The sequence below is a fragment of the Methanocella arvoryzae MRE50 genome, from assembly GCF_000063445.1.
Lineage (GTDB): Archaea > Halobacteriota > Methanocellia > Methanocellales > Methanocellaceae > Methanocella_A > Methanocella_A arvoryzae.
In genome coordinates this window covers 513844-737853 of the sequence record NC_009464.1, presented here as the reverse complement: position 1 = coordinate 737853, position 224010 = coordinate 513844, and the positions used below count along the sequence as shown (strand labels likewise).

254 protein-coding genes, 3 tRNA genes, 1 other RNA gene and 3 pseudogenes (1 of these 261 only partly in view) are annotated in these 224010 nt (G+C 53.4%); 133 read left to right on the top strand and 128 right to left on the bottom strand.

Going from position 1 to position 224010, the window contains the following annotated elements:
- Window positions 1–898: 898 nt before the first annotated feature.
- Both RCI_RS03815 and RCI_RS03810 read left to right on the top strand, forming a co-directional pair.
- Window positions 899–2239 (top strand): transglutaminase-like domain-containing protein, encoded by a 1341-nt coding sequence (locus RCI_RS03815; RefSeq protein WP_012035071.1) that lies wholly within the window; start codon window positions 899–901, stop codon window positions 2237–2239.
- A 92-nt stretch (window positions 2240–2331) separates the two neighbouring features.
- Entirely contained in the window at window positions 2332–3024 is a 693-nt protein-coding gene (locus tag RCI_RS03810; protein WP_012035070.1) for a hypothetical protein, read from the top strand.
- 199 nt (window positions 3025–3223) lie between these two features.
- Here RCI_RS03810 and RCI_RS16915 read toward each other — a convergent pair whose 3' ends face one another.
- Entirely contained in the window at window positions 3224–3520 is a 297-nt protein-coding gene (locus tag RCI_RS16915; RefSeq protein WP_158308863.1) for an archaellum operon transcriptional activator EarA family protein, read from the bottom strand.
- A gap of 216 nt (window positions 3521–3736) precedes the next feature.
- Between RCI_RS16915 and RCI_RS03800 the strand changes: the two genes are divergently transcribed.
- Genes RCI_RS03800 through RCI_RS03780 form a run of 5 tightly spaced genes read left to right on the top strand, consistent with a single transcriptional unit; the run spans window position 3737 to window position 10399 of the window.
- Complete coding sequence (locus RCI_RS03800; RefSeq protein WP_012035068.1) at window positions 3737–5095, top strand: asparagine synthetase B family protein; 1359 nt, start codon at window positions 3737–3739, stop codon at window positions 5093–5095.
- Complete coding sequence (gene gatC, locus RCI_RS03795; RefSeq protein WP_012035067.1) at window positions 5092–5373, top strand: Asp-tRNA(Asn)/Glu-tRNA(Gln) amidotransferase subunit GatC; 282 nt, start codon at window positions 5092–5094, stop codon at window positions 5371–5373. Before RCI_RS03800 ends, gatC begins: the two co-directional genes overlap by 4 nt.
- A complete protein-coding gene (gene gatA, locus RCI_RS03790; protein ID WP_012035066.1) occupies window positions 5370–6764 on the top strand; it encodes an Asp-tRNA(Asn)/Glu-tRNA(Gln) amidotransferase subunit GatA in 1395 nt (464 codons plus the stop codon). The genes gatC and gatA overlap by 4 nt, the downstream gene beginning before the upstream one ends.
- A complete protein-coding gene (gene gatB / locus RCI_RS03785) occupies window positions 6765–8222 on the top strand; it encodes an Asp-tRNA(Asn)/Glu-tRNA(Gln) amidotransferase subunit GatB (RefSeq protein WP_012035065.1) in 1458 nt (485 codons plus the stop codon).
- Window positions 8213–10399, top strand: a complete 2187-nt coding sequence (locus RCI_RS03780) for a DNA topoisomerase I (protein ID WP_012035064.1) — start codon at window positions 8213–8215, stop codon at window positions 10397–10399. The genes gatB and RCI_RS03780 overlap by 10 nt, the downstream gene beginning before the upstream one ends.
- Before the next feature lie 34 nt (window positions 10400–10433).
- On the opposite strand, the gene RCI_RS03775 is transcribed toward RCI_RS03780, so the two are convergent.
- Entirely contained in the window at window positions 10434–11549 is a 1116-nt protein-coding gene (locus RCI_RS03775; protein ID WP_048197990.1) for a hypothetical protein, read from the bottom strand.
- Between the two features lie 224 nt (window positions 11550–11773).
- On the opposite strand from RCI_RS03775, the gene RCI_RS03770 reads away from it, so the two are divergent.
- Together RCI_RS03770 and RCI_RS03765 are read left to right on the top strand one after the other, a co-directional pair.
- Window positions 11774–12955, top strand: a complete 1182-nt coding sequence (locus RCI_RS03770; protein WP_012035062.1) for a TolB family protein — start codon at window positions 11774–11776, stop codon at window positions 12953–12955.
- 9 nt (window positions 12956–12964) lie between these two features.
- On the top strand, window positions 12965–13936 hold the full coding sequence (locus tag RCI_RS03765; protein WP_012035061.1) for a prenyltransferase: 972 nt from the start codon (window positions 12965–12967) through the stop codon (window positions 13934–13936).
- 15 nt (window positions 13937–13951) lie between these two features.
- On the opposite strand, the gene RCI_RS03760 is transcribed toward RCI_RS03765, so the two are convergent.
- The 12 genes from RCI_RS03760 to RCI_RS03705 all read right to left on the bottom strand — a co-directional run bounded on the left by RCI_RS03760 (window position 13952) and on the right by RCI_RS03705 (window position 23892).
- Window positions 13952–14896 carry a polyprenyl synthetase family protein gene (locus RCI_RS03760; protein WP_012035060.1) on the bottom strand — a complete coding sequence of 315 codons (945 nt, stop codon included), beginning with the start codon at window positions 14894–14896 and terminating at the stop codon, window positions 13952–13954.
- Window positions 14897–15014: 118 nt separating this feature from the next.
- Window positions 15015–15770, bottom strand: a complete 756-nt coding sequence (locus RCI_RS03755; protein ID WP_012035059.1) for a class I SAM-dependent DNA methyltransferase — start codon at window positions 15768–15770, stop codon at window positions 15015–15017.
- A gap of 96 nt (window positions 15771–15866) precedes the next feature.
- Window positions 15867–16274 carry a hypothetical protein gene (locus RCI_RS03750; protein WP_012035058.1) on the bottom strand — a complete coding sequence of 136 codons (408 nt, stop codon included), beginning with the start codon at window positions 16272–16274 and terminating at the stop codon, window positions 15867–15869.
- A gap of 104 nt (window positions 16275–16378) precedes the next feature.
- A complete protein-coding gene (locus tag RCI_RS03745) occupies window positions 16379–16933 on the bottom strand; it encodes a hypothetical protein (protein ID WP_048197989.1) in 555 nt (184 codons plus the stop codon).
- A 792-nt stretch (window positions 16934–17725) separates the two neighbouring features.
- Window positions 17726–18280 (bottom strand): DUF531 domain-containing protein, encoded by a 555-nt coding sequence (locus tag RCI_RS03740; RefSeq protein WP_012035055.1) that lies wholly within the window; start codon window positions 18278–18280, stop codon window positions 17726–17728.
- A 70-nt stretch (window positions 18281–18350) separates the two neighbouring features.
- Entirely contained in the window at window positions 18351–18851 is a 501-nt protein-coding gene (locus RCI_RS03735; RefSeq protein ID WP_012035054.1) for a peroxiredoxin family protein, read from the bottom strand.
- Window positions 18852–18956: 105 nt separating this feature from the next.
- Window positions 18957–20105, bottom strand: a complete 1149-nt coding sequence (locus RCI_RS03730) for an SPFH domain-containing protein (protein ID WP_048197988.1) — start codon at window positions 20103–20105, stop codon at window positions 18957–18959.
- Window positions 20093–20542, bottom strand: a complete 450-nt coding sequence (locus RCI_RS03725) for an NfeD family protein (RefSeq protein ID WP_231844935.1) — start codon at window positions 20540–20542, stop codon at window positions 20093–20095. The genes RCI_RS03730 and RCI_RS03725 overlap by 13 nt, the downstream gene beginning before the upstream one ends.
- 114 nt (window positions 20543–20656) lie before the next feature.
- A complete protein-coding gene (locus RCI_RS03720) occupies window positions 20657–21340 on the bottom strand; it encodes a CRISPR-associated protein Cas4 (RefSeq protein WP_052309898.1) in 684 nt (227 codons plus the stop codon).
- 124 nt (window positions 21341–21464) lie between these two features.
- Entirely contained in the window at window positions 21465–22391 is a 927-nt protein-coding gene (locus RCI_RS03715; protein WP_012035050.1) for a DNA polymerase subunit beta, read from the bottom strand.
- Window positions 22392–22409: 18 nt separating this feature from the next.
- Entirely contained in the window at window positions 22410–23303 is an 894-nt protein-coding gene (map, locus tag RCI_RS03710) for a type II methionyl aminopeptidase (protein WP_048197987.1), read from the bottom strand.
- Window positions 23304–23313: 10 nt separating this feature from the next.
- Window positions 23314–23892: an L-threonylcarbamoyladenylate synthase gene (locus RCI_RS03705; RefSeq protein WP_012035048.1), complete on the bottom strand. Its 579-nt coding sequence runs from the start codon at window positions 23890–23892 to the stop codon at window positions 23314–23316.
- A gap of 146 nt (window positions 23893–24038) precedes the next feature.
- On the opposite strand from RCI_RS03705, the gene RCI_RS03700 reads away from it, so the two are divergent.
- Window positions 24039–24407: a DUF356 domain-containing protein gene (locus RCI_RS03700; protein WP_012035047.1), complete on the top strand. Its 369-nt coding sequence runs from the start codon at window positions 24039–24041 to the stop codon at window positions 24405–24407.
- A gap of 146 nt (window positions 24408–24553) precedes the next feature.
- Here the strand turns inward: RCI_RS03700 and RCI_RS03695 are convergent, their stop codons facing one another.
- A complete protein-coding gene (locus RCI_RS03695) occupies window positions 24554–25792 on the bottom strand; it encodes a proteasome-activating nucleotidase (RefSeq protein ID WP_048197986.1) in 1239 nt (412 codons plus the stop codon).
- A gap of 102 nt (window positions 25793–25894) precedes the next feature.
- Here RCI_RS03695 and RCI_RS03690 point away from each other — a divergent pair, with 102 nt between their 5' ends.
- A complete protein-coding gene (locus tag RCI_RS03690) occupies window positions 25895–26395 on the top strand; it encodes a multiprotein bridging factor aMBF1 (RefSeq protein ID WP_012035045.1) in 501 nt (166 codons plus the stop codon).
- A gap of 456 nt (window positions 26396–26851) precedes the next feature.
- Here RCI_RS03690 and RCI_RS03685 read toward each other — a convergent pair whose 3' ends face one another.
- The 3 genes from RCI_RS03685 to hisC are packed head-to-tail and all read right to left on the bottom strand — an operon-like array spanning window position 26852 to window position 29084.
- On the bottom strand, window positions 26852–27499 hold the full coding sequence (locus RCI_RS03685; protein ID WP_012035044.1) for a CDP-alcohol phosphatidyltransferase family protein: 648 nt from the start codon (window positions 27497–27499) through the stop codon (window positions 26852–26854).
- On the bottom strand, window positions 27496–28002 hold the full coding sequence (locus RCI_RS03680) for an adenylate kinase family protein (protein ID WP_012035043.1): 507 nt from the start codon (window positions 28000–28002) through the stop codon (window positions 27496–27498). The genes RCI_RS03685 and RCI_RS03680 overlap by 4 nt, the downstream gene beginning before the upstream one ends.
- A complete protein-coding gene (gene hisC, locus RCI_RS03675; protein ID WP_012035042.1) occupies window positions 27999–29084 on the bottom strand; it encodes a histidinol-phosphate transaminase in 1086 nt (361 codons plus the stop codon). Before hisC ends, RCI_RS03680 begins: the two co-directional genes overlap by 4 nt.
- Window positions 29085–29253: 169 nt before the next feature.
- Between hisC and albA the strand changes: the two genes are divergently transcribed.
- Window positions 29254–29544 (top strand): DNA-binding protein Alba, encoded by a 291-nt coding sequence (gene albA / locus RCI_RS03670; RefSeq protein WP_012035041.1) that lies wholly within the window; start codon window positions 29254–29256, stop codon window positions 29542–29544.
- Between the two features lie 7 nt (window positions 29545–29551).
- Here albA and RCI_RS03665 read toward each other — a convergent pair whose 3' ends face one another.
- Window positions 29552–29965, bottom strand: coding sequence for a hypothetical protein (locus tag RCI_RS03665; protein ID WP_048197985.1), 414 nt, complete (start codon window positions 29963–29965; stop codon window positions 29552–29554).
- A gap of 385 nt (window positions 29966–30350) precedes the next feature.
- Here RCI_RS03665 and RCI_RS17445 point away from each other — a divergent pair, with 385 nt between their 5' ends.
- Entirely contained in the window at window positions 30351–30482 is a 132-nt protein-coding gene (locus tag RCI_RS17445) for a hypothetical protein (RefSeq protein ID WP_269446489.1), read from the top strand.
- Between the two features lie 58 nt (window positions 30483–30540).
- Here RCI_RS17445 and RCI_RS16585 read toward each other — a convergent pair whose 3' ends face one another.
- Window positions 30541–30747, bottom strand: coding sequence for a hypothetical protein (locus RCI_RS16585; RefSeq protein ID WP_012035039.1), 207 nt, complete (start codon window positions 30745–30747; stop codon window positions 30541–30543).
- Between the two features lie 128 nt (window positions 30748–30875).
- Between RCI_RS16585 and RCI_RS17225 the strand changes: the two genes are divergently transcribed.
- Window positions 30876–31619, top strand: a complete 744-nt coding sequence (locus RCI_RS17225) for a hypothetical protein (RefSeq protein ID WP_148266512.1) — start codon at window positions 30876–30878, stop codon at window positions 31617–31619.
- 48 nt (window positions 31620–31667) lie between these two features.
- Here RCI_RS17225 and RCI_RS03650 read toward each other — a convergent pair whose 3' ends face one another.
- Together RCI_RS03650 and RCI_RS03645 are read right to left on the bottom strand one after the other, a co-directional pair.
- Window positions 31668–32516: a M48 family metallopeptidase gene (locus RCI_RS03650; RefSeq protein ID WP_012035037.1), complete on the bottom strand. Its 849-nt coding sequence runs from the start codon at window positions 32514–32516 to the stop codon at window positions 31668–31670.
- A gap of 194 nt (window positions 32517–32710) precedes the next feature.
- Window positions 32711–32989, bottom strand: a complete 279-nt coding sequence (locus RCI_RS03645) for a hypothetical protein (protein WP_048197981.1) — start codon at window positions 32987–32989, stop codon at window positions 32711–32713.
- 154 nt (window positions 32990–33143) lie between these two features.
- Between RCI_RS03645 and RCI_RS03640 the strand changes: the two genes are divergently transcribed.
- The 3 genes from RCI_RS03640 to RCI_RS03630 are packed head-to-tail and all read left to right on the top strand — an operon-like array spanning window position 33144 to window position 34478.
- Window positions 33144–33422, top strand: coding sequence for a glutaredoxin family protein (locus RCI_RS03640; RefSeq protein WP_012035035.1), 279 nt, complete (start codon window positions 33144–33146; stop codon window positions 33420–33422).
- Between the two features lie 53 nt (window positions 33423–33475).
- Complete coding sequence (locus RCI_RS03635; RefSeq protein WP_012035034.1) at window positions 33476–33937, top strand: ferredoxin-thioredoxin reductase catalytic domain-containing protein; 462 nt, start codon at window positions 33476–33478, stop codon at window positions 33935–33937.
- 16 nt (window positions 33938–33953) lie between these two features.
- A complete protein-coding gene (locus RCI_RS03630; RefSeq protein WP_012035033.1) occupies window positions 33954–34478 on the top strand; it encodes a hypothetical protein in 525 nt (174 codons plus the stop codon).
- Window positions 34479–34556: 78 nt separating this feature from the next.
- Here RCI_RS03630 and RCI_RS03625 read toward each other — a convergent pair whose 3' ends face one another.
- From RCI_RS03625 to RCI_RS03610, 4 genes are all read right to left on the bottom strand, one after another.
- Window positions 34557–35039: a hypothetical protein gene (locus RCI_RS03625; RefSeq protein WP_012035032.1), complete on the bottom strand. Its 483-nt coding sequence runs from the start codon at window positions 35037–35039 to the stop codon at window positions 34557–34559.
- A 119-nt stretch (window positions 35040–35158) separates the two neighbouring features.
- On the bottom strand, window positions 35159–36379 hold the full coding sequence (locus tag RCI_RS03620; protein ID WP_048197979.1) for an MFS transporter: 1221 nt from the start codon (window positions 36377–36379) through the stop codon (window positions 35159–35161).
- 158 nt (window positions 36380–36537) lie between these two features.
- Window positions 36538–37104: a tetratricopeptide repeat protein gene (locus tag RCI_RS03615; protein WP_012035030.1), complete on the bottom strand. Its 567-nt coding sequence runs from the start codon at window positions 37102–37104 to the stop codon at window positions 36538–36540.
- A gap of 474 nt (window positions 37105–37578) precedes the next feature.
- On the bottom strand, window positions 37579–39108 hold the full coding sequence (locus RCI_RS03610; protein WP_012035029.1) for an IS1634 family transposase: 1530 nt from the start codon (window positions 39106–39108) through the stop codon (window positions 37579–37581).
- A gap of 292 nt (window positions 39109–39400) precedes the next feature.
- Here RCI_RS03610 and RCI_RS03605 point away from each other — a divergent pair, with 292 nt between their 5' ends.
- On the top strand, window positions 39401–40162 hold the full coding sequence (locus RCI_RS03605) for a tetratricopeptide repeat protein (RefSeq protein WP_012035028.1): 762 nt from the start codon (window positions 39401–39403) through the stop codon (window positions 40160–40162).
- 619 nt (window positions 40163–40781) lie between these two features.
- Here the strand turns inward: RCI_RS03605 and RCI_RS03600 are convergent.
- Together RCI_RS03600 and RCI_RS03595 are read right to left on the bottom strand one after the other, a co-directional pair.
- Window positions 40782–41126: a PAS domain S-box protein gene (locus tag RCI_RS03600; RefSeq protein WP_081477272.1), complete on the bottom strand. Its 345-nt coding sequence runs from the start codon at window positions 41124–41126 to the stop codon at window positions 40782–40784.
- The gene (locus RCI_RS03595; protein ID WP_052309896.1) at window positions 41099–41857 is read right to left on the bottom strand and encodes a response regulator; all 759 of its coding nucleotides are present in this window, start codon (window positions 41855–41857) and stop codon (window positions 41099–41101) included. Before RCI_RS03595 ends, RCI_RS03600 begins: the two co-directional genes overlap by 28 nt.
- 169 nt (window positions 41858–42026) lie before the next feature.
- Here RCI_RS03595 and RCI_RS03590 point away from each other — a divergent pair, with 169 nt between their 5' ends.
- A complete protein-coding gene (locus tag RCI_RS03590; RefSeq protein WP_012035027.1) occupies window positions 42027–42329 on the top strand; it encodes an MTH865 family protein in 303 nt (100 codons plus the stop codon).
- On the opposite strand, the gene RCI_RS03585 is transcribed toward RCI_RS03590, so the two are convergent.
- The 4 genes from RCI_RS03585 to RCI_RS16910 all read right to left on the bottom strand — a co-directional run bounded on the left by RCI_RS03585 (window position 42326) and on the right by RCI_RS16910 (window position 45610).
- Window positions 42326–43222: a hypothetical protein gene (locus RCI_RS03585; RefSeq protein ID WP_048197973.1), complete on the bottom strand. Its 897-nt coding sequence runs from the start codon at window positions 43220–43222 to the stop codon at window positions 42326–42328. The two genes, RCI_RS03590 and RCI_RS03585, sit on opposite strands and share 4 nt — an antisense overlap.
- Before the next feature lie 331 nt (window positions 43223–43553).
- Complete coding sequence (locus RCI_RS03580; protein ID WP_394296430.1) at window positions 43554–44861, bottom strand: PrsW family glutamic-type intramembrane protease; 1308 nt, start codon at window positions 44859–44861, stop codon at window positions 43554–43556.
- A complete protein-coding gene (locus tag RCI_RS03575; RefSeq protein WP_148266509.1) occupies window positions 44858–45328 on the bottom strand; it encodes a hypothetical protein in 471 nt (156 codons plus the stop codon). Before RCI_RS03575 ends, RCI_RS03580 begins: the two co-directional genes overlap by 4 nt.
- Before the next feature lie 126 nt (window positions 45329–45454).
- A complete protein-coding gene (locus tag RCI_RS16910) occupies window positions 45455–45610 on the bottom strand; it encodes a hypothetical protein (protein WP_158308862.1) in 156 nt (51 codons plus the stop codon).
- A 624-nt stretch (window positions 45611–46234) separates the two neighbouring features.
- Between RCI_RS16910 and RCI_RS03570 the strand changes: the two genes are divergently transcribed.
- On the top strand, window positions 46235–47107 hold the full coding sequence (locus RCI_RS03570) for an endonuclease/exonuclease/phosphatase family protein (RefSeq protein ID WP_231844934.1): 873 nt from the start codon (window positions 46235–46237) through the stop codon (window positions 47105–47107).
- Between the two features lie 11 nt (window positions 47108–47118).
- Here the strand turns inward: RCI_RS03570 and RCI_RS03565 are convergent, their stop codons facing one another.
- From RCI_RS03565 to RCI_RS03545, 5 genes are all read right to left on the bottom strand, one after another.
- Complete coding sequence (locus tag RCI_RS03565; RefSeq protein WP_012035022.1) at window positions 47119–47553, bottom strand: nucleoside deaminase; 435 nt, start codon at window positions 47551–47553, stop codon at window positions 47119–47121.
- A 67-nt stretch (window positions 47554–47620) separates the two neighbouring features.
- Complete coding sequence (locus tag RCI_RS15670; RefSeq protein ID WP_012035021.1) at window positions 47621–48382, bottom strand: class I SAM-dependent methyltransferase; 762 nt, start codon at window positions 48380–48382, stop codon at window positions 47621–47623.
- A 22-nt stretch (window positions 48383–48404) separates the two neighbouring features.
- Window positions 48405–49193: an acetolactate decarboxylase gene (gene budA, locus RCI_RS03555; protein ID WP_012035020.1), complete on the bottom strand. Its 789-nt coding sequence runs from the start codon at window positions 49191–49193 to the stop codon at window positions 48405–48407.
- Window positions 49194–49273: 80 nt separating this feature from the next.
- Window positions 49274–49630: a hypothetical protein gene (locus RCI_RS03550; protein ID WP_012035019.1), complete on the bottom strand. Its 357-nt coding sequence runs from the start codon at window positions 49628–49630 to the stop codon at window positions 49274–49276.
- 134 nt (window positions 49631–49764) lie between these two features.
- A complete protein-coding gene (locus tag RCI_RS03545) occupies window positions 49765–50475 on the bottom strand; it encodes a class I SAM-dependent methyltransferase (protein ID WP_231844933.1) in 711 nt (236 codons plus the stop codon).
- A 211-nt stretch (window positions 50476–50686) separates the two neighbouring features.
- Here RCI_RS03545 and RCI_RS15665 point away from each other — a divergent pair, with 211 nt between their 5' ends.
- The 6 genes from RCI_RS15665 to RCI_RS03515 all read left to right on the top strand — a co-directional run bounded on the left by RCI_RS15665 (window position 50687) and on the right by RCI_RS03515 (window position 55796).
- Window positions 50687–51382 carry a class II glutamine amidotransferase gene (locus tag RCI_RS15665; protein ID WP_012035017.1) on the top strand — a complete coding sequence of 232 codons (696 nt, stop codon included), beginning with the start codon at window positions 50687–50689 and terminating at the stop codon, window positions 51380–51382.
- 110 nt (window positions 51383–51492) lie between these two features.
- Window positions 51493–51846, top strand: coding sequence for a carboxypeptidase-like regulatory domain-containing protein (locus RCI_RS15660; protein ID WP_158308861.1), 354 nt, complete (start codon window positions 51493–51495; stop codon window positions 51844–51846).
- Window positions 51843–52727, top strand: a complete 885-nt coding sequence (locus RCI_RS03530; protein WP_012035015.1) for an endonuclease/exonuclease/phosphatase family protein — start codon at window positions 51843–51845, stop codon at window positions 52725–52727. Before RCI_RS15660 ends, RCI_RS03530 begins: the two co-directional genes overlap by 4 nt.
- Before the next feature lie 72 nt (window positions 52728–52799).
- Window positions 52800–53504: a J domain-containing protein gene (locus RCI_RS03525; protein WP_012035014.1), complete on the top strand. Its 705-nt coding sequence runs from the start codon at window positions 52800–52802 to the stop codon at window positions 53502–53504.
- 155 nt (window positions 53505–53659) lie between these two features.
- Complete coding sequence (locus RCI_RS03520; protein WP_012035013.1) at window positions 53660–55153, top strand: hypothetical protein; 1494 nt, start codon at window positions 53660–53662, stop codon at window positions 55151–55153.
- A gap of 10 nt (window positions 55154–55163) precedes the next feature.
- A complete protein-coding gene (locus RCI_RS03515) occupies window positions 55164–55796 on the top strand; it encodes a hypothetical protein (protein WP_012035012.1) in 633 nt (210 codons plus the stop codon).
- Between the two features lie 5 nt (window positions 55797–55801).
- On the opposite strand, the gene RCI_RS03510 is transcribed toward RCI_RS03515, so the two are convergent.
- The 4 genes from RCI_RS03510 to RCI_RS16905 form a co-directional block, all read right to left on the bottom strand.
- Window positions 55802–56245 carry a hypothetical protein gene (locus RCI_RS03510; RefSeq protein ID WP_012035011.1) on the bottom strand — a complete coding sequence of 148 codons (444 nt, stop codon included), beginning with the start codon at window positions 56243–56245 and terminating at the stop codon, window positions 55802–55804.
- Between the two features lie 301 nt (window positions 56246–56546).
- Window positions 56547–56945, bottom strand: a complete 399-nt coding sequence (locus RCI_RS03505; protein WP_231844932.1) for a response regulator — start codon at window positions 56943–56945, stop codon at window positions 56547–56549.
- A 203-nt stretch (window positions 56946–57148) separates the two neighbouring features.
- Complete coding sequence (locus RCI_RS03500; RefSeq protein ID WP_012035009.1) at window positions 57149–57502, bottom strand: response regulator; 354 nt, start codon at window positions 57500–57502, stop codon at window positions 57149–57151.
- A gap of 272 nt (window positions 57503–57774) precedes the next feature.
- Entirely contained in the window at window positions 57775–57921 is a 147-nt protein-coding gene (locus RCI_RS16905) for a hypothetical protein (protein ID WP_158308860.1), read from the bottom strand.
- A 215-nt stretch (window positions 57922–58136) separates the two neighbouring features.
- On the opposite strand from RCI_RS16905, the gene RCI_RS15655 reads away from it, so the two are divergent.
- A complete protein-coding gene (locus RCI_RS15655) occupies window positions 58137–58664 on the top strand; it encodes a reverse transcriptase-like protein (protein ID WP_012035007.1) in 528 nt (175 codons plus the stop codon).
- Here RCI_RS15655 and RCI_RS03485 read toward each other — a convergent pair.
- From RCI_RS03485 to RCI_RS03475, 3 genes are all read right to left on the bottom strand, one after another.
- On the bottom strand, window positions 58659–59093 hold the full coding sequence (locus RCI_RS03485) for a HEPN domain-containing protein (protein ID WP_012035006.1): 435 nt from the start codon (window positions 59091–59093) through the stop codon (window positions 58659–58661). The two genes, RCI_RS15655 and RCI_RS03485, sit on opposite strands and share 6 nt — an antisense overlap.
- The gene (locus tag RCI_RS03480) at window positions 59094–59624 is read right to left on the bottom strand and encodes a nucleotidyltransferase domain-containing protein (protein ID WP_012035005.1); all 531 of its coding nucleotides are present in this window, start codon (window positions 59622–59624) and stop codon (window positions 59094–59096) included.
- A 228-nt stretch (window positions 59625–59852) separates the two neighbouring features.
- A complete protein-coding gene (locus RCI_RS03475; protein WP_012035004.1) occupies window positions 59853–60482 on the bottom strand; it encodes a peroxiredoxin in 630 nt (209 codons plus the stop codon).
- A 754-nt stretch (window positions 60483–61236) separates the two neighbouring features.
- Between RCI_RS03475 and RCI_RS03470 the strand changes: the two genes are divergently transcribed.
- The gene (locus RCI_RS03470) at window positions 61237–61485 is read left to right on the top strand and encodes a hypothetical protein (protein WP_048197964.1); all 249 of its coding nucleotides are present in this window, start codon (window positions 61237–61239) and stop codon (window positions 61483–61485) included.
- A gap of 20 nt (window positions 61486–61505) precedes the next feature.
- Here the strand turns inward: RCI_RS03470 and RCI_RS03465 are convergent, their stop codons facing one another.
- The 3 genes and pseudogenes from RCI_RS03465 to RCI_RS03455 form a co-directional block, all read right to left on the bottom strand.
- On the bottom strand, window positions 61506–61961 hold the full coding sequence (locus tag RCI_RS03465; protein WP_012035001.1) for a uracil-DNA glycosylase family protein: 456 nt from the start codon (window positions 61959–61961) through the stop codon (window positions 61506–61508).
- Between the two features lie 207 nt (window positions 61962–62168).
- A pseudogene (locus RCI_RS03460) lies at window positions 62169–62385 on the bottom strand (type II toxin-antitoxin system HicB family antitoxin).
- A gap of 116 nt (window positions 62386–62501) precedes the next feature.
- On the bottom strand, window positions 62502–63488 hold the full coding sequence (locus RCI_RS03455) for a transposase (RefSeq protein ID WP_012034999.1): 987 nt from the start codon (window positions 63486–63488) through the stop codon (window positions 62502–62504).
- A 255-nt stretch (window positions 63489–63743) separates the two neighbouring features.
- Between RCI_RS03455 and RCI_RS16900 the strand changes: the two genes are divergently transcribed.
- Complete coding sequence (locus tag RCI_RS16900; RefSeq protein ID WP_048197962.1) at window positions 63744–63998, top strand: tetratricopeptide repeat protein; 255 nt, start codon at window positions 63744–63746, stop codon at window positions 63996–63998.
- Entirely contained in the window at window positions 63995–64327 is a 333-nt protein-coding gene (locus RCI_RS03445) for a tetratricopeptide repeat protein (RefSeq protein WP_012034997.1), read from the top strand. The genes RCI_RS16900 and RCI_RS03445 overlap by 4 nt, the downstream gene beginning before the upstream one ends.
- A gap of 80 nt (window positions 64328–64407) precedes the next feature.
- On the opposite strand, the gene RCI_RS03440 is transcribed toward RCI_RS03445, so the two are convergent.
- Genes RCI_RS03440 through RCI_RS03430 form a run of 3 tightly spaced genes read right to left on the bottom strand, consistent with a single transcriptional unit; the run spans window position 64408 to window position 65797 of the window.
- Complete coding sequence (locus RCI_RS03440) at window positions 64408–64914, bottom strand: HEPN domain-containing protein (RefSeq protein WP_048197959.1); 507 nt, start codon at window positions 64912–64914, stop codon at window positions 64408–64410.
- Window positions 64901–65305 carry a nucleotidyltransferase domain-containing protein gene (locus RCI_RS03435; RefSeq protein WP_012034995.1) on the bottom strand — a complete coding sequence of 135 codons (405 nt, stop codon included), beginning with the start codon at window positions 65303–65305 and terminating at the stop codon, window positions 64901–64903. Before RCI_RS03435 ends, RCI_RS03440 begins: the two co-directional genes overlap by 14 nt.
- A 30-nt stretch (window positions 65306–65335) precedes the next feature.
- The gene (locus RCI_RS03430) at window positions 65336–65797 is read right to left on the bottom strand and encodes a redoxin domain-containing protein (protein WP_012034994.1); all 462 of its coding nucleotides are present in this window, start codon (window positions 65795–65797) and stop codon (window positions 65336–65338) included.
- A 144-nt stretch (window positions 65798–65941) separates the two neighbouring features.
- On the opposite strand from RCI_RS03430, the gene RCI_RS03425 reads away from it, so the two are divergent.
- Window positions 65942–69109 carry an AAA domain-containing protein gene (locus RCI_RS03425; RefSeq protein ID WP_012034993.1) on the top strand — a complete coding sequence of 1056 codons (3168 nt, stop codon included), beginning with the start codon at window positions 65942–65944 and terminating at the stop codon, window positions 69107–69109.
- A gap of 3 nt (window positions 69110–69112) precedes the next feature.
- Here the strand turns inward: RCI_RS03425 and RCI_RS03420 are convergent, their stop codons facing one another.
- Complete coding sequence (locus tag RCI_RS03420) at window positions 69113–69292, bottom strand: redoxin domain-containing protein (RefSeq protein WP_052309894.1); 180 nt, start codon at window positions 69290–69292, stop codon at window positions 69113–69115.
- Window positions 69293–69852: 560 nt separating this feature from the next.
- Here RCI_RS03420 and RCI_RS03415 point away from each other — a divergent pair.
- From RCI_RS03415 to RCI_RS03395, 5 genes are all read left to right on the top strand, one after another.
- Window positions 69853–71112, top strand: a complete 1260-nt coding sequence (locus tag RCI_RS03415) for a DNA cytosine methyltransferase (RefSeq protein ID WP_012034991.1) — start codon at window positions 69853–69855, stop codon at window positions 71110–71112.
- A gap of 94 nt (window positions 71113–71206) precedes the next feature.
- Window positions 71207–72766, top strand: a complete 1560-nt coding sequence (locus RCI_RS03410) for an ATP-binding protein (protein WP_012034990.1) — start codon at window positions 71207–71209, stop codon at window positions 72764–72766.
- Complete coding sequence (locus RCI_RS03405; RefSeq protein ID WP_012034989.1) at window positions 72759–75512, top strand: Z1 domain-containing protein; 2754 nt, start codon at window positions 72759–72761, stop codon at window positions 75510–75512. Before RCI_RS03410 ends, RCI_RS03405 begins: the two co-directional genes overlap by 8 nt.
- Window positions 75505–76512, top strand: a complete 1008-nt coding sequence (locus tag RCI_RS03400) for a PD-(D/E)XK motif protein (RefSeq protein ID WP_048197957.1) — start codon at window positions 75505–75507, stop codon at window positions 76510–76512. Before RCI_RS03405 ends, RCI_RS03400 begins: the two co-directional genes overlap by 8 nt.
- Window positions 76513–78336, top strand: a complete 1824-nt coding sequence (locus RCI_RS03395; RefSeq protein WP_012034987.1) for an AIPR family protein — start codon at window positions 76513–76515, stop codon at window positions 78334–78336.
- Window positions 78337–78344: 8 nt separating this feature from the next.
- Here the strand turns inward: RCI_RS03395 and RCI_RS03390 are convergent, their stop codons facing one another.
- On the bottom strand, window positions 78345–78983 hold the full coding sequence (locus RCI_RS03390) for a DNA glycosylase (RefSeq protein ID WP_012034986.1): 639 nt from the start codon (window positions 78981–78983) through the stop codon (window positions 78345–78347).
- Between the two features lie 45 nt (window positions 78984–79028).
- Entirely contained in the window at window positions 79029–79961 is a 933-nt protein-coding gene (locus RCI_RS03385; RefSeq protein WP_012034985.1) for a tetratricopeptide repeat protein, read from the bottom strand.
- 752 nt (window positions 79962–80713) lie between these two features.
- Here RCI_RS03385 and RCI_RS03380 point away from each other — a divergent pair.
- The 34 genes from RCI_RS03380 to RCI_RS03215 all read left to right on the top strand — a co-directional run bounded on the left by RCI_RS03380 (window position 80714) and on the right by RCI_RS03215 (window position 100909).
- Complete coding sequence (locus RCI_RS03380; RefSeq protein ID WP_012034983.1) at window positions 80714–80995, top strand: hypothetical protein; 282 nt, start codon at window positions 80714–80716, stop codon at window positions 80993–80995.
- A gap of 1317 nt (window positions 80996–82312) precedes the next feature.
- Window positions 82313–83326 (top strand): 50S ribosomal protein L3, encoded by a 1014-nt coding sequence (locus tag RCI_RS03375; protein ID WP_012034981.1) that lies wholly within the window; start codon window positions 82313–82315, stop codon window positions 83324–83326.
- Between the two features lie 16 nt (window positions 83327–83342).
- Complete coding sequence (rpl4p, locus tag RCI_RS03370; protein ID WP_012034980.1) at window positions 83343–84104, top strand: 50S ribosomal protein L4; 762 nt, start codon at window positions 83343–83345, stop codon at window positions 84102–84104.
- Window positions 84101–84349 (top strand): 50S ribosomal protein L23, encoded by a 249-nt coding sequence (locus RCI_RS03365; RefSeq protein WP_012034979.1) that lies wholly within the window; start codon window positions 84101–84103, stop codon window positions 84347–84349. Before rpl4p ends, RCI_RS03365 begins: the two co-directional genes overlap by 4 nt.
- Before the next feature lie 22 nt (window positions 84350–84371).
- Window positions 84372–85088 carry a 50S ribosomal protein L2 gene (locus RCI_RS03360; RefSeq protein ID WP_012034978.1) on the top strand — a complete coding sequence of 239 codons (717 nt, stop codon included), beginning with the start codon at window positions 84372–84374 and terminating at the stop codon, window positions 85086–85088.
- Window positions 85089–85119: 31 nt separating this feature from the next.
- Window positions 85120–85542, top strand: a complete 423-nt coding sequence (locus tag RCI_RS03355; RefSeq protein WP_012034977.1) for a 30S ribosomal protein S19 — start codon at window positions 85120–85122, stop codon at window positions 85540–85542.
- A gap of 12 nt (window positions 85543–85554) precedes the next feature.
- Complete coding sequence (locus RCI_RS03350) at window positions 85555–86016, top strand: 50S ribosomal protein L22 (protein WP_012034976.1); 462 nt, start codon at window positions 85555–85557, stop codon at window positions 86014–86016.
- A 1-nt stretch (window position 86017) separates the two neighbouring features.
- On the top strand, window positions 86018–86857 hold the full coding sequence (locus RCI_RS03345) for a 30S ribosomal protein S3 (RefSeq protein WP_012034975.1): 840 nt from the start codon (window positions 86018–86020) through the stop codon (window positions 86855–86857).
- Window positions 86838–87053 (top strand): 50S ribosomal protein L29, encoded by a 216-nt coding sequence (rpmC, locus tag RCI_RS03340; RefSeq protein ID WP_012034974.1) that lies wholly within the window; start codon window positions 86838–86840, stop codon window positions 87051–87053. Before RCI_RS03345 ends, rpmC begins: the two co-directional genes overlap by 20 nt.
- A gap of 1 nt (window position 87054) precedes the next feature.
- Window positions 87055–87360: a stress response translation initiation inhibitor YciH gene (gene yciH / locus RCI_RS03335; protein ID WP_012034973.1), complete on the top strand. Its 306-nt coding sequence runs from the start codon at window positions 87055–87057 to the stop codon at window positions 87358–87360.
- Between the two features lie 90 nt (window positions 87361–87450).
- The gene (locus RCI_RS03330) at window positions 87451–87723 is read left to right on the top strand and encodes a ribonuclease P protein component 1 (protein ID WP_012034972.1); all 273 of its coding nucleotides are present in this window, start codon (window positions 87451–87453) and stop codon (window positions 87721–87723) included.
- 40 nt (window positions 87724–87763) lie between these two features.
- Window positions 87764–88099, top strand: coding sequence for a 30S ribosomal protein S17 (locus tag RCI_RS03325; RefSeq protein ID WP_012034971.1), 336 nt, complete (start codon window positions 87764–87766; stop codon window positions 88097–88099).
- Window positions 88086–88484, top strand: a complete 399-nt coding sequence (locus tag RCI_RS03320) for a 50S ribosomal protein L14 (protein WP_012034970.1) — start codon at window positions 88086–88088, stop codon at window positions 88482–88484. Before RCI_RS03325 ends, RCI_RS03320 begins: the two co-directional genes overlap by 14 nt.
- Before the next feature lie 10 nt (window positions 88485–88494).
- Window positions 88495–88848: a 50S ribosomal protein L24 gene (rplX, locus tag RCI_RS03315; protein ID WP_048197954.1), complete on the top strand. Its 354-nt coding sequence runs from the start codon at window positions 88495–88497 to the stop codon at window positions 88846–88848.
- A 1-nt stretch (window position 88849) separates the two neighbouring features.
- Window positions 88850–89554, top strand: coding sequence for a 30S ribosomal protein S4e (locus RCI_RS03310; protein WP_012034968.1), 705 nt, complete (start codon window positions 88850–88852; stop codon window positions 89552–89554).
- A gap of 11 nt (window positions 89555–89565) precedes the next feature.
- Entirely contained in the window at window positions 89566–90063 is a 498-nt protein-coding gene (locus RCI_RS03305; RefSeq protein WP_048198944.1) for a 50S ribosomal protein L5, read from the top strand.
- Entirely contained in the window at window positions 90064–90216 is a 153-nt protein-coding gene (locus tag RCI_RS03300; RefSeq protein ID WP_012034966.1) for a 30S ribosomal protein S14, read from the top strand. It begins immediately after the preceding gene.
- Window positions 90217–90226: 10 nt separating this feature from the next.
- Window positions 90227–90619 carry a 30S ribosomal protein S8 gene (locus tag RCI_RS03295; RefSeq protein ID WP_012034965.1) on the top strand — a complete coding sequence of 131 codons (393 nt, stop codon included), beginning with the start codon at window positions 90227–90229 and terminating at the stop codon, window positions 90617–90619.
- Between the two features lie 17 nt (window positions 90620–90636).
- Window positions 90637–91170 (top strand): 50S ribosomal protein L6, encoded by a 534-nt coding sequence (locus RCI_RS03290; RefSeq protein ID WP_012034964.1) that lies wholly within the window; start codon window positions 90637–90639, stop codon window positions 91168–91170.
- Between the two features lie 6 nt (window positions 91171–91176).
- On the top strand, window positions 91177–91842 hold the full coding sequence (locus tag RCI_RS03285; protein WP_012034963.1) for a 50S ribosomal protein L32e: 666 nt from the start codon (window positions 91177–91179) through the stop codon (window positions 91840–91842).
- Window positions 91843–92301, top strand: coding sequence for a 50S ribosomal protein L19e (locus tag RCI_RS03280; RefSeq protein WP_012034962.1), 459 nt, complete (start codon window positions 91843–91845; stop codon window positions 92299–92301).
- Window positions 92302–92304: 3 nt separating this feature from the next.
- Window positions 92305–92871: a 50S ribosomal protein L18 gene (locus RCI_RS03275; protein WP_012034961.1), complete on the top strand. Its 567-nt coding sequence runs from the start codon at window positions 92305–92307 to the stop codon at window positions 92869–92871.
- Window position 92872: 1 nt separating this feature from the next.
- Entirely contained in the window at window positions 92873–93511 is a 639-nt protein-coding gene (locus RCI_RS03270) for a 30S ribosomal protein S5 (RefSeq protein WP_012034960.1), read from the top strand.
- A complete protein-coding gene (locus RCI_RS03265; RefSeq protein WP_012034959.1) occupies window positions 93511–93972 on the top strand; it encodes a 50S ribosomal protein L30 in 462 nt (153 codons plus the stop codon). The genes RCI_RS03270 and RCI_RS03265 overlap by 1 nt, the downstream gene beginning before the upstream one ends.
- Window positions 93973–93977: 5 nt before the next feature.
- A complete protein-coding gene (locus RCI_RS03260; protein WP_012034958.1) occupies window positions 93978–94418 on the top strand; it encodes an uL15m family ribosomal protein in 441 nt (146 codons plus the stop codon).
- An 18-nt stretch (window positions 94419–94436) separates the two neighbouring features.
- A complete protein-coding gene (gene secY / locus RCI_RS03255; RefSeq protein WP_012034957.1) occupies window positions 94437–95963 on the top strand; it encodes a preprotein translocase subunit SecY in 1527 nt (508 codons plus the stop codon).
- Between the two features lie 6 nt (window positions 95964–95969).
- Window positions 95970–96620 (top strand): adenylate kinase, encoded by a 651-nt coding sequence (locus RCI_RS03250; RefSeq protein WP_012034956.1) that lies wholly within the window; start codon window positions 95970–95972, stop codon window positions 96618–96620.
- A gap of 131 nt (window positions 96621–96751) precedes the next feature.
- Window positions 96752–97375: a DUF106 domain-containing protein gene (locus RCI_RS03245; protein ID WP_012034955.1), complete on the top strand. Its 624-nt coding sequence runs from the start codon at window positions 96752–96754 to the stop codon at window positions 97373–97375.
- A gap of 59 nt (window positions 97376–97434) precedes the next feature.
- Window positions 97435–98088 carry a DUF106 domain-containing protein gene (locus RCI_RS03240; protein ID WP_012034954.1) on the top strand — a complete coding sequence of 218 codons (654 nt, stop codon included), beginning with the start codon at window positions 97435–97437 and terminating at the stop codon, window positions 98086–98088.
- Entirely contained in the window at window positions 98085–98612 is a 528-nt protein-coding gene (gene cmk, locus RCI_RS03235; RefSeq protein WP_012034953.1) for a (d)CMP kinase, read from the top strand. Before RCI_RS03240 ends, cmk begins: the two co-directional genes overlap by 4 nt.
- The gene (locus RCI_RS03230) at window positions 98609–99595 is read left to right on the top strand and encodes an RNA-guided pseudouridylation complex pseudouridine synthase subunit Cbf5 (RefSeq protein WP_012034952.1); all 987 of its coding nucleotides are present in this window, start codon (window positions 98609–98611) and stop codon (window positions 99593–99595) included. Before cmk ends, RCI_RS03230 begins: the two co-directional genes overlap by 4 nt.
- Window positions 99596–99720: 125 nt before the next feature.
- Window positions 99721–99804, top strand: a tRNA-Ser gene (locus RCI_RS03225).
- 64 nt (window positions 99805–99868) lie between these two features.
- Entirely contained in the window at window positions 99869–100423 is a 555-nt protein-coding gene (locus RCI_RS03220) for a sugar O-acetyltransferase (protein WP_012034951.1), read from the top strand.
- Window positions 100424–100480: 57 nt separating this feature from the next.
- Window positions 100481–100909, top strand: a complete 429-nt coding sequence (locus RCI_RS03215) for a hypothetical protein (protein WP_012034950.1) — start codon at window positions 100481–100483, stop codon at window positions 100907–100909.
- 15 nt (window positions 100910–100924) lie between these two features.
- Here the strand turns inward: RCI_RS03215 and RCI_RS03210 are convergent, their stop codons facing one another.
- The gene (locus RCI_RS03210) at window positions 100925–101497 is read right to left on the bottom strand and encodes a hypothetical protein (RefSeq protein ID WP_012034949.1); all 573 of its coding nucleotides are present in this window, start codon (window positions 101495–101497) and stop codon (window positions 100925–100927) included.
- Between the two features lie 545 nt (window positions 101498–102042).
- On the opposite strand from RCI_RS03210, the pseudogene RCI_RS03205 reads away from it, so the two are divergent.
- The 5 genes and pseudogenes from RCI_RS03205 to RCI_RS03185 all read left to right on the top strand — a co-directional run.
- A pseudogene (locus tag RCI_RS03205) lies at window positions 102043–102522 on the top strand (30S ribosomal protein S13); the annotation flags it as partial.
- A gap of 13 nt (window positions 102523–102535) precedes the next feature.
- A complete protein-coding gene (locus RCI_RS03200) occupies window positions 102536–103153 on the top strand; it encodes a 30S ribosomal protein S4 (protein WP_012034947.1) in 618 nt (205 codons plus the stop codon).
- Between the two features lie 3 nt (window positions 103154–103156).
- A complete protein-coding gene (locus RCI_RS03195; RefSeq protein ID WP_012034946.1) occupies window positions 103157–103555 on the top strand; it encodes a 30S ribosomal protein S11 in 399 nt (132 codons plus the stop codon).
- A gap of 1 nt (window position 103556) precedes the next feature.
- Window positions 103557–104345 carry a DNA-directed RNA polymerase subunit D gene (locus tag RCI_RS03190; protein ID WP_012034945.1) on the top strand — a complete coding sequence of 263 codons (789 nt, stop codon included), beginning with the start codon at window positions 103557–103559 and terminating at the stop codon, window positions 104343–104345.
- Between the two features lie 227 nt (window positions 104346–104572).
- Window positions 104573–104657: transfer RNA gene (locus tag RCI_RS03185), tRNA-Leu, on the top strand.
- Window positions 104658–104671: 14 nt separating this feature from the next.
- Here RCI_RS03185 and RCI_RS03180 read toward each other — a convergent pair.
- Window positions 104672–105004 (bottom strand): hypothetical protein, encoded by a 333-nt coding sequence (locus RCI_RS03180; protein ID WP_012034944.1) that lies wholly within the window; start codon window positions 105002–105004, stop codon window positions 104672–104674.
- A 156-nt stretch (window positions 105005–105160) separates the two neighbouring features.
- Window positions 105161–105628 (bottom strand): hypothetical protein, encoded by a 468-nt coding sequence (locus RCI_RS03175; RefSeq protein WP_148266506.1) that lies wholly within the window; start codon window positions 105626–105628, stop codon window positions 105161–105163.
- A gap of 181 nt (window positions 105629–105809) precedes the next feature.
- Here RCI_RS03175 and RCI_RS03170 point away from each other — a divergent pair, with 181 nt between their 5' ends.
- Window positions 105810–106088, top strand: coding sequence for a hypothetical protein (locus RCI_RS03170; RefSeq protein ID WP_048197949.1), 279 nt, complete (start codon window positions 105810–105812; stop codon window positions 106086–106088).
- 394 nt (window positions 106089–106482) lie between these two features.
- Here the strand turns inward: RCI_RS03170 and RCI_RS16895 are convergent, their stop codons facing one another.
- Window positions 106483–106626: a hypothetical protein gene (locus RCI_RS16895; RefSeq protein WP_158308859.1), complete on the bottom strand. Its 144-nt coding sequence runs from the start codon at window positions 106624–106626 to the stop codon at window positions 106483–106485.
- 16 nt (window positions 106627–106642) lie between these two features.
- Entirely contained in the window at window positions 106643–107482 is an 840-nt protein-coding gene (locus RCI_RS03165; protein ID WP_012034941.1) for a hypothetical protein, read from the bottom strand.
- Window positions 107483–107674: 192 nt separating this feature from the next.
- On the opposite strand from RCI_RS03165, the gene RCI_RS16890 reads away from it, so the two are divergent.
- The 5 genes from RCI_RS16890 (at window position 107675) to RCI_RS03145 (ending at window position 110328) form a co-directional block, all read left to right on the top strand.
- Window positions 107675–107818: a hypothetical protein gene (locus RCI_RS16890; RefSeq protein ID WP_158308858.1), complete on the top strand. Its 144-nt coding sequence runs from the start codon at window positions 107675–107677 to the stop codon at window positions 107816–107818.
- A gap of 23 nt (window positions 107819–107841) precedes the next feature.
- A complete protein-coding gene (locus RCI_RS03160) occupies window positions 107842–108507 on the top strand; it encodes a hypothetical protein (protein ID WP_048197947.1) in 666 nt (221 codons plus the stop codon).
- A 156-nt stretch (window positions 108508–108663) separates the two neighbouring features.
- Entirely contained in the window at window positions 108664–109038 is a 375-nt protein-coding gene (locus RCI_RS03155; protein WP_012034939.1) for a carboxymuconolactone decarboxylase family protein, read from the top strand.
- A gap of 191 nt (window positions 109039–109229) precedes the next feature.
- Complete coding sequence (locus RCI_RS03150; protein WP_048197946.1) at window positions 109230–109676, top strand: hypothetical protein; 447 nt, start codon at window positions 109230–109232, stop codon at window positions 109674–109676.
- 364 nt (window positions 109677–110040) lie between these two features.
- Window positions 110041–110328: a hypothetical protein gene (locus RCI_RS03145; RefSeq protein ID WP_048197944.1), complete on the top strand. Its 288-nt coding sequence runs from the start codon at window positions 110041–110043 to the stop codon at window positions 110326–110328.
- Window positions 110329–110343: 15 nt separating this feature from the next.
- Here the strand turns inward: RCI_RS03145 and RCI_RS03140 are convergent, their stop codons facing one another.
- From RCI_RS03140 to RCI_RS03125, 4 genes are all read right to left on the bottom strand, one after another.
- Complete coding sequence (locus RCI_RS03140) at window positions 110344–111222, bottom strand: tetratricopeptide repeat protein (protein WP_012034936.1); 879 nt, start codon at window positions 111220–111222, stop codon at window positions 110344–110346.
- A gap of 136 nt (window positions 111223–111358) precedes the next feature.
- The gene (locus tag RCI_RS03135) at window positions 111359–112807 is read right to left on the bottom strand and encodes a hypothetical protein (protein WP_012034935.1); all 1449 of its coding nucleotides are present in this window, start codon (window positions 112805–112807) and stop codon (window positions 111359–111361) included.
- A complete protein-coding gene (locus RCI_RS03130) occupies window positions 112804–113523 on the bottom strand; it encodes an ABC transporter ATP-binding protein (RefSeq protein WP_012034934.1) in 720 nt (239 codons plus the stop codon). Before RCI_RS03130 ends, RCI_RS03135 begins: the two co-directional genes overlap by 4 nt.
- A 168-nt stretch (window positions 113524–113691) precedes the next feature.
- Window positions 113692–113904: a hypothetical protein gene (locus RCI_RS03125; protein ID WP_148266504.1), complete on the bottom strand. Its 213-nt coding sequence runs from the start codon at window positions 113902–113904 to the stop codon at window positions 113692–113694.
- 245 nt (window positions 113905–114149) lie between these two features.
- Here RCI_RS03125 and RCI_RS03120 point away from each other — a divergent pair, with 245 nt between their 5' ends.
- Window positions 114150–114416, top strand: coding sequence for a glutaredoxin domain-containing protein (locus tag RCI_RS03120; RefSeq protein WP_012034932.1), 267 nt, complete (start codon window positions 114150–114152; stop codon window positions 114414–114416).
- Window positions 114417–114420: 4 nt separating this feature from the next.
- On the opposite strand, the gene RCI_RS03115 is transcribed toward RCI_RS03120, so the two are convergent.
- The 3 genes from RCI_RS03115 to RCI_RS03105 form a co-directional block, all read right to left on the bottom strand.
- Window positions 114421–115089, bottom strand: a complete 669-nt coding sequence (locus RCI_RS03115) for a B3/B4 domain-containing protein (RefSeq protein WP_012034931.1) — start codon at window positions 115087–115089, stop codon at window positions 114421–114423.
- Window positions 115090–115114: 25 nt separating this feature from the next.
- Complete coding sequence (locus RCI_RS15650) at window positions 115115–116434, bottom strand: chemotaxis protein CheW (protein ID WP_012034930.1); 1320 nt, start codon at window positions 116432–116434, stop codon at window positions 115115–115117.
- A 241-nt stretch (window positions 116435–116675) separates the two neighbouring features.
- Window positions 116676–116930, bottom strand: a complete 255-nt coding sequence (locus RCI_RS03105; protein WP_012034929.1) for a hypothetical protein — start codon at window positions 116928–116930, stop codon at window positions 116676–116678.
- 74 nt (window positions 116931–117004) lie between these two features.
- Here RCI_RS03105 and ffs point away from each other — a divergent pair.
- Both ffs and RCI_RS03100 read left to right on the top strand, forming a co-directional pair.
- Window positions 117005–117320: signal recognition particle sRNA (ffs, locus tag RCI_RS16105), an RNA gene on the top strand.
- A 291-nt stretch (window positions 117321–117611) separates the two neighbouring features.
- A complete protein-coding gene (locus RCI_RS03100) occupies window positions 117612–118271 on the top strand; it encodes a hypothetical protein (protein WP_012034927.1) in 660 nt (219 codons plus the stop codon).
- 100 nt (window positions 118272–118371) lie between these two features.
- Here the strand turns inward: RCI_RS03100 and RCI_RS03095 are convergent, their stop codons facing one another.
- Window positions 118372–118932 carry a hypothetical protein gene (locus RCI_RS03095; RefSeq protein WP_148266503.1) on the bottom strand — a complete coding sequence of 187 codons (561 nt, stop codon included), beginning with the start codon at window positions 118930–118932 and terminating at the stop codon, window positions 118372–118374.
- Window positions 118933–119142: 210 nt separating this feature from the next.
- On the opposite strand from RCI_RS03095, the gene RCI_RS03090 reads away from it, so the two are divergent.
- A complete protein-coding gene (locus tag RCI_RS03090) occupies window positions 119143–119484 on the top strand; it encodes a cupin domain-containing protein (RefSeq protein ID WP_012034925.1) in 342 nt (113 codons plus the stop codon).
- A 296-nt stretch (window positions 119485–119780) separates the two neighbouring features.
- On the opposite strand, the gene RCI_RS03085 is transcribed toward RCI_RS03090, so the two are convergent.
- Window positions 119781–120449, bottom strand: coding sequence for an HAD family hydrolase (locus tag RCI_RS03085; protein WP_012034924.1), 669 nt, complete (start codon window positions 120447–120449; stop codon window positions 119781–119783).
- A gap of 112 nt (window positions 120450–120561) precedes the next feature.
- On the opposite strand from RCI_RS03085, the gene RCI_RS03080 reads away from it, so the two are divergent.
- Window positions 120562–121482 carry a CPBP family intramembrane glutamic endopeptidase gene (locus RCI_RS03080; RefSeq protein ID WP_148266502.1) on the top strand — a complete coding sequence of 307 codons (921 nt, stop codon included), beginning with the start codon at window positions 120562–120564 and terminating at the stop codon, window positions 121480–121482.
- 16 nt (window positions 121483–121498) lie between these two features.
- Here RCI_RS03080 and RCI_RS03075 read toward each other — a convergent pair whose 3' ends face one another.
- Complete coding sequence (locus tag RCI_RS03075) at window positions 121499–121726, bottom strand: hypothetical protein (RefSeq protein WP_048197941.1); 228 nt, start codon at window positions 121724–121726, stop codon at window positions 121499–121501.
- Between the two features lie 273 nt (window positions 121727–121999).
- Between RCI_RS03075 and RCI_RS03070 the strand changes: the two genes are divergently transcribed.
- Both RCI_RS03070 and RCI_RS03065 read left to right on the top strand, forming a co-directional pair.
- Window positions 122000–122497: a hypothetical protein gene (locus RCI_RS03070; protein ID WP_012034921.1), complete on the top strand. Its 498-nt coding sequence runs from the start codon at window positions 122000–122002 to the stop codon at window positions 122495–122497.
- A gap of 1 nt (window position 122498) precedes the next feature.
- Entirely contained in the window at window positions 122499–122810 is a 312-nt protein-coding gene (locus RCI_RS03065) for a hypothetical protein (protein WP_012034920.1), read from the top strand.
- Window positions 122811–122820: 10 nt separating this feature from the next.
- Here the strand turns inward: RCI_RS03065 and RCI_RS03060 are convergent, their stop codons facing one another.
- Window positions 122821–123744 (bottom strand): DNA-methyltransferase, encoded by a 924-nt coding sequence (locus RCI_RS03060; protein WP_012034919.1) that lies wholly within the window; start codon window positions 123742–123744, stop codon window positions 122821–122823.
- 134 nt (window positions 123745–123878) lie between these two features.
- Here RCI_RS03060 and RCI_RS03055 point away from each other — a divergent pair, with 134 nt between their 5' ends.
- On the top strand, window positions 123879–124511 hold the full coding sequence (locus tag RCI_RS03055; RefSeq protein ID WP_012034918.1) for a TetR/AcrR family transcriptional regulator: 633 nt from the start codon (window positions 123879–123881) through the stop codon (window positions 124509–124511).
- Window positions 124512–124590: 79 nt separating this feature from the next.
- Entirely contained in the window at window positions 124591–125460 is an 870-nt protein-coding gene (locus tag RCI_RS03050; protein ID WP_012034917.1) for a carboxypeptidase-like regulatory domain-containing protein, read from the top strand.
- A 13-nt stretch (window positions 125461–125473) separates the two neighbouring features.
- Here the strand turns inward: RCI_RS03050 and RCI_RS16575 are convergent, their stop codons facing one another.
- From RCI_RS16575 to RCI_RS03035, 3 genes are all read right to left on the bottom strand, one after another.
- The gene (locus RCI_RS16575) at window positions 125474–125782 is read right to left on the bottom strand and encodes a hypothetical protein (protein ID WP_048197937.1); all 309 of its coding nucleotides are present in this window, start codon (window positions 125780–125782) and stop codon (window positions 125474–125476) included.
- Between the two features lie 300 nt (window positions 125783–126082).
- Window positions 126083–126167 (bottom strand) — tRNA-Leu (locus RCI_RS03040).
- Window positions 126168–126262: 95 nt separating this feature from the next.
- Window positions 126263–127513, bottom strand: coding sequence for a carboxypeptidase-like regulatory domain-containing protein (locus tag RCI_RS03035; RefSeq protein ID WP_012034915.1), 1251 nt, complete (start codon window positions 127511–127513; stop codon window positions 126263–126265).
- Window positions 127514–127704: 191 nt separating this feature from the next.
- Here RCI_RS03035 and RCI_RS03030 point away from each other — a divergent pair, with 191 nt between their 5' ends.
- On the top strand, window positions 127705–128898 hold the full coding sequence (locus RCI_RS03030) for a redox-regulated ATPase YchF (protein WP_012034914.1): 1194 nt from the start codon (window positions 127705–127707) through the stop codon (window positions 128896–128898).
- A gap of 56 nt (window positions 128899–128954) precedes the next feature.
- Here RCI_RS03030 and RCI_RS03025 read toward each other — a convergent pair whose 3' ends face one another.
- On the bottom strand, window positions 128955–129338 hold the full coding sequence (locus RCI_RS03025; protein ID WP_231844929.1) for a class II SORL domain-containing protein: 384 nt from the start codon (window positions 129336–129338) through the stop codon (window positions 128955–128957).
- A gap of 724 nt (window positions 129339–130062) precedes the next feature.
- Between RCI_RS03025 and RCI_RS03020 the strand changes: the two genes are divergently transcribed.
- The gene (locus tag RCI_RS03020; protein WP_012034912.1) at window positions 130063–131031 is read left to right on the top strand and encodes a carboxypeptidase-like regulatory domain-containing protein; all 969 of its coding nucleotides are present in this window, start codon (window positions 130063–130065) and stop codon (window positions 131029–131031) included.
- Window positions 131032–131040: 9 nt separating this feature from the next.
- Here RCI_RS03020 and RCI_RS03015 read toward each other — a convergent pair whose 3' ends face one another.
- Window positions 131041–133077: a zinc ribbon domain-containing protein gene (locus tag RCI_RS03015; RefSeq protein WP_012034911.1), complete on the bottom strand. Its 2037-nt coding sequence runs from the start codon at window positions 133075–133077 to the stop codon at window positions 131041–131043.
- Between the two features lie 176 nt (window positions 133078–133253).
- On the opposite strand from RCI_RS03015, the gene ruvC reads away from it, so the two are divergent.
- The 3 genes and pseudogenes from ruvC to ruvB all read left to right on the top strand — a co-directional run bounded on the left by ruvC (window position 133254) and on the right by ruvB (window position 135424).
- Window positions 133254–133772, top strand: coding sequence for a crossover junction endodeoxyribonuclease RuvC (ruvC, locus tag RCI_RS03010; RefSeq protein ID WP_012034910.1), 519 nt, complete (start codon window positions 133254–133256; stop codon window positions 133770–133772).
- Window positions 133738–134343 carry a Holliday junction branch migration protein RuvA gene (ruvA, locus tag RCI_RS03005; RefSeq protein ID WP_012034909.1) on the top strand — a complete coding sequence of 202 codons (606 nt, stop codon included), beginning with the start codon at window positions 133738–133740 and terminating at the stop codon, window positions 134341–134343. Before ruvC ends, ruvA begins: the two co-directional genes overlap by 35 nt.
- 45 nt (window positions 134344–134388) lie before the next feature.
- A pseudogene (gene ruvB / locus RCI_RS03000) lies at window positions 134389–135424 on the top strand (Holliday junction branch migration DNA helicase RuvB).
- An 11-nt stretch (window positions 135425–135435) separates the two neighbouring features.
- Here ruvB and RCI_RS02995 read toward each other — a convergent pair.
- The 5 genes from RCI_RS02995 to RCI_RS02975 all read right to left on the bottom strand — a co-directional run bounded on the left by RCI_RS02995 (window position 135436) and on the right by RCI_RS02975 (window position 140005).
- Window positions 135436–136416, bottom strand: coding sequence for an NADP-dependent oxidoreductase (locus RCI_RS02995; RefSeq protein ID WP_231844928.1), 981 nt, complete (start codon window positions 136414–136416; stop codon window positions 135436–135438).
- 70 nt (window positions 136417–136486) lie between these two features.
- Window positions 136487–137461, bottom strand: coding sequence for an NADP-dependent oxidoreductase (locus tag RCI_RS02990; RefSeq protein WP_231844927.1), 975 nt, complete (start codon window positions 137459–137461; stop codon window positions 136487–136489).
- Between the two features lie 148 nt (window positions 137462–137609).
- Entirely contained in the window at window positions 137610–138923 is a 1314-nt protein-coding gene (locus RCI_RS02985; RefSeq protein ID WP_048197932.1) for a TrpB-like pyridoxal phosphate-dependent enzyme, read from the bottom strand.
- 200 nt (window positions 138924–139123) lie between these two features.
- Complete coding sequence (locus RCI_RS02980) at window positions 139124–139474, bottom strand: hypothetical protein (RefSeq protein ID WP_012034904.1); 351 nt, start codon at window positions 139472–139474, stop codon at window positions 139124–139126.
- A 222-nt stretch (window positions 139475–139696) separates the two neighbouring features.
- Window positions 139697–140005 carry a hypothetical protein gene (locus RCI_RS02975; protein WP_048197930.1) on the bottom strand — a complete coding sequence of 103 codons (309 nt, stop codon included), beginning with the start codon at window positions 140003–140005 and terminating at the stop codon, window positions 139697–139699.
- 79 nt (window positions 140006–140084) lie between these two features.
- On the opposite strand from RCI_RS02975, the gene RCI_RS02970 reads away from it, so the two are divergent.
- Window positions 140085–140381: a hypothetical protein gene (locus tag RCI_RS02970; RefSeq protein WP_012034902.1), complete on the top strand. Its 297-nt coding sequence runs from the start codon at window positions 140085–140087 to the stop codon at window positions 140379–140381.
- A 140-nt stretch (window positions 140382–140521) separates the two neighbouring features.
- Window positions 140522–141289: an SIMPL domain-containing protein gene (locus RCI_RS02965; RefSeq protein ID WP_231844926.1), complete on the top strand. Its 768-nt coding sequence runs from the start codon at window positions 140522–140524 to the stop codon at window positions 141287–141289.
- Between the two features lie 5 nt (window positions 141290–141294).
- Here the strand turns inward: RCI_RS02965 and RCI_RS02960 are convergent, their stop codons facing one another.
- The 5 genes from RCI_RS02960 to RCI_RS02940 form a co-directional block, all read right to left on the bottom strand.
- A complete protein-coding gene (locus RCI_RS02960; RefSeq protein ID WP_048197928.1) occupies window positions 141295–142248 on the bottom strand; it encodes a CPBP family intramembrane glutamic endopeptidase in 954 nt (317 codons plus the stop codon).
- A 77-nt stretch (window positions 142249–142325) separates the two neighbouring features.
- Window positions 142326–143189, bottom strand: a complete 864-nt coding sequence (locus RCI_RS02955; RefSeq protein ID WP_012034899.1) for a DUF7714 family protein — start codon at window positions 143187–143189, stop codon at window positions 142326–142328.
- On the bottom strand, window positions 143186–144160 hold the full coding sequence (locus RCI_RS02950; RefSeq protein ID WP_012034898.1) for an isocitrate/isopropylmalate dehydrogenase family protein: 975 nt from the start codon (window positions 144158–144160) through the stop codon (window positions 143186–143188). The genes RCI_RS02955 and RCI_RS02950 overlap by 4 nt, the downstream gene beginning before the upstream one ends.
- A complete protein-coding gene (locus RCI_RS02945; RefSeq protein WP_012034897.1) occupies window positions 144157–144630 on the bottom strand; it encodes a 3-isopropylmalate dehydratase small subunit in 474 nt (157 codons plus the stop codon). Before RCI_RS02945 ends, RCI_RS02950 begins: the two co-directional genes overlap by 4 nt.
- Entirely contained in the window at window positions 144627–145871 is a 1245-nt protein-coding gene (locus RCI_RS02940; RefSeq protein WP_012034896.1) for a 3-isopropylmalate dehydratase large subunit, read from the bottom strand. The genes RCI_RS02945 and RCI_RS02940 overlap by 4 nt, the downstream gene beginning before the upstream one ends.
- Window positions 145872–146033: 162 nt before the next feature.
- Between RCI_RS02940 and RCI_RS02935 the strand changes: the two genes are divergently transcribed.
- The gene (locus RCI_RS02935) at window positions 146034–147227 is read left to right on the top strand and encodes a homocitrate synthase family protein (protein WP_012034895.1); all 1194 of its coding nucleotides are present in this window, start codon (window positions 146034–146036) and stop codon (window positions 147225–147227) included.
- A 26-nt stretch (window positions 147228–147253) separates the two neighbouring features.
- Here RCI_RS02935 and RCI_RS02930 read toward each other — a convergent pair whose 3' ends face one another.
- From RCI_RS02930 to RCI_RS02890, 11 genes are all read right to left on the bottom strand, one after another.
- Entirely contained in the window at window positions 147254–147922 is a 669-nt protein-coding gene (locus RCI_RS02930; protein WP_048197926.1) for a hypothetical protein, read from the bottom strand.
- 510 nt (window positions 147923–148432) lie between these two features.
- A complete protein-coding gene (locus RCI_RS02925) occupies window positions 148433–149965 on the bottom strand; it encodes a thiamine pyrophosphate-dependent enzyme (protein ID WP_148266501.1) in 1533 nt (510 codons plus the stop codon).
- A gap of 688 nt (window positions 149966–150653) precedes the next feature.
- Window positions 150654–151562 (bottom strand): methanogenesis marker protein 11, encoded by a 909-nt coding sequence (gene mmp11, locus RCI_RS02920; RefSeq protein WP_012034889.1) that lies wholly within the window; start codon window positions 151560–151562, stop codon window positions 150654–150656.
- A gap of 57 nt (window positions 151563–151619) precedes the next feature.
- The gene (locus RCI_RS02915; RefSeq protein ID WP_012034888.1) at window positions 151620–152237 is read right to left on the bottom strand and encodes an NTP transferase domain-containing protein; all 618 of its coding nucleotides are present in this window, start codon (window positions 152235–152237) and stop codon (window positions 151620–151622) included.
- Window positions 152237–153043: an adenosylcobinamide-GDP ribazoletransferase gene (gene cobS, locus RCI_RS02910; RefSeq protein WP_012034887.1), complete on the bottom strand. Its 807-nt coding sequence runs from the start codon at window positions 153041–153043 to the stop codon at window positions 152237–152239. Before cobS ends, RCI_RS02915 begins: the two co-directional genes overlap by 1 nt.
- Window positions 153025–153987, bottom strand: coding sequence for a cobalamin biosynthesis protein (locus RCI_RS02905; protein WP_231844924.1), 963 nt, complete (start codon window positions 153985–153987; stop codon window positions 153025–153027). The genes cobS and RCI_RS02905 overlap by 19 nt, the downstream gene beginning before the upstream one ends.
- Complete coding sequence (cobD, locus tag RCI_RS02900) at window positions 153984–155081, bottom strand: threonine-phosphate decarboxylase CobD (protein ID WP_012034885.1); 1098 nt, start codon at window positions 155079–155081, stop codon at window positions 153984–153986. Before cobD ends, RCI_RS02905 begins: the two co-directional genes overlap by 4 nt.
- A 150-nt stretch (window positions 155082–155231) precedes the next feature.
- Complete coding sequence (locus tag RCI_RS02895) at window positions 155232–155411, bottom strand: CxxC-x17-CxxC domain-containing protein (protein WP_048197923.1); 180 nt, start codon at window positions 155409–155411, stop codon at window positions 155232–155234.
- A 12-nt stretch (window positions 155412–155423) separates the two neighbouring features.
- Window positions 155424–155612, bottom strand: a complete 189-nt coding sequence (locus RCI_RS16100; protein WP_081477268.1) for a CxxC-x17-CxxC domain-containing protein — start codon at window positions 155610–155612, stop codon at window positions 155424–155426.
- 12 nt (window positions 155613–155624) lie between these two features.
- Complete coding sequence (locus RCI_RS16095) at window positions 155625–155804, bottom strand: CxxC-x17-CxxC domain-containing protein (RefSeq protein ID WP_081477267.1); 180 nt, start codon at window positions 155802–155804, stop codon at window positions 155625–155627.
- Window positions 155805–155983: 179 nt separating this feature from the next.
- Window positions 155984–156367, bottom strand: coding sequence for a hypothetical protein (locus RCI_RS02890; RefSeq protein ID WP_012034882.1), 384 nt, complete (start codon window positions 156365–156367; stop codon window positions 155984–155986).
- A gap of 80 nt (window positions 156368–156447) precedes the next feature.
- Between RCI_RS02890 and RCI_RS02885 the strand changes: the two genes are divergently transcribed.
- A complete protein-coding gene (locus tag RCI_RS02885) occupies window positions 156448–157365 on the top strand; it encodes a prenyltransferase (RefSeq protein WP_081477266.1) in 918 nt (305 codons plus the stop codon).
- A gap of 13 nt (window positions 157366–157378) precedes the next feature.
- On the opposite strand, the gene RCI_RS02880 is transcribed toward RCI_RS02885, so the two are convergent.
- From RCI_RS02880 to RCI_RS02865, 4 genes are all read right to left on the bottom strand, one after another.
- Window positions 157379–158149 (bottom strand): ABC transporter ATP-binding protein, encoded by a 771-nt coding sequence (locus RCI_RS02880; protein WP_012034880.1) that lies wholly within the window; start codon window positions 158147–158149, stop codon window positions 157379–157381.
- An 11-nt stretch (window positions 158150–158160) separates the two neighbouring features.
- Window positions 158161–159297, bottom strand: coding sequence for a FecCD family ABC transporter permease (locus RCI_RS02875; RefSeq protein ID WP_012034879.1), 1137 nt, complete (start codon window positions 159295–159297; stop codon window positions 158161–158163).
- Window positions 159298–159485: 188 nt separating this feature from the next.
- On the bottom strand, window positions 159486–160505 hold the full coding sequence (locus tag RCI_RS02870; protein WP_012034878.1) for an ABC transporter substrate-binding protein: 1020 nt from the start codon (window positions 160503–160505) through the stop codon (window positions 159486–159488).
- A 159-nt stretch (window positions 160506–160664) separates the two neighbouring features.
- Entirely contained in the window at window positions 160665–161429 is a 765-nt protein-coding gene (locus tag RCI_RS02865; RefSeq protein ID WP_158308857.1) for a DUF169 domain-containing protein, read from the bottom strand.
- 122 nt (window positions 161430–161551) lie between these two features.
- Here RCI_RS02865 and RCI_RS02860 point away from each other — a divergent pair, with 122 nt between their 5' ends.
- The 4 genes from RCI_RS02860 to RCI_RS02845 all read left to right on the top strand — a co-directional run bounded on the left by RCI_RS02860 (window position 161552) and on the right by RCI_RS02845 (window position 166838).
- Window positions 161552–163015 carry a cobyric acid synthase gene (locus tag RCI_RS02860; protein ID WP_012034876.1) on the top strand — a complete coding sequence of 488 codons (1464 nt, stop codon included), beginning with the start codon at window positions 161552–161554 and terminating at the stop codon, window positions 163013–163015.
- Window positions 163016–163157: 142 nt separating this feature from the next.
- Window positions 163158–164555: an AAA family ATPase gene (locus RCI_RS02855; protein WP_148266500.1), complete on the top strand. Its 1398-nt coding sequence runs from the start codon at window positions 163158–163160 to the stop codon at window positions 164553–164555.
- Between the two features lie 55 nt (window positions 164556–164610).
- A complete protein-coding gene (locus RCI_RS02850) occupies window positions 164611–166044 on the top strand; it encodes a VWA domain-containing protein (RefSeq protein WP_012034874.1) in 1434 nt (477 codons plus the stop codon).
- A 53-nt stretch (window positions 166045–166097) separates the two neighbouring features.
- A complete protein-coding gene (locus RCI_RS02845; RefSeq protein ID WP_012034873.1) occupies window positions 166098–166838 on the top strand; it encodes an MBL fold metallo-hydrolase in 741 nt (246 codons plus the stop codon).
- Here the strand turns inward: RCI_RS02845 and RCI_RS02840 are convergent.
- A complete protein-coding gene (locus RCI_RS02840) occupies window positions 166835–167452 on the bottom strand; it encodes a hypothetical protein (RefSeq protein ID WP_012034872.1) in 618 nt (205 codons plus the stop codon). The genes RCI_RS02845 and RCI_RS02840 overlap by 4 nt on opposite strands.
- Before the next feature lie 214 nt (window positions 167453–167666).
- Here RCI_RS02840 and RCI_RS02835 point away from each other — a divergent pair, with 214 nt between their 5' ends.
- The 3 genes from RCI_RS02835 to RCI_RS02825 all read left to right on the top strand — a co-directional run bounded on the left by RCI_RS02835 (window position 167667) and on the right by RCI_RS02825 (window position 169706).
- Window positions 167667–168608 carry a carbohydrate kinase family protein gene (locus RCI_RS02835; RefSeq protein WP_012034871.1) on the top strand — a complete coding sequence of 314 codons (942 nt, stop codon included), beginning with the start codon at window positions 167667–167669 and terminating at the stop codon, window positions 168606–168608.
- Entirely contained in the window at window positions 168608–169228 is a 621-nt protein-coding gene (locus RCI_RS02830) for a cyclase family protein (protein WP_012034870.1), read from the top strand. The genes RCI_RS02835 and RCI_RS02830 overlap by 1 nt, the downstream gene beginning before the upstream one ends.
- A 196-nt stretch (window positions 169229–169424) precedes the next feature.
- Complete coding sequence (locus RCI_RS02825) at window positions 169425–169706, top strand: hypothetical protein (protein WP_048197915.1); 282 nt, start codon at window positions 169425–169427, stop codon at window positions 169704–169706.
- Window positions 169707–170299: 593 nt separating this feature from the next.
- Here RCI_RS02825 and RCI_RS02820 read toward each other — a convergent pair.
- Complete coding sequence (locus tag RCI_RS02820; RefSeq protein WP_012034868.1) at window positions 170300–170563, bottom strand: YhbY family RNA-binding protein; 264 nt, start codon at window positions 170561–170563, stop codon at window positions 170300–170302.
- Window positions 170564–170772: 209 nt separating this feature from the next.
- Here RCI_RS02820 and RCI_RS02815 point away from each other — a divergent pair, with 209 nt between their 5' ends.
- The 3 genes from RCI_RS02815 to RCI_RS02805 all read left to right on the top strand — a co-directional run bounded on the left by RCI_RS02815 (window position 170773) and on the right by RCI_RS02805 (window position 173278).
- Window positions 170773–171606, top strand: coding sequence for a CBS domain-containing ParB/RepB/Spo0J family partition protein (locus tag RCI_RS02815; RefSeq protein WP_012034867.1), 834 nt, complete (start codon window positions 170773–170775; stop codon window positions 171604–171606).
- Between the two features lie 3 nt (window positions 171607–171609).
- Window positions 171610–171897, top strand: a complete 288-nt coding sequence (gene hisE / locus RCI_RS02810) for a phosphoribosyl-ATP diphosphatase (protein WP_012034866.1) — start codon at window positions 171610–171612, stop codon at window positions 171895–171897.
- Window positions 171898–172450: 553 nt separating this feature from the next.
- On the top strand, window positions 172451–173278 hold the full coding sequence (locus RCI_RS02805; protein WP_012034865.1) for a 2-amino-3,7-dideoxy-D-threo-hept-6-ulosonate synthase: 828 nt from the start codon (window positions 172451–172453) through the stop codon (window positions 173276–173278).
- A 27-nt stretch (window positions 173279–173305) separates the two neighbouring features.
- On the opposite strand, the gene RCI_RS02800 is transcribed toward RCI_RS02805, so the two are convergent.
- Window positions 173306–174604 carry an alkaline phosphatase family protein gene (locus tag RCI_RS02800; protein ID WP_012034864.1) on the bottom strand — a complete coding sequence of 433 codons (1299 nt, stop codon included), beginning with the start codon at window positions 174602–174604 and terminating at the stop codon, window positions 173306–173308.
- Between the two features lie 85 nt (window positions 174605–174689).
- On the opposite strand from RCI_RS02800, the gene RCI_RS02795 reads away from it, so the two are divergent.
- The 4 genes from RCI_RS02795 (at window position 174690) to artA (ending at window position 178538) form a co-directional block, all read left to right on the top strand.
- Window positions 174690–176048 (top strand): glycerate kinase type-2 family protein, encoded by a 1359-nt coding sequence (locus RCI_RS02795; protein WP_048197913.1) that lies wholly within the window; start codon window positions 174690–174692, stop codon window positions 176046–176048.
- 105 nt (window positions 176049–176153) lie between these two features.
- Window positions 176154–176954, top strand: a complete 801-nt coding sequence (thiM, locus tag RCI_RS02790; protein ID WP_012034862.1) for a hydroxyethylthiazole kinase — start codon at window positions 176154–176156, stop codon at window positions 176952–176954.
- Window positions 176954–177592, top strand: a complete 639-nt coding sequence (gene thiE / locus RCI_RS02785) for a thiamine phosphate synthase (protein ID WP_012034861.1) — start codon at window positions 176954–176956, stop codon at window positions 177590–177592. Before thiM ends, thiE begins: the two co-directional genes overlap by 1 nt.
- 55 nt (window positions 177593–177647) lie before the next feature.
- Window positions 177648–178538: an archaeosortase A gene (gene artA / locus RCI_RS02780; protein ID WP_231844923.1), complete on the top strand. Its 891-nt coding sequence runs from the start codon at window positions 177648–177650 to the stop codon at window positions 178536–178538.
- Window positions 178539–179147: 609 nt separating this feature from the next.
- Here artA and RCI_RS02775 read toward each other — a convergent pair.
- Complete coding sequence (locus RCI_RS02775; protein WP_012034858.1) at window positions 179148–179525, bottom strand: 30S ribosomal protein S8e; 378 nt, start codon at window positions 179523–179525, stop codon at window positions 179148–179150.
- Between the two features lie 236 nt (window positions 179526–179761).
- Between RCI_RS02775 and mscL the strand changes: the two genes are divergently transcribed.
- Both mscL and RCI_RS02765 read left to right on the top strand, forming a co-directional pair.
- Window positions 179762–180100: a large conductance mechanosensitive channel protein MscL gene (gene mscL, locus RCI_RS02770; protein ID WP_231844922.1), complete on the top strand. Its 339-nt coding sequence runs from the start codon at window positions 179762–179764 to the stop codon at window positions 180098–180100.
- A 57-nt stretch (window positions 180101–180157) separates the two neighbouring features.
- Complete coding sequence (locus RCI_RS02765; RefSeq protein WP_012034856.1) at window positions 180158–181255, top strand: tetratricopeptide repeat protein; 1098 nt, start codon at window positions 180158–180160, stop codon at window positions 181253–181255.
- A 113-nt stretch (window positions 181256–181368) separates the two neighbouring features.
- On the opposite strand, the gene RCI_RS02760 is transcribed toward RCI_RS02765, so the two are convergent.
- From RCI_RS02760 to RCI_RS02745, 4 genes are all read right to left on the bottom strand, one after another.
- Window positions 181369–182406, bottom strand: coding sequence for a tetratricopeptide repeat protein (locus tag RCI_RS02760; protein WP_158308856.1), 1038 nt, complete (start codon window positions 182404–182406; stop codon window positions 181369–181371).
- Window positions 182407–182492: 86 nt separating this feature from the next.
- Window positions 182493–183956, bottom strand: coding sequence for a tRNA guanosine(15) transglycosylase TgtA (gene tgtA, locus RCI_RS02755; RefSeq protein WP_012034854.1), 1464 nt, complete (start codon window positions 183954–183956; stop codon window positions 182493–182495).
- 102 nt (window positions 183957–184058) lie between these two features.
- Window positions 184059–184379: a hypothetical protein gene (locus RCI_RS02750; RefSeq protein ID WP_012034853.1), complete on the bottom strand. Its 321-nt coding sequence runs from the start codon at window positions 184377–184379 to the stop codon at window positions 184059–184061.
- A 93-nt stretch (window positions 184380–184472) separates the two neighbouring features.
- Window positions 184473–184649 carry a hypothetical protein gene (locus RCI_RS02745; protein WP_012034852.1) on the bottom strand — a complete coding sequence of 59 codons (177 nt, stop codon included), beginning with the start codon at window positions 184647–184649 and terminating at the stop codon, window positions 184473–184475.
- A gap of 193 nt (window positions 184650–184842) precedes the next feature.
- Here RCI_RS02745 and RCI_RS02740 point away from each other — a divergent pair, with 193 nt between their 5' ends.
- The 3 genes from RCI_RS02740 (at window position 184843) to RCI_RS02735 (ending at window position 186369) form a co-directional block, all read left to right on the top strand.
- Window positions 184843–185088, top strand: a complete 246-nt coding sequence (locus tag RCI_RS02740; RefSeq protein WP_012034851.1) for a glutaredoxin domain-containing protein — start codon at window positions 184843–184845, stop codon at window positions 185086–185088.
- 356 nt (window positions 185089–185444) lie between these two features.
- Window positions 185445–185594, top strand: a complete 150-nt coding sequence (locus RCI_RS16885) for a hypothetical protein (protein ID WP_158308855.1) — start codon at window positions 185445–185447, stop codon at window positions 185592–185594.
- 106 nt (window positions 185595–185700) lie between these two features.
- Window positions 185701–186369 (top strand): NAD(P)/FAD-dependent oxidoreductase, encoded by a 669-nt coding sequence (locus RCI_RS02735; RefSeq protein ID WP_012034850.1) that lies wholly within the window; start codon window positions 185701–185703, stop codon window positions 186367–186369.
- 77 nt (window positions 186370–186446) lie between these two features.
- Here the strand turns inward: RCI_RS02735 and RCI_RS02730 are convergent, their stop codons facing one another.
- Together RCI_RS02730 and mgtA are read right to left on the bottom strand one after the other, a co-directional pair.
- Window positions 186447–186851 (bottom strand): hypothetical protein, encoded by a 405-nt coding sequence (locus tag RCI_RS02730; RefSeq protein WP_048197911.1) that lies wholly within the window; start codon window positions 186849–186851, stop codon window positions 186447–186449.
- Between the two features lie 109 nt (window positions 186852–186960).
- On the bottom strand, window positions 186961–189498 hold the full coding sequence (gene mgtA, locus RCI_RS02725) for a magnesium-translocating P-type ATPase (RefSeq protein ID WP_012034848.1): 2538 nt from the start codon (window positions 189496–189498) through the stop codon (window positions 186961–186963).
- A gap of 109 nt (window positions 189499–189607) precedes the next feature.
- Here mgtA and RCI_RS02720 point away from each other — a divergent pair, with 109 nt between their 5' ends.
- From RCI_RS02720 to RCI_RS02710, 3 genes are all read left to right on the top strand, one after another.
- The gene (locus RCI_RS02720) at window positions 189608–189871 is read left to right on the top strand and encodes a bacteriophage holin (RefSeq protein ID WP_012034847.1); all 264 of its coding nucleotides are present in this window, start codon (window positions 189608–189610) and stop codon (window positions 189869–189871) included.
- 197 nt (window positions 189872–190068) lie between these two features.
- Entirely contained in the window at window positions 190069–191301 is a 1233-nt protein-coding gene (locus RCI_RS02715; RefSeq protein ID WP_012034846.1) for an MFS transporter, read from the top strand.
- A gap of 592 nt (window positions 191302–191893) precedes the next feature.
- A complete protein-coding gene (locus RCI_RS02710; protein ID WP_012034845.1) occupies window positions 191894–193264 on the top strand; it encodes an NAD(P)/FAD-dependent oxidoreductase in 1371 nt (456 codons plus the stop codon).
- A gap of 34 nt (window positions 193265–193298) precedes the next feature.
- Here the strand turns inward: RCI_RS02710 and RCI_RS02705 are convergent, their stop codons facing one another.
- The 8 genes from RCI_RS02705 to RCI_RS02670 form a co-directional block, all read right to left on the bottom strand.
- Window positions 193299–194429 carry a hypothetical protein gene (locus RCI_RS02705; RefSeq protein ID WP_048197909.1) on the bottom strand — a complete coding sequence of 377 codons (1131 nt, stop codon included), beginning with the start codon at window positions 194427–194429 and terminating at the stop codon, window positions 193299–193301.
- Between the two features lie 202 nt (window positions 194430–194631).
- Window positions 194632–195990, bottom strand: a complete 1359-nt coding sequence (locus tag RCI_RS02700) for a TldD/PmbA family protein (RefSeq protein ID WP_012034843.1) — start codon at window positions 195988–195990, stop codon at window positions 194632–194634.
- A complete protein-coding gene (locus RCI_RS02695; protein ID WP_048197907.1) occupies window positions 195991–197367 on the bottom strand; it encodes a TldD/PmbA family protein in 1377 nt (458 codons plus the stop codon).
- A 57-nt stretch (window positions 197368–197424) separates the two neighbouring features.
- A complete protein-coding gene (locus RCI_RS02690; protein WP_012034841.1) occupies window positions 197425–198330 on the bottom strand; it encodes a vWA domain-containing protein in 906 nt (301 codons plus the stop codon).
- A 3-nt stretch (window positions 198331–198333) separates the two neighbouring features.
- Window positions 198334–199212: an AAA family ATPase gene (locus tag RCI_RS02685; RefSeq protein WP_012034840.1), complete on the bottom strand. Its 879-nt coding sequence runs from the start codon at window positions 199210–199212 to the stop codon at window positions 198334–198336.
- Window positions 199213–199253: 41 nt separating this feature from the next.
- Window positions 199254–200318 carry a hypothetical protein gene (locus RCI_RS02680; RefSeq protein ID WP_012034839.1) on the bottom strand — a complete coding sequence of 355 codons (1065 nt, stop codon included), beginning with the start codon at window positions 200316–200318 and terminating at the stop codon, window positions 199254–199256.
- Between the two features lie 193 nt (window positions 200319–200511).
- Complete coding sequence (locus tag RCI_RS02675) at window positions 200512–201609, bottom strand: tRNA (guanine(10)-N(2))-dimethyltransferase (RefSeq protein WP_012034838.1); 1098 nt, start codon at window positions 201607–201609, stop codon at window positions 200512–200514.
- Between the two features lie 139 nt (window positions 201610–201748).
- Entirely contained in the window at window positions 201749–202933 is a 1185-nt protein-coding gene (locus tag RCI_RS02670) for a geranylgeranyl reductase family protein (RefSeq protein WP_012034837.1), read from the bottom strand.
- Between the two features lie 322 nt (window positions 202934–203255).
- Here RCI_RS02670 and pth2 point away from each other — a divergent pair, with 322 nt between their 5' ends.
- From pth2 to RCI_RS02650, 4 genes are all read left to right on the top strand, one after another.
- On the top strand, window positions 203256–203603 hold the full coding sequence (pth2, locus tag RCI_RS02665; RefSeq protein WP_012034835.1) for a peptidyl-tRNA hydrolase Pth2: 348 nt from the start codon (window positions 203256–203258) through the stop codon (window positions 203601–203603).
- An 8-nt stretch (window positions 203604–203611) separates the two neighbouring features.
- On the top strand, window positions 203612–204067 hold the full coding sequence (locus tag RCI_RS02660) for a hypothetical protein (protein ID WP_012034834.1): 456 nt from the start codon (window positions 203612–203614) through the stop codon (window positions 204065–204067).
- 4 nt (window positions 204068–204071) lie between these two features.
- Entirely contained in the window at window positions 204072–205367 is a 1296-nt protein-coding gene (gene truD / locus RCI_RS02655) for a tRNA pseudouridine(13) synthase TruD (RefSeq protein WP_012034833.1), read from the top strand.
- A 99-nt stretch (window positions 205368–205466) separates the two neighbouring features.
- A complete protein-coding gene (locus RCI_RS02650) occupies window positions 205467–205772 on the top strand; it encodes an MTH865 family protein (protein ID WP_048197905.1) in 306 nt (101 codons plus the stop codon).
- A gap of 42 nt (window positions 205773–205814) precedes the next feature.
- Here the strand turns inward: RCI_RS02650 and RCI_RS02645 are convergent, their stop codons facing one another.
- Together RCI_RS02645 and RCI_RS16880 are read right to left on the bottom strand one after the other, a co-directional pair.
- Window positions 205815–206060: a hypothetical protein gene (locus RCI_RS02645; RefSeq protein WP_048197903.1), complete on the bottom strand. Its 246-nt coding sequence runs from the start codon at window positions 206058–206060 to the stop codon at window positions 205815–205817.
- A gap of 220 nt (window positions 206061–206280) precedes the next feature.
- On the bottom strand, window positions 206281–206868 hold the full coding sequence (locus tag RCI_RS16880; RefSeq protein ID WP_012034830.1) for a hypothetical protein: 588 nt from the start codon (window positions 206866–206868) through the stop codon (window positions 206281–206283).
- Window positions 206869–207211: 343 nt separating this feature from the next.
- On the opposite strand from RCI_RS16880, the gene RCI_RS02635 reads away from it, so the two are divergent.
- Together RCI_RS02635 and RCI_RS02630 are read left to right on the top strand one after the other, a co-directional pair.
- The gene (locus RCI_RS02635) at window positions 207212–208210 is read left to right on the top strand and encodes a phosphotransacetylase family protein (protein ID WP_012034829.1); all 999 of its coding nucleotides are present in this window, start codon (window positions 207212–207214) and stop codon (window positions 208208–208210) included.
- Between the two features lie 728 nt (window positions 208211–208938).
- Window positions 208939–209415 (top strand): hypothetical protein, encoded by a 477-nt coding sequence (locus tag RCI_RS02630; RefSeq protein ID WP_012034828.1) that lies wholly within the window; start codon window positions 208939–208941, stop codon window positions 209413–209415.
- 21 nt (window positions 209416–209436) lie between these two features.
- Here RCI_RS02630 and RCI_RS02625 read toward each other — a convergent pair whose 3' ends face one another.
- Complete coding sequence (locus tag RCI_RS02625) at window positions 209437–210201, bottom strand: DUF2797 domain-containing protein (RefSeq protein ID WP_012034827.1); 765 nt, start codon at window positions 210199–210201, stop codon at window positions 209437–209439.
- A 904-nt stretch (window positions 210202–211105) separates the two neighbouring features.
- Between RCI_RS02625 and RCI_RS02620 the strand changes: the two genes are divergently transcribed.
- Window positions 211106–211699: a pyruvate kinase alpha/beta domain-containing protein gene (locus RCI_RS02620; RefSeq protein WP_012034826.1), complete on the top strand. Its 594-nt coding sequence runs from the start codon at window positions 211106–211108 to the stop codon at window positions 211697–211699.
- An 11-nt stretch (window positions 211700–211710) separates the two neighbouring features.
- Here RCI_RS02620 and RCI_RS02615 read toward each other — a convergent pair whose 3' ends face one another.
- Window positions 211711–211938 (bottom strand): hypothetical protein, encoded by a 228-nt coding sequence (locus tag RCI_RS02615; RefSeq protein WP_012034825.1) that lies wholly within the window; start codon window positions 211936–211938, stop codon window positions 211711–211713.
- Window positions 211939–212080: 142 nt separating this feature from the next.
- On the opposite strand from RCI_RS02615, the gene RCI_RS02610 reads away from it, so the two are divergent.
- The gene (locus RCI_RS02610; RefSeq protein WP_148266498.1) at window positions 212081–212668 is read left to right on the top strand and encodes a DUF2284 domain-containing protein; all 588 of its coding nucleotides are present in this window, start codon (window positions 212081–212083) and stop codon (window positions 212666–212668) included.
- A gap of 260 nt (window positions 212669–212928) precedes the next feature.
- Here the strand turns inward: RCI_RS02610 and RCI_RS02605 are convergent, their stop codons facing one another.
- From RCI_RS02605 to RCI_RS02595, 3 genes are read right to left on the bottom strand one after another with little or no spacing between them, the layout of a single operon-like run.
- The gene (locus RCI_RS02605; protein WP_012034823.1) at window positions 212929–213747 is read right to left on the bottom strand and encodes an MBL fold metallo-hydrolase; all 819 of its coding nucleotides are present in this window, start codon (window positions 213745–213747) and stop codon (window positions 212929–212931) included.
- The gene (locus tag RCI_RS02600; RefSeq protein WP_012034822.1) at window positions 213734–214414 is read right to left on the bottom strand and encodes a DUF169 domain-containing protein; all 681 of its coding nucleotides are present in this window, start codon (window positions 214412–214414) and stop codon (window positions 213734–213736) included. The genes RCI_RS02605 and RCI_RS02600 overlap by 14 nt, the downstream gene beginning before the upstream one ends.
- Before the next feature lie 55 nt (window positions 214415–214469).
- Complete coding sequence (locus RCI_RS02595) at window positions 214470–216461, bottom strand: beta-propeller domain-containing protein (protein ID WP_052309889.1); 1992 nt, start codon at window positions 216459–216461, stop codon at window positions 214470–214472.
- A gap of 242 nt (window positions 216462–216703) precedes the next feature.
- On the opposite strand from RCI_RS02595, the gene RCI_RS02590 reads away from it, so the two are divergent.
- The 3 genes from RCI_RS02590 to RCI_RS16565 all read left to right on the top strand — a co-directional run bounded on the left by RCI_RS02590 (window position 216704) and on the right by RCI_RS16565 (window position 220099).
- Entirely contained in the window at window positions 216704–217549 is an 846-nt protein-coding gene (locus RCI_RS02590; protein ID WP_012034820.1) for an ion transporter, read from the top strand.
- Between the two features lie 108 nt (window positions 217550–217657).
- Entirely contained in the window at window positions 217658–219097 is a 1440-nt protein-coding gene (locus tag RCI_RS02585; RefSeq protein WP_012034819.1) for a dipeptidase, read from the top strand.
- A gap of 132 nt (window positions 219098–219229) precedes the next feature.
- Window positions 219230–220099 carry a hypothetical protein gene (locus tag RCI_RS16565; RefSeq protein WP_012034818.1) on the top strand — a complete coding sequence of 290 codons (870 nt, stop codon included), beginning with the start codon at window positions 219230–219232 and terminating at the stop codon, window positions 220097–220099.
- A 96-nt stretch (window positions 220100–220195) separates the two neighbouring features.
- On the opposite strand, the gene RCI_RS02575 is transcribed toward RCI_RS16565, so the two are convergent.
- Both RCI_RS02575 and RCI_RS02570 read right to left on the bottom strand, forming a co-directional pair.
- A complete protein-coding gene (locus RCI_RS02575; RefSeq protein ID WP_148266497.1) occupies window positions 220196–220450 on the bottom strand; it encodes a hypothetical protein in 255 nt (84 codons plus the stop codon).
- Between the two features lie 59 nt (window positions 220451–220509).
- Window positions 220510–222048, bottom strand: a complete 1539-nt coding sequence (locus RCI_RS02570; RefSeq protein WP_012034816.1) for an RNB domain-containing ribonuclease — start codon at window positions 222046–222048, stop codon at window positions 220510–220512.
- Window positions 222049–222215: 167 nt separating this feature from the next.
- Here RCI_RS02570 and RCI_RS02565 point away from each other — a divergent pair, with 167 nt between their 5' ends.
- Window positions 222216–222923, top strand: coding sequence for a glycosyltransferase (locus tag RCI_RS02565; RefSeq protein ID WP_231844918.1), 708 nt, complete (start codon window positions 222216–222218; stop codon window positions 222921–222923).
- A gap of 2 nt (window positions 222924–222925) precedes the next feature.
- Here the strand turns inward: RCI_RS02565 and RCI_RS02560 are convergent, their stop codons facing one another.
- Entirely contained in the window at window positions 222926–223132 is a 207-nt protein-coding gene (locus RCI_RS02560; RefSeq protein WP_148266683.1) for a hypothetical protein, read from the bottom strand.
- Window positions 223133–223137: 5 nt separating this feature from the next.
- Window positions 223138–224010: the 3' portion of a DNA polymerase domain-containing protein gene (locus RCI_RS02555; RefSeq protein ID WP_148266496.1), read on the bottom strand. The gene runs 1479 nt beyond the window's last position; 873 of the gene's 2352 nt are visible here — the last part of the coding sequence; its start codon lies off the right edge, out of view; its stop codon occupies window positions 223138–223140.

Here is a 224010-nt window from a genome sequence, read left to right as displayed (position 1 = left end):
TATGCGAGAATTCTTCGCGATAAGAAAATTATATAGTCCAGCTGGTCAGTTTTAACCTTTTTCTGAAGATGACACCCGACAGCGGACATGCCGGAAGATCGAGACGATCAGCTATTGCACCTCTAATAAGACTGCCGTGCTGGATAGTGGTAAATTCTGCCCACGCCCATCTGAAGATCACGAGGGGCCATCCTCCGTCTGCCACGTCGCCGTATTAACCTTCATCTACAACTTCTGGAGAGAAGATGGGGCATGAGTCGACGAGGCTGAAATAATGACGTACTCCTTTTTTTGCCATTGGGTGTTTCCTCAACCAGTTCCATCTCAACGAACGATCTGCTATATATCGTTATCTCCACTGCCCTTGATGGCTCTCCGGGCAGTCGTCCTGTCCGCCAGTAATTTCTTAGCTATATATGTATGCTCGCGGGTTTCAGATGCCAGCGGTAAAGGCAAAAACCGACGCTGCACTGGGTTAATATCGGCCTATATATGTATAAAGTTGCCTGGAGGTTATCCGGCGAACTCATATCTATCAACCAATTGAAAAAATAACTATGTCGTATAAATAATTCATCTTATCATATGTGTATAATATCTATATTTCTACATAACTTACAGCACTACTAATTATTTTTATTATAGAAATATGTGTCTATTGGCCCCATAATTATATATGGTATTTAAGGTAAATGGTGATTAACCTGAAGTCGCATGGCTAGTAATTCCTTGACATGCGTTATTATGGCCCGGGCTTTAAGGGGGTAATTGTATGAGACAGAATCCGATCATAGAATTGGCACTTTCGGCAGTGGCGCTTGTTGTTGTCGATGGTAATATCGCATCGGTAGTAATGTTGGATAGGCCTAATGAGTCTTCGTATGGTGGTGATTGATTCATGAGGAAAGTCTTATCTTATGTAACGATCGCAATACTACTCAGTTGCATAGTATTAGGAAGCGTTGTCCAAGCTGAATCACATGCAGTTATGGACGATCAAAAGTTGTCCTCAATAAACAAGACGATTAGCATGGATTCGCCTAAGGTAGACAAGGATAAAATACTACTTCCGAAATTTACTAATAACGGTAAAATTTTGGTCGATAAGACCTATGAGGGGCGATATCCTGGTCTTGTCTTAATGAACACATCAAAGAAGGTACAAGAAGATAAATCTGGCTTTGATGTAATTGAAAACCCATCGAGTTTTATAGTTAGAATGAAAAAATCTGAAGCGAATCTCGAAAAACAGCTATCTGCTGATTCGTCTGATGTATCGGCATCCGCATTAGCTGCTTCCTCTACAGTCTATATTACTGGAGCCTATTATAACTGGTATTGGATTCAGGATGTGATTTTTGATAATCAGATTACCATATATAATGCGGGTCCAAACACTGCAAGCGGTCAAGTGATACTATGGTCTCTGGAAGATTCATACGGCTATGCCGCTCCGTTCAATAATTTAGCTCCATATACATCGACAACTGTAACAGTTCCATTTATGCCCTTGAGTGGTACATCCATCGGGTTTAAACCCATTGGTACAGAAGTCCGGGTCTCTCCGGGTGATACTACGACACACTTTGTCAATTTGACCGCATATAGTGGGACCTATGGTATAGAGGTATATGATAACGATGCAAACCATTTACCCGATCCAGATGGCGGTGAAAATATAGGAGTAAGTGATCTCTATAATCAATATAATTATGCAATATTACGTGAAGCAGCCACTGCAGCAGAGTGTGTTGAAGAAACTTATAATGCATTCGATACGTCAAACTCAATACGCTTCTACGTTTCTAGTAACATGAACTCAAATGATGGCTATCCTTACAGTCAATATACTGCATCCGATCAATATATAATAAGTCATGGGTATGAAGGTATGTGCGACGAATATGCAACATTAGCAGTATCGTTTGAAAGAGCTTTGCGCATCCCGGCTAAATATTATTCAATGGACTATCGCGATACAAGTGGAATTTTAAGAGGTCATGCATTTTTAGTAATATGGGATGGCAATAGATGGGTTCATTCCGACCCAGCATTCTGCAGTTCATTTGATGACCCGCAGATCTATAAGCGATTCGGATATACGCATATTCATCTAAAGAATATGCGCTATGCAGATGATAGTGTTGTTATGAGTGATCCGTATGGTGATCAATTATTACTTCAGTGGAATGATTTCCAGATCATTACCGATTTAGGAGAGCCATCAGAATACAACTAGTCATTCTTGAAACTAATAGTACGATCCGGCAGGTCTGGTAGACTGCCGGACCGTACTAAAAGTTTCACAACGGACTATAGTAGGTATACACTATGAAAAGGCATTCATTTTTTTTAATAATATTACTGATGTTAGCATTAATAATATTTACTGTGATCCTATCCTGTTCGTCATTTGCGCTTACTATGGTAAATAATACCTTGGTTGATGTTAACGCATCCTATCCTCCTATGGATGAACCATTTTTACCTTGGTCAAAGTTTCCCCCAAATAAAACGGAAAACTTGCAGGGTAGTTCTATAAATCCAGATATCGATCCTGTAACCTATTTCCAAATCGTGCATCAAGTGGCGGCAAAAAATACAACAATTATAAACTTTTTCACTCGATATGGTATTAGCAGTATCCAGATGGATAATGCATGTGATAATAGCTTAAGTGGATATTACTATGTATATCTACAACCAGAAAAAAATCACTCAAAAAAGCTTGTATTTCTTGAAAAGTGGGTGGGGGCAAATAATGAGCGTATATTTTGGATAAAACTTGTGGATAAAGACGTGGAATTTCCAAGATTGAGCGATAGCGAATGTATATCGCTTGAAATAATGCCAGATATTAATATAACGCAGAAGATACTTCCCACAGCTATGCCTTCGGCTATCTCGTTGCCCAACCATTCAGCAAACCCGTCTCCAGGCTTTAACTTCAATACACTGATATTAATTGGTTGCCTCCTCATCTCATCCTATTTGCTATCAGTAATACGAAAGAACGAAAAGTAATCTCCTTTATTGAAGCTTTTAAGGCATCTATAAAAAATGGACATAAGACATTGATAAAAAGTCGCCTGACACGTAATACCTTGACACGCATTAGCCTGCCAGGACTTTAAGGAGATGATATCCCGAAGGATATCATTATTTTATAATGGCTACCCGAGATATAATATTTCCGATAATTCCCTTCTCTCGCTATACTAATCTACAGCATCTCTTCTAGCTCTTTCTTCCGGATGTACAACAACACGTACCGCCCTTTATCGGTAATAGTAAAGCCGGGTTCCCTGAAGAGTCTTTTCCATTCTTTGACCAGGCCCATCCCTAAGAGCGACTCTTCATAGGTGTAGTGCTCGTTGTTGATCGCCTTGATGATCTGTCGCAACTCTTTTTCGTCGATGGCGACTGCAGCTATTATCTCCGCGTCGTCTTTCGGCCGGCTGGTACTGTCGAGTAACTCCAGCACCTTCCTTTTCGTCGTTTTCTTGCTCTCATCGATCATATCAATCGGCTCATTGTCGGTCTCATGTATAACTATCGCCTGTAAATAAAATGCATGGTATATATAAATCTTCTCGTTAATCCGTCGTACTGATACAAGTGTCTCGTAGATATCCCCGCGTCTCTTCCATAGGGCTATTCCTTTGTACAGTCTTACTGTCTTGATCATGGCCAGCCTGAGAAAGATATATAGTCCAGATGCCCTTTATTGCATTCTATGTGCGGCATAGCCGGCTTTGTCGGCGAAAAGGCAAGACAGCGAACCTGTCAGATGATCGAGGCCCTCAAGCATCGCGGCCCTGACGGGCTGGCGGTGCAGGAACTCGGAGACGCCTGCCTCGGCCACGCGCACCTGAAAGTCACAGGCGACTTTCCTCAGCCGGTCACTGCCGGTAACGTCACCTTCGTCTATAACGGCGAGATATACAACCACTCCGATTTTCTGCCCGGGAGCACGTCTGACACTGAAGTGCTGGCGTCGATACTAAAAGCTGGCATAGCGGGCTTCGAGAGCGCAGCCCCGAAGATCGACGGCGAGTACGCGTTCGCCGCCCGGGATGGTAGCCACATCACGCTCGTCAGAGATCCGCTGGGCATCAAGCCGCTCTACTATGGCTGCTCGGAAGCCGGCTTCGGCTTTGCCTCAGAGCGTAAGGCGCTCATGCGAGTCGGCATCCGGGACATCAGGTCGCTGTCGCCGGGTTGTATGCTGGCCGAAGGCCGAGAGCGCAGGTTCGCAGACCTTCCCCCGATGCAGCCGGCCATCGTGGACGAGCAGGAGGCCGTCCGGCTGCTGGATGAAGCGCTCAGCCGGGCCGTCTGGCTGCGGTTACACAAAGATGCTGCAGTCACGTTCTCCGGGGGCATCGACAGCGCGCTGATCGGCGCCATGGCACCTGATACTCCACTTTTGACCGTAGGCCTGCCCGGGTCGTTCGACGTCAAAGCAGCCATACACGCCGCCAGAGCCATAGGCGCAGAACACCGGCATACAGTCTACGAGGTCACAGAAAAAGACGTGGAAGAGGCGTTGCCAGGCGTTATCTACGCCATCGAGAGCGCCAGCCCGGTCTCAGTCTCTATCGCATTGCCACTCTATATATTATCTGCGCGGGCCCGGGCTGACGGGTATAAAGTACTCCTGTCCGGCCAGGGCTCCGACGAGCTGTTTGCCGGCTATGCCCGGTACGAAGCCGGATATGTAGAAAGTCGGCTCCAGGAGATGCTCGACCACGACCAGCGTCATCTCGCCGAAGTAAATCTCGAGCGGGACGACGCCGCAGCTATGGCCTCCGGCGTCGAACTCCGGGTCCCGTATCTCGACCTCGCAGTCGTAAGTCTTGCCCGGCAGCTCGACCCCTCTCTGAAGCTACGAGTTAATGGCAAGGATTATATACGGAAATATGTTCTAAGAAAAGTAGCGGAAAATTACTTCCCGCCAGATGTATCTGGTGCGCCCAAGAAGGCCATCCAGTATGGCACTGGCATCCAGAAGACGCTGGAACGGCTGGCCCGGAGCCACGGTTGTGATCTGGCCGGCTATTTACAGACACTCTACAAGGTTGTGCTTGTATGATCACCGAGAAAGACGTAGAACACATAGGCAGTCTTGCCTGCATTGACCTCTCGCCCGAGGAAACAGGGCTCTTCGCAAAGCAGTTCAACTCCATACTGGATTACTTCAGGGAGCTGGACGAGGTCAATACGGACGGCGTGGAGCCAACCCACCACGTCATCGGGCTGACCAACGTCTTCCGGGAGGACGTGGCCGGGGAATCGCTCACTCAGGAAGAGTGCATCGCCAACGCGGCCCGTAAAGAGAAAGGTTTCATCAAAGGGCCGAGGATAGTATGACCATGTCCGGCTATCTTGAATCAGCCCACAAGACGTTCGAGCGCATCGAGAAGAGCAAGCTCAACGCCTTCATCACTTTAAACAAGGCCCAGGCTCTCGAGACTGCTCAGGCTGTCGACGAGGGAAAAGTCACCGGCAGGCTGGCTGGCATCACTGTTGCCATAAAAGATTGTATCACGACAAAAGGCCTGCAGACCACCTGCGGCTCTAAGATATTGCAGGGCTACATCCCGCCCTTCGACGCAGAGGTCGTGGCCCGCCTCAGGAAAGAGGGAGCGGTCATCACCGGCAAGGCCAACATGGACGAGTTCGCCATGGGTACCTCCACCGAGAACAGCGCCTACGGCCCGACCCGAAACCCGTGGGACCTTACCCGTGTACCGGGCGGCTCCTCGGGAGGCAGTGCGGCAGCCGTTGCAGGTCTGGAAAGCAGGATGTCCCTGGGTACGGACACGGGCGGCTCGGTCCGCTGTCCTGCAGCCTTCTGCGGCGTAGTCGGCATCAAGCCCACGTACGGCCTGGTTTCCCGGTACGGCGTGGTCGCTTACGCAAACTCGCTGGAACAGGTAGGCCCCATCGCCCGCAACGTCGGCGACGCAGCGCTGCTGCTGGACGTGATCGCCGGCGGAGATCCGAAGGATTCGACCAGCGTGGCAGAGGCGGACAAAGTCTGCTACACTGACTACCTGAAAGAAGACGTTAAAGGTCTCACCATCGGCGTGCCTAAAGAGTACTTCTCCGAAGGCATGGACAAGAAGGTCGAGAGGGCCGTCTGGGATGGTATCCAGAAGCTGGCCGAGCTTGGCGCCGACTACAAGGAAATTTCCCTGCCCACCACTAAATACGCATTATCTGCTTACTACATCATCGCCATGTGCGAGGCATCCTCGAACCTCGCGAGGTTCGACGGCCTCCGGTACGGTCTCAGGACTGGCAAGGACGAGAACTGGCACACCACCTTCTCCAGGATACGGGCGGAAGGCTTCGGCCCCGAAGTCAAGCGCAGGATCATGCTCGGAACATATGCCTTATCTGAAGGGTACTACGGCAAATATTACCTGAAGGCGCTCCAGATCAGGACGCTTATCCGCAACGACTTCGCTAATGCCTTCAAGGACGTCGACGTCATCGCAGCCCCGACCATGCCCACCCCGGCCTTCAAGATCGGGGAAAAGGCAGACGACCCGTTATCCATGTATCTGGCTGACGTCAACACGCTGCCCGTCAACCTGGCCGGCGTGCCCTCGATCTCGATACCCTGCGGCTTCGCGGGGAAACTGCCCATCGGCATGCAGCTGATCGGCGACCTGTTCGCCGAGCCGCTGCTGATCCAGACGGCTTACACGTTCGAGGCGAATACGAATTTCCAGAAGCTCCCGGAGGGGTTCTAAATGCAGGGCGAATCTACCGGCAAAGAGGCCTACGTAATCGACGATAAGGCCGAGGTCATCATCGGCCTGGAGATCCACTGCCAGCTGAACAAGCTGAACAGCAAGCTGTTCTGCGGCTGCTCCACAAAGCACCATGAGGCAGAGCCGAACACGCACACCTGCCCGGTCTGCATGGGCCTGCCCGGAGCATTACCGGTCATCAACAAGAAAGCGGTAGAGTACACCATCATGGTAGGCCTGGCGCTCAACTGCCAGATCGCAGAGCACACCCAGTTCTACAGGAAGAACTACTACTACCCCGACCTGCCGAGAGGCTTCCAGATCACCCAGTACGACTACCCGATTGCCTTCAGCGGCGCGATCACAGTCGATACAGACGGTACCGAGCGGACCATCCGCATCCGCCGGGTTCACATGGAAGAAGACCCGGGCCGGCTCGTGCACCAGGGCTCGATCGAGACAAGCAAGTTCGTGCTGGTCGACTACAACCGGTCTGGCATGCCCCTTATCGAGGTCGTCACCGAGCCCGATCTGCGCTCGCCTAAAGAAGCGCGACGTTTTATCAACAAACTGCGCAATATTCTCGAATACCTCGACGTCTTCGACGGCTCGCTCCCCGGCTCGCTGAGGGTCGACGCCAACGTCTCACTGCGGGGCGGCGCCAGGGTCGAGATCAAGAACATCTCGTCCTACAAAGGCGTGGAGAGAGCACTGCTCTTCGAGATCTCCCGGCAGCAGCAGATGAGGCGCCGGGGCGTAAAAGTGGTACAGGAGACCCGGCACTACGACGACGAGCGCAACTGCACGATCACGCTGCGTTCCAAGGAGCAGGCGGAGGAGTACCGCTACTTCCCCGAGGCCGACCTGGTGCCGCTGTCCGTAAGCAGCTGGCAGGACAGGCTTAAGGAAGCCCTGCCGGAGCTGCCCGACGCCAAGCGGGAGCGGTTCAAGGCCCAGTACGGCATTTCGGACAACCACGCCAAAGTGCTGACGCAGGAGATCCGGGACGCCAACTACTACGAGTACGTGGCAAGCAAGATTGACCCAGTCATGGCGGCCACCTGGGTAGCAGACTACCTGAAGGGCGAGCTGAACTATCGTGACCGGGATATCCGGGATGCGTTCGAGCCTGAAAAGATGGTCTACATCCTGGAACAGCTGAAGAAAGACATCATCACTGACAAGGGTGCGGTCGAGATCATCAGGACACTGCTCGACGAAGGCGGAGAGCCTCAGGAGATCATCGCCCGGAAGAACCTGGCCAAGGTGAAATCTGACATCACCCGCACGGCAGTAGTCGAAGTGATCAAGGAGAACGGTCTGGCTATCAAGGACTACCGGTCTGGCAAGGCCCAGGCGTTCAACTACCTCGTGGGGATGGTCATGAAGAAGACCCGCGGCAGAGCCGACCCTGAGGAGATCAACACGCTGCTGAAGGAGCTACTTGAATGCACCTGATCATCACTGAGAAGAACATCACCGCGAAAAAGATCGCCCAGATACTGTTCGGTAAGGGTACGAAGGAGACCAAAGTCGAAGGAGTCTCCGTCTACTCTTCGGGCGACACCTCGATTGTGGGTCTGTCCGGCCACATCGTCAACATCGACTTTCCGGAACAGTACAATAACTGGTCTGTCACCGCCCCGAAAGACCTCATCCGGGCAGAGACGGAAATGAGGTACACTCACAAGAAAATCGCCACGGCGCTCAAGAAGCTCTCCAAAGATGCCACCAGCGTCACCATCGCCACTGACTATGACCGGGAAGGAGAGCTCATCGGTGTCGAGGCTTACCGCATCATCAGCGGCTTCAAGCCGGACATCAAGTTCGACCGGGCCAAGTTCAGCGCCATCACCAAGCCTGAGATTGACCGGGCTTTCTCTAACAGAGTGCCTCTTGACTTCAACCTTGCAGCAGCCGGCGAAGCCCGGCAGAAGATCGACCTCGTGTGGGGCGCGGCCCTCACCCGGTACATTTCGCTTACCTGCGGCCGTCTTGGTAAAAGTTTCCTGTCAGTGGGCAGAGTACAGACGCCGTTGCTGGCGCTCTTAGTAGACAGGGAGAAAGAAATCAAAGCCTTCGTGTCCACGCCCTACTGGGAGATCTACGCCACCCTGGGCAACGGCACCGACTTCACCGCGAAGCACGAGTGCAATCGGTTCGAGGATAAGAAGAAGGCAGATTCGGTCAGGGCAAAGCTGGGCAGCACCGGCACTGTCGTCGAATACAAGAAAGATGCCCGTTCCGACGCAGCTCCGATCCCGTTCTCGACCACCGAGTTCATCCGGGCGGCCTCCAGCATAGGCTTCAGCGCCGCCAACGCGATGCGGATCGCCGAAAACTTATATGTTAATGGGTGGATTTCCTACCCCCGTACCGATAATACTGTTTATCCTTCCAGCTTAAACCTGAGAGACGTACTGCAAAACTTCGCTGCCGGCGAGTTCGGGGAGTACGCCCGAAAGCTGCTGGCGATGAAGACACTCGTCCCCACCAGGGGCAAGAAGGAGACGACTGACCACCCGCCTATCTACCCTGTCTCCAGCGCCAAAAAGTCGGACATGGCAGATGACGAGTGGAGGGTCTACGAACTGGTCGTCCGCCGGTTCTTCGCCACGCTGGCGCCCGCCGCCACGTGGGAAACCCGGAACACCACAGTCGATATCTCCGGGGAGAAGTTCAAGGCCAGCGGCTCAAAGTTAACCGAGGCCGGGTGGAGGTACTACTACCCGTACGGCATGCCCAAAGAAGAGGTGCTGCCGGCCCTCGAAGTAGGGGAAACTCTGAAGGTCAAAAAGATCGAGATGCCGGAGAAGATGACACAGCCGCCCACCAGGTATGGCCAGGGCCGCCTGGTCAAGATGATGGAAGACCTCGGCCTGGGCACCAAATCGACGAGGCACGAGGCGATTCAGAAGCTGTACGCCCGTAACTACGTGCACGGCAACCCGCCTCAGCCGACCAACACAGCAATCGCCGTGGTCGATGCGCTCGAGCGGTACGCCGACCTCATCACCAAACCGGACATGACCAGCAAGCTGGAGCAGGACATGGACCTGATCGCCGACGGCAAGATCAAGGAAGATGCCGTGGTCGACGAGTCCCAGAACATGCTCGAGACTATCTTCGGCGTTTTAGACAAAAACCACGACGAGATCCGGGAAGTGTTGTTCGACGGGCTGCGGGAGGACAAGATCCTCGGCAAGTGCCAGACCTGCGGCTCCGATCTCATGGTAAGAAAGAGCAAGAAAGGCGGCCGGTTCATCGGATGTACTGGCTACCCGAACTGCACCTTCTCGCTGCCCCTGCCCCCGTCCGGGACGATCGTGGCGACCAACAAGGTCTGCGAGAGGCACGGCCTCAGCCACATCAAGATCACGACCGGGGGCAAGAAGCCCTGGGAACTGGGATGCCCCCAGTGCAACTTCGAGGAGTGGCAGAAGAAAAAGAAAGAGGCCGCTGCAGCGCCGGGCGAGGCTACCACCGGTACTGCGACCGCGCCCAAGAAGTCCGCGCCTAAGAAGGTGATGGCAAAGACGGGCGGATCGGATGAGAATACTGCAGAGCCTAAGAAGCCGGCGGCCAGGAAGGCTGCCCCTAAGAAAAAGGTGATCGAGAAGGCGCCTGAAGCCTGATCGATCTCTTTCTAACTTTTAAGCAATTATAGTATTAGCCGATCTCTTTTTTAACATCCATAAGTGTCTCTGGCGGACAGTCTACCATGCCCAGGGCGGCGACGGCGCCGATTAGCCCTTTCCGGCCGGTGATCTCGTAAGTCCTGACCTTAGACTTCTCGGCCGCTTCCAGCGCTTCTTCCACTGTCACAATCTGAGTGCGCGCTTTTCTGGTGAACCTCATCAGCTCCGGGCAATTGCGGAGCCCGACCTTGACTGCCATGCCTGTGTGTTCTGACCCGGTCTGGGATTTGACGTATTCGATCGCCGTCTGGATGATGGACTCTACCAGCTCTGCTTTCGCTCCCAGCTCGATGTAGCTGACCGAATTGCCCGCAGTCTTTCCCGGCGCATCCGGGTACAGGAAGCCTACGTTGTGGGAAATCCGGTGGACTCCCTCGATCGCCGAGAGCTGGTCGAGCAGGGACAGGGTCAGCGCAAATGTCGCTCCATGGGTGGCGCTGTCAGTATCGTCGACGGCGATCACGATGTGCTTCAGGGCTTCTGTAGCCACTACGCCCTCGGTATAGGCGCCTTTCTGGGAGTACCTGACGTCGAGGACGCCGTCTGCCTGCTCCATCATCTCAGTTAAAGAATACGCAGGCCCGCCGAACGTCCTTATGGTCTGGTAGACCAGGCCGTCTTTAACGCACACCTTCTTCAGGCAGAGCGACGCCGCATCGTCCATCCTGAGGTCGCCGGGCACCAGCTTCTGCCTCAGGATCAGGCCATTCTTTCTGACCCGGGGATTGCCCAGTGCATACATGTATTCGCAGAACGAGATACAGCCTTCGCTTCGGCACTCGTGGAAGATCTCCACGGCTCCTGCCGTTCCGGCAGTCTCGTCGGCAGTAGTAAAAATGCGCTTGCAGGCAGTCGTCGGCAGATTTCTCGTCCTTCTCCGGGCATACCGGGCCCTGCGCCGGCCGGCGCGCTCCTCCAGCACTTCCACACAGCCCTCGTCCACGAAACGGTTGATCCAGTCCTGCAAGGTGCTCCTGGGCAGGCCAGTGTCTTCAACCAGGTCCTGCACGTCAAAATAGCCTTTGTCGTGAGTGATCTTCTCTATGAGGCTGATCAACTCTCTGCGTTTCTCGATAAGTTTGAGCAATGGCCACCATCTCTTTTGTTTTTAGCTTTACGTCGCGTATTAGTTATTTTGCACGATCGTAAATATATCTGTTGAGGTGGTCCGCAAAATTTGCCCCGGAGGGGCAATCAGTTACCTTTCCTGAATATTTTTGCCCCGAAGGGGCACCAAAAGCCCCTTAAAGGATGATGCCGTCACGTATATATGCAATGGGCTAAACCATTGTTTTGAAAAGGGTATGTATCATGGGTCCGTCAGAGCCGCCTGAAGATAGTATAGTTGCCAAAGTCATGTTTTTCGGCGTGCTTGCCGTGCTGCTGATCATCCTCGGCGGCTGCGCCTACTTCCTTTACGGCTACCTCTTTCCGCCGTCGGATAGCCCGGACATTACCACTCCGGTGCCGTCACCTACCGTGGTCATCACGCCTACACCTGTGATTACTCCGACGCCGACGCCGTTACCATACGACTGGTTAACAGTCAGCCCAACTGCAGAACCTACTGAAGTCCCTCCCGTCGTCGACTACCAGTATGATACAAGGATCACCGACGAGGTGAAAATCGTCATGCCTCCCGGAATCTGGGGCCGCTACGTCGTCTATGACGAGAGAGTCAGTGAGAATAACTATAAGGTTCACCTCTACGACGTAAAGTCGCTGTCTGACACTGTCATCGCCAGCGGCAACGTTCGTTCGTACGGAGCCATAGGGCAGGGTAAGGTAGCCCTGCTGGACCTCGGCGACTCAAGCATCAAGCTCTACGATATAGACCGTAAGAGCTCTGAGACGATTACCCCCTCGAAACAGTTCCCCCGCGCGTTCCCGAGCATCTTCGACGATTACGTGATCTATACGGGTGATGAGGGCGGCACCAATGAGGTGCTGGGCCGGATCCACATCTTCAGCCTCTACGCTCACCGGATGTCAGACGGTATCGATAGTATGTGGGCGGTCGACATCGCAGAGCCTCATGAGCCGAGGGGAGAAGGCAATTACCTCGTCTGGTGGACCATAGACGGCACTAAGAAAGAAATCATCCTCCACGATATCAAAAGTGGGAAAAGCCAGACTATCAGCACGGATAACTGCGATCACCCCAGGATCTCCGACGGGGTAGTCGTGTACCATAATGGGGCGGACCATCACATCTACCTGTACGATATCGCTTCTGGCCAGACACGCAAGATAGTTGCTATCGGCCGGCAGTACAGCGCCGACATTTCCGGCAGCAGGATCGTTTACGACGATAACCGGGCCGGTAACTGGGACATCTACATGTTCGACCTGTCCACAGGCAAGGAAACGCAGATCACGAACGAGCCTCACGATCAGATGAGCCCCCAGATCTACGGCGATACTATCATATACATGGACAACCGGAACAGCCCTACGGGGAACTGGGATATCTACACCATAAAGGTTAGTTGAGGCTCTCGCATGCAGGCAGGCAGAAAGAAGCATGGTCTATCGATGATCGACATAGGTGCATGGCTCCGGGAATTCAGGTACCGGTTCCTGCTGTTCGTATCCTTGCCCGTGCTGCTGGGTGCTGCCATAGCCTACATGTACTATCCTGCCAGCTTCAGCCTCGGGTATTTTCTGCTCTCCATAATCGCCATGCTACTGCTCCACTCGGGCACCATCATAATCAACGACTACTTCGATTTCCGGAGTGGCACCGATATCCTGAACCAGGCGAGGGCTCCCTACAGCGGCGGCAGCGGACTGCTCCCGGAGAAAGCGCTAAAGCCCTGGCACGTGCTGATCGTGGGCACTGGCTGTTTTGCACTATGCATTATCATAGGGCTGCTCATCGTCCTTGCCAGAGGCCCTGCCATCCTCCTCATCGGCTTCGCCGGGGTGTGCCTGGGCGTGGCCTATACTGCTCCTCCGTTCAAGCTGTGCTACCGGGGGCTGGGCGAGATTGCCCGTCTGGCTGCAACGCCTCTGATAGTCCTGGGCGCCTTTTTCGTCCAGGTGCCCGTGACATCGATCCCGGAACTCATCAGCATCTACCCCGCGCTCGTAATTTGCGTTGTCGCATCACTGCCGGTAGCTTTTTTCAACATGGCTGCAATGTACATCTTCGAGTTCCCCGACTACGAAGCGGACCGCCAGGTCGGAAAAAAGAACCTCGTGGTGCGGCTGGGCACGAAGAATGCCTCCTACCTGTACCTCATCATGCAGGCGGCAGCCTACGGATCGCTCATCTTCGCCATGCTCGCCGGAATTATTCCATGGCTGGCAGCCATCATTCTGCTTCTGCTGCCTGCCTCCGCATACGCTGCCACCGGGCTCTTACGGTACAACGCCGAGGCTAAAAAGCTACTCCCTTACCTGCGGGCAACCAGTAACGTATATATTCTGGCCAGCATCATCCTGGTGCTCGCTTACATTATCCGCTTTTAATAAAGAAAAAAGCTATTATTTCCCTCGGGCGAGCACGTAATCGCTCAGCGCGAACAATAAGTCTCGGGAAGGCCCTGCCCTTACGGACTCTAGCTGGCGCCTGGCCTTGTCGATCTGCTCTCTGGCGAGCATTTCCGCCCTGGCTACGGATGGCTTTAGCACTTCCTGGAGGTCCTCTCTGCTCATCGCCAGCATTTTCTCCCGGGTCAGCCCTTCTTCGTGGGCCAGCAGCATAATCACCGTGGGCCTGTCCATCTTGAGGTCAATGAGAGTAGGTTTGCCCAGCGAGTCGTTGCTGGAGGTAACGTCGAGAATATCGTCCCTGATCTGGAATGCGATACCTATGCTGGTCCCATATTCTCTGAGCGATTTGACCTCTTTGCTAGTGCCGCCTCCGACAAGGGCGCCGATCTCTGCCGAGGCGCTGAACAGCGATGCTGTCTTGCGCTCTGCGATCTTATAGTAATCCTTAAGTGTGTAGTCCTTGCCTACAAGCTCGAGCGCTTCGCCCTCTGCAAGGCTCAACATGGAGTTTGCAGCGCACTCTATGATCGCGTTCGTCATATTCACGCTGCTTTTTGAAGCCTGCCTGATGGTGAGCGCTAACAGGGCATCGCAGGCGATGAGGGCCATGTTATTGCCCCAGCGGTGGTTGATCGTGGATCGGCCGCGCCGGGTCTCGGCGTTGTCGATCACGTCATCGAGCACCAGAGAGGTGTTATGGATCATCTCCACCACGGCTGCCGGGACCATCGCCTGAGCGATGTTTCCTCCTACTGCTTCGCAGGCTATAGTGAGGAGCGAGGCACGGATCTTCTTACCCTTCTGGCACAGGGCGTACCTGACGACCTCCGCGAGCTCGGGGGGCTCAATGACAAAGGACAGCAGCCCCATCTCTTTGTCAATCAACGTCGCTCTGCTCTCAAGCACCTTTTCTATGTCGACGGAAGATCCCCTCATATTACCTATCACTTAAGAACGCACACAAGATATAATAGTTTGCTTTAGATCGGCTTGCAGACGCCGAAAAATAATATATAACTCGGGCCAGGCTATTCCACCTGTTACCTATTTCATCTTAAGCAGGCGCATATGCTACGAAGATGACGTCGTAAGATTCCCGCATGCCATGGGGAGTGAGCCTGAAATCGCAGTATATGGCGAGGTCTGTAAACCCCGCTTCCTGTATCAGCCGCTCCATCTTTTTCACGGAGACCGGGTTATACTTCACTACGTCTGCGTGGAATTCTGCATTTCCTTCCCGCTCTATGATCGAGAGGATGTTAAATACCACCTGGTCCTGGAAGTAGTCGATGGCAAAAATGAAGGCCTCAGCGCCGTTCTGGTGTCTCCTGTAAGTGGACGGGATGAAGCGATCATGGTCTTTGTAGAGGGCATCATAGTCCTCCATGTGGATGATGCAGATGCCGCCGGGCACCAGCGCCTGCCTCATGCTGGCCAGGGCTTTCAGCAGGCAGTCGTCTGTAGGCTCGTGGGGAAGAGAGTTGCCCATGGAGAGCACGCAGTCGAACTTCCTGTCCAGCACAGATTGCATCTCTTTGACATCTGCCTTGTGAAGCCTGACAGAGAGGCCTCTGGCTTCCAGGTTCCTCACCGCAACTCTGAGCATATCCTCAGAACAGTCGACCCCTTCTGTATAATATCCCATTTCGCTGAGCATAGCGCAGTGAAAGCCAGTCCCGCAGTGGCAGTCTAGCACGGACTTAGCCTTTTCGGGAAGCACCCGCCTGAAAAATGTCTCTTCCCGCTTTCGCCTGCGATCCCAGTCTATCAGCAGATCGAAGCGCTCCGCGAAGCCTGTATAGGAGTCCATTATACCCTTTGAGGCTTTACGGGAATTAATAGCGTGGCGAAAAAAGTCACGGGCTGCCTGCTATATCTAATATGGCAACACGCCGCGCTTCTAAAACTACAGCTTAAGCGTCAGCTGGTTGATGATCACGCTCGCCACCAGGGCAATCGCAAAGCCGCCCACCATCGTGTCGGTTTCCACGGCGGCAGCACCGCTCTGCAGATAAAGGACTCCGGTGCACAGGGTCACGACAAAGATCGTAAAGCCCATGGCTATGGCTGCGCCTCCAATAATTGCAGTGGTCTGCCCGGCTCCGGTGCGCTGAAGAAGCACAGCGGCAGCGATAAAGGCAAGCGCGAAGGCCAGCAGCATGACGGCCGCAGAAATCGGGAGCGACGCCCCGGGGTTTAGCAGATACACGAAGCCAAAAGCCATCAGCATCATGACAAGAGCCATGAGCACTGCTATCAGAAAAGCTCTGGCCAGAGCGGTCCATGTGTCACGGGTCACGCGTGTTCGGGGCATAGATCATCACTGCCTGTAAGATCAGTGTATATGGGCGCAGTCCTTGATATAGCAGTTGCGGTGCCCATAAAGTTACCGCTAAAAATAAGATGCGGCTGACCGGCTTACGCCGTGGCTGTGGGGTCCACGGGGGTCTTGTGCCCGGTCAGCGCATCGACTGGTTTGCTGGCTGTGTAGCGTCTATGGAACGTAGATGCTACTACGAGGATAATCGTAAGGATTAGCACTCCTGAGAGGAGTAGCGTATTGAAGCCCATGGTGCTGAATAACGTGGCCATATCTGCTCCCGGGGAATAGTTGATCAGGCTCTCCACCGTTCTCAGGGACAGCACATACACAGCAATGTCCAGCCTGACCAGGTACGCCAGGATAATAGCTGCTGTAGTAAAGATCGCACCTCCAGCGAGAACCAGTTCGGCCTGGTACTGCTGCGGTAGCACTGTGTGTGTCGTGGCTCCAGCTATGCCCAGCGGGCTTACGGACACGTCGAAGACCTTTGCTCCGAACAGCGTAGCCAGTGTTGCGTGCCCCGCCTCATGAGTGGCTACGAATAGCACATTTAAGAGCCAGATCGCGACTATCAGCGCGGCTATTTTGATGAGGAAAGCGAACCCCTGGCTGTAGTGACTCGCGTTTCCGTTAACCCTGGGGTAATCCATGGTATCACCTGTGAAGTACCCCCACACGATCAAAGATTGGGTGCTGTCGAATTTATATGTTTTGTTACAAATTTCTAATTAAAAAATTATTTGGCCATACTTACAGAATATTTGGTAGATATGGGCAAATATGCTGGTTGCAGCACAGGTGAATTCAGGGAGATTTTACTGTAACTTTTGGATATTCGTCATTCAGATCCTCCCCGGCCTCCAGTTCCTCACTATCCTCCCCTCTGACCTCTTGACCTCTCTGACCTCACCCTGAGATCGTTCTCTCTGATCTCCGGCGCCTCCGAAACCTCCCTGTTGTCCGGCTTGCGCACACATATCCGGCAAATGGATGGTTGGGGAGTGCCCGGAGGTCCGGGAGACTTTTCAAGCTGGGAGGTCAGAGAGGTCTGGAGGTCTGAGAGGAGGACGGTGAGGGGCCGGAGGATTGGAGAGGGAAAATCGGCTGTCAGGAATCGCCTTGAGAACGCCTGCATTCGCAGGCGTTCAAAAGGCGAACATCCCGGCTCAGGAACTCTTCAAAAAGTTTTAGGAATTACTCGTTTATGAAAAGTGGGTTTTCAAGTAGGGGACATAAAAAATTGGACTGGCTCGGCCCCTGGAGGCCTCGGTTTTAATTCGCAATCAACACGGTTCGACCCTTCGGTCGCTTCGGCGCAGAGGCGCAAGGGCGCAAAGGTTTTCTGATCAGACTTTGCGCCCTTGCGCCCCTGCGCCTTTGCGAACTAAATACAAGGCGGCCCGGCGCCGACGATATCCACATATATCCGGGCAATGGAACTTTTATCTATCCTTCCGACTTCCGGCCATCTTCTGCTGCTCAGCCAGCGTATATAGCCGCGCAGCTATTGCCCCGATGGCTGTGCAGGTCTCGAAAGAAACGCCTTTGCCATCGGTAATGTCAAGATGATACGGGGCCATCTCAAAATACTCTTTAGGAAGCCCCTTGCGCCCCAGTCCGATCAGGATAAAGAGCGGCTTGTTTCTCGCCATCATGTCTGCGACTTCCCGGGAGGATACGGCTTTTTTCTTGTCCCCGTGGCTGGAGGTCACGACCAGGGAGCCGAACTGCGCAGGAAACCCCTTCTGAGGGATGTCCATCACGTAAAGCCGCTTTTCATCGTGGAGCTTCTGAAGATACGCCCCGGATTCGCCTATCGTTGTATTGTCCCTGACAAAATCGACCAGCTCCTGCTTCTCGAAATCGTAGGGAAAGCCCACCAGCGCCAGGTTAAAGCCGAAAGCGTAGGCGATTGGAGCGCCTCTGGCAATGCCCCTGTAATGCGCTTCCACGACCTTGTTCCGGTCGTAAGTATTGTAAAGCCCGAGCGTCAGCATGGTAAACAGGGGAAAATAAGGGCTGTGGCATGAAAAGCTTTTTGATATCGGAGCCTTAAGGCTTGCAGTCTTAACCTTTCTCCGGCCATCCGGGCCGGGACTGGGTGTCGCCTTCCAGGACTTTGATGATCTCCTCATCCTCTACGATGTCCGAGGGATTTTTACCCTCGTACCTGAAGAGTATGACTCCGGCTTCATTCAGCACAAAAACCGCCGGGCCGATGAGCTTGTCGTACTGGTTGTACAGGCCGTAGGCTTTGATGACCGTACAGTCGGGATCGCTTAAGATGTGGAACGGCAGCTTATGCGAGTCGTGTAAAGCCTTGTTAACGCTGATACTGCCATCGGATACTGCAAGGACATCTGCCCCGCGGAGCATGAAACGCTCGTAGTCGTCCTTCAGGTAGTCCAGCTGCTCTCCGGTATGGGCGTCGTCTACTCCTCTGACAAAGGCCAGGACCAGCTTTTTGCCCTTTCTGAAAACGTCCAGGGAAATTTCTCTGCCATTCTCGTCTTTTAGACTAAAACCCGGCGCTCTCGTATCCACCGCCGCATAAATCCGCTCGTACATGCCGATAGATCATGGCCTCGTGTGCAGAAAACTGTCACTTGTAAAAAACACGCCCGGGCTCTTGATGGCAGGCGGATTAAAAAATTAAAGGCGGCAACAGCCGCCTTATTTTAAGTCAGGGCCCGCGTCATGGTGTACTACATCATGCTGGGCGTCCGGCATTTTCTTTTTCAGGCTGGTGGCCGTGGTGGCCGTGTCTTCGAGGTCTTTCTTCAGCTGATCCTCGATGGTCGCCACTTCCGCTCTTAGCTCGTCCGGGTTGGGGATCTTGCCCAGCACGTCGTCAGGCTGGCCTACGAGGCTGTTGACGTCCGTCGGCTTGCCGAGCTCGCCCACGGTCTCCTCGGTGGCGCCCAGGTATTTTGCGGACTGCTCGATGACTTTGGAGATCTCGAACGGGAAGATGATCTTGGTCGCCTGCCCGTTGGACATCTTCGCCAGCGTGTCCAGTGAGAGCACGGTTATGGCCTTCTTGTCCAGCGGCGCAGAGCCGAGCGCCATCAGCCTCAGGGCCTGGGCCTGGCCCTGCATCTCGAGGATGCGGGATACCCTGGTACCCTCTGCTTCGAGGATCTTGGACTGCCTGGAGCCTTCTGCCCTTAGAATCATGGCCTGCTTCGCACCTTCGGCTTCCAGAATGGCCGAGCGCTTGTTACCGTCTGCCAGCAGGATGGCCGCACGCCTGCGCCTCTCTGCAGAGGTCTGCTCTTCCATGGCTGCCTTGACCGTGCCGATCGGATCTACTTCCCTGATCTCCACGGCCTCGATCTTTACACCCCATGGGTCGGTAGCCTTGTCCAGGATGTCTCTGAGCCGGCCGTTGATCCTGTCTCTGTTATACAGGACTTCGTCAAGCTCCATATCACCAATGACGCTCCTGAGCGTGGTCTGCGCCAGGGCGATCGTCGCCATGTGATAGCTGGTCACTTCAAAGTAAGCTTTCTCAGGGTTGATTACCTTGATGTAGATGATGGCGTCCACATTCGTGGGCGAGTTATCTTTGGTGATGACTTCCTGCTTCGGGATGTCCAGCACCTGCGTTCTCAAGTCCATCTTGATCACAGTGGTGATCAGAGGCACGACCCAGTTGAAACCCGGGTTAAGCCGGCCAATGTACTGGCCCAGCCTGATCTGTAAGCCCTGCTGATAGGGCTGGATGATCCTGATACCCGATATCAGGACGAACACGATAGCTGCGACGATGATCACGCCTATGCACAGCAATGATCCGCCGATTGAAGTTATTTCTTGCATTCTCCTCCCTCCGTAACGTCGGTTAGTCTACAGACGATGATATGTACGCCTTCGGCGCGAATGACTCTCACCCGCTGCCCGGCCTCGATCTTTTCGGCTGACGTGGCGCTCCAGATCTGCTCATCCACTTTCACTTTGCCGTCGATGCTTCCGGGAACTACATCCCTGATGACCTCGCCTGTTTTGCCGGCGAGCGAGTCTTCGCCGGTGACGATCGGCTTATGGCCCGGCGCCAGCCTCCTGTAGAAGAGGATGGTTGCTATGCTCACCACAATAGTCACTAAGGCAAAGATGATCAGGCCCCACGGGAACGTCAGCAGTCCGGGTGCCAGCACAACCAGCAGCCCCATCACTATCAAAATCGTGGCGGGCACCGCCACGAAAAAGCCGGGGGTCAGCGCCTCTACTACTAATAGTAGAGCACCTACGATTAGCATTAACCAGCCAAAAATGCTGTCCATATCGATCACTTTCTATTTATGTGGCCGTTCTTATTTATCGGTTGTGTAAGTAATCTATATAGTACGTGAGAACTCCTGACTACCAGCCGGCTACCCGTTCCCGAACAGGCTGTCGAGGAACGAGACGCGGGCGGTACACCTTTCTTTGTAGCTGCACTTATGGCACCACCTGCCCCTGCGGGCGTCAGGCATCGCCGTCCTGCTTTCCTCAATGCGTCGCCTGACCGACAGCGCTTCTCGCCTGTCCCCCGGGCGAATTTCAGCTTCTCTGATACACCAGCCGCCCATGTACTCGACAAACCCTGAGTCTGCTTCACAGCCGAACCGGTCTGAGACGAGCATTGAATACGCTGCCAGCCTGATCCGGTCCGACCCGTAGATGCCGTTTTCCGGGGGCTGTGAAGCTGATATGACCACCGGCCGCAAACGGCCGTCTATTGCCACTATCCTGTCTACAGCGCCCGATAGCCGGAGCTTATCTGAGCGATGGCTCAGCCTGACCGCTTCGGATTTCAGCAGCATGGATAGCTTTTCTCTGCCCAGCCGGGCAGACTCTGCTTGCAGCCCTGCCAGGATGCGATCTATATTGACCGGACTCCTCTTCCGGATCTTTTCGCCGGCCAGCCCATATACAATGGCAAGATCCTCACAGGCCCTTTCGTATATCTGTTCCAGGGCTTTTTGAGGCTCTGCCGATGAGTATGCCGAATGCAGCGATATTGAAATTTCTCTGAGCAAGTCGCTCCTGACTGTCTCTGCCGTAAACCCTTCCACAGGCTCTTTATTCCTGAAGTATGCCAGGCGTGGGCATATTAGATAAGAAGAGATGTCAGAGACACGTATATACTTACTTTCACTATATTGCACATAATTAGCTTATGGCTTCGAAAATAAAAAATTATCGGGACTGCTCCAGCAGTGTGAGCGATTTGATCCACTCTCCCTTCGGCTCTCTCGAAGTCCCTATGACGAGCACTTTACCTGTGGCGGACTCTTCCAGCCTGCCTCTGGCCTCTAAGACTTCGCCTTTCCTGACCTGCCCTGCATAGGTGTGTGTGTAAGAGAGCACCATTGATATCTCGGGGTGGTCTACTTTGTAGATGGCGGGGCTATCGTATGCGAACTCGTCATCCGTCACAGTTGCCGTAATAGTCCTCATGCCCAGGTCTTTGCCGACCGGCAGTGCCGGACCTATCTGATCGTAGTCCCTGACGTACAGCAGATCCGTAAGCGCGCCGTCTAGCAGGCACCGGTTTCCTTTTCTCCGCTCGTGCAGGTAGAACTCTTCAAAGGTCAGCTCAGGCTTGCGCTTGGCGTAGATCTTCTTCCATCCCGCCTCGTCGATACCTTCGATGCGGCCTTCGGCGATGGCTTTCTGCAGCTCATCCCTCGCCTTGTACCAGCTGTTACCGTAAACAATAAAGTCTACATCAGAGGTTTCCGCCCCGAGGCCGACCAGCTTTGACCCGGTAATGCCCATATCGCAGAACTCCACTGCGGAAAGGGCCTCGACCATCTTCTTCACCCTCGAATCGGTGGCAACTATGCTCAGCAGGCCTTCGTGAGGCTGATATAGCTTGTAGACGTGCTCGTACGGCACCACCATGACGCCTTTGATCCACTCCGGCTTTTCTTTCCGGATGAACTCGTAGGCTTCGTCGAAGCCCATTTTCTTGTAGCGAACGCCGTTCCGCTCCCTCTCGCCGTCCGGGCGTCCCGGAAGATACCGGAGCAGGCAGTGAACGCCATCTTCGTTATGGTAGTCGACAACTGAAAATATCCAGCCTTCCTTAGTCTCGATGAAATCTCTTAACCTTGGCCTCATCTCTTCACCATCTGATGTTCAAGTAATGATCTTACAGCCGTCCCGGGTGACGATCAGCGTATGTTCAGCCTGCGCCACCGGCTCGCCGTCCTTCTCGATCAGCAGGGGGTACTCTCTTACTGCTGCCGACCTGATCAGCCCCTGCAGTGCACCTGTTTCTGCTCCCAGCCATCGAGATGTAAACGGAAAGCCCCCATAGTCCCGGTTGAGACGGCGCAGCAACTCTTTCTCTTCGGCTCCCGTTGCGTAAAAGGCGTCCCGGCGGATTGCCTGGAAGATGTTGCCTCCCGGGTTCCTCGAAATCTCCCCGCTGCCCGGAGTCAGGAACGGCTCGATCGCCAGGATGTCGCCTTCTCTGATCTTTCGGGCGGAGCCGTCGTCGTAGTTCGGAATGGTCAGGCCTCCGTGCAGGCAGTTTCGGCTCATGTTATGGCCGTACAGGTCCCTCAGTACTCTGAGCCCGCGGGAGGAGGCGACTGCATTAATCGCCCTGCCGATTTCTGAAGTGGTCACGCCAGGGCGCACTATTTCGATCGCCGCGGACAGCGCCGAATTTGTGGAGTCGATCAGATCTCTATGCGCGGACGTCCCCACTTCTGCGGTAAAGGCGGAATCCGCAATATACCCATCCACGATTGCGCCCAGATCTATCTTCACGACATCACCGTTCTCCAGTGTTCTGGAACACCCGGGGGAAGGCGTGTAGTGGGAGGCGATGGCGTTAACTGAAATGTTGCAAGGGAACGCGGGCCTTCCGCCCATCCTGACAGTCTCCTCTTCCACGAAGGTGGCGAGGTCGATCAGCCTGGCGCCCGCCCTGATTTTTGCAGTCGCACTGCATTTGAGCGATCTGACGATCTCGCCCGCCTTCAGGCAGGCCTTAAGCTCGTCCGCCGCCATCCCTGCTATCATTTTAGCACTCCTATCCGGTCTTTCGCATGTATTCTTCGACTTCGTCGTACATGGCGCCTTTTCTCAGAACCTTATACTCCCGGAGGTCCACTATCGTTGAAGAGCCTGCATACTTCGCTCTTCCCCCTTCCAGCAGGTAGTCCACTTCGACCGTGACCTCGTCGGCGGTGACCGGGTCCGGCTCTCCGTGCAGGTTGGCGCTGGTAGAGACAATAGGCCCGGTCCTCCTAATCAAGTCCAGGGCAACCGGGTGGTCAGGGAACCTGATGCCGACGTAATCCGACCCCGCAGTCAGAGAATCCGGCAGTACCGGCTTTTTTCTCAGGATCACGGTCACAGGCCCTGGCAGGAACTTTTCGATAAAGTCAGGGTGCACGATTTCCGCTACTTCCTGCAACATTTCTATGCTGGAGACCGCGATTGAGAGCGGCATGGACTCGGGGCGCCGTTTGACTTTGAATACTCGTGATATCGCCTTCACGTCCGTAGCCAGCGCACCAATACCGTAGACTGTCTCGGTAGGGTACGCGATGACGCCACCCTTCAGGATGATGTCCGCTGCAAGGCCTATGTCGGTCCCTCTACGCATAAGATTACATGGGAAGCGAGCGCTATATAGGTTTTCCAGTTTACGCCCGGCTGTCGAGAGCATAGTATCAAAATGATTGCTTTGCAATAGATACGTTTATTATACTTTATAACAATACATCTGGTATCTTTAAGCAAGGGGTAAAAATGGAGTCTTTTGCAGTAATAAGGGCCGATGACCAGACCAAGCTGAATACTGCAATCTCAGATCTGCAGAGGCATGGCGGACTGACTTTTGCGATAGCGCCGAAAGAGCTGAAACCTGCATCAGCAGACAAGATCCTGGTAAACGTCATGAAAGTGCCGCTGAAAAAGTCATGCAGGGCAGCCGCCCTCGTGTCTCTCAACGACGACCCCGGGGTCGCGATCGACGTGCTGGGCCGGATACACCCTCCCGCTCACGTAATCATCGTCAGTTCCCGCCACGACGTCTACAGCAAGATCACAGATTGCATTACCAGGCTTCCTGATCTTAAGGACTATGTGGCGCCCGTGATTCAGAAAAAGGTACAATAGATCGGCGGAAAACGGTTTTCTCGTTTTTTATCAGGTGTAGGGTAGGCTATACCCATTGCCCATAATTTAGGCAATGAGCACAATTCTTTAAAGGAATCAGTGTACGGGGTAACTTTTGTGAAAGGTTCCCCGACACTCATCTAAAACTAAGCAAACATAACACCGCTTTCCTGTGCCATGCTCCGGTTTCGCTCGCCCATGACTTTGGCAACTGCCGCGTTGAAGTCTGAGGAGTCCACTACGTCGCGGTTGTTGCGGATGGCGAACATGCCGGCCTCCATGACGATGGCGGAGAGATCGGCGCCGCTGGACTCGTCCGTGATGAGGGCGATCTTCCTGAGGTCCACGTCGTCCGCGAGGTTCATCTTGCGGGCGTGGATCTTGAGGATCTGCTCCCTGGCCTCAGCGGTGGGCATGGGTACTTTGATCATGCGGTCGAACCGGCCCGGCCTCAACAGTGCCGGGTCCAGGATGTCCGGCCTGTTGGTGGCCGCCAGGATACGGACATTACCTCTCGGGTCGAAGCCGTCCATCTCAGCGAGCAGCTGGACGAGCGTGCGCTGGACTTCCCGGTCGCCAGAGGTGATGCTGTCGAGCCTCTTGGCGCCGATGGAATCGATCTCGTCGATGAAGATGATGGATGGCGATTTCTCCTTCGCCAGCTCGAAGAGCTCCCTGACCATTCTCGCTCCTTCGCCGATGTACTTCTGCACTAGCTCAGAGCCGATGATCCTGATGAACGTAGCCTTAGTCCGGTTTGCTACGGCTTTGGCAAGCAAAGTCTTGCCGGTTCCTGGAGGCCCGTAGAGCAGTACGCCCTTGGGCGGCTCGATACCGACCTTCTGGAAGAGCTCGGGCTTGAGGAGCGGCAGCTCGACCGTCTCCTTCAGCTCGTTGATCTGGGCTTCCAGGCCTCCGATGCTCTGGTAGTCTATTTCGGGAGAGTCGACTACCTCCATGCCCAGTACGGAGGGGTCCTTAACCGTGGGCAGCACCTCGATCACGGCGAGGGACTGCTGGTTCAGGGCGACTTTGGCGCCCGGGTAGACCTCTTTAGAGTTGATGAACTGGGAAGAGTTAACCACGAATTTTGGCCCGGTCGAGGATTTGATGATCATTTTACCGTTGGCCATGACATCCAGTATGGTACCGACGATGAGCGGAGGAGTCTTGAGCCTGTCCAGCTCCGACGTGAGCTTCCGGATCTCGCGCTCGTACTGTACCTTCTTGTTCTCGACCGACTTCTTTTCCAGCTCGATCTTCCTGTATTCCTCCTTTAAGCGGACATTTCGTTCTTCCAGCTGCTTCACCCTGTCAAGCAGGTACTTAGAAAAGTCGCTCAGAGGCACTTCTCCAGTAAAGTCGAGGCCAGATCCTTCCGCCATAAGTATCGTTTGCAAAGTTGATTTTCTTGGTATATATGCTTAACTTACGGACTTATCGGAAAGATTTATTGATGAAAACATGTCAGTATTATCCAGATACGTATGCAATGTGAAATATGTGGGGCCGAAATTCGCGGCAGATCCTACCGTATCATCGTGGATCGGGCGGAGCTTGATGCTTGTGAAAAATGTAAGGGCCTGGGTAAGGAAGTTTCCCGGCCTGGCGGCGCTTCCGGTGCCCGCCCCGGTGCCCCTGGCGCTTATGGCACTCAGCCGGCCACCCGGAGAACTCGCAGCGACCTCTTTGACAAGATCAAGGATGAGCTGGTCGAAGATTACGCGGGCAAAATTAAGAGTGCCCGTGAAGCACGCCACATGACCGACGAGGAACTGGCGGCGAAGACCGGCACGAAGGTCAACATCATCCGCAAGGTTGAACGCGGTGAGCTTGCACCGGAAGACGCTCTCGTGAAGAAGCTGGAGCGCGAGCTCGACATCAAGCTGACGGAAGGCGTGGCCGAAGCCGAAAAAGGCCAGCGCAAGGGCGAGAGCAGGGTCATGACCCTGGGCGATCTGATCAAGGTGAAAAAAGATAAGAGGTGAGCGTTCGCGCTTGCCTTTCTTTTATACTCATTTTAAACGTAACCTTATCCAAACATTGTAAAAGATCAGCGACTCTGTAATATGAACGCTGCGCTGTGCGTTCTCTTATTGCTTGGGTATGTGAGACTGCAAGACGAACGCTGCGCTGTGCCAATCCTCACAGATTCCACGGATTGAAACAGATGCTACAGATTACGACCGATTGTACCGATAACCAAAAAATATTCTGATCGAATACTTCTACGATTGCTCACTGTAATCTAATAGTATTAGCGTATTCCTTCTGTGCTATCGAGTATTACTCTGTGGATTCAGAAGGGGAATCTGTGGAATCAATCGTAATCTGTGGCATCTGTGTGGATTAGCACAGCGCAGCGTTCGTGTACGTTCACCAACACAGAGACAACTGTTTACGAGTATCCCTGTAATGGTGGCCAGCACGACCCAGCGTTCGATTTAGTTCTTCTTCCCATTTTCGCCGCTCAGCAGCTGCTTTCTGGTATACCAGATCCGCTGGAAAGCCGTCACATGGCTTAATACGCCGATGATCAGCAAAGCCCAGCCAAGAATGGTGAACTGTATCCCGTATGCCCCGACTTCCGTGGGATAGACGAGCTGCAGGCAGGTTGCCACGATGATGAGGATCATCCTGTCCGCCCTTCCCATGATGCCGCCGTAGACTCTGCCGACGCCGACGGCCTGGGCCTGGGTGCCGAGGTAGCTGGCGAGCAGTACGCCGACGATGACCATGGCGCCGAGGTCGGATCGCAGGTAGCCGCCCAGGAAGATGCCGCAGATCATGAAGACGTCGGCATACCGGTCAATCACGTGGTCCAGGAAGTCGCCGTACTTCGAAGCGGTGCCGTTCTTCCGGGCTATCGCGCCGTCCAGGCCGTCGAAAAAGCCGTTGAGCAGCACCAGCAGCAACGCGGCTGCAAGTATCGCCGGGTTCCCGGCGGAAAAGTAATATGCGATGCCGGCCAGGGCTGCGAAAGCCAGCGAGGCTATGGATACGGTGTTAGCCGAGATGTGCAGCCCGTCGAACAGGTTGACGAACGGCTCAGTCACCACCACGAATTTCGAGCGTAAAGAGTCCAGCGTCATAAGAAATATGCCTCGCTAAAGTCGACGGAGCCCGGCTTATAATTGTCGGTGCCGGAGATGATTTCCCTGACACAGCCGGCCACCATTGTCGGCGTTTTATCAGTCGTGTCTATCTCATAAACGTTATCGCTCATCTCCAGCGCCTCGACCAGAATCACGTCCAGCGCCTCGGCCTCCAGGTTTTCCTCGATCTTCTCAGCGCTCCAGCCTCTGGCTTCCAGCCGCTTCCGCAGCACCACAGGGGAGGCTCTCAGGACTACGATCCTGTCGACCGGCAGCAGGTGGGCGACGTGGCCTTCCAGGATGCAATCCCCCGGCAACTGCTCTACGTAGCGGCTCAGCCCGTCGAGGTCTGCGATGGCAGAGTTGCGTTCCTCATCTACACCCTGGTTATAGGTGTCCTTGATGATCGCGTTGACGTCTACAACGGTAAAGCCGGCATCTACCAGCCTGGCCACGGTCGACTTGCCAGTCCCGGGAGTGCCGGTCAGCGCTATCTTCATCTGCTCCCCTTGATCTCCGCCAGCACCTCGACCAGCCTGACGTTCTGCTCTCTGGTGCCTACCGTGATGCGCACGTACCGGTCGCCCATCTCCCGGAAGGAGGCACAGTCCCGGAGGATTACGCCTCTCTTCATCGCTTCGGTCACCACGTGCTTCGAGGTCAGGGGGGCTGTGTCAATCAGCACGAAGTTGGCCTCCGACGGGTATACCTTGAACGGCACATTTTCCATAAGGAACTGCCGTTCAGCCTTTACCGTCTCGACTGTTCTGTTGTAGTGTTCCTCGTCCTTCAGGGCGGCGAGCGCTGCTGCAATGGCAATCCTGCTAAGGGCGAAGGGAGTGGCGACTTTCATGTACTCTCTGAAAATCCAGTCAGGCATGAACCCGTAGCCGATCCTCATCCCGGCCAGGCCCCACGCCTTCGACATGGTCCTGCCTATGACGATGTTATCGCACTCCTTCATGAGTTCCAGCGCCGTCTTTCCGCCGGAGAAGTCGATGTACGCCTCGTCCACGAACACGATGCCGTCGACGGCGTTTGCCACCGACCTGATCTCGGCCAGCGAGGTCAGGTTGCCTGTCGGGTTGTTCGGCGAGGTGATGAATATAAACTTAGTCCTGTCGGTGACCTGCTTCAGCACAGCGTCCACGTCCAGGCTGAAGTCGGCACGCCGGGCGCAGTACTTGGGTGTGGCGCCGCAAAACCTGGTGACATTTTCATAGTACGAGAACGCGGGCAACGGTATGACCACTTCGTCCCCTGTCTCCAGGAACGCTCTCAGGAGCGTTTCTATCACGGCATCCATGCCGTTGCCGCAGACGATATTGCGGACAGGCACTCCGTGTCTCATAGCCAGCGCTTCCCGGAGCTCGATAGCATCGACGCTCGGGTAGACGTGGGCGTCGCAGGCCGCCTTCCGGATCGCCTCTATGGCCAGAGGGCTGGCTCCGAGGCAGCTCTCGTTGGACGCGAGCTTGATGATGCTCTTCTCGTCAATGCCGTACGAAGCGGCGACTTCCTCTACGTTCTTACCCGCAACGTACTCCTTTATTTCCTGGACTGACTGCCTGGCCCTGATCACTTGATCACCGCGAATAGACGAAAAGACGTCATGGTTTATAGCATTTGCGTGTTTTGGAAGATTGCATGGCCAGCAGGCACCTTAAACGCCTGTCCTTCAAGAGCCGAAGGCTCTATATATTAATGCAACTCATATTAATTTTAGACTTACAATAGCCGGAGAACTTACCATGCCCGAGGACAACGTCATCTTCGTCGGCAACAAGCCAGTCATGAACTACGTGCTCGCCGCAGTCACTCAGTTTAACGAGGGAGCGAAAGAAGTCACCATCAAGGCCAGGGGCAGGGCGATTTCCCGGGCGGTCGATACGGCGGAGGTTGTCCGCCACCGGTTTCTGACCGATGTGGAGATCGACCGGATCCAGATCAGCACCGAAGAGCTCGCCAGCGAGAAAGGGGAGAAAATCAACGTCTCTTCTATTGAGATCTTCCTGAAGCGTCCCCGGGCCGCAACTGATTAACGCTCAGCTACAGGGCTTTCCTGATCTTCTTGAGTAGCGCCTCTTTGCCAGGGAAGCCTGAACGCTCGATTACTCTTAATATTTCGTCCATGGCCATTGGCTCGTTGCCTATGCCCTCCAGAAAGGCTTTTTCCTCGTACGTCAGGCGGACGCCTTTGTCTACCCAGAAGGCAGCGCTACGGTATACCTCCGGGCTGTATGCCACTTTCAGGGACGGCTTAACTGTAACCCTGAGGAAGTGCCTGTTCTTGAACTGGATCACGATAAGTGTGTAGGCACCGCTCTTCCTGAAGATCTCTTCACCCTGCACCCACTGCCCGCCCGCCGCATCATATGCTCGGGCCGACCGGACCAGGCCCCTGTTTTTCTTGTAGTAGGCGACAAACTCATCCATCGTCATCGCCACGTCGCTGGCAGACATCGATATCAGAAACAACGGCGGCGCACAAATATTTATTGTTTTAGAAGAGAGCCCGGGAAAAGCAGGATAACCCCCAATTTATAGGGTGAGCGGGTTGGTAGGGGATGGATTGGATTGTGCAGTTATAAAAACGGCAAATCACCCGCTCAAATGCTTATTATGTAATCTGGTATAATAAATACTTTGCTGGTTAACTACGAAATTTTTAATACCTGAGTGGAAAAAGTGGGATTTCTCGTCAAAAAATGTATTTTATAGCGAACAGTAAATATAACATCGCTTCCCGATCTCGTCATGCTGCCTGACAGTGGCCGGATATAACCGCCCATAATTGCCAGACGACGGCAAACAAGTTATATATAGGTTTGGGGGCAACGGAGGTATCATGCAAGAGCTCGTGCCTTACGTATCTGCCGCTACTGCCTGCGTTGCAATGCTATACTTTTTGCTGGAGTTCCAGTTTACCGGCGCGAGAGATTACCTGGCTGCCCGGCTGCGGTCGCTTGTGAGAAAATAGCCATCGGCAATTTCCACGGCCTGTCACTCAAAGGCCGCCGTAACAGGTGATAATTCCGTTATTCCTTCTCTTCCGGCTCTTCCTCAGCCTTACCGGAGAAGAACAGCCTGGCCAGGAGCCAGAGGCAGAAAACTGTTACCACAGCTCCGAATATGCCCCATGTCTCGAGCTGTATGATGCCGAACAGGTTTAGCACCAGCACGATAACCATGATGAACATCAATATTAGAATAGTCACACTCCATATACTGAGCTTCCACTTCATACGGAGTCTTAACTGATTTTATGATATTAAGCATGACGCTGGCATATGGGGGCTGACACAACGTATTTATCATACTCATACAATATTTAAGCAGATAATCAGTCCCGGACTTATTGAGGTGGAAGCCAATGCGTAACTGTTACAATCATCCTGGCATGGGCGCGATCGCAACTTGCGAAGCCTGCGGCAGAGGTATCTGCGCCTTATGCGCAACTAATCTCGAAGGACATGTCTATTGCAGGGATTGCGCTGAAGAAGAGCGTAAGAACCTGCAGGCACAGTCAATCTCTGATCATACAGAGCAGGCAGCCCCCGCTGCGGCAGAGCCTGCGCCTGCACCGGCTCCCACGCCCAAACCGGCTCCGGCACCTGTCGCCCCTCCGGCACGCCCAGCCTCCGAGCCACCCCGGGAAAAGCCCGCTCCCGCTCCGGCAGCGCCGGCAGCGCCGCCCGTCCCGCCTGCAGAACCGGCACCTCCCGCAGCCATAGTTCCCGCTAAACCCACACAAATAGCCCCCAGAGAGCCGGCAACGACTCCTGCTCCCGCCTCCCCGCCAGCTACCGGCACGGCAGGAAAGCCCGCTGAAAAGGAGTCCCTGATCTCGGCATTGCTCTCTTTCGTAGTGCCCGGACTCGGCCAGGTATATAACGGCCACATCAAAAAGGGTATCGTGCTCGCAGTGCTCTTCTACGGCCTGCTGGTGGTCATTCTGGCCTGCATCGTCCTCTTCAGTCTGATGAGTGGCATCGGCTCTATCTGCTGTGCCCCTGCACTACTCTTCCCCGCCCTTGTACTGCTCTACTCAATCTACGACGCCTACCAGAGTGCCGAGAAGATCAACCGCGGCGAAGAGACCCGGGACTGGCTGTAACACTCCTTTTTCTTTTTCGCTTGCCCAATCTATTAGACGCTGTGGTTGTTACCGTATGAGCTTGTGGTATAGCTCTGACTCATGGAACTGCCTGAGCTGGTAAACCCGGTTTTTTATCGGCGGGTGGGTGGCGATGAACTCCGAAATCTTCGACATCCGGTCTCTTTCGACCTCATCCTTGTCCTTATACATGCTTTCGATGTCGACTTTATCGGCGAGGCGCTTTCCCAGTGCCAGCCTGGCGAGGACAAGGATGGCGGCGTTCAGGTTGCGGCAGGCGATGAGGCCGCCTCTGTCACAGGTGTACTCCCTGTGCTGAGAGCTGAGCAGCAGTGGCAGCTTTATCGTGAGCCCGAAGATCTTTACGGGCACTGACCAGCCATATTTCACGTGGGCGAGCTCGTGGCCGATGATGAACTTCAGCTCGTCATCACTGGTCACGTCGATAAGCCCGGTGTTCAGGACTATCACCTTGCGGCGGAACCCCAGCGCATAAGCGTTGATTTGCGGATCCTGCACCACGTAGACGCCCGGGGGGCGCATGGCGAGCCTGTCTGCAGCTTCTCTGGCTATCCGGTCGATTTCCTGCAGGGTTTTCTCGTTTGCCCTGATGCTGCGGGAAAGTACGTGATTGTAGAACCGCCACCGGGTAAAGATGATCAGCAGGATCAGCTGTAGCACTGCACCGATGAGCATGCCTGCGATAAAAAAGGACGAGGCCATCAGCCTGGGTATGAGAAACCGGAACCCGTATGTCCATCCGGCGTATCCCAGCAGCAGTATCAGCAGTAGCACGATGATGGCCGGAAAGACGAGCTTTTTAAAGTATTCTCCGACCTCTCCCTCTGCCCTGAAATCGATCTGCCTCCTCTCAGTATCGGCGCCTGCTGCTGCCATTTTTGGGCTCCAAATCTACTATAATGCCAGTTTTATTTAATTGTGTATGCCTCGATAAGGCGGGTGCAGTACTCAGCAGACCTCGTTAGTGCGCTCGTTCTATCTTGCCAGAACCTGGGTAGCCGGCGGCGGGCATCATCCCGCCGCTCACCTCTATACCATGGTTTTACCTGCTTCTTCAGCATAGGCCGGGATCACCGCTCGATATACGATATCCCGTATCCACTGCGGATTTTTTCGACCATATAGTCGTAAGCGTCCGCACTGGCCATTCTGATTTCCATAATCGTGCCTATGGGTTTGCTAAGCTTGCAGGGCACCTGAGAGCCCGCATGTCGATCGCACCGGATCCGCTTTGCCAGCACAGTCTCTTTTCCCGTATCCTCGTTGACGTAAGCTGCGACAGGGACAGTCTCCTGGCCGTAGCACGACGGGCAAGTCCGCGTCGCTTCGTACTCGTATACCCTGTACATCTCTAACACCCGTTAAGATCATTTTCTTTGCCCGGCAAAATCTCGTAGGATGATTTATCGCAACTAAAGCCTGTTTTTTTGGGATATCTGCGGAGCAGACGCCAGAGCCTGGGTAGCAAGTATTAATAACAAGAGCGAGAGATTCTCCAGTTATATGTCTATGGAACATGTCCCAGGCCGGAAAAACGGCGAAGTCGTGCTGTACGCGCTGAGTACATGTGTATGGTGCGGTAAAACCCGGGAACTGCTGACCGAACTTGGCGTAGAATATTCTTACGTCTACGTCGACCTTCTTAGCGGTGCAGAATTCGACCGGACCGTGGCTGAGATGGCCAGGTGGAACAAATCCCGGTCTTTCCCTACGCTGGTGATCAATAACAGCAAAGTCATCGTCGGCTTCCGGGAAGACGAAATTCGGGAGGTGCTGGCCTGACCGGCAACATAGAACCGGATGATTCCGAAGTCCGGGCCTTCCACGAGCAGCTGTTGCGGGACGCTGAGAGGGGCGGCTATCGCCTGAACCCTGACCAGAATTTCACCAGGGCACTGGTGAAGGGGCTGCTGATCAATAAAGGCCGGTATGGCTATATCGCCTGCCCGTGCAGGCTGGCGACGGGACAGCGAGAGGAAGACCTCGACATCATCTGTCCATGCGATTACCGCGACCCTGACTTAGCCCAGTTCAGCGCCTGCTACTGCGGGCTCTACGTTTCCGATGAGGTTTTCCAGGGCTTAAAGAAGCTGGCTCCGGTGCCCGAGCGCAGGCAGCCCCGGGAAGTCTCGGTGACCCCTGCCATGGCTGCAACAGCCTCTCCCGGGGCTGGCGTCTCTCTGAAGTATCCGGTATGGCGGTGTAAGGTCTGCGGATACCTGTGTGCCAGGGAAGAGCCTCCGGGCGTTTGCCCGGTCTGCAAGGTCAGTAAGGATCGCTTTGAGCGGTTTATGTAGGTCGGAAGGTAACCGGATGATCCCCCTGCACAGGCTTAAAGCGGTAAACATAGACGTGGCAGCCGAAGTCGGGAAGATCATCGAGTCGGGCGGCCACGACCGGGGTTCTGGAGACGACTGCGGGCTGAGCCAGGTCTACAAGGTCTACCGGAACATGAAGACGCTCGGGTTTTTCCGGCTCGTGGCGGAAGCGTACGGTAACCAGGAGTGCACCGGCGGCTTTAGCCAGCGGGTCAACGACCTCTTCAGCGCAGCCACTGTAGATGGTCACATCTATTTCGTAACTGAGATCACCCATGAGGCACTGGAGGCGTTTCTCGATGACGGGCTCGTGCTTTACAAGATCCGGCCATGGCTGGTAGAGTGCTTCAGAAAGGCCTGGACATTGCAGCCCGGCCATGACCTGACTGCCCGGTGGGATGCCCTCTTCGAGGCATACGGATCTCCGTTGCCGAAAGGCGTCAAGGTGGTGCCCTTCTACCATAAAGAGATGGCCCCGGGATGCCCCGGGGTTATCCTGGTGCTGGTATACGCGAAGTAGCTTTCCCTAATCCTCTTGATGCCACCTGGTCCAGGCGGGCTGATCTGTTAAAAAGAAGCCGGGCGCTCAGGCCCGTATTTATAGCTGAGGCTGGTTACCTGTGCCATCGTCCTGCACAGTGGGGATGACTGTGTTACCCTCGAGCCGTGGCATAGTGGCAGGACTCTCTATAGCTTTCTGGGTCAGCATGTCCCACTGGCCATCCATGACAGCCGAAATTACTACGCCCTTCTCTACCGTGATCACTGCCTCATGCGGCGTGAGTACCTGGGCTGTCATCATGTCGCTCCGGTCACCAAATCCAGCGCTCCTGCTGGTGAACTCTACGATGATCTCGTAAGTATCGGGAGTCTTAGCGACTGCAGGCTTGAAGGTCAGTGTGTCAGGCATGCCGTCGAACTTGAATGTAGCCTCTGTAGATATGAACTTCTCTGCGATCTTCATTGCATCTCCTGATGTGTTGACGACTTCGCCGGCAGACGATGAGTAGACGATTGCTCCGCCTGCCACAACGAGCAGCAAGGCAGTCACTGTGAGTGTAATTATCATGAACTTATCCATTCTTTCACCATGCATAATTATGATTTATATACCTATAAGCGTTACTTAAGCTACGATTCCTGCCGTAGTCTTTTCTTGCAAAAACCACAGTGCCGGGAAGCCATAAATATTTTCTCCGGTCACCTCCGCTCTTGCTTACGCAGGCGTAAGGCTATTGCCATGGCTACCATCCCGCCCATGCCGGCCAGCAAGCCCAGGATCGTGAACGGCAGGCCCATGTGGACGTCGAAGGAAAGCCCTCCCAGAGGCGGCCCTGCGATTCTGCCGACGCTGTTGTAAGAGCCTATCACTCCCATAGCCGCCCCCTGGTGTTCCTCGTCGGTGCGTTTCGAGACCAGGGAGTTCAGGCACGGGGTGACCAGCCCCGTTCCCAGCGCCAGAGTGCACGAGAACATCATCAGTGAAACAAGCTCCGTAGCGGCCAGGATCAGGAAGAACGAGGCAGCGGCTATGAACATGCCGGTGATCACCGTATGTCTCTCACCGATCATCTCAATAGTCATGCCCAGTAATATGCCCTGGCATATGACGCCAGTGATGCCCATGACTGTGAACATGATAGCCATGATAGTGGGCCCAGTTACCATCATCGTGGTTCCCAGCACCGGCATGGCTGAAGGTGTATCCATCACTCCGAAACGGCCCATCAGGTAATAGGCAAAGACGCTCTGAAATCCTGACATTAGCAGAGTGACGAGCAGCGCAAGCAGGAACAAAATCCAGAGCCTCGAGCGCAGGGGAGCAAGGATCGAAACTTTACCCGGGCGGATCCGGTGTACGTCCACAGACCTCGACTCTTCCAGCAGCAGGTACCCGAGGACCACGAAGCCGAACGACGCTGCCGCAATGGTGAAAAACGGCACCGTCAGGCCCCAGATGGAGAGGCCTCCGGACAGGGCAGGGCCGAAAATCATGCCGAGGCCGGACGATGCTCCGAGCATTCCCATGATCCTTCCCCGCTCTTTATGGCTTGTTATGTCCGCAATATAAGCCAGCGACGCAGGGTATATGCCTCCGGACAGGATGCCGCCGATCATGCGGGCGGCAAACAGCATCCAGAGCTGTGTGGCAAAGCCGTAGATCAGGAAGGAGACGCCATAGCCGAAGAGGCCGATCAGAAACACCGGCTTTCGGCCGACCCGGTCCGAAAGCTCGCCCAGAAAAGGAGTGAAGATCAGCTGCATGACAGAATATGACGCCATAAGCAGGCCGAGGTCGAAAGCCGAGGCTCCCATGCTCTGAGAATAGTAGGGCAATACGGGCATGATGACGCTGAACCCGAGGCTCAGAAAAAACATCCCCGCTATCAGGATCGCCAGCTGTACTCTCTCGGAAACCATCGCTACCATACGGGGTTTAGTCAGTGTGGTGAAATACGTGTGGCATGTCGCAGGCGCCATACAGGGATAAGTCATGAATGGCTGCGCAGCCGGGTCTCTACATACTATCCGGTACTATCCGTTAACTTTTTCGCCGGCGGCCGGTAAGGGTAAAAACGCTACTTGCTGCTCTTCTGCACAGTTCTCTGCCGTTTTAAGGCGGACTGGTAACATATGGAAGCGTCTTTCATCGAGGGGTCTAACTTGAGCGTCTCTTTGTACTCCAGAATCGCCTCATCCAGTGCTCCGACGCTGTCCAGCGCAGCAGCGAGCCTGAAATGGGCCTCCGCGTCATACGGCGCTGTCTGTATCGCTATATGATACTCCTTAATCGCCGCTTTCGTATCTCCCGTCTTTTCCAGCGCCATGCCCAGAGAAAGGCGATACATGAGCCGGACCGGATCTGACCTGATAGCGCTGCGATACTCCCGGATTGCGCCAGCCATGTCACCCCTGTCCTCGTAGATCCTGGCCAGCAGGTAATGGGCATCCGCATGGCTCCTGTCCAGGTGAAGAGCCGCCTCCAGGTCTTTGATCGCATCATCCACCCGTCCCTGCTCATAATGCAGCGCAGCGAGGGAATAGCGCAGTTCGCCGGCATTATTACGTGTGGGATGTGCGGCCTGTGGTCTGACCAGGCTCTGGATAGCCGATAATGTCCGGGAGAAATAGTCTGTCGCTGGCATACCAAAGAATTCATATACTATATTTTATATATTAAATTTCTCCGGGGAAAGCGCGAGGAGTCCCTCCCAATTCTCTATGCACTTACCTCATGAAAACTGGTTTTTCAAGTTAAGTCGATGAAAAACTCCTGGAGGTCGGGGAGTTCCCGGGAGGTATGGGAGGATTTTCAAGCTGGGAGGGCTGAGAGGGTAGAGAGGTCAGAGAGGAGGTCTGAGAGTGTGGAAAGGTTTGGGAGGATTTTTTAAGTAATTCTCTCCGACCTCCGGGTACCTCACATAACCTCCTCTCAGACCTCTCTGACCTCCCTGACCTCCCAGCTTGAACGTATCCTCTCTAAACTCCGTGAACCTCTCTGACCTCCTCTACGACCTCTCAATACCTCCCAGACCCAGATTTTTCATGGAACGTTTACTGCTGAACTTTGCACGTCCTGGGGGAGGAGGGAAAGCCCTGCCACCTGAGTTCTCGTGGTTTTAGGCGCATAATCCTAGTGGTTTCAGGAGTTCTTTGTGCTTTTTCGTCAATTCAGTGGTCACCTGGGTGCCGTCTTCAAGTTCTATTTTCTTGATCTTTTCCAGTTCGAACAGCAATGAGTCGATAGTGTATTTTTCGTGGAGGCCGGTGTCTTTCATCATACGGAGCAGTCTCATTTTTAGGATGAGGCTCAGGAAATTTACGAACAGGAGTCCTTTAAGCGTGCTCTCTTTCTGTATGTTCAGGGGTCTGGCTTCCAGGTCGTTCTTAAGGATGTCGAATCCTTTTTCGACCAGGTCACGGCTTTTATATGTGCTGAGACATTCATCCCATGACAGGGTATCATTAGTGAAAAGGATGTACAATCCCATCTTGTTTACCCGTTGAGCCACAGCATTCTTCTTAATTTTTACCTGGAACCGTCCCTCAACCAGTTTCCATGTGAAGTATTGCGTGTACCCTGCGCAGGTCTCCTGGAATACGTGGTAGGGTTTCATCCATTTTTTCAGTTCGAAGCGTTCCAGGCGTGCTTTCAGGTCATGCAGCTTCCTGTAGAACGAGTCCTCGTCGCCATGCTCTTTCCGTAGACTATAGTAACAATAGCCTTTCAAACAGTGTTCTCCCACATCCAACTCTACGCTTTTAACGAACAGGGTTTCTTTACCGTACATGTGAAGATTGTTAGGATCATTGATACTACGATGCATCTTGGATACCAGTTGTTTGACAGTTTTCAGTTGATATGTGGCCGGAACCACGAATTTCAAAGTGCTTTTCATGAGCTCGTCGATATTGCCAGTGCTGAAGAACCCCCGGTCAAGAATGAGAGTACAATCCTGAACACCCATCGCCCTCATCTTCTTAACAGTGTTAAGAAGAGTGGACACATCTGTAATACTTCCCGGGTAGACGTCATACAGCAGAGGTATCGTCTTCTCTTTATCTATAACCAGGCCCATGTTCACTTGTCTGGTGTCGGTATGCTCCCGGTTATACCCATGCTCTAACAACCCGATCTGCCGGGAGTAGCTGGATATGCTGGTAATATCATAGATTAAAGAGCCCTGGGGTGCATCCCTCTCAATCAATCTCCGGGCGAATTTATCTGGTATGCTGCTCTCCCCGATCATAGACAAGAGTTCGCTGATCCGTGGCCCCGAGAGGTCCAGTCCCCATTCATTCTGGAGCCATGTAGTCTCATACCATGACGCTGCCTGGTAGAACGGCAAGGGACGGACCACCCGGTTAAAGCTCAACGCTAAAAGCATTCTGGCCTTCTCATCACTGAGGTACTCGGAGAGGATCTCTTCCAATCCCAGTTTCTTCACCGTATCGAGCAACGGTAAAAACTCACCGTAATGATACGTGTTCCTCGGAGCCTTAACCTTCTTAACCGGTTTACCATCAACGTTTTTACCAAGATAGCGTGAGCGATGCCGGATCTGTTTTTTCTCCTTATCATAGTATGGCGTGTCCTCGTACAGGTACTCCTTACCGTTGATCCGTTTAACCCTCACACTACTCTTCATATGCGCTTATTTAAGCGCATAAAATATTTAAGGATTATGGCACCAGAAACACAAACAGAACCACGATCCCTTCAGATCATGCAGTTAAAAACCAGAGAACTCAGGCTGCCAGGTATTTCCACTGTATTATACGAGAAGAGTATGCTTCAATCCAGTAAAAATAAGCCGTAGCTCTGCTATATATTTAATTTTAAAAATAAACTGAAACATAGTAATTACATATTCCCAATTGGCTATTTATGAGCGAAGTATTATCTTTCGTCGGATATGTACATGATTATAGTGAATGCGTATGTGGGCCAGGGACAACTCTACTCATGAAAGCGATCAAAACTCCGGTCTCGCAGCCGCTGACTTTTCGGGGGATCCGGGCGAAGAGACGGACTATGCCCTGAAGAGCATCGAGGAGTGCGATTTGAATACGGTCCTCGAGATGTATCACTATACAAATGGCACGATCCTGGAACTGAACGGGTTTCTGTCCGACGCCATCCATGAATACCGGGAAGCTATCCGGCTCAACCCTGCCGAAGGCTTCTACCACTACAATCTCGGGGTCGCGCTGCTGAAAAACTGCGAGTATAACGATGCGTATAAGGAGCTCTGCGAAGCTATTCGCCTGAATCCCGAGGACTATGAGTCCAGGTGCGCCCTCGGTGACGTCTACTGTGCCATCGGCCGCAGCCTGATGGCATGCGGGAACCTACTCGAGGCGATCGATTCGTTCCGGGAAGCCGTGGCTATAGATCCTGACTATTCTGACTATCATTGCGGCCTTGGCCAGGCGCTGCTCGAACTGGCCCGGTCTGACGAAGCCCACATTAACGAAGAGCACCTGGTAAACGCCATCGCCGAGTTCAGGACTGCCCTCGGCATCGATCCTGAGAGCATGGATGCCCGGATAAGCCTGGGCATGGCACTCAGCCTCAGCCAGGATCAATGCCTGCGCACCGAAGGCCTGAAACTGCTCAACGAAGTGCTGATCGCCGAACCGTTCAACGACGACGTGCGGTCCTGCATCGATGCGCTGACTGCAGGCTCTCATACGGCCTGAGTGCAGGCTCTTATATAGCCTGAGTGCAGGCTCTTATATAGCCTGAGTGCAGGCTCTTATATAGCCTGAGTGCAGGCTCTTATATAGCCTGAGTGCAGGCTCTTATATAGCCTGAGTGCAGGCTCTTATATAGCCTGAGTGCAGGCTCTTATATAGCCTGAGTGCAGGCTCTTATATAGCCTGAGTGCAGGCTCACATATGGCCTGATAAATAATAATGTTCTTTCATATTTTAGTTGATCGTTCCAGACCGGCAATAGCTATTTAACATTTTCTTTATCTGACGAATTTAATTTCCAAAATTGTAATTATCCGGAAAATACAAAATACCTTTATAGTTCTGAGTTCTACTCAATATTGTAAAAGGTGAAGCCCGGCCAGGGCAGAACTGATACGTACAATCCAATCACAATCAAGTCAAGGCTGACACCAATACGGTTTGACTCCATCCACGGAAGCACCAGTAGTATCCAGAGGGGCTAAACATCAAAGGCCCGCGGCGAGCCTCAAATCGCCGCCCTCCCATTTTTTTACCAGAGTTTATATGGATCGCATAACTTTCGTCCTTCGGTCTTCGACATGCGGAGCCCTACAGGACAAACTCTAAGTTATTGATTACATCAAAATGTGATAGTCACTAGCAGCATCGGCTCTTGCCCGGCTCTAAGGGCCATGGCCTGAATAGTCCTCGCCGAAACCGCACCGTCTTTTCCCGACAGGCTGACAACTTCCCGGCCTGCGATGCCGGTACTCAGCGCCTTCTCAAAGAGCGAAGCGATCTTCCGGGCGTCGGCCTCGCTGAAGATGCCCGTATCCAGCAGATTTTTCTCTGCCATGGCTTCTGCCTTCATTCCAATCAGGCTGGCTGCGGCGGGATTAGCACACTTAATCCTGCCTCTTGAATCGCAGGTAAAAATAGCGTCTGATATCAACGTCGTTATGGCGCATAGCTGCTCCTCCGCCATCGACAGTTTTTTTCTGCCTGTTTCTGCTCTGTGATATCCTTGAAGATCGCGATCGTACCCATTACTCTGCCCCAGTCATCCTCTATTGGGATCAGCATGTAATCGATCGGTCTCCTGTGGCCTTCCTTGCTGACCAGGCTGGCCTGGTTACCACAAGTCGGGGTCTTCTCTATGTCTTCCAGCCGGAAGATCGAGTAGACGTCTTTCCCCGCCGCATCTTTAAGTGCCCAGCCTGTCAGCGTTTCGGCGGCCGTATTCATGAACTTGACACCGCCGGAGTCGTCCGAGGCGATGACGCCTTCGCCGATGTTCCTGAGCGTCACTTTCAGCCACTGCCGGGCGTCGTACAGGTCCCGATCCATGCGGTGCTTGTACAAGGCCATTTCTATGGTGACCCTGAGCTCCCGCTCGTCGAACGGCTTGAGCACATAGCCGAAAGGCCCGGTGATCTTCGCCCGCTGAAGGGTGGTGATGTCCGAATTGGCAGTCAGATATATAATCGGGGTATCCTGTGTCTTCCGTATCTCCTCTGCCGCGGATATGCCGTCTATGTTGCCCTTGAGGCCGATGTCCATCAGTATCGCGTCAGGCCTGGTCGCGTTAGCCTTGACAATGGCTTCTTCGCCAGTCGAAGCTGTTCCGACGACATTATAGCCGAGCCCGATGAGACGACTGCGAATGTCCAGCAGAACAATCGCTTCGTCTTCGACTATCAGGATACGCTCATTCATAAACAGGTGATCTAATGCATCATAAACATTAAAAACATTGCTGTAATCCGGTTTTAGTAATTCGATTTCGGAAAAGAAGGGACTGCTGCGGGGGTGTCATCGCTTCTGAACCAGCCTATTATAGAGAAGCTTATTGAATAACCTCGTCTAATACGTATATGGTGATATCTTGACGATTGACAAACCAGTATACTCAGAGCACTCTCAGGCGCCAGGCACAAATGCTGTCAAAGAGCTGGACATGATGAAGGTGAAGATTGTGGAGATGGTCGAAGGAGCGGGCATCCGGTTCCCCATCACCAGCAAGGACGAGCTGCTCAAGGTTTTCCCCAAATCCACCCCTATGGCGTGCTCTAATAAAGGCAGTCAGTGGACCATGTACGACCTGATCGAGCACCTCGACAAGAGTGACTTCCCGATCAAAAATGCCGGCGATCTGGCGACGATCCTGACCACCCGCTGCCCCATCTAAGGCCGGCTTTCTCTTTTTCTTTTCACTACGATATCAAGCGTCGCAATGTTTTTAGTGCCCTGCAATACCTTGCTCAGGCTTGCCCGGGGTGCCATGCCGTCATTGTAATATATGCCTGCTCCTGCATAGCTGATGCCGGGCAGGCCTCTTTTCAGCCCGCACAGCCCTGCCAGCCAGGTCCGGGGGGTGTCCGACTTATGGGGGTGCCAGATGAGAAGGTCGGGATTTTTTTCGGCCGTCAGCCGCTTAAACTCCCTGATTGTGTCAGATCGCCAGCCCCGGGCGTTATGAGCTGATCGGGGGCTGAACATGTTCATGTCGTGGCAGCCCAGCAGCATCACCTTCCTCTTCCCCGCATCGATGAAATGGCTCTGCAAATCGGCCACACGTATGAGCCCGTGCTGCTGCCGGGGATTCGGGTACGATTTGCCGGTGCGCCATACCTGACCCGTATCGAGGTCCGCTGCGAAGGTCAGTTCAGCGTGAGGGTCCCAGACAGAGCCCATAAAGAAATACAGGTCCACTCCCATGGTTATATGGCGTGTCACCTTGCCGAGCCTGCGGCCGATCGCGCCGCCCACGAGATGCCTGAAGTTACTCTCTCCGTAATCCAGCAGCTGATCTACAATCTTTGAGGGCGGGCTCACCGGGTCTCCGACCGACCATCTCTTTACTGTATCTGGCCAGGGAAGGACCAGGAAGCCTCCATACAGCACCAGGAAATCGAGCCTGCCTCTATTTGCCAGTGCCCCGCTGACCGAACTCAGTAAATCCCGGGCCTCATCGAGGTCGCCATGCCACTCTCCTTCGAAGAAGACGCGGGCAATAGACGCGTCGGCATCCGACTGTAAATTGATCTCAAAATTATCGCTGGCGTCGCCAGTATCTCTCATGCCTGTTGCTGCACTCCGGTGAGCCAAAAACTTTCCCTTACCACCCTTAATAGTGCGGATAAAAAAGAGAGAAATTAGTCACTTTTACTGTCTCAGCCACATTGCTTTTGCCAGCCAAAGTGAAGCAGTATCAGACACCTGTACCATAGCCAGAAGATCCGCAGCAGCTGCAGCACCCGGTTACCATCAACGCCAGTTCTACCAGTACTATAGCGACAATCAAATACTTTATATTTAACATATGTTCAGCCTCCTGTAATTCATATTTTATCAGGCTCATGTTAAAAAAGCTATTGTCGGGCAGGCGCCAGACAATAGCTCTGTTAGCCCGCTAAGCTTCCTCCTCCGGTTTGCCCAGCGCCATCTGGCGCAGGTCGTACAGCCACGGCAGCCATTCCTCTCTTTCCTCCGGCTTCTGCTGGTTTGCGTAGAAGACTCCATACGCGAGGGCATGGCGATAAGCCCAGAAGTGCCGGAGGCTCCACAGCTTTTTCAAGATGAGGAGCGGCTCATTCCGGTGGGCTTTAACGTACTCCAGCGCCTCTGTGCCCACCACTTTCAACGTAGCCTTCCTGTCCACCTGCAGGAACAGGAATTTCGTGGCCATGGACACTCCTATGGCCAGCAGTAGCCCGAGTATCAGGACGTACTGGACCAGGCCGCCGTTCAGGTTCATGGCCATTACTAGTTTAGCCCAGAACTGTGGTGAGCCTGGTCTCAGGTAGTTGATCAGCAGGTGCAGCCAGATCATCCATACCATCGCCAGTGCCGGTAAAATGGCCCAGACGTAGGGCAGCTTTTTGCGGAGCATCAGGCCGAAGCCCAGGAAAAGCCCGATCAGCATGGCAGTCTCGGCATGACCTGGCCATACAGATACGCTCCCATGGTACATGTCGGGGAACAGGAAGAAGGGGTCGATACCAAAGCTGGCCGGCCTGACAGACCTGTCCCAGCCCAGGGTACCCATGTAACTGTTGGTCACCCGGGCGATGTTCTCCATGACGTGGAACCCGGCGCCCACCGACCCGCAGAGCAGGGCGACGTCCAGCGGGCCCAGCGCCCTCTTCCAGTACCCGTGCCCGGCTACCAGCAGGTAGATGATCACGGGGAGGACTTTGAAGACCTCCTCGACCACGGGCGAAGCCACGTCAGACATCGGGTCGTAGCTCCCCAGCACGAAATCGAGGCCGAGGAACAGGCGGATCGGATTGATCTCCGGGAATGCCGTGATGGCGGCAACCATTGCGAGTTCTGCAAAGTAAACGGCGAAAAACACGATGCCCATGCCGATCAGGAACATCCTCACCATCTCTTTCGCCTTCACCGCCCGCCAGGGCGTGGTGAAAACCGTAAACTGCACCATAAAGAACGTGGGCCACCAGAATGCCCAGATCAGCCCGCGGGGAGTGACGCCGTTCGCCCAGAAGAGGGCGATATTGACCAGCGTCCAGAGGATGATGATCCCGAAAGCCGCGATGCGTACCCCTGTCCAGAACTCTATTTTCGGCAGCTTCGAGGGTGCGCCGGGGGCTGCAGTAGTCTTTGCCTCAGGTGGAGCGGAAGGAGGTGCCATCTGCTGAACAGCCTGCTGAGGGGCCTGTCCGGCCATAGATTGATTATCGTCAGCCAAACAGATCACTTCCACGGCCACCAGTCAGGCAAAAACCAGTCTTTCCAGCTGGTACCATCAGAACCACTGCCGCTACTGCTCCCCGTATTGGTCCCCGACGGCCTTTTCGGGTCGAAACCGGGGATGTCTTTGCCGGAGCCGGTCTTCTTCCTGAACGGATCACTCGGCCCGTCATCCTCTGGATCTGCTCTTGCAGGCCTTTTTATCGGAGTCTTCGGAGACGGATCCCTTCCTGATGCCGCCGCGGCCGCAGCAGCAGCCGATGCCCCTGCAGACCCCATTGTGGCTTTCTGGCCGTTGGAGGTGTTTTTCATGTTGTCTCCTGCAGAGGCCAGATCTTTCATGCCTGTTGCGTGGAACACCGGATTGAACAGGATCAGCAACCCTGGCAAAGCAAAGAGAAACGCCAGCGCCAGGCAGGCCCACGACCACCTGTGGAACCTGATCCTCAGACGATATCTGCGATTATCGGTCATAACCCAATCACCATATTATCTTTAAGTACTCTACTAAGCGATTACTGCTGATAAAGGTTCCGAAGTCCGAAAACCGGCTGCCATCGGACAATTTGCGTAAAAAAGTATTGCCGCTCTATGGCCAGCTTATTCTTCCTCGTCTCCGAGGAAATATATCTCGGCCACTGTCAGCGCGTGGTCTACGATGTCCGAGTCGCTCAGCCCGTCCGGGTCAAGGCCGCTGGCTTTCATAGCTTTTCTTACTAACTCAATCTTATGTTCGCTTACGGCTACTTTCTTCATCGTATCACTTACAGATCATCTGCCACTCGGACGCATATATCTTCTGATGTTCCATTTTCTCTGTCCCCGCCATCCACCCCTCAGGCTGTCTCATAATTCATTGTGGTTGCCTGTTAAGATAATGCGCTGCCCAAAGTACAATTCGATCTTGCCAGGATGTACGCCTTTTGAACGCATGCCCTGACAGGCGTTCTCGAATGCGATCTGCACACTATCGCTGCGCTGTGCGTTCTCTGATTGCCCTGATTCGGTGAGACAGCAAGACGATCGCTGCGCTGTGCTGGGACACAGATTTAACAGATTGTACAGATTGCACAGATGAATACCATAGATAAAACAGGTAATGATCGCCTTTACCAGTCTGATTCGACGACCATCTGTCTAATCTGTATAATCTGTACAATCTGTGTCCGAGCACAGCGCAGCGATCGTCATCGCATCGCCCGCATCGGACGCCTGCAATTGCAGGCGTCCTGGCGGGCGAACATAGAGTACAAGATCGTACTGTTTCTCTAATAGTGATAATTAGTTCCTTATTGTATAGTGAAAACGAATTATGAGACAGCCTGCCCTACTGATAGGTATATAATATTTTATGTCCTAAACCTTACAGCGAGGAATATCATGCGACTCATCTCCTGGAACGTCATGGGCGGGTACGGCGGACACATGTCCGCTCAGGTCGAGCAGCTCAAGAATCTGCAGCCCGACGTTGTGGCACTCCAGGAAGTGACAGCCAAAACGGCGCCCACCTACAGGGAACAGCTCAAGGCGGCCGGATATTACAGCATCGTCGACAGCTTCCAGTCCGTCAAGTACCTGACCCGGCTCAGGAGCAACAGCTTTGGAGAACTGATCGCCAGTAGATGGCCGCTGATCTCCTCCCCCCTTAAGTTCGACGTGCCGTGGCCCGAAAAAGTCCTGTCCTGCTTCATCATCGGCCCGTGGGGCGACGTGCTGCTGCACACGGCTCACATTCCCTCCGGGGACTATAACAACGTTAAAAAAATCGAGACTCTCGAAGGCATCTACAAAGCACTGGCGAACCCGGCTCAGTACCCCCGCATCCTCTGCGGCGACTTCAGCACACCTCAGGAAGAGCTGCCGGACGGCCGGATCGTCACCTGGGGCCAGAAGCGCAAGCGCACCGGCGAAATCGTCCTCCAGAAGTACTGGGGCCAGCGGTGGGACACCGGCGAGCGGAACATCCTGGAAAAGCTGAGCGAGTACGATCTCGTTGACGTGTACCGCAAGCTGTATCTCAACAGGCCCGAGTACAGCCTCTACGAAACCACAGATGGCCAGCGCACCGGGCGCAGGTACGACCACGTCTTCGCTTCCGAATCGCTCAACCCGGTAGAGTGCAGATACCTGCACTACCTCCGGGAGAAAAAGCTCAGCGGCCACTCAGCTATAGAAGTAGAATTCAAGCCCCACCTCGCCCAAACCAATCCCCGGCAGCTGTTAAACATGACGGTGGAAGAGTCGGAACAATAGTGCTCGAACGCTCAGAGCTTACCTATATCCTCGAACCACAGGGCGGGATTCTTCTGTATGAACTCTGCCATCATGTCCTTGCACTCGGGCAGGTCCAGATCCACGACTTCGACGCCGTGGGCTTCCATGAAAGCCCGGGCGCCCTCGAAGTTTTTCGATTCGCCCACGATGACTTTCTTAATGCCGAACTGGACCACTGCCCCGGCGCATAAGTAGCAGGGCATCAAGGTGGAGTATAGTACGGCATCCTTGTACCGGCCGACTCTGCCTGCGCTGCGGAGGCAGTCGATCTCGGCATGCATGACCGGGTCGCCGTCCTGAACCCGCTTGTTGTGGCCGCTGCCCACTATCCTGCGGTTGATCACCATCACGGAGCCGATAGGTATGCCGCCTTCAGCCAGCCCTTTCTTCGCCTCGTCGATCGCCGCCTGCATGAAAACGTCCATTCAAAGTCACCGCTCTGATCATATACCGAAAGGGTGTATAAATCTTTAAGGGCGGCGGTTAGCCAGATCAAGGTTTCCTGCCTGCGTACAGCCCGTAGCCGACAGACGACCGGAACTTCATGACTATGCCCCTGATTCCGGGATTAAGTAGCGACCTGGCGATCTCCGGCCTGGCTAAGCATCCTGCGAGCCTCCCGGCGCCCGCCAGCATGCCGCCTGTCTTCAGCCGGCTCAGGAACTGTGCCCGGAGGCTGATTTTCGATATTGTGCTGACGACCTCAGCAAACCCTGCGCTCCGGAAAATGAGCTTCCACTCCCTCTCGAGGTGTGGCGAGGCCTTCAGCGTATGTCGAAGCACGGCCTTCAGCGCCGGATCCGGGGCGTGCAGATAGGTGAGCTCGTTAAAGCCGAAAGCGCCTCCCGGCTTTAAAACCCGGTAACTTTCCCTGACCACATGGGCAGCATCACAGTATGCCAGCACTGACTCAGCCAGGGCAGCGTCGAAAGTCCCTTCTTTAAATGGCAGGTGATGCAAGTCTGCCTGTATGAAACTTAGCTTTTCCGAGGTACCGCTCCGGGTTGCCAGAGCTCTGGCCTTTATCAGTACCCCGGCATCTAAATCTACGACGATCGGGCTGACGCCGCTTTTTGCCAGCATGTCAGCCGTGCGGCCTGCGCCGCAGCCCATGTCGAGGACTCGCTGACCAGGGGCGACTCCTGCCATTTTCTGCAGCCGCTCAGTGGCCTTACCGCCCCCCGGGTGCTCGTCGAAGCCTGCCGCTGTCCACAGCTCGCCGGGAAGGGTGTGGTCAGGGTCGGCGATTGTCATAAACACCGCTTGAATTTCTTACCTACTGTTCAATAGCGCTCACTACAGAGCTATCCGCCTTGGCCGAATCCACGCCTTGCATGCCCCTTGGGAGCACCATGACAAACCGGTCTGTCCCGTCGATCATCAGCGTCCCGTTCTCCAGCGTACAGTCCAGCAGGTGGCCGCCGAACTGCCTGTCATCAGAGATGAAGTGGCAATGGTATCCGGCAACGTTCACACCGTCCATATATGCGGGGAATCGCACGCCGACGATCGTGCCCGAGACGTTCTCCCTCTCGAAGACCGACTGGTTCTTCACCGCATCTACTAAGGCAGGATACGGCTTTTCCTGAGCAGGGACACTTCTGGTCTTCACGTGCGAAAAGTTGCCGTGGACTTTCAGGGCATACATAGTGGCATCGGACGGAAGCTCAGCGTCGATCAGCGTCGTCAGGTTGCTCAAGCCCTGTAAACCTTCCAGCTGCCTCGTGCTGTCAGCATCGAAAAAGGTCACGGCCGCAAACGGGACGGTAACGTTATCGCCCGTCTCTACTACTGTCCCGTCTCCCTTTACCTGGTATACCTTTCCCTCAAGGCAGACCATCTCGCCGTCAAGGGCGTCGAACGTGCCGAGGCCTGTATCTCCATTCTGCAGCAGGGTTACGACCGGTATAATTCCTTCGTAAACCCCCTGAGAGAGGGCGCTGAAGGTCGACACCTGGTACATGGTTTCCCGATCCGGCGCAGTCTCCGCCGGCTGAGTGCACCCTGCTGCCAGAACGGCTGTGATAATGATGAGTAAAGCTGATAACCTGCCAATATTTAGCATATCCGTTGACTATGGCCGGATGGTTATAAATACGTTAGCCCGGGAAGCCCGGAGCAGAAAAGCGAATGGTACGGAACAGCTTACTCTTGCTGGTCCTCGTCTTCGACGAACTGATCCTCGTCCCTGTCCTCGTCGACGACCCCGTAGCATTCGGCCGGACAGCCCACAAGTTCCCGGATGTCATCAGTCGTATCCAGCGTCGTTTCGTGCAGGTGGTCTAAGAACTCCTCGTACTTGGCCAGACAGATCATCAGGTTGTTATAAGCCATGCTGTCCAGGCCTATGACGTCGTTCGGGTCAACCATCGCGTCCTCTATGAGGATGCTGACGCGCTCGATCTTCATAGAGAGGTCTTCCAGCCGCCGGTTCAGCTCTTCGCCGGGCAGCTCGATGGTATTTTTAACCATCTGTCTTCCGACTGTTTGTCGTTCGACCATCTGTCGTTATCCTCCTCTGGTGAGATCAACCTGTTTCCAGCTCATTATATAAATGTTAATCGGACTGTAGCTAAATAATCTTCGCAGAAAACGACCAGCGACAGGCCAGCGTGATACCGTCAGCCAGGCAGCTTTTAGCGATAGTCTTTTTCTGTCGTGAGGTCCTTAAGTGCGCTCCCGAATCCCCTGAAAGCGCTCATGACGCCGACGTCTGTGTCTTTGTAGACGTACACGCAAAACTCGGTGGGCTTATAGTCGCAGCGCAGCACTACTCTCTTCGACAGCCTGTTACAGTACCTGACCATCTCAAGCGGGTCCGGATGGTACATCTCGCCGGTAAGATCATACGAGGCCGGGCTCAGAAAGTCTGCAGCGATGCCTTTCGAGGCCATCTTGAACATCTTGCGCAGGGTGTTTTCGACAAAAGGCCGGTGCTCGTGCACTTTCAGGTTGAAGATGCCGCATTCGAACGCCCAGTCGAACCTGCCTGGAATCTTCGTCTCCTCGAAGTCGCCTACGATAAACCTGGCGTCCGGGTAACGGGACTTTGCGATTTCTATGAACTCGGGGTTAAGGTCGATGCCGGTATAATCCACAGAGATGCCCCGGTCCCGGAGAAAGCCATACAGGTCCGCAAAGCCGCAGCCTACGTCGAGGATGCTGCTGCCGTCCAGGTCTCCGATCGAGGTCAGCACAGTAAAACGCGCTTCCTGCGTCCCCTCGAGCCAGCCCAGGCTTTTTATGTCATGGCCGTACTGTAGATAGTTATCCCTGTAAAATTTTCTCAAAATCTTTCGGTCCTGCTCCCTCAATATTCCAGCCTCGGAAAAATAATCGTCGTTCATCGATAAAATATGCACACTTCAGTTTTTGCAGAGATCACGTCTGTTCTACAGATCCCGCTTGCATATCGATGCATATGCCATCATCACGTTGCCTGATCCTGGCGGCTCCGGGGGAGACGCCCGGAAACCGCCTTACTGTGAGGCTATTTTATGAAAAATATTTAAAATATGGGGACGCATCTTCTCAATAAAGAGGTCTAAAGAGCAAGTCATGTGCGAATTATACGGTATCAGCTTCAGCAGGCCAGGCAAGGCCATTTCCACGCTCCACAGGTTCGCAGATCACTCCTGCCGCAATCCGCACGGCTGGGGTATCGCCTACTACAGACAAGGCGGAGCTGTCATGCAGAAACTACCAGAGAAAGCATTGCTGAGCAAGACCTACTTCAAGGCAGTAGAAGCGGCAGAGAGCGACATCATCATCTCCCACATCCGGCACGCTTCCCGCGGGGAACTGAACGAGCGTAACTGCCACCCGTTCGTTCGCCACTACGACGGCAAAGACTGGGTGTTCGCCCATAACGGGCACGTCGACGGCCTCTACGTACACCCCATGGCCACCGGGGAGACTGACTCTGAAACTGTCTTTCACATTCTCATGGACCACATCGAAGACCGGGGGGATGCGATGTCGGGGCTGCAGTACGGGATCACCAGCCTCTTCGAAGACTACGAGTTCGGCCGGCAGATACGGCTCAACTTCCTGCTCTCGGACGGCACGAACGTCTACGCTTTCGGCCACCACCCGGAAAAGCCCATGTACTACCAGAACCTCTATCACAGGCAGGGCGCCCGCACAATGGTCTCTACCCAGGTGCTTGACGGCACGCCATGGGTAAAGCTTCCTGACGACCGCCTGATGGTCGTCGCACAGGGGCAGATCCAGTCGATCTCTGCGCCTGTCTAACTTTTTCTTCCTGCTGCCTGTACAGCCTGCAACCTGGAAAAATTCCACATTTACAGCGCGCAGAGCTATAAATCGGCTCATTGATCACCTGATAACTGGTGGTGTCCAAAGTGATCCGTAAAGCTTTTTCCTTAATCGCCATCTCTCTGCTCCTGTGCATAGTCGGTCAGACAGTATACGCTCAGACAGCAGACACGCCCGGCACAGGCATTCACGGGTACGTGACCAGCCTGAACAACACAAGCATACCCGGGGCTACGGTCAACCTGTTCAAGGAAGGCGCGTCGCCGACCACCCCTACTCTGACCACTCAGACGGACTCCGGGGGATTTTACGCCTTCAGCAATCTCCAGCCGGGCAACTACAGTATCAGCGCTTCCAAAGACTTCTACGTCTACACGATGTCGGCCAACCTGAGCGAAGGCAATCAAACGCTGAACCTGCTGCTTCCGTTACCTTCATGAGTCTCGTCCGCTCTGACCGAATACGGCTCCTCAGCTGGAACATCTGCTTCGGCGGCATCGGGGCCGGCAGAACCGGGTATGATCCCATCACTTCCCGGGAAAATTTGCGTGGCATAGTCAGAGCGATCCTCGGGAAAAGCCCTGACGTCATCGTACTGCAGGAATACCGTGACGCGGAGGAGACCGGGGGCGTCATCAAGGCCGGCTTAAGAGAGGCCGGATATACCTGCCACAGCTCCAACCCGGGACTGGACAAGAACGGCATACTGATCGCCCTCGGCAGGAATCTGACAGATATGTATGCGGTTTCTCCGGCGGCAAGCTTCAAGGTCGACACGCGCCGGCTGGACGAGATCTACCGCTACAGGTGGGCGAACCTGGGGCTGAAATCACAGGGGATGTCCTTCGAGCTTCTCGGCATCCACATTCCTGACGTCAGGCCGGGCAGAAAAGGCGGTCCTGAAACGTTCGTCAGGTCCATCGGGCACAAGCAGTTGATATGGGACGCGCTGATCGAGTATGCCCGGGAAAAGCTGAAGACCGGAAGCGAAGCGATTATCGCGGGAGACTTCAACACCGGCCTGAACGCAGAGGACCGGAGCCATAATACAGATAGCTATTACCTGAGCGACCGGATGGCATACCTGAAGCGGCTGAAGAACTCGCATGGGGAAGGGCTGGCAGATGCCTGGAGAAAGTTCCACCCTGAACCGGGGCCTGAAGATTATACCTGGTTCTTAGGCAACAGGGGCTTCCGGCTGGACTACGTGTTCCTGACGCCGGGTCTGGGAAAACGGCTGTCCGGCGTCGAGTACTCACATGAGGAACGGGTCAGCGGCCTCTCTGATCATTCGATGGTACTGGCTGACATACGCCTGTGATTAGACTGATTAGTATTACTCCTGGCGATAATTCATCAACTTTAAATAGCCCTCGATCATTACTACCTGATCATGGAAGACATCCGGGCCTACCTCAATTTTTTCGGCGTCGGGGAGGCCGTCGATGAAGAGGAGCTCAAGCGGGTGCGGAACGTTTTCCTTAAGCGCTATCACCCCGACAGCGGCGAAAAGAGCGATGAGATGGCCAAGAAGATCAACATCGCCTACGAGAAGATCGCAGCATTCATCGAATTCAGGGACCAGATCCGGTCTTCGGGCGGTGACAGTCCCGGCTTTTCTGACTATTCTGGCCTGTACAATAAATACCGGGATTCTGGCAGCCTAGAGGCAGCGCAGGAGTTCTATGCCGAGATGCGCCAGCGCCAGGGCGCAGGGCTCAGAAAGCACGCTTTCAGCTTCCACGGTGTCTACGAAGACCAGGCTCCGTCGGCCTACAAGCACTACTTTGTGGACGCGGTGCTAAACTATACCTACCTCGCCTCGAAGCAGAAAGACATCGGCTACACGTGCGGACAGTACCTCGAAGTTTTCCCCCTGAACGTCTTTGCCCGCTGGGTGGAGCAGGTATATCCCGAATGGCAGACCGACAGGCCGAAGATATGGGCGGAGATCAGGGGCAAAAACTACAAAACGCTGTTTATCGCCGCCGTAGAAGAGTATACCCGGACCAACAAGTGTGCGGTAAGGGATGCGCTACTGGCCTTCAGGATTCCTGAGTCTAAGTATTACTACTGGAAAAGCTGTAAGGTAAATTGAGCCAGCATACAATCGGGGCAACCTCCTCCCTACCTATAATCTCATTCTGCCTCGCTATCTTCTGGTACTCAAAAACTTTATATAATACGGGCGCATGTACTTATTTGCAATATAATGCAAGTATATAGCTATCTTATTCCCAGGAGTGGTATACGATGAACCGATCAAGGATAGAAACCGGCCGTCTTTCTTGCGATGCTGCCGCTGCTCAGGCGCAGGCGGTTCTCATCCTGCTCTTCATCGTCCTGATGCTCGCCGTCACTATCGAACTCACTGTAGGAGATAACATAATGGCGGCTGCAGACCGGATCTCTAAATTCAGGGTGTGGGGTGCGGATAATGCCATATCAGCTCCGACGGGGGAGAGTTCGGCGATCACTATTACCAGCCCTGTTGATGGTGATACCCGGTATATTGATGAGCGTATTACAATATCTGGCCGGCTTATGCCCGGCCAGGGCAGGACTATTAAGCTTGTTTTTTACCGGGTCAGCGGCGGTGAATGGGTCAAGGCAAAGATCACCGGTGACCATTGGTCGGGGGATACTAAACGGTTCACAGAGGGCAATTATGAGATTGAAGCTGTAGCGTATGATGATCTGGGCATGGAGTCGGAGCATGCGGTCTCGCATTTCATCGTGCTGTTCAGGTATTATGTCGACGCCAGGTATGTTAGTGATAATCTTCCTGTTTCTGTAATTGCGGGGGATCGTTATCCGTGTCAGATGACGTTTGAGAATACGGGTAATACTCCGTGGGTCAACGCTCAAGGCTACACGCTGGCGTCCTACGGGGGAGCTTTCGGCGCTGACACAATCCCCGTCCCGGAGGGTGGGGTATTGCCTTCTACGAGCAATGTGTTTTCTACTGTCTTGCAGGCGCCCGGGCAGCCGGGTAGTTATGTGGTGACGTATCGTATGCAGGGCGGAGGTTACGGGTGGTTCGGGGATGAGATGACTAAAACGATCCGTGTCGACCCCGTTGTCAGGGATGCAAAGGTTGTATCAGTGGATATTCCTGGTGAGATGCTTGAAGGCGATGTTTATCAGGCGAAGATTACGATGAGGAATACCGGTACTGGCACGTGGTATGTCGATGGTACCAATCACGTCGATCTCGGTATGATTAACGGCAACACTGGCGATGCGTACAAGTTTACTGGTAAGACGAGCATGCCGATGAGTGGTGTCACCGAGGTACGGCCGGGCGGGGAATACACGTTTCAGTTTCAGATCAAGGCTCCCGGGCCGGGGGATTATAGTTTGAAGTTCAGGATGATCGCAGAGGATAGTGTGTGGTTCGGGGAGCAGGCGGAAAAATCCGTTAAGGTTAATGCGAAAGGGCAGCCGGGGCCGGGGGATGAAGAGCCGGTGGAGGATTATCAGGCGTATGTGGCAAGTGGGAACTTTAGGATAATAAAGGGAAATGGGAATGAAAGAACAAACTGCATGTGTGTCTGGTGCTATGATGGTCCGTTAGTCCGCCATAACCTAAGATCCAGTTATGTTAAAAATGATGGTTATGCCGATTGGGATATAGGTGGACCTAACGGAAATTATCGTATATACAGTGATGAATACATCGGCGGATCACAATTTGATATGTGTAACGGTGGCTACAAGGGTACTGTAACATTTTATGAGATTTAATGGTGATGATATGAAACTTTTTAAAGTAATAACAATTGCAATCTTCCTACTTATCATTGTTGTAATATCATTAAATACCCTCGGTTTTTTTAATACAACGATTGTAACCACGAATCCCAATTTAGATGATAATACTACTTCAAGCAACTTTGAGAATCACACTGTCAATTCTACAATAGCGATAATTAATAATGATACAACAACTAATCCGGATATATCCCCTGTAGATAATAATGTTATTAGTGATCTTAATTGGTCGCAGTATTCTGTTGTCGACCTAATAGGTGTCCATACTAATGAAGTATCTGGGCCAAATAGTATTATCAATCATAGTTTCATATGCTTTGAGATAGATGTCAATATTAAAAACCCTGATAACGTGGATGAATTATATCGAGAACTGGCCTGTATTGTTATCGAAATACGCCAGATTATAGGTCCAAACAGCTCTCCAGAAGTATGGGGTCTTGTAAATGGTATCGATAGTTACCATGTTTATATGATGCCATATGACGATCGAATTTATGCTATTGACCATTACCACCCGTTTGCTTACAAGAATAAAGTCTATCTCCTGCCCGGAGATGACATTTACGACCACCACAGCTACACTATAATCAACAATTCAGTGATCGAGCCCTAATGCCTCTAAACTAGAATCGTAAGCTTAGCACTCACAATATCCCGCGTCACCCTCAGGAATTCTCTGGCCACCCGGATAGCTTCAGCGGCCTGGTCTACGTTGACGGATATAGCCCGGTTTACGATGTCGTTCCTGAACCCGGTGTACTGGGCTAAGGATCTGACGAGTTTGGTCCCGTAGTAGCCCTGGTATTTGTCTTCGATGTATGAAACTCTCGCACCGTGGGACTCTGTGGCGTATCCGTCGAGTGCCATGAGGCTCGATATGCAGTCGTTCATGACTTCGTAAGCGCCCATGAACCGGAAAGGCGCTGTCTCAGGGCTGAGCTCCTGGACGGCGACCAGATCTAACTTTACCCGGGCATTATTGATTAACTCTCTGGCTCTGTTTATGCTCCTGGCTTCCTTACTTACAATGCCTTCTTTCACGTAGTCCTCGAATGGCTTCACCTGCGCATCCTCCGGTATCTATCTGTCCCTCAGACTCTCTCCCTCAGACTCTCTCCCTCAGGCTCTCTCCCTCAGGCTCTCTCCCTCAGGCTCTCTCCCTCAGGCTCTCTCCCTCAGGCTCTCTCCCTCAGGCTCTCTCCCTCAGGCTCTCTCCCTCAGGCTCTTTACCCCTCTGTCTCTCGATCTGTCTGACAATGATCGGATGTAGGGCAGGTGTCCTTTTGAGCTTTTCCTGCCGATTATCCGGCTGTTACAGGGTTTGGCCCTGGAAGGTGTGATGTTCGCCGGAAGTAAAAACGAGCTACTTGACGATGGTCGATTTCTGGCTCATCACTTTTTCGACCTGGTCTATGATCTCTTTAAGGCCTGCGGGCTTCTCTAAAAATGCGGCGGCGCCGGCTTTCATCGCTTCTTCTCGGGCGCCAGTGTCTGCGCTGACAAAAATAATCTTTGTGTCAGGCTCCAGGCTCAGTATGGTCCGGGCAGCCTCAACGCCATCCATAATTGGCATGCGGTAGTCCATAATCATGACTTGCGGCCTGGGGCTGGACTCCCGGAACTTCCTTACTGCCTCCTCCCCGTCATAGGCAATAAAAGTAACAGGGATCCCCTTCATCCTGAAAATTATGTTGTAGAGCTCGATGATTACTTTTTCATCGTCTACTATAGCGATGCCGCCTTCCCATATTACACTATGCAATTTTTACCCTCAATAGCGCATGATATGTGCTCAGTGTCGCTCCTTCCCACTCGTGAGCCGCAGATCGTGCCTCCGGCGACTCCTGTAGCCGGGGAATGGCAAACTTATTGTTGCTACTTATTGTAAAATTTTCAACAATTATTAATTCTTTCTATCAAAAAGGTATTATCTTAAATGGATTTATGAGTCAGAATCTGCATAGATCAGCACTTCAGTCCGTCGATCACGCACTTGACTTCTATAATGATGTCCTTGAGGCTGGCGGGCTTCTGGATAAATGCCGTAGCGCCTGCGCTCAGCGCTTCTTCTCTCACGCCTGTGTCCGCGCTGATAATGATGACTTTAGTGGAAGGTTCGATTTGCCATATTCGCTTAGATACTTCCAGGCCGTTCATGGCGGGCATGCGATAATCCATGATCACTATACGGGGCCGGGGATTAGAGTCCATGAATTTTTGGATAGCATCCTGTCCATCGTAGGCTACAAAGGCAATCGGGATTTTGCTCGCCCTGAGGATCTTGCTGTATATGTCGACGATCGCTGTCTCGTCGTCCACAATCGCAATTCCCCCTTCTGCGTTTTTGTTTTGGATCTGGATACCTCCGCAACAGCCAGATTAATGTTACTCGATTAGTAACGCTCCAACCTATACATACTTTCACCAAAGACTAACAAAAATAGTGTCTCATACTTCATTGACCCGGATTTAATTAGCCTCACCTCAAATTCCCTCTTCTATCCTATTCATATTTTAAATCTAGTTGTTAAATATAAAAGTGACCCTTGAATTAATGTTCGGGCCGACGGACTGCAAAAAAGACTGAAAAATTACCTGGCAAGAGTCATCTTCACTATCGCCCGTAACTCTTCGACTTGCCTCTGCTGTTTGATAGATCTTTCCTTTATCTCGGCCAGCTCCTGGTCGCTCATACCGCCGTTTAAGGCCAGTAGTATGCTGTTCACTGCTTTGATCATACTGCAATACTCCCCATGACTTACAATTTTGCAAGTACTCTCCCGACTATAAATACTTGCCTGCATATCGCTTGCATAGCATTCAAAATTGTCCGTATATAAAGCGGAAAATCGGGGGTGTTGCCTGATAAGCATTCAAATTCCTTGTCACCGGGGCTTCCTGCGATAAATACTTCCCTCATCCACTCTGATATATCGGACACCAGAGGCATACTATGTCAGAATCCGGCCGGAAAATCATCTTCGTAGACGGCAGCGGCTCAGGCCACAGTGCTGCCCACTTCTCGGACGACGAAGTCTATTTCACTCACCAGAAAGGCGCCACCAACAACGAGGCGGAATATAACGGCGTGATCCTGGCACTGGAGCACCTGCCTGCCGGGGCGAAGGCGACCATCCAGTCTGACAGTCAGCTTGTGGTGAACCAGCTGAACGGGAAGTACCGGATCAATTACCCGCACCTGAACCTGAAACGACAGGCTATACTGGCGCTCATCGAGAAGAAAAGGCTGGACGTCAGGATCGAGTGGATCCCCCGGGAGAAAAACAAGGCTGATGCAGATATCAGGAACCGACATGGGGCCTCGGAGAGCCCTAAAAAGGGTCCGGCAAAGGCCACCAGCAGTATCAATAGACGGCAAAAGGCTGAATCGGCAGCAGAATACATCAAATTTCTCGAAGCGGAGGTTGCACGGCTGACTGAGGAAAATAAAATGCTAATGAAGCAAATTCCTAAATTATAACTTGTTTTTATCTAATAACTCTCGTGTTATTCTCACAAATTCGTCAGCTATCTCAAGGGCTTTGATGGTCTCTTCCATACTGGTCGAATTAGCCCTGTACATGATGTCGTTTCTGATCACCCTGTAACGGTCGAATGCCCTCACAAGCTTCTCTTCAAAATACTCTTTCCGCTTATCATTAAGATATGCAACAGTAGCTTCATGAGAAAACGGCTTATAGCCTTCTGTAATCATCAATGCATGAACGCATTCTCGCATGACTTCGTAGGCATCTTCGAAAATGAAGGGTGCTGTATCTTGATTTATCTCCTGCAAGCGGATGAAGCCGAGCCTTTTGGTTGCCCGGGTGAGGATATTATTGGCAGTATTCCTATCTTTAGATCCCTGCCGGACCATCTCCATATCTACATAATACTGAAAAGGTTTCAATTATACCGCCTCCAGGTACCCATAAAGTACAATTCCGTTTGCCAGGCTATTGATAAATCCCGAATCGACATCCCTCATGTTCTTGATTAAGTGAATGCTTATTTTACGTCTGAGCTTTTCCTCGAACTCAAACGTCTCCGGAATGTCTTTCTTCTCGGTTACTATAGCAAGATCGATATCACTTTGTGCAGTGTCCTCGCCTCTCGAATAGCTTCCGAAAAGTACGATACATTCTGGTATGCTATAATAGTCTGTCAAGTATTTGATTAGGCCGCAAGAGTGGAGTGAAAATAAGTTCATCGAACGCTTCCATGCAAGGAAGATCTCGCTGTCGTAGTTGCCCCTGTACTCCACGACGATTGGCGTAGGCTCTCTTATTAGCAGGCCATCCTTCTCCAGCGCTTCGAGGATCTTCTTTGCCCCGGGCGGGGACAGGTCCGCACGACGGGCTACCTCTCTGACATGCAACCGGACCGCTGGACCATCAAAGAATAATCTCAGTACCTTCTGAATGTTATCATGTGTTAACACGTGTAAATAATAGTTTACATGTGTTATAAATAGTTAACGATAGCTTCTCGAATGCCCTGTCTTGAAACGTTCCTCCTTTACCTCTAAATGCCTCCTATGACCTCCCTCATAGACCTCCGAACCTCTCTGAAGTCCCAGCTTGAACGTTCCTCCTTTACCTCCGGGCGCCTCCCTGACCTTAAAAGCCGGGACGGGTATTTAGATCTCTCAACAATGGTTCCATAGAACTCACCCTGGTGTTATCGTCTCCTCTCCCGGCTCCCAGCTGGGCGGGCAGACTTTGCCAGGGTTATCCCGGACGAACTTAGCGGCCTCCAGCTTGCGAAGCAGTTCTTTTGTGCTCCTGCCGAAGCTGTTGTCGTTCATCTCGATCACCTTCACGTATCCGTCAGGATCCACGATGAAGGTCGCCCGGTAAGAGAGGCCGTCCGCTTCGTTCAATGTCCCGAAGGTCCGGCAGATGTTGCCTGTCGTGTCTGCAAGCATCGGGTACTGGATGGCCTGTAGCTGGGGTGTGGAGTTGTGCCATGCCTTATGGACGTATGCCGAGTCCCGGCTGACGCTGAAGACTTCTGCGCCGAGGTCTGTGAAGTCAGTGTAATATGTGGCCATCTCTTCGAGTTCTTTGGGGCAGACGTAGGTGAAGTCTGCGGGGTAGAAGACGAAGACCATCCACTTACCGCGGTAATCTCCGGTGTTGATCTTTGTGATGTCGCCTTTGTAGTAGGCGTCGGCCTGGAAATCGGGGATTTTATCATTAATTTTTAGCGGGGCGGCTATCGTTCCGGATGTTCTATTGTCAGCCGCTGCTTGACTCGGTGGAGTTGCAGCAGTTGCGGTTACTGTGATGCCGATCAATAGCGAGGCAGTAATAAATAAAAAGACTATTTGGACTAGTATCCTGGTCACTGGCTTCATTGTTCCCACCAGCTAGGATTTCTTGTGATATTTTTAAAAGACTTGGCAGGGTTAACAACAAAGATTGAATGTACGCATTGATTGATTTTTGATGAAAATGGGTATTTTCATGTAAAGGCTATGAAAAATCGAAAGTTGGCCCTGAATAGGTCGAAAATACCGCCAAGCACTCGCCTCATGAAAAATGGAATATTCATGTAAAGGCTATGAAAAATTGTAAGTTGGCCCTGCATATGTCGAAAATACCGCCAAGAACGCCAAGGAGCCAAGCTCGCCAAGAGCTAATTTTTCATGGAACACACCATATGAAAAATGGGATGTTCAGGTAGAGGCTATGAATAATTGAAAGTTGGCCCTGTATTGGTCGAAAATACCGCCAAGAACGCCAAGGAGCCAAGCTCGCCAAGAGATAAATTTTTCATGGAACGCCAAGTTAAAGTAGAAGGACCTTGGCGACCCATGATAAATTATCTCTTGGCGGGCTTGGCATCTTGGCGGGCTTGGCGGTCTGCAAACACCCGATCAGAAAAACTACAGATCACTTTTTCATGGAATACCAATCAAATTCCAGACGTTTTTCAATAGACTAGCAAATAATACCCTAAATATGGGCTGGGCACTTCCCACTTTTAAGGCAATAGGTACTTTTAATACATATAAATGCAACTTAGTATTGAGCTATCAACATCATAGAATGTTATTTAAGCGTGTATGGCAAAACAATAACATCAGGGCTAAGTCTATGAGCTTCGTGGTCACTTTTAAGGTATTTAGCGATGAGGAAAGCGGCAAGCTATGCGCTTCTGGAGTGGATCATGCGATCCATACCTATGCTAAGACCTGGAACAAGCTCATCAAGAATATCCACGAAGCCGTCGAATGTCATTTTGATGTCCCATATACGCAGGTAAAAATCACCCTTATGGGGACAAAAGTCAATTAAAAAAGATAATTATCTCATTATTAGTCAATCGTAGTAAGTAAGCCTGTGATCGCCGATTTCAGCGCAATCATTTTCTCTTTGTCTTTCGGGTTCCATGCCCCGTTTGCCGCTCCGGACGGGTGCGGCAGGTAGAACACACGAACGCCCCGGGTTCCTGACCCCTTTTCCCATTCTGATACCCAGGCCTTCGCATCATTTCCGACGCAGATGATGAACTTCGCACCCAGCCCTATGGCATCTGATAATTCCTGCCTTAGCCACTGATCAGCGCACAGCATAGCGTTTTTAGTCTTATGGCATGGTGCCTTTTTGGCTTGTTTATCCGTGCAACATTTGTGAAGGTGGGTCCAGTAAACGTTATTCTCCATGATCTCCTTCAGGTGCCCGATCTCTGCCGTATACTTGCTTTCCAGGTATTTTCTGTTGAAAGCGACTAACTGCCCGATAATCCATTGTGGTGGGGCTTTCGCAGTCATCAGCTGGTGATGCCAGGCTTCGGGAGATTACTGTCTCGTCTCTATGTACCGATTGAGGGAGCTTTGTAATGATAAGCATGTTACTATCGATCAATAAAAGTGAGGATCGATGAAGAACTTGGCATGCTTCCTGTAGTCTAATACTTTAGTATCTTCCAGCCATAGCTATGAATCTAACAGTTGTGCTACCGGTTATACAAAATACTCTTAAACTGTCACTTCGATCGATGTGACCTGAGTTGTGGGCTCAGGAATGGCGATGTTTTCCCTCTTTCAGCCCTTCTAGGTGAAACTCGATAGCCTCTTTCATCTTCTGGATCGTCTCCTCTGTGGTGTGGCCAGTAGCTATAACGCCCGGTAAATCCGGGCAATAGGCCGAATAATTTCCCTTCGCTTTCTCAATGATTATCGCGTACTTCGTCATCTTCTCCCCCATTCTTCAAGCAGTTTGATCACTCTACGTATTTTCATTAATCTATCTTTACTCTTCATAGTATACTTCTTCGGAGTCTATTATATAATATGAGACTTTTGCATAATTCACTCGATGATCGTTGTCCTGGGGTTTGCTCCCTGTTTAACCTGGTAGAGTACTTGTATCTGTCGTGCTATCAGGGTGAGTCCGGTCTTTACAGTAACTCGAAGGATTCCGGTAGTTTTTACTCGTTTTAAGGTGAGGTGCTCTTTCAACAGGTAGTTCGTGTACTCGCAGTGCATCCTGTTTTTATATAATTTGTTCATGGTGATGTCGTGGAAGGGGATGTACTCCTGTATTCGGTACCTGGGTAGCTCTTTCTTCGTGTTCCGCCGGTTAACTCGGTTGATCAATGGTATGCCGATCGGGTATATGCGTTCCAAGTGCTCTTTAGAGTCATAGGCAATGTCAGCGAACAATCCCTTAACAAGGAGTATGCGACTGCCCATTTTCCTCTGTAATGGCAGTAGTTGTGTAGTGTCATGCATGTTGGCAGGAGTGACAATACTGCAGATCGGCGCCAGTGTAATCAGATCGTAAAGTAAGTGGATTTTGTACCCGTAGTACATTTTATCATTGATGTGATCGTACCCCCATGAGGCCTCAGGATCACTCCGGGTGAACGCAGGGAGGCTGGTACTGTCTACCCCAACCATGCTCATGAAATCCGGGTTTTTCTTCCAGATCATGCTTGTCAACAGGACCATGATCCGGTCGGTGTCTACCTGGTCTTTGAATCTGCTGAACGTGCTCTCACTAGGTAATTGGTCGAAGCCGAGAATCCGCATTTTATAATTGTCGCCCTTGAGTATTCTTACTAGTTCACTGACACTCGAGAGATTTGCCAGTTCCATGTAGAGAAGTGCTCGTAGCAAGGCGATCCGACTGTACTGGGGAGGCCTCCCAATCTTATTATTCTTCTCGAGGTATCGGAAACGCTGCCAGTCAACCGCTTCCAGCATCATGAGCGGTATGTCAGAAAGTATTTTACAATGGCAATCGAAGCAAGAAACGGGCATCTGCCAGCCCGTACCAACGTTTTTACTATGCATAAAAACGCCAACGGCTGCAATGCCCATATACTTGTTATCGACTTATGCAAAAGTCACATATAATATATAAGACACATTTTAATAATGATCAGTATGCCTAAGATGGTTATGGGTCGTCGACGAGGGCGGGCACCTGCTTCATATTCTGAGTCTGGCGATAGGACTGCGTTATCTGAGTACGAAGATGAAGTTAGCGCTCATCCTGATAATTATGAGGCTCGGGTAAGTCTGGGCTCTGCCTACCAGGAAGCCGTGATGTACCGGGAAGCTATCAGGCTCGACGATACCAACTCTGCTGCTTATGGTTTGCTGGGGGAAGCCCTCGCAGACATGGGGGACTTCGAAGGGGCGGTTAACGCAATGCGAAAAGCCCTGCGCCTGAATCCGAAGAGTTCCGAGCTATATTCTGCGCTTGGGAAAGTGTATACTGGCTGGGGGAAGCCTGAAGAGCTATCCGTGCTTATACCCGGGCATACAAGCTCGATCCTGATAATGTCGACTTGCTGGTGATGTTCGGGAAGCGCCTGATCGACGCAGGATTGCCGGATGAAGCTTTGACGGCATTGAGAAAAGCAGTCGAGGTCGACCCGGATTCAGTTATAGCTCATTATACTTTGGGCAATGCATTCTTAAGCCTTCGCCAGATCGATGATGCGATGGCCGAATTCCAGAAGTGTATAGCGTTAAACCCTAAAATGCCCGGGCCGCATTTCTCGCTGGCGAAGACTTATGACGAAGCTGGAATGAAGAACGATGCAAAAGCAGAGCTGGAGATCGGCGAGCAAGTGGCAAAAGAGCTTAGAGGGTCCATGCAAGGTAGAAGGGTGTTCAAAGATTGATCGGGTCCATATTCCTGAGCGGGCTGATAGGATAGCCAGAGATGGGTGGAGTGACAAAAATGAAGGGTCCATGCTGAGGCTTAAAAAAATTTTACATTATCCTTATATTCTGTAACTAATACTTGCTCTAGTTCTGCTTTAGACCGGGGCAATTGTTTACTCATCTTATCTTCAACGAATGAAAAGCAAAGCTCAAGATAGTCTTTTGCCGCGTTACACTCCTTCTTTACCGTCTGTTCATCATATTTTCTAATACGGACGGTGCCTGATGTAGTAACACCATACCTTGTAGGGATATACTGTGATTCAAGCTTAACGACAAGGGGCAAATATTCATCAAACCTGTCTCTAAACTTTTTAGAGTTCGGTATGATAAACATCCTGACCATCTCCGAATAATGGTGGTCATCCTTTGGCATGACACGCAGTATGGCGAGACATGCCTTAGAAGACTTCTCCGTTAGTTGTTGGGCATGAAAAAGTGCTTGCGAATAAATCTTATTATCATAAGCACTTTCTATCATTAGTCTGTCGTCCATCGCATCCAGTAGATACCTGAGTGCCCTGGCCTCGTTAATATCCGACATAGTATCCTACCGTAGCTCCGTCCACCGTAACTGGTTTCATGTCTGCTATAACATTTTTAAAAGTAGTTAGTATATCCTGCCCATAGATCAGCTTTCGACTATGGTATATTTCGTAAAGAAGCGGTGAAGGATGTTCGAGATCGCTTAATGCAAGGATGACAATATCAAGCGGCCTCTTAAGCTGGTCTAAAAGTGAATACCGGATATTAGAAATTTTGCCGATATCGTCTTCCGGTAGTTCATTTACAATGACTGCGATGTCATAATCACTATTCTCATCATATGTCCCCTTCGCTATGCTACCAAAAAGGTAAACTGACACAATACCCGGTATTTCATCTCTTATTCGTCCGGTTACCTTATCTATGTCAGCATCGAAGGCATCTGTCATTGCTCACACTCTAATTATTTTAAGCTGTTATTAGATTATTAACATTGTCTTCTTCCCGGCACTCCTTAAACTCATGCCTGTGTTATCGTCTCTTCCCCGGGCTCCCAGCTGGGCTGGCTGATTTTGTACTGGTTCTCCCTCGCAAACTTTGCTGTCTCCAGCTTGCAAAGTAGTTCCTTCATGCATCTCGATCACCTTCACATAGCCATCCGGATCTACGATGAAGGTCGCCCTGTACAAGAGGCCATCAGTCTCATTAAAGGTCCCGAAGGTCCTGCTGATGTGGCCGGTGGTATTGGCAAGCATGGGGTACTGGATGGCCTGTAGCTGGGGTGTGGAGTTGTGCCATGCCTTGTGGACGTATGCCGAGTCCCGGCTGGCGCTGAAGACTTCTGCGCCGAGGTCTATGAAATTTGTGTAATACATGGCCATCTCTTCGAACTCTTTGGGGCAGACGTATGTGCAGTCTGCGGCGTAGACGACGTAGACCATACCGTTGCCACGATAATCTTTGGGATTTTAGAGTTATTTGAGTTAAGACCAGCATGGCTCTCATATATACCTGATTGAGTATACCATTAGTATTAGATAAAAACAAAATTAATATGCTTGAATATACATGATATCTAAGTTATAATGGAAAAATCGACAGGCTGGAGAGCAACTGCGGGGAGCAGCAATCCTGTTGAGCTGATTCAGGCTTTTCGCCAGGCTATTACTGAAGAAATCGTTTATATTAAAACAAAAGGCAGGGATATTCAATTAGACCTTAAAAATGGTGAATTTATCACAAAAAGCCTTGAGTATTTTATCTATCGGTTTCCTCTCGATGTTCCGGTGAAAGTGAGTGATGACACACCTGTCGATATCTACGTCGGAAAAAAGAAGACCGAAGGCCTGATTGTTACCTCTGGTGATGACTACATTGATATTGCCATTACTGAGGACTATGGCCTGACTATTCATAACATAACCGTTAGAAGTGATACTTCGGCGCTGCTTGATCTTTTGCTAAAACGTTATGATGACCTTCTGAGTAACGGAAATTTCGATACCATCGGCCCTATGAAACTATTCGGGTTTATCGAACCCGAACCTATAAATGCCTGCGATCTAACTGTCTCAGATTCCTTCCATCTAAATGAATGTCAAAAACAGGTCATAACACATGCATTATCGCAGGAAGTAACCTTCGTCTGGGGTCCGCCCGGCACAGGTAAGACAAAGACTTTGAGCGTTCTTCTTAACCACTTGATTAGAGCAAAGAAGACTGTTTTACTGATATCTCATACAAATCTCGCTTTAGACGAGGTAATTAAGAAGTTTGCCGAAGACCCCGAGAACAGGTCTCTGATTGACGATGGCAAGGTGATCCGCTATGGAAATCCGAGCAACAACGACCCGGTAATTAAAAATTTCCTGCTTGACAATGTCAACGATCGCATCATTGGAGTAGCATATCAGAAGATCGATGAGCTAAAAAGGCAACTTCGTGACTGCGAACAAAAAATAACTCAGATACTTATTATTACCGAATCGCCCGACTATAGAAAGTTAAAATACTGCGAGGAAGAGCTTGCAGAAGATGAAAACAAAATAGCTGCGTTAAGCGAAAAAATCCGGACGGTAAAACTGCAGATAGTCGCCTGCTACCGGGAAAAGAACCAGCTTGAAACAGAAGCGGAAGAGCGGCTAAAGAAAAAATCAGGAAAAGGACTCTTTAGGCTTCTCGGCACCAGTCCGTCTCCTAAACCTGATGCTGCCATCGATGAAAAAATCCTTCAAATCCAGCAGCTAAAGGCATCAGAGAAAGCTCTGTCTGACGAACTTCACTATGCGGAAATCAATGCTGGAGAGTTAAAATCAGACATTCAAAAAATGCGGGAGCGTATTTGTTATACCCATTCCCTTGCAGAGGACCGTCTCATCGACATATTGCCTGTACAGTTGAGCGATTTAAGAGAAGAATTCTCTGCAATAGAGTCGGATATCTTCGAGATCAAAAAAGAGATCGTCAAGTACGAAAATTTCATCTTTGGCAATGCCATGGTCGTTGGATGCACACTAACTAAATGCTACGTAGACAGAAATCTGCAACATTGCAAATTCGACGTAATGATCCTCGATGAGGCAAGCATGGCTAATTTGCCTGCAATATTTTACGCTGCAGGCCGTGCATCGCAATACGTAATTGCCGGCGATTTCCGCCAGATTGCACCGATTGCCCAGAGCAGCGGGCCTAACGCTTCACTATGGCTAAAGCGGGACATATTTTCGCAGGCTGGCATCGTAGAGTCGATCAAAGCCGGAAGGGTCGACTCCCGGCTGGTGATGTTAAAAGAGCAGTACAGAATGCACCCGAAAATCGCCGGCATCATCAATGATAAAATGTATGCAGGTCAGCTGATAACGAACGACCAGACCAAAACAGATCGGGATCAGATAGCAGCTCTGCCTCCATACGCAGGACATGCAGTCGTGCTCTGCGATACCTCAAAGATTAATCCCTGGTGTAGCTACTCCGGTAGCTCCAAGATTAACCTCTATAGCGCCATGCTGGCGGCAAAACTCGCAGAGTCGGCTATTGCCGGCGGAATCAAGAGCGCTGGCATTATCACTCCTTATAAAAAACAGGTAAAGCTGATAGAAAAGCAGCTCATGGAGCAGAATATCGATCGAAAAACCGTCTCAGTTACGACCATTCATAAATCCCAGGGTAACGAGAAAGACTGTATCATCATCGATCTTGTTGAAGGCTTACCCCATAATCTCGGCAAACAATTCCGCTCTTCCTCGATTGATTCCGACACGGCGAGGCTGATCAACGTCGCAATCTCAAGGGCGAAAGGCAAGCTGATAGTCATATCAAATAACCAGTACTTCAGCGAGCGGCTGAAACCCGGTACTATCTTCCATGATCTGTTGCAGGAGATCTGTAATAAAGGTCTCGTGGTGGACTCAGAGAATCTTCTGTTATCTAACCCAGCGATAAGCGGGCAAACTACGCTAAGCGGAAAAGCGGAAATATCACCTGACTCCAAGCAGCTCATCTACAATGCAACAGAGTTCTACCGCGCCTTCATCGTGGACATTGATCACGCTTCCTCCCGGATAGTCATTTTTAGCCCCTTTATCACCAGAAAACGAATGGACATGCTAATGAACCCGCTCAAAGCAGCGGTTGCCCGGGGTGTAAAAGTCCACTTGATAATCAGAAATCTTAAAGAGGATAAAACAAGGGCAGATAAAGAAAAGTTGATCGAAGAGCTTACTTTACAAGGCATAAATGCCATCATCGCATCAGATACAAATGGCGTCAGAAGTAGTTTCCACGAAAAGATCGCTCTGATCGATAAAACCGTATTCTATTTCGGCAGCCTCAACATTCTCTCCCAGACCGGAAACGCCGGGACGTCTGATTACATGTTCGCCTTTGCCAGCCCCCGGACCATCGAGGACCTGATCCGGTATTTCAGGATCGACATCATCCTGGGCAGGCAGACGCAGCCCAAAGGGCGGCAAACAACGTTCTTAAAAAAGAGCTTTGATGAAGAGATGGCCGACGCCCAGTTCGGAGCCGCGATCATCCATCTCCGGCAACAGAAATACAAGGAAGCGGTGAAAGAGTTAAAAGCAGCTATCAAACTCTGCTCCTTTAAGCCTGACTATCATTATTACCTGAGTAAAACACTGTTAACTATCGATGATGTAACGGGCGCTCGAAAAGCGATAGATAAAGCGATCGAGCTATCGCCGGATAATGTTGAGTATCGTGAGTTTAAAACTACGTCCGGACTATCCTGACGTCTATTGCAGAATCGTTTTCAGATAGGGATTCGAATCGTGCCAGGCCTTATGGACGTATGCCGAGTCCTTGCAGACACTGAACACCTCGGCGCCGAGGTCTGTAAAAATGCTATAATACTTGACCATCTCCCCCAGCTCCGTCGGGCATATAAACTCTGCCGGATAGCCTACGAAGACCATCTACTTGCCTCTGTTGTCGGTGAGGTTGATCTTGGTGATGTTGCCGTGTAGTATGCCTCGGCACGGATGTACAGGATATGGTTGTTGATCTTCAGCACCGTCGGAATTTGTTGTGTTTCTAAATTTAATTCTGTATCGGTCGCTGGATATATCGGATTACTACGATTGCCGTAGTGGCTAACTAATCAATAGGATAGCAGTTATAAGAATAAAGACTGTTTGTGTTGCTATCTTCCTCCCTGAGTTCATGGATTCCCCCCGCTTGGTGCTTTAATATGTTTATAAAATACTTGTCAGGGTTAAGGACGGAAATAGGGATACATATTATTGTAGATTAATCTTAAAAATAGTGGGATATTATCGTAACAGCGATTGTGTATATCATCGATATAGGCCAGCTTCATCAAAGGAACCTACTAAGTTTCAATAATAATTTCTCTATGCTCTCAGGGAAAACTTAATATTCGGTCCATCCTTAGATAGAGACGCATTTTGTACAATGTAATACATTGTAATATTTGTGAATACAATGTAATACATTGTATAAGGAGTATCCTGTAATGTCTTTCCCATATACTGTACTTGATTTGTTTTCTGGCGCAGGTGGACTTACGGAAGGGTTTTACCGTAATGGTTTTGACATTATCAGCCATATCGAAAAAGATGAATTTGCTTCGAAGACTCTTCAAACACGTTCCTTATATTATGCATTATTAAAAATCAACAAAGTTCACATATATTACAACTATTACAATAATCGTATAAACAGAGATGAGTTTCTGAAGCAATGTTGTGAATTGGGTATCGATAACTCTGAAGTAATCCATGAAGAAATTTCATTAATTACAGAAGATTCGCTTATTGATAAGATTAATACTCAACTAATAAAAAGAAATATTAATAAAATAAATGTAGTTATCGGTGGTCCACCATGCCAAGCTTACTCCTTAATCGGCAGGGGTAGAGATCGTTATGGCATGCTGTATGATCCAAGAAATCATCTATACAAGCACTATATCCGATTTATACAGACATTTTCTCCTGATCTATTTGTATTTGAAAATGTTCCTGGCATTCGGAGTGCAAAGAATGGTATGATCATTGAAGATTTTAAAAAAATGATAGATGAAAGTGGTTATGATTCTGATCAAAAAATTTTAAATGCTTCCAATTTTAATGTTTTACAGAATCGGAAGCGTATAATAATTATTGGGTGGAAAAAAGAATATAACCTATCTTATCCAGATTTCGCTAAGTCGCAGACTCCATATATAATAAATGATCTATTATCTGATCTTCCGGAATTAAAGCCTGGCTGTGGTAGTGAGATATCTAATTATACTGGTGACAGAACAAAATACCTTCAAGAATCTGGTATACGAACCGACGAAACTTGTATTAGACATCACGTAGCAAGGCCACATAATGATCGAGATCGTGAGATATATCGTATAGCAATTGAAAAGTGGAATAACGGGAAAAAGCGGATAAAGTACACTGAGTTGGATCCATCTTTAAAAACGCATAAAAATGAAAAATCTTTCTTAGATAGATTTAAAGTTGTAAATGGTAACGGGTTATCCCATTCAATTGTTGCTCATTTATCTAAAGATGGACATTATTTCATACACCCTGATATCAGTCAATGTAGGTCTCTTACTGTGCGAGAAGCTGCAAGAATACAATCTTTCCCGGATAATTACCTTTTTGAGGGGCCACGTTCTTCCCAGTTTATACAAATTGGAAATGCTGTTCCTCCTCTAATGGCTTCGGGAATAGCTACTAAAATAAAAGATATGCTTAATCGCATCTATTTGTAATTAACAATTTGTATAGTAAGGGCTTATATAGGATTAATTCCTATTTTCCTCATATTGTCTGGGGGTATTAAGGATATCTCGCGGTGAGGATATCATGGGATCAATACCGGTTGGTGAATCATCCAGTGAAACAATTATTGATCATAGTTTAAACATTGATGAGTATGATATTGTACCACCAGACCCCGCGTCATTTATCGAATCATTGAGGGCATTTGGCTATGACCTTCAGACCGCAATTGCAGATATCATCGATAACAGTATCTCGGCAGGTGCCAGGAACGTTTATATTGTATTTAATTGGGATGGCGCTAACTCTACAATTTCAATAAAAGATGATGGTTGTGGAATGACCGAATCAGAACTCATAAAGGCAATGCGGTTAGGAAGTATTAGTCCTAGCGACTGTAGAAACCCTAAAGATCTGGGTAGATTTGGGCTTGGACTTAAGACTGCATCCTTCTCGCAATGTAGAAAATTTACTGTAGCATCAAAATTTGAAAATAACCCAATAGCTATCCGTTGCTGGGATATTGATTACATAATAAAAACACATGATTGGCATCTGTTACGAATTAATAATAAAGAATTACCACTTCATTTTACCGATCTGAATGATCTAAAAAGTGGTACTATTGTGTTATGGGAAAAATTAGATGTCATTTGTAAAAACACAGATGTAAATGATCCTCGTGCAAAAAACCTATTTTTAACAAGAATAGAAAATGTAAAAAAACATCTATCTATGACTTTTCATAGATATCTTGAACGTCATAAAATAAAAATATTCATTAATGATCGAATCGTTGAACCCTGGGATCCTTACTTGAGAAATGAGAAAGCAACTCAAATTTTAAATGAGGAAAGTCGTACGATTTTTGGCAGTAAAATCGTTGTTATTCCCTATGTACTTCCGCATCACTCAAAAATCGATAGTGAAACATATAATTACGCGGAAGGACCTAACGGCTGGGCTGCTCAGCAAGGATTTTATGTATACAGGAATGAACGACTAATCGTTGCAGGAAGCTGGCTTGGATTAGGAATAAAAAAATTTGATCATTATAAGCTCGCCCGTATCCAGGTTGATATTCCAAATTCGATGGATCGCGAGTGGGAGTTAGACGTAAGAAAATCTATCGCACGACCGCCAGATAATATCCGGGATGATCTCAAAAAGATAGCATCTTTAACAATCGGGCGCGCTATGGAAATATATCGTCATAGGGGTAAAGTAATTGCCCGAAATAGCCTTTCTGAGCACACCTTTTTATGGCAGAAAAAGGTTTATCACGGCAAAATATCCTATACTATCAATCGAGAACATCCGGTTATATCTTCTATACTAACTAATTCTTCTGTTAATATATCACAAGTAAAAATGTTATTAAAATTAATTGAAGAAACTGTTCCCGTTAGTCTAATTATTGTTGATAATGCTGAAGCACCTGATAAACAAGCTACAACCACAGAAAAAAAGCCGAGCGATGAATTAAAAGTAGCTTTACTTGAGATGTATTTTGATTTAATAAACTCCGGTTTCACACATGATAAAGCAAAAGAAAAAATTGTAAAAACTGAACCATTTGATAACTATTTAGAATATGTCTGTGGACTGCTAGATAAAGCCCAAGAAGGGAATTTACATGTTTAACTATAATGAAGCTAAAAAATTAGTTTTGGGACAGTTAACCGTTGAACAAACGCCTAGTTCGGATGTTATTGATAAAAAAATTAGGGCTGTAAAAATAATGGCTAGTATCGAATATCCGGACATAATAATCGATTGGGATATGTTAAAACGGGATATAGAAGCTTCATGTAGCACATGGATAGATATTGGTAAAGCATTAGATGGCGACCCTAAAGCACATCAGAATTGGTTTTACGATCGTAAAGATCAGATTAACTGGAGATTCTGGAATAGATATGTTAGATATCTCCAGGAAGAAAATGGCTGGGCTGAAATTACTACAAAAGGCCTGGGTGACAACGTAGATCAAATAATTCAGCGTCTAGAGGATCCACAAAGGCCGGGAAAATGGGACTGTAGAGGTATGGTTGTTGGACAGGTCCAATCAGGGAAAACGGCTAATTATATTGGCCTAATATGCAAAGCAATAGACGCTGGTTATAAATTGATAATCGTACTGGCAGGGGTTCATAATAGCCTTAGAAGTCAGACTCAGATGCGTATAGATGAAGGCATCTTAGGTTATGACACAAAACAGAGTATGAATTATTCAACCGCAAATATCCGCATCGGCGTTGGTCGATTAAAGGGAATAGAATTCTTTAGCGCACAATCTCTTACAAATCGTGACGAAAATGGTGATTTTAAAAAGCACAGACAGATAAGTATCATTAATGGAAATGATCCCGTAATACTGGTAATTAAGAAAAATAAATCTGTACTTGAAAATTTATACTATTCAGCGACCAATGTCCAGAAAGAAAGAGACCCTTCTACTAATCGACCGATTGTTAGAAATATCCCATTACTAATAATCGATGATGAAGCGGATAATGCTTCAATAAACACAAAACAAATTGAATTCGATGATGATGGTCAGGTATCGGATGAGTTTGAACCTACGATAATTAATGGCCTCATTAGAAAATTGTTAGATGCATTTGAAAAAAGCGCTTATGTAGGTTACACTGCAACACCCTTTGCTAATATTTTTATTTTACCTCGTGGTGACACCGACAGGGAAGGGGAGGATCTTTTCCCTCGTAGTTTTATTTTAAATTTGCCAGCAGCATCGTCATATATCGGTCCAAAAAAAGTCTTTGGTATAGATGAAGATAATTCAGTTGGTATCGAGCACGAAGAGGGGCTTCCAATAATCCGGATTGTGGATGATTATACTGATTTTATTCCGGATAACCATAAGAAGGGTCACCGGCCAAATTCTTTACCTGAATCATTAAAAAGAGCAATTAAATCATTTATAATATCGAGTGCTGCGAGAATTGCCCGTGGGCAAGACAAATCTCATAATTCTATGTTAATTCATGTTACCAGATATACTGATGTACAAACCCGTGTCAGAGATCTTGTATCTGAAGAACTCGAATCATTAAAGAAACGTATTGAATATGGGGATGGCAGATCAGAATCTAATATATTCAATGAACTCGAAGAACTCTGGTTCACCGACTATAAACCTACAACACATGCCGTTATAGAACGTTTCTTTGATCAAAGAATTACCTCTCTTGAGTGGAAGCAAATAAAGGATAATCTTCAAAAAGCCGCAAGTAAAATCATCATAAAAACGGTAAATGGTACAGTTGCGGATGTACTTGATTATAAAGAATCACCTAATGGACTAAATGCTATTATAATTGGCGGAGATAAACTTTCAAGAGGATTAACCCTTGAAGGTTTAACAGTTAGTTATTATCTTCGTACTTCAAATATGTATGATACCTTGATGCAAATGGGGCGCTGGTTTGGTCATCGGCCAGGTTATGTAGACCTCTGCAGACTGTATACGACCGATGAACTTGTTGATCGGTATAAACATATTACAAAAGCCAGTGAAGAATTAAAACGAGAATTCGAGTACATGGTTGCTATGGGTCGAAGGCCTGAAGATTATGGTTTAAGAGTAAGAACTGACCCGGGGGATATCCTTCTTATAACTGCGAAAAATAAAATGAGGTATGGAAGGGATATGCAGTTATCATATGAAGGACGTCTTGTTGAATCAGTAAAGTTTAACCTTAGCAATGCCATAATCGAGAAGAATTTTAACGCATTTAATGAATTTATTAAAAAGAGAGGTCAGCACAGCGAAAAATGGGGGAATTATTTATGGGAAAATGTCTCCGCAAGCAGTATCATCGATCTACTTAATAATATACAAATAGAAGGTTATTCTGCAGTAACTGACTCGAGAATCTTAACTCATTATATACAAGCTCAACAAAAACATAATGAGTTAAAACAATGGACAGTTGCTTTAATAAATAAAAATAATGCTGATAATCATTATACTATCGGCGGATATCCTGTTGGATTAGTCGAACGGCGAAATGCAAACGAAACTAATCCAAATGAATTCTACCAAATGGCAAAAAGCCATATAATCAGTAGAAGGGATGAATATATTGATTTATCTGACGAAGAATTAAAATTGGCATTAAGTAGATCGATAAAGTCTGATGGGACAATGAGTGATACGCCTACTCCAGAAGCTATCCGAGATGTCCGACCTTCTCATAGGGGCTTGTTACTTATATATCCCTTAGACCATAATAAATTAGATAATACTAATATCACTAAACCTGTGATTGGACTTGCAATTAGCTTCCCAAGTAGTAAAACTGCAACAAGAATTGGCTATCGAGTAAACAGCGTTGGCGATGTGGAGTTCTTAGAAAATGAATGATATTAACACTATTTGGGTAAAACTTGAAGAAGAAGCTAAAAATAAGTCTTCATCTGGTATACAAAAAATAAGAATAACTGCCGATACCAAATTTAATATATTTTTAGGTTACGAAAAACCACGAAATCGTCGAGTGTTACTTCTTGTTACATCTCAGCAGAATATACCAATTGCCATCGAATATCCAAAATCAAAAGGATTTGAAGTCCAGTCGATAATTCTGCCAGATGATAACAAGTCTGTATACCTTGAACTAATATTAACAAATAATAGATTTAGCGATGTTTTTACATCTCTTGTTCAAGATATCATTGATCATATAAAAAATTTAGAAACTGAGAAACAGGCGGTAAGCGTATTTTTTGGAAGATTGTTAAAATGGCAACAGTTCCTTGATCAGTATGATCCAGAAGGTCTTAGTAGTGAAGCTCAAAGAGGCCTATATGGTGAGTTATGGGTTTTACGTAAATTCCTGCTACCACTATTGGGCGCTAAAAAAAGTATTGACTCCTGGAAAGGCCCAGAAAAATACCCTCAAGACTTTAAATTTGTAAAAACAGCGATTGAGGTAAAAACGACTATAAGCAAACAACATGAAAAATTAACGATATCCAGCGAACAACAACTGGATGATACTGGAATTGATTATCTTTATCTATATCACATATCTTTAATAAATGGTGTTACAGATGGAGAAACATTGCCTGAAGTGGTGGAGTCCATAAGAACAATTATTAAAGATGATTTTGAAGCATCAAAAAAATTTGAAGAATCTTTAATAACTGCAGGATATATTAATGCCCACATTGATCGTTATATGGGCGTCTTTTACATTATCCGAAATCGAAATATCTATAAAGTTGCTGAAGGTTTCCCAAGAATTATCGGTAAAAATTTGGTAAATGGTGTTGGTGACGTTCATTATACAATTAATGTATCTGAGTGTAATCACTTTACAGTTCCGGAAGAATTATTAATAAAATGCTTACGAGGGGATTAAATGGATCTCGACTCCGAGCTAAACGATTTTGCTGAAACCTTTTCGCAAGATGTAATCAACCAGGCTCAACTTGATGCAACTTTTATCGAAGATAAATTTGTAGAACAATTCGCAGAATATCTTATTGAGTCCGGAGAAATCGATGATATTACTATATGTTACCATAAAAGCAGGGGTATTAAAGTAAATGGGTATAGTATTAATAACGAGGAAAATAGATTAGACCTATTCGTTGCCATATATCGTGGAACAAATCCACCTGAAAAGATTTCGAAAACTGAAGTAGATGTAGTTTTTAAATGGATCGTCAACTACTTAAAAAAATCCCTGGAAGGATATCACTTTTCACTCGAAGAATCGTCTCCCCACTTTGATATGTCGCTAAATATCTATAGTATGAGAGGTGTACTCCGAACTGTACGATTCTTCTTAATCACTGATGGTATTGCCAATCTTGACTCTTCGGATAATCTTGATGATGGTACTCTTATCATCACAAAACATTTATGGGATATCCGACGTTTACACAGATTGAGAAGTTCGGGCAATCGCAGGGAACCGATAGAAATCGATTTTATACAAGATTGTGGGTCATCAGTGCCATGCTTGCCAATATCAAAACCAAATTCAGTCTATACCTCGTACTTAGCATTAATCCCGGGAAAAACGCTTTTTGAGATATACAGGAAATACGGGTCAAGATTACTGGAAAGAAATGTGAGAGCTTTTCTGCAAGTAAAAGGTAATGTGAATAAAGGGATAAGAAAAACGATTCTTGAAGAGCCTCATATGTTCTTGGCATATAACAATGGACTATCTGCAACTGCAGAAAGCGTTGAACTTGATACTTCTGGAACTCCTACGATAACGCGAGTTAAAGATTTTCAAATAGTAAATGGTGGACAAACAACCGCTTCAATATATAACGCTTGTATAAAAGATAAGGCAGACGTCTCTGAAATTATAGTGCCAATGAAATTGACTGTACTTAAAAACCCTGAAATGATCGATAGTTTTGTACCAAAGATATCAGCATTTGCGAATAGTCAAAATAAGATTAATATTGCTGATTTCTCTTCAAATAATCCATTCCATGTTAAATTGGAAGAATTATCAAGGACAATATGGGCTCCTGTTCAGAAAGGTATGAACCTTCAAACACGGTGGTATTATGAACGAGCTCGTGGTCAATATCTTGATGAAAAGGGTAGACAGAGAACAGCCGCCGATAAGAAAACCTTTGAATCAATTTACCCTTCATCACAAAAATTCACAAAAACAGACATGGCCAAATTTGAAAATACATGGAATTTATTACCGCACATAGTAAGCCGTGGCGCTGAGAAAAATTTTAACGAATTCATGGGCACTCTAAATAAAATAAAAGATTTTGTCCCTGATAAGCAATACTATGAAGATCTGATTTCTAAAGCAATACTCTTTAAGCGTGCCGAAAAAATCATCCATAGCCAGCAGTACGGTGGTTATCGTGCTAACATTGTCACCTATACATTAGCTCTTATCTATTATAAAACGAATAACCGTATTAACCTAAATAGAATCTGGAAAGAGCAAGATATCTCCGAAGCTATGTCGAATGCTATAGTATTGTTTTCTAAAGAAGTTCATAAGCACATAACGAATCCTCCTGACGGTAAAAACATAACTGAATGGTGTAAAAAGGAGCAGTGCTGGACGAAATTACTCGACTCAACCATAGACCTCCCTGTTGAACTAATTGCAGAGCTGGTTGAAAAAGGTCCAAATGCTTATGTACAATTAGGCGAACAAACAGCAGCAGATCTGGAAGATGATGAATTATAGGTGTACAACTATTTTTCCAGATTTTTATAATATAAACAATTGTTTTTCAAAGGACAGATCCCATGCTTTGGATTTACTGGGGTGCATACAATGGCGCTAAAATCTATTATCGCAAATAAAATTTTATTAGGTTCTTTATGGTTGAACAGTTGGCATGCAAGCTCTACAATTTCCTTCTTCCTTCTAATCTCTCCATTAAGCCCTAAACCATAGTATCTGTTTAATACCCTGGCAATATTGCTATCCACAATGCAACTCTTTTTTCTAAAAGCTACTGCTAATATTGCTCCAGCTGCATAATCACCTACACCGGGAATATTTTTAAGGTCTTCTTTATTATCTGGAATGTTGCCAGAAAAAGTCCTTTGGATATATTCAGCTGCCATTTTAAAGTGATTGGCACGCCAGTATAATCCAAGAGGTTTAAGAGTTGCCTTTATATCTTCGATATCTGCTTCAGCTAATTGATCTACATCTGGATACTTCTTTAAAAATTGGTTATATACCGGGACTACTTGATCAGCTCTTGTTCTTTGTAACATAAATTCAGCAATCATCACCATATATGGTGATGATACATTTCGCCATGGGTAAGGACGATAATTCTTTTTATGCCAGTTTAGCAGATTTTTTATTATTTCGCCCATCTATCTAACAATAAATCCAATATACAAAATACCTTTTGAATATGATCATTTCCAATTAGCTGAACCCACCATCCTCTCCCCTTTCTCCGACAGCGGAAACTCCGGCTCTAACTTCTTCACCCTCCGATACTCTCTCACCGCATCATCCTTCATCCCCTTCTCCAGGTACAGATCTCCGAGCCCAGCATGTAGCTCCACATCATGCGGCTTCTGCCGAATCGCTTTCTTATACTCAGAAATCGCCTCGTCAACCCTACCCTTACGATGCAAAACATCCCCGATCCGCCGATACACATCCGGCGCATTCGGCGACAGCTCCTGTGCGGACTTGAACGCGTCCAGCGCCTCGTCCAGCCTATCCATAGAAAGCAGGAATTCGCCTATCATAAAAGGGATCATCGGGTTATCCGGGTCCGAGGCTCTCGCCAGCGCATATTCCTCGTATCCTTCGTTCTCCTTCCCTGCCCTGATCAACGCGCTTCCCAGGTCGACCCTGGCTTCATAATATTCCGGGTGAGCTATCAGTATATCTCTGTACACCCTGATAGCCTCATAATATTTCCCTGCGGCCGCGACTTCTTTAGCCCACTCGTACATTAGCTCGACATCCTCAGGGTCGCTATCGTAGGCGGTTCTATACTCCTGGCTGCTTTCTTTCTCCCGTCCCATTTTCGCGTAGACGATCGATTTCCAGTAGCGGGCCTCAGTATAGTCCTCATCCAGCTGGATGGCCTTATCGAATTCTTTTAGCGCCTCCTCATATGCGCCATTTCGGTAGAGTGCCTCTCCAAGCAGTCTGTGAGCTTCGGCATCGTCCGGCTCAAGCTCGCTCATCTTCCGGAATTCCTCGACTGCTCTGCCATAATTGCCCATGTCGCGGAAGTCCATGCCCGCTTCAAAGTGCTGATCAATCTCTTGATCTGTGCTTAAGTCGAATTTCTCTTCTTCAACTGTAGGTGCGCCGGGTTTGGGTGTCATATTAATATCAAAATTGCATTCACATACTTTTATAATTAATTGATTAATCCAGACAGTATCTCTGCCGGGTGCTATCGGGCCGCCACGCTCGCCAGGAAGCCAGGGCCGCCACGGGCTTTTTGATCGGAATCGCTCTAGTGCGAATATTGGCTTGGCGTTCCATGAACATCTGGGTCAGGGAGGTGTTGAGAGGCCAGGGAGGAGGTCTGAGAGGTTCACGGAGTTCAGAGAGAACGTTCAAGCTGGGAGGTCAGGGAGGTCATGGAGATCAGAGAGGAGGTTATGTGAGGTACCCGGAGGTCAGAGAGAATATCTTTAAAAAATCCTCCCAAACCTTTCCACACTCCCCAACCTCCTCTCAGACCTCGCTACCCTCTCCAACCTCCCAGCTTGAAAATCCTCCCCCGCCTCCCGGGAACTCCCCGACCTCCAGGAGTTTTTCATCGGCTTAACTTGAAAAACCAGTTTTCATGAGGCGAGTGCTTAGCCTCTTGGCATTCAATGAAAAATATCTCTTGGCGTGCCTGGCACCTTGGCGGGCCTGGCGGTATTTTCGACTCACACAGGGCTAACTTTCAATTTTTCATAGCCTCTGCCTGAAAATCCCAATTTCTCGTCAGGCGAGCGCATGTCACTAAAAAGGGTATAATATGGAATCTGTCTGGTACCGATTACACCTATTTTCATTATACTGTACAAAACCTTTAATATGGGAATGTTATATAAACTTATATAACAATAGGTGATCTGGCGTGATTGAGATAGACGAGCACGACAAAATAATCCATCAGCCAAAACTCGATACAATCAAAATGGTGGAGCACTTTATCGAAGAGCACAGCGGCGAGTATAAGAAGCGGGCGCTATGGGAACACCTGCCGAAAAAGATGATGTACCAGACCTATAAAGTGATCTTTGACTATCTGCTTGAATCTGGTAAGATTGGCGTTGATGCTGATGGCCATGTTTGCTGGGTGTGGAACCCGGAGCTGGTTAAGAAATATCTTGCCGATGAAGGCCTGATTATTAAGTAACCAGCTGATAAGCAGGCTATACGTCAGCTATTTATAATGCTGAATATGCATATGATTTTTGCATTTATGTGAAATTTAAGGTTGGCCTTGCTGATCATACTATTAAAGAAAAGTTAAATCGGCTTGAGCATTCCACGTCCGAAGATAAACTCCTCCATTCAGCTCTAACCAGTGCAATAGATCGCTTAAGTGAAAATGCCTTTTCCGGTACTCAGATACCTAAGAAGTTGATTCCTGGGGCATAAAAGAAAAAGTATGGGCTTAGTAATCTCTGGAAATACGATCTTCCTGACGGCTGGAGGTTATTGTACTTTGTCATCAGTGACGGCGATACGGCGATATCTGTAATCGTTGACTGGATGACGCATAAAGAATGCGAGCGGTTGTTTAATTATTGAAAAATCAAATGGCTCGATCGGCACCATTATATCATGTACTGTCTTGTTATGATCTACTTCAAGGCATCAGAAGATGCCCCGCCCCATTTTCGACGCCCGTCCACGTCATTTGTAGACGCAACCTATATATACTATAATTACAATTCTAAGTCCCAAGTATGAGGACTATGTGAGTGTCACCCGTGGAAGGGCACTTATATCCGGACTCATCCTGACAGCCAAAACCTGAAGACGGAAAAAATCGGCGTATACCGGGGCTGATCACCTCGCAGATGCACGCCAGTAAGTATTCCTCTTTATCAGGCTTTCACATAGGATGTCTCTTCGGCATATGAGCCTTCTCGGCGCACGTATATCGTAGCCTTGTACTGATCGGAATACCGTGAAGGTATTGTGACCAGAGTCGGAGCTGACTAACGCGTCAGGGTCGATAGCTTACTCGATGAACGAGTAAGTTAGCCCATTCACATATGAAACGCAGTTGAGTCAGGATCTGTTCGCGAAGACCAAGTATTACATTGAGTCCAGCGTGAATAAGCGTGGCATTCCGGGGAAGGGATATCAGCGCGAAGCGCCGGCGGAGACCGATGGCTTAAGGGTAGCCTGTATGGCTGCTCGAGATAGCGATATAATGGGATAAGGTCGCCGCGCCAGGCTTTAGCCCTCTCGTCCGAAGGACGCCATACTCCAAAACACGAAGGAACACAACCAACTTCAAGATTATTCCAGTTTACGTGGTGAATACTCCACCTGAGTGTGTCAGGTGCCATCCACGGTACGCACGGAGAAGCCTTTTTCCAGCTTCTTCACCTGGCAGGCGGGAGGGGTATTACAGCGTAAGTATCTGCTCTATGGCAGCATGATACCTGGCGAATGTCTAAGCCAGAGCCTATTCCCTAACATAGGAGGAAAATCTAAAATGGGACACGCACACGCACCAAGGCGTGGATCTCTCGGGTACAGCCCGAGGGTAAGGGCGCGAAGCCAGAAGCCCAAGATGAGAAACTGGGCAGAGCTTGGCGACCAGCCAAAGATTCAGGGATTTGTCGGATTCAAGGCCGGAATGTCTCACATTGTAATGGTTGATGACAGGCCGCACAGCGCGACCGAGGGTATGGAGATCTCCGTCCCGGTCACGATCGTCGAAGCGCCGCAGATGCACGTAGCAGGTATCCGTGTCTACGATGACAGCCCGTACGGCAAGAAGGTCATCGGCGAGGCATGGATCAGCGACCTCAAGATGCTCGAGTCGCTCACCCACCTGCCCAAGAACGGCTACAAGACCGACGAGCAGCTCGCGAAGATCGCAGAGCTCGTCAAGAAGGGTGTAGTCGCAGATCTGCGCGTCATGACTGTAACGCTCACTTCTGAAGTTTCGGGTATTCCCAAGAAGGTCCCCGAGCTCATGGAGAACCGGATCGCCGGTGGCGACATGGCTAAGAGGTTCGAGTTCGCTAAGTCGCTCATGGGTAAGGCCGTCGGCATCAAGGATGTCTTCGCACCGGGCGAACTGGTCGACGTCTCGGCCATCACCAAGGGTTATGGTACCCAGGGTCCTGTCGTCAGGTGGGGCATCGCTACCCAGAAGAGGAAGCACGCCCGCACTGGCAAAAAGAGGCACGTCGGTAACCTCGGCCCGTGGAACCCGCACCGCATCAGGTGGCAGGTCCCGCAGCTGGGTCAGACTGGCTACCACCAGAGGACCGAGTACAACAAGAGGATCCTCAAGATGGGCGACAAGGCCGAAGAGATCACTCCCGCTGGTGGTTTCCTGCACTACGGTCTGATCAGGAACGACTACATCATGCTGAAGGGCAGCATTCCCGGACCGGTCAAGAGAATGGTCAGGATCAGGCCCGCAGTAAGGCCCAAGAACATGCCGAAGCAGGCACCCGAGATCACGTACCTGAGCACTCAGTCCAAGATGGGCTAACCTGGAGGACCAAGAGATGGAAGTAACTATACTTAGCAAATCCGGCAAGAAGTCCGCAATCACCGTTCCCGCCGTATTCAACGAAGAGTACAGGCCGGACATCATCAAGAAAGCGGTGCTCGCAGCGCAGGCAAACAGGCTGCAGCCGTACGGCCCGGACAGGACCGCAGGCACGCTCTCCTCGGCAAAGAAGCACTCCTGGGGCAGCGGCAGAGGCGCAGCACAGGTGCCAAGGCTTGCCAACGGCAGCCGCGCAGCAGTAGTTCCGCACGCAAGGGGCGGCCGTGCATCTCACGGACCTAACCCGTTAAGGATCTACACTGAGAAGATCAACGACAAGGAGCGCATCAAGGCAATCCGCTCTGCTGTCGCAGCCACCACCAACCCCGAGCTCGTCAAGGCTCGCGGCTACAAGTACGAGGGCGCTCTGCCCGTAGTGGTCGACAGCGAGATCGAGTCGTTGAAGAAGACCAGCGAAGTAATGGAGCTCTTAACCGCGCTCGGCTTTGCCGCAGACCTCGCGAGGTCCAAGCAGAAGACTGTCCGCGCAGGCAAGGGCAAGATGAGGGGCAGGCAGTACAAGAAGAAGGTAGGCCTTCTCATCGTCATCGCCGAGGACAACGGCATCAAGCTCGCCGCCAGGAACATCCCGGGCGTTGACGTCGCAACTCTGGATGAGCTGAACGTCGAAATGCTCGCTCCGGGCACCCAGGCAGGCCGCCTGACGCTGTGGACTGAGGGCGCTATGAAGCTTCTGACGGAGGCTGGCGAAGAATGATTATCAAGTACCCGTTCATCACAGAAAAGGCGACCCTGTCCCTGGACAAGAACAACACTCTCCAGTTCATGGTCGACATGAGGGCCACCAAGCCCCAGATCAAGAAGGCCATCGAGGAAATGTACAACGTGAAGGTAGTCAAGGTCACGACCCAGATCACCGCACGTGGAGGCAAGAAGGCTGTAGTTACCCTCAGCCCCGAGAACCGGGCTGAAGAGATCGCCAGCCGTCTAGGAGTATTCTAAACCCGCCTGTGGAGGTTTGATTATGGGAAAGCGATTAATGTCACAGAACAGAGGTAAAGGCTCCCCGACCTACAGGGCTACCTCTAGCAGGTTCAAGGCGGACCTGGAGCACATCAAGACCTTCGGCGACGAGACCATCGAGGGTATCATCACCGAGGTCGTCCACGACCCGGCCAGGAACTGCCCCATCATCCGTGTCAAGTTCGGCAACGGCGAAGAGAGGCTCATCCTGGCTCCCGAGGGTGTCGGTGTCGGCGACAAGATCGCCTGCGGCATCTCGGCAGAGATCAAGCCGGGCAACACGCTCCCCCTGAGCGAGATCCCGGAAGGCTGCGCTATCTGCAACATCGAGTCGCAGCCGGGCGACGGCGGCGCGTTCGCACGCTCATCGGGCGTCTACGCGATCATCGTGGCTCACGAGGGCAAGAAGACCGTAGTCCAGATGCCTTCGGGCGAGATCAAGAGGCTCAACCCGAAGTGCAGGGCAACTATCGGAGTAGTGGCCGGCGGCGGCAGGACTGAGAAGCCCTTCGTTCGCGCAGGCAACAAGTGGTACAAGATGGCCAACAAGGCTACCAAGTGGCCCGTTGTCCGTGGTGTGGCCATGAACGCAGTCGACCACCCGTTCGGTGGCGGCGGCAGGCAGCACCCCGGCAGGCCCAAGACGGTCAGCAGGAACACCCCGCCTGGCAGAAAGGTAGGAAGCATCGCAGCGAGAAGGACTGGCGTTGGCCACTAAGCTGGTCTAGGCCATAGAGGAGATGAAATTAATGGTATCTAAACAGTCGAAGCAGGCTGGCAGGCTCCCGAAGAGGAAGGAAGAGTTCACCTACCGGGGTCTGACCATCGCCGAAATGAAGAAGCTGGACATGAACCAGGTCGCCGCTCTCCTGCCCGCCCGCCAGAGGCGGAAGATCAAGAGGGAGTTCGGCGAGGAGCACCAGAAGCTGCTCAACGCCGTCAAGGCCGGAGAAACCAAGATCAAGACTCACCTGAGAGACATGATCATTCTCCCGGAAATGGTCGGCGTAACGTTCGAGATCCACAACGGCAAGGAATGGAAGGCAGTCGAGACCACGCCCGAAATGGTCGGGCACTACCTGGGAGAATTCGCCCTGACCCGCCACAGCGTGTCGCACGGTTCCGCAGGTATCGGTGCAACCAGAGGCAGCAAGTACGTGCCGCTGAAATAAGGAGTGACGTAGATGTCGAAAGTTGGATACACAGCAGAATTTGACCCGGCCACCACCGCCAAGGCGATGGCCTACGAGATCAACGTCTCGCCCAAGCACTGCCAGGAAATCTGCAGGCAGATCCGCGGAATGAAGCTCAGCGCCGCGAAAACGTACCTGCAGGATGTCATCGACAAGAAGAGGTCGGTGCCTTTCAAGCAGCACGCCAGGAACGTCGGCCACAAGCGCCACCAGTCGGGCTGGCCCAGCGGCCGGTACCCGGTCAAGGCGAGCACCGAGATCCTGAAGCTGCTCAAGCACGCGGAAGCGAACGCAGAGTACAAGGGCCTCGAGACTGAAAACATGCGCATCATCCACTCGACCTCCAAGAAGGGCCGTGTGATCCAGGGCATCATGCCCCGCGCAATGGGCAGGGCTACCGCATGGAACATCGAGCTCGTGACGGTAGAGGTAGTTATCGGAGAGGTGCGTTAGATTGGCGATTGAGAAGAAATTCGTACAAGAGGGCTTCAAGAAGGCCATGGTCGACGAGTACTTCCTGGAGAAGCTCGAGCGCGCCGGATACGGCGGCATGGAGATCAACAGGACCCCTATGGGCACTCAGATCACCCTCAAGGCCGAGAAGCCGGGAATGATCATTGGAAAGGCTGGTAAGTCCATCCGCAGGTACACCAAGGAAATGGACATGCGGTTCAAGATGGACAACCCGCAGATCGATGTGCAGGAAGTCAAGAAGCCTGAGCTGAACGCCCAGATGATGGCGACCAGGCTGGCCAACGCTCTCGAGAGAGGCTGGTACTTCCGTAAGGCCGGACAGTCCACCCTGCAGAGGATCATGGACTCCGGAGCCATGGGCTGCGAAGTCATCATCGCAGGCAAGCTGACTGGCGCGAGGAAGCGCCGCGAGAAGTTTATCGCAGGCTACATCAAGCACTGCGGCAAGCCCGTCGAGGAGCTCGTGGACGTCGGCTACGCCAGGGCTAAGAAGAAATTAGGCATCATCGGCGTCAAAGTCAGGATCATGCCCCCCGAGGCAGTGCTCCCTGACCAGATCACGATCGAGGCGGCACAGGCCGCAGCACCCGCTCCGGCCGAGAAGAAGTCTCCCGCAGCAGGCGCCGAGCCCGCGAAGGAGGCAGCAGCAGTCCCGGCCCCGGCCGAGTCTACCGCTGCAGAGGTCGAGAAGATCATCGCCGAGTCGGAGGCCGCCGAGGCCGTAACGCCCGAGGGCGCCGAGGGCGATGAGAAGGCAGCGGCCGCGAAGAAGCAGCCGAAGAAAAAGGTGGTGAAGACCGATGGCGATTCTCAGAGCTAAGGAAATCAGAGGCATGAGCGACAAGGAACTTGACAAGCAGCTCAAGGACCTGCGCAACGACCTCCTGAAGCAGCACGCGATCTCCGCGACCGGCGGTGCGCCGGAGAACCCGGGCAGGATCCGGGAACTTCGCAGGACCATCGCTCGCATCCTGACCATCAAGCAGGAGAAAAAGCAGAAGGAGATGAAGCGTTAAAGTGTCGGTCTGTGACAAGTGTGGCCTGCCTGACGATCTTTGCGTATGCGAAGAAATCGTCAAGGAATCCCAGCGAGTCCGAATAACGACTGATAAGAGACGCTTCGGTAAAATGGCGACGATCATCGATGGTATCGACGACAAGAGCATCGACCTGAAGGAGCTTTCGAGCCTCCTGAAGGCCAAATGCGCCTGCGGCGGCACTATCAAGCAGCAGACCATCGAGCTCCAGGGCGATCACAAGGAAAAAGTGAGGGAGATCCTGGAGTCCATTGGCTATGCTGCCGAATCGATCGACGTTAAATAACCCCTGCTCTGACAGAGGAAAAATATAAATCTGAGCGCAGGGGGACCCCTGCTTGAGGAAAAATATAAATGTATGAGCAGGGGTTGTGATATGGACATAGCGCCGGACAACATCATCTACCATGAGCTGATAGGATTGAAGGTCGAGGTGGAAACACCTCCCTATGTCCTTACGGGCAAAGTGGTGGATGAGACGCGGAACATGATCATAATAAATACTGGCAAGCGCGATGCAAAAGTCCCCAAGTCGTGCTGCACCTTCGTGTTCACGCTTCCGGATTCCCGGCGCGTAAGAGTCCTCGGGACTTTATTACAATCACAACCTGAAAACCGCATCCCTAAGAAGAGGCGGAAAGGGAAGTGACCGGTCTACCGGTTAACCCCGCAATACAAGAGGAATAGAAATGGCGAAAGATATTGGACTAAACGTGAAGGCACCCAAGACCGAGTGCAACGATCCCCAGTGTCCGTTCCATGGCAGCCTGGCTGTCAGGGGACAGATCTTCGAGGGCACCGTTGTCTCCGCCAAGATGAGCAAGTCTGTAGTGGTGTCCCGTGAGTACTTAAAGCGTGACCTGAAGTATGACAGGTACGAGAAGAGGAGGTCTAAGCTCCATGCCCACAACCCGCCCTGCATCAACGCAAAAGAGGGCGACAAAGTGGTCATCGCAGAGTGCAGGCCGCTCTCCAAGACCAAGACCTTCGTAGTTGTAGAGGTGGCTGGACATGAGAGCAATTAAGGCAAAGATCCCGAGGTCTGTCCACACCGCAACCCGGCTCGAGGTAGCTGACAACACTGGCGCAAGGCTGGTGGAAGTCATCTCCGTCCTGAAATACAGGGGCAGGAAGAACCGTATGCCCAAGGCAGGCATCGGCGACATCTTCATCGGCTCCGTCAAGAAGGGCACCCCTGAGATGAGGAAAACTATCGTACGCTGTGTCGTGATCAGGCAGAAGAAGGAGTACCGCAGGCCGAGCGGCTTACGTGTCTCTTTCGAGGACAACGCCTGCGTCCTGGTAGACGACAACAACGACCCGAAGGGCACTGAGATCAAGGGCCCGGTGGCCAGAGAGGTCGCCGAGCGGTACGCCAAGATCGGCTCGACCGCCACGATCATTGTGTGAGGTGTGCGTTATGGTTACTTCATCACAGCCGAGAAAGCAGAGAAAATTCAGATACGAGGCTCCCCAGCACGTCCGCAGCAACTTCATCAATGCGAGGCTCAGCGAAGAGCTCAGCAAGAAGTACGGCAGGACAGCCCGTGTAATTGTCGGCGACACCGTCAAAGTCATGAGAGGCGACGCAGCCGGCACCGAGGGTAAGGTCCGCGAGATCGATGTGAAGAGAGAGAAGGTCGTCGTCGAAGGCGTATCCGTGGCCAGGGCAGATGGCAAGGAAGAGGCAAGGCCTATCCACCCGTCCAACCTGATGATCACCAAGCTGGTCCTCGACGATCCGAAGAGAGTCGCATCACTGGAGAGGAAATAACATGTGTGGCAATCATTTAAAGAGGGTCGCAGCACCGCGCACGTGGCCTATCACCCGTAAGACTTCCAAGTGGGTCGCCAAGCCCATGCCGGGAGCACACTCTGAGGAGCGCGGCATGCCTCTCGTAGTCGTGCTCAGGGACCTGTTAAAGGTAGCTGACAATACTAGTGAGATCAAGAAGATCCTCCACGAGGGCAAGGTCCTGGTCGACGGCAAGGTCCGCAAGGACTACAGGTACACCGTGGGCATGTTCGACACCATCTCGATCCCGGCGATCAACGCCAACTATCGTGTGGTCATCGGCATGGACGGCAAGTTCCACCTCGTGCCCGTCACTGACGCATCCGCCAAGATCTGCAAGATCGTAAATAAGACTGCGCTCAGGGGCGGCAAGATCCAGCTCAACCTGCACGACGGCACGACGATGATCGCGTCCAACGACTACAAGACGAAGGATTCAGTTATCCTCAAGATGCCGGAGAGAAAAATCGACCAGCACTTCACCTATGCAGTAGGCAGCCTGGTCATGGTTACCGAAGGCAAGCACTCGGGCGAGATCGGCAAGGTCAAGGAGATCAAGGTCGTTCGCAGCAGCGCCCCGAACACCGTGGTCATCACCACTCCGGAGGGCGACTTCGAGACCATCGAGCAGTATGTCTTCGTCATCGGCAAGGACAGCCCGGCAGTACAGGGGGTTAAGGCATGAGCGACAACATCATGTTCACTCCCAGGATTGAGAAAGTCACCGTCCACATGAACGTGGGCGAGTCCGGCAAGAAGCTGAACAATGCCGAGATGATCATGGAAAAGATCACTGGCCAGAAGCCCGTCAGGACCGTCGCCAAGAGGACCCTTCCCGGGTTCGGCATCAAGAAGGGCGAGTCCATCGGCTGCAAGGTCACCCTGCGTGGCGACGCCGCCGACAACTTCCTGAAGACCGCGCTGGGCATCATCGAGAACTCGATCGACGCCAGCAGGTTTGACGACAACGGCAACTTCGCTTTCGGCATCGAGGAACACACCGATTTCCCGGGTATGGAATACGACCCCGAGATCGGTATCTATGGCATGGATGTCATCGTCTCCGTGGAGAGGCCCGGCTACAGGATCAAGCGCAGGAAAATCCAGCAGCAGAAGATCCCGTCCGGCCACAAGCTGACCAAGGACGACTCGATCGCTTACGTGTCTAAGAACTATGGCGTGGAGGTCAGGTAAATGGAGAAGAGCGGCAAAAAGTTCGGATCCGGCGCTAACGTGTGCCGCAGGTGCGGCCGCAAGCAGGGTCTCGTTCGGAAGTACGGCGTTTACGTATGCCGTCAGTGCTTCAGAGAGATTGCCCACGACATGGGGTTCGTAAAGTACGAGTGAGGTCGAGATCATGGTTTTAATGGATCCACTGGCAAATGCACTCTCCGTCATCAAGAACGCCGAGACAACCGGCAAGACGGACTGCGTAATAGACCCCGCCTCGAAGATCATCGGCAACGTGCTCAAGGTCATGCAGGACCAGGGCTACGTCGGTGAGTTCGAGTTTGTCGACAACGGCAAGGCGGGCCAACTGAAAGTAAAGCTTATCGGAAAGATCAACAAGTGCGGAGTCGTAAAGCCGCGGTTCGCCGTCGGCAAGACAGAGATGGAAAAGTGGGAGAAGAGGTATCTTCCCGCGAGGAACTTCGGCACGCTGATATTAACCACCTCCAAGGGCGTCATGTCTCACTACGACGCTGCTAAGATGGGCATCGGCGGAGAAATCCTGGCTTACGTCTACTGATACGCACGAGGGATATTATGGCAGCAGAAAAAGTCAGAGAAATAGAAGTTCCCCAGGGTGTAACCGTCACTGTAAGCGGTGCAACTCTGACCACTAAGGGTCAGAAGGGGCAGATATCCCGAGAATTCAGGTTCCCGGGTATATCCGTCAGAACTGACGGAGGCAAGGTCATTGTCGAGACCGGAAAGGACGACAAGCAGACCAAGGCCACCGTCGGTACCTATGCATCTCACATCAAGAACATGATGACGGGCGTATCCGAGGGCTACGAGTATCACATGAAGATTGTCTACGCTCACTTCCCGATTCAGGTGAAGGTCGAAGGCAAGGACAAAGTAACGATCGGGAACTTCCTGGGCGAGCGGAAGGCTCGTACCGCGAACATCGTCGGCGAGACCAAGGTCACCGTCCAGGGCGACAAAGTCGTCCTCACGGGCATCAACAAAGAGGACCTGGGCCAGACTGCAGCAAACATCGAGCAGGCCTGCCGGATCCGGAAGAGAGACCCGAGGGTGTTCCAGGATGGAATATACATCACTTCGAAGGCGTGATCATAAATGGCAGACGATAAGAAGAAAGCAGTAAAGAAGACGGCCGAGAAAAAGGCTGCCGACGCAACTACTCAGAAGGCCTCCAAGAAGGCTACGAAGGAAGAGGCAGTCGAGCAGACTCAGGCTGTCGAAGCCAAGGCAGAGACCAAGGCCGCAGAGAAGACTGCTGAGTCCAAAAAGCTTAAGGGCACCCGCAAGGAGGCCGTTAAGGCTGCCGCGCCTTCGGTAAAGCCAAGGCCGGTCGCAAGGCCCGTCGAGCCCTCTACCTTAGAGCTCGACCCCGAGACGAAGAGGCTGCTGGCAGCCCGGAAGTCCAACAAGGCTTCGCTCCCGTCCTTCAACAGGATCGACTCTCACAAGAAGATCAAGCTGAGCGCCAGCTGGAGAAGGCCCAGAGGCCACCACTCCCAGTTCAGGCGGGGCAAGAAGGCCAAGGGCGCCAAGGTCAAGATCGGCTACGGTTCCCCGGCAGAAGTCAACGGATTCCACCCGTCCGGCTACCAGGAAGTCCTGGTCCACAGGCCGGAGGATGTCAAGGGCATCGCCAAGACACAGGCTATCCGCATCGGCGGCACTGTAGGCAGGAAGAAGCAGCTCGAGATCGAAAAGATCGCAAAAGAGCAGAACATCAAGGTTCTCAATCCGCTCAACACATTCGAGGGGGCGCAGTAAATGGTAGACTTAGCAAACCAGAAGAGGCTGGCCGCAGCTATCCTTAACGTCGGCCAGACCCGCGTTTGGATGGACCCGACCAAGCTCGAGGACATCGCTACCGCTATCACCCGTGAAGACATCCGCGGCTTAATCGAGGCCGGGACCATCAAGCGCAGGGCCGTCGTCGGCATCAGCCGCGGCCGCGCCCGTGCACGCGACCTCAAGAGGGCCAAGGGCCACGGTAAAGGCCATGGCAGCAGGAGAGGCGCAAAGGGTGCCAGGACTCCGAAGAAGGAGCAGTGGATGAAGAGGATCAGGGCACAGAGAAAGCTGCTCAAGAGCCTCCGTGAAAGCAAGGAATTAACGCCGCACACTTACAGGACCCTCTACCGCAAGGCGAAGGGTGGCGAATTCAGGAACGTAGCGCACCTGAAGTCGTACATAGCATACGCGGCAGCGCAGAAGAAAGAGGTGTAAAACATGGCAACCGGACCAAGATACAAGGTAGCCTTCAGACGCCGCAGGGAAGGTAAGACTGATTACCACCAGAGGCTCAAGCTCATCGTATCCCGCAAGCCCAGGCTCGTAGTGCGCAGGACCTCCAGCCAGGTCATCGCACAGATCCTGGTCACCAGGCCCGAGGGCGACAAAGTCCTCGCAGCGGCCACCTCAGCCGAGCTGGCAAAGACCTTCGGCTACAAGGGCTCTGGCAAGAACACCAGCGCCGCCTACCTGACCGGTCTTCTGATCGGGTACAAGGCGCAGGAAGCCGGAGTAGAAGAGGCCATCCTGGACATGGGGCTCAGGGAGAACCGTGCAGGCTCGAGAGTCTACGCAGCCCTCAAGGGCGCAGTCGACTCCGGCCTCGAAGTACCGTGCAGCGAAGACGTCTTCCCGTCCGACGACCGGATCAGGGGAGAACACATTGCAGGCAACACTGCCAGCAAGTACACGCAGTACGAGAAGAATGGCCTCAAGGCTGCAGACCTGCCGGCTCACTTCGACGAAGTGAAGGGTAAGATCACCAGCCAGTACGGAGCGAAGTAACATGGCAGCACCATATCAGAGAGAACAGGCAGCCTGGATCCCCAAGACCAGACTCGGCAAAATGGTCGCCGAAGGCAAGATCACGACCATGGAAGAGGCCTTTGAGACCGGGCTCCCCATCAAGGAATACCAGATCGTCGACGCTCTCCTCCCCGACTTAGTGGACGAGGTTCTCGACATCAGCATGGTACAGAGAATGACCGACTCCGGCAGGCGTGTGAAGTTCAGAACCACCGTAGTCGTAGGCAACGGTAACGGCTACGTCGGCCTTGCCCAGGGCAAGGGTGTCCAGGTAGGCCCGGCGATCCGCAAGGCTATCGAGAACGCCAAGCTGAACATCATAAAGGTCGCACGTGGCTGCGGCTCATGGGAATGCGGCTGCGGCCTCACCCACACCGTACCCTCCCAGGTAGAGGGCAGAGCAGGCTCGCTGAAGGTTGTTCTGATGCCGGCGCCGAGAGGCCTCGGCCTCGCAGCCGGCGGCCCCGCCAAGAAAGTGCTCGAGATGGCCGGATACAAGGACGTCTGGAGCAGGACCGAGGGAGAGACCAGGACGACGATCAACTTCGCGCTCGCAACCTACAAAGCGCTGGAGAGCACGACGACTGTAAGGACCAGGCAGAAGGAGGAGGCCCAGTAATGTACGCAATCATCCGTCTCAAGGGCTCCGTCAACACCAGGCCCGAGATCAAGGACACTCTCAGGATGCTCCGCCTGAACCAGATCAACCACTGTGTGGTCGTCGAGGAAAACCCGACGTACAAGGGCATGATCCAGGTAGTGAAGGACTACGTGGCTTTCGGCGTCATCAACGCCGACACCCTTGCCATGATCATGGAACACCGGGGCAGGCTCGAAGGCGGCGACAGGCTGACCAACGAGTACGTAGCGAAGAACTCCTCTTACAAGAGCATCAAGGAGTTCGCGGCAGCGGTTGCAGAAGGCAAGGCAAAGCTGGGCGACATGCCCGGCCTCAAGCCGGTCTTCAGGATGCACCCGCCACGCAAGGGACACAAGGGACTGAAGCGCACCTACCAGCAGGGCGGCGCGCTGGGTAACTACGGCGAAGAGATCGCATCTCTCGTCGAGCAGATGAGGTGATCACAATGTCCAAGCAAAAGAATAAGTCTTACAGGGGTTCCAGGACCTGCGGCGGCGGCACGCACAAGAACCGCCGCGGCGGCGGAAGCCGCGGTGGCCGTGGCCACGCAGGCGCATGCAAGCACCACACCTTCCGCGCAATGAAGGAAGGCTGGATGTTCGGCAAGCACGGCTTCACCAGGCCCCCCGTAACTCAGAAGCCCGTCTCCTTCATCAACGTCGGTGAACTGGACGAGCTGGCTCTCTACCTCGCCGAGAGTAAGATCGCCGAGGAGAAAGACGGCGGCCTGGCGATCAACCTGGACGAGCTCGGCATCGACAAGCTGCTGGGCAACGGCCGGGTCACCCGCAAGTACGTCATCACGGTTGGCACCGCGTCCGCAACGGCTAAGGCAAAAATTGAAGAGCTAGGCGGACAGATCATAACCGAGACAGAGACAGCGTAAATCGAATAAGGTGTCACAATGGCAGAGACGGGATTAAAAGATCGAATCGCACCGTTTCTCAGCAAGCTTCCGGCCGTCAAACGGCCGGAAAAGCATGTTCACTTCCAGAAGAAGCTGATGTGGACGCTGGGAATTCTAGTACTATACTTCGTACTGTCCAACATTTCGGTGTTCGGCCTCAGCGCGGCGTCCCAGGACCTTCTGGGTGCCTACCGTGCGTATTTCGCCGGAGCGCAGGGCTCGATCATCCTGCTGGGTATCGGCCCCATAGTCATGGCGTCCATCGTCCTACAGTTGCTCGTAGGCGCTGAACTCATTCCACTTGATACCACGGACCCGAAGGACCAGGCCATCTTCCAGGGGCTGCAAAAGCTGATGGTTTTCGTGATGATCGTAGTGGAGGCGCTTCCGCAGATCTACGGAGGTTTCCTGCTACCTGATCCTGCCATTGCCGCCACTCTGGGCGTCAGCACTGGTATCATCCAGCTTCTGATATTCGCGCAGGTAGCCTTAGGTGGCGTACTGATACTTTACATGGACGAAATCGTGTCCAAGTGGGGTATCGGGAGCGGTGTCAGCTTATTCATCGTCGCAGGTATTGCCCAGGCTCTGGTCGGCGGCATCTTCAACTGGAATCCGCCTTACCCTGGCCAGGCGATGGGCCTGAATGTCGACATAGCCGGCCTCGGCGCGAGGGAGAACCTTCCGATAGGTATCATCTTCCGCTGGGAGTGGCTGCTCAACAACATAGGGTTATCTCAGCTCCTGACCGGCGAAAACCTGATCGTCCTGCTCTACCAGGGCGAAATACTGGCTTTGCTGGCCACAATCATCATCTTCCTGCTGATCGTGTACGTCGAGTCCACGAGGATCGAGATCCCGCTGGCTCACGCCGCAGTCAGAGGCGCAAGGGGCAAGTTCCCCGTAAAACTCATCTACGCATCGGTCCTGCCGATGATCCTGGTGAGGTCGCTGCAGGCCACCCTTGAAATGGTGGGCTTGCTGCTGTACCGCAACGGGATCACCTTCCTGGGCACGTTCAACCAGTACAACCAGCCGGTTGATGGTCTGATGTTCTACATCAACCCGATCAACGGCCTGTCTGACTGGGTACCCCAGCTGGCGGCGCTCAACTATCCGGGTATCCAGCTCTGGCAGATCGCTCTGCACGTCTTCACGGATGCGTTCATCCTGATCGCAGGCGGTATCCTGTTCGCCATCTTCTGGGTGGAAACGACTGGCATGGGCGCTTCCAGAGTCGCCAGGCAAATCCAGAAGAGCGGCATGCAGATCCCCGGCTTCAGGAGAAACGAGCAGGTCATCGAGAAAGTAGTATCGAGGTACATTCCCAAGGTGACGGTTATCGGCGGCGCGTTCGTCGGCTTCCTCACCCTCCTGTCGAGCCTGTTCGGTATCCTTGGCGCAGTCAGCGGTACCGGTATGCTGCTCGCAGTCAGCATCACCTACCAGCTATACGAGAAGCTGGCGAGCGAACAGCTTATGGAGATGCACCCGCTCATGCGGAAATTCCTCGGAGAGGAGTAGAGTACAATGCAGTTTGTCCTGTTTGGCCCACCGGGTGCCGGTAAAGGCACCCAGGCCAAATTTTTGTCTGAAGAGCTTAACGTCCCTCACATCTCCACCGGAGACATCCTGAGGGAAAACGTGAAAAAAGGCACCGCACTGGGCCTCAAAGCCAAGTCCTACATGGACAAGGGCGAACTGGTCCCGGACAATTTACTCATCGACCTGATCAAGGACAGGCTTTCTCAGCCTGACTGCCGGAAGGGTTTCCTGCTCGACGGCTTCCCGAGGACGATCCCTCAGGCCGAGGCACTGGACGAGATTCTGGATGACATCAACAAGAAACTCGATGGAGTCATCAACATAGACGTTGGCTCCGGCGAGCTTATTCGCCGGCTGTCTGGCCGGCGGATCTGCAGATCCTGCGGGGCATCCTACCATCTTGTCTTTAATCCTCCTAAGGCGAAGGACCTTTGCGACTCGTGCGGCGGAGAGCTGTACCAGCGTGACGATGACAAGGAAGTCGCCATCAAGAACCGGCTCGACGTCTACGTCAGGCAGACTCAGCCTGTGCTGGAGTACTACAAGAAGAAAAATCTCCTGATCGATATCGACGGGGAAAAGGAGATCGACGAGGTCACTGCCGACGTAAAGGCGGCAATCAGAAAGCTGGCCTGAGACTCCTTTTTCTTTTATTTATGTTATCAGGAAACCGTTCTCATAAACATCCGAAAGTCTTTTTATCCTAAGTTACTTTCTAATATTGACAACCGACACCCGGATATTTCACATTTTAGGAGTTTTATTACATGGCTGAGAAAAAGAAAAGAAGTTTAATGGATACCATCCAGATGATTATACTGGGTATCGGCTTTGCTATCCTGCTGGGCTCGACATTCTTCGCTAACGAGTTCCGCCCTATCGTGGCGGGAACAGTAGACGTCATCATCTCGCCGATCACGGCGACAATGCCTTTCTATATCGTAGTTCTTGTCATAGCGGCTATCGTCACCTTCTTCGCAAACTTCATCCAGAAATACACAGTGGACTGGGAACTTATGCGCCGGGTGCAGGAAAAAAGCCGGGCGCTGCAGAAGGAGTACCGGGAAGCACAGCTGGCCGGTGACAAGAAGAGGCTGGAAAAACTGCAGCAGGAACAGATGGCCATGCTGGAGGACCAGACGGCTATGTCCAAACAGCAGCTGAAGCCGATGGGCTTCCTCATGATCATTTCGGTGCCCTTATTCTTCTGGGCTTTCTGGTACCTGGGCAACCATCCCGATCTTACTATGGTGTTCCCCTTCTGGGGCGAGAAAAAGATGATGGACGGAGCGTTCTTCGTCTTCCAGTACTGGATCGTCTGGTCGTTCATCTGCTCGATGGCCATCAGCCAGGTCATACGAAAGGCTTTTAACGTAGGCATCTCTTCATAGTATCCATTATTGGCAGTCAGGCCACAGGCCAGGCTGCTCTCTATATAAAGGTGATTTTCGTGGAGGGAGCCAGTAAAGCGGATAGCGCTACGATCAAGAAGAAAAATAAAAGTTTCCTGGATACGCTTCAGACAATCTTACTGGTCATCGGCTTTGCCATCATGCTGGGCTCGATCTTCTTCGCCAACGAGTTCCGGCCCGTAGTAGCGGGCGCGGTAAATGTTGTCGCAGGCCCGATCGCCAGTATGATGCCCTTTTACATGGTGGTGCTGACTATCGCCGCCATCGTGACTCTGATCTCCACTTTCATCCAGAAATATACCATAGACTGGGAGCTCATGCAGCGGATGACCATCCGCAGCCGGGCTTTCCAGAAGGAGTACCGGGAAGCACAGCTGTCCGGTAACAAACACAAGCTCAAAAAGCTGCAGGAAGAGCAGCTTTCGATGATGGAAGACCAGTCTCAGCTTTCGAAGCAGCAGCTGAAGCCGATGGGATTCTTAATGATCATCTCGGTGCCGCTGTTCTTCTGGATGTACTGGTTCCTGACTAACAACCCTGACATGACTATGGTCTTCCCCTTCTGGGGAGAGCAGAAGCTGCTCGACAGCGCCTGGTTTGTCTTCCAGTACTGGATCGTCTGGTCTTTCATCTGTTCACTGGCCATCAGCCAGGTTATCAGAAAAGCGATTAACGTAGGTGTAGGGGTATGATTATCACACTCAGCGGCCAGCCGGGATCGGGCAAGACCTCGGTGGCAAAAGAGCTTGCGGAAAAATACGGCTTCGTCGTCATCTCCGCGGGCGAGCAGTTTCGCAAGCTGGCAGCCGAACGGGGCATGACCCTCGAAGAGTTCGGCCGCCTCGCAGAAAACGATCCGTCCATCGATCTGGCCATCGACCAGAGGCAGAAGGAACTGTCCAGGCAGTTTCCCAACGTGCTGGTAGAAGGCCGCCTGGCCGGCAGGACCATCGAAGCCGACATGCGTATCTGGCTTAAAACCCCGTTGCGCATCCGTGCGGAGCGCATCTCCAACCGGGAAAACATACCAGTCCACCGGGCATACGACGAGACCCACGCCCGTGAGATCTGCGAGCTTTCCAGGTATAAGAAATATTACGATATCGATCTAACAGACTTATCGTGCTATGATCTGGTCATAGACACGTCAAAGTGGGATGCCAAAGGTGTGTCCTCGATCATTTTCAAAGCCATAGATGAGTTGAAGAAAGCATGAAGCTACCGGGCGAGACGAAGCGGGAACGGCTGATCAAGTCGAAAGACAAAGCACAGGGCTACGGCAAGGACCCGCAGACCCGCACCATCAAAGAGCTGCTGGACCAGGGCGTCATCAACCTCGACAAGCCCTCCGGCCCCACCAGCCACGAAGTGGTCTCCTGGGTCAAGAATATCCTGGAGATCAGGCGGGCTGGCCACAGCGGCACTCTTGATCCTCACGTAACCGGCGTGCTCCCGACCATGCTCGGTGATGCCACCCGGCTGGTACAGACCTTACTCTTATCAGGCAAGGAATATGCCTGCGTCATGCGCCTCCACGATGACGTGCCGGAGAAAAAGCTCCGGGCGGTCATGGACGAGTTCGTCGGCGTAATTTATCAGCGCCCGCCCCTCGTCAGCGCGGTCAAGAGACAGGTCCGCAAGCGGAGCATCTACTATATCGAGTTCCTGGAGCAGGACGGCCGGGACGTGCTCTTCATAGTTGGCTGTGAGGCCGGCACCTACATTAGAAAGCTCTGCCACGATATAGGCGAGGCAATCGGCTGCGGCGCCCACATGTATGAGTTGCGCAGGACCCGGAGCGGCCCGTTCGCCGAGGACGACTCCCTGATCACGCTGCACATGCTCAAGGATGCTTATACCATCTACAAGGAGACTGGCGACGAGAAGCCCCTCCGCAAGTGCATCTACCCGATGGAGTACGCGCTGCGGCACCTGCCGAAGATCATCGTCAAGGACAGCGCAGTCGACGCCCTTGCAAGGGGCGCATCGCTCCACGCCCAGGGCATCAGCCAGCTTGAAACAGGCATCAACAAGGGCGACATGGTCGCCGTATTCACCCACATGGGCGAAGTTGTCTCGATCGGCAGGGCTAAGATGACGACAGACGAGCTCATGAGCGCAAAAGAAGGACAGGCTCTTGACACCGTCGCAGTGGTCATGAAGCCGGGCATATACCCGTCAGCGTGGAAGAAGAAATAAGGGAAATAATCCTTCACTCTCTGAGGCCCGAAGGGCCTCCCAAAGAAAAAAGTTATATGTGAGAATTGTGTAGTAGTGTTGCAATTTTGCGGCGTGGCTGCAACATGCGCACACGGTAACTTTTTGCCGGGGTAGTCTAGTGGTAAGGCGCAAGCCTGGAAAGCTTGTGAGGTGCAAATCTCTCAGGAGTTCAAGTCTCCTCCCCGGCGCTTTAAACAATTTTCTAAAATACCTTTCTAACATTTATAAAGCCGGCCATCCTTAGATGTTCTAATGAATGAGAAACAGAAAATGCTCGCCGGCGACCTCTACCTTGCCTCTGACCCGGATCTGGTCGCCGATCGGTTGCGGGCTCGCAAACTTCTGCACGAATACAACTCTACAATGCCCGATCTCACAGCGAAGCGTTCTCAAATACTGCAAGACCTCTTCGGCAGCATAGGCCCTGAATATGAGATCGAGCCGCCATTTTACTGCGACTACGGCTACAACATCTTCGCCGGCCGCAAATTCTACGTGAACTTCGGCTGTGTGATTCTTGACTGTAACCGGGTCACAATTGGCGATAACGTGCTGATGGCGCCGTATGTGCAGGTCTACACTGCCTATCATCCGACAGACCCCGCCTTACGAATGTCGGGCCGTGAGCTGGCGGCGCCCGTGACGATCGGCGATAACGTCTGGATTGGCGGCGGCGTCATTATACTGCCTGGCGTCACCATCGGTAGCAACACGACTATCGGGGCGGGGAGCGTTGTTACAAAGAATATTCCGGACAACGTGGTTGCCGCGGGCAATCCCTGCAGGATAATAAAATCCTTGAAGTGATCCACTCCTGCAGTTATGCTTATTACCTGAGAGGCTAACAGTATCTGGATTGTACTTATGGTATCCTTTGAGTTCTGGCAGAAGTGGCTGCTGGCCGTCTGCGGCATCATCATCGTCTTCGGCCTGGTGATCGCTCTGCTGAGCTGGTCACCCCTGTTCATCGTCTTCAACACCCTCGTCAACGGGACTTTCTGGCCAGGGGCCGGGCCGGACGAGAGCACACAGCGGTTTACCCTCTGGGCTTACGGCATGCTGGGAGCCACCATGGCCGGCTGGGGCCTGACTCTGGCCTTCATCGTTAACGGCCCGTTCGGTAATAGGGAGAAATGGTCGAGGGATGCTATTGCCACCGGAGTAATACTGTGGTTCGTAGTGGACACTTTCATGTCAGCCTACGCGGGGGCTTACTTTAACGCAGGTGTTAATGTGCTGGTGCTGGCTCTTGCGGGGCTGCCTCTGGTGATGACTTTAAAAGAGTTCAAGTAAGTGGGGCTTATCGCCTTACTTTTTAGCTTTCTTTGCCTCGCCCTTGACGAGCTGGGTTTCGTATTCTACCAGGAAGCGCTGAAGCTCCTGAATTTTCCCGTCGATCTCCTCGTTCGCCTGGGAGATAGCAGTCGAGGTGTGGGTGTCGATGACGTTGAGCATGGAGCATACGGGAATCATGCTCAGCCGGATCAGGGTATAGTACTCCGCTTCGGGAGATATCTTGCCGCTGTTTGCGCTTTTCAGCGAAGCCAGCTTTGCGTCTATCGTTCTCTTGATGTCGGAGATCGCTTCGTCAACCACTACGATTTCCCTTAAGTTATGATTGTATATGGCAGTAGCGGACAGGTTGGAGAGTAAGATGAGCTTATCGATCGCTCCCTGTTTGTCCATATTGTTTATGGCGGCGATCACTTCGGCTTTGACCGCGAACACCTGCTTCTGAAAATCGTAGAAGCCGGCAGTATCACTGTATGTTACAGCCTTTGCAGGGATCTGGGGGATCTGCTGTGCCTTTTTCTGGGATGCCGGCTCCTGCCGGGCGGAATTCTGGCCGTCAAATTTTCCTTTGCTGAATAAACCGAGCATATCTATTCCCGCCCGAGCGATCAGGGCATATACTATAGAATTAATTAATGCCCTCTATAACCGTTATGGTCGGAATTGCAATTACAATACTATAATTTCAGACGAACGGCGGGCACCACAGACTATTTCATCATTCATGCATGTGTATAGACATGTCTTATTGCCTGTGAAGCCGGCCTCAAATCACGCAAAACTTTATATAATAAAATGCATTAGGATAGTTGTCATTTGTTCATTCTATCGGTGTTTTAGATAGAACAGTCTGTGCCGTGCCGGCATTCGATCGGCACTACCATAACCTGGTATCTAAAAGACGCACTACGAATAGAGAGAACAATGGAGCTGATTTAATGAGCGAAAAGACCGATAAGACTGAAAAGAAGCAGAAGAAGGCAGAGGAGACCGTCGAAACGGCATCTGCCGAGGCTGCACCCGCCAAGAAGGGCGGTAAGAAGCAGGCCGCAAAGCCCGCAGAGGGCGCACCTGCAGACGAGGCAGCCAGGAAGGGCGGCAAGGGCAAGAAGCCGGCCGCCGAAGAGAAGCCGAAAGACGAGATTAAGTACATCGTCCGTATCGCTAACACCGACCTTGACGGTACCCAGACCGTAGAGTTTGCGCTGACCGGCATCAAGGGCATCGGCAACCGCATTTCTAAGATTATCGCCCGCCAGGCTCAGGTCGACCCCCACGCAACGATGGGTTACCTCCCGCCAGAGCAGGTCGACAAGCTCAGGGCTGTAATTGACAACCTCGAGGCTAACGTTCCCGTATGGATGCTTAACAGGCGCAGGGACATCTACACCGGCGAAGACAAGCACCTGTACGGCGTAGACCTCACGATGGCCGTCAAGGAAGACATCAACATAATGAAGAAGATCCGCAGCTACAAGGGGATCAGGCACGAACGCGGCCAGAAGGTCAGAGGCCAGAGGACCAAGTCCACAGGCAGGACCGGAGCAACCGTAGGTGTCGTCCGTAAGAAGGGCGAACAGGGCGGAGCCGCAAAGAAAGAGGATAAGAAATAGGTAGGTGAGCTAAATGGGATACCCAGGTCAAGCAAAGAAGCTCTACGATACGCCTAACCACCCGTGGCAGAAAGCGAGGATCGATGAAGAGACCAGCCTTGTCAAGAAGTATGGCCTCAGGAACAAGAAGAGCGTATGGAAGCACGCATCCGATCTCAGGAAGTACCGTAGCAACGCCAGAGCACTCCTCGGTGTAATGAGCGCCGGCAACCTGCCGGAAGACTCCCACTATATCAGGGACGCCCAGAACATCGTGAAGAAGCTCCAGACCCTCGGCATTCTCAAGGAGGACGCCAAGCTCGAAGACGTTCTTGCGCTGAAGGTCGACGACATCATGGAGCGCAGGCTGCAGACTATCATCTACAGGAAAGGCTTCGCCAACTCCATCAAGCAGGCGCGCCAGTTCATCGTCCACGGGCACATTTCGCTCAACGGCCGGAAGATCACCGTCCCGGGCTACCTCGTTCTCAAGAGTGAGGAAGACATGCTCAGCTACTACGTCGGCTCTCCGATCACCAAGGAAAAGCTGATGGCGAAGCCGCAGCCGGCGTCTGCGCCGAAGGCGGCAGCAGCCCCGAAGGCAGCAGCAGCCCCGGCGGAAGCAGCAGCGGCCCCAAAGAAGGAGGAATAAGCAATGGCAGACCAGCCTCAGTTTAAGTGGGCAATTGCACACATCTTCTCATCGTTCAACAACACCATCATCACCGTCACCGACCTGACCGGCGCAGAGACGCTGGCCAAGACCTCGGGCGGCATGGTGGTCAAGCAGGACCGCAATGAGAGCTCGCCCTATGCAGCCATGCAGATGGCGATGAACGTGGCAGAGCAGATCAAGGCAAAGGGCATCCAGGGCGTACACATCCGCGTGCGCGCCCCCGGCGGCAACCACCAGAGGAGCCCCGGCCCGGGTGCTCAGGCAGCCATCAGGTCGCTCGCCCGTGCAGGCCTCCGCATCGGCAGGATCGAGGACGTTACCCCCATACCGCACGACGGCACCAGAGCCCCGGGCGGCAAGCGTGGCAGGCGCGTATAATATGAAGTTGGAGATCATTGAGCTGAAGGATCGGAAGGCGAAGTTCGTCCTTACCGATGTCACCCCGGCGTTCGCGAACGGCCTCCGCAGGGCCATGATCGCAGACGTGCCCAAGATGGCGATCGACTACGTCGACATCTATGACAACACGTCGGTGCTCTTCGACGAGATGCTGGCACTGCGGCTCGGTCTCATACCCCTGAAGACGAACCTCGACATGTACCAGCTCCAGTCGGAGTGCGAGTGCAAGGGAGCAGGCTGCTCCCTCTGCCAGGTCACCCTGTCGGTGTCTGCCGAAGGGCCATGCGTCGTCCACTCCAGCGACATGAAGTCGTCGGACCCGGAGACCGTGCCCGTAGACAACAACATACCCATCATCGAGCTCAAGCAGGGCCAGAAGGTCGTCGCAAGCGGCACCGCAAGGCTTGGCTTCACTAAAGAGCACGCCAAGTACCAGCCGGTATGTGCGGCTGGCTACAAGAACGTGCCAATCGTGACGGTATCTGACAAGTGCGACCAGTGCAAGGCATGTATCGACGAATGCCCGAGGGGCGTTTTCAAGATCGAGAAGAACAAGCTCGTGGTCACCGACCAGTACAAGTGCTCGATGTGCAAGCTGTGTGTCGACGTCTGCGACGCAGGCGCCATAGATGTCTCTGCAGACAAGAAGGCTTTCATCTTTACTGTAGAGACCGACGGGTCATACTCCGCACAGGAGATCATCACCCGTGCCGCAAAGTCCATGAAGGACCGCGCAGCAAAGCTCGGCGAGATCTTAGAGGCATTCTGAGCGTGTCCGCCGTTGGCGGCCACGCAGAGTTTCTTTTTACGTAGTTCCAGGCTGAAAGCCTGTACTGGCACCGACGCTAAGACTAAGCTATTTTTCCAGAGAATACGCTCGCTGATATAAGAAACTATTAACGATCGCCAGTTCACCATGACAATTAACTTTATTAACCTTGAATGTCATTACTAGTCCGCTTACCTCGATTATATGGTAAATTATTTTATCAGCAGGCGGGGGTAACCAAGTCAGGCCAAAGGTGCAGGACTTAAGATCCTGTCGCGAAGGCGTTCAGGGGTTCGAATCCCTTCCCCCGCACTTACCCTAATAATTTATACCGGACCCATCAGCGTCGGCAGGAACCATCCGACGATTGCAGACAGGATCCAGATGATGATTGCGATTATAAGCGATTTGATCCAGCCTATCTTATACAGGTATCGCAGTGCAATCAGCCAGACTATGCCTCCGATGATCGCGGCGATCAGGCCCTGCCCTATCAAGAAGTACACAACAGCGTATATGATCGTACCAGCCAGGGCTGCGATCAACGCTGTTTTTATGTCTTCCGTTTCACCCATCACCCTGGTGACGACGTAAATTATTACCGCTGAAATGACCAGCGCGATAATAAACATTATTACTGTGGTAATTAGCTCCGCCATAACTCTCCTCCATATTATTAAATTATCACTATACTGGCATTGTCTTAAAATAGCGCCTATTATTCGTCGTCTGCCCTGCGTGATAAGCGGTCCTCTTTCGGGATGAGTGGTGATTGCCCTCTCAGGCTGATGGCCAGGGCTGTGCGTTAACTCTGGCTATTTCCAGTTGTGCAGGTATGGCAGAAGTTCTTCCCGGATGTCTTCATAAGTCAGCCTCGCCGCCTGGTCGAACTCTTCTGCGTTTAGCTCGATGGCGTAGGCGTAATCCTTGTCTCCTCTGGCTGCAGCATCTGCAGCGTCGCGGTAGAACGCCGCTGCATACGAGTACTGATCGGCGTTGTTCACCAGCTTTTTGGAGAGGTATATCTCTTTGCTGGTGTAGTTGCCCTTCGAGATCGTCTCAAAAACAGACTTGTTGTCCTGGAAGTGCCTGATTACTGCGCTGAACTCGGCTTTCGCGACCGGATAGTTGCCCTGGTGGTAGAGCGTTTTAGCATTGTTGTACTGCTGTACGGCCAGGTCGTATTTTTCAGTCTCATTCCTGAAGTCCGGCGGGGCTCCGCCGAAACAGCCTGAGATGGCCGAGATGGAGACGATCATAGCCATCAATACTACAATACTCATGCCTCGTTTCCACATCAGCGCTCACTCTTCCCGGCTAATCCTACTACGCCTGACGGCCTACATATAATTTATCGCTGATTTACCTGTATTTAGAATTTATATGGTATATTTCCAACAGGTTAGTTTTACTTTCAGGGCGGTTAATCCTCATCCATATATTCTCCGCTGCTGATTATCGACCATGAGCACAGGCGTGAAAATCTGGATGGACCGGGATTCATCCCGGCTATATGTACGGTTGGCATCAGGCGGCCGCATGGAGAACCGGGAGTTTCACGAGAGGTTCCTGCAGCCCATGAGGACCCTCGGGTTCAAGTTCGACCCTGCCGAAGTCGCCCACTACATCGAGATCGGCGAGCCTCAGGAGTGCAGGCTGCTCTTCAGGCAGCTCGAGGCGAACTTCGAAGTCAGCCGGCTGGAGAAAAAGGAGATCTGCTACTGGCTGGGACTCGGTGAATGACTGTCTTGGCTAAAGTAAACTACGGCGGCATGGCTCTTTATCCTGACAACAGTAGATCAAATATTTGAACCACGGCGGCACGGCGACACCAAGACAGATTATTAACCTTATTCTTACTACTCAATCGTTTCAGTCTGACTTTCGATCTATAACTTGAAGGAAGGAAAATATAGTCGTCTCCATACCGTCAGCCCGCCGTGCCGCCGTGAATCAATAAAAAAGGAGCCTTGCTATACGGGTACGGGTTTCTCCGTGCCGCCGTGCCGCCGTGCCGCCGTGGTTAGAACATCTGCTCTCCAGTTGTCAGGATAAGGAACCGTGCCGCCGTGGTAAATTCTCTCTATAACTTCGGGTTGTCAATAGTTCTGTCGATCCTTTATGGTTTGTGTCCGAATCATTTTTTGGGCTTTCTATTCTTCAGTATTTTGCCGAAGACTTCCACAGCCTCTTTCTTTTCCTCTTCAGTGGGCTGGTGTTTGCCGGCGATTTTGACGTCGCCTTCCTCTATGATGAAGCGGCTCTTCTTTTTCTCTTCCATGCACATCCCTCTGAGATCAGGCTGCCTCTGTTATGTATATTAGCCGGACTTTGGTGACGCTGTCCGTGGTCTGGTCGTTGCTCATCAGCGGGAAGTCAGCTTCAATATTCAGGTTTTCTACGTTGACGGCCTTGATGACGTTCCACTGCGTGTCCCGGGGGAGCAGGTACTCTCGCTCTTCTTCGTCTATGTACAGCGATTTCTCGCCTTTCTCCCGCTGCATTACCAGCACGTTCTTGTACCCGTCGTCGCCTCTGGCCCCGAACAGGATGAGGCTGATCGTCACGTCGTAAGTGGTGGACGGATAGGCCAGCTCGATGTACGTTCCGCTGGTCAGCACGGTCCGGGCCATTGTGGGGCTGATGCCTCTGAACAGGATCAGGTCTTCCTTCTGGGGCGAGGCCGCTATTGCCGGGTCCAGGTTAGCTGTGGTGAAGTCGAAATAGATCTTTCTGGCTTCCGTGTAGTTCGCCCTATGTTCGGGCGTCGTTCTCAGGTAGTTCCGGTACTCGGTGGTATTGTCGTAGAAGCCGGGCTCTTTCCACCAGGCTATCGATGCGACGGTAGCTCTGTCGAACCCGCGTTCGGTGTACGGGATGAGGCTGCTGCTGCCGGGCCTGGTAAGCTGTAGCGTGGCACTTTCCAGTTCGTCCGGGACTACGGGGATAGCTGTGATCGTGCCTTCGTAAACCGCTCCCGGCAGGCCGGTGCCGGGGTTTGCTTTCAGGGTACTGCCCGGAGCCAGCTCTGAAACTGCGACAAGCGTGCCGAATACTGCCAGGAACAGGAATGCCAGCCAGGCATAGGCCGCCAGTTTCCGAATTCCTCTGTTGTTACTACCACTTCTGTCTGTCATAACATCGCCTCACCTGCCGGCAGGTTACCGGGCCGGTAAGCTCCCGGGCAATTGATACGTCTGGCGTTTTAATATAACTATTTACTCTCCTCCGGCAATATCCCGACAGCTCTGCTTATTGCTTTAGCCCCTTTCAGTATTCCGTTAAAGTTATCGCAAACCGATTTACACGTGCGTGGAAACGTGTAGTACATGATGGTTCCTTCGAGAAAAAAAGGCCGTTATATCGTGAAGTCTCCGGATGGGGAGGTTGAAGAGGTTTTTGAAATCGAAGATCATGAGAGGCTTCAGGTTGAGGAGTCTAAGGAATTGCAGCGCCTCAGCAAATTTGATTAAGTGTGAGATCTCAGGATTGTAGTATGGTGTTATGGGGCGGGATTACCTGTTTCAGCGCATATCGTGTAGTTGTGGCTGCAGCCCTGTTTGTGGTAGCATTGATTCTACTGCTGTCCACGCTTACTATGCTGGCCACGGTGCTGGTGTCCGCTCATAAGCCAGTTTTCGAAGGGGTGGATACTTCTGGATATAGTGATGCGGTGCAGATACCTGACCCTGAAGTTTCGTGGGCGATATATGGTTACATAGACTCTACCGGAGATGCGGACTACTACTATTTCGACATAGACGCTCCTGTGGACGTATATACTGAACTGCTGGTGCCGAAGAAAAGTGTGTACGATGACTTTTACCCGTCTTACGCTATCGTGGGGCCGAAACTGCCTGACAGCCCCGGATTGCCGTTCGAGGTCCCCGGCAGTTGCGGTGCAGTAGTCGTGGATTCTCCGCCGGGGGATCGGGAGACTTTCTACGAGCCGTTCACCGGGATAAACTATTACCGGGGCTTCCGGAAGCATACGTTGTTAAGCGAACCCGGCCGGTACTATGTCGTGGTTTACGATCGCAGCCACGCCTCGGGCGACTATGTCCTGGCGGTAGGGGAGAAAGAGTCTTTCGGCCTTCGGGATATCCCCGGAGTCGTCGCTGATGTCCTGAAGATCCGCAGTGGCAGCATCGATCATAGTTAGGGCTTATTTTCGGTGCGATCGACCCACATACGTTGTGTTTTCCTCCCTCATTCACTCACTCTTACGTTTTATTTTGCATATACCAGCAAATATTTGAACGTACCTATCCAGATTATTAAGTTGCAATAGATTGCTATTGCCCGGAGAACGACTATTATGCCTTACAAGGAGTTTGAAAAGTTTGAAAAGCGGATGGGCTACATGCCCCAGCTTCTGGAACTGATCAAGGATACCAATCCTGAGATGTTCGAGACGATCAACGGGCTGGATGAGGTCATCCTGAAGGACGGCGCCATCTCTGCCAAGAACAAGCGGCTCATCGCCATGGCTATCACGGCCACTCAGCAGTGCTCTGACTGTGTGGACACTCACGCACGGGCAGCGCTCTACCTCGGCGCGAAGAAAGAGGAGATCATGGAAGCCATCTTCGTGGCCATGCTGGTGGGTGGCGCGCCAAGCGTTGCAGCATCGCGGAACACAATCCGGTTTTTGAAGGGCGAGATGGACCCTCTGGACTTCGCCGGTGAATAAGATCCCTGGCTTCCGGCCAGGCCCTTTTTTTAGCCTGCAATCGCCCTTTTCACGATAATCTGGCCTGCCAGTCATTTTAATGCGGTTACGATGCGTTATGCTCCTTGATAACGCGGACTTTTCGCCAGAATCTATACTAATATATTTATTATTACCTGTTTTAGATACTCATGTTATTGTGGGGGTTTAGAATGATTGAGGTGAGGAAGGCATACATTTTAGTAGCGGTAGGGCTGCTCATCGCGCTGACGACAACTGCAGCAGGCGCCGCGTTTGGTTTTAGCTTCCCTATGGGGACGATCGTGGCGGGTCCGGGCCTTGCGACCGCAGGCCCGACAACGTTCAACACATTTAGCCACGATGCCACTATGGTTAATTCACAGGCTGCGGCTGATGCGGCCGTGAACGCTTTCAGCCCGTTGCCAGGCGTGCTGCCGGGCATACCCTTCGGCTGGGGATTCGGGCTCGGCCCTTCAGGGGTGGCTAACGTGGCAAACACCATGGTGGGGGCTAACGCTGCCGAGGATCACACGTTCGCGACGAGCTTCAGCACTGCAGGCGGAATAGCCGGAGTCCCCGGGCTTGGCGGGGTGCACTTCGCCGGGGCATTTCCTGAATTCGCCCTGAACCTGTTCTAAGCGTAAGCGGCGTACGCGGCGCACGTGACCGCATGCAGGCGAATACGCTGCATACGGTTGTGTGACGGGCAATCCCGTGCCCGGCCATGGTGCGGGATTCCCTTATATTCTAATTAATCTGGTAGTATGCTTATTGTTTCCTGTTTATTCTAATTTTTGTAATAACTGTACATACAGTCGTGTTGTATTGGTTTATATAGCCGCTACGAGTAGTAGGGTATAGAGCTGTGACACTTAGGGTGCATCATAGTAAATCTATATACCCCCCACACCAAATTTTGCACCCTAAGTTCACGCTGCCAATTATCATCCTATCTATGTGCTGGTGACGACTATGGATACAGGCAGGTCCTTATCATGTTCGATGATTCTTGAGGTTCTGGCCACGCTATGCAGAGGCCCGCAGAATTTTGATGAGCTTTCGAACGAATGCAGCATGAGCGACGAGCACCTGAGATCCGTTATGGCCGCCACCGTCTATGCCGGCCTGGTAGACTACCAGCGCAAGAGCTACCGGCTGACCAAGAAGGGGGCCAGGACTGCCATATATCTGCTTGCAGTCAACGAGTGGATGGACTTTTCTAACCGGGAATACCGGGAACTGATGCGCGCACTGGACACCCGGCTGAACGCTGACGCTGGCGTGGCTTAAGGTTGTGGCCTTATATCAGGGCGCCACGAATCTTTTCTGGCCTTCCCGCAGCGAGTTGATCCAGTACTGGGCCATGGCTTCCCCCGGGCGATCGCCTATCTCTCTGGCCTGATCCAGGGCTTTTTTGTAGTACTCCATAGCCTTGTCGAGATCGTCTAAGAGCCTGTAGGTGTACCCTAAATTGGTATATGCGACGCGCATTCCATACTTATCGCCAATCTGCGATGCTTTCTTCAGGGCTTCCATGAATAGTTCCAGCGCATCTTCTCGCTGGCCCATGTTATTGAGGACGCCTGCCAGGTTATTTAGGCAAATTCTCTCGCCCCGGGCATCATCCAGCGCTCTGGCCAGATCCAGCGCATCTTCGAAGAATTTTAGAGACCCTTTGTAGTCTCCCATATTGACGTGAGCTACGCCTATGTTGGACAGGGTGATTTGCGTCCACTCGTCGAGGTCGTGGTCATACGATAGCTGTAAGGCTTCGCTGTAAAGTTCCAGTGCCCGTTGAGTATTCCCCGCCCTCAGGTACGCGTTGCCCAGGGAGTTGAGGATGGAAATGGTATCCGCCTCTGTGGAAACCAGCTTCATGGCATCCTCAAAAGCTTCTATGGCCTCATCGTACTTGCCGTTCTCCAGGTTGACGACGCCCTTGAACTTATGGACGTAAAACATGTCCCTGTCTTCGGTCAGCAGTGAGTTGTTGAAGTGTACCATGGCATCGAACGGGAAGTCGTACAGGTACCATAAGAAGCCTCTGTAAAAATTATAGTACGGCGTGTTGCCCTGCAGCTCGTACTCCTTCATCTCGAGCTTCGCCAGGTTCTCCGCACCTTTAAAGTTGCCCCTGCGGCGCTGGCGCTCGATCTCGTCCATCATCTCGTGTAGCCGGCTCATGTTTGGAAGATATTCCGCCGGAAATTAAAATATATATTCGCTATTATGCATAATAAAAAATGGGCCAGGACGTAATATAGGCTGGCCTCTCCGACTGACGAGGGTCGTGTACGCAGGAGCTATACTTTTCCGGCCATCAGGCCCCGAACTCGGCTTTGCCCCACTTTTTGTCGATCCGGCCCAGCAGCAGCCACGCCGCGACGCCCAGCAGGGCTGACAGGCCGATGACAGCCAGTAGCATCCCCGGGTAGAACGACAGCAGGATGAGGATGACGAGTACCGGCGCCACTGCAAGGGCGTAGATCGACATCACCTTGTAGTCGAACATCAGGCTGTTGGTGAATATGCCTGTCATGTACGCCGTGAGCACGCCCGTGTAGCCTGAAACCATGAACATCGTGAAGAGGCCGGCCGGCAGCAGGGCCAACTCGCCTCTGCTGAGGCTGATCAGCCCCAGGTAAATCACGGAGACGACTGTGTTCAGGACGACGAACAGGATGAGTTTCGCCTTGATTACGTCGGGCATTGTAACGGGCAGCATCCGGTAGTTGGCGTTGTTGTCCAGGTTGTTCAGCCAGCCGTAGACGAGGGTAGCAAAGAATCCGATGATGATCGAGTAGAAGAGCGTGTTGAACGGCAGGCTGACCGCATTGCCGTCGGTCACGAAGGTCATCACATTCGACATCATCCAGAGCAGGCCCCAGAGGAAGAGCAGCGGAAGCACAAATGAGAAGAGCACCGAGCCCAGGCCGCCGCTGCGCATCAGGTCGATCCATTCTTTAGCGGCCAGTGTGGAATACCTGCCGAACAGCCGGAACCGCCCGCTGATACCGCTAAAGTTGCTCTTATACCGCTTTTCCGCCGGATGTGGTGTCTCTCTGATGAAGGCCAGCGAAAAGGCCGAGAGGACTATGAAAATTATAATTGAGGCGGCGATGTCCGGGAGCGATCCACTCAGGTATGCCCCAACTGTGGGCACGAACCGGCCGATGCCCGTCAGCGCGCTCGCCTGCCCGATCGTGGTTGCGTACGCCAGCCCCACGATCGCCAGCAGTATTACGGCGAACAGTGCCTTGCTGCGGACTGCTATCGTGGAGAGCGCGAAGCTCACCGAGACGCCCAGCAGGAAGGACAGGATGAAGGTCACCGCTGCCAGTGGCAGATCCACGTGCAAGCCGGTGATAAAGGTGGAGAGGTACAGGCCGAAGAGTACCGGCAGCACGTTCATGCAGATATAGTAGAGTATGTCCTTGAAGTAGAAAAAGGCAAACATCTTTTTGTTCGAGACTGGCAGCGTGCCCGGAATATTGAGCAGCAGCCGCACTCCGGGCATTCGCCTTTCCAGGATCGCCTCCTGGAACATCGCCATTCCCCCCACGAGCATGCCGGACATGAAAACGCAAATCTGTGCCAGCGTGACCAGATCGTACGTCGATAGCGACATGCGCATGGGCAGCAACATCAGGCCCATGAGCCCGGACAACATGAGGATGAAGGCCGGGTACATCAGAAACGAGCTCTTGAACATCGAGGACTGTGCCCGGTACTCTTCTTTGATGAACAGCCAGAACAGGTTCGCGCTCATGCCCCTTCCTCTTTCACCAGCCGGATGAAGACGTCTTCCAGGCTCTCCCGGGAATGCTTGAGCTCGGCGACCCTGCCCGAAGCTATCAGCTTGCCATTATACAGGATGGCGGTTCTGTCGCAGAGCTTCTCGGCGATCTCAAGGATGTGGGTGGACAGGAATACTGTGCCGCCCTCTTTCACGTATGACCTCAGGTAGTCCTTCATGTTATGCTGTACTATCGGGTCCAGGTCGAGGAAAGGCTCGTCAAGGAACAGCAGCTTCGGCTCGTGTACCAGCGCCGCCGAGACGATCACCTTCTTCTTCGTGCCTTTGCTCAGGTCTTTGCAGAGCACGTCTTCCTTTGGCCCGAGGCCGAAGAACTCGATCCAGCGATCGATCTCAGGTTTGGGCTCCTTGACTTTCCTGATGCTGCAGACCAGGTCCAGGTACTCCCTGACGGTTAAGAAGCTGGGGGGATACTCCATCTCCGGCACGATGCCTACCAGCTTCTTCACCCCGATCGGGTCTTTTGCCACGTCGACGCCCATCACGACAGCGTTTCCCGACGTGGGCTCTATCGAGCCCGTCAACAGGCTGATAGTAGTCGATTTACCGGCGCCGTTGGGGCCCAGAAGGCAAAAGGACTCGCCTTCGGCGACTTCGATGCTCAGGCCTGACAGCGCCTCGAATTTTCCGTACTTCTTAGTTAAGCCTCTGGTAATGATCGCCGACATGAGAATAACCGGGCCATATTTGTGGGTTAAATAATAAATAGTTAGCTATATGGCTCTGGTATGTTAAATCGGCTTATAATTTAGTAATTTTACCTTTTTAAGCTCATATTCGGGCGTTGATGCATTCCATAATATGTAAACTGTACAGGCAGCGGTATTCCTTCAGTGCTACTCCGCAGTTGTCTTCCTGTACATAGAGGCGAACTGCTTATGATCTTCTTCCATGGCGCTGATGGTCTTCGCCATTTCATTCATCAGGATAATGCGCCGCTGGTGGGCCTCTTCAATACGGTCTACCGTAGCGTGCAGATTATTAAGTGCCGCCAGTATCTCCTCGATGGCTGCTTCATCTTTTGCGGAGAAGACCTTAAAACCTCTCACGTACTGGACTATATATTCTGCTTCTTTTTCAATTTGGCTGCGTTTTTCTGCAGTTTTTGGTGATTCCATCTTACTCACTTGACCGGTTATACACAATCCCCATACAAATACGTAGTGGTTGCTTACAGGCCATATTCAGGCATGGCAGAGCGTCGTGGAGTAATCTGTTGTAAGCCTTTGGTATGCCGTTTGTTTCCGCGCCATCCTATATACGCCCGAGACGTCCACATCTATTGGGTTGAATCATGCCTGACGTAAAAATATACACACAGCCATCCTGCGGATACTGCAACCAGCTCAAAGAATACCTGCAGAAACACAATATTTCGTTCGAGGACAAGGACATCACCAAAGACCGAACTGCGATGGACGAGCTCATCCACAAGTACAAGGTCCGGGCAACGCCTCTCCTCGTCTACGGTGACAAGACGATCGTCGGTTTCAACCCTGACGAGATCAACAAGGTTCTGGGCTCCGAGGCAGGCCAGCAGGCCGAGGCCGGAGCGAAGTAAAATCTCACGGGTACAGGTGCGGCTCTGTTGCAGAGCCATGGCAATATTTCGCCAGGTAATCCCCACAGGCTCTGTACGCGTCGAGCACTCGATCCCTGCTGACTCCAGGCACACCGCACGATATAATGTGCATATTTTTTGTTGTCATGGTTACCTTAGTGCTGTCCGAGTCCCTGTAAGGGTATATCGCTATGATCTCTGCCTCATCACAGATGATCACCTGGTTGGGCTTGAGATCTACCGGCTCCTTCATGCCTATGCCCTTGAATTGCTCTCCGGCGGTCGCGAACCTCATCGTAAGGCTACCACTTAGCAAGTCTGCGTCGAAAGCGGCGATTGGAACGCCATGGAGGGCGGATACCAGGTTATAGGCGTCGACCGCTGTGTTGATCGTCGGTAGCGGCTTTCCTGCCAGGATTCGCCTCACCAGCGCTTCTGACGCCGGCCTTGTCTTGGTGGGGTCGACGCCGACACTCCAGAAAAAGTCTCTGTAAGCTCTGAACCCCGGGTCGTCCTTGACCGCCTCGAGAGTGTATGCAGACCTGATCTTACCTGCGATCTCGGGCTTCAGCTTCTCCAGATCATCCGATGCCGGCCCTATCTCTAGATCTTTAACAATGCCTTCCGCAACACATAGGTTCGGGAACCTCTCGACAATGCCCTCGAACTGCATGAAAAAGAGATAGCCGTAATGCTATTTATAGCCCGAGCTTGGAGTCGATGATCGAGAGGATCTTTTCCAGCGTCTCCGGATTGAGGAACAGCATGACATAGCCTTCGAAGATGTGCTCGTCGTCGGCCATGTCCGTGCGGAAGATAATCGCGTCGTCCGCTATCATGCTGATCTCGACGATCGTGTTCTCGAGAATCGAGTCTGCCATATCACACACGTAGCTGGGTGGTGTGGGAAGCATGGTGATGCCCAGGAATTCGGCCACTGCATCGCAGAAGGAGGAGCTGATGATGTTGCCCACTTCCATGATGGCGGACTGGCCCATCTCGTCCAGTTCTTTCGTGGTGCCTATCTCCAGTCCCATAAGCTTGTCCACGATCCTCAGCGCGCTGGGCGCCGGGAACAGGTTATACAGGTAGCCGACCGAGGCTTCTGCGTTCTTCAGCTCGAGCAGCAGGCCCACCATCATAGTCTCGCTCATCATGCCCGAGATGTTGCTGATCTGCACCAGCTTGATGTCGGGCACGGTGATGTTGATCGGTATGTTCACCAGCGTGGACAGTGACGTCGCAGCATGTGACGTGCCGATGTTGCCGATCTCCCTCAGGGCGTCCAGGTGAATTTCAGTTATGCGGGGGTCCGTAACGTGGACCTCGATAGTCTGCTCTGCGGGTACGGCTGCCCGGGCAGGGGTGACTCCTCCGTCGGCCTTAGACACGTTGTCGGATACGCCATCCGGGGGTGCTCTTGTGAGATCGGGCTGCGGCTGCTGCTGTGTGGCTTCCGGGGCGGCAACTGCTGTGAGAGCAGGCGTTGCCGGTGCCAGCGCCTGATCGCTGTTATCGGACACCTGCAGCGTTTCCTCGACTCCGGCAGGCTCAGTATCGATAGCCAGGCATTCCTGCTCCGGGGCCTTCCTGTCCACGACCTTCTTAAGGTCGATGATGATCAGGATGCGGTCAGGCAGCTTGACGATGCCCGTAAAGAGGTGGTTGTCGATTCTGTTCCTGATCATCGGTGGCAGGGGCACGACAGTCTCCCGGGGCACTTTTTTCACCTCGCCTACCGTATCCACGATGAGCCCGAAAGCGGGCTTGTGATCGATGATCAGCACTCTGGTTTCCCTGTCAGTCTCCTGGCGGGGCATGCCCGTCAGGCTGCGGAGGGATATGAGCGGCACTATTTCTCCGCGGACGTTGATGATGCCCTCTAAGTGCTCTCCCGAGCCCGGTATGCTGGTGATGTTATCCAGCCTGATGATCTCTCTGACGTCCCGGATGTCCGCACAATAATCCGATTCGCCTGCGCGGAATACGACTACTTGCATCTCCTCGTCACTCGCCATATCTATAATCCCTCAACCAGCCCGCCTTAATGCGGTCGGGAACACCGCTAACTCGCTAAAAGTAAAACCACCGGCCTTTATTATAGTTTTTTTGAGCCAATAGTATAATTACTGAATTAAAAGATCGGCTGCTGCCGATTGTGGATCTTCTGAACGGGACCCGGTCGCCAGGGAGCAGAAGCCCCGGGTGCAGTGTCCCGTCTGTAAAAAAATTATATCGTTGTCCCGCCCGGCGATAGTTTCAGCGCATCGCCTTGAGGACGGTGGTAGCCTGCTCTCCGGCTTCGGTGAGCTTGTAGACGTTCTTTTCTTTCTTCACGATGTTCTTTCCGGCCATTTCTTCCATCATTTTATCAAGGGAGAGCCTCGGGATGCGGGTCAGTTTTCCCAGGGCTTCGATGCTTTCGGCCCCTCTGCTCAGCGCCTCGACGATCTGCTTTCGCCTCACGTTGCCGCTGATGTAGCCGACCATGGCCTCTACGTTCTCATCTGCCATATGATCACCATAACAATTATTACTGCCTGATCAGGCAAAAAGTTTATTGCCGCGCGCGTGCAAATATACCAGTTTGGCGAGCTAGTCCGGGTGATTCGGCGTCACCTGTAATCCGAAATCGTCGGCATGCGGAGGACGAAGCCCGTGGAAGGCGTTTTCTGACGCATGAAGGCCTTGCTTTCTCTACGTTGAAGATCCGTCCTGCTGGGTTAGCGGTGGTAAATCGCCGTGCTGGAGAGCACGTCGACTGCCTTGATTGCGGGGACCGGCACAGGCCCGGAAGGGAGCATGCTAACCGTGGACAACTGACGCTTGCAGGGGCACGGGTTGGAGGAAAGGGGCAAGACAACCTATCATGTGCGGTAACGACGACCTAAGGCGCGCTCGCTACTATAACTTATTATAAACTCTTCTTTGCCGACGATACTATCGACTACATGAAGCTATCGAGGTTTCTGAAGACTACAGTCTGAAAACACTTGTTATGTTTTTATAATAATCGTATAATTTATATATTATCGGGTTACATATAATTGTACTATAAGCATCTGCACCACGCTGGGTAGGGCTTTTGGTGCTTACCCGTATGTATGGAGAAACTGGGGTAAGCTTAGCCAGCTACAGCTTATACGGCTGGTGTAGCGCTCAATGTATACAATATAGTCATGCAAAGGTTTCCCCATGTTCGGCTTTGAAGAAATTGATAATGTCGAGCGATTCAGGCAAGTTTCTCTAAAACTTGTCATCCTGTTGCTGGTAATTATCCTGTTAACTCTCTTTTTATTTATTGTACTTCCTGAAGATGTGGTCGAAGAGGTCTGGATCTGGCTATCTTCTATCATGGTCTTGTTCATCATCATGGCAGTGTTTATCTTTAGTGCTCAGCTCTTCGTGGAAAACAGGCATATTTTTCATATCCTCGTAGCGGCGATGTTTGCGGTACTGGCGATAACTTTGATCATCGGTATCGGGTCTATGTGCCTGCCGCTATCCCCGGTAAGCGGCAATTCTCTGGGGAACTTACTCGTCATCGCCCTTATCCTGGTCGTCATCTGGGATCTGGCGACACTGATCAACGAATGGGTCAAGGCCGGTAATAGGCTGAGAGACCTGTTTTTTGAGCTGGGTTTACAGGTGCATCTGCACCGCTATACGCTCTACATGGCCGGAGTCATCATCTTCGTCGGCATGACCCTCATCAGTATCCCGGACGATCTTTCTGAGAGCAATATTCTCTTCAAAATAGCGGCAGCTATCTTAATTCTCGTGCCTTATGCACTGGCTGAACGTGAAAAAGAACAGGCGAATCTGATAGTCGGAAAGCATAGATATGACCAGTAGTCAGGTACCATGAGATTGTATCGCTCTGGAAGCCACTTTTTCGGATTTTGCCCGGCCGCCAGAGATACACCTGCATACCTATCAGCCAGTCTTTTGGCTGTCACCAGTAAATCTTCACACTCTCGATAACTCCCATGTTAAAGTACTTCATGCCTTTCCTGAGGTTCTTCGAAATGATCATTTTGCCGCCGGTCAGGTCTACGTAGACTAACCCAGCGTCTGTAGTCGGAAAAACGTTGATCGCGTGGCCGGTTTCTTTTCCCCTGAAGTTGATGCCCGCGTAGCCACAGTTAATGCCCTTGCTCTCGGCTTTATGCTGCAGATCCACCACGAAATTGGCACAGGTATAATTTGGATAGTCGTACTTGTTATTCACCGTGTCATCGCTCTTTAAAAAAGCCATGAGCTCCTGGTATGACGGGTTATGCGCAGAAGGGTTGTCCATCAGTACCGGATGCCTGTCGAGAGTATCCGCCCGGTCGGTGATCGTGTTATACTTCACGTTTGCCGGGTTTGCCGGGATCACATTACTTACAGGCTGTGTTTTGGAAATTTCCTGGGCTTCCGCAAACTGTCCTGCCAGCAATCCTATCAGAAAGATGGCTGTTAGCGATGCAACTATTCTAGTTATCGATTTCTCTCGCCCACCCATAACTGCCACAATCCAATAATTTATTTTTATTAATTGTATAAATAATATTTTAGGGTGAGCAGTAGCTTGATTATCCGGGCCGGTGCTATTCTGTGCTTTCGCCGGATCCGGCAGCTGACAGTCTGACAACGAACCGGTTTTCCAGCCTGCAGCTGTCGCCACCGTCAGCAGTTCTGTCTCTGGAAAGGCTTATATCTGCAGGCATGGTATGTTGAGGACATGAGCAGTAAATTTCCGCCAGTAGTAACCCGATTGCCGCAAGCCGATATTCCGCTGCAAGGCGTCACCGCTTATCTCTCCCAGGGCAAGGACCAGCAGATCATCTTCATGGAGTTCGCCGAGGAGATCGACCTGCCTGAGCATGCCCACAAAGCCCAGTGGGGCTTCGTCATCGAGGGCCGGCTGGACTTCAAGATCGGCGACGCCGAACTCAGGACCTACCGCAAAGGTGACTATTACTTCATCCCCGAAGGCGTCAAGCACACCGGCCGCATCTACGCCGGCCTCATGGTCATGGACCACTTCGACCAGCCCGACCGCTACGGGGTCAAAAAGAGCTGAGGCTTAGACATTACCGCAACTGCTTGTCTGCTATTCACCACAGAGACGCACAGAGAAACGGTTTACCACAGAGGCACAGAGGCGCACAGAGAAACGGTTTACCACAGAGGCACAGAGAAACACAGAGACGCACAGATATATTAATAGAATATTTGTCGCCTAACCATTATCTAAAAAGGCTCTGTGCGTCTCTGTGACCTCGTGCCTCTGTGGTCAAACAGCCACTCTGTGCACCTCTGTGCACCTCTGTGTCTCTGTGGTAAAACCAGTACTGCACGCGTCTCCGAGGTTAGAATCTATTGTCTTCCCGCGGTTGTGGTGAGCAGCTCTGGGCAGCAAGCTTCGACGATCCCCGCAATCTTCTCTAAGCTGTCGATCTCGTAGTCCGGCACGAAGTCTATCGGCCTGTTGAACCGGTTGACGTACACAGACTTGATCCCCGCATTTCTGGCCGCCATCATGTCTGACCAGGTGTCGCCGACGTAGACCGCCTCTTCGGGCTTGATCTGCATTTCCATCAGGCAATAGATCAGTGGCAGCGGGGATGGCTTGAAGCCGGTTTCCTCGGTGCAGGCGATGATGGGGTCGAAGTGCTCCCGCATGCCGACGTGCTCCAGCAGTCTGGTGGTGTGCTCCAGCGAGGTGTGGGTCACGATGCCTTTGGGGATCTTAAGGCTTGCGAGGAATAGCGCGTCTTTGTAGAGGTAAGTGTTCTCGATCTTTTTCTCGAGGCTCTCGTGCCTGTTGAACGCAGTCCAGAACCTGTCCGGGTCGAGGCCCCAGCTATGGATTACCTGGTCCCTGGATTCGGCGCCGATGGAGTACCACAGGTCCTTCGCGTGGCCGAGCGTGAAGCAGAACCCGAGATCGTTTCCGACGCAGGTGAGCATGTGCTCTAAGTACCTGTCATAATTGTCAATGATGGTCCCGTCCAGGTCGAAAATGAGGCCTTTGATTTCAGACATAGGCAACTGTTGATCGATCGAGCAGGGAGATCAATATACTTTTCGGTTTAAGGGCGGGATCAGGCTACGCCGATCGTAAGCCTTTTTAGGGTATATGCCTCCATTGCATCATATGAGCGACAGCCATGTGAAAGGGCGAAGGAAATCACGTGTATCAAAGCCGGCAGCCATAAAGATGGGGAAGTACCTGCTTCCTTCTAACATCGCAATACCGGCGTTGATGGGTCTTCTCTTCATCATTATTGCCGTAGCGGCCGCCTTCGAGAAAGGCTTCGACGCTCTTGTACTGCGCCTCACCGGCTTCGTCCTGTTCGCAGGCCTCGCATACGGGGTGCGCTCTGGCCTAAAAGTGATGGGCATATACGCCCGGCTGATAGACGCGTTCGCGGTACTCTTCACCATCACGCTGCTCTGGAGCGGCGCCGAATACCTGCACCTGTACGATCCGTCTGCAGCAACAGCAGCTTCCCTCGTGTTCATCGCCTTGTTGAACATAGTTGCGACAGCCGTGCTGATCGCCGTACTGCTCTTCATCGAGAAAGACCGGCCATCTACACTCTTCATAAAGGCCGGACAACTTACCTCCGGGCTGACGATCGGAGTGCCTGCCCTGCTCGCAGGGCTGCTTCTCACAGCCGCACTGGCTTACCTGTTCTTCAACGTCGGCAGCGCGGAACCGTCAAAGCTGCTCACCGTGTTCTCTATGCTGGCGCTGTTCTCGATTGCCGCAGGCCTGGCCGGCGAAATCCTGTTCCGGGGGCTGTTCCTCTCCAGGCTGCTGCCGATGGCCGGAAAGCAGGCGGGCCTCGTCATCCAGGCGGTCCTCTTTGCGTTCTTCAATGGCGGACTGTACTACCTGCTCACCTCAAACCTGCTCTACGCCGGAGGAGTCCTTGTGGCCTCGGCTGTCCTTGGCTATGCTCTCGCCTACGTGACGGTTAAAGAGAACAGTATCGTGGCAGCAGCGCTCTCAGGTATAGGTGCCAGCATGGTCCTTGCCCTGCCGCTGTTCGCCGCATTTATCGTGGCCTGAGGGATCTAAAAACTGCCTATTCTTTTTCCTCAGCCTGCTCTTCGTCCGGAAGGTCCAGTTCCGGGCTGTAGAAGACGAACTTGTAGAGGTAGATGCAAAACAGTATAAACGACACTATGGCCAGCAAAACGAACGGGATGGCGAGATACGGGTTCATCGGGTACGCCAGGCCTGCGAGAACTGCGCCTGCGACTACGCCGATCAATGTCAGCAGCCCTAACCGATTAGAAAACCTGATCTTCAACTTCTGGTGCCTCCCGGGTATACGATACAGCTACAGGTACTTGAATTTTACTGCAAGTCCGCCTGTCATATTGTAGTGCCACCTCTATAGCTATTTTCCCGTCTCGCCCCGAAGCGGCGGAGAAAACCCTTTAGTCATGAGCGGCTAATATCCTGTTTGCTATGTTGACCGACATCGTCCGGAAGTTCCGGACCGGAGGCACAATCGACTGTATCGGCGGCTGCGACGGCCATAACCCGGGAGTCTGGCGTAAGGGCATACGGATGTGGCAGCATGGCTGACGATATCGACAAAGAGGTGCTGAAGCAGCAGGTACTGGAGTTCATCTCCGGTAAAAAAGGGCATATTGCAGACCTGGATGAGGTCCTCGATCTCATTGGCGGCGACCGCGAGCGGGCCCGTACACTGCTCGATGCGATCGCCGAAGACGGCGAGATCTCGATTGTCTTGGATAGCGTCATGCTCAACAGCGACCGGTATCTCCCGAAGGTGCGGTGCCTGATCTGTGACAGGGCGGTCAGCCGGGACGACCTCGTGCCTTTCTACCGGGAAAAGCACTTCCCCTTCGTCAGCTGGGGCTTCCATAAGGACTGCCTTGAAGGCGGAGCCCTTGACGAAATGCTCTCCTCAGGAATGTTCAGGATGAAGGATGGCAAGATCTATCCGAACTACGAGTATGGGGAAGGTAAAAACCCCGTTACGATAGCGATCAAATACCTGCGATCCGAGGATTTTTTGTATTCCCTGGAGCTGAAGAGCTCGGAGGACTGACATGGCCTGCCACCTGCTGTACGACGACAGCCCCATGACCGCGGTACAGATCTTCAACTATATCCGTCACAGGTATCCTGATATAGGCGCATATTACCGCGGCGACCGGGAGATTGTAGTGATTCCGGAAGCTGAAGGCATAGAAGAGGCCGTCATGTCAATCCGGGAACTGGCGGTGAGAAAAGGCCTGAACTGCAGCGAAGTCTGCGCAGCATGGCCCGAATACCTCGGGCAGGAGATCCTCGATGCCTCAGGGGCCTCGAATTTCTTAGTCATCGCCGAGATCAAAGGAAAGTATTCTCAGCTACGATAGATGCGCATAGCTATTTCTGGCAAGCCCTGATCCTGGCCTCCGCCTTTTCTACATACTCAGGATCGATCTCATAGCCCACGAAGTGCCTGCCGTTTTGCAGGGCTGCCACGGCCGTGGTGCCGCTGCCCATGAATGGGTCGAGGACCACGTCTCCCTCGAATGTGTATAGCTTGATACACCTCGCCGGAAGCTCGACAGGGAACGGCGCGGGATGGCCGATCTTTCTGGCGGACTCGGCGCCGAAGGTCCAGACGCTTTTCGTGTACTCCAGAAACTCGTCCCTGGTGATGGTGGATGTCCTGCCCTTGCCCGCCCTGGAAAAGGTGTCTTTGGAGAAAACCAGGATATACTCGTGTACATCCCTGAGCGTGGGGTTACTTGCCGACTGCCAGCTGCCCCAGGCTGTCGATGGGCTGGCCGTAGCAGCCTTGTTCCAGATGATCTCGCCCCTCATCAGGAAACCGGCCTCGAGCAAGTCGGCCGTGAGTAGCGAGCTGAGCGACAGGTACGGTTTACGGCCGAGGTTCGCCACGTTAACGCAGGCCCTGCCTCCCGGCACAAGCACCCGGTAAGTCTCTTTCCAGACACGTGACAGAAAATCCCTGTACTCCTGCAGCGTGAGGTCCTCATCGTACTCCTTGCCCACGTTATACGGCGGCGACGTTACCATCAGGTGAACAGAACAATCCGGCAGCTCTTCCATTTGCTCGCTGGAACAGGCGAATATCTGATCCATCCGATCGGCGGGCACGCTGTTCTCGACATAGCCGGCGCTCTTCTTCTGGACGAGCCCTTCGTACAGCCTGCTTCCATAGAACTTCGACGAGTCATGGCAGATCCTGCCCGGAGACCCGAAAGCGCTGGTCTCGGTGCCTTGTTGCTGCTGCAATCCTTTGCTGCTCGTCTGCCCGGCTGCGCCTTTTCGTCTGCCCATCCTGATCTCAATGATACTAGTCGGTAACAGGCATAATAATTGTGCAGGAAGAGCAGATGGTTGACACGTTAAAGTTGATAAACGATGCCATCATCAGGAACAATACGACTCTTGTGATGCGAGGCTGATCATAGATGAGCAGATGGGCGGAAGGACAAGACAACTACACGCGTGGCAGGATCCTGGATGTTACTGAACGTCTGCTCTATTCGCAGGCACCGGAGGGCGTTGCCATGGAGAGTGTGGCCAGAAAAGCGGGCATCTCCAGGGCCATCCTGTATCAGCATTTCTCCAGCAGGGAAACGCTGTATGCTGCTGTGGCCGTGAGGATAGTCAGCTCGCTGAACAAGGCTATAGAGAACCGTATTTTCGGCACCCGGGGCTTCAGGAATGTGCGCGCCTCCTGCCTTGCCGTGGAGCTGTTCTGGCAGGCTAATCCTGAAAAAATGGCCGTGCTGCAAAAGCTTCGGTCTCTTCAGGTGGCTGACCCCGGCGACAAAAACGCTCAGGAACTGATCCGGCTCGTCCGGGCAAACCAGATGACGCTGGCTCAGGCAGTAAAAGATGGCGGGGGAGAGGGGGCTTTCATAGCCGGTATCGATCCGCTGGCCACAGGCCAGTTTTTCAGCATGGCCTTACACGATGCCCGGTGCCTGCCACCTGTGCATCTTCCAGTGCTCGACAGGTGCGGTATGCGATGCGAGGATTTCGTGAAAAACTGCAGGGACCCGGTATATCGGTCTCTCTTGACCAGCCCTGACAATTGATGTTACCTTCTTACTTTTCAGGCATCGATCAAACGATTGTGATATAAAGCTTAAATAGAGTATTTGTGTACTACTACTCATGTCATTTCCCCGGCTGATACTCATACCAACCATTATCTTACTGGCCAGCCTGCTAATCTCTTCGATCCCGGCGTCTGCCGCCTACCCGGGCCCAAACACGGGTCTTCCCCCCATGCCCGACGGATACAGCCCGGGCAGCGTGACCGGCAAGGTGTATAAGACAGTCACAACCGATGCGGTGCCGTTCATCTACGTAGCCCTGGTTAACGCCAGTAATACCAGTATGATTTATATGACAACCACTTCAGATGAAACCGGCCGCTACCGGTTCATCGGCATCAGCTCCACGAGCGGCAGCGCTTACCGGATCATCGCTAAAGATCCTGCTTACACCGATGGCCAGACGGAGCCGTTCGGCATCCCTTCCGGAACCAAGGTCTTCGTCGACGTCCAGATTCTTCCTAAGGAGAACTATCAGCCTACCCCTGACCCATCACAGGCCCCCGGTACGGCCAGCGGCAGGGTAACCCAGATCGGCACAGGCGCTCCGCTGTACGGGGCAACCGTCTGCCTGGTCAGCCCGACGAACGCCGACATCGTGTACGAAACGACCACCACTGATCAGAACGGCGTATTCAGGTTCACAGACCTCACAGACTTCGAGACGCCGTACCAGATCAGGGTATCTCAAGACGGTTTCAAAGACGGATATTCCTTAATCTTCCAGGTCGAGCCAGGAGTCACCACGGACCTGAGCGTAGCCATGGATCTCAAGCCACCGGAAATCACGCCGTTCCCGACCCGTGATCCTACTACAGATGGCTCACAGACAAGCCCTACACCGGAGCCTTCGCCTGGCTTTGGAGTGGCTATAGCTATACTGGCTTCGGCTATCGGAGTAGCGATAGCGGGCAGGAAAAAAGAGTAACTTTTTTTATTTTCTATATTTCACGCTGAATGTTCGCGTCGTACTTCTGGCTGCCGCCTTTTGCAGAACCTTTTGGTAAGACCTGCGCTGCAACTTTGCCGCTCTCAGTCAACGAATACTTGCCATCCTTCAGCGCAATGACGTCCCTCTCTGCCATGTCCTTGAGCACTTTCTCCAGCATGAGCCTCGGCATCCTGGTGAGCTTGCCGAGATACTCCTGAGTCGCGCTGCCGTTTTTATCGAGCACGTCGAGGATTTGCTTTCGCTTCACGTTACCGCTGATAAAGCCGGTGATATCTTCGACAGTCTCTGCATCTACCATTTTATCACTTTGTGATAGTATGGTGGTTAAGTGGAAAAGGCTTTTCCTCGGAGCCCTGGCGTTGTAAGGCATAGGTCCCGGTAAGTTATCGGATGTCGGAATTCCGGGCTGAAGCCAGAGCTGAGGTGAGTAGGTGTAGTATTATAAGGGTGTACGGGGGAATTTTTTTATTAAAATTCCCCATGCGCCCCCTCAAAAACAACCTTTTTAAAATGCCCTTCGGGCTTGATCGGGTGTCGAGATTCAAGAAAACTTTTTTTCAAAAAAAGTTCTCTGAAAGGCTTACAAAAAACTTGTTAGTGCAGGGGGCCGGATTCGAACCGGCGAACCCCTTCGAGACAGGACCCTGAATCCTGCGCCTTTGACCTGACTTGGCAACCCCTGCAAACGATGCTTAGACATTGCACGAATCTGCATTGTCACAGCGTAGCCTTATACGCAGTACATAGTATTTATACTTTTTTGGGCCCCTCCAGAATCTCAGAGATTGCGCCTCAATACTGAGACAATCCATACAAGGGCAAGGAGGTTGACCAGCCCTACTGTCGCTCCTGCCAGTGTGCTGTTGACACTTATCTCGGGCATATCGGGGAGCCTGAGCGCCGGCAGTATCGACCTGGCTTCTTCGTTCAGGTCCAGGTCGTTTATCGTGATGTCGTACACCTTGTTTTCGCCCGGGTTTACTGGTACAGTATTGTTGTACTCGTAACCGTTTACTTGCATGTTGACTTTCAGGAGGCCGAAAGTGACCTCTGCCGCATAGTATCCTGACTCGTTGGTGGTAACTGTGGTGTTGACTTTGTCACCCGTGATGGTGACTTCATGCCCTGCTACCGGATTGCCGGCTCCGTCCCTTACGTAGCCCGAAATGTACTCCTTGACAATGACCGGCGGGGTGGGTACAGGGGTAGCCACCGGGCCGAACATGACCTTTCTCAGGTCTTCGTTGAACTTTTCAGGCGTATGGCCTGTGCTGTTCTTGAACGACTGGCTGATGTTACCGGAATAGCCAAAGTCCGTGAGAATGTTTACCAGCGTGCGGTTGCCGTATGTTTGCCCCACGTACTCCATCAGCAGAAAAGCCTGTCCTCTGGCTGCCAGCGTCTCCGGCGAGTTTTCGTTGTAGACGGTCCGGTTGGCGTAGACCTTTTCAATTTCCGCCAGGGTCATCCAGTTTCCGGTCCTCGCTTTCTCCGCGGCCGTCTCCCTTTGTTCGTCCGTGATGTCCGAGGCTACGTAAGCTGCCAGGCCGTCCTGGAACCATTCGGGCGGGTTGTGGTATTCCTGCATGAGCGTCCGCTCCATGATCCTCGCCAGGTGGTATGTCAGGACCTGCCTGTAGTTAGGGACCAGGTGGGGTGACTTGATTGCCACGGTGCCCCTGGACCCTTCGTTAAAGTTCAGGCCTGTGGTATCTTCGGGGATGTCCCCGATGCCAGTGATCAGGCGGAATTCGTTATAGCTGTCCGCCACTATGAGGGTAGTCTTGTTGTGGAATCCCATGAAAAATGTGTCTACTATGGCGTATGCCGCCAGCGATTCATCCAGGGTTGTCGTCAGCGGTACCTTGCCCTCAGGGTTATATTTGATGTAAAAATGATCCGTAGTCAGGGTGGTCATATGTCCGGGCACCGGGGGCAGAGTAGACCCTGCAGCGGCTATTCCGGTCAATAACAATAATATTGCACAAATAAATACCAGTCGGGCGGCTTTCACAGGAATCGCGTTCATTATAAGTGCTGACTCTTTATATCCTTTATCTAACCATATTACAACCGCTTGCTACTCAAGCTAACTCTCTGGCCTGATCGAGCTCTGCCATGGCCTTACGCTACTTTCTGGATAGCGCAGAACCGAAATGATAAATAGGCTTCAGGCCGCATACCTTATTCCATAAACTGAACTAAAAGAAGTTGTTTACTATGACCATACTCATCGCGCTGGCCGGAAAGCCTAACGCGGGGAAGTCGTCGTTCTTCAAGTCTGCCACGCTGGCAGACGTGGAGATCGCCAATTACCCCTTTACCACTATCAAGCCTAACCATGGCGTGTCTTACGTGAGGACCAGATGCCCGTCTGTAGAGCTGAAAGTCGAGTGTACCAAATGTCAGGACGGGGAGAGATTCATCGCCGTAGAGCTGCTGGACGTAGCCGGCCTGGTGCCCGACGCGTACAAGGGCAAAGGCCTCGGGAACAAGTTCCTCGACGACATGCGCCAGGCCGAGGCAGTCATCCACGTGATCGACGCTTCGGGCGGCACTGACATAGAAGGCAATACTGTACCGATAGGCTCTCATGACCCCATGGAGGACGTCAAGTTTCTGGAAAACGAGATCACCATGTGGATGTATGGCATCCTCAGCAACAACTGGATGAAGCTGGCAAAGAAGTCCGGCTCCGGCGGTGCCAGAGTCGAGGAAGTTGTGGCCGAGCAGTTTGCCGGACTGGGCATCACCGACCTCATGGCCCGGCAGGCCATCCACGAGATCGGGCTCGATAGCAAAGCGATCGTCAACTGGGATGAGCAGGACATGATCGCGCTGTCCGAGTCGCTCCGCAAGGTGAGCAAGCCCATGATCATCGCCGCAAACAAGGCAGACGTAGCGCCTGCCGCCAATATCGAGAAGCTGAAAAGCCTGGAAAAGCAGGGCTACAAGGTAATCCCGTGCAGCGCCGGCATCGAGCTGGCATTGCGGACGGCGGCCAAGAATAACTATATCGAGTACATGCCCGGAGATAAGGACTTCACGATCAAGGACCCGGCAAAGCTGAGCGCTCCCCAGAAGGCGGCACTGGAGAAGATGCGGGAGTTCATCGTGAAAAATGGCGGCACCGGCATCCAGCAGTGCCTGAACACCGTCGTCTACGAACTGCTGGGCTTTATCACCGTCTACCCTGTCGAGGACGAGACTCACTTCACCAACAAGGACGGCGTGGCCTTCCCGGATGCGTTCCTGATCAAGAAAGGCTCGACCGCGAAAGACCTGGCTTACCGGGTCCACACTCAGATCGGCGACTCGTTCCTGTTCGCGGTCAACGCGAGGACCAAGATGAGGCTGGGAGAAAAGCACGAGCTGGCGGACAACGACATCATCAAGATCGTGTCGACCAGATAAAATTAGATAACTCTGATGCGGGGGTTATCGCCCCCGCTATATGCTTTTTCGACAGCTTATTTTACCCTCACCTGCTTCTTGTTCTCCCAGATGCCATGCAGATTGCAGGACTCTCTCGCTACCAGCATCGTGTCCTGATCAAGGGATATCCTGAAGGTGACTCTCGGGAACGAGTATTTGGGCTGCAGGTATGCCCTTGTCGTGCCTAAGTCGCCCCGGTTCAGGTCGATCCACTCGATAAAGTGCGCCAGCTCGCTGGGGTGATCGATTCCTACGCCTATGTTGACCGTCACGTCGAAGGGCTTTCCTGCCTCCACCACGTCCGGGCACTCGATCCTCGGCCAGTGCTTCTTCTCCAGGTCGCTCATGCTCTCCGGGTTCTTGGGGTAGTTGATCTGCTTGAAAAGGTCTTCCGTCATTCCGGGTTCCGCTCTCATCATGCGCATCACCGTACTGCTATTAAGGCTCGTACCACGGCTGGTTATGCCCTGGCCATTCACTATCTGGCAGGGCGGTATAAATATCGTGCTGAAAAAAATCGCGTCCGCTTACACTTATCCTCGTGGAATGCGCAACGCCGCGCAAAGTGTATAGTCGTTACTGAAACGTTTTGTACGAGCGCCCGTACCATTTACACGAAGTACCCGAAGTACACGAGGTACACAAAGTTCGATAATAACGGCATTCTGTAAGATAATCTTATCGTAAAACCTCGTGTATAGTTTTACTTGAAACTTTTTGGACATTCCTGTGCCTGGATGTTCGCCTTTTGAACGCCTGCATTCGCAGGCGTTCTCGAGGCGATGCGTGAACGATCGCTGCGCTGTGCCGGGACACAGATTGTACAGATTTGACAGATTATACAGATACTACCTGAAATAGGATATCGTCTAACCAACTTTTCCTTATCGCATCTGTCCAATCTGTATCATCTGTCCAATCTGTGTCCAAGCACAGCGCAGCGTTCGTCATCGTTCACACGTGAATAAGCAAGGGCTATACGCCCCACGATCTGATCGGACAGACATCCAAAAAGTTTCAGAAATGACTATACCTTGTGTACCTTGTGTACTTCGTGTAAACGGTACCTGACTGTCCTAAAAGTTTTAAGAATAACTATACAGAGGAAAATATTTAGGCACGGTACTCTATCCATTGCATTGTATGTCCCGATACTATCCATTTACTATCCTGCTGGCCATCTTCCTGGCAGTGCTGGCGATCCCGGTGACGGGCGGTATGGCCCAGAACGCGACTCCTGTGAACCACCTTGTGGAGCCCGGCGCAGTTCTGGTCAACGTTTCTCCTGTAAACCCTGTCTCATACAGCGCCGGCATTTCCATCGAGGACGCCCCGGATATCGACTACTCGGCATATTCTGAGATATACGGCACCTCGCCTCACGTATCGGTCATCACCGCGCAGCTGTACCTGAATGGCAAGCCCTACAACCAGTCGAACATTCCCATTACCTTCACCTCTGACAACGACTCGGTCGCAGTCCTGGAGCCCATGGACCGGACTCGGCCCAGCGACGAGCACGGGCAGGCGAAAATACTGCTCATCTCCAACAATACCGTGGGCATAGTGAACATCACCGCCAGCTCACGGATCTCCTACAGCCACGAGATTAAGGATACCTGCACCGTACACGTCGTGGGCTGGGGCACAGTCTCGGGCGTTGTCACGGACAAGAATAAGAACGGCGTACCCTACGCTAAAGTCACCCTGTGGGTGTGGAATGGCACCGATAACGTCGGCGTCCTCCGCGCTCCTGATAATCCCCAGCTGACCAGCGATGGCAGAACCGCCGCCATCGGCACTTACACGTTCTCAAGAGTGCCGAGGGGTACCTATAACCTCACCGCGGAGAGGGACGGCCACGTTTACTATGCAATGGTATACATGAACGTTGGCACCTACACGGCTAACGTGGCATTCCCGGACTACGTATACCCGGCGCTGATCACCCCGACGCCGACCCCCGAGCCAGTGGTTACTCCTACGCCGGTATCGTCTCCCACGGCGGCACCTCCTGTAGACGGCCTGCCTGTCCCGGGCATGGGAGCTGTCCTTTCAGTCCTTGCAGTAGTGGCATCGGCTGGAATGGCAGTGCTGGCGCGGAAAAAATAGATTTTTACTCTATAGTATCTCCGGCTGCTTCGCCGCGGCCGGGCCTTTCACCAGTTTAGCGCCGCACCTGACGCACGTGCCGGTGTCTTTGGCATTGATCTGGCTGCAGCGCGGACATCTGACTTTTAGCGACTTCAGGTCCGTCCCGCATTTGAGGCAGTACTGCTGGTCCCCGGCAATTATCTCGCCACAGGAAGGACATACTGTCGGCTCTACTGGAGTACTCTCGACACTTTGCTGAGCATCCGCTGCAGCTGCGCTCGCACCGTTCCCATCTACGGGATCCTTTACTAATGACTGCTCAGTCTGCTGAGATCCATCAGGTGTCTGAGGCTGCTGTTGCATTATTTTACTGACGTCTCTCGGAGTGCGGTTGAGGGGCTTTATATGAGGCTTGATAAAAATTTTGGCGGGCGGCTGCTGTTTCCTGGCCTGGTCCGGCGTCCTGGACTTGAGCGGCGATATACGCACGCCTTCAGGGATGATCGGGGATCTGATAGCCTTCGAAATGATCACCGGCGCCTTCTCCGGAGCAGCGGAAGCTATCTCCGTGCTGCTTCCGGCTGGAGACGGAGCTGCTTCGGCGGGGGTTTCTGGAACCGCCGCAGTAACCGGAGCTTCTGGCATCACTTCCGGGGCTGATGCCGGCACTGTTGACGACGTTTCTGTCGCCGACATGTTTGTCTCCTGCATCTCTGTCATTTCTGGCTGATCTATAACGCCGGACGCCGTCGGCGCTGTCTCGGACATTTCAGCGCCTGCAGTCATTACATCAGTTTCCGGCATCTGCACCGGGTCAGAATTTATGGCTGCTGCCAGCGTTTCCATTGCAGTATCCATTGTTGTTGCTGACGTGGTGGTAACCGTCTCAGTAGTGCCTGTGCTGCTATTGTCGTCCTGGCGTTCGGTCTGCAGGTCCTTGTGCAGGTGTTTCATGCCTATCGAGTCCAGCAGGCTTTCTGCGGACACAGAGAAGTCCATCTGCACCTTGGCAACCATGTCTCGCAGCTCTGCCTCTTCTTTGGAGATCGTCTCCCCTGCGGAACCTGTCTTGCGATCCGTATCAGCGCTTCCGGTGATGACGCCGGCGATCTCTGAGAAGTCGTCTATGATCTTCTCCATTGCTTCGCTGTCGTCATGGGATTTCAAGCCGGCTTCACCTTTCCCGTTTCGCAGGTCCGACTTCCTCGCAAAGTTGGCTGCCAGCGACAGCAGGCGATTATCGATACGGCCGTCGCCGCTCTCGCTCCTCTCCCTGGCCGAGGCTTTCTTCCTTATGATCTCTGCCAGGCCGCCGGTCGAATCGTGTTTCGGCTGCGCCGGCATGCTCGGCTCTGGCAGGGGAGGCAGCTGGCTCTGCGTGATGGTCTGGTAAGCCTCCGCCGCAGCGCTTTTTACTTCGGCGTCGGGATGGAACGTAGATATGTGCAGCAGAGTCTTCTCCGCTTCAGCCATATATTCCGGGTGAGTAGTGGCGAGCTTCGTGATGAGCTTTGCTGCGTAGATTCTGGTTGAGTTGTTGATGCTGCCCAGCTCTCTGGTCAGGAGCGGCGCGTATGACTCGAAATACTCCGGGTGGTGGTGTGCCGCTTTCATGAGCACTTCGTAAGATATGGCCGCTGCTCCGCCGTTAGCTTCCTCGAGAAACAGGAGCATCGCAGGGATAAATGATAGTGATCGGTCGATGTTGCCCGAAACTCTCTCCCGTATATAGCCTGCCATGGCTTCGATCAGGACTTTGTTAGAGACGGCAGCCTTATCTTCCACCAGCATGAGGACTCTGTTATCGAGGGCATTCTCAATGTCCTCCTTCATCGGCATGAACAGCAATAGAGCTTTGAGGGCATATCCTGCCGCAGTCAGGTTGGCAGAGTTCATCGCTATGTCGAGAACCGCCCATGAAACCCGCTGCAGCTCTTCCGGGTCGGATATCTCCGCGACGGCGGCCTTCAGCTCGCTGATTGCCATGTCGTCGCACTTGCCTGAAGCGATTTTGTCGACAAGAACATCAGTTTTCTTGCGAGCCTTCCTGGGGTAGAACCTCATATATGATCACGATTTTCCAGTCTGATAGCAAACGTTATCATCGATTAAGATGAACCACAATTCTGGACTGTCATATCCGGATATAGATATCATTATTGTGCAATACGATAATATATTTGCCGGTAGAGGGCCTGTTTATGATAAATATGAGCATTGTTTGATGCTTTTCGATAAATATGAGAATACTTGGAATTGACCCTGGCTTTGCACTTGTAGGCTTTGGCATAGTCGAAGCCGGAAAAAACGGCCTGAAAGCGGGCAAATACGGGCACATCTCTACGGAAAGTGGCCTTCCAGTCCCTGATCGCCTAAAGATTTTATACGATGACATGAGTACAGTCATAGCAGAGTACAAGCCCGACGTCGTCGCAGTCGAGGAGTTATTTTTCAACAAGAACGTCAAGACTGCCATCGTTGCCAGCCACGCCCGGGGCGTGCTTGTCCTGGCCGCGGTGAACGCGGGGCTGGAAGTGGCAGAATATACGCCCCTGCAGGTAAAGCAGGCTGTAGTAGGGTACGGCAGGGCGACCAAGCAGCAGGTACAGCTGATGGTGACCAGGCTGCTGGCGCTGAAGGAGGTCCCGAAGCCGGACGATACTGCCGACGCACTGGCCGTGGCCATATGCCACGCTAACTCCGCGAAGATGGAGAACATTGGACATGATAGCACATATCGAAGGCAAAATCGACGCTAAGTCCGAATCCGAAGAGGTCGTCGTCATCGAAGCCGGGGGCATCGGCTACGAAGTACACGTGCCGACACCAGTACTAGATCAGCTACCGCAGGAAGGAGAGGACTGCAAGCTTTATATTCACACCAACTTCCGGGAAGAAGACGGCACTACCCTGTACGGCTTCGCTACTATACAGGACCGGGATTTCTTCCGGCTGCTGCTCACCGTATCAGGCATCGGGCCCAAAGTCGGCCTGGGCATCATGTCCGGCGCCACCGTTGAAGAGATCGCCGAAGCCATCGTGACCGAAGACCTGAAGACGCTGACCCGCATGAACGGCGTAGGCAAGAAGACCGCTCAGAGGCTGGTCCTCGAATTGAAGGATAAGGTGGCTAAGTTGCGCATCATGCACCATGCCAAGAAGCAGGTGAAGGGCGACACTGCCTCCGCTGATGCAGTGGATGCCCTTGTGGCGCTGGGCTATAGCAGACAGGTCGCCTCTGACGCGGTGGCCAGGGCAAGAGACAACTTCACGGCGCCGCCGCTGGTAAATGAGCTGGTCGTAGCCTCGCTGCGGTACGCGGCTAAATAGGCGGCTAAATAGCCGTGAATAATAACATTTGAGGACACTGTACATATGATCAATGTTGACGAAGAGAATGAGGCCAGAGAAGAGCGCATCGTATCGCCTGAGGAGATCGAGGGCGATCGGGAGGAGCGGGTCTTCGAAGGCCTGCGCCCGAAGAGCCTTGAGGACTTCATCGGCCAGAAGAAGATCAAGGAGAACCTGCGGGTCTTCATCGACGCCGCGAAGATGCGCAACGAGTCCCTCGATCACGTCCTGCTCTACGGCCCTCCCGGCCTCGGCAAGACCACGCTGGCCAACATCATCGCCAGAGAGATGGGCGCGAACATTCGCATCACCTCAGGGGCCCGCCATCGAGCGTGCCGGCGACCTGGCTGCAATTCTCACCAACCTAAAAGAGGGCGATGTCCTCTTCATCGACGAGATCCACCGGCTGAGCCACGTGGTAGAGGAAATCCTGTACTCGGCCATGGAAGACTTCGAGATCGACATCATCATCGGCAAAGGCCCGAGCGCCCGCTCTATTCGATTAGAATTGCCGAGATTTACATTAGTCGGCGCTACCACAAGAGCCGGTATGCTATCCCCACCGCTCCGTGACAGGTTCGGTATGTCGCTGCGGTTTGAGTTCTACACTCCTGAGGATTTAAAGACCATTATCGACCGGTCTGCCAAGATCCTGAACATGGAAATCACCCCTGACGGCTCCATGGAGATCGCAGCCCGCTCGAGGGGCACGCCCAGGATTGCCAACAGGCTGCTCCGCAGGGTACGAGACTTCGCCCACGTGGAAAAGAAGACCGTGATCGATACCGGGATCGCCCGAAAATCGCTCGATAAGCTCGACGTCGATTTCCTCGGTCTGGATGCCATGGATCGCAGGATTCTCAAAACGATCATCAAGGACTATGGTGGCGGCCCGGTCGGCGCCGAGACGCTGGCAGTCAGCGTGAGCGAGGAAACGGACACTATCGAGGACGTATATGAGCCGTACCTGATCCAGATCGGGTTCATTAATCGTACGCCTCGGGGTCGCATGGCTACGCCTGCAGCGGTCGAGCACCTGAAGAAGATGGGCGTAATATAGGCGGGATACCCCTAATCGCCTACCTTCAGCACAATTTTTCCCCGGACGTGCCCTGTCTGGCTTTGCTCATGCGCTCTTGCCGCATCCCTGAGCGGCATCACCGTGCTCACCGCTGGCTTCAGCTTTCCTTCGTCGATCAGCCTGGCGATATGCCTCAGCTCAGTGCCGTTAGGCTGGGCCAAAAAGCCCGTCGCTCTCACCCCGCATTTCGCCGCCTCGTCAGGGTTCTCGATGCCCAGCGTGGAAACCAGAATGCCTCCTTTCTTCAAGACATGGTAAGAACGCTGCTGGGTGTCGCCGGCCTGGGTGTCCAGCACTACGTCGACGTCACGGGCAACGTCCTCAAAACGGACCTTATGGTAATCGATCACCTCATCGGCGCCCAGGCTGCTTAAAAAGTCCGCATTTCTGGCGGATGCCGTGCCGATGACGGTGGCGCCTCGCCATTTTGCTAGCTGGACTGCCATGTGGCCTACTCCGCCTGAGGCGCCGTGGATGAGGACTGTCTGGCCTTTGTCCAGGTGTGCGATATCGAAGAGCGTCTGCCATCCCACGAGCGAGACCAGCGGCAGAGCTGCCGCCTCTGTAAAGTCCAGCGATTCTGGCATAGGTGCAAGGGTGAAATATCCTGCTTTACAATATTCTGCGTAAGTGCCGCCGCTCTGGGCGACGCCCAAAAAGCCGTAGACTTTATCGCCGGCCTTGAAGCCGGTGATGTCGCCGCCCACTTCTTCCACTACTCCGGCCATGTCCACTCCCGGGATCATCGGGAGCCTGTCCCGGAACATCTCCCTCATGTAGCCCGCCCGGATCTTCCAGTCGACAGGATTTACGCCTGCGGCCCTGATGCGGACCAGAACCTCTCCGGCGCCTGCTTCGGGACGGGGCACGTCTTCGTAGCGCAACACCTCAGGACCGCCGAAAGTGTGAAACCTCACCGCCTTCATCGTCCTGGCCTGAGATCTCTTTTCCTCTGCCTGCATCGCTGCCATAATATCTCCCATTTCGCGTGAGGGCCGGATGCGCAAAAGGGAATTCCACATTTATACCGGCTGATAATCTTCAGTCAACTTTCAGCACGATCTTGCCCCGGGAGTGTCCTGTCTGGCTCAGTTCATGAGCTCTGGCCGCGTCTTTCAGGGGCATTACGGTACTTATTGTGGGCTTTAGCTTTCCTTCGTCGATCAGATCTGCTATCTGCTTTAGCTCTCCCCCGTCGGGGTGGTTTATGAAACCGACTGCCCTGACGCCGTACTTCGCCGCCTCGTCGGGATTTTCTATGCCAAGCGTGGAGACCAGGATGCCACCTTTCTTGAGGACTCTGTACGACCTTCGCTGGGTATCGCCTGCCTGGGTATCGAGTACGACGTCGATATTACGTACCATATCCTCGAATCTGGCTTTCTGGTAGTCGATCACCATGTCCGTGCCTATCTCTCTCAGGAAGTCCTGGTTGCGTGTCGATGCAGTTCCGATAACTTTAGCTCCTTTCCACTTGGCCAGCTGTACTGCTAAGTGCCCTATCCCGCCGGAGGCGCCGTGCACGAGCACCGTCTGGCCGAACTTCAGGTCAGCAGTATCGAAGAGCGTCTGCCACGCTACCAGAGCAGCGAGAGGGATGCCGGCAGCCTGGACGAAGTCCAGGGATTTAGGCTTGAGGGATATGGCTTGCGCATCAGCTGCCACATATTCTGCGTAAGTGCCATTCTTCCCTGTTCCCAGCCACCCGTATACTTCGTCGCCTTCCTTGAAATCCGTGACTCCGGGGCCTGCAGCCTCGACGACTCCCGCTACGTCGCCCCCGGGGATCAGCGGGAGCATCTTCTGGAAAAACTCTTTCATGTATCCTGCCCGGATTTTCCAGTCTATTGGATTCACTCCCGTTGCTTTTACTCTGATTAAAACTTCGCCTGACCTCGCTTCGGGCTTGGGGACATCTTCGTAGCGTAGTACCTCCGGCCCGCCGAACGAGTGGTACCTGATCGCTTTCATAGTGATCGCGCGAGATAGGGGTTGCTCTGCCTGTATCGCTACCATGTTATCTCCACGACAATATGGGTGCAGTGCGGAGAAAAATGAGTTCCGCAGTTACTTGTTAAATCTCACGACGTGACTGTAGAAAAACCGGTTACAGGCAGTGCGTTTAAAAAATAAAAGAGAAGAGGCCGAAGTGTCAGCCTTTAATCTAAAACTTCAGCATGTCCGCATAGTTCTGCAGGTCCAGCAGCCCGTGGCCGCTGAGGTTGAATACTATGACCTTCTCCTCGTTGGCCTTCTTCGCCGCTCTCGCGTGGTTGATGGCGGAGGCGATGGCATGGCAGGACTCCGGTGCGGCGATGATGCCTTCTGTCTCCGCGAACAGCTTGCCGGCGGCGAATGTCTCGGCCTGGTGCAGGGCTTCGGCTTCGATGACATTGTTCTTGTACAGCAGGGATACGAGAGGGGACATGCCATGGTACCTGAGGCCGCCCGCATGGATGACTCTGGGCATGAAGTCGTGGCCGAGGCTGTGCATCTTGAGCATCGGGGTCATGCCTGCGGTATCGCCGAAATCGTAGTCGTACTTCGACTCGCCGCTCTTCATCCCTGTGAGCGATGGAACGCTCTGCGGCTCGACAGCGATGAACTTCGCGTCGTTCTTGCCTTTCTGCTTATCGTGGATGAACGGGAATGTAAATCCGGCGAAGTTGCTGCCGCCGCCCACGCAGGCTATCAAAGTGTCCGGCTTCTCCCCGATCTTTTCCAGCTGCTTCTGGGCTTCCAGGCCGATGACTGTCTGGTGGAGCATGACGTGGTTGAGCACGCTGCCCAGCGCGTACTTCGTCTTCTCGCCTTTCACCGCCATCTCGACGGCTTCGCTGATGGCGATGCCCAGACTCCCGCTGCAAGTCGGGTCTTCCCGATTGACTTTCCGGCCGAACTCGGTGACGTTGCTCGGAGACGCGTATACGTCGGCGCCGAACATCTTCATGACGAACTTGCGGTAAGGCTTGCTGTCGTAGCTGGAGCGGACCATGAAAACTGTGCACTTCAGCCCGTAGAGGGCGCAAGCGGAGCTCAGGGCAGAGCCCCACTGGCCTGCGCCAGTCTCCGTAGTCAGGTTCTCCACGCCTTCTGCCATGTTGTAGTAAGCCTGGGCGATGGCTGTGTTGGGCTTGTGCGAGCCTGCCGGGGACAGGTCTTCCCTCTTGAAGTAGATCCTGGCCGGGGTGCCCAGCGCCTTCTCGAGCCTGCGGGCCCGGTACAGGGGCGACGGCCTGCCGATGGTGATCAAGGCTTCTCTGACTTCTTCAGGTATCCGGATGTAGCGCTCCTCTGACAGCTCCTGCCTGACCAGTGCCTTAGGGAACAGGCCTTCCCACTCTTCCGGCTTTAGCGGCTCCCTGGTGCCCGGGTGGATGGCGGGCGGGAGCTTTTCAGGGAGGTCCGGGACTATGTTATACCAGCGGTCGGGGACTTCGTCGGAGTCGAGGTTGACTCTTATCACATCGGTTACCATATAATCACCTTGTATAAACATGTACAATGAAATACTATGATGTACATAGGTGTACATGTATATAAACATACCTTCGACAGCCCAAGATCGATAGATTGGGCTGAACTTTGAACGTAGGAACTGACGTTAAAAAATCGGGCGATTGAGGAGTAGTTACGGCTAAAAAGGTAATCGTGGAAGATAGCGATAATCCTGCTGGATTACAGCCACTCTTCCATGGCGTACTTCTTCTGAGATCTTAAGGTGCACAAGAGCTGGTCTCCGACGTAGCACTCGTCTTCGCCGGACAGGAGCATGATCTTCGCAACCCTCTCTTTGAAGGAGAATGTGATGCGGAGCTCCTTGCCAGTATCCGTGGTGGTGAAATAGCTTAACACCCGATCAGTGCCGTCGTCTACTTCCTCCTCGCTCCACTCGTCGAACGGGGGGACTATCTCATCGTTATTGGCCAGCATGGCATAGGCTGCGTTGAGCACAGCTTCCATGGAAGCCTCCGAGATTGTATTCCCACTAAGCCTGTAGGCTCTGATTGTACTATCCAGCACCTTCATTGATACTATGTGTCACGCTTTAAGTATATAAATTTGCTGCTTATGATAATATTATTTTGATTATTTAGTTGATAATGGTGAAGAAAAGTTATAGATAACCGGCCATTAGTAAAAAATATAGAAAGCGCTTAAAAGGCAGTAGCTTGCTGTATATGTGTAACATGAAAATGATAAAAAGGGGACAATACTGCCTGTCTGGCAGGTGTTGTTATAACAGGAGATTTACATCCACTCTATTGTGATATGGACGTCAAACTTAGACAGGCAGATGCCGGTCTTTTCGATCGTGTCGAAGAAGGCGTCGATGACGGCCCGGGGCTTGTGGATGGTGTGGTCTTCGGAAATGTAGTCGAACATGAACCGCTTCGGATACAGGACCGATGCCTGGTCAAAGCTGGTCTGGATGTCGTAATTACCCGTGCCCAGGGCTGCTTTCATTCCCTTTTTGATGTTGAACACCTGCTGTTCGAACTCATATGCACAGGGGATATCATTTCTGTCTTTTTGCTTGACCATGAAAAGCACTTTCATACGAACCCTCATTTCAAACAGGTCTCACATATCTTTTTCGGAATGAAGTTATATATGGGCACCGGGAATAGCTAAAAACATGGACGAACAGTACCGGTCGGCGCTGGCTCTGCTCCAGCCGTATATTACTGATCAGGCCGGAGTGAACGTGCTGTCGTACCCGGGCACCAGGGAGCAGTTTTCAGAAAACCTGATCAACATGGGTGCGCAGTCATGCCTTATTCACTTTGCCCTGAAGTTCGAGGGCGGCTTCATCGACCTGGACTTGCTCTTCTACATAGTCGACATTATCCGCACCACTGACGGGGCAGTCATCTTCTACAGTCCTGAGAGCCGGGTGCTGGACCTGAAGATGATCCGGCGTCCTCCACAGTGAAAAACCCATTGCCGCCCGCAGTAAAACGGATAGCTCCGAGCCTGTCTAAGTTTTTGTCAACGCCTATATACATAGCGAGCCCGAAATTGATCAGGTAGGGGAAAATGAAGTATAAATATGGACTCTTATTCGGCTGCAGTGTGCTCTGTGCGCTTTTTTTGATATCGCTCACGGCAGGCAGCGCATATGCGGCGGACGGTACTGACGATGATACTGATGGCAACCTTTCGGAGAAAGCCGGCACGATCAACGTCAATGGCCATGGCACAGTATATTCAGAACCCGACGTCGCTAAAGTCACCATCGGGGTAATTACCGAGGCCGCCACTTCAACTCAGGCTATGGCTGACAACGCCAACAAGATGAGCAGTGTTGTGGCCGGGATCAAAAGCGTGGGTATCCCTGACCGGGACATCCAGACTGCAACCATCTCTGTCGAGCCAGAGTACGCAAGCGAAAACCCGTCTAACTCCGCCATGATCTACCCGCCTCCAGCGAAGCAGAATATCACGGGCTACAAGGCCACCAATACAGTCACTGTTACCGTGAGGGACCTGTCTAAGGTCGGCGGAGTCATCGATGCCGCGACCAGTGCGGGGTCTAATGAGATCCAGGGCGTGACGTTCATGCTCTCGGACGAGCGGCAGTCCCGGGTATACCAGGAGGCATTGCAGAAGGCGATTATGGATGGGGCTGCAAAAGCTAAGAATATCTCCTCGGCCGCAGGCATTACAGACTATAAGCTGAAGTCTGTCTCAGAGTCAGGACCCGGATACCCTGTCTACTCCTACGAAGGTGCTGGCGGGGCTATGATGGCAAGAGCCGCTGCCGCTCCTACGCCAGTCTCTACAGGCGAGATAAAGGTGGAAGCCAGCGTCTCGATGAGGTACACTTTTGTCCCGCGCTAACCCTGCTAAATTTCTTTTTTCTTCATGATGCTCCTGCGATAAGCATAGAGGCCCACGATGATTAGCGCAGCCACCAATATGCTGATCAGGTCATCCCAGGACCCCAGGAAGATGCCCGAGACATAGATCTCTTCCGGTCTGGCGAACATGAGCACCGGAGCTGCTCCCAGCGTCTGTTCGCCCGTAAAGCTAAAGATCTGGAGCGCGAGGAAATCCTGGAAGAAGTGGAAGCCTATGCTGGCATAAAGAGACTTAGTGATGACGAACAGGTACCCCAATAACATAGATAAAGTAAAAACACCGACAAGGTATAGCGGCCCTAACTTAGCGAACGGCGTCAGCGAGTGGAACAGGGCGAAAATCCCCGACGTCACGATCAGCCCTGCGGCAACCCCGTATTTATCTGCCAGGATCCGCTGCAGATATCCCCTGAAGACCACCTCTTCTCCAAGGCCGACGAACAGCGTGCCGATCGCCATGGCAACCAGCGATATGGCTACCCCGGAAATCCCGTAGACTTCGAATCCGGTCCCATCATATGCCGAAACGCCGACAAGAAGTATGATTATGAGGACTGTCAGCATGAAAAGTACGTTCAGTCCCACACCGGCTGCAAAGCCATTTACAGGCTTATCCTCCCTCTCCGTCCCGAGGCCAAGGGCTTTCAATGCCGGGCGCCGGCCTTCGATCACAGCCATGAAAAAGACGGCGACGAGTACCAGGGCAATGTTCTGGACTACCATATACGAAGCGCTGACTATCACGTTACTCATCAGCAACGACAGCGCAGTCTCTGCGGCAGTGGCTAAATCGCCTCCTGTAAAGGCAACATAGCCCGCGATGGCGACCAGTAGCAGAAGACTCATTCCCACAAGAGCGATCAATACCACTACAAGCAGCAGGATGACTTTAAACAACATGTAGAAGTTAGGAAAACGCTCCGCTAACCCGGCCATCATATAGCCTCCGTATATTAAGGTAGGGTGACCTGCGTATAAATAACTATCAGGCTTATCTGGCGTGCCAGATCCTGATCTCACTCGCCCTTTTCAGGCTTTCTTATCGTCGCGGCCAGCGTTCTGACAGCCTCATAGATTTCCCGGGGGTTGGCACCCCAGTGCACGACGACTCCCGGCACTCCGTTAAGCTCCGTCATGCCCAGCTTATCCGACTGACAGCACCGCAGGATAAACGGCTTCGAGGGCTTGCGGGTCGACAGAGGGCAGATGTTCACGTGCTCATACCTCTTGAGCGGATACCGTGCTTCGAAGACAAGCTTTGACGTGTTGCATCCGACCAGCCTGACGTCGCCCTGCGGCTCTTCGTCCAGCGAGTCCAGAAACAGGCCGTTGAGCCCGGACGCGTGGCAGGGGAATATTGTGGTGCGCCGGGAATCTTCGTAGTCCTTCAGGTTCAGCACGTGGTACTCAAAAGCCAGCATCAGCTCTCCGAACATGCCTGCCTCGACAAGCTTTTTTACGTTGTAGGCCAGCCAGGCGGGGTCCGGCGGGGCAACATCGTGCACCTCTATCGTCGTGAGTGCTTCCGCTGCCGGATCTTTGACAAACATGTAGTGCCGGTCGATGCCCTGGAATACCACTGTGTTAATGCCTCCTGTGCACAGAGGCACGGCCCTGCGAAGCAGATCGGCACGGTTCGATATGTCCACCAGCCCCGGATATACGAGCGTCTCCGCCGCGCTCGATATTCTGCGGGCGTCGTTTTTCCTCCTGATGAAGCCCTCTCCGGTCGATTCCACTTCAAATACTTCGCACCTGTCCGGGGCATCAAAGACTAAAACGTACTGTGATGAGAAATATATCGCATCATCCGGCCGGTAGCCCGGCCTGATGTGCCTGTTGATCACACCGATGAATTTGCAGTGGCTGGGAAAGATCATATGATGCTCTCCAGATTTTTCAGTATGGCAGACTGGACCTGCAAGGTCGTATTACGTCCCCCGAGGTCCGGCGTAAGCACTCCCTCGTCGATAGTCCGGTCGACCGCGGTCTGGACTGCCCGGGCCATCTCTGGCCTGCCGGCCCAGTCAAGCAGCATGCCGGCGCTCAGCACAGCGGCGAACGGGTTGGCGATGCCTTTGCCGGCGATGTCCGGGGCGCTGCCGTGGACTGGCTCGAAAAGCGCGTAACGGTCGCCTACGTTGGCACTGGGCGACAGTCCGAGGCTTCCGATCAGAGCCGCCGCTTCGTCCGACAGTATGTCGCCGAACATGTTGGTCGTGACGATCGTGTCGAACTTTTCCGGGGCCCTGACGAGGTTATAGGCGGTAGTATCGACCAGCATGTCCTCAAAGGGCACGTTCATCGATTTAGCGACCTGTGCGCAGGCGTCCTTGAACAGCTCGTCCGCCTTCAGCACGTTGGATTTGTGGACTATAGTGAGCTTGCCAATGCCGGGCTTGCTGCAGGCAGCCCGGGCAATCCGCTCGCTGGCCTTGCGGGTGATCACCCGCACGGACCGGGCCTCATCTCCGGTGATCTCCTCGATCCCCATGTACAGATCTTCGGAGTTTTCCCTGTATATAGTGAAGTTCACTTTGCGGGGCGATATCGGGCACGAGCGGAAAGGCCTGATGTTTGCGTACAAATCAAGTTCTTTCCGCAGCGTCAGGATGATGCTCCTGTACGGCTTTCCGGGCGGGGAGGTGATCGCCCCGAAGAGGACGCAGTCGCAGGCCTTGACGGTCTCCAGATCGGCCGGCGACATGGAGACGCCTTCCCTGACGTAGCGCTCGTTACCGACTTCCACGTGCAGGAATTCTGCGTCCGGCAGCGCTACTTTTAACACTTCGTGCGCGACCGGAACAACTTCCCTGCCGATACCGTCTCCGGGCAGGACCGCTATCTTCACCGCTTACTCCTCCGGTAGGCGACCAGCCCGCCTGCGTAGAGGATCTCCTGCAGGAAGTCCGGAAGCCTGGTGCTCACATACCTGGCACCGTTGGCCGTCACGTAGCCCTGATCTAAGTCCACTTCTATTATGTCACCTTTGGCGACTGCGTCGAACACGTCCGCCTCGACAATCGGCAGCCCGACGTTGATCGCGTTCCGGAAAAAGATACGGGCGAAGGACTTCGCAATCACACAGTCGATGCCTGCATACTTGATCGCCAGCGGTGCCTGCTCTCTTGAGGAGCCGCAGCCGAAGTTCTCCCCCGCCACGATAATGTCGCCCTTGTTCGGCCTGAACGCCGGGTCTATACCTTCCATGGCGTGCTGTCCGAAGACGTTGAAGTCCGTGCTCCTCAAGTATTTGCCCGGGATGATGACATCTGTATCTACGTTGTCACCGTATTTCCAGACGTTGCCCTTGAACTTCATATGTATCTCCTCGGGTCGGTGATCTTGCCATTTATCGCAGTGGCAGCGGCAGTCAGCGGCGAGCCGAGGTACACGTCGGCGCCCTTGCCCATCCGGCCCCTGAAGTTCCTGTTCGTCGTTGCCAGGCATGCCTCTCCTTCGGCGAGGACGCCCATGTGGCCGCCGAGGCACGGACCGCAGCCCGGGTTACAGATCGTGGCGCCGGCGGCCAGAAGATCGGCTGCTACGCCAGTCTGCACTGCGTCTAGCATGACACTTCTGGATGCGGGGATGATGAGCGTGCGGCACCTGACCTTCCTGCCTTTTAGTATGGCCGCGGCACCGGCCAGGTCCTCGTACCTGCCGTTGGTGCACGAGCCGATAAGCACCTGGTCAACGTGCGTGCCCTCTACCTCTCCTACGTCCTTCACGTTATCTACGTCGGGGGGACATGAAACCTGGGGGTGAAGCTTAGATACATCTAAATGGAGTTCGTCGCAGTATACTGCGTCCCGGGAAGCGTAGACCGGGCGGTACTCCTCCACTGCCCTGCCTTTCAGGAACGCGAAAGTTTTCTCGTCGGGCGGCACTATCCCTGCTTTTCCGCCCATCTCGATGGCCATGTTACATAAGGTCATACGGCCTGCGATGGACATATGATCAATTACCGGCCCGTAAAATTCCATGGCCTTGTATGTAGCGCCGTCAGACCCGACTTCCTTAGCGATGCGCAGGATCACGTCTTTAGGTGTCACAGCAGCCGGCAGCTTGCCGTCCACGGTCAGCTTAATCGTCTCCGGCACCCTGAACCACAGCTTGCCCGAGGTGTATATCTCGGCCATGTCCGTGGCGCCCACTCCGGTGGCGAAGGCGCCGAAAGCGCCATACGTGCAGGAATGCGAGTCTGCGCCTACTATGACCTTGCCGGGCATTGCGAATCCGTTTTCAGGCAACAGCTGGTGGCAGATGCCCTCCCCGACATCGTAAAGGTTCTTTATTCCCTGCTCAGCCGCCCACTGCCGGATCTCCCTCTGGAGTAACGCTGTGTTCTCAGTGTTAGCAGGCGCCAGGTGGTCGAACGGTATGATGATCCTCGAGGGGTCCCACACTCTCTCGCTCTTCATCTCTCTGAACGCTTTGACAGCGAGCACGGACGTGCCGTCGTGGCTCATGGCATAGTCTACCCTGGCGACCACAAAGTCGCCGGCATCAGCCTTTTTTCCCGAGGCGGCGCTTAATATCTCCTCACTGATAGTTCCCACGTATCTTCACACCTTCGCGATTCAAGATGGAAAATTATTAGTATACAGGATATAAATCATTATCGTTGTGAGCGAAAATTTCGGTAGCGAAATTCTCGTTAGCAATTGTAATTCTCATGGCAATACCGATGACTCTATAAGCACCTGGAGCTTGACCACATGATGCCCGGATACTCTACCAACGAGTGGACCAAATACATCTCTCTGGAGATGGGCGAGATCGAGATCTGCGACGTCACACTCAGGGACGGCGAGCAGACGCCCGGCGTGGCGTTTACGAGAGAGGAGAAGATCGATATCGCCCGCATGCTCGACGAGATCGGCATCGAGATCATCGAGGCCGGCTTCCCGGCTACCTCTCAGGGCGAAAAAGAGTCAGTGAAAGCGATCGCCTCGCTGGGGCTGAACGCTAAGATCTGCTGTTTATCCCGGGCCATCAAGAGCGACATCGATGCGGTCATCGACTGCGGTGCCGACATGGTCGGCATGTTCGTCGGAACCTCCGATCTTCATCTAAAGTACAAGCACAAGAAAACCCAGGACGAGATCATCGACTGCGCGGTAGAGGCGCTGGAGTATGCGAAGAGGCACGGGCTCATCGTGCGATTCTCTCCAGAAGACGGCAGCAGGACCGGGCTCGATTTCCTGAAGCGGTTCTACCGGGCAGGCGAAGAGGCGGGAGCCGACTACGTCGGAGCGATCGACACCGTCGGCATCATGACTCCCGCCACAATGAGGTTCATGGTAGGCGAGATCCTCAAGACCGTCAAGCTCCCGATCGCCGTCCACTGCCACAACGACCTCGGCATGGCAGTCGCCAACACCCTCGCCGCTGCCGAGGCAGGCGCAAAACAGCTGCACACCACGACCAACGGCATCGGGGAACGTGCCGGCAATGCCGCACTCGAAGAAGTCCTCATGAACCTGCGCATCCAGTACGGTGTCGACAAGTACGACACTACGAGGATCACCGATCTGTCGAGGATGGTCCAGAAGTATTCCGGCATCTGCATGGCTAAGAATAAGGCCATCGTCGGCGATCACGCCTTTGCCCACGAGTCCGGCATCCACATCGCCGCCCTGCTCGAAAACGACCGCACGTATGAGGTCTTCAGCCCCGAACTCGTCGGCGGCAAACGGGAGTTCATCCTCGGCAAGCACAGCGGCAGCAAGGCCCTCTGCTACATGGCCAGGCAGATGGGCTACACCCTGAGCGAAGCCGAGACAACGCAGGTGCTGTGCGAGATCAAGCGGCTCAGCGAGCTCAAGAAATCCATCCGCAGGAACGAGCTCAAAGACCTCATCGACCACGTGGTGGGCCAGAAATTTAATACACCAGAGGCTTCTGCGCCCTGAGATTTTTAAAATATAACAAGCAACACTCAGTAATTCTCTGTGCTGAGAGTTGCTTTCAATTTGTTTTTTACAGAATATTTCTCTATCTCGACATTCTCAAACTCCGTCTGGAACTCAATGATCTTCCCCGCCAGCCGCTCTTCTATCTCGGCCAGTGCCCCGGTCAGGATGGCAGCGTTCTTTTGCCCGACCTTCGTGTTATCCAGCCCGTCGATGGTCTTCTCAAGCCAGGCATCGCATTTGGTGTAGACCGACAGCCGGGCTACAGGATTGCTGCCGGTCAAAGTGCTTTCCAGCCGGAAACAGAGCGCATGAGGCACCAGGGCCCTGACAATGCCTCCCGGGTTGTTGACGTAGATGTGGGAAAGCCCGTACAGCTCACATTGGGGCGCGAAACTCTCATCTGCCATGCTGCGGAGGGACCACTGCCTGTCCAGCGCTTCCCGGACGATGCCGGGCGGCAGCGGCACCGGACGCTCGAAAAGGGTATGCCGGAAGGGGCACTCGATCTGCGTCGGGAAGAATAGATCTCCGGTGATGCCCATCAGATCCATAATGATGTCCAGCAGGCAACCATGCCCGAACACGCCGATCTTCTCCCTGCTCAGCGGCACCTCGATTGTCCAGCGCCCGACGTACTTGTTATGCCAGCCCCAGGGGTATGTCGTGTAACTTGAGTCCAGCTTTTTGTCCACGGCTTAAAGTGTGCCGGGCGGGGAAAAAGGGTGTTCCAGCGTTTTGGGCGGCACGATGTATCGCTGCCCCTGAGTTCGTGAACGTTGTCGAACGCTGCGCTGTGCCGGCCATCACTATTACAAGGCTACTCTCTAACTGTTATCTCTGTGTGGGTGAACGTTGTCGAACGCTGCGCTGTGCTACTCCTCACAGATGCCACAGATTCTGATTGATTCCACAGATTTCTCTGCAGAAACCACAGATTACTACTCGATATCACAGAAGGAATACGCATTATTATTCGATCACAGATATCAGTTTTAAGACAGTCGATCAGTTTTTTTAGTTATCTGTGGAATCGAATCCGTCATCATCTGTGCAATCGAGTAGAAATCTGTGGATTCTGTTTCAATCTGTGAAATCTGTGAGGCTTTGCACAGCGCAGCGTTCGTCTTGCTGTCTCTCCATACGTATGCAACCAGTATAGCACAGCGCAGCGTTCGTCTTGCTGTCTCACCTCACACGAGCAATCAAGCTGCTTTCTGATGCATGGCACCTTCAGGGCACTGCCCTCTGACCAGATATATACTCAACCCCGGCTGCTTTAGCAGTCCTTCAAGATCTGCTTTCACTTTCTCCGTCGTCAGCCCGGCGGCCTCTGTTACTATGGTGACGTCGGCGAAGGTAGACTGGACTATGCCTGTGATGTCGGGCACTGTCTGCCCGCCGGTCATGGCTGCGCGCTGATTGACGAAGATCACTGTCAGCACGTTCTGGTCGTTATATTTAGCGTTGAGCAGCGCCTGCATGCCGGTGTGGAGCAGTCCGAAGTCGCCGAGCATGGCGACGCCTTTCTGCCGGAAGCCTGCGGCCACGCTGACGGGCGAGCCGAGAGAGCAGGCAACGTCTACCATGTTGAACGGCGGCCCGGAGGTCAGGATTGAGCACCCGACGTCGCTGGCGACGTTGACGTTCAGGGCTTTGATCGCCTCATATACGGGCTGGAACGGGCAGCCGTCGCAGGCTTTCTTGAAGAAGCCCCTGGCTTCCATCGTCTCGGGCTTGACGGAGATGGACATCTTCGGCTCCATGATGTGCTCTGCAGCATCCATGATCATCTGTACGTCCAGCCCTCCGGCCAGCGGGAGGTGGCCGGTAAACCGGCCCTTCACCTTCGGGGAGGACAGGTGGGACTCGATGTAGGGCGACGGCTCCTCGCAGATCAGGATTGCCTCATTTTCGTTGACAAAGTCCTCCACCTTTCTTTTAGGGAAGGGGTTTACGAAGCCCAGGGACAAATGTGACAGGCGCATCGCGTCGGCCGCTTCTGCAGCGGGCTGGCTTGCGCTGCCCGACGATATGAGGCCGATCCGGGTCTTGCGGGTGATCCTGTTCAGGGGCGAGGACAGCGCCCTGTGCAGCGCCAGGCTCCAGCCATCCTTCATATATTTCTGGTGCTTGCCGAGCATGGTATAATTCCAGGTATGCCGGTCGATCTTTTTCTGCGCCTCAGGGATCTTCCGCCTGTTTACAGGGCCCGTGTTCACGAGAACCGGCTCAGTCACCCGTACCAGCACCGGGGCGCTGATCTGCTCCGACAGCAGAAAACCTTCCAGTATTGCATCATAGAGCTCCCCCGGCCCCTGGGGATCGAGCACCGGAATTTCTCCCAGCTTCCCGTACCACCGGGAGTCCTGCTCGTTCTGGGACAACATCGCTCCGACGTCATCCCCTGCGATGACCACGATACCCGCCCCGATGCCGTGGGTGGCAGAAATGATCACCGGGTCGGCCATGACGTTGATGCCCACGTGCTTCGACAGTACCAGCGCCCGATCCCCGCAGGCAGACGCTCCCAGAGCCATCTCGTAGGCTATCTTCTCGTTGAACTGCCACTGTGCGACAGGCATCTTGTCGGCCGATCCAGGGTCGGCCTTCGCCTCCTGCAGTGCGGAAAACACAGCATTAATCGGATAGCCAGGCACGCCGGTCGCCATGCGCACGCCGGCATCCTCCGCCGCAGCGCGGACGGCTTCCACACCATTGAGAGAAACAGGAGCCATACTTGAAAATAAGAGTTTAAGGGATAATAAAGTTGTTATCGTATAAATGGTTAAAACTAAAAACATTCTCTCGGCTTCTGGAAGTCTCGATATTAAATCGCAAAGACGCAAAGAGTAAGGTGATGATCTGAGCCTTGATCAGGCATAAGTGATGAAATACTGGCAGTTCTCAGTTTCCCCGCTTGTAAAGCCGCCAAGCTCGCCAAGAGGCCAAGCACTCGCCTTATGAGAAATGGGATATTCAGGTAGAGGCTATGAAAAATTGAAAGTTGGCCCTGTGTGAGTCTAAAATACCGCCAAGGCCGCCAAGGAGCCAAGCTCGCCAAGACCCAGATTTTTCATGGAACGCCAAGCAATAATTAGTGATCGACGAGGTTCCGATCGAAAAAGTCCCTGGCGTGCCCGGCTTCTTGGCGTTCCATGAATAATTAGCTCTTGGCGAGCTTGGCTCCTTGGCGAGCTTGGCGGTATTTTCGACTCATACATGGCCAACTTTCAATTTTTATTGCATCTACCTGAATATCTCATCTTTCATAAGGCGAGTGCTTGGCGGCCATGCAACCCTATCCGAAACAACAAGTTTATCATACGACGCATGGGCGCTAAGGCGCAAAGGTTTTTCCGAGATCCCTTTACCTCTTTGCGCCATTGCGAACTAAAAACAAGGCGCCCTGGCGCCGACAATATCTTACTGGTTATTTAAGTCGAGTTTCACCGACTGGCAGGGCTGTGCGAAATATGGCAGCGATGCTAAGGCTCCGATGATGCCTCTGCCGGGTATGACGATCTCTACCCCGGCTTTCTTTGCGGCTGTCTCGGCGATCTCGTAAGTGACCATTTTGCTCTTGGCCAGCGTGGCGTATTCCTTTACCTCATCAGCATGGAAGCGCTGCAGGACCACCATGCCCGTATTCTCGGATAAAGTGTACTTTCTTAGCAGCTGCTCGAAGTCCTTGATCAGCGGGGCCGGGTCGATGCAGGCGAATTCTACGACCGTGGAGACGCAATTCTGCGTCTTTTGCGGCACGGGGAACAGCTGGACCAGGGCATGGGATATGTACCGGGCGTTTCTGGAGTCCAGGTCCGTAGCTATATTATGGATCAGCGACCAGGTGGCGCCCTCTTCTTTCGTGTCCGTATCGTCTACGCCGATGAGGACTCTGCTTCTCCGGGGAAGCACGATGGTGCCCCTGCTCTTTTTACTGCCGCCTGCCTCTGTGATGTCGTACTCGATCACGTCTTCGGCCTGCGCCCGGCTCATAGTGGCGCCGACGCCGCCGCCTCCGAGGCCTGCGTACGTGATCTCAACGGTATTATCTTTCACGATCGCCGACTCGATGCCTGCCGCGGCGTACGAGGCAATAAGGTTCAGCTCAGAATGACCTTCTTTTACCCGGTAGCGCATGGTGTTGCCGTAGCTGCACACGCTCTGGATCAGGGGGCTGGCCTGTTTATAATGGTATTCGGCCCAGCAGGCGCCGCCCCAGCAGTTGGACTGCTCGACGATGTCGACGAGGCCGTGGCCGTCTGCGATGGCCACGATATTCTTATAGGGCAGTACCCACTTTTTCTGAGCAAAAGCTTTGTCCTTCTCCATAAGCGACATCCACCGGTCATCTTGTCGCCGAAAATTTCGGCAGTAACTCATTAAAACCTAAGGTACCTGTCGATTTATACTGCTTTCGGTCAGTAGCCTCTCGCAGACTGATATGTCTGGTATATAGTTGACATTGGCAGCCAGCAGCGGGTCTTCGAGTATGAGCAGGGCTTCTTGCTGGTACCTGTCCATGTACCGGCCGTCGATGACGTTGATCGCTGCTGGGACGTTTTCGACGCCATTATCGATAAGTATAGTATCGGTACTGACTCCGGGTGGAATGCTCGATCTGGCGACTCTGACGGATAATGCCTCTGCCCCGGCCTTTTCATATTCCCGCACGACGGCGTCGATCGTTTCGGGTTTCACCAGGGGTATGTCAGACGAGATGATCAGGAACGGCCTGAAAAGCTCCAGCGTCTTAACCGCGTGGACTGTGTCGTCGATGTAGCCTGCCCCGGGAGTCATGTGTACGGATACACGTTTTTCATCCCGGTATCGTTCTTTCACCAGCACGCAAGTGCAGGGAGTCCACTGTGATACTGCCACGTATACATGGCCAATTTCCCGGGACTTCAATAATGCGTCTATCACGTAAGCGATGAGCGGCTTACCTTTCAGCTCTGCCAGCGGCTTTTCACCGCTGTTCAGCCGTACTCCTCTGCCGCCCGCCATTAAAAGCGCATCCAGAGCACCGCCCCCATTACGCCCAGAGCAGCAATTCTGGCTATCTCGTTGGCGGCGCCGATCACGTCGCCGTTGACTCCGCCGAAGTTGCGATCGGATATAATAAGGATGATCAGTGCGACAGCCAGCGGTGACAGCATGGCCAGCCCTCCAGCCATAATGACACGCAGCGGATTGCCTCCGCCCGGGATGATGGCTGCGCCGATTATTGCAATGCCGATGGCTATCCATGCGCCGATCACTGCAGCCAGGTAGTGCTCTTTCTTCATCCGGGCGATCATGTACGAGCCCATTCCCTCGTGGGCGCTTTTACCGAACGCAATAATAGTAATCTGAGCTACTTTAGCGCAGCCCTCCGCCACCAGCAGCGGCACGAACAGCCATGTGGGCGAGCCTGCGAACGTCATGGCCAGAGCGAACAAGAACAGGAGGTCCATGGCCATGAAGAGCAGGCCGCCGGCGCCGGCGTGCACGTCTTTCATTGCCCTGACCTTCTTCTCTCTCGGGCCGGAGGCTATCAGCCCGTCCCCGAAGTCGGAGAGGCCGTCAAGGTGGTTGATGCCGGTCAACAGAAAGATGCAGGCCACAGTTAGCACTGCTGCAAACGGCGCTGGCAGTATACACTGGAAGAGAGTACCCGCAACGCCGAGGAGCAGGCCTGTTACGATCGCCACGGGGATGAAGAGGTACTGTCGATCAGCGAAAGCATCGTAGTCCCCGTCGACGATTCTCACCGGCAGGGTAGTCAGAAAGGCGATAGCCGCCCGCAGGCCGTTCAGTAGATTGCCGGCCACGTGAAAACCCCCCAGTCGAATGGCAGTCCCGTCATTACCATAATAGCAAGTATGATGACAAGTAGCAGCGCAGAAATAATCCGGTTAAACCAGATCGCCCTCGGTATGTCGCTTACGGCACACGGCTTCAGACCTTCTCCCAGCACGTAGTAGTTCAGCTTTTCCAGCCGGACGCCGAGGCCGCCTGCGAAAGTGGCCATGGGGAAGCCTGAGTTCGTACTGGGCGGTTTCCTGGCATCGCGGAGCCCGATTTTTACTGCCCGGAGCGGATGCCCGGTAGCAATTGCAGCGACCGAGATCAATAATAACGACAGCCTGGCAGGTATGTAGTTCACCAGGTCGTCCATCTTTGCGGAGGCGAAGCCCATTTCCCGGTGCTTTTCATCTTTGTAGCCTACCATGGAGTCGAGGGTGTTGATCGCCCTGTACGCCAGCGCCCCCGGCAGCCCGAACAGCGTAAAGTAGAGCAGCGGCGCCATGATGCCGTCCACGAAACTCTCTCCCAGCGATTCGACCACGCAGGAGGACATCTGGCCTTCGTTAAGCTTGCTCACGTCTCTTCCGACCAGCGCCGGCAGTTTAGCCTTTGCCAGGTCGAACCGCCCGTATTTCAGGTCCTCGTAGATCTCCCGGGAGATGCCCCACAGGAACGAGAGCGAAAAAGTCGACTTGAGCAGGTAACCGGTCACCAGCAGCCCGAGGACTGGCGAGATCATGTACGATAGAATGCTCAGGGCGCAGCCTGCTACTACGAATAGCGTGACGGAAAACGCCATCAGGAAAAAACCGAAGGCGAACCGGAAACGTTTAGGAGCCCGCTCTTTCAGGTAGCCGATCAGCGTCCCGATCCACACCACCGGGTGCGCGTAAGTCCGGGGCTCCCCTATGAAGAGGTCTATGAGCAGCGCGAGGATGAACGCTTCCAGCATGAACGATATGATCAAGATGACTCCGCCACCGTTTTAAGGGCTTTAAGCAGCTGCTCGTTTTCCTCGTGAGTCCTGACCGCCAGGCGTACGTAAGTGTCACCCAGCATCTTGAAGGAAGCGCAGTCCCGCACCAGAATTTTCTGGTCGAGCATCTTCCCGGTGAACTCCGTAGCCGTCATCCCGAGGCCGCCCACGTCCAGCAGGAAATAGTTGGCGCTGGCAGGCAGAGCCCGCAGCCCTTTGATCGCAGAAATGCCTTCGAATAGCCGCTCCCGTTCCCGCCGCATGTATGCCCGGGACACGTCCAGGTACGGCCCGGCCACATCCATGTAGTGAGCGCCGACCTCAGCCGCCACGCTGTCCACGTTCCAGGTGAGCCGCACCATGTTCAGCAACTCTGCGTCTTTGCTGTTGACGATGCCGAAGCCCAGCCTGAACCCCGGTATGGCAAAACACTTGGTCAGCGACCGCATGACCAGCAGGTTTTCGTATTTTTCGACCAGCCTTGAAACGCTCTGGCATGGATCAGCTAAGTCGATGAACGCCTCGTCGACTACAGTTAATATGCCCTTCCCCTTGCAGTAGTCGACAATTTCCAGGACGTGCTCTTTACTCAGGAGCCTGCCGTCAGGGTTGTTGGGATTGCAGATGAAGACCGCTTTACTGCCGTTCAGGTGCCAGTATTCCCTGTCGAGCAGATATGAAAATTTCACGTAGCGCATGTGTGCGCCAAAGAGCCTGCACTGCTGCTCATATTCCCCGAAGGTGGGGCACGGCACAGCTATGATGTCCCCCTTAGTGATGGCCGCTTCGGCGAAAAGCCGGATGATTTCTGTGGAGCCATTGCCCGGGACGATGTTTTCCTTTTTGACGCCGGTAAACCTGGCCGCGCTCTCCCGGAACTGATTGTACCTGTTATCGGGGTACTCCGCCACCCGGGAAAGGGCGTCGGAGACGATCTCCTTAGGGTCCAATGGCAGGTACGGGTTCACGTTGACACTAAAGTCCAGTATCTCCTTCTCTTTCAGGCCTTTCTGCTCCGCGATCTCGCGAAGCCGGCCACCGTGGGCACAAGGCATCAGTTGCTGTAGCTCTTTTCGGACAAACACAGGGCAGCCATCCGCTGGGGAATCAATTAAACTTGAACATTATTAAATATTGTGGAATTGTTGCAGCAAGCAATAATATCCACTGCAAGTGCAATACTAAAGAAAAAGAACATGAAAGCTTGGGGGTTTTCACCCCGGACTTTCTTGTGTTTAGAACCTGGGCTTCCTGTGTTTGGGCAGGCAGTCCCGGCAGTATACTGGTCTTCCCTCTGCGGGTTTGAAGGGTACTTCGCATTCTTTGCCGCAGTCAGAGCAGGTTGCTTTGTGCATCTCTCTCGGGCCGTCGAAGTTCCTGGGGCCGCTCCTGGGCCTGAATCCACCGTCGCGCATTATTGGCACTCCTTAGAACCTGGGCTTCCTGTGTTTGGGCAGGCAGTCCCGGCAGTATACTGGTCTTCCCTCTGCGGGTTTGAAGGGTACTTCGCATTCTTTGCCGCAGTCAGAGCAGGTTGCTTTGTGCATCTCTCTCGGGCCGTCGAAGTTCCTGGGGCCTCCAAAATTCCTGGGGCCTCTAAATCCACTGTCACGCATTGTTGACACTCCTTAGAACCTGCTGTCCCTGGGCTTTCTGTGCTTGGGCAGGCAGTCGCGGCAGTATACTGGTCTTCCCTCTGCGGGTTTGAAGGGTACTTCACATTCTTTGCCGCAGTCAGAACAAGTTGCCTTGTGCATCTCTCTCGGGCCGTCGAAGCTTCTGGGGCCCCTGTTTCTATTTTCTATCATTTGATTACTCTCTTTGCGGGCTTGTGTCCGCAAATAGTATTCAAGAGCGGACTACTATAAAAACATATCTTTCGGATATGCTATATCCTGAGGGTTTAGAGACGATAAAAACCGATCGAAGTGTAAGCGTGCAATCCTGCTCTGCTCCAGTTCTGCCATAAACCTGGTCTGATGGCCGGTTAACGTCCGAAATCGGCCGTTCCTGCGTCTACGACGTGTATATGAGTCCTATCGTCAGTTTTAAGGCTGCCGAACGCTTTTTCTACAATGTCTCTCAATTCCTCGTGCCGCCTCATGGCATAAACGAGGCGGAACCTGTTGAAGCTATGCCGGTCCCTGTCTGCCAGGCCTGCACGGATGATTTCCTCCATTTGTTCAAGGGCGAAAGCCTCATCGTCAGTCCTGAACACGTATACCAGTAAACGATTACCTACGTTGATCCGCGAGTAGCCGACGCCTTTGTATTCGGCGGGCGTCTCTTCGATGATCCTGAACACTTCTTCCGAGCACCCACAGCCCAGCACATTCTGGACAAACGCCTTGATCTTTTTTACGTCTGACATGGAGCTTCCCCTGGGGTTGTTTTACTTTTACCGTGACAATAGTTTATACGTCTGCATTTAAAAATCTGCTTGAGCAAACTATGTCGGCAGGCTGTAGCGATATTATCCCTATCATACGCCTCGGCCGGTTTAGGTTTCTTCTGCTGGGCCTTGTCCTCTATCTGCTTGGGGCTCTTCTCGCCGCCTGCTCAGGCTGTCCATTGCACACTGGCAAGCTCGCTATCGGTTACCTGATCCTGGTGACCGGTCACCTGTCCATGCATTACAGCAACGACCTTTTCGACTACGAGGCAGACCTGCACACGAACCCGAACGCTGTTTCGGGCGGTAGCGGCATCTTGCGGGACTATCCTCATCTGAGGCTGGCAGCACTCTATATTGCGCTCTGCCTGGCAGCGTTTTCCATCGTGACAGGGGCGGTCTTCACCTGGTACTACTCATACCCGCCGGCCTACATCGGCCTCGTGATCTTTTCCAACCTGCTGGGCTGGTATTACGCAGCGCCTCCCGTCAGGCTGTCCTACCGGGGGCTGGGCGAGATCGCCACTGTGCTGGGCGTCGGGGTACTGATGCCAGCTGCAGGCGCTCTCACAATAGCAGGTTCTGTGCCACCGGCTTTTCTTGTCTTTCTTCCGGTCCTGGTGCTTTACTCCACCTCTTTTATCCTCAGCGTGGAGCTGCCGGACATGGAAGCGGACAGAGCCGCAGGCAAGCGTACTTTTATCGCGAGAAAGGGCCGTTCTGCAGGACTTGTATTGATCGCCGGTGCCAATTTGCTGGCGACCATCTATCTTCTGTTCCTGTGGTTGATCACAGCGCAGGCGCTCTATCTTGTAGCAAGCCTCGTTTCGGTGCTGCTACTAGTAGCGGGACTACTCGGGATCGCCCGCCGGCCGACCGCAGGTGTGGCGGCTGCCGGATTCGCCAAAATGAGCGTAGGCTGCTTTATGGTATTCCTGGTAGCCATGGATGTATCGATAGCAGCCTTCTTACGGTAAGCGAGCCGGTACTTCAGGCTTTTGCCTTGATGGGCAGAATGTGCCGCCCGTACGCGCTTTCCACTATAAAGACGTCCACGCCGTAGACGTCTTTGATAGTCTGCGGGGTGAGAATTTCTTCGGGCTTTCCTGCGGCATAGATCTTACCCCTGGTGAGGACGAGGATCTTGTCGCAGTATGTGACCGCGAGGTTGAGATCGTGGAGCGCTACGATCATCGACTTCTTCCCTGTTCGGGTCAGCGATCTGGTGATCTCCAGCACATCGATCTGGTGCTTCAGGTCCAGGTTGCTGGTGGGCTCGTCGAATAAGAACAGTTCCGGCTCCTGTGCCAGCGCCCGGGCAATGTAGACCTTCTGCTTTTCTCCTCCGCTGAGCTGATCCATGAACTTGTCCGCGAGGTGCCGGATGTTCATGGCTTCCAGGGACTGCTGCACTATGGCCAGGTCGTGGGGTGTGACCCTCCACTTGATGTGGGGCTTGCGGCCGAGCATGACTGTTTCCATCACTGTCGAGAAGAACAGGTAGTGGAAGTTCTGGGGCACGTAGCCGATCACCCGGGCTATCTCTCCGGGCTCCATCTTCAGCGCGTCCCGGCCGTTCAGTAATACCGTTCCATGGCTCGGCTTATGAATTTGCGCTATACATCTGATGAGCGTGCTTTTGCCCGATCCGTTCGGCCCGACGACGCCCACTACTTCGCCCTCGCCCACAGTGAAGCTGACTCCGTCCAGCGCCTTGTGGCTCCCGTATTTTACTTCCAGGCCGTCGATTTTCAGCTCCATGGTGTGATACCTCAGTAGATGTGGTTGTCCTTGCCTCTCAGGATCAGGTACATGAAGAAGATGCCTCCGGCGATGTACATGATGATACCCACCGGTATTTCGATAGGGCTAAGGATGGTCCGGGCGAAAGTGTCCGATACCAGCAGGATCAGGCCGCCCATGAGCGCGGAGCAGGGTATCAGGTACCTGTGATCGTTGCCTATGAGCATCCTGCAGATGTGCGGGGCCATCAGCCCGATGAACCCGATGACGCCCGTGAACGCGAGGCAGCTCGAAGCGGCCACTGTGGCGATCAGCAGGCAGTAGATCCGCAGCCGCTCGACCCTGATACCGAGGTTCTTCGCGATGTCGTCCCCGGCGGATAAGGCGTTCAGATCCCATGCCTTCAGGCACAGGAGGATGACGCATACTGCGGTGATGGGAAGCAGTATGGTGATGGCGTCCCAGTTGGCGCCCCACATGCCGCCCATAAGCCAGATCTCCAGGTCTTTAAGCCTGTCGTTGTTCGACCAGTACTTGAGGATCAGCACCCCTGCCTGAAAGATGTACCCGATGACGACGCCCGACAGGATCAGGGTTGCCTGACTCGTGCCCCTCATCCTCGCTATGCCGTAGATGAGGATCATGCTGGTCAGGCCGAACAGGAAAGCGTTGACGATCACGTCGTAGTATGAGCCTCCCGGGATGATGAGCCCGAGGATGCCCGCACCTGTTACGATGGTGATGGCGGCTCCGAAAGATGCGGCAGAGGCCAGGCCGAGAGTGAACGGACTCACCAGGGGATTGCGAAGCGTCCCTTGCATGACCGTGCCTGCCACTGCCAGGCTGATTCCGGCGAGCATGGCCAGCAGTATTCTCGGCAGCCGCATGTTGACGACGATGACCTGGGCAATGCCGTTTTCCGGAGGGCCGAAGAGCGCAAAGACAGATCCCAGTACCGGGATGCCGGCAGTCTTTTCGGCCGCCGCATGCATGATCGATAAAAATACGTCGGGAATGGTGATTTTCGCAGTGCCCACCGAGGCCGCCACCAGCGATGCACCCACGAGGAGGCCGAAGACGATTATCAGGAGGCTCACTCTACGCATGTAGCTTTTTCGATAGAGCTGATCTACGTCTCCCGTTGCCGTCTGTGCCTGACCTTTCACCCGAACCCCTCGTTTTACGCAATTTTCGTACTACTGCGGCTATCTGTTAGTGTGCAAGAAGTATTCCCGCTGATCTCATATAAAAGTATGGAAGAAGACCTGTCTCACTTCCATCCATAGAACGGGGCGGTCCCCACGCCACAGGTTTGTTTGGCGTGGGGCTACGCCTCCTCTCCTCTCAGGCCCGGCTACGGTGTCGGGTAAATTACGAGCGTCTGGTTGGTGCCAGGCACGAACCTCTCTGCGTACTCGTCCAGCTTTACCGCCGGGTCGATGTCTGCAAAGGTCTCGGGGTACAGGATCTTAGCCACATACAGCAGGCCGATCGGGCTCTTGGCACCATAGGTAATGGTAGACGAGAGCACGTATACCTGGTTGTCGTTCACTGCCTTGACGCCTGCTATGCCCGTCCTGTTCATGACCTCGTCACGGATGGCCGTGTAATTCTGAACGGTGTCGCCGCCGACCGTGTAGCCGTTGTACTTGATGATGACGTCCGGGTTGTTCGGCAGGATGTTCTCCGCGCTCATGTACACGTATCCGCCTGAAGCGTTGCTCATGTCGTGGGCGAGGTTCCGGCCGCCGGCCGTGGTGATCAGCACGTCGCCGCCCGAGAGGTATCCCGCTGTGGTGAACGGCTTGTTGTTCTCCCAGTACACCTTCGGCTTCTGGTCCTCGGTCACGTTTGCAGTCCTGTTCTTCACCAGGTCTACGTTTTCATCGACGAACCTGGCGAAGTCCTCTGCCTGCTGGCTGTTGCCAGTCAGCGTTCCCATCGTCCGGATGTCATTTGCCAGGGTGTTCAGGTTGCCGCAGTCAAGCTGGACGATCGAGACGTTGATCAGGGCGAGCTGATCAGCGTTCTTAGGCTTAGAGCTGGCGTAAGTGACGATCACGTCCGGCTGCAGTTGTGCAATCTGCTCCAGGTTGGGGTTCTGCCAGTCGCCCACGTCGGCCATGTCTGCTACCAGCGGGCCCACTGTCGGGTTCTTCTTGACGATGCTGGCCACGCCCACTATCCTGTCTTTAGCGCCGATTGCGATCAGCACCTCTGCGGCGTCCGAGTTGGACACCACTATTCTGTCTGCCGTCGAGGGCAGGGTGATCACGTTGCCGTTAGTGTCCGTAATCGTGACTCCTGTAGAAGAAGTATTGTCACCGGGAGCCGGCGTCGGGGTTGCAGGCTGGGTGCAGCCGGAGAGCAGCACCGCCAGCAGTAGAACGCAGGCTGTAATTATTAGTGTTGTCTGTCTGATACGTATTCCTCCCGTTTGTGGTATAAGCGAATAAAGAGCGTATTCGAGGTATAGTATTAATAGTTTATCAATTTTTCATACTAAATGCGAATATGAATAGAAAAAATAGCATTAATGCCTTCTGCTTAAGGCATTCGAAACCTGGGAATCATGCTCTGCCGGGTATGCCATCTCAGGCCGCATGGTGACGAATGATTTCTCCACGTCTCCAGCCATTCTCTCAGCCATTGCAGCAGGTATGCCCAGCGACATCAGGTCCGCAGGGAACCACGGATTCCCGTCGATCGCCGTCGGGCCGATGAAGGCATGACCCTTTGGGGCTCCTGCAGCCATGCCGGCAGGGTACGTGATAAACAGCGAACAGTTTGAGCCCCAGGGTGAATCGATCTGCCCGAAAGCCGGGCCGCTGCCGAAGTGGATAAGGCCGCAGAGGTTCCTGATCTGCTCAGCGTTGCCGAAGCACAGGTAAGAGAGCGGCCGCACGTCGCCCGCAGCCTCACAGGTGCTGATAACCAGGTGCCTGCCCGGTGGAGTGATCTTCCCGATACTCCGGACTGTTTCCCTGCAAACTTCCGGTGATGCCTTCATGTATGCAGCGTCCTCGCCGCTCACCGCGACGTCGATCATCATCTGGTCGGACATCTCCGCCAGGCCCAGGAAGGTTAGCGCTCCAAAGCATATTCCTTTTTCACCTGCCGTGTAGCCTACGGCAGCCGCCTCTCCTGCCGCGACCAGCAGCACGGCTTTAGCCAGGCAACGGTCACCTTCTTTGACCAGATCGGAAACACGGGCGATGCCATGGGGCATTTCTGCCGGGCTGTAGATGCACAGGGGCTTGAGGTGAAGACGTCCGGCCTTCTCCAGACGCTCACCCACAAAACGGGCTGATTGTTGAGACATACGAGTAACTATACGTCCATCTGACATATTTTTACGGTTCACCCCGCATGTTCACCCGGCAACTATATTTTACTATAGTCAATTTAAATTGATCAACTATGGCCCGCTATCTCACCGTTCTCGGCACTCAGTCCCACGTCGGCAAAAGCATTCTTGTTACCGCCCTGTGCCGCATACTAAAGCGCAGAGGGTATCGTGTCGCGCCGTTCAAGGCGCAGAACATGAGCAACAACTCGTGGATCACTGCCGACGGCAGCGAGATCGGCATCGCTCAGGCCATTCAGGCTTTCGCCGCAGGAGCAGAACCCCGGGCTGAGATGAACCCTGTGCTGCTCAAGCCTAAAGGTAACATGACCTCTCAGGTCGTAGTTCTGGGCAAGCCTCTGGGAGACCGGGTGGTAGGGCAGTACTACGAGTCGATCGAATCGATGATGGCCATCGCCCTGAACGCGCTGTATAAGCTATCTGAAGACTACGACGTGATCGTCGTGGAAGGGGCGGGCGGCGCTGCGGAAATCAACCTGTACGACCGTGATATTGCCAACATCCCCCTGGCCAGGGCTATTCATTCTCCTGTGCTGCTTGTCGGGGATATCGAGAGGGGAGGCGTATTCGCCAGCCTCTACGGGACTATCGCACTGTTGCCGCCCGGCGATCGGGAGCTCGTCAAAGGCCTGATCATCAACAAGTTCTGCGGCGACCCGTCTCTGCTGGGCTCCGGCGTAGGGGAGCTGGAAAAGCTGACGGGGGTACCAGTGATGGGCATTGTCCCATATTCGGGATTACGGATTCCCTCCGAGGATTCGGTATCCCTCGGCGACAAAAAGCCGGAGGGTCTCCTCGACGTCGATATCGCCGTCGTGCGCTTCCCCCTCATCTCTAACTTCACCGACTTCGAAGCGCTGGAGCGGATCGCCCGGGTCAGGTACGTATCGCTGGATGACAGCCTGGGACGGCCGGATATCGTTATTTTGCCGGGGTCCAAGAACACTGTCAGCGATCTCAAGATGCTTAAAAATTCGCCGTTAGCCTCGGAAATCTGCAGCCTGGCGAGCGATGGCGTACCTGTGATCGGTATCTGCGGGGGCTACCAGATGCTGGGCCGGCAGGTGGTCGACAGCGGCATCGAAGGCGGAATGCCGGAGACCATCGATGGCCTGGGCTTACTGCCGGTTACCACTGTATTCGATCGTTACGAGAAATGCACCTGCCAGAGCACGAAAACCGTGACCGGGGCGGGACCGCTACTCGCAGGCATCAGGGGGTCGGCTGTAACCGGCTACGAGATCCACATGGGGCAAACCAGAACTGACAGCCCCGCGTTCGGCGACGACGGTTGTGTCAGCGATTCAGGCACGATCCTCGGTACCTACCTCCACGGCATATTCAATAACGCATCCTTTACCGACGCAGTTCTCAAGTATGCCTGCGAGAGAAAAGGCCTCAGGTACGTCCGTCCGGAGGGCGTCAGGGACCCGTATGACGAGCTGGCAGATATCGTGGAATCGGCGATAGACCTGGATGCGATTATCCGGCTGATCGAAAGCCAGGATAAGGTGTAGTCTGTTACCTCTGCCGATCGGGAAACCGCGCTGGTGATAACTTCGGTCTGATTTAAATACCGGCCTGAACCATCTACAATTCGAATCCGGCTGACAGGGGTGATTCCTCAGATTGTCGGTCGAGTTATGCGGGAGGGTGCGGATGGCTATCGACGTCGCTGCGATCAGGTCTGACTTTGAGCAGCGTTTCGTGGAGCGGTCGACGGAAATCACCTGTTCTCTTCTGGCCTTACTCTCGGGCGAACACGCACTGTTTCTCGGCCCGCCGGGCACTGCCAAGTCCATGCTTGCCCGTAGCCTGTGCGAGATTATCGACGGAAATTACTTTTATTACCTGCTCACCCGGTTCACCACGCCGGAGGAGGTATTCGGCCCGCTATCGCTGAAAGCCCTGCAGGCGGATAGTTTCTCCCGTAAGACAGATGGTTTCCTCCCCGACGCTCACATCGCCTTTCTGGACGAGATCTTCAAAGCCAACAGCTCCATCCTTAACAGCTTCCTGACTGTGCTGAACGAGCGCAAGTTCCACAACGGCCGGGATGTGATCGACGTACCTCTCGTCTCCCTGTTCGGCGCCTCCAACGAGCTTCCCGAGGACGAAAGCCTGGAGGCGCTGTACGACCGGTTTCTTTTCAGGTGCGTGGTCTCGCCGGTGAGGGAAGAGGCCAGTTTCCGGCAGATGCTGTTCGGGTCAGCACAGGATGCCGGTAGTCATCACCGGATCTCCCTCGCGGACATCCGGCTGCTCCAGGAAAAAGCGGCCGGTATGCCCGTCGATACAGACGTAGAAGCCATCATTCTCCGGGCCAGAAGGGAGCTGGCAGCTAAGCAAATCACTGTATCAGATCGCAGGTGGAAGAAGATACTCGGCGTGCTCAAAGTTGCCGCAGCAGCATCCGGCAGGGCTTCCGTAGATCGCTCTATGGTCCTGCTGCTCCAGCACATGGCCTGGGACAGGCCCGAACAGCGGGCTGATGTGCGAGACCTGGTCATCAGCCTGGCCATCACCGGCGGGGAGAGCGTGGAAAAGCTCATCGCAGAAATCGAGGATCTGCACGCCTACCTGTCGAAATCCGGGTGCGGGGTCTTCCCGAATACCATCCGGTGCTACGACTGCGACGAGCGTATCACTTCCTTCGAGCGGCTTTCCGACCACAGGAAACTATTCCCCCAGCACAAGTACTACGACCCGTACCGTACCAGCCTTCATATGCGCATTCTGAGCTTTCATGACCTCCTCAGCATCCTTAGCGAAGATTACGGCTGGAACTGCGCAGAAATCCAGCCCGAGCAAATACAGAGATCGCAGGCAGAGTATGCCCGCCTGCAAAGACGATACCGGGACGTCTGCCTTCAGGTTGTCTCAGGCAGGGCAGTGCTGAAAAGGCAATTGCGCGACAACGTATGGATCGATGATCGGGATATTGTCGATCTGCTCGACCGAAGCGAGGCTCAGGCCCGGTTTATAGAAAAAGCGGGGAAAACGTTAGAGGCCGCCGGTGCGATGATAAAGTTGCTGAGCGAGTCTGGAAACGAGTGAGTCTGACGCTCTATCCGTGGGAGAACGTGATTGAGACAGCCTCGCATGGAACGGTGTGGCCATTGTAAACAAGTACGCGGAGCCTGAAATCAGGGAAGTGCTGGCGATGCCTGGCATACGCGAGACCCTGGCAATGCCTCACGCAATCTCAAGGGAAGCCCGGGAAGCGCTGGCCATCCTTCTGGCCCGGGAACTGGTGCTCGGCGAAACGTACGAAACCCTTGATCCCGGCAGTGCAGGCCTTTCCGCCGGGCCTGCACTCAGGCTGCTGAACGCCGCGAGGTATACCGAAGCATGGGTGAGGCTGAAGTCGCTGTCCGCAAAGAGCCGGGTGATCGGGCTGCTGGCCATGAAAGCAGTGCTCGAGGCTATTCTGGAAACTTTCGACGAGATTTATGATGGCCGGACTCCGTCAGATGTCCAGAAGGCGCTCCTGGAGTACCGTATGATGCTGGTTGAGCTGTCCGGGCTATACGGCAGAAAGCCCGGGGCATCCCGGAAAGAAGGGACTTCTCATGCCGACCTCAGGAGCGAAGACTCAAAAGCCCGGGCCGTTAACGATATTTTGTACCGGCGGCTGGTGCCTCGCCTCGACGACGCTGTCGAAGAGCTTGCAGACAGTGCAGATCCTCTTGAACTAATGTCTCTTCTCGCCGGCGGCAGGGGATGGGATTATGCCATGATCGAACAGCATAAGGATGACCTCTACAACATCAAGCGGTATTCCGACATCGTCCGGCGCAACCCCGACCTGATGAAGCTGATCGAAGACCTTGGCAGATCCTCTGAAGGCCTGGACACCGGCAGCGGCAAAGTACTGCACAGCGGCCGGCTTGAAGTTCACTCCATCGTCACTTCCAGCGATCTGTACTACCTGCTGCCATCCGAGCTGATCAAGCTGCAGGACAGCATTCTCCAGTACCTCTTCTTCGCCCGGTGGATCGAGGGCAAGCTGCTCACCTACCATCTGACCGACCCCGGAAAGTCTGATACGGGGGACTGCAAGCGAAAAGGGCCGGTGATAGCCCTGGTCGACACGTCGGGATCTATGGACGGCATCCCCGGGATACTGGCCAGGGCTGTCACGCTGGCGACCGTCCGCATGTTTTTACAGCGCGGCAGGAAGATCAGGGTGGTATTGTTCTCCTCAGTGGGGCAGCTTGACGAAATCGATCTTCCCGAAGGCTCGACGCCCGGCTTCCTGGAGTTCCTCCGCTCCTCTTTCGGCGGAGGCACCGACTTCAACACGGCGCTAAAAGCCGGTTTAGGGGCGCTGAAAGCCCGACAGTATGCCAGTGCGGACATCATGTTCGTGACTGACGGCATGTCCCGGATCACTGACGAAGCCCTGATCGAGGACTGGCGCCGCCTGAAAGAAGCCAGCGGCAGCCAGATCTTCACCGTCATCGTCGGCAACGACCAGGCCGGGGGTCTGGAAGACATCTCCGACAGAGTCTATATCCTTGGCGGGAAGCGCTTCCAGATATGAGCTACTGGCAGCCATGGCAACATATTTTAAGGCGTAGCTCCTCTTTTTCTTCGATGCCTGTACGTTCCTTCAAGATTATAAAACAGGGAAGCGTTCCCTTCGATGCCTTCGAGCCCGTGGACTCCAGAGCGATGGCCTTAAAAAACATCTCTGGCCTGGGCTGCGGATCGACTGTCACATACATCGAGTCAGATGCCCGTATTCTCGTGGACACCGGCTTCGACTTCGAGAACGCGCTCACGGACGATATCGTGAAAGCCAACAAGAAGCGGCTGACCCACGCGCTGAAAGCGCACGGCCTCAAGCCATCCGACATCGACATCCTCTTCATCACCCACTGGCACCTCGACCACTTCGGCAACGTGAAAATGTTCAAGGACAGCACCATCATGACGTCCGAAGCAGCCGTGTCGAGAGTGAAGATCGACGTTACCGGCGCCAGGGACGGCGAGCAGATCGCCGACGGCGTCAGGGTCGTCCACACTCCCGGGCACACCGCAGACCACGCTTCCCTTGTCTTTAAGACAGACAGGCTCCGGCAGTCCATCCAGACCAGTGCCGGCGGCCGCATCATCGGCATCGGGGAAGTCACTGTAGCTGCAGCAGGCGACGTAATCCTCACGCCTGCCTTCTACGCCACCGACACGATCTGGACCCAGAACAAGGACTTCACTTCAAAAGAGGCCGCTGCCGCCAGCCTTGGCAAGATCGTAGGTGAGGCAGACTACATTATCCCCGGCCACGGCGACCTCTTCCGTAACGTGAAGAAGCCGCAGGCCGGAAAAAAGGATTAAGCATACCTGGATATCAGGCCTACGAACGCCTGCGTCAGGATCCAGATGAGGCCTCCGGCGATGAAGGACAGGCCGATGAGGATGTAGGTTGCCGTGGTGCCGCCGAATTTTTTCTTCAGCTCGTAGAAGACGACTTCGCTGAGGAAGATGACGCCCAGCATCATCACTCCCAGCATGAGGACCAGTAATGCAGGTATAGTGACGCCACCTATCGGGCTGACGAAGGTGCCCGTGCTGATGGCGGTCAGGTTATACGTGTACCAGCCCGCAGTTCCGGCAATGCTGTCCAGTATGACTGCGAAGACGAGGGCGATGAGGAACGGAGTCCACCACCTGAAGAAGGGCATCGCGCCTTCCTTTTCGGCCATCTTTACTACTATCCAGTAGCTCAGGATAGCGGGTATCGACCACAATAGCGCGTAGAATATTACCTCGACCTCGGAGAGGAGATAGATACCGCCGGCAAGCCAGTAGTAGACAACGTACATACAGAACGAGACGAACCACAGCCGCAGCGCGGTGCTGGTTTTGCCCTTGATCACGTGCCTGGTCAGGTAGATCATCAGAATCCCGATGAAACCGATGGCGACCACTTCAATGAACTTCACGTCCATACCATTACCTCGGCTACATCATGGGCGCTAATCCTATATTAGGCAATCGACAACCAGAAGATGAGGGTATGACCCCCGTGCCCGCAAAACTCTGGCCGCATGTCCGGCATGCACAGGTATTTCATCGATACAAAATCATGTAGCCTGACGTCGCCTCTGTGGAAGGCGGCGGTTAGATTTATCAGATATCGATATATATTAAACAGGTGTGGCAATGCCCAAGATAGCGACTATCGGCGACGTGAATGTGGATCTCATAGCCCGTATCGACAGGATGCCCGACATAGGGAAGCAGGTCATCACGAAAGACTTTCAAGTGCACGGCGGAGGCTGCTCGGCTAACTTCGCCCTGCAGTGCGCCCGGCTGGGAATGGATATTCAGCTGTTCGGCAAAGTGGGCGACGACGTATTCGGCACTTACGTCCTCGTTGAGCTGGACGATAATAATGTTAATACGAAGAACGTCCGCCTGACCGAGAATAAGACGGGCGTTACTGTGGCGCTGGTCCAGGGAATCGAGCGGTCGTTCGTGACCTTCAGGGGCGAAAATGCCAGCTATAACATTGGGGACATAGACCTGGCGAAGATCGATGCGGACATTGTACACCTTCCGTCCTACTTCCTGCTGGACGGCCTCAGGTATGACTACGCCAGCCTCATCGACCTGCTCCACGGCGCGGGCATCAAGGTCTCGTTCGACACAGGGTGGGACCCGAGGGGATTCCCGAAAGAGACGGTGGACCCGATCTTCGACATATTACCGAAGGTAGACGTCTTTCTACCTAATATAGACGAGTCCAGAAAAATTCTCGGAAACGACAAGCTGTCTCCGGAGGAAGCCGCGAAGATCTTTTTAGACATGGGAGTCAAGGTCGCAGCGATCAAGATGGGCAAGGACGGCTGCTATGTGGCCAGTGGTAGCTATGCAGAGTTCATCCCGTCGTTCAAAGTACCTGTAGTCGACACTACCGGCGCCGGCGACACGTTCAACGCGGGCTTTATCAGTGCTTACTCCTACGGAAGGTCCCTGAGTGACTGCGCACGGATAGGGGCGGCTACTGCAGGCCTGAAGGTCGGCGGGGTAGGCTGGACGAAGTACCCGACCCGGCAGAACGTGAATAAGTTTCTTGAGGACAACGGCTATAAAGGCCTATAATGAAGATCTTCGATATTTCCGTCAGCCTGCACAATGGCATGCCTGTCTTCCCCGGCGACCCGGCCCCGGACATCAAGCGTGTCCTGAACATGCCTAAAGACGCTGCCAATGTCTCCTTTTTATGCATGGGCTCCCATACCGGAACCCACGTCGACCCGCCGCTACATTTCGTGGAAAACGGGATGCCGATCGATCGGATCCCGCTGGATCACCTGTATGGCAGTGCAGAGGTGCTCGATCTGACCGGCGTCGAGAACGAGATATCGGCAGAAGACCTGGAAAAAGCGAGCCAGGGGGAGAAGATGCTGCTGTTCAAGACCCGGAACTCCCGGCTATGGCAGTACACCGGGTTCCGCAGCGACTTCGTTTACCTGAACGAGAGCGGGGCTGACTGGGTAGTGAAAAATGGCATCAAGACGATCGCAATCGATTACCTGTCCATCGGCAGCTTCAAAGACGCCGAAGCAGTCCATAAAATGTTATTGAACGCAGGCGTCACTGTGGTCGAAGGCGTGGATCTCACCGGAATCGAGCCCGGAAAATATACGTTCGTCTGCCTGCCGCTGAAAATCAAGGACGGCGACGGCTCACCAGCCAGGGCTATACTGGTTAAAGAATAACATGGCTGGAAATACTTATAATCGTCGCCAGGCCGCCTTGTTTTTAATTCGCAAAGGCGCAGAGCAGGCTGTCCCATAATTCGAATCGTTATACAATAATGAGCCAATTATCCTTATTAGAAAATGGTACGATCTTATACTTTAAGTTCGCCCGCCAGGACGTCTGCCATGGCAGGCGTCCGATGCCGGCGATCCGATGACGATCGCTGCGCTGTGCCTGGACACAGATTTAACAGATTATACAGATTGCGCAGATGGTCGTCGAATCATGCCGGTAAAGACTGTCATTACCTGTTTTATCTATTGGGCCTATATGCAATCTGTAATTATTGCTTGGCGAGCTTGGCACCTTGGCGAGCTTGGCGGCTTTACCAGCGAGAAACTGGAAACTGCCAGTTTTTCATCACTTTGCCTGATCAAGGCTCCGATCATCACCTCTCTCTTGGCGGTGTTTCAACCATCTCAGGGCAAACATTAAATTTTTCATACCCCTGCTTGAAAATATCCATTTCATCCACGAGTCATTCGTGAAACGTTTTGTACGAGTGCCCGTACCGTTTACGCGAAGTACACAAAGTACTCGAAGTATGGTAAAAACGGCATGCTGGGAAATGATCCTATCGTAAAACTTCGCGTACTTCGCGTAAACGGTACCTGACTGTCCAAAAATTTTTGGACAGTTCCTTTGCCAGGATATTCGCCTTGAGAACGCCTGCCATGGCAGGCGTTCAAAAGGCGATTCATGACAGATGATTTTCCCTCTCCAATCCTCCGGGTACTCACATTCCTCCTCTCTGACCTCCTGACCTCTCTGACCTCCCAGTTTGAAAAGTCTCCCGGACCTCCGGGCACTCCCCAACCTCCTTTTTTGCCGGGTACGTGTGTGCAAGCCAGACAACCGGGAGGTTTCGGAGGCCCTGGAGATCAGAGAGAACGATCTCAGGGAGAGATCAGAGAGGTCAGGAGATCAGAGAGTAGTACAGTGAGGAGCCAGAGGACTCAGAGGACCTTTTACATACCGATCTGGTTAGGTAAGTTGTATTGTAAAAAATGATAATGGATGTGCTGTAATCAACGCTTGAACAGCACTATCGTGTTGCCCTTGACCTCGATCAGCTCAGACCCGGTCTTTTCGGCCAGGAGCTTAGCGATCTCCTCTTTGGGCATCTCTTCGAAGGCGCTCTTGAGAACCTTGACTTTAACCAGCTTGTTGTCTTTCAGCTGCCGGCTGACCTCTTCAATGAGGGACGGGGTCACGCCGTTCTTACCAATGTGAGTGGAGGCTTCCATACGGGCAGCCATGCCACGCAGCTCTAATATCTTCTTCGTGTCCATTCTCTATCACGTACAAGATACTGCGGCAGGCTAATAGCATTTACGGTACCTGACGGCACAGGATGAAGAAGAAGTCGGACCCGGCATATGGGCGGCCTCTTGTCGGCTCTTGCCAGTCGATCGGTATTTCCAGCATTAGGGTCTTCCCTGCCGCGTTCTCCGGTCAATAAGATTATCTCATATAAGATACAATATCGTGCTGGTTATTCATGAAGGATAAGCTCCGAGTCGGCGATTACATGACTGGCAAGGTCGTTACCGTCTCCCCAGAGGATACGGTGATGGACGTGATCAAGCTCACCCGGCAGACAGGCCATGACGGTTTTCCCGTGACCAGCGACGGGAAAGTCGAAGGCTATATTTCCTCGCTGGACATGCTTTTGTGCGAGTCTGACGAGCAGGTGAAATCGGTCATGAGCCGGAACATTATCGTCGCTCACCCGCAAATGGAGATCAACGAAGTGGCCAGAGTCATCTTCAGGCTCGGGGTAAGCAAGCTGCCGGTCGTCGACGATACTGGCAGGCTGGTCGGCATCATCACTAATTCTGACGTCATACGGTCTCAGATCGAGAGAGCCGACCCCCAGAAGGTCTGGAAGCTCAAGAAGACGCTGGAAACGGTCCATAACATTGAAATAACGGTTACGAGAGGCGACGTGAACATCCAGGAACTCGTGCCTACCCAGTCCAAGATCTTCGCAGACGAGCTCGAAGGCCGCATCTACGAGCTGAAGAAAGGCCTGGCCGAGCCCATCATTGTCATTCACAAGCCCGACAGGTGGATGCTGGCAGACGGCCACCACAGAGTGGTCGCAGCCAAGCGCCTGGGCATCGAGAAAATCGACGCCTACATCCTCGAAATACCGAAGGATATAAAGCTGGGCATGGAGAAGACCGCCCGGGAATCGGGCTTACGCACTGTGGACGACATCGTCGTCATGGACTTCGAAAAGCACCCGCTCATCGAGATCACCGAAAGGCTGATGATGAGAGACCGCAAAAGCCTCGAAGAGATTGAGCGCAAGAGCGCGGAGAGCGAGTAAAAGATGGCAGACGTGCTGGACGAAGTATACGCGGTCATAGCGGATCGTAAGGTAAACCCCAAAGAGGGGTCTTATACGACTTCTTTATACAATCACCGCAAGGGTATCGACAAAGTGCTGGAGAAGATAGGAGAAGAATCCACCGAGCTGATCATCGCTGCCAAGAACGGCGGCGAAAAGGAGATCGTCAGCGAGTGTGCGGACCTGTTCTTCCACGCCATGGTACTCCTGGCGGCCAAGGATATCCCCTTCGAGAAGATCAAGGAAGAGTTCGAGCGACGCAGGAAATAGCGTACAGGTCAGCGACTCAGCAATACGAACGCTGCGCTGTGCCAGACCCTCACAGATTGCACAGATAGTTACCGATTCCACAGAACGATTCCACAGATCGAAACAGATTCCACAAATTTACTTCAGATAATCAAGGACAATAGCATTCTGATGTTTCTGTGTAATCGTGTATCTATCTGTGGAATCTGTAGTAATCAGTGGAATCTGTGAGGATTGGCACAGCGCAGCGTTCGTATTCGTTCATGGGATTCTGAACGAGAGAAGTCAAGCTATACCCTTTAAACTCCGTTTTCAGTTGACTGTACAACTACGTGCATGTACATACCAGAATGGCACAATCTTTAATATATTCTAAAACCCACATACTATCAATGATGATGGAGGCCATATGCTATCGGCTCAACAACGCTGTTCAGTCCGAGCTTAGCTTTAGCTTTGGCTTCTGCTTCTGGTTTAACTAGACGATGCTGGCTGCGCTAACTCTCGCCAGACAAGCATCGTTTGCGTGTTTTGTGATAGTCAGCGCCGGCCATGTCGTGAAAGGGTGTTTCACATGGATGGCAAGACAATCAGGATGAACAGGATACTGGAATCCGGCAAAGCGGTCATTGTACCGATGGACCACGGGGTAAGCGAAGGGGCTATCGAAGGCCTGGTGGACATGAACAGGACGATCTCGCTGGTCGAAAATGGCGGCGCCAGCGCAGTTCTGCTGCATAAGGGCCTCATTAAGTCGCTCAGCACACCTCTGAAATGCGGCACGATCATGCACATTTCCGGCGGCACCAGGTACGCTGAGGACAAGAACAAGAAAGTGCTCGTTTCCTGCGTGGACAACGCTATCCGGCTCGGAGCAGATGCCGTATCTGTCCACGTCAACGTGGGCGGTTGCGCATCAGAGCACGACATGCTGGGAGACCTCGGCGAGATCGCAGATCTCTGCGATGAGAAGGGTATGCCGCTGCTGGCGATGACCTACCCGAGAGGCAAGGGCATTACCGGCTCCCCTGACGAGATCGCCCACGCGGCGAGAATCGGCGGAGAGCTCGGCGCAGACCTGGTGAAATGTCCCTACACTGGCGACATCAGGTCTATGAGCCTGGTCACGGCTGCCTGCCCCGTGCCTGTCGTCATCGCCGGAGGCCCCCGGTGCGACAGCGACGTCGACGTGCTGCAGATGGTCGACGACGCCATGACTGCCGGCTGCATCGGCATTTCCCTCGGGCGGAACATCTTCCAGCACCGTCGGCCTGACCTTATGACGGCTGCGCTCCGCGCCATCATCGTGGAGAGAGCCACTGTACAGGAAGCCGCCGACATCCTCAAGGGCGAGATCGAGACGGCCGTCCTCCGGCACGCTGCAGTCACGGCTGACCGCTAATGCCGTTGCCTTAAGGTTGGCTGTCGGTCACCGTTGTCTGAGCATTACCGCGATAATGCCCGCAGCTGCCAGGCCACCCGCCGCCAGGAAAATGGCAAAGGCAGGCAGCTCTGATTGTCCTGGAGAAGAGGCGGCAAGCCGCACGACAGTATCGTGCGTCAATAACACCTCATAAACATGCCCCGCGGCCTCGATACGGTATACCCCCTTCTCCAGCCCGCCCATCCTCAAAGTCCCATTCACTAACACTGTTTTTCCAAAGCCCGGCCCGGCTATTGTGACATTTACGGGCACCATAGACTCAAGCTGCAGCGCCGGCCGATCATTCCACGGCAGCGCCTCGCCATCGCACATGGTCATGCCTTGCTGACATCCCATGAGAGACAGAAGTGTCGGAGCAACACACTCCTGACCGTAGATTTCATCGCTACCGAGGGCAGGCTCATCGGTGAAGATCAACAACGGTATCAGCAGACTCTCGTTTCTTCCTGCGGCCTCAGCAGAGGCGTGAGCGCCCCTTGAAGAAGCGGATTTAAAGCTCATGCCATGATCCGCAGTGATCAGCATGATAGTGCCCGAATCCCGGCAGACATTTGTAAGCTCCCTCAACAGTGGATCCAGTCCTGCAAGCGTGGCGCTATACGCATCGAAGCCGTTTTCATGCCCTGCATAATCAGTGCCAGCTACGTTGATCGTAAGCAGATATGGCTGTTCAGGATGCGATTCCTCCATGTACTTGACCAGCTCGATCGCTTTTCCGAGTGACCAGTTATCGTATCGTTTGTATGCAGCGATCTTGTCTTTCCCGGCGGCTTTCCCGGGGAGGCTATTGTCGGCCAGGATGGCCCTGACACCGGCGGGAACTCGCTCATCGTTAACCCAGTACTGGAAATCGGGCCTGGAAACAGAGTTATTTGCATCTCTTACTACGGCATCCATCTCTCCCAGCATATATGCCGTATCACCGGTCTCCAGCACTGCTATGCACAGGTATCCCTGCTTCCGCAGAGAGTCGAAGATCGTGGCCTCGTAGTAAGTCAGCGTCTCATCTTCCGCCTCCGAGTACCCGGTGACCAGTACTGCATGCCCGTACTCCGTTTTTGGCACGGGCGCCTCGAGCGTGTATCTTGCGCTGGCAGCATCCAGGATGTCGAGCTTTACCTGATCCAGCGGTGTACCATCCGCACAATCCGGGGACAGCTCCGGGTAGATGTACGAGGCCCCCATGCCATCGACGATGACTAGTACGGCGCTTTTTTCGGCCGTGCCGGTGCACGGCAGAGTGCTCAGGAGCAGGATGGCGAGCAGTATATGGAGCAGTCGCATAATACTAAATTACACATACACGATATTTAGTCCTTATCACCAGTGTCAGTGAAATATATATCCGCTGCCGTATACTTTATCTGTGATGAACATACGGGGAGCCGATAGCCTTATCCGGGGAAGCGAGCGGCGAGCGCACGCCCTGGCTATTGTCAGGGCAGGCATATCTGCGGTGTTACCTGAAAATGTGGTGCGAAATGCAGTGAAGCTTAAAGGGAACCGGCTTCAGGTCGGCAGCCGGGAGTATGATCTGGAACAATACGACCATATTTACGTCGCAGGCGGGGGCAAGGCAGCGGCGACCATGGCTGCAGAACTTGAAAATCTCCTCGGCGACCGCATTACTGCCGGGCTGGTCAACGACCGGTATGGTGTACAGGCAAGGACCACCCGGACCAGAGTCAACAATGCCGGGCATCCCCTGCCCACGGAAGACGGCCAGCGCGGAGTCAGAGAAATGCTCGACATGCTCTCCGGTGCCAGTAAGGATGACCTGGTCATCTTCCTCATCTCCGGCGGCGGCTCAGCCTTACTTCCCTGTCCTGCTCCTGGCATATCTCTGGAAGACAAGATCCGGCTGACAGATCTGCTGCTCAAGAGCGGTGCGACGATCGCGGAGATCAACTGTGTGCGCAAGCATAGCTCCTGCATTAAGGGTGGGCAACTCCTGCGGTATGTGAACGGCGCTACTGTGCTCAGCCTGATCGTATCGGACGTCGTCGGGGACGACCCCGGGTCGATCGCTTCCGGGCCGACTGCGCCGGACAATACCACTTTTGCGGACGCTCTCTCGATACTGGATAATTACGGGCTTAAGGATCTGGCGCCCGTTTCCATCCTCCGGCATCTCGAAGCCGGCATGCGGGGCCAGGTTCCCGAAACGCTCAAGCCCGGCGACCCTGCTTTCGGCCGGGTATACAACGAGATCATCGCGGGCAACCTCGTGGCACTGAAAGCCGCCGCCGGAGAAGCGCAAAGGCTCGGGTACCATCCGATCATCCTTGGCTCGCACATCAAAGGCGAGAGCCGGGAAGTTGGCCTTGTCCATGCGGGCATAGCAAAAGAATGCCTCACCAGCGGCAATCCGGCGCCTCTCCCGGCAGCTATCATATCCGGCGGGGAAACTACCGTCACAGTCAGAGGTCCGGGCAAAGGCGGGCGCAACGAGGAGTTCATCCTCGGAGTGCTGCGAGACTATACGCCCGGAATAACCGCTGTGTCGGCAGACACCGACGGCATAGACGGCGCCACAGACGCCTGCGGTGCTATCGCGGATGAGACCACACTACCACGGGCTGAGTCGCTGGGGCTGTCGATCCAGAAAGCACTGGACAGCAACGCCTCATACGACTTCTTCGAAGCGCTGGGAGATTTGATATTCACCGGGCCCACGGGGACAAATGTAAGCGATCTCCGCGTTGTACTTGTATACAAATTTCAGTGAATATTATGGGGTTAATTACACTCATGTGTGTTACTTTGCACTTGTAGCCCCCAAGAAAATCTATTTATTTTCAGCCGCTATCCACTGAATACAAGGAGTATCTTCATGGATGCGAGAAGCCTTTCCGGCATCCTGACAGAGGTCAGGGAAAAGCGACCGCTCGTGCACCACATCACGAACTACGTTACCGTCAACGACTGCGCTAACGTAACGTTATGTATCGGAGCAGCGCCGGTAATGGCCCACGCCCACGACGAGGTGGCCGAGATGGTGGCGATGGCGGGCGCTCTCGTGCTGAACATCGGTACGCTGGACCACCGGCAGGTCGAATCGATGCTGGCGGCCGGCCACCGGGCTAACGAGCTCAACATACCCATTATTCTTGATCCGGTAGGTGCTGGCGCGACCAGGCTCAGGACAGAGACTGCAAAAACGCTGCTCCACAAGCTCCACGTCTCGGTACTGAAAGGCAATGCAGGGGAGATTGCCACTCTGGCCGGCGCCGAAGGCAAGGTCAGAGGCGTCGACTCGGCTGGCGTCAGCGGCGATCCGGCAGAGTTCGCCAGAGGCCTGGCAGAGAAGCTCGGCCTTGTCGTGGCAGTGAGCGGCGCCACGGACATTGTCACAGACGGCAAACGACTAATCTACGTCGACAACGGCCACGAGATGATGGGTAAGCTTTCAGGCACAGGCTGCATGGCATCGTCTATCTCTGGAGCGTTTGCTGCAGCCTCGAAAGACTATGTAACCTCGACTGCCGCTGCGCTCGCCTCGTTCGGCGTAGCGGGAGAAAAAGCTGCAAAGCGCTGCGAAGGACCGGCATCTTTCAAAATAGCGCTGCTGGATGAGATCTACCGGCTGACCGCAGACGAAGTCGCCCACAACATCAAGGTAAGGTTTGCCTGATGCAGTACGACCTCTACGTAGTGACTGATGAAGGGCTATCCCGCGGCCTGACTCACCCGGAACTGGCCCGGCGGGCCATAGCCGGCAGTGCTGACGTCATTCAGCTCAGGGATAAGAAATGCGACTGCGACTATCTCCTGCGCTGCGCCATGGAAATGCGGGAAGACTGTAACAAGGCCGGCGTCACTTTCATCGTCAACGACCGGCTGGACGTCGCTCTCCAGAGCCAGGCAGACGGCGTCCACATCGGCCAGTCAGACATGCCTTTGAAGTTCGCCCGGCGAGTCGCCCCTAAAGGCTTCATCATCGGCGTCTCCGCAGGCACCGTAGAGGAAGCGTTGAGAGCAGAGCATGACGGGGCTGACTACATCGGCTTCGGCCCGGTCTTCCCTACCGGCTCCAAAGCCGATGCCGGCCCGGTATGCGGGCTCGATTTATTAAGAGAAGTCAGGCGGCGGGTGTCGATCCCTGTCGTGGCCATCGGCGGCATCAACGCGGCGAATGCGCCGGAAGTGCTGGCTGCAGGTGCTGATGGACTGGCGGTCATCTCCGCTGTGGTCAGCCAGGAAGACGTGACTGCCGCCGCCCGGAACCTGAAAGCCATCATCAGCCAGTACCGGCTATCGGGCCGCCAGTAACGAAAAGGATATATCCGCATGTGCCTTATGCTTACCAGCTACAGGTGGATGTTATATGCAACTCTTCGGCATGGACGCACTCGACGTGTTAATGTGGATATCGCTCCTGATCATCGTGGCCGGGGCGATCGTCCCTAAGAAAAACGGCTATTATATAGCGGCTGTAGGCTGGGTGCTATTCGGCCTGCGGTGGGGGCTGTCGACTCCGTACTTCTACTTTCAGGAAGCTAACATTCTGTACACTGTACTGTGTCTGCTATCCGTGCCTCTGACTCTCTACGCTGCATATATCATGATCAGGTTCCAGCGTAAATCGCTCATGGTAATCACCCGTAGCGTGGCGATCAGTAGCCTGTTCTACGCCCCGTTCGCGTTCCTGCCCTGGCTGAGCAACTGGCTGATCGGGCTCACGACCACCCTGACCATGGCGTCACTGACAGCGCTTGGCTTCCCGGCCATACGGGATGGGCTGGACATAATCTACCTCAACGGACAGGCCGTGCAAATTATTCTCGCCTGTACTGCTATCCAGAGCATCGCGATCTTCATCGGCGTAATTTTCTGCATCAGGGTGGAGACTGAGCGCATGCTCAAGGCTTTCCTTGTGTCAGTGCCAGTCATCTATATCTTAAACCTGATCAGGGACGTATTCGTCGTGGCGGCGTTCGGCGGCCAGTGGTTCCAGATCATGCCCGAGACTGTGATGCAGTGGTCCGGCAAGCCCGCGGAGTTCACCAGCTTCTTCTGGGCTCACAATGTGCTCGCAGAGCTCGGCTCGCTTATCGCTTTAGTCGTCATCTCATACGCTGTACTGTCGATGATGCCGGAGCTGCTCGACTACCTGAGAGACGTCCTTAGCCTGCTGAAGGTGGAGAACATAAAGAAGACTCTCCGGGGCGAAGAAGTGCCGATGCTGGTGCCGGTGAAGCCGATCAAGAAGGCTTAAAAACTAATTTTTTCCCGTTTTACTGCCCGGCTAACGCTCTCGGCCATACTGCAATTTCGAGCAGGCCAGGCCGCCACTGAAGGCCGGGAAGTATACTTTTTACTATAACTTTTTGGATATTCGTCATCAAGTCCTCCCCGGCCTCCGGTTCCTCACCATACTCCTCTCTGATCTCCTGACCTCCCTGACCTCTCCCTGAGATCGTTCTCTCTGATCTCCATGGCCTCCGAAACCTCCCTGCTGTCCGGCTTGCGCACACGCACCTGGAAAATTTGAGGTTGGGGAGTGCCCGGAGGTCCGGGAGACTTTTCAAACTGGGAGGTCAGGGAGGTCTAAGAGGTCTGAGAGGAGGAAGGTGAGGGGCCGGAGGATTTGAGAGGGAAAGTCGGCTGTCAGGAATCGCCTTGAGAACGCCTGCGAATGCAGGCGTTCAACAGGCGAATATCCCGGTGAAGGAATTGTCCAAAATGTTTTATGAATAACATACTGGACATGCTGTCGTTGGCCACATCACGAGGGTGAAGGCTCGGCGATAGCTATCGCATGTCAGAGATAACATCTAAAAAGGGATTATCAGGCGACCTATAGTCGCCTATTTATACGTTAAACTTAAGCAACTAAAACTGCGTTGATGCAGCCGTCCTGTCCCGGGCGGTTGGTGATCCTGGCCTTGCCAAGCTCAGTGGTCACGAATGTGCCCTTGGTCAGGAAGTTCCTGCGCACGTAGTTCTTGTTGGCCGGGTTCTCGGTCACAGTCGTCATCTTGACTTTCTGGGTCTTGCCAGTCTTCGGGTCGGTGACATTGACGACATCGCTCTTGAGTACTCTGACCTTGCTGCCGTTGCCGGTGACGTTGAGGACCTTAAGCTTCTGGGCACCGATGACGGGGATAGTGAAGTCCCTGCCGAGCTCGAACTTTCTCTTGCTGCGGTTCAGCCTGAGCCTGCCGCCGGTGGCCTTTCTGGTGGATTTGCCCTGATACTTCATAATGTTAACCTCGGTGATTTGTAATGAGAGTACCACCTTAGTAACGCACTTATAGGATATATAATTTAGGCTTTTTGGGGTGGTATTCCGTTAAAGTCTATCCGTCTAATGTTGAAAGATGTATAAATAGATATTGGGCGAATGTCCGGGGGACGAGCGGGGCTATCCGGCTGCTCTGCTACATTGTATGATCTATTATGGTACTTGTGGCATATCCCCTAAAAGTATATCAACAAATGGTTAAAACAGTAGTCGCGGTCTATATGGGTATTATTCAGGAGTTCCGGGAATTTCTCGAGGAATATAAAGTAGTCGGGCTTGCCGTCGCGTTCATCATGGGCGCTACAGTAACGACTCTGGTGCAGTCACTGGTGAACGATATTATTATGCCTTGCATCAATCCGCTGCTGGCATCTACCGGCTCGGACTGGAAGAACGCCACAGCCGTGATCGGGCCGGTTGCACTGAAGTACGGCTCGTTTACGAGCAACCTGATCAACTTCATGATCATCGCGTTCGTGGTATTCCTGATCGCGAAGGTCGTCCTCAAGGAAACCAAGGTCACTAAAAAATGACCTGTTTCCTTCTTTTTTACCTTAAAGTACATAGCCTAAAAAGTCTATCTATTACTCATGCTCAGGGACTATAACAAGAAAGAGATCGAGGACAGGAACAGCCCCGAAGGGCTCGTAGCCTCGGGCAACGTCTATGCCATGAGCGGCCAGTACGACAATGCCTTAGCACATTTTCATAAAGCCCTCAAGCTGAAGCCAGACTGCACAGATGCCTACTATGGGTTAGCCTGCGTGCAGTGCGCTACGGGTAATTTGGAAGAAGCGGAGAAGAGCTTCAAGGACGCCCTGAGGATAGACGATAAACATCCCGGAGCGCACAGTGATCTCGGTAACCTGTACTACTGCCTGGGCAGGCTGGACGAAGCCCTCGCCGAACTGCAAAGATCACTGGAAATCGACCCGCAGCAGCATCTCGCCCACTATCGGCTCGGTCTAGTTTACCTGCGCATGGACAGGGACGATGAGGCAATCGAAGAACTGAAAAAGACTATCTCGCTCAAGCCCTCCTACGCAGATGCGTATACTGCTCTTGGCAGGACCTATGGCCTGCAGGGCAGGCTGGACGAGGCGATCGCCGCTTTCCGGCACGCCATAGCAGAAAAGCCTCAGGATGCCGTGTGCCACTTCGACCTCGGCCTGGCCCTGAGCATGAAAGGGGACCTGGACCCTGCAAATACTGAGTTTGCAGAGGCTATCCGGCTCGACCCTGAATTCCCGGATCCGCATATGGCGATGGGCAGCAACCTGTTTACCGACGGCAAGCTGAACGAGGCGGCTTTCGAGTTCCGGGAAGCGATCCGACTCAACCCCTACCTTGAGGAGGCCCACCTGAAGCTGGCCCAGGTGTACGAGCAGAAAGGCCTGATGGGCGAGGCGGTCAAGGAATACCGGGAGGCGCTGGCCGTCCAGCCTGGCATGTACGAGGCCAACCTGAGCCTGGGCAGAGTCCACATGACCCTCGGCAGGTACGAGGAGGCGATCAGGGAACTGGCATCAGCGGCAGAGGCTCGTCCAGAGAGCGCTATTGCGTATCTTGAGCTGGGAAATGCGTTCTCTAAGCTTGGGTTCGAGAAAGAGGCGAAACAGAACTATGAGAAAGCCTTAAAGCTCGATCCTTCCCTGGAGAGCGCGATCAAAGCGGTTGAGAATAAATAGTACGGATATGACGAACGTCGTGCCGGGCCGGCTGATGGCTGTCTCCAGCATTTGGCGTCGCAGCACGGCGTTCGTTCAGGCATAAGGAAACAATCGGGCTGGAAATCTACCTGTTATATTATTCCGAGCTTATACCTTGCTGTAGCCAGATAGTTTTTGGCCTCCCCGTTGTCGGGGTCGATCTTCTGCACTGTTTCAAACTCCCGTATGGCATCCTCGTATTGTTTCTGTTCCAGGAAGAGGCTGCCGAGGTTTAGGTGTGCCTGGACGAAGTGCTCGTCGAGGGCGATGGCTTTCTCGTAGAATTCCCGGGCTTTTGCCGGGTCGCCCATCCTGGCGTAGTCCCAGCCCAGGCGGTTGTAGGCATCCGGGAAATCAGGGTCCAGGTCCAGAGTCGTCTCGTATTCCCTGATCGCCTCGTCTACCAGGCCTTTATCATCGAGCAGCAGGCCCAGGTTGTAATGGGCTTCCAGAAAGTCCGGGCTGTGCTGGATTGCGATGCGGTAGTTCTGGATGGCTTCGGTGAGCAGGTTTCTCTCGGACTGGGTGACTGCAAGGTTGTAATATGCATCGGGGCTGGAGGGGTTGGCTTTGACTGCCTGCTTGTAGGCGTTTTCCGCTTCCCGCAGGTCTCCCTTATCTGCATAAGCGCCGGCCAGCAGCATGTAGGCGTCGAAGTACTCCGGGTTGAGCTTGACTGCTTCCTGCAGCATCTCGATGGCATCGTCCAGGTATCCGGCGGCCATCAGGGAGATGGCAAAGCCCACCCGGGCTTCCGGCAGGTTGGGCGCCTGCTTGACAAGCTCTGTGAAGACCGGGAGCGCGTCGTCGACCAGCCCGAGCTCGTTGAGGGTGATGGCCAGGCTCAGCCTCGCCTCTACGTAATCGTCTTTCAGCTCGACAGCCTTGCGGAACTCCTGGGACGCCTTTTTCGTCTCGCCGAGGGCATCGTAGGCGATGCCAAGGCTGTAGTGGATCTCGGCACTGTCCGGCCTCAGCTTCGCCGCTTCTTCAAGTTCCCGCACTGCATCGCTATAGCGGCCTTTAATGCCGTAGGCCAGCCCCAGGGCTCGCCTGGCATCCGCATCCCCGGGTCTGGTCTTAACCGCCTGTTCGTAGCTGCTTATTTCGAGATCGATGTCGTAGCCCATAAAAATCACACAGTCATTATCTAATAAGCGCATCAATTGATATAGCTTCGGTAGCAGGAGAGCGGTAAAAAAGAAGAAAAGCCGGCTTACCCGAGCCTTATCAGGCCGGCGATTGCTGCCAGCCGCTCTATGGACTGGCATTCCCAGGGCTGGTCGTAGGCGAAAGTAAATTGCGTGCCGGGATGGGAACTGATGAAGTCGGCGATGTTCTGCAGTGCGGCCTCCCGGGCTTCGCAGTCGAGCTCGGGTATGACCTCCGACTGGCCGATCGGGTAGCTTTCGCTCAGCTCCTCGGGAAATACGCCGAAGGGCGCCTTGACGTGAAATACCCTGTCGAAGCCTCTGGAGTCCACGTCCCGCCTGGTCGTGATGAGAACTTTTCCGCTTACCTGCAGGTTTTTCAGAAGCCGGTTATAGTGTATGACTTCCGGCCGGCGGGCAGACTCCGGGCCCAGGTAGAAGAATGACGATTTCGTCACCCGGTCGAACTTCTCTATGTACGCCGAGTAATTCATCATCTGCTTTAAGCCGGACAGCATTCTGGGGTGGCTCCTGCACCTGCGCTCTACCAGCTCCATCAGGTCCCCGTCGAGGATGCTCTGCTTGATAAGGCGGATTTCGGCAAAGGTCACATAGAGGTTGTGCTCGGCGAGCAGCCTTGTCCTCGTGGCGTCGTCCATGCCTGCGATCTCCTTCGCCGTGTGAGCCATGCATACGGGGCAGGAGCACGGCAGGTGGGTCAGCTGGCCGATGTGGTATGTACCGTCGACTGTCAGGTACCGTCCGTCTTTAGCGTAGAGCGCGTAAGCGGCGCTGTCGAACAGGTCGCAGCCCAGGGCCACTGCCAGCGCAAGCATCATCGGGTGGCCCGCGCCAAACAGGTGGACGACTGCGTCCGGGCCAAGCCCCATCTTTGATCGGACGATCACGTCTACCATGTCTTTATACCTGTAAGTTTCCATCAGTGGCACGACCGCCCCGAGCGGGTAAATGTCGAACCCGATCTCGTACGTCCGCCTCGCCGCCTCCTCTCTGAGGTCGAGATGGGTGGAGCCCTGCACCGGGCCGGCCAGCAGCATGTCGCCTTTGTATGCTTTAGCCTCGGCCTCCCTGGCCAGCGTGATCTCAAGCTCTTCCCGGGCACGGGCGTAAGGCACGTCAGGCGGTGTAGGGATGTCCAGCGGCACCCCGATGTCTGTGCCGATGTCCCGCTCGAACGATACGATGCCCGGGTTGTCAACTTCTACCGAGCCGTAGACCGAGAGCTGGAACGAGCCGGAGTCCGTCATGATCGGCCCGTCGAAGTCCAGCATCTCGTGCAGGCCTTTAGACAGTGCCGCCTCTCTTAGGCGCTCCGTACGATAAATAATATAAGAGTTAGTGATGAGCATCTGGGCCCCGTATCTCTTCAGCTCACGGGGCTCGATCAGTCGCAGGTTGGGGTTGATCACCGGCATTACTGTCGGTGTCTCCACTATACCATGCGGCGTGTATAGCTTGCCAATTCTGCCTAAAAGGTCCTTTTCAGTGATCTCGAAAACGTCGGACATCAGAGTTCAGGAATATCATAACGCCTGCTGATATATAAAGAATACTTGCGGCTGCTATCGGCTGTGACTGTTATCAGCTGTAGCTGCTGTCAGCCACCACACTCAATCTTCGCCTGAGCGGGCCTTACTTTTCTTCGGCTTTACAGCCTCCGGCATAGCCGCGTTCCTGTCGCTGATCCACCTGACGGTTGCCATGGCGTCCCGGTCTTCTTTCCAGCCTGGCGCCAGCTTCCTGTCGCGGATCATCAGTTCCGCCCAGCGCTGGAGGCGCCGCTCGTTCTCCGAGCAGCTCTTTTCCTCCTTCATGAGATCGCTTGCCGTGCGAAAAGGCGACAGGCTCCTGGTATCCTCTGTCAGCTTAGACGTTATCGGCCTTGTGATCTTTTGTTTAAGCCCTGGCTCTGCCGGCTTTCTGGTGACCATCGGTACGTGGTATCGGGCTCGCCCTGCAAATACTTTTCTGCAGGCCGCCGGGTAGTACGATAATCCAGAGCCAGAACTGGATAGTAAAGGAGCTTACCTGCTCTCTTCCTCTTTGCCCTTCTCAATAAGCTCCTTGACCTTCTGCCCGCCTTTATGGCCGATCTTCGAATAGAATTCGGGGCCGTACTTTTCCTTCACCTTCTCTCCGCCCTTGTGGCCGCCCTTACGGCCTGCTTCCTCGACAGTCATCTCACCCTTTTCTTCTGCCATAGTTTCACCTCTCCCGGGACACTATAGTGATATGTGTGGATTATGCCCCGCATGTGAAGTGAAGGCCGGCCTCTGTAAAATGTTGTCCCGGGCAAATCGCGGTGAGGGGAGGGCCATGAGAGTGCATGAGAACATGGTGTAGAGCAGGCCAATAAGGATTTATCTTAGCAGAGACAACCGTCTGGAGAGATCAATGATGGCAGCAAAGGTAAGAGTTTTTTCTCAGCCGACATGCCCGGCGTGCAACGATCTGAAAGAGTACCTGAAGAAGAAGAGAGTCGAGTTCGAGGACATGGATATTACAGCCAGTAAAGACGCGTTCAACGAGCTGACGAAGGTCTACAAGGTCAGGGTTACCCCGCTCCTGGTGATGGGGGATAAGAAGCTCATCGGCTTCGACCCGGCGGAAGTAGATAAGCTGCTTGCCGAAAATAAGTGATAATTTATCGCACCGGGCATCAGGGTTATCGTATCCCTCATGCCCTGTGTGGCAGGCAGGACTGTAGAAGAAGTTCTGGTGCGCCTGTCGTAGTGGTAGTAGTATTAATGGTCGGGAGCCTGAGGTGAATTTGCACGTTGATCGTGCATCTATCCGGGCTTTGCAGGACTACTAACCGCCTGGATAGCAAAAGCAACTGCTCCGGGCCATTTTTCGCCTGGCGTATTTATACCTTGCTCCTGAACTCCGCTTTTTCACAGGGGTTATCACCGATATTTTTGAAAAATCCTTGGCCAGCATTAAATAATGTGATTTTTATATTACAGTCTGCTTCCAGAACACAAACGGTGATACAGATGGAACAGACACTTGAAAGGCAGACTATTGCAACAGACGACGACAGTATGATCGTGGCTGTGAACTACTGTGTGAACACCAACAGGACTTATATCTACGAGTTGAAGGACGGGGATATAGTGAGTGAGAAAGTCGTGCACGGTGTTTAGTGGCGGCACAGGCCGCCCGACTATTTTGTAAAAAGAATTATATAAATGCTACTTATAATACTCTTGCGACTATATTGCAATCTAGCATTTTCCAAGAGTTGATATGATGATCACAAAGAAGGACTTACTGGATAAAGCCGCCATTTTACAGAGGGATAAGGAAACCTACGCCATCGCACCCCATATTGCGGGAGGCATCTGCGATTCCAACACCCTGAGAAAGCTCGCAGACGTGGCAGATAAATATCACGCCGCTGCCATCAAGATCACTGGTGCTCAGCGCATCGCAATTGTCGGGCTCAAGGAAGAAGACATCGACAAAGCCTGGACAGACCTGGGGATCAAGCCGGGCGCAGCCGTGGGCATGTGTGTCAGGAGCATCAAAGTCTGCCCCGGCACCACCTTCTGCAAGAGGGGCGTACAGGACAGCGTAGGACTGGGCCTGGCGCTTGACTCCGCGTACCATGGCATGACCACGCCCTCCAAGTTCAAGATCGGCGTCTCCGGCTGTCCTAACAGTTGCGGAGAATCCTGGCTGAAGGACCTTGGCTTCCTCGGCACCGGCAAAGGCTTCAAGTGCATAGTCGGCGGAGACGGGGGCAGGACTCCCCGGATCGGCAGAGAGCTGGTGGACGGGCTTACTATTGACCAGGCGAAGACGCTCGCCGAAAAGATCATCCAGTACTACCGGACCAACGGGAAGGAGCGAGAACGCATGGGCGCTTTCATCGACCGTATCGGCTGGGACGAGTTCAAGAAGAACGTGCTGGACTAAAAAAGAAGAAGTAGCGAAAAGCGGCTTGATGCTGTAAGCTGCAAGCCGCATCCCGGGCTACCTGCGATTCGCTCCACTTACCAGCTGAGATCAGTGCTCACGATGGCAGTCTCATCGTTATAGTTGTCTATTACGAAGTAGTAGGTACCATCTTCATAGGCCGTGAATTCTCCGGACACTGAGGGCTCGGCATAATCATAGTATATATAATCCCACTCCTCGGAGTTTGCCTGCAGGAGCTTGTAGTTATCCTCATCGACGATGTATATGTCTACCGACGGGCCATTCGAATTGACGGTGTATTTTAATACGTTTCCTTCGTTCAGGCCGACCTCAACTCCCTCGAAGGTATAACCATCCAGGGTGTAAGTTTTCTTCGACATGCCTGTATTGATGCTTTTGCTGAAGTTACAGACCGAACAACAGCCGCAAACCAGGGCTGTCAGGGCAATTATCGAGACAAGAATGATCAGTTTCCTCATGGATATCACACTATTGCCATAAATGGCAGTTATTATTGGCCCTAATCGGTTAATAAGATTACGATTACCTAAAAGTCGATAGCTCTGTCAGTAGTTGTCTATGGCCGCCTTAAAATTTCACATATCGATAAAATACTGCTTTTGCCACCTCTGCCAGTCCGATGTAAAGGACTATGATGACTGCCAGTGCCATCAGGAAATGGGCTGGCAGTGGCACGAATCCCATCAGCCATGCCAGCGGTGAGTAGGGCAGTATAAGGACTAGCAATGCTATAAGCAGCGTAGCTGCAACTAAGTACCTGCTCGGCTTACTCTGGAAGAACGGCCGCCTGGTGCGGATGACCAGCACGATAAGGCTGGCTGAAATGACTGATTCGACGAACCACCCGGTCCTTAACTGATCAGGCGTGGCGTTCAGCAGCAGAAGCAGCACTCCGAAGGTAGCGAAATCGAAAATTGAGCTTACGAGGCCGAACACGAGCATGAACTTTTTGATGAATTCTATGTTCCACCTGCGCGGCACCTCTACCAGCTCGCTGTCAACCGAGTCTGTGGCGATGGTCATTTCCGGAAAATCTGTCAGCAGGTTCGTCAGCAGGATCTGCTTGGGGAGCAGCGGCAGAAACGGCAGGATCAATGAAGCTCCCGCCATACTGAACATGTTGCCGAAGTTGGCGCTGGTGGCCATGAACACGTACTTCAGGGTATTAGCAAAGGTCTTTCGACCTTCTTCAATACCGTCAGTCAGTACCTTGAGGTCATTTTCGAGCAGCACGATAGCTGCCGCTTCCTTCGCCACGTCGACAGCACTGTCCACCGAGATACCTACGTCTGCCACATGCAGGGCTGGCGCATCGTTGATTCCATCTCCCATGTAGCCGACGACGTGTCCCGCCATCTTTAGGACGTGGATGATGCGCTCCTTCTGGTTCGGCTCGACCTCGGCGAAAACATCTACGTCGTTGACTCTCGCCCACAGGGCTTCATCGGTCATGTGGTACATCTCCGGGCCCGTGATAATGCCAGGCCGGAGCCCGAGCCGCTCGCTAATGCAGGCCGCTACCAGCCTGTTGTCCCCGGTGAAGATCTTCAGGGCTACGCCCTGCCGTTTCATGTCCCGGACTGTATCGACAATGTGAGACTTGATGGGATCGTTAAAGGCGACAATCCCCAGGAATGTCATAGCAACCTCGTCGTCTTTGGTTACTGATACCCTGTTGCCGGCATCCTTATACGCGATCCCCAGCGTGCGTAAGCCTTCTCTGCTGAGAGTCCGGTAGAGCTCATCGATCCTGCCGGCTGCAGCCTCCCTGGGAACGATCTTCCCGTCAGGGAGTTCCGCCGAAGCGCATGTTTCCAGCACCTTGTTCAGGGCGCCTTTGGTGATCAAAACGTTCGACTTGCCGTCCGAGACCAGGACACTAAGCCGTTTCCTGGCGAAATCGTAAGGCACTTCGTCGAGCACTTTGAACTTCGATATGTCCTTTCTGCAGGCTGAGAGTAAGGCATCGTCTATCGGGCTGGTAAAGCTTTTCTCGAAATACGAGTTCAGGTAAGCGTATAGCTGGGCCTTATCGCTGTGCCTGCCATCGATGCCAGAGGCAGAGTGAAACCGAACCTTACCTTCGGTGATAGTGCCGGTTTTATCCGAGCAGAGGACGTTCATGCTGCCGAAGTTCTCAATGGCAGAGAGCTGTTTAACGATCACTTTATGGCGGGCCATCTTTTTGGCGCCCTGCGCCAGGTTGATGCTGATGATGGCGGGCAGGAGCTGCGGCGTCAGTCCAACGGCCAGCGCCAGGGAAAAGATAAAAGAGTCCAGTACCGGCCGGTGCAGAAAGACGTTGATCGCGAATATTGCGAAGATTAGCAGCAGGGTTAGCTCCATGAGGAGATACCCGAAGTGCCGGACGCCCTGTTCAAACTCTGTGGGGGGCTGCCGTAAGATCAGCCGACTGGATACCCGGCCAAATTCGGTCGATCTTCCTGTCCTGACTACGAGCGCTCTGGCAGTGCCGCTGTTCACGTGAGTGCCCATAAACAGCACGTTCGAGCGCGCTGCCGGCGGCGTCTCTCCCGGAAGTACTCCGGGAAATTTCTCTGCCGGATATGATTCCCCCGTCAGCGCAGCTTCGTCGACGAACAGGTCCCTGGCGTCGATGATCACGCTGTCGCCGGGCACGCCATCTCCGGCATTAAGGATGACGACGTCCCCCGGCACTACCTCTTCAAAAGGCACCTCCACTTCCTGCCCGTCTCTGAATACTCTCGCTTTCAGCCGTACTCTGGCTAGCAAGTCTTCTACGGCGTTTGAAGCTTCGTACTCCTGCCAGAAGCCCAGAGCGCCGCTAACGAGTACTATGGCCGCAATAATGACCGAATCTGGAATGTCGCCCAGGTAAAACGACAGGCCGGCGGCGAACAGCAGGATGAGAACGATGGGACTGGTGAACTGGCTCAGGAATAGGCGGGCTGAGTTGCCTCCCTTAACTGGCTTGATCCTGTTCGGGCCGATCGACATCAGGCGCTCTTCGGCCTCCGCCCTCCTCAGCCCTTCCGGGCGGGAGCCGAGGTGGATGTAAAGCTCCGACAGAGGCACACTCCAGAACGGCCGAGTACCGGCCTCAGGCGCTTTCGAGTCCGCCATACAGGTGAAAATTCGCATGCCGCCTAAAACCGTTTACTACGGTTAATCCTGTAAAAAGTACAGGATACCTCTATCTCTGCGGCATTCAATGATAAATACGGTGCGTGGGATGGTTGCCGAACTTAGGCCGACGGCGCTCGGGCTGACGGCAGGAATACTATGGGGCCTGGCCGTACTGGTGACAGGCCTTACAGCAGCACTGTTCGGGTACGGGCTAAAATTCGTGGACGTGGTGGGCTCATTCTACTTAGGCTATGAGCCAACTGTGATCGGGAGTATCCTCGGCGGAGTATGGGGATTCTTCGATGGCCTGATTGGCGGCTTCGTCTTTGCCCTGCTCTACAACTACCTGGCGAAAAAGCTCACGAAGTAGACGTATCTTATCCTGATATCTGCTTCTCGGCAAGTTGCCAGCTCTTTTATTACGTTAGCCACCGTCCCTCCCTCTCCTGTATTGAACAGTATCGTGATGTACCACAGTGAATAGTTACACTCAGGTTTTTGATCAAAGCTATATAGTAGAAGCACATTTCGTAGCATCCCTGATAGCATAAACCGCTGGTGGTAAAAATGGAGCTCAAGGCTCAACAATTAATAGTTCTTCTAGTTTCAATGTTCATCTTCACACTCGGCTTCGGCATCGTCGTGCCGGTGTTCGGATATCTCACCAAGGATATGGGCGCTTCCGCCCTCGATCTGGGGCTGCTGATGGCGACTATGTCGCTTATGCAGTTCCTCTGCGCTCCTACCTGGGGTAAGCTGTCGGACAGGATCGGGAGAAAGCCGGTCATGCTGATCGGCCTGTTCGGGTTCGCCCTGTCGTTCATCCTGACCGGGTTCTCGACTCAGCTGTGGATGCTGTTCGCCGCCCAGATTCTCGGCGGCCTGCTCTCCGCGGGCATATGGCCTGCGGTGCTGGCCTACGTGACCGACATCAGCAGCCCGGAAGACCGGGGCAAGCTGATGGGCTTCATGGGTGCCGCCTCCGGGCTGGGCATCATCGTAGGCCCGGCGATCTCGAGCATCCTGGCCGGCTGGGGCCTGACGGTGCCGTTCTTCGCGGCCGCTGCTATCGCTCTGGCAACCATGCTCATGGGCGCGGTACTGCTCCCGGAGTCCCTGCAGAAAGGGAAGCACATCAGCAAAGGGCCGAAGGTTGCACTGCTCGACACACTGAAGACTCCTCTCGGGATGATCTTCTTCATTATGCTGATGGTGAGCTTTGCGGGCGCCTGCCTGGACGGCACGGCAACTTACTTCATCATGGATAAGTTCAGCCTCACAGAGGCCGCTTCCAGCATGCCCGTGCTGAACTTCACTATGACGCTGACCGGCCCCAACGTCATGGGCATCATCTTCACGATCATGGGTATCATGAGCGTCATCAGCCAGCTGGCAGTAGGGCCGCTCATCCAGAAGTACGGGGAGAAAAACACGATGGTCTTCGGGCTCATCCTCGTGGCCGTCGGCATGATGTGCATGCCGTTCTCTATGGGTCTGGCCACGCTAGTCATCACCGTCAGCGTGATGGGCGTCGGAATGAACCTTGTCAACCCAGCGGTCAACACGCTGGTCTCAAAGCAGGCCCCGCCCGACCGGATCGGCGCCATGATGGGCTTACTCGGCTCCTTCAACAGCATCGGCAGAGTCCTCGGCCCGTCCGTGGGTGGCGCAGCCTACATGATCAGCATGACGCTGCCCTATATCGGCTCCGCCGTCATCGCAGCCGGATGCGCAGGTGCCATGGCGCTGATGGGCAAAAAACTGGGCGCTCCCGGCGAATCTGAGCGCGCTTCCCAGTAAGATAAAATGCGGATGCAGCGATTGCTGTGTCCGCCTCTACCGAGTTGTACTAACCCTGCGCTGTGTCGGCTGTCTCTATTGCAGGGATACCTGTGAATAGTTGTCTGTGTGTGGGTGAACGTTGTCGAACGCTGCGCTGTGCTAATCCTCACAGATGCCACAGATCCTGATTGATTCCACAGATTTCTCTGCTGGATCCACAGATTACTACTCGATATCACAGATGGAATACGCTAATACTATTAGATCATCGATAGCAATCCTAAGAGTACTCGATCAGAATATTTTTTAGTTATCTGTGGAATCCATCGTAATCTGTGCTATCCATAGAAATCTGTGGATTCTGTATCAATCTGTGGCATCTGTGAGGGTCTGGCACAGCGCAGCGTTCGTCTTGCTGTCTCACCACACTTAAGCAACCAGAAACGCACAGCACAGCTTTCTTTTTTGTCGATTTGCCAGGTAAAGGCAATTCATTGTCCACATAATTCCCGAAATATCCCAGAAATTATTTATATCGCCGCAAGAAAATCTATAATGTACCGTCATCACGGCATACAGTTGTATAGCAGACAGGAACAGGAGCTATAGCTTGGCTAAGCCTAAAGTGATCATCGTCGGAGCCGGGCCGGGAGGCCTTCTGGCAGCCCATAAGCTGGCAGAGAGCGCAAATGTGACCATCGTCGAGAAAGGCAAGGATATCGGCCAGCGCTCCTGTCAGGTGATGAAGGGTAAGGACTGTATTTATTGTAACGTCTGCAGTGTGACCGCAGGAGTAGGCGGGGCCGGGGGCATGTCGGACGGCAAGCTGAACCTGAGCTCGCAGGTGGGCGGGGACTGGGCGGAGTTTGTCACCAACAGGCGGGCTGAAGAGCTCATCGAAGAGGTAGACCAGTACTTTATCAAGCACGGCGCTCCCCCCGAGGACCCGCACGTGCCACCGTCTGCGTTAGCGACCCGGGCTGCGGCGAGCGGCATCGAGTTCATACCCATCAGGCAAAAGCACATCGGCAGCGACATGCTCCCGAAAGTGATCGGCTCGATGGAGGCCGACCTGAAAGAGAGGGGCGTCAAATTTCTGCTGAACACCCTCGTATCCGGCGTAGCCGTGGATGACGGTAAAGTTTCAGGCGTTATAGCCGGCGGAAAGAAAATCCGGGCAGACTATGTGCTTCTGGCCCCGGGGAGATCGGCCAGCACCTGGCTCGGGGAAGAGCTGAAAAAGTTCGGGGTGCCCCTCAAGTACATGCCTATCGACGTAGGGGTCAGGGTCGAGGTCCCATCTCTGGTCTACGAAGAGGCGGTGCAGGTCAACTGGGATCCCAAGTTCAGGATGTATACGCCCACTTACGATGACATGGTCAGGACTTTCTGCACCTGCCCCTACGGCTTCGTGGTGCAGGATACCTACGAGGCAGGCGTAGGCGCCAACGGGCACTCCCAGCGCACCTGCCGGTCGAACAACACCAACTTCTCGTTCTTGACCAAGATCGCTCTTACAGAGCCGCTTGAGAACACGAACGAGTACGGCGCCACCATCGCTCAGCAGGCTAAGACCATCGGCGGCGGAAAGCCCATCCTCCAGAGGCTCGGAGACCTGCGGCGCGGCCGCCGGTCCACCTGGTCCCGGCTGCAGCGCAGCTTCGTCCAGCCGACACTCAAAGCTGTCACTCCTGGCGATATATCCATGGCATTACCACACAGAGTAGTCACCAACATCATAGAGGGCCTGGACATGCTCGATCGAGTCGTTCCCGGGGTTGCATCAGACACCACCCTGCTCTATGCCCCCGAGATCAAGTTCGCCGCCATCCGTCCCGACACCAGAGAGCACTTCGAAGTCGTCAACGTCGACAACTTATTTGTAGCAGGCGACGGCGCAGGCTTAACAAGAGGTATAGTGCCGGCTGCAGCTACGGGAATCGAGGCCGCCGACGGCATACTCAATAAAATAAAGCCCTAAAAAGTCGCTCTGTGCGTCTCTGCTGTAGGAATACTCAGGACTCCAGCCTTGTCAGCGTTCTTAGCTCGTCGATGGAGGCACGGGCCTGCTCTCTGTCGCCGGGGGCGTCTTTTGAGATCAGGTCGTAGTACTCGTCTTCTATGTAGCCTACCGCTCGCTTCAGCTTTTCGGAGTCGAAGTGGTCGATGTACTTGCGGATGACGTACGCTTTGAAGGTAATATCCTGATATGGGTCTGTTCTGGACCGGCGGGTCAGGAACCAGATGGGCACGATGGACAGCAGCAGTATGAACGATATGGCGGCCAGGATGGTGTCCATGCCGGGCATCACCAGCTGAGCTCCGCCTTTATTGATGGTAATGGGTTTGCCCAGCAGCATCTGATCGCCGGCTGTGGCAATGATGCCCCATTTGCCTTCGCTGGTGAAGGTGAAGTCTTCACTGGTGATGGGATAGAAGATCCCCTCCGGGGATACTGCGATCAGGTCTATGCCCCTGTTGCTGAGGCCTTCGAATACTGACAGGGATATGGATGTCGGTTCCTGTACTGTGGCAGCTGTCGGGGCGTTGATGCGGATAGCCCGGTCTATCTCTATCACGTCCCTGTTTCCGTCGAGCGGCCTGGAGTACTGGACAAGGTTCACCCTCCCCGGGATATCCTGGAATACGACCGGTGTTCCGCCTTCGACTATGCCTGCGGCGAACCCGTTAATCGGAGGAACGACCAGGGTCAGATTGTAGTAGTCGACTATCGATACATACTGCGCAAATGTATCCAGGTAAGGCTCGACATTGCGGGGCAGCAGGGTCGGCGTAAATATAATGTTGTATTTACCTGTTTTTGCCTGTTCGTTGCTGATGTTTATCTCGAAGTGGACCAGTTTCGACTCGCCAGGAGACAGGACGAATGCGGCCGGTGTCACATTAATCCAGGTGATGGCGACCGGGTCGTCGACAGTAACCCTGATCACGTAGACTCCGTCCTGCTGGCCATCGTTTAATACGACGAATGAGCTGTTATAGGTGTATGGCAGCGTGTCGGCTTCTATAAAGGTCTCTGTCGGCGCGAAGACTTTCACACCGCTGCCCGCCGCATTCGCGATGCCCACGACAGAATGTGACAATAAGATGATGAGCACAGAGATAATGATTATTCGTCGCATCATGGACTCCCCAGGTGGTTGCATCTCAACCTTTTTCATTATATGTTATTACTTTTATATAAAATTTATGGCGATAAGTAGAATTATAATCAATAGCACAAATAAATTAATAAGATATTATGGTTTGGCAAGCCGGCCGCTATGTATAGAAAAAGTAACGGCGCTGCACCGAACCATTAAACGGGGGTAGCAGCGCAAATATCCTTTATCCAGAGACTCTGACTTTCTCTAGCTTAACGCTCGGGATGTACCCCGCAGCCGCTGACATGCCTGCTTCTACCAGCTTATAGTTATCCGCTATGGTGGCGTGCTGCAACAGCGCCGGCAGATTGCCGCCTATCATGCCGCCCTTGAGTGGATGAGCTATCTGTCCGTCCTTGATCCGGTACCCGGCGTAGATGGCTACGGAGAAGTCGCCGCTGACCCGGTTAGCCGTATGTGCGCCAAGGACGTGCTCTATGATTATGCCATCTCGGACGCCCCTGATCATCTCTTCTTCTGTCATGGTATCTCCTTCGAAGACGATGTTTCGGGCACACGTAGTCGGAGGCACCTTATACGTGGTACCAGACTCATTCCGCTCGGTGTGCATGGCGCTGCCGGTGGGCTTTGCGCCCGCCTCTGCCGCTGAAAACTGATCATATAGCAGGTTGCTCAGGACACCCTTATCCATGATCACTGTCCGCTGGCTGGGGTAGCCCTCCTCGTCCATGATAAACGTGTTTAGGCCTTTATGGTGAGTGCCATCGTCCACTATGGAGAATGTGTCCGAGGCAACCTTCTCCCCCAGTCTGCCGGAGTACACGGATTCGCCCTTGCGCACGTTATCGCCGTAAAGGGCGGGCAGTACGGTGCTGCTGAACAGGTCGAAGGCTGCGTCCGGGCGCAGAATGACGTCCATAGTCCCGGTTTCAAGTCCCTTCTGCCCCAGCTGCGCGATTGCTTTTTCAGTGGCTTTACGCCCCACTTCTTCGACGCTGAAGCTGAGCCTGCGGGAAGATTCTCCCTCGTCGCCATTGACGACGATTCCTCCATCTTTCAGCACAGACATCACGTGGCCGCCAATGAATGTTCCCTCATCGTAGACCATAATGCCGTTCGTATTGGCGACTGCGAAGGAAGCCGTGCCGAAAGACAGTCCGCCTCTGGAAGGCGTCGCCCGGGAATCGAAGGATCCCGCCTCGATCATGTCTCTGGCCATCTCGATCCCGTCTTCGACCACCAGAGTCGCCAGCTTATTATCGTAGATAGACCGGGTGCCGTCATACCTTGCGTTGGCGTGGAACTCGTAATTGCCGGGTTTGCCAAAACGTGCTGCCTGGATGGCCTGCTTCAGGCCGTAGTCTATGGAGGCCTCGTCGCAGTAGGCGTATCCTGTACGGCGATCCCTGATGATGCGGAGGCCTATGCCATAATCCCCGTCCTGGGAGCCGAAAGTGACCTTTCCCGCCTCCACCGCGACGGATGTGAAGCGCTTCTTCTGCACCAGCGCCTCGCATTCGACTCCGGCTGCCCTGGCAGCATTCATAACTTTCTCTGCCACTTGCAGTAGTTCTTCCTTCATCTACTGGCCTCCTACTACGCATTGCGATATCCTGATGTGTGGTCCGCCATCGTCTACCGTTACCGACTGGCCTTTACCACAGATGCCAGCGTGGCCCATCTCTGCATCCTTGCCCACGAGGTCGATCAGCTTCAGGATGTCGAGGGTTCTGCCCGACAGCGATACGTCCCGGAGGGGGTGAGTGATTTCCCCGTTCTCTATCATGTACGCTTCTTGTGCATTAAACTGGAAGAAGCCCTGGGAAGTGTTCACCTGGCCGCCCCTGGATCCCTTGACGTAGACGCCTTTCTTGACGCCCTCCAGCATCTCCTGGAAAGTGGCGTCTCCGGTTTCGATGTGGGTGTTGCTCATCCGCACGATGGGGCGGCTGTGGTACGATTCAGCTCTCGCTCCGCCGTTCGGCTCCATGTTGAGGCGGGCTGCAGACTCCCTGTTGAGAATAAAGTCGGTGAGGACTCCGTCCTTGATCAGAACTTTGGTTCTGGTGCGCACGCCTTCGTCATCGTAGATGTAGCTGCCGAAAAGGCCCGGCAGCGTGGCGTCGTCCTTGATGGTGATGCCAGGGTTTCCGATCTCCTTGCCGATCATTCCTTCAAAGCACGAGTTGCCTGTAGCTACCAGGTCGCCCTCGGAGGCGTGGCCGACAGCCTCATGGGCGAACACGCCTACCAGGCCCGGGTCTGCAATTACGGGCATTGTCCCTGCCGGCGGAGCCCTGGCGCTCAGCAGCGCCACCACAGAAGCAACTGCAGCGTCCGCCTCTTTCAGGTGCTGATCCCCGTCGAAGGCTTCCAGCCCGACAGCCCGCCCGATTCTCCGGCGCACGGACTGGATATGGCTATCCCTCTTGCCAACGAGCTCAATGGTCCAGAGAATCCGGGGCACCTCTGTCTTAATAGCGGCTCCCTCCGAGGAATAGAACTCCTGGATCGTGTACGTATCCTTGTAGCTGACCATGGCGTTAGTCACGAAGTCGTACTTCTTCACGGCGTCGTAAGCCGACTTCAGGTACTCCAGCTTGGTTTCCACGGGCTCGTCCAGGAAGCTGCGCTTCATCTGGATGACAGCCTCGTCCGTCACCGCTGTCACCGGGGCCAGGCGGGCTTTGTCCTTGATGCCCTCGCTGATGCCCTTAGCGATTTTCGCTGCCCTCTCTGCAGCATTGCACAGGGCCTGCTCTGAGCGATCAGAGGTTGTGGCAAAGCCCCAGGCGCCGTCGTATAATACCCTGACGCAGGCGCCGGAATCTTTACCAGAGATAGCCCTGGTAACCTCGCCTTTGCGAGTTTCTATCACTGTACCAGTGACATCCAGCAGCCGGATGTCATAGTAATCGGCCCGGCCTTCCAGCGCCCGGCCTACAGCTTGTATCAGCATGATCACCGGGTAGTAATTTAGTCTGGAATCAGAAAAATCTTTTTGCGAATAAAAAGACTATATTTTTCTGCTGACCATATTGAGGCCTTTGAAGAGCGATTCCATAAGGCTCTCCTTGTTATTGATGGTCATGTACTCGCAGCCCATGCGCCGGACGTCGTTGCCGAACTCCAGCAGCGTGTAGCCGCCGCTCTTCTTGAATTTCCTGGACTCGTCAGTGAGTAGCTGGAGGTACAGCACGTGGACTTTGTTTTGCAGGAGCTTCTTGATCAGGTCGAGCGATCGGACGTTGACGATGACGTCCTCTGCATAGACGCTGCGGCCTATCTCAGGTATGCCGTCCGTCAGGATGATCGCTATCTTGACTCCCGGCCGCCGATGCCAGCCGTTATCGATCATGGACTGGAGCGCGAGGTCGAGCCGGGTGCCACCCGAGCCGTTACTGGTAATAATCTCCTTATACATGTTGGAGCTGAGATTGAACGGGCCCGTGGCTTCGTTGCCGAACTTCCAGAGGTTGATCTCCATGTCCCTGCCCAGCCCCTCCATCAGCGACAGGCACGCCAGCTTGGCATAAGTCTGCGGCGCGTCAGCCTCCTCGATGTTCTGCTGGAGGGCCTGCTTTCGCCACCAGGAAGTCATCGAGTTAGAATCATCGTAAAGCAGCGCCAGCCTCACCTTTTTAATGTCCCTGATGCGCCGGTAGGTGAGCATACCATCCATACTTTTACCCTTGTTGCAGAACTCGGCGATGGTCTTGTGGTAGCTGATAATGCCGGTACCATCATAGGTTTTGTAGATCATCCGCTCGGAAGTAGGTGGTATGATGTGGTAAAACCGGAGAAGGTTTCTGCCGATGGAGCGGCATCCAGTGACCAGCGTATCGTATGCCCGGATATTCGAGGGATCTGCCATGCACCTGGCGCAGGCGATGCGCAAGCGTTTCTCGTCTGGAAAGATCATAAGTTACAGCCTGCTCGCGATCTTCAGCGCCAGCTCGTTCACCGTCTGCAGCGAGACGTAATCCGTCTCATCGGCAATGATCACGCCCTGATGCATGGCGGAGTCGATGAATGCCGTCTTGGCGTCCAGGCCTTCCTCTATGGAGATATCGCAGTACCGTGCCATCTTGATAACGCCGTCGGTCGACAGGCCCTGGGGCAGGGATTTCTCTTCCTGCCAGAGCCGCCTGGTCTCTTCCGCGAAGTCCAGGATGGCGTTGATCAGGACAGGCTGCAGGCCTGGGGTGTAGCTCTTGATGATCTTCTCTTCGGTGAAGCGGCTCGTGTACCCAATGAAGATGGGTATGAAACGGCGTTTTAAGGCTGCGCTCATTTTGAACGTGCCCTCGTCGCCCAGGTTGGCCGTCACGACCAGCACCCAGTCTTTGGGCCGCTGGAGGGTCAGTTCCCTGTACTCGAGGTGCAGCACTCCTGTGGAGAGCAGCATGAACAGGCCGGAGTAGGCTGTCGCAGGAGCCCTGGTGAACTCGTCGATCAGCAGGTTCTTATTTTCCTGCAGGGCGCGAGTCACGATGCCGTCCTTGTAGATGAACTGCCGGGAAAGCTCGGCATTACCCGACATCGAGAGCGGGTGGAACCCTCCGATGGTGTGGTACTCTGTCATACCCTCGGTCGCTTCCATCCGGTAGTAGTCGTCGCCCCGGGAAGCGTATCTCAGGATGTGCTCCGCGATCGTCGTCTTCCCGTTGCCGGGAGGCCCGTACAGCATGATCGGGTACCCGAGATTCAGGTACATGAGCGCTCTGATAATCGCTTCGTCCTGCCCTTTGATCTGGCAGGTTTCTATGATCTTTATTATGTCGTCTCGCTTGAACAGTACCATCCCGATTCCTCACACTTTCTGTTTTCCGTTTTTGGCTTACCTCAGTACTTCTTCTTAAATTCCTGGTCTACCAGCTTGATCAGCCTCTCCGCCTCGGCTTTGGATCCCTCGTCGTGGCGGGCGGCGATCGTGTTATACTCGCTCTTGAACCGGGCAATCGTGGAAGCGGCCCTGAGCCGGTCCACCCGGTCCATGTACTTGTAAAAGACTTCCATCTCTTCGATCAGGCCCTTGTAAGCGTCGATCTTCGGCTCTTCCTGAGCGATGATCTCCGCGATAGGGTGGACGATCTCGTACTTGATGCCTTTGTTCGTGACCGTCCTGCGGACGTTGAAGACGTGCATCAGGAGGTCGTGTATGACGAACATGATAGAGACAATGATGACCGTGAGAAGAAGATAGAACCACAGTGACAGGAGAATGAAGGTGCCGATGTCGCCGGATATGGCCCCGAGGCCGGCAAACATGCTCTGAGAAATCATCCTTGGCGATTCGCCGAAGACCGCCACAGCAGCCGTGGCCACGTACACTGGATACGAGAAGATCGATGCCTTGATGGCTCCCCAGGCCCGCTCCCTGAGCGTGGGGGTTTCCCGGGATATCTCCTTGTAGAAGAAGACCCATACGACCGGGATGATGGCCCACAGCGCAAAGCCGAGCAGCAGCAGGTCGTAGCGCCCGTTACCCATGTACCTCAGCGCATCGGGGAGCAGGGTTGCGAAGCCCGTGCCCGCGAAGATGTACCCGTATAACTCGCCTTCCATATATGTAACCAGCACGACGCCCGCAAGGGCGATCGACATGATGAACAGCGGGAAGAACTGTACGTAAGGCCATAAGATGGATACTGCATCCTTACCTATTATGGATGTGTCAGCTGCAGGATCGTTTGCTATGGCATTAGCCATGAGTTCTGAAACATGTATATCCTGTATGACATTGTACCCAATGCCGACTAACGTAAAGAGGATCAGCCCAAGCACCAGGTAGAGGAGTATTTTGGCTTTACCGTTGACTAACTCACGAAACTTCGGTATCGATGCCACTATCGCGGTCGATAGCAGCAACACGAGGACTATTTCAAATACTTGTATTAGACTGACCATACACCCACCAGGAGCTAAACTGGCTAATTCATATAATCAGCGCATAACATTATATAAATTTTCGTCCTCAAAGCCCCGTATTGCTTAAACGTAATTATACATCGGTAATTTTTAATGAGGCTCTGTTTATGCAAAGTTTTCAATAATCTCAGAGAAAATTGTCGCAGATCGGAGTATTTATGGAACAATATTTCTACGATCGGGGAGAAAGCTCCAGAACGATACTTTTCACGATGTTGACCGGCGCGTCGGTCTTGAAACCGATGCCCGAGAAATGAGTGCGGGATGCCTGGAAGCCTGCGCCCCGCAGCGCCTCGATGAGCACGTCGATGGTTGTCGGGGTCGCCCGCAAGTCCTGGCACACGCGGTGGTGATCGTAGAACGTCGGCACGTCGATCTCGCCGAGGATCAGCTCCAGCAGCCGTGCCGCCCGGACCTTTCTGCCGAACTCCCCTGTGTTGATGACGTTCAGCACCTGGCTGACGAAACTGTTGTCCTTGATCGGCCCGAGCCAGAGCGGCCCGGCCAGCCTCGCCTTGCCGCCGCAGTTCGGGCACCGGTCGGGCACCTGCACAGCCAGCCCGGGGATGGTCTCCCGGTAATGGCACTTGCCGCAGTCGAGGATGAAGCCAATCTGATCCAGCATCCGATCCGCGGGGACGACCCCGTGGTCTACGGCCAGGTACAGCCGGACGTAGTGCTCTGTAGAATGGCATAGTAGCGGTCGCACCGCCCTGTCGTACTTGGCCTGCTCCCGCACGACTTTACCCATGAGCACCCGCAGCCCGATCTCCGGGTAGTACTCGGTCTTGACCGGGAAGGCGCCATATTTTCGCATGCCCGACCGCAGGTGGGCTCCGCAGAGCGGTGCAGTATCGGTTGCGGTGACTCCCATGAACCGCTTAGCCGATCGGCAGACTGAGTCGATATACGGAGAGGGCGTGCCGAACGGATCGATGTCGACAAAGTCGTACTGCGTGGAAGAAAGCAGTGTGTTTGCGCCTCTGTTAGTCGCGTTCACTGTGACTCCGTTGGCCTCTGCATTCCTCTTGAGCAGTTCGTATGCGCCGGCATCCCAGTCGTTGATCGTGACGTCGATTTCCCGGGGTACCTCTTTCTTGACCCTGATGCCCCTGATGCCCGAGGCGGCCATCGCGTCGACGTAGGTAGTTACGTCCGGAAGACAGGTCAGGCAGGCTACGTTTAGGTCCCGGTTCATCTCCATCCGGGGATTGTAGAAGACGCCTTCGCCCATCTCGATCGCTACTTTGCCTTCGCGGATAACAGCCATCGGTGGTTACATGGGGGACATCCGATAATAATGTTTTGCCGGCGTGCTGACGCTGGCGTGCTGGCGCACGCTGAGAGTAAATAGCGGCAGGAGCACGGCGCGAGAGCGCCGGTTCCGGTCACGGCTGAGTTTACCAAACTCAAAACAATAGTTTTACCAGCAGGCCCATCAGCCGCCACATACCCCTATTTTTAGACAGCTTCAGCAGCTCAAAAGCGAGCTTCGAAGGCCGGTCTATGTCACCGTACTTCGTCATGACCTCGGAGATCTCCGGGTCGTCAAGCAGGGCCAGTGCCTCGTCGAGATCCTGATCGGTCATGCGGCCATACATCTGACGGAACCGCATCATCATCATCAGTTCCCTTCCGATGTCCGCCCGCCACCGCCGCTCGTACTCCATGAGCCGTGCCGAGCTGGCATCCCCGGCAAGCGCCGCCTTCGCAGCGACTTCTCCGGCGATGCGGGCACACCTGGCGCCGGTATATATGCCGCCATAAGAGATGGGCTTTACCTGTCCAGCGGCGTCGCCTACGATCATGATGTTATCGGTGACCGTGCGCTTCAGCGTGCCCACGGGCACGCCGCCCATGATCAGGTCGACCGCCGACCTCGCCTTCTTCGAGACGATCTCGTGCTCGGTCAGCAGCCGCTGGAGATACTCGTGCGCGTGCTCGTCCGAGATCAGGCCCACCCGGCAGCAATCGCCCGACGTGGGCACGGCCCATGCAAAGTGCTTAGGAGCATATCGGCTCCCTGAGAACATCTCTACAAAATCGGGGTTCCGGGGCTCGTAAGTCGCCTCCACCTGGATCGCCGAGCAGACGTGGGGCAGGTTGCCCAGGCCTGCGGCCCGGGCGACCTTGCTCTTGACACCATCCGCACCGATTACGACGCTTGCTGTGATATCTTCCGTGCCGTCGGGCCCTGTGACTTTAACCGATATGCCCCCCGGAACCGGAGTGATCCCTTCAGCTTTCGTGCTTATCAGGATTTCCGCCCCGGCATTTACGGCACGCCGGGCCATCTCCCTGTCCATGATCTTACGCTCGACTACGTAAGCCATAGTCCGCTTACCGTCAAGCAGGATGTTGTGATTGTTGGGAGAGTGTACGAAGGCGCCGCGGATCCGCTTGTTGATAAAGCTGCCTTCTCCAAGTTCGCACTCGTCCAGCGCGTTTCTGCTGATCAGGCCAGTGCATGCTACGGGGGAGCCTACCTGCCCGTGTTCTTCGAGCAGCAGTGTTTTCGCGCCGTTCAGCGCAGCGTATTTTGCGGCCATGGAGCCCGCAGGCCCCGCGCCCACGACTATGACGTCATAGTCCATCGTTATCCCATCATTTGTTGTATGCGGTAAGTAAGCCGGCGTGTAATTAATTTATCGGTATGAGTAGCAAGTGCTTACTTGACATTCTATTACTTTAAAGCAGTTATATTAAATATAAATTTGCATATGCGGTACATTATATATTATATCTGGCCGGGGTGTCAGCCGGCGTGGCAGTCAATATATATTAGAAAAGCCACAAGAGCATATGTAGTCCTTCTTGAAACATATTGTATGCTCAGGCAGCAGCCCCGGCATAGCCATGGAGCGGCCTGCCCGGCCGTACAAAAAGTTTCCAGAGCGACCATAGCCGGTAACGAGAATGACGGAATATAAGCAGTGCATACTGGTCAGAGAAGACCTCAAGCTGCCCAAAGGCAAGATGGCCGTACAGGTAGCCCACGCAGCGATCTCCGCCGCAGAATGGGCGAAGCCTTCGGTGCTGGAAGCCTGGAAGCGGGAAGGGCAGAAGAAGATTGTCCTGAAGGTGAACTCGGTGGAAGAGCTGTTCAGGTTCAAGGAAGAGGCCAGACGGGCGGACATCCCCACGGCTCTCATTCAGGATGCGGGGCTCACCTGCGTGCCACCCGGCACCATTACTGCGCTAGGCATGGGGCCTGCAGATTCGGACAGGCTGGACAAAATCGTCGGGCATCTCAAGCTAATGTAGGGATAGACATGATCGTAGGATTCAGTATCAGCAAGATCGAGTCGGCGCGGCACGTGCCGCTGGAAGAGCTCTCGAAGTTCAGGAACATCAACGTCAACTACGACATAAACCTCAGGAATCCGACAGTAAACAAAGCTCAGGCAGGCGAAGTGCTCCGGGTGGAGTACACGGTGGCGATCAACTACCTGAATCCATCCATCGGCTACATCCGCTTTGAAGGCTTCTGCGACAAAATCGGAGGTAACCCCGCACAGGAGAAAAAGAACTGGGATGAGGGCCATGCCGACGTACAAGTCCAGAATGAGATCGCCAACAATATGATGGCCAGGATTATTCCCCTGGCGCTACTGCTGTCCCAGAACCTGAGCCTGCCTCCCGCAGTGCCCATGCCGGTCATCAATTTCCAGCGCCCGGCAGAGGGAGCAGTGCCCCCTGCTGACAAGTTCGACCAGTACCACGCGTGATGCCATGAAACTCAGCCCGTACGAGATCGAGCGCCTGATGGGGATCGAAGCTTACCTCACCGGCACCGACGGTATCGGAGGCAGGCTGCGGGACAGCCCTTCCGATTTTGCCGTGGAGGAAGTGCCGGCTTTTAAAACCGGGGAAACCGGCGGCTACCTGGTAGCGCGGCTGACCAAGGAGAACTGGGAGACTCACCACCTGATCCGCGACCTGTCCCGGCAGCTGGGCATCAGCGACGACAGGATCGGCCTGGCTGGCACCAAAGACAAGCGGGCGATCACCACGCAGCTTATCAGCATCTACGGTGTGACCGAGGACGACCTGAAAAAGATCACGCTGCCCCGGATTCGGCTTACCCCTGTCGGCAGGTCGAGCAGGCCACTGGTGCTGGGCGATCTTGAGGGTAACAACTTCGACATCCGCATCTCTGGCGTCGCCATGGCGGAGCCCGAAATCCGGGCCAGGCTCGACTCGATCACTGGTGAAATCAGCGCTACCGGCGGAGTCCCCAACTTCTTCGGGTACCAGCGCTTTGGTATCCGGCGCCCTATCACCCACCTCGTCGGAGAGAAGCTGATCCGGGGGGATCTGGAGGGGGCAGCTATGGACTATATCGCCCGCTCGTTTCCGGATGAAAACCCCGAGAACATAGAAGCCCGTGATTATGTTTTCAGGACGAGGGACTTCAAGAAAGGCCTGGACATGTATGCACTGAACCTGAGGTACGAGCGCACGATGATGCACAGGCTGATCGAGAGGCCGGGAGATTATGCAGGGGCTTTCAGATCGCTGCCCGGCACTCTGATGAAGATGTTTGTGAGCGCGTATCAGTCTTATCTGTTCAACAGGATGCTCAGTCAGCGGCTGCTGCTGGGGATGTCTATAACTACGCCGCAGGAAGGTGATACTGTCTGCTTTAACGGTCCCGACGGTAAGCCGGACGTCTCCAGGGTGGAGCAGGTAACGAAAAAGAACAGGCCGGACATCAATTATCTATACAAGCGGAAGAGGGTCACGCTGGTCCTGCCGCTCGTGGGAAAAAGCACCCGCATCGACCTGCTGGACGAAGTTTCCAGAAAGGTGCTGGATGATGCGAAGGTAACCCCGGACAACTTTGAGATTCCCCTGATGCCAGAGCTGAGCTCGCATGGTATCTGGAGAGCAATGGTGCTGCCGGTCAGCCCGTCGCTCGATGTCGAAGGCGGCTCCGTCAGGGCCCGGTTCTTCCTCACCAGCGGCAGCTATGCGACGACCGTGCTGCGTGAATACATGAAAGCAAATCCTCGCTGTATGGAGTAAACACCAATATAGTTTGTACTCTTTTTTAATTTGCCGAGCTATTATCACGGTAAATATTATAATTATATGCAGATTAATAAGTAGATATTGGTGAATGAAATGGCAGAGGACCCTTCAATACTTGGCGCGCCGTCCGGCACTCCGGAATCGATCAGCGAGATGGACGCCATAAAAGCCAACATTGTTGAGCAGCTTATCTCATGCGGCGTGAAGTTCCCTATAGAGAGTAAAAAGGAGCTTATGGAAATCTATCCGTATGGTACGCCGATCAAGTGCAGGTACAAGGGCAAGGAAACTTCCATCCACGACCTGATCCCGCAGATCGACGACAGCCTGTTTCCGATAAAGACTCCCGGGGATGCTGCGGCAGCACTCTTGAGCAGGTGCGAAGTCGGGCAAAAGTAGGGCCTTAACAGGTCGACGACCTGTAAAAGGTCGTACGACCTTTTACAGGTCGTCGTCATCATCAAACGAGTCTGCGAAAGAGTCGTCTGATGTGAAGCCCTCTCCGCCGACGATCTCATCGTCAGCGTCATGCTCAGAGGGTATGCCTTCGCCGTCGTAGCCTGCAGGGCTATCGCCCGGAGCCGGCCTCATCTTCTGTTTGACGCTGGAGCAGAAGTACAGCGCAAAAGTATCCATACTGTCTATCAGGACAAGGCTGTTTTTGTAAAATGCGATCGGGATATACATTACGATCACACAGTCTAACTACTATTAGCTTTTATACCTTCCGCCTGAGAGGGGGAGGAAAAGAGGAGAAAATAAAAAAGCGGTGTGGCTTGTACGGCCCGCCCGCAGATACAGTTTCGGAAGGGTAGCCTTATTATCCGGGCGGGCCGTAGCCGTCGCATTTGTTAATCTTTAGCCACAACTGTTGAGCCGTTCGTCGTTATCTTATCACCGGACCAGTCTATCTGACAGGGGCAGTGGCAGGAGCTCCTGCCGCTCCCGCTCCCGCTCCCATCATGCCGGGGCTCTGACCTGCAGCTGCTGCGCCGAGGCCTACGCCGCTACCGCCAGCGGCGGCAGGGCCGGACGGGCAGGCCGCGCCTATGCCGGCGCCAGCGGGTGCGTTACCGAGGCAGAACGTCTTGGTCTGCGGGATCATCGTAGTCACGGGCTGGTATGCGACTGCGGGCACCTGCACAGGTACCTGAGCCTGTGCACAGGCAGTCTCGTAGGTGGTCACCGGCACCTGCTCCGGCACAACTACTGTCCTTGGCACGGTAACGGTAGTCTGCTTTGGTACGGTCACCGGGTAGTTCACCGTCTGCATATCGCAGGTAGTAGTCATATAGGGGACCATCTGCGTAGCGGGAATGTTACATGATACAGTCGCGACACAATCCTGGGGTGCTCCATAAGAAACGCCACCTGCCGGACCTGCGCCGCCCGCTGCCGCTAAACCTGCACCCATGCCATACTGGGCCATCGCGGGACCAGCGAATACGAGCGCTGCCAGCGTTACTAACGCCAGAACAAACAATTTTTTCATCATGCTGTCAACTATGCCTCCTGTTACGTTGGTTCGATACGATGTTCGAAAAGCCTTGTTAAAAATATTTTGAGCTTAAAATGCGAAAAACGCTCATATATAGCTCTGTTTTCAAAAATAAAAGGTAAATGTGAGTTATAACCTGATTAGGGGCAAAATGCCGTCGGTAAATATGTTATGAGTCCTTATCCGGAGTCAGATACTATCGTACTGGCCGTGTTGCGGTACGATCTGGTAGCCCCTCCCGGGCAACGCGTCATCCAGCCTCCTTCTACTCTGCTTATCCTGTTTAAAAACGGAAAGGGTTAATACAATCGCGGCCATATATAGCCTGGCAGGCAAAAGGATGAAGTCCGTTTTTATCAGTTCCATCAACCCGAAAAGTGGCAAGACGGTGATCACGCTGGGCATCGCTTTGAATTCCCGGGTGTACACCGGCTTTTTCAAGCCGTTCCAGGAAAAGATGATCACTGTCAACGGCCAGAGGGTGGAGGAAGACGCTTACCTGATGCAGGCTCTGGTCGACTTCGAGGCAAACCCGGGCGATCTGTGCCCGTTCCCCCGGGAGAAAATGCCCTCGCTTACCATGGATCATATTGTCGAGGCTTACCAGAAAGTCGCCAGGGATAAAGAGCTGATGATCATCGAAGGTATGGAGAATGTAACTATGGGCTTCCTCTACGGGTTGTCCTGTTACGATATCGTAGAACGGTTCAAGTCGGACCTGATCCTGCTCTCTGACGCTACTCCTGAGTCGCTGGACCGGGTGGCCATGATCAAAGACTACCTCGACTACAGGAAGATACCCCTGAAAGGCGTTATCCTGAACCTGTGCAACGATGTGGGCCTCGAAAATTTCCTTATCAGCAAAGGCATACCTGTGGTGGGTATGATCCCGTATACGCCGTCCTTGCGGACGCTGCACGTCTTCGAGATCGTCGAAGAGCTCAACGGCATAGTCCTGACCGGCAGCGAAAACCTGAGCAACATCGTAGAGAAGACACTAATCGGCGCCATGTCCCGGGAATCGGCGCTCCGGTACTTCGAGCGCGCCCGCAATAAAGCCGTGATTACGGGCGGCGACCGCAGCGACATATTGCTCTCCGCCCTGAATACGTCCACGTCCTGCATCATCCTGACTGGTGGTCTCCTGCCCGCCCAGGAAGTCATAAACCGGGCGAGGTTCCTCGGCGTGCCCATGATTTCCGTAAAAGAAGACACGCTGTCAGCTTCGGAGATCGTCGACCGCATGATCGCCCGCATCGACCCGACGGACGAGAAGAAGATCAAGACGATCAAGGATGAAGTCGCCCGTAACGTCGACCTGTCAAAGATTTTGACCTGAGCGATTTATATCCATGGCATCCCGAGAACGGGCGAATAAACTGTTTTTACACTTGTTCACAACACCTCAAAAATTGTGAACACACTGTGAATGTGCTTCCACTAATGTTTGTAGTTATGTCGTATTTTTAAATATTGCCACAAATTTAAGCCCTGATTTTCTGTCTTGCAGTATTATACAGGTAACCACAGATTCTGGTTTCACTGAGCTACCGATCGCCCGGCGTAGCGCTATAACCTGTGAACAGGTGAACCTATAAATACTCGAAAATCCTACGGATTATAAGGTAAAACTTGTGTTATTTTGTGCTTAAGTCTTAAGCACTAATAAAATAACCGGTTTTCCTCGAAAAGCTTATATAATTGGAGATACTACTATGGATATGTAGTACGCAGCAAGCTGTGTAGCACAATGACAGTTAACTGCGTCTGATATGGTATGGTAGGTAGGTAATCAACGATTACGCCTGAGACATGGGGATGGATTGGGCAGTAATTGTGCATAAACGGCAAACACCCGGGTATTGAGGTGCGTTTACAATCATACAACCAAAACGCAAAACGGCAAACTCGCAGTCTTTGGCTGTGGGTCATAAGGGATGGATTGGAAAAAACGCAAAACGGCAAATAGTAGGGATGGATTGGAAAAGTGATTTAGAGGCGGTCCTGTAGGGGGATCGCCTCTTAATGTCATCAGATAATCAGTGAGGACTAAGGGAGGGCTGTAACATGGTTGATATTAAGATCAGCCTGGATAACCAGAGTGGTAAAATAACAGCTTTCACCATCCTCGGAGAAGACCTGAAAGCCGATGAGCTTGAAAGGGCGATCAACTCGATCCGCCAGACATTTGGCGGCGCAAGTACCTCGTCTCAGGCGCCTCAGGCCCAAGCCACATCCGTCATGGCGAAAGACATCAGAGACCTGTCAAGCGACCGGATGACCATCAAGGAACGGCTGAAATTATTTTTAAAATTCGAATACCGCGGCGCATGGTTCAACACAATCGACGTTAAAGACCGGTATTGGCGAACCTATAACGAAGAGATCAAGATCAGCACAGTATCCACGTACCTCTCCCGTTTGCACAACGAGGGCTTCCTGGAACGGCGCGGCAACAAGATCGAGAGAGAATACCGCATCGTAGAAATACCTGCGGAACCGCAGCCCGCCCAGGACGCCCGGGTGCCGGAACAACAGCGCTAAACTACAGACAGACAGACAAGGCTAAAAGCCTGACAGGGAAACCTGCAGGCTTCCTTTTCTTTTTTGACCACTGTTGCACTGGACCTCTTCCCAGTCGTACCCGATCAGGCTGTCGAGGCTCATAGCGTACAGCGTATCGTACTTTTCCAGCACCAGCGCCTGCCCTTTGACGCCGAACACCGTTCCGGAAACAGTCATACCGACGTCGGGCTTGATCAAGATCGGTGCCATCCATAACTCCCGGGGAAAGTACTTGAAGCTGAAGCGCCGGATCGGCGTAAAATCGGTGATAGTAGCATCGATGGCAGCCCTGTCAATACATCCTGCCTTGATTTTATCAGTGAACCCCAGCCTGTCAGGGTATTTTGCACTCAGCTCCCTCTCCAGCCTTCTCGCTGCCTCGCCGTCGGGGAACCGGGCAATCTCATACCCCTCGTCCGCTCCCTGCTCGTTCAGGCGAGTCTCCAGACGGTAAGTCCTCGACACCCCGACCTTGATAGTCGAAGGTGCAAATACCGCCAGATAGACAGAGTGCTCCTCATTGCAGGTCTTTTCAGGCTTGCGACACTCCCCCCGGCAAATCACGCACGCGTCGGCAGCCCCAACACATCGCTGACAGTAAGGCGCCACAGAGCTGTCGCAAGGGATATACTTATCTCCATCCCACCGTCCCGCACAGCCCCGACCGGTCAGCGTCATGGCTATCCCGGAAGAAATATCGAGTACCTTCGGCCCCGGGGCGACGACGAGTGCCTTATCTATCGATGAGTAGCCGATGATGCGCATAAGACGGGACGATCTATAGCATCCAGTTACATATAGTTCTCGTGCTTATCCAGAAACTACACGACAATATGAATGCTGGGCTGTGCGTTTTATTGTTGTACAGGCTCTCTCGAGACAGCAAGACGAACGCTGCGCTGTGCCAGACCCTCACAGATGCCACAGATTGAAACAGAATCCACAGATTACGATCGATTGCACAGATTACGGTTGATTCCACAGATAACTAAAAAATAATCTGATCTATTACTATAGTACTCTTATGATTGCTATCAGTGATCGAATAGCATTGCATGTTCCTTCTGTGCTATCGTGTAGTATTCTGTGGATTCAGCAGAGAAATCTGTGGAATCAATTGGAATCTGTGGCATCTGTGTGGTTTAGCACAGCGCAGCGTTCGTGTACGTTCACCTCCACAGAGATAACAGTTTGAGAGTATCATAGTAATGTGATAGCCGGTACAGCGCAGCGTTCGTGTACGTTCACCTCCACAGAGATAACAGTTTGAGAGTATCATAGTAATGTGATAGCCGGTACAGCGCAGCGTTCGTGTACGTTCACCTCCACAGAGATAACCGTTTGAGAGTATCATAGTAATGTGATAGCCGGTACAGCGCAGCGTTCGTGTACGTTCACCTCCACAGAGATAACAGTTTGAGAGTATCATAGTAATGTGATAGCCGGTACAGCGCAGCGTTCGTGTACGTTCACCTCCACAGAGATAACCGTTTGAGAGTATCATAGTAATGTGATAGCCGGTACAGCGCAGCGTTCGTGTACGTTCACCAACATAGAGACAGCTGTTTTCGAGTATCCCTGTAATAGTGGATAGTACAGCGTAGCAATCGTTTTATATTGTGTGAACTAATAAGTAACCTTTATTTCACCCCCGGACAATCTTCTAATCATGATCAAGCGGGACATCGTTTACTTCGAGAAGCCGGGCGGGCAGAACACGGATGACACGATCCGGCTGGCAGTGGAAAGGGCGAAGGAACTGGGGATTAAGTATGTCGTCGTGGCCAGCGTCAGCGGCGAAACCGGCGTGAAAGCGGCAAAGGCGTTTGCCGGCACGGGCGTAAAAGTGATCGTCGTAGGTCACCATGTGGGCTTCTCCGGCCCGGGAGAGCGAGACCTGGAAGACCGGTACCTCAGTGAGCTGAGAGAAATGGGCATAACCGTCGTGGAAATGTCCCACGCGCTATCCGGAGTCGAGCGCTCGATCTCGAGAAGGCTCGGCGGCGCTTCCCGGGTGGAAACGATTGCTGAAGCCTTGCGCACCCTGATCAGCGTCGGGACAAAGGTATGTGTGGAAATCAGCCTTATGGCGGCAGATGGCGGCTACGTGCCTGTAGATGAAGAGACTGAGATCATCGCCCTCGGCGGCAACTGGCCTGGCGTCGACACTGCATGTGTCATCAAGCCTGCACACTCAAACAGCTTCTTCGACCTGCAGGTGCGGGAGTTCATCTGCCTGCCCAGGGACAAGTCCAGGAAATGAATAAATCCGGATTACTTTTTTGCGAGCTGCGCAAAGTGCTCTCTTTTAAGGACCGCTTCATCGTCCATACAGCGCAGCGTCGCTACTGTAAATAAGATGATCGATGCCGCGGCGAGGTACGGACCCCACCACTGGCCTAAAAACCATAGCGTCACTCCGATGATCGCAATTATGCCCGTAACCGTCTGTACTACCCGTTGCTTAAACTTATCTCTGGCGACGTTTTTCAAGTCTGCCATAATACAACCAGTAGTCTAGATTAGTCTTGATATACATATAGTCTCTGCTCCCGTAAAATCGAGCTAATCCCTGACAGTGAGTAGCATGTAGCATGGTAAAAAATGTATTTCTATATGGCAACGGATTACTATTAGTGATCTCATGACAGGACCAATGATCGAAGAAGAGCTGAGGCGGATGGCCTTCGACAGCGGCGCCTCGGCGTTCGTCAAAATCAAGCCGGCAGATATCGTCACCGCCCACTGGGTACGCCTCAAGTGCCAGTTCGGGTGTAAAAACTACGGCACCAGGCTCGCCTGCCCGCCGTACAGTCCTTCTCCAGAAGAGACCAGAAAGGTCCTGGACGAGTACACAACCGCCTACCTCCTCCGGTACGACGGTTACCTCGACTTCGACACTTATCCGCCCAAAGACATCAACAGGACGATGGACAAGCTCAGCCTGCACGTCTGCAAAGCGATCTATGAAATGGAACGCCACGCCTTCCTCGCCGGGTACTACAAAGCCTTCGCCTATGGCGCCCACCGGTGCCGCAAATGCGATGTCTGCGCGCTGTACGACAACAAGGGCTGCAAGTTCCCGGTAGACACCAGGCCTTCTCTCGAATCAGCCGGCATCGACGTCTTCGCTACGGCCAAAAACGCAGGGCTCGACACCCACGTCGTGGCTGACAGGAATATATTGAATGCTGCGCAGTTGCCTACTTTCGCTCTGCTACTGCTCGAATAAAAAATGGCAATACCTCTTTTTTACCACAGAGGCACAGAGGGCACGGAGACGCACAGAGGTTTTACCACAGAGGCACAGAGGGCACGGAGACGCACAGAGATCTTTTAATAGATTATACTATATCAATCACTTGATAGATAATTCTCTGTGAGTCTCTGTGAGTCTCTGTGTCTCTGTGGTAACCAGTACTCTGTGAGTCTCTGTGAGTCTCTGTGCCTCTGTGGTGAACTGTTTCACCGTGCGTCTTTGTGGTGAATACGTTAAAGGATGCGCATGCCAGCTTCGAGCGCCACGACCTCGACGCCTGCCGTTCGTAAAGCATCCATGATCTTAGTGCCAGAGCAGTGGCCGAGGATGGCCTTTTTGACGCCGGCTTCTTTCAGCGCTTCGACTGTGGCTGTAATGCGGGCATCGTCGGCGCTTTCCATGTGGAGGCCTCCGACGATGGTGGTGGGATACCGGCCGAACAGGGCTTTGACCTGTAGTATCGTGTTTACCACGCCGGAGTGGCAGCAGCCGGTGATTAGCATGAGGCCATCGTTCGTGTCGACAACGATGGACTGGTCGTCCTTGAGTTGGTCCGTGAACATGGCGCCTTTGTGCTCTTCCATGAACCGGCTGCTGGGCGGCTCGAAAGGCGTCACCCGGGGGATCTCGCCAGTAGCCCAGAGGCCTCCGCAGATCGTGTAAGGCCCCCGCTGAAGGACAATGTCACAGTAGTTCCACAGAGATTTCACATTGAAGGGTATGCCGATGCTTTCGGGCTTCCCTTCTCTGAGGGCGAACTTCTGGTTGAAGGCCGCTTCGTGGGCCATGACCTTGATCGTGCCCGATTTTTCCAGCGCCTTCAGCAGCCCGCCGGTATGATCATAGTGTCCGTGACTGAGTATGATGAGCCCCAGCCACCCGAAGTCTATGCCGGCAGTTTTTGCGTTGTGTAGCAGTACGTCGCCGCTCTGGCCCGTATCGTACAGCATTCTGAGGCAGCTGGATTCGATGTGGAAAGAGATGCCGTGCTCTGCCTTGTAGCCCGGGGCTGCGGTGTTGTTGACCAGGCAGGTGATCTTACAGCCGGTCATATAGTATACTCCCGGTGGTACGTTCGAGGTTTCTGACTACTTCTGCAAGCCGATCGCCCGGAATGCTCACGATCATCTCGTCCGGCGCCAGTTTCATGTACTCCCTCGCCCCGACGTCGGCCATGCAGTAGTTGACCTCGCCGGAAAGGTAGGGGTGAGCGAAGGCGACAGAACAGGTTGCCGGACCGGTCATGCCTGATACGTACCCGCCCGTCTCAAACACCGCCGCGTCGACGAGCTTCATGGCCGCCAGAGAATTGCAGACGATCATCACGACGTCTATGTCGCCTTCGGCTTTCTCCAGCGGGCAGCAGACGGTGGCCAGAGCTGTACCGAAGGGAATCCGGGGGCTGCGCTCATTGGTGCGGACTGCTGCCATGGGTGTAGCGTAAAGAGGATACAATCTGGATAACAGAGTGCCGTTCCGCTGTACAGGCGACATTTCAGCCAGGCCCATATAATAGGCTCCGCCCCCGCAGGTTTCCTCCTTCTCCGTGGCGTAGACAGTCTCGCCCTCCATCGCCTTAGCCCACATCTCGCACAGCCTGACGGGCTCGGTCAGTTTCTCCATGGGCGGGCGCTCGGGCAGGAGAGTAATAGCAATTGGGGAGCGCTTCAGCTCCAGCTTCGTGATCAAAACGTTCGATGCGGCGGCGTAGTCTTGCATGATCAGTTATACGAGCTGTAGTGAGATATATGCTTTGAAAAAAGTAAAAAGAAGCTTAAAGCGCAATGGCCCTAAGCTTCTCCAGAGTATCCAGATCGTTCAGCTGCAGCCTGCTCTGGGACATAGTGTAAAGCACGTCCTTAATGAACAGGCTTCTCATGATTGACCTGTCCCCGTGGAAGTAGAGCCCGCTTTTCTTGAACGGCTCGTCCGACTCGTACTGGGTCACTTTACCCCGGAGCACGAAGCCGTTCGCTAAGCTGAGGTCGTACACGTAGGCGCCCTGGAACACAAAGTCACCATACTGGTTATCGCTGGTTCTCTCGCCCTGGATCTCTGCGACAGTTACAGGCAGCACCAGCAGGCCGGTGTTCCTGTCGAACAGGAAGGCCCGGTGGTCGGTCAGTACCGGGGAGTCGGTGCCGCGGTCGCCAATGACTACTTTGTGGAGCTCTTTCGGGTGCTCCACGTCGCTGACGTCGAACAGCGCCATCTTGACGCCCTGGTACCATGCGAAATCCAGGCCCCTGCTCGAGGTCTTATCCTCGCCGGCGTCGATCGCTTCCTTTCCGATGCCGATGATGTGTGTCTCATCGTAGGGGTGCAGGTAGTCGCTGTACCCCGGTATCTTCAGCTTGCCCAGCACTTTCGGGTTCCGGGGGTCGGAGAGGTCGATGACGAACAGCGGGTCTACTTTCTTGAAGGTCACCATGTAGCACCGGGAGCCCATGAATCTCGTAGAGTAGATTTTTTCGCCGGGCGCCAGGCCTTCGAGCGAGCCGACGGTGTTCATGGCGCTGTCGAGAACGTAGATGTTGTTAGTCGACGGGTTCCTGTCATCGAACAGGTCGCCTCTTGTGGTCGCTATCCTGAAGTATCCCTCATGCTCGTCCATAGAGAACTGGTTGAGTAAATGGCCGGGCACTTTGCCGCTGCCTGCGGAGGTGATCTGCCCGCCGGACAGGTGGAACTTCACGATGGAAGTGGTTTCGTTGCCCGAAGAGCCTTCCCGGTAGTAGTACGGGCTGCTCGACTTTGTAATGTAGAGGTTGTCGGGCGAGGCATAGAGTTCTTGTCCCGAGCCGGCGATCGTCTCCTTAACCAGGTCGCCGCCATCCCCCTTCATCGATAGCGAGCAGATAGTGACGAAGCTGGAGATGGACCTGGGAGGGATATACCGGATATCAGTGGCTTCCGCAACAGGCTGGAAATCCCCCGATCCCACGCGGTACAGGGGTATTATCTCGTCCGGTGTTTTAACCTCCGGGCGGGCGATGTATGGCCGGGTGTTGATCACGAAATAAGCGTAGTCGCCGATCATCCGGGCGGTCATATAGTTGCCTTCGATATCGATTGTCTTGACTACCCGGGGGTTAGACAGATCGGATATATCCATCAGCCGGGCGGAGGTAAACGAGGAGAGCGGGCGGGGCGGCATAATGCTTTTGCCGTCGACACGGACCCACGGTTCGTAAGAGTCTTCCCTGCCACTGCCGAAGAGCAGCAGACGGTCGCCACTGACGAACAGCTCATTCGGGGTAAAGTTGCCGAAGCTGGTGTTAGACAGGATTTTTGCATCCCCGGGCGGGTAAGCTTTTGCGATGATGAGCCGGCCGTTGCTGACAAGATAGATGTTACTGCCGTCGGTCTTGATGATGTCGGCCTCATCCACTCCGGCCACCTGCACGTTAGTAGTGGAATAGTCCTTGCCAGCAGTCATGTCGCCGGCTTTACTCCATCCTGTGGATGCAGCGGGTGCAGTGCCCAGCATGGGCATACCCGCCGGAGATCGGACATCATCTGCATATTCCCAGTAGGCCGGCTCCGTAGAGTTCCTGAACGCCTCGATCAGGTCTGTGCCTGACTTGAAGGTTTCCAGGCCTACTGCATCTTGCGGTTGCCACTGATAGTAAACGATCGGCTCAAACGGCTTGCTGCCGGAGGCGGAAATGGCCAGCAGTGCTACGCATGATAATAACGCTACGGTCATGAGGGCACTGAACATCACATTGCGGTTTAACGGCTTCACACAGATCAGCTCACACATACAATACTACGCGTGATTATAATTTAAGGCTTATTTTAACTTCAATTCGCGCCGTAGTTATAGAAAAAATGTCTGAATGCTAAAACAGGACATAATTATAGCCTAACTATCGATTTGAGTGCCGGACGAGGCAGTATCATGTCGGGCACCCATTTTTCAATGGTCTATGGCACAGGTATACACCTAAAGCCCCGCGTACAGATATATAATTATTTATCAATACTATTGGCTGGTCGAAGCCGATGCTCCCTGTCTTAAAACGCCGGCTCTACGAGATCCTGAACATCGAGAATACTCAGGATACTGCAACGAGGGTGCTCAACGTTTTTCTTATCATCCTCCTGGTAGTGAACCTCATTGCCTTCATGCTCCAGACCTTCAAAGAGGTCTCTATCACCTACGAGTGGCTTTTCTCGTACCTGGAAGCCTTCTCGGTCGTTGTCTTTACCATCGAGTACCTGCTCCGCCTGTGGGTATGCACCGAGGATCCCATATACGGGGAGCCGATCAAGGGCCGCATCCGCTACATGACGACCAATATCCTGGCCGTCACAGACCTCATGGCGATCCTGCCGTACTACCTGCCGATCGTACTGCCGTTCGACTTCCTCGTCATCAGGACGCTACGCCTGTTCCGGCTGGCCCGTCTCGCCAAGCTGGCCCGGTACTCCGATTCCCTGGACCTGATCGAGCGCGTGATTGTCAAACAGCGGGAATTCTTACTGATCACGCTGGTCATCCAGTTCGTCCTGCTGCTGGTTTCCGCCGCCATCATGTTCTACCTGGAACACGAAGCCCAGCCCGCTCAGTTCGCCAATATTTTCAGCGCATTATTGTGGGGTGTCAGTGCCATGACCTCGGCGGGGTTTGCCGGGCTTTATCCGATCACTCCTGCGGGCAAAGTGGCTGGCGTGATACTGTCGTTCCTGGAAATAGTGGCGATGGCACTGCCCATCGGCGTCATCACCGCCGGCATTGAGCAGGAGATGAGCATCACCAGAGAAGAGGCGGAACGCAGAAAGCGTGCTATGGTGAGGAAGACTTACCTGCAGAGCCTTAGAAAGACTGGTCCGGGTAAACGCGGATAGTGGTGGAGTGGTGGCAGTTGTTCCCGGTACTATGGTTGCGACAGGGCATTTGTTTATGAGAACGGATTTAAAGTATAGGGTATATTCTGGCAAACAGGAGATATTATAGTGTTACCGGAGCAGGTTTTGAGGCACATAGACGACAACATGGAACGCTATACGGACGAGCTAATGCAGCTGATCGCCATTCCGAGCGACAGCATGACTGCCAGCCACGCCGGAGACGTGCGGAGAGCGGCAGAGTGGCTTCTCGCCCACGTTTCTCGCTTAGGCTTTAACGGCCGGATCTACGAGACGCCCGGCCACCCGGTCGTCTTCGCAGAAATGTGCAGTGACCTTGCAGCCCCGACTTTGCTCATCTACGGCCACTACGACGTCCAGCCTGAAGGGGATGTGAAGGACTGGCATTCGCCACCGTTCTCTCCTGAAATACGGGATGAGACGATCTACGGCAGGGGAGCTTCGGATGACAAAGGGCAGCTCTTCACTTATATCAAGGCTATCGAGTCTATCCTTTCCACCGAGGGAAAGCTGCCGCTCAACGTCAAGCTGTTCTTCGAGGGCGAGGAAGAGCTGGGCAGCCCCAACATGGAAGCGTTCGTCAGCCAGCACAGGGAACTGCTCAAAGCCGACGTCATCGCAGTATCAGACGGCGCCAAGTTCAGCAAAGACCGGCCCGCCATCGAATACGGCCTCCGCGGCCTCGTCTACATGCAGCTCGACGTCACCGGCCCGAAGATGGACGTCCACTCCGGCGTCTACGGCGGCGGCATCACCAATCCGGCCACTGCTTTAGTTCAGATCATCAGTTCGATGAGGGACGGCAACGGCAAATCTCTGATCCCCGGCTTCTACGATGATGTACGGGACATCTCGACCCGGGAGAGAAAACAGCTGGCCGAGCTGCCTTTCAGCGCGGAATCCGTCTGCGAGCTGACCGGGGCATGCACGCTGGTGCCCGAAGAAGGATACACGTTTTTAGAGAGCACCTGGGCCAGGCCGACCGTGGAGATCAACGGCATCTGGGGCGGCTACCAGGAGGAGGGCTCCAAAACGATCATCCCGTCGACGGCAGGCGCCAAGGTCAGCATGCGTATAGTGCCTGACCAGAGCGCAGAGAAGATCGTCAGGCTGTTTGAGGAACATGTGCGCAAAGTTACGCCGCCCGGCGTTACCGTGAAGATCACCAGACACGCCGCGTCCGAGCCGGTCATCGTTTCCCAGGACAGCCATGCGATCAAGTCTGCTAAAGCTGCAGTAGAGTACGGGTTCGGCAAAGAGCCTGTCTTCATTCGCTCGGGAGGCAGCATCGGCGTAGTGCTGACGATGAAGAAATGGCTGGAGATCGAGGATATCCTGCTGATCGGCTTCGCAGATCCTGAGGATGGAGAGCACTCTCCCAACGAACACTTCCGGCTGGAGAACTATTACAACGGCATCAAGACTACTGCCGCGCTGATGTATAACCTGGCACAGACGAAGAAGCTCGAAGAGGCGGCGCCGATCGTTGAGCGGCACACCGCCCACCAGCAGAACAGCCACTACTGAGTTTCAGAAAGGACAGACAGGGTTATATAAGCAATACGCCATACCCTTATCCATCTGGAATTTATATGGCTAAGGCATACTGGCTTTCGGTCCGCTTCACAGCAGTAAAGATCATTAGTACGTGGTGATCCATTGGACGAGAAAACATCCCCGGAGAAACCATCTACTCTACTTATTGTGGCAATCCTACTGGTCACGGCCGTCATGGGAGCGATGATCCTGGCCTTAGCCGTCGGAGCCTTGAGTGTCTACCAGACTCTCACTTCGGACAACACTCGGGCGCCAAACCCTGGCTGGACCCAGGGCACAGTACCTGGTCCGACTGCCACACCAGATCCTGCCGTAACTCCCATATATCTGGATCCGACGGCAACGCCTGTAAGTATAGTCACGGTCACACCTGTAGTGACACCTACTATCCTGCCTACCGTTACGCCTGCCGCCTCGCCGACAGCGACACCGGCGGACCCTGCAACTCCGACGCCGACGGATGAGCCGGTACCCACGGAAACCCCGACCCCGACTACCACGCCGACGGTCACTCCCGTGATCACCCCGATTCCGACCTCTACTCCGGCTCCTACTGCAACTCCGGCACCGAACCCGTTCACGAGCGGGACCGAGCATATCACGCCGCTGAAGCCCGAGGATTACTCGAAGCTGCAGATGACCGACATACCGGTCCTCCGGATCGGCAAAGGCACGATCATTCCCGACAAGACCACGTTCGGGCAGGCCTACTACTATCAGGGCGATACCGCCAGGCTACGCGCTACGATCATCAACCTGAACGACACCATCACTCAGGAGACTCTGACCATCAAGGTCGCAACCAAGCTCTTTGGGTTCTGGATCGACTACCCGGTAGACTATACGACAGACCTGAACCTCGAGCTCAAGACTGGTGAAAAGGTCGTGCAGGACTTTTACGTGACAGTGCCGGAAGAGATGCCGCCCGGGTTTTACAGGCTCACCATCGACCTGAATGACAAAGCGGACTGACAGCTGATCTGCGGCGTCATAAAGGAAGTAAATATTTTAGAAAAAAGTAGTTAAGAGCGGTTACGGCTTACCACTCATTGACTGTATATAAAAAAATTATCTGATATAGGTGATAAGATCAGGCTTCCTCTCCGGCGCTTCAGGAGCAGGCCCATTCTTATACCCGAACACGGCCGAATCGTAAGGCCGGTAGTTTTCCGGTAGTTTCAGCTCTTTACTCAACTCAGCCCAGTCGGCATCGAGGGGGACAGGGCAGGTCCTGTCACCCGAGACGATGACCAGCGTCCGAGCGCCGTGCAGGCAGTCGTACGTCTCATCGCTCCCCAGTTCCTTGAAATTCTCCATTTCCATCTGCCTGGACACTTCTTTGGCCGCCAGGTTTAGCCTGTTCAGCAGATCCCGGTTCTGGACTACTGTAAAGTGCCTGGCCCGGTCTCCAGCACAGAGTGGTCCCTATGCCCATGCAGTTTACCAGTCTTCACCCTCTTGAAATCGATAAACCCGCGCTCCACGTCCGTACCTATCAGTTGCACCCGGACCAGGTCGCCTACGTCCACGCCTTCGTAGCCATGCTCCAGCTTTCCCTCGACAGGGGGATTGAAGATCCGGACCCACGTCCCGTGATCTGTGACACCGGTGACGACTGCATCGAACTGCTCGCCGATCCTCGATTCCAGCAGCAGGGCGGCTGCGGATTTACCCACCTGTCGCTCGATCTTGCTGGCGTCATCCTCCTGTTCAGTGCAGTGCCTCGCCAGATCTTCCAGTTCCCCGACACTGTAAGGTGAAGACGATCCGGCTATGGCGGCTTTCAGCAGCCGCTGGGTGATCAGATCCGGGTACCGGCGGTTCGGGGCAGTGGAATGATTATAGTCCCTGACGGCGAGGCCGAAGTGCCCGATCGGGCGCTCTCCCGGCCGCTGGACGACGTATTCTCCGGAGCCCAGCAGCTTGATGACGCTGAGCGAAAGATCGGGGAAGCGAATGGGGTCCGCAGCTTTGGCCGAGGCCAGAAACAGCTCCAGGGCTTCCGAGTCGGGCTTCCTGGGCAGCCGGTAGCCCATCTTTGCCGCAATCTCGACAATCCGGCCCCACCGCTTAGGAACACGCACCACGCGTTGCAGGGTCGGAAACTTTCTGGCCGTAAGATATCGGGTAGTCACGCCGTTGGCAGCGATCATGAATTCCGCTATTACATCTTTGGCCCGGTTGCTCTCGTCCTTTTCCAGATCTTTGAGCCTATCACTGTCAAAGACCGGGTGCGCCTTGATCGTTTCCAGCTCAAGCGAGCCCTGCCTGTACCTGTTGGCCTTTAATGTTTGAGCCACCCGGTCCTGGAGCCGGATGTTCTCGGCGAGGCCGTCGACGGCAACGAGCTCCTGCGGCGCCGGCCCGGTGCCCTCCAGCCAGGCGGCCACACTATTGTAAGCAAGCTTGGCGTGATTACGCACCATCGCCCGATAAACGTCCGAGCTCTGAAGCGTTCCGTCCGGGGCGAAAACCATTTCGACGACGACTGCCAGGCGGTCCGACCCCTTATTTAGAGAAGTCAGATCGTTGGAGAGCTTCGGGGGCAGCATCGGGAAAATTTCAGCAGCCGTGTAGACAGAGGTAGTGTTCTGACGCGCATGGTTGTCTATTTCAGACCGCTTCCTGACCAGGGCATCCACGTCAGCGATGGCGACCCGGACCTTCACGGCTCCCGAGGGCATGGCTTCGGCCACCGTAAGCTGGTCCAGGTCGAGCGAATCGTCGTTGTCAATGGAGCACCAGAGAAGGTCCCTGAGATCACGTATCGATGCCCCGGTCGGGGATGCGGGCGCATCGATCCGGTCCAGCTCGGCCAGCGCCTTCTTAGAGAATTCCGGGAGCAGGCCCCTTTCCAGCATAGCCTTTCGGGCAATTCTCTGCAGAATAGCGCGGTGTTTTTTGTCGTCGGTATTCGCCATCATCTCAACTTCAAGAGATAACTTAGCGTTACAAAGTGAAATAGTTGTAAGTATGCCGCCCGATACCAGCACGATTATTAATCATGGGATTTATTATACGCATGGCGCGGCGAGAAGATCTGAGAAGGTCATCCGCCTGTGCAACACTCAGCGATACGGTGAATTCAATGGTGGGGATCTCAGTCGTCATTCCGGCCTACAACGAAGAGAATTATATCGAGAGGTGCCTGAAGTCACTTTCCTGTCAGGACTACCGCGGGGACTACGAGATCATCATTTCCGATGACTGCAGTACCGACAATACGGCCGCCATCGCGGATAAGTACGCCGATCTAGTGATCAGGCACCCCAAGTGCGACACGATCGCCAGTGGCAGGCAGATCGGCGCAAAAGCTGCGAAGTACCCTGTACTCGCATTTTCGGACGCCGATACATACATGCCGCCCGGCTGGCTGTCCAGCATCGCGTCGAGCTTCGAGGAAAAAGACGTCGTCGGCATGTACGGGAACCTGATGCCGATGGACGGAAACAGGTTTGAGAACGGCTTTTGCAGGTACGTGAACGCGCCCTATTCGAAGTTCATGGCCAGGATCAACAACCCGGCCGTAGCCGGGGCCAACTTTGCCGTCACCCGGGAAGCGTTTGATAAGGCGGGCGGATTCGACGAGTCGCTGGTTACGGGAGAGGACATCGAGCTATGCAAACGTATCAAGCGGTACGGGCGGTTTGTCTTTAATCCCGACTCCCTGGTGTACGTTTCTATGCGGAGAGTGCGCGAGTGGGGCTATGCCCGGTTCGTCGCGTTTCACGTTACTAACACTATCAAAGTACATGGCGGGCGCAAGGGGCACGGAGGGTATGAGCCGATCCGGTAGTACTACTTTTGAACCTTAGACTCAAGCTCTCTCAGCCGCATTTCCATCTCGATCATCGCATTCATCATAGCCGCCTCGCTCTGGTCCGGGTGGTTCACCAGCGTCTCCTCCCGACGCCCGGCAAGCTCGAAAAAGATATAGTCGAAGATTTCTCTTCTCTTCTTATCCAGCGTCTGCCTGTACCCTTCCCACCGCTTGTGGGCCTTCATCAAACTCAAACCTGGCATATGCTATCAGCTCCCATAAATGCATCCAGCCCGACCTGTTTCGGCCCGGGCAGTAAATCCTCGTATTTCAGCCCGAACTCCCTCAGGAGCATGTAGATCGGGTGTACGGTGTTTTCGACGTACGAGGCGACGTCGTACTCCGGGTCATTCCCGGCCAGCGCCAGCGGGGTAGCCTTATTCGTCCCTGTGACGATGTACTCGACCTTGCCGCCCACCCTCACCGAGCGCCCCTTCGCGGCCAGAGCCTCTGCAGCGACAGCGTGATGCGGCAGCGCTTTGTACTCCTCCGGGCGATGGGACAGCTTGCGCACTATGGCGAGTTCCTCGGGCGTGACGTTGCCCGCCTGGATGCGGGCGACCTCTCCCCGGACGTAGGCGGCGACTTTCGGGATCATGGCCCGGAACTCTGTCGCATCGTTCGCCGAGGCCAGTATCTCCAGCACGTGCTCCTGCACTTTTTTCGTGATCGCCGCCCGGTCCTGCCTCCTGACCTCAAGGCCCCGGACGAGGACTTCCCCGTCCACACTGGCGAAGTACTTCTTCTTCAGCCCTTTTTTGCCCCCGGGGTGCTCTGGCAGGAAGAGCACCCACCGGCAGACGTGCTCGAGTTTCAGCTCCAGGCCGAAGTCGGCGCTGATGCGATTGCAGAACGCAGTGTACAATTCCCTGTCTCCGCCCTGGATGAAGAGCGAGTCCGTGTCGGCGTAGATCACATTGAAGCCCGCGTCCTCGGCGATGTCTCTGGCCCGGAGCAGGTAGTGCCGGCCGTATGCCGGGATGGAGCGGTTGCCGTCGACGCTCCTGAAATTGTTCAGCGCGAACTGCATGTACCCGTACGGGCTGACCAGCTGCATTTTTAG

Coding starts and splice junctions, on each gene's coding strand:
- RCI_RS02590 (WP_012034820.1), top strand. CDS start 216,704: ATGCTCCCTGTCTTAAAACGCCGGCTCTACGAGATCCTGAACATCGAG.
- RCI_RS03035 (WP_012034915.1), bottom strand. CDS start 127,513: ATGAACGCGATTCCTGTGAAAGCCGCCCGACTGGTATTTATTTGTGCA.
- RCI_RS03600 (WP_081477272.1), bottom strand. CDS start 41,126: ATGGCGGAGGAGCAGCTATGCGCCATAACGACGTTGATATCAGACGCT.
- RCI_RS02835 (WP_012034871.1), top strand. CDS start 167,667: ATGCCCAAGATAGCGACTATCGGCGACGTGAATGTGGATCTCATAGCC.
- RCI_RS03195 (WP_012034946.1), top strand. CDS start 103,157: ATGGCAGACCAGCCTCAGTTTAAGTGGGCAATTGCACACATCTTCTCA.
- RCI_RS02895 (WP_048197923.1), bottom strand. CDS start 155,411: ATGCGCGACGGTGGATTCAGGCCCAGGAGCGGCCCCAGGAACTTCGAC.
- RCI_RS02795 (WP_048197913.1), top strand. CDS start 174,690: ATGAACATACGGGGAGCCGATAGCCTTATCCGGGGAAGCGAGCGGCGA.
- RCI_RS02760 (WP_158308856.1), bottom strand. CDS start 182,406: ATGGGCTACGACATCGATCTCGAAATAAGCAGCTACGAACAGGCGGTT.
- RCI_RS03320 (WP_012034970.1), top strand. CDS start 88,086: ATGAGAGCAATTAAGGCAAAGATCCCGAGGTCTGTCCACACCGCAACC.
- RCI_RS03330 (WP_012034972.1), top strand. CDS start 87,451: ATGGACATAGCGCCGGACAACATCATCTACCATGAGCTGATAGGATTG.
- RCI_RS03180 (WP_012034944.1), bottom strand. CDS start 105,004: ATGGCGGAGCTAATTACCACAGTAATAATGTTTATTATCGCGCTGGTC.
- RCI_RS03525 (WP_012035014.1), top strand. CDS start 52,800: ATGGAAGACATCCGGGCCTACCTCAATTTTTTCGGCGTCGGGGAGGCC.
- RCI_RS03695 (WP_048197986.1), bottom strand. CDS start 25,792: ATGGCGGAAGGATCTGGCCTCGACTTTACTGGAGAAGTGCCTCTGAGC.
- RCI_RS02620 (WP_012034826.1), top strand. CDS start 211,106: ATGATCAAGCGGGACATCGTTTACTTCGAGAAGCCGGGCGGGCAGAAC.
- RCI_RS02745 (WP_012034852.1), bottom strand. CDS start 184,649: ATGGCAGAAGAAAAGGGTGAGATGACTGTCGAGGAAGCAGGCCGTAAG.
- RCI_RS03030 (WP_012034914.1), top strand. CDS start 127,705: ATGACCATACTCATCGCGCTGGCCGGAAAGCCTAACGCGGGGAAGTCG.
- RCI_RS02825 (WP_048197915.1), top strand. CDS start 169,425: ATGACGATCGCTGCGCTGTGCCTGGACACAGATTTAACAGATTATACA.
- RCI_RS03275 (WP_012034961.1), top strand. CDS start 92,305: ATGGCAACCGGACCAAGATACAAGGTAGCCTTCAGACGCCGCAGGGAA.
- RCI_RS16885 (WP_158308855.1), top strand. CDS start 185,445: ATGGAACAGACACTTGAAAGGCAGACTATTGCAACAGACGACGACAGT.
- RCI_RS03265 (WP_012034959.1), top strand. CDS start 93,511: ATGTACGCAATCATCCGTCTCAAGGGCTCCGTCAACACCAGGCCCGAG.
- RCI_RS02805 (WP_012034865.1), top strand. CDS start 172,451: ATGGATGGCAAGACAATCAGGATGAACAGGATACTGGAATCCGGCAAA.
- RCI_RS02980 (WP_012034904.1), bottom strand. CDS start 139,474: ATGAAGGTGCTGGATAGTACAATCAGAGCCTACAGGCTTAGTGGGAAT.
- RCI_RS03665 (WP_048197985.1), bottom strand. CDS start 29,965: ATGTCTGCCAGCGACGTGGCGATGACGATGGATGAGTTTGTCGCCTAC.
- RCI_RS03770 (WP_012035062.1), top strand. CDS start 11,774: ATGGGTCCGTCAGAGCCGCCTGAAGATAGTATAGTTGCCAAAGTCATG.
- RCI_RS03810 (WP_012035070.1), top strand. CDS start 2,332: ATGAAAAGGCATTCATTTTTTTTAATAATATTACTGATGTTAGCATTA.
- RCI_RS02880 (WP_012034880.1), bottom strand. CDS start 158,149: ATGGAGCTGAAAATCGACGGCCTGGAAGTAAAATACGGGAGCCACAAG.
- RCI_RS02995 (WP_231844928.1), bottom strand. CDS start 136,416: ATGGCAGCGATGCAGGCAGAGGAAAAGAGATCTCAGGCCAGGACGATG.
- RCI_RS03065 (WP_012034920.1), top strand. CDS start 122,499: ATGGCCTGCCACCTGCTGTACGACGACAGCCCCATGACCGCGGTACAG.
- RCI_RS03530 (WP_012035015.1), top strand. CDS start 51,843: ATGAGTCTCGTCCGCTCTGACCGAATACGGCTCCTCAGCTGGAACATC.
- map (WP_048197987.1), bottom strand. CDS start 23,303: ATGATAGCAGGGATGGCGGCGGACGAGCTTAAGGCCTGCCTGAAGGCG.
- RCI_RS03700 (WP_012035047.1), top strand. CDS start 24,039: ATGGAGTCTTTTGCAGTAATAAGGGCCGATGACCAGACCAAGCTGAAT.
- RCI_RS02885 (WP_081477266.1), top strand. CDS start 156,448: ATGTCGGCAGGCTGTAGCGATATTATCCCTATCATACGCCTCGGCCGG.
- RCI_RS02750 (WP_012034853.1), bottom strand. CDS start 184,379: ATGGTCACCAGAAAGCCGGCAGAGCCAGGGCTTAAACAAAAGATCACA.
- RCI_RS02650 (WP_048197905.1), top strand. CDS start 205,467: ATGGCAGAGGACCCTTCAATACTTGGCGCGCCGTCCGGCACTCCGGAA.
- truD (WP_012034833.1), top strand. CDS start 204,072: ATGAAACTCAGCCCGTACGAGATCGAGCGCCTGATGGGGATCGAAGCT.
- rpmC (WP_012034974.1), top strand. CDS start 86,838: ATGGCGATTCTCAGAGCTAAGGAAATCAGAGGCATGAGCGACAAGGAA.
- RCI_RS02815 (WP_012034867.1), top strand. CDS start 170,773: ATGAAGGATAAGCTCCGAGTCGGCGATTACATGACTGGCAAGGTCGTT.
- RCI_RS03115 (WP_012034931.1), bottom strand. CDS start 115,089: ATGCAGTTCGAGGGCATTGTCGAGAGGTTCCCGAACCTATGTGTTGCG.
- mgtA (WP_012034848.1), bottom strand. CDS start 189,498: ATGGCGGACTCGAAAGCGCCTGAGGCCGGTACTCGGCCGTTCTGGAGT.
- RCI_RS02595 (WP_052309889.1), bottom strand. CDS start 216,461: ATGTGTGAGCTGATCTGTGTGAAGCCGTTAAACCGCAATGTGATGTTC.
- RCI_RS03455 (WP_012034999.1), bottom strand. CDS start 63,488: ATGCATAGTAAAAACGTTGGTACGGGCTGGCAGATGCCCGTTTCTTGC.
- RCI_RS02975 (WP_048197930.1), bottom strand. CDS start 140,005: ATGAAAGTGCTTTTCATGGTCAAGCAAAAAGACAGAAATGATATCCCC.
- RCI_RS03565 (WP_012035022.1), bottom strand. CDS start 47,553: ATGGACGTTTTCATGCAGGCGGCGATCGACGAGGCGAAGAAAGGGCTG.
- RCI_RS02575 (WP_148266497.1), bottom strand. CDS start 220,450: ATGGAAATGGAGAATTTCAAGGAACTGGGGAGCGATGAGACGTACGAC.
- RCI_RS03705 (WP_012035048.1), bottom strand. CDS start 23,892: ATGCGTAGAGGGACCGACATAGGCCTTGCAGCGGACATCATCCTGAAG.
- RCI_RS16880 (WP_012034830.1), bottom strand. CDS start 206,868: ATGATGAAAAAATTGTTTGTTCTGGCGTTAGTAACGCTGGCAGCGCTC.
- RCI_RS03410 (WP_012034990.1), top strand. CDS start 71,207: ATGGGATCAATACCGGTTGGTGAATCATCCAGTGAAACAATTATTGAT.
- hisE (WP_012034866.1), top strand. CDS start 171,610: ATGGCAGACGTGCTGGACGAAGTATACGCGGTCATAGCGGATCGTAAG.
- RCI_RS03015 (WP_012034911.1), bottom strand. CDS start 133,077: ATGAGGTTCTACCCCAGGAAGGCTCGCAAGAAAACTGATGTTCTTGTC.
- RCI_RS03305 (WP_048198944.1), top strand. CDS start 89,566: ATGTTCACTCCCAGGATTGAGAAAGTCACCGTCCACATGAACGTGGGC.
- RCI_RS03550 (WP_012035019.1), bottom strand. CDS start 49,630: ATGGTCGAACGACAAACAGTCGGAAGACAGATGGTTAAAAATACCATC.
- RCI_RS02570 (WP_012034816.1), bottom strand. CDS start 222,048: ATGGCGAATACCGACGACAAAAAACACCGCGCTATTCTGCAGAGAATT.
- RCI_RS03105 (WP_012034929.1), bottom strand. CDS start 116,930: ATGGCAGATGAGAACGTAGAGGCCATGGTCGGCTACATCAGCGGCAAC.
- RCI_RS03435 (WP_012034995.1), bottom strand. CDS start 65,305: ATGACAGATGCCTTCGATGCTGACATAGATAAGGTAACCGGACGAATA.
- RCI_RS03680 (WP_012035043.1), bottom strand. CDS start 28,002: ATGAAGATAGCGCTGACCGGCACTCCCGGGACTGGCAAGTCGACCGTG.
- RCI_RS03400 (WP_048197957.1), top strand. CDS start 75,505: ATGAATGATATTAACACTATTTGGGTAAAACTTGAAGAAGAAGCTAAA.
- RCI_RS02955 (WP_012034899.1), bottom strand. CDS start 143,189: ATGATCTTTCCCAGCCACTGCAAATTCATCGGTGTGATCAACAGGCAC.
- RCI_RS02565 (WP_231844918.1), top strand. CDS start 222,216: ATGGTGGGGATCTCAGTCGTCATTCCGGCCTACAACGAAGAGAATTAT.
- gatC (WP_012035067.1), top strand. CDS start 5,092: ATGATCACCGAGAAAGACGTAGAACACATAGGCAGTCTTGCCTGCATT.
- RCI_RS03365 (WP_012034979.1), top strand. CDS start 84,101: ATGATTATCAAGTACCCGTTCATCACAGAAAAGGCGACCCTGTCCCTG.
- RCI_RS03420 (WP_052309894.1), bottom strand. CDS start 69,292: ATGGTCTTCGTAGGCTATCCGGCAGAGTTTATATGCCCGACGGAGCTG.
- RCI_RS02600 (WP_012034822.1), bottom strand. CDS start 214,414: ATGCAAGACTACGCCGCCGCATCGAACGTTTTGATCACGAAGCTGGAG.
- RCI_RS03630 (WP_012035033.1), top strand. CDS start 33,954: ATGATCCCCCTGCACAGGCTTAAAGCGGTAAACATAGACGTGGCAGCC.
- RCI_RS02765 (WP_012034856.1), top strand. CDS start 180,158: ATGCTCAGGGACTATAACAAGAAAGAGATCGAGGACAGGAACAGCCCC.
- RCI_RS03690 (WP_012035045.1), top strand. CDS start 25,895: ATGCAATGTGAAATATGTGGGGCCGAAATTCGCGGCAGATCCTACCGT.
- RCI_RS03620 (WP_048197979.1), bottom strand. CDS start 36,379: ATGGTTTCCGAGAGAGTACAGCTGGCGATCCTGATAGCGGGGATGTTT.
- RCI_RS02605 (WP_012034823.1), bottom strand. CDS start 213,747: ATGACCGGCTGTAAGATCACCTGCCTGGTCAACAACACCGCAGCCCCG.
- mmp11 (WP_012034889.1), bottom strand. CDS start 151,562: ATGGAGAAGGACAAAGCTTTTGCTCAGAAAAAGTGGGTACTGCCCTAT.
- RCI_RS02775 (WP_012034858.1), bottom strand. CDS start 179,525: ATGAAGTATCAGGGCAAATCCACCAGAAAGGCCACCGGCGGCAGGCTC.
- RCI_RS02730 (WP_048197911.1), bottom strand. CDS start 186,851: ATGAGGAAACTGATCATTCTTGTCTCGATAATTGCCCTGACAGCCCTG.
- RCI_RS03025 (WP_231844929.1), bottom strand. CDS start 129,338: ATGATGAGAGCGGAACCCGGAATGACGGAAGACCTTTTCAAGCAGATC.
- RCI_RS03740 (WP_012035055.1), bottom strand. CDS start 18,280: ATGCTGACGCTCGGGCTTTACAATACTTACGACCGGAACAAGGTCGTG.
- ruvA (WP_012034909.1), top strand. CDS start 133,738: ATGATAGCACATATCGAAGGCAAAATCGACGCTAAGTCCGAATCCGAA.
- RCI_RS03470 (WP_048197964.1), top strand. CDS start 61,237: ATGTTATTTAAGCGTGTATGGCAAAACAATAACATCAGGGCTAAGTCT.
- RCI_RS16095 (WP_081477267.1), bottom strand. CDS start 155,804: ATGATAGAAAATAGAAACAGGGGCCCCAGAAGCTTCGACGGCCCGAGA.
- RCI_RS03250 (WP_012034956.1), top strand. CDS start 95,970: ATGCAGTTTGTCCTGTTTGGCCCACCGGGTGCCGGTAAAGGCACCCAG.
- RCI_RS03735 (WP_012035054.1), bottom strand. CDS start 18,851: ATGTACGAGCGGATTTATGCGGCGGTGGATACGAGAGCGCCGGGTTTT.
- RCI_RS03440 (WP_048197959.1), bottom strand. CDS start 64,914: ATGTCGGATATTAACGAGGCCAGGGCACTCAGGTATCTACTGGATGCG.
- RCI_RS02615 (WP_012034825.1), bottom strand. CDS start 211,938: ATGGCAGACTTGAAAAACGTCGCCAGAGATAAGTTTAAGCAACGGGTA.
- RCI_RS03230 (WP_012034952.1), top strand. CDS start 98,609: ATGAAGCTACCGGGCGAGACGAAGCGGGAACGGCTGATCAAGTCGAAA.
- RCI_RS03615 (WP_012035030.1), bottom strand. CDS start 37,104: ATGCCAGCGACAGACTATTTCTCCCGGACATTATCGGCTATCCAGAGC.
- gatB (WP_012035065.1), top strand. CDS start 6,765: ATGCAGGGCGAATCTACCGGCAAAGAGGCCTACGTAATCGACGATAAG.
- RCI_RS03395 (WP_012034987.1), top strand. CDS start 76,513: ATGGATCTCGACTCCGAGCTAAACGATTTTGCTGAAACCTTTTCGCAA.
- RCI_RS03595 (WP_052309896.1), bottom strand. CDS start 41,857: ATGAATGAGCGTATCCTGATAGTCGAAGACGAAGCGATTGTTCTGCTG.
- RCI_RS02685 (WP_012034840.1), bottom strand. CDS start 199,212: ATGGTACTGTTCAAGCGAGACGACATAATAAAGATCATAGAAACCTGC.
- RCI_RS15650 (WP_012034930.1), bottom strand. CDS start 116,434: ATGGCGAGTGACGAGGAGATGCAAGTAGTCGTATTCCGCGCAGGCGAA.
- RCI_RS02735 (WP_012034850.1), top strand. CDS start 185,701: ATGATCACAAAGAAGGACTTACTGGATAAAGCCGCCATTTTACAGAGG.
- RCI_RS03765 (WP_012035061.1), top strand. CDS start 12,965: ATGCAGGCAGGCAGAAAGAAGCATGGTCTATCGATGATCGACATAGGT.
- RCI_RS03350 (WP_012034976.1), top strand. CDS start 85,555: ATGTCGAAAGTTGGATACACAGCAGAATTTGACCCGGCCACCACCGCC.
- RCI_RS03650 (WP_012035037.1), bottom strand. CDS start 32,516: ATGGCAGCAGCAGGCGCCGATACTGAGAGGAGGCAGATCGATTTCAGG.
- RCI_RS02860 (WP_012034876.1), top strand. CDS start 161,552: ATGGCCCGCTATCTCACCGTTCTCGGCACTCAGTCCCACGTCGGCAAA.
- RCI_RS03425 (WP_012034993.1), top strand. CDS start 65,942: ATGGAAAAATCGACAGGCTGGAGAGCAACTGCGGGGAGCAGCAATCCT.
- RCI_RS02840 (WP_012034872.1), bottom strand. CDS start 167,452: ATGGACGTGAAGTTCATTGAAGTGGTCGCCATCGGTTTCATCGGGATT.
- RCI_RS03725 (WP_231844935.1), bottom strand. CDS start 20,542: ATGCTAATCGTAGGTGCTCTACTATTAGTAGTAGAGGCGCTGACCCCC.
- RCI_RS03625 (WP_012035032.1), bottom strand. CDS start 35,039: ATGGATAAGTTCATGATAATTACACTCACAGTGACTGCCTTGCTGCTC.
- secY (WP_012034957.1), top strand. CDS start 94,437: ATGGCAGAGACGGGATTAAAAGATCGAATCGCACCGTTTCTCAGCAAG.
- RCI_RS03210 (WP_012034949.1), bottom strand. CDS start 101,497: ATGCTCGGTTTATTCAGCAAAGGAAAATTTGACGGCCAGAATTCCGCC.
- RCI_RS16585 (WP_012035039.1), bottom strand. CDS start 30,747: ATGAAGTGGAAGCTCAGTATATGGAGTGTGACTATTCTAATATTGATG.
- RCI_RS02830 (WP_012034870.1), top strand. CDS start 168,608: ATGAAGATCTTCGATATTTCCGTCAGCCTGCACAATGGCATGCCTGTC.
- RCI_RS03515 (WP_012035012.1), top strand. CDS start 55,164: ATGAAACTTTTTAAAGTAATAACAATTGCAATCTTCCTACTTATCATT.
- RCI_RS03465 (WP_012035001.1), bottom strand. CDS start 61,961: ATGACTGCGAAAGCCCCACCACAATGGATTATCGGGCAGTTAGTCGCT.
- RCI_RS03325 (WP_012034971.1), top strand. CDS start 87,764: ATGGCGAAAGATATTGGACTAAACGTGAAGGCACCCAAGACCGAGTGC.
- RCI_RS16915 (WP_158308863.1), bottom strand. CDS start 3,520: ATGATCGATGAGAGCAAGAAAACGACGAAAAGGAAGGTGCTGGAGTTA.
- RCI_RS03570 (WP_231844934.1), top strand. CDS start 46,235: ATGCGACTCATCTCCTGGAACGTCATGGGCGGGTACGGCGGACACATG.
- budA (WP_012035020.1), bottom strand. CDS start 49,193: ATGCTAAATATTGGCAGGTTATCAGCTTTACTCATCATTATCACAGCC.
- RCI_RS03165 (WP_012034941.1), bottom strand. CDS start 107,482: ATGACAGACAGAAGTGGTAGTAACAACAGAGGAATTCGGAAACTGGCG.
- RCI_RS03020 (WP_012034912.1), top strand. CDS start 130,063: ATGTCCCGATACTATCCATTTACTATCCTGCTGGCCATCTTCCTGGCA.
- RCI_RS03070 (WP_012034921.1), top strand. CDS start 122,000: ATGGCTGACGATATCGACAAAGAGGTGCTGAAGCAGCAGGTACTGGAG.
- RCI_RS02855 (WP_148266500.1), top strand. CDS start 163,158: ATGGCTATCGACGTCGCTGCGATCAGGTCTGACTTTGAGCAGCGTTTC.
- RCI_RS17225 (WP_148266512.1), top strand. CDS start 30,876: ATGCGTAACTGTTACAATCATCCTGGCATGGGCGCGATCGCAACTTGC.
- gatA (WP_012035066.1), top strand. CDS start 5,370: ATGACCATGTCCGGCTATCTTGAATCAGCCCACAAGACGTTCGAGCGC.
- RCI_RS16895 (WP_158308859.1), bottom strand. CDS start 106,626: ATGGAAGAGAAAAAGAAGAGCCGCTTCATCATAGAGGAAGGCGACGTC.
- RCI_RS03280 (WP_012034962.1), top strand. CDS start 91,843: ATGGTAGACTTAGCAAACCAGAAGAGGCTGGCCGCAGCTATCCTTAAC.
- RCI_RS16905 (WP_158308860.1), bottom strand. CDS start 57,921: ATGATCAAAGCAGTGAACAGCATACTACTGGCCTTAAACGGCGGTATG.
- RCI_RS03055 (WP_012034918.1), top strand. CDS start 123,879: ATGAGCAGATGGGCGGAAGGACAAGACAACTACACGCGTGGCAGGATC.
- RCI_RS02660 (WP_012034834.1), top strand. CDS start 203,612: ATGATCGTAGGATTCAGTATCAGCAAGATCGAGTCGGCGCGGCACGTG.
- RCI_RS03155 (WP_012034939.1), top strand. CDS start 108,664: ATGCCTTACAAGGAGTTTGAAAAGTTTGAAAAGCGGATGGGCTACATG.
- RCI_RS03355 (WP_012034977.1), top strand. CDS start 85,120: ATGGTATCTAAACAGTCGAAGCAGGCTGGCAGGCTCCCGAAGAGGAAG.
- RCI_RS03130 (WP_012034934.1), bottom strand. CDS start 113,523: ATGTCGGCGATCATTACCAGAGGCTTAACTAAGAAGTACGGAAAATTC.
- RCI_RS16910 (WP_158308862.1), bottom strand. CDS start 45,610: ATGAAGAAAGTAGCCGTAAGCGAACATAAGATTGAGTTAGTAAGAAAA.
- RCI_RS03385 (WP_012034985.1), bottom strand. CDS start 79,961: ATGACACCCAAACCCGGCGCACCTACAGTTGAAGAAGAGAAATTCGAC.
- RCI_RS03285 (WP_012034963.1), top strand. CDS start 91,177: ATGGCAGACGATAAGAAGAAAGCAGTAAAGAAGACGGCCGAGAAAAAG.
- RCI_RS03800 (WP_012035068.1), top strand. CDS start 3,737: ATGTGCGGCATAGCCGGCTTTGTCGGCGAAAAGGCAAGACAGCGAACC.
- thiE (WP_012034861.1), top strand. CDS start 176,954: ATGCAGTACGACCTCTACGTAGTGACTGATGAAGGGCTATCCCGCGGC.
- RCI_RS03375 (WP_012034981.1), top strand. CDS start 82,313: ATGGGACACGCACACGCACCAAGGCGTGGATCTCTCGGGTACAGCCCG.
- RCI_RS16100 (WP_081477268.1), bottom strand. CDS start 155,612: ATGCGTGACAGTGGATTTAGAGGCCCCAGGAATTTTGGAGGCCCCAGG.
- RCI_RS03545 (WP_231844933.1), bottom strand. CDS start 50,475: ATGAACGACGATTATTTTTCCGAGGCTGGAATATTGAGGGAGCAGGAC.
- RCI_RS02635 (WP_012034829.1), top strand. CDS start 207,212: ATGAAGTCCGTTTTTATCAGTTCCATCAACCCGAAAAGTGGCAAGACG.
- RCI_RS02970 (WP_012034902.1), top strand. CDS start 140,085: ATGGACGAACAGTACCGGTCGGCGCTGGCTCTGCTCCAGCCGTATATT.
- RCI_RS02630 (WP_012034828.1), top strand. CDS start 208,939: ATGGTTGATATTAAGATCAGCCTGGATAACCAGAGTGGTAAAATAACA.
- RCI_RS03300 (WP_012034966.1), top strand. CDS start 90,064: ATGGAGAAGAGCGGCAAAAAGTTCGGATCCGGCGCTAACGTGTGCCGC.
- RCI_RS02800 (WP_012034864.1), bottom strand. CDS start 174,604: ATGCGACTGCTCCATATACTGCTCGCCATCCTGCTCCTGAGCACTCTG.
- RCI_RS02890 (WP_012034882.1), bottom strand. CDS start 156,367: ATGTCAGACGTAAAAAAGATCAAGGCGTTTGTCCAGAATGTGCTGGGC.
- RCI_RS03755 (WP_012035059.1), bottom strand. CDS start 15,770: ATGGACTCCTATACAGGCTTCGCGGAGCGCTTCGATCTGCTGATAGAC.
- RCI_RS03150 (WP_048197946.1), top strand. CDS start 109,230: ATGATTGAGGTGAGGAAGGCATACATTTTAGTAGCGGTAGGGCTGCTC.
- RCI_RS03645 (WP_048197981.1), bottom strand. CDS start 32,989: ATGTACAGGGTATACGAGTACGAAGCGACGCGGACTTGCCCGTCGTGC.
- RCI_RS03295 (WP_012034965.1), top strand. CDS start 90,227: ATGGTTTTAATGGATCCACTGGCAAATGCACTCTCCGTCATCAAGAAC.
- albA (WP_012035041.1), top strand. CDS start 29,254: ATGCCCGAGGACAACGTCATCTTCGTCGGCAACAAGCCAGTCATGAAC.
- RCI_RS03135 (WP_012034935.1), bottom strand. CDS start 112,807: ATGAGCGCGAACCTGTTCTGGCTGTTCATCAAAGAAGAGTACCGGGCA.
- RCI_RS03430 (WP_012034994.1), bottom strand. CDS start 65,797: ATGGTCTACGTCGTCTACGCCGCAGACTGCACATACGTCTGCCCCAAA.
- RCI_RS02960 (WP_048197928.1), bottom strand. CDS start 142,248: ATGATGGCCGGGTTAGCGGAGCGTTTTCCTAACTTCTACATGTTGTTT.
- RCI_RS02925 (WP_148266501.1), bottom strand. CDS start 149,965: ATGGCTCCTGTTTCTCTCAATGGTGTGGAAGCCGTCCGCGCTGCGGCG.
- RCI_RS02625 (WP_012034827.1), bottom strand. CDS start 210,201: ATGCGCATCATCGGCTACTCATCGATAGATAAGGCACTCGTCGTCGCC.
- RCI_RS03760 (WP_012035060.1), bottom strand. CDS start 14,896: ATGAGGGGATCTTCCGTCGACATAGAAAAGGTGCTTGAGAGCAGAGCG.
- RCI_RS03575 (WP_148266509.1), bottom strand. CDS start 45,328: ATGACCGATAATCGCAGATATCGTCTGAGGATCAGGTTCCACAGGTGG.
- RCI_RS03100 (WP_012034927.1), top strand. CDS start 117,612: ATGTTCGGCTTTGAAGAAATTGATAATGTCGAGCGATTCAGGCAAGTT.
- RCI_RS03310 (WP_012034968.1), top strand. CDS start 88,850: ATGTGTGGCAATCATTTAAAGAGGGTCGCAGCACCGCGCACGTGGCCT.
- RCI_RS03170 (WP_048197949.1), top strand. CDS start 105,810: ATGAGCACAGGCGTGAAAATCTGGATGGACCGGGATTCATCCCGGCTA.
- RCI_RS02700 (WP_012034843.1), bottom strand. CDS start 195,990: ATGAAGGAAGAACTACTGCAAGTGGCAGAGAAAGTTATGAATGCTGCC.
- RCI_RS03360 (WP_012034978.1), top strand. CDS start 84,372: ATGGGAAAGCGATTAATGTCACAGAACAGAGGTAAAGGCTCCCCGACC.
- ruvC (WP_012034910.1), top strand. CDS start 133,254: ATGAGAATACTTGGAATTGACCCTGGCTTTGCACTTGTAGGCTTTGGC.
- RCI_RS03220 (WP_012034951.1), top strand. CDS start 99,869: ATGAATGAGAAACAGAAAATGCTCGCCGGCGACCTCTACCTTGCCTCT.
- thiM (WP_012034862.1), top strand. CDS start 176,154: ATGGATGCGAGAAGCCTTTCCGGCATCCTGACAGAGGTCAGGGAAAAG.
- RCI_RS15670 (WP_012035021.1), bottom strand. CDS start 48,382: ATGACAATCGCCGACCCTGACCACACCCTTCCCGGCGAGCTGTGGACA.
- RCI_RS03745 (WP_048197989.1), bottom strand. CDS start 16,933: ATGGATTACCCCAGGGTTAACGGAAACGCGAGTCACTACAGCCAGGGG.
- RCI_RS16890 (WP_158308858.1), top strand. CDS start 107,675: ATGATGGTTCCTTCGAGAAAAAAAGGCCGTTATATCGTGAAGTCTCCG.
- RCI_RS03140 (WP_012034936.1), bottom strand. CDS start 111,222: ATGAGCCGGCTACACGAGATGATGGACGAGATCGAGCGCCAGCGCCGC.
- RCI_RS02695 (WP_048197907.1), bottom strand. CDS start 197,367: ATGCTGATACAAGCTGTAGGCCGGGCGCTGGAAGGCCGGGCCGATTAC.
- RCI_RS03585 (WP_048197973.1), bottom strand. CDS start 43,222: ATGAGAGATACTGGCGACGCCAGCGATAATTTTGAGATCAATTTACAG.
- RCI_RS02645 (WP_048197903.1), bottom strand. CDS start 206,060: ATGTATATCCCGATCGCATTTTACAAAAACAGCCTTGTCCTGATAGAC.
- RCI_RS02915 (WP_012034888.1), bottom strand. CDS start 152,237: ATGGCGGGCGGCAGAGGAGTACGGCTGAACAGCGGTGAAAAGCCGCTG.
- RCI_RS17445 (WP_269446489.1), top strand. CDS start 30,351: ATGCAAGAGCTCGTGCCTTACGTATCTGCCGCTACTGCCTGCGTTGCA.
- RCI_RS02670 (WP_012034837.1), bottom strand. CDS start 202,933: ATGGACTATGACGTCATAGTCGTGGGCGCGGGGCCTGCGGGCTCCATG.
- RCI_RS03715 (WP_012035050.1), bottom strand. CDS start 22,391: ATGAGGCCAAGGTTAAGAGATTTCATCGAGACTAAGGAAGGCTGGATA.
- RCI_RS02675 (WP_012034838.1), bottom strand. CDS start 201,609: ATGGCTGTTATCCGCGAAGGCAAAGTAGCGATCGAGATGGGCGAAGGC.
- RCI_RS16900 (WP_048197962.1), top strand. CDS start 63,744: ATGTACCGGGAAGCTATCAGGCTCGACGATACCAACTCTGCTGCTTAT.
- RCI_RS03120 (WP_012034932.1), top strand. CDS start 114,150: ATGCCTGACGTAAAAATATACACACAGCCATCCTGCGGATACTGCAAC.
- rplX (WP_048197954.1), top strand. CDS start 88,495: ATGGTTACTTCATCACAGCCGAGAAAGCAGAGAAAATTCAGATACGAG.
- RCI_RS02985 (WP_048197932.1), bottom strand. CDS start 138,923: ATGGTAACCGATGTGATAAGAGTCAACCTCGACTCCGACGAAGTCCCC.
- RCI_RS15655 (WP_012035007.1), top strand. CDS start 58,137: ATGTCAGAATCCGGCCGGAAAATCATCTTCGTAGACGGCAGCGGCTCA.
- RCI_RS03390 (WP_012034986.1), bottom strand. CDS start 78,983: ATGGGCGAAATAATAAAAAATCTGCTAAACTGGCATAAAAAGAATTAT.
- artA (WP_231844923.1), top strand. CDS start 177,648: ATGCAACTCTTCGGCATGGACGCACTCGACGTGTTAATGTGGATATCG.
- RCI_RS03090 (WP_012034925.1), top strand. CDS start 119,143: ATGAGCAGTAAATTTCCGCCAGTAGTAACCCGATTGCCGCAAGCCGAT.
- RCI_RS02820 (WP_012034868.1), bottom strand. CDS start 170,563: ATGGACACGAAGAAGATATTAGAGCTGCGTGGCATGGCTGCCCGTATG.
- RCI_RS02715 (WP_012034846.1), top strand. CDS start 190,069: ATGGAGCTCAAGGCTCAACAATTAATAGTTCTTCTAGTTTCAATGTTC.
- RCI_RS03050 (WP_012034917.1), top strand. CDS start 124,591: ATGTCATTTCCCCGGCTGATACTCATACCAACCATTATCTTACTGGCC.
- RCI_RS02945 (WP_012034897.1), bottom strand. CDS start 144,630: ATGAAGTTCAAGGGCAACGTCTGGAAATACGGTGACAACGTAGATACA.
- RCI_RS03610 (WP_012035029.1), bottom strand. CDS start 39,108: ATGAAGAGTAGTGTGAGGGTTAAACGGATCAACGGTAAGGAGTACCTG.
- RCI_RS03080 (WP_148266502.1), top strand. CDS start 120,562: ATGAGCGACAGCCATGTGAAAGGGCGAAGGAAATCACGTGTATCAAAG.
- RCI_RS03270 (WP_012034960.1), top strand. CDS start 92,873: ATGGCAGCACCATATCAGAGAGAACAGGCAGCCTGGATCCCCAAGACC.
- RCI_RS03215 (WP_012034950.1), top strand. CDS start 100,481: ATGGTATCCTTTGAGTTCTGGCAGAAGTGGCTGCTGGCCGTCTGCGGC.
- RCI_RS03405 (WP_012034989.1), top strand. CDS start 72,759: ATGTTTAACTATAATGAAGCTAAAAAATTAGTTTTGGGACAGTTAACC.
- RCI_RS03290 (WP_012034964.1), top strand. CDS start 90,637: ATGGCAGCAGAAAAAGTCAGAGAAATAGAAGTTCCCCAGGGTGTAACC.
- tgtA (WP_012034854.1), bottom strand. CDS start 183,956: ATGTCCGACGTTTTCGAGATCACTGAAAAGGACCTTTTAGGCAGAATT.
- RCI_RS03750 (WP_012035058.1), bottom strand. CDS start 16,274: ATGCCCCGAACACGCGTGACCCGTGACACATGGACCGCTCTGGCCAGA.
- RCI_RS03060 (WP_012034919.1), bottom strand. CDS start 123,744: ATGGGCAGACGAAAAGGCGCAGCCGGGCAGACGAGCAGCAAAGGATTG.
- RCI_RS02705 (WP_048197909.1), bottom strand. CDS start 194,429: ATGATGCGACGAATAATCATTATCTCTGTGCTCATCATCTTATTGTCA.
- RCI_RS03160 (WP_048197947.1), top strand. CDS start 107,842: ATGGTGTTATGGGGCGGGATTACCTGTTTCAGCGCATATCGTGTAGTT.
- RCI_RS16575 (WP_048197937.1), bottom strand. CDS start 125,782: ATGGTAGATGCAGAGACTGTCGAAGATATCACCGGCTTTATCAGCGGT.
- RCI_RS02680 (WP_012034839.1), bottom strand. CDS start 200,318: ATGGTCAGTCTAATACAAGTATTTGAAATAGTCCTCGTGTTGCTGCTA.
- pth2 (WP_012034835.1), top strand. CDS start 203,256: ATGACGGAATATAAGCAGTGCATACTGGTCAGAGAAGACCTCAAGCTG.
- RCI_RS03815 (WP_012035071.1), top strand. CDS start 899: ATGAGGAAAGTCTTATCTTATGTAACGATCGCAATACTACTCAGTTGC.
- RCI_RS02740 (WP_012034851.1), top strand. CDS start 184,843: ATGATGGCAGCAAAGGTAAGAGTTTTTTCTCAGCCGACATGCCCGGCG.
- RCI_RS03520 (WP_012035013.1), top strand. CDS start 53,660: ATGAACCGATCAAGGATAGAAACCGGCCGTCTTTCTTGCGATGCTGCC.
- RCI_RS02560 (WP_148266683.1), bottom strand. CDS start 223,132: ATGAAGGCCCACAAGCGGTGGGAAGGGTACAGGCAGACGCTGGATAAG.
- RCI_RS03085 (WP_012034924.1), bottom strand. CDS start 120,449: ATGTCTGAAATCAAAGGCCTCATTTTCGACCTGGACGGGACCATCATT.
- RCI_RS03605 (WP_012035028.1), top strand. CDS start 39,401: ATGTGGGCCAGGGACAACTCTACTCATGAAAGCGATCAAAACTCCGGT.
- RCI_RS03175 (WP_148266506.1), bottom strand. CDS start 105,628: ATGAGTATTGTAGTATTGATGGCTATGATCGTCTCCATCTCGGCCATC.
- RCI_RS03145 (WP_048197944.1), top strand. CDS start 110,041: ATGATTCTTGAGGTTCTGGCCACGCTATGCAGAGGCCCGCAGAATTTT.
- RCI_RS03245 (WP_012034955.1), top strand. CDS start 96,752: ATGGCTGAGAAAAAGAAAAGAAGTTTAATGGATACCATCCAGATGATT.
- RCI_RS02610 (WP_148266498.1), top strand. CDS start 212,081: ATGACAGGACCAATGATCGAAGAAGAGCTGAGGCGGATGGCCTTCGAC.
- RCI_RS03640 (WP_012035035.1), top strand. CDS start 33,144: ATGTCTATGGAACATGTCCCAGGCCGGAAAAACGGCGAAGTCGTGCTG.
- RCI_RS02690 (WP_012034841.1), bottom strand. CDS start 198,330: ATGATCTTTCCAGACGAGAAACGCTTGCGCATCGCCTGCGCCAGGTGC.
- cmk (WP_012034953.1), top strand. CDS start 98,085: ATGATTATCACACTCAGCGGCCAGCCGGGATCGGGCAAGACCTCGGTG.
- RCI_RS02935 (WP_012034895.1), top strand. CDS start 146,034: ATGCCCGGATACTCTACCAACGAGTGGACCAAATACATCTCTCTGGAG.
- RCI_RS02990 (WP_231844927.1), bottom strand. CDS start 137,461: ATGGTAGCGATACAGGCAGAGCAACCCCTATCTCGCGCGATCACTATG.
- RCI_RS02845 (WP_012034873.1), top strand. CDS start 166,098: ATGCCTGTACGTTCCTTCAAGATTATAAAACAGGGAAGCGTTCCCTTC.
- mscL (WP_231844922.1), top strand. CDS start 179,762: ATGGTTAAAACAGTAGTCGCGGTCTATATGGGTATTATTCAGGAGTTC.
- RCI_RS15665 (WP_012035017.1), top strand. CDS start 50,687: ATGTGCGAATTATACGGTATCAGCTTCAGCAGGCCAGGCAAGGCCATT.
- rpl4p (WP_012034980.1), top strand. CDS start 83,343: ATGGAAGTAACTATACTTAGCAAATCCGGCAAGAAGTCCGCAATCACC.
- RCI_RS03200 (WP_012034947.1), top strand. CDS start 102,536: ATGGGATACCCAGGTCAAGCAAAGAAGCTCTACGATACGCCTAACCAC.
- RCI_RS03730 (WP_048197988.1), bottom strand. CDS start 20,105: ATGCAAGAAATAACTTCAATCGGCGGATCATTGCTGTGCATAGGCGTG.
- RCI_RS03190 (WP_012034945.1), top strand. CDS start 103,557: ATGAAGTTGGAGATCATTGAGCTGAAGGATCGGAAGGCGAAGTTCGTC.
- RCI_RS03685 (WP_012035044.1), bottom strand. CDS start 27,499: ATGACGCTGGACTCTTTACGCTCGAAATTCGTGGTGGTGACTGAGCCG.
- RCI_RS03415 (WP_012034991.1), top strand. CDS start 69,853: ATGTCTTTCCCATATACTGTACTTGATTTGTTTTCTGGCGCAGGTGGA.
- RCI_RS02720 (WP_012034847.1), top strand. CDS start 189,608: ATGGTTGCCGAACTTAGGCCGACGGCGCTCGGGCTGACGGCAGGAATA.
- RCI_RS03780 (WP_012035064.1), top strand. CDS start 8,213: ATGCACCTGATCATCACTGAGAAGAACATCACCGCGAAAAAGATCGCC.
- RCI_RS03260 (WP_012034958.1), top strand. CDS start 93,978: ATGTCCAAGCAAAAGAATAAGTCTTACAGGGGTTCCAGGACCTGCGGC.